We start from the raw sequence: 230,686 nt of genomic DNA on the forward strand, positions 1-230,686 counted from the left end.
ATTATTTGTCTCAAAAAAAGTATAAAGAGGCGTACGATAATTTTGAAAAAGCCACTGAAATTGACCCAAAAAACCGTTGGGCTTGGGTAGGAATGTACGACGTTTGTTATGACACAAGCGATTTTAATCAAGCTATAATAATTGTTGAAAAACTTGTTGAATTTAAAGTAGATTATAAAGAAGATTTAGTTTCACTTTATATGAAAACACAACAGTTTGATAAAGCATTACTTTTAATTAATGAGCTAAATGAAACCGTTGGAAAATCTGAAAAAAGAGAATTATATAAAGCAGATATTTTAAAAGACGCTAAATATCAAGGTTCTGAAAAAGCAGATTTATTGGAAAAAATTAAAAAAAATCCAAAAGAAGAATCTAATTATGTTGAGCTGATTTACATGTATTCAAAAAGTAATCAAGAAGAAAAAGCTCTGGAAGTTGCTAAACAATTAGAAAAAGAAATTCCAACATCAGATTGGGCTCAAGTCAGTTTATTCAAATTTCATTTAAACAATAATGAAGGTGATAAAGCCGTTAAAGCAATGAATATTGTTTTAGGAAGTTTAAAAATTGATAAAAAAATTAAGCACAGAATTTTAAATGAATTTCTAATTTTTTCTAGAAATAATCCAAAATATGAAGCCGATTTAGAAAAAGCAATTTCTTATTTTGAAGATGATAAAGAAGTTCAAGTAGCAAAAGAAATTGGTAAGTTTTATCAAAATAAAAAAGATTGGATAAATGCGACCAAATATTATGAAAAGCATCTTTCAAATGTAAAAGAAGATATGGAAACCATTTTGCTTTTATTGCAAGCTTACACCGAAAGTGCCAATTTTGAAAAGTTAGCTAAAGTTTCAGAAGATCAAATGCAATTGTTTCCAACACAACCTCAATTGTATTATTACAATGGATTAGCTAACAATCAACTTAAAAATTACAAAAAAGCAAAAGACGCATTAGAATCTGGAATTGATTTTGTTTTAGATGATGTGGCTTTAGAAATCAATTTCAACATTCAACTTGGTGAGGCATTTAGCGGATTAGGTGATATGAAAAAGAAAGAGTTGTATTTTACAAAAGCGAATGAACTGCTTAAAAAACAGAAAAAATAAAATGAAAAAGATAGTTAGTTTAGTGGTAATAATTATGATGATTTCTTGCAAATCAAAAGCGGTTTTGGCCGAAAGTATTGCAACAAACATTATCGAATCTGATAAAATTATTCAAAGCCATTACAACAATAAATTTGAGTTTTCTACATTATATATAAAGGCAAATGCTAAATATGAAGATGAAAACAATTCGCAAAATGTAACAGCTGAAATAAAAATCAAGAAAGACGAAAAAATATTAGTAAGCATTCGATTTCTTGGAATAACAATGGCAAAAGCATTGATTACGCCAACAAAAGTTCAGTATTATGAAAAACTTGGCGGAAAATATTTTGAAGGCGATTATGCTTCTTTAAGTCAATGGCTTGGTACCGATTTAGATTTTAATAAAGTTCAAAATTTACTTATTGGACAAGCTTTAGACAATTTGAACGATTCTAAATATTCGGCAACAATAATTGATAAATTGTATAAATTAGATGATATTAAAGATTCAAGTACTAAGAAATCATACTTTTTTGAAGCTGAAAATTTTCTATTAAAAAAGCAAGAATTCAATCAGCCAACACAAGACAGAAAGTTGCAAATAAGTTATCCTGAATATCAAAAACTTTCGGATAAGATAGTACCTTTGAACTTTTCTATTGAAGCACAACAGAAAAAAGGAAAAACAAACATTGATATAGATTACAAAAATATTACTTTCAACGAAGAATTTTCTTTCCCATACAGTGTTCCTGATGGTTATGAAAGAATTTACATTAACTAATATATATGCAAAAAGCAGTATTTACATTATTTCTAGTTTTAGTAACTTCACTTTCGTGGAGCCAGCAAACGCAGGAACAATTAGAGCAAAAGAAGGCAAAACTTCAAGCTGAAATTCGTGAAAAAGAAATGATGCTACAAGATGTTCGAAAAAAAGAAAAGTCAGTTGTAAAACTATTGACGATTCAAAAAGAAAAAATTGGACTTAAAGAAAAACTAATCACAACAACTGAAAAACAAACAAAGTTGTTGAGCAATGATATCTATTTAAATCAACGCGAAATAAATAAATTAAAAAAAGAACTTAAAGTTTTAAAAGAAGATTATGCTGATATGATTGTAAAATCATACAAAAGTCGTTCAACTCAAAGCCGTGCAATGTTTTTATTGTCATCAGAAAATTTTCTTCAAGCATACAAGAGATTGCAATACATGAAGCAATATTCTAGCTACAGAAAAATGCAAGGTGAAGAAATAAAGGATAAAGCAACAAAACTTGATGATCATAATAAAAAATTGTCAGGGCAAAAAACAGAGAAAGAGAAACTTCTTGCGGAACAAGAAAAACAAAAGCAAGACTTAGTAAAAGAAAAACAAGAACAAGAAAAAATTGCTAACAGTTTAAATAAAAGCAAAAAGCAAATTGCCGCTGAAATCAAGAAAAAAGAACAGGAAACTAAAAAAATAGATGCTCAAATTCAAAAAATGATTCGTGAAGCTATTGCTGAAGCGAACAGAAAAGCAGCTGCGGCAAAAGCAAAAGCAAATCCAAAAACGACTACAGCTGCTGAGATAAAAGCGATTGAATCATCTACAAAAATTGTTTTAACACCAGAAGGAAAAATAATTTCAGATAATTTTAAAGCAAACAAAGGAAGTTTACCTTGGCCAGTTGAAAAAGGTGATATTTATATGGGTTTTGGAAAACAACCACATCCAGTTTATAAAAACCTTGAGGAAAATAATAGCGGACTAAAAATTATTACTGAAAGTGGTGCTTCTGCTCGATGCGTTTTTAAAGGAGAAGTTACACAAGTTCAAAAAATTGGAAATAAATTTGCAGTAATGGTAAGACATGGTGAATATTTTTCAGTCTATCAAAATTTAAGTACCGTTTCTGTTAGTGAAGGCGATATGGTTTCTGCTAAACAAACTTTAGGTAAAATTAAAACTGATTCTGATGGTAAGACTATTTTGAAATTTATGATAACTCAAAATACTACACCAAACAATCCATCACTTTGGATAAGTAGAAGATAGAAATTAAAAAGTCAGCAATTAGCTGACTTTTTTGTTTATATGAATAATGCTTTTAATTCGGTTGCTTCATGCGGATTCATTTTCCCTGCTAAAACTAAACTAAGTTGTTTTCTTCGTAGAGCAGCATCAAATCTTGAAATTTCTTCCTCAGTTTGAGGAACTAATTGAGGAACTTCTACAGGATTTCCAGTTTCATTAACAGCAACAAAAGTATAAATAGCTTCATTAGCTTTAGTTCTTGTACCTGATTCTCTATCTTCAATCCATACATCAAGAAAAATTTCCATTGATGTTGAAAAAGCTCTTGAAACTTTAGCTTCGATTGTAACAACACTTCCAAGTGGTATAGAACGATTAAAAGCCACATGATTTACTGAAGCTGTAACTACAATTCTACGAGAATGTCTTCTAGCTGCTATACTTGCTGCTCTATCCATTCTAGCAAGCAATTCACCACCAAAAAGATTATTCAAAGGATTGGTTTCGCTTGGTAATACTAAATCGGTTAAAATTGTCAATGAATCTATTGGATGTTTTGGAGTCATAGTTTTTTTTGCAAAGGTAGTATTTTCTTTAAAACGACTTCAATAAGAAAATCCCGAAAATTCCGGGATTTATTTTATTTCTTTAATCATCATCCAAGCTTCTGGATTGTGTGATTTTTTAATTTCCATCATAGCGTTATAAGCATCAGTATAACTAGAGAAACTTCCATATAAAACAGGAAACATTCCATATTTATTAGGTTCTAAACGAATCGGTTTGTAACCTAAATTTTGAAGTTCAGCAAATAATTTATTCGCATAAAATTCTTTTTGATAAACTCCAGCAACAACATGGTATGCTTTGTTTTCTGTGGCATTTTCCCCTACTGAAAGTGTAACATTTGGAAGCGGAATATCGATTACAAAAGTAGCTTCTTGAATTTTTTGTTCTACTTGCTTTTGAACTTTAGTTTGAACGGCTAAAGTTTCTTGTTGAATTTTATTTTTATAATATTCATTTCCAAAAAAGCCTCCAGAGGTTAAAAGTCCTGCACCAAGAACAAAAAAGGCAGCATATTTCATGAAATTATTTGAACTTCTTTTTTCAGGAGTGAAAACAATAGGAGCTTTTTCTTCTAATGCTTCAACTTCTTGTTTATAAACTTCACGTTTAACAGCAGGTGAGTTATAGTTAGTTAATCCAAAAGAGGAAGTTAAATAATTAACTTGATCATGAGGAGAAAAAACAAAATTTCTTTCATTATTTAATGAAATTTCACCAATATTTTTTATCGTAATCGCACCAAAATCATTCAATTTCGATTTCCATGTAGCCACTTGATTTTCAATAATAGAAACAGCAACTTCATAACTCATTTTCTCTGATTGAGCTATATGATTTGCTAACAATCCATCATTATTTTTTAAATAAGGATTGAATGAAACCAATTTCTTTGGTGGATAAAACGAATGAGAACTTTCATGCAATTGTGCCGATTGAATTTCGGTTAAAAAAGCACCAAATCCTGGAACAGTTACACATTGGTAACGATATAATAATTGTGATATGTATTGATCCATCTTCATAATGACAAATTTAATTATTTAATGTGGAATGCAAAATTTTATCAACAAACTTTGTTAACAATTTTAATTGTTCTTACTTTTGGAATCTTATTTATATACACCATACAGATTTAATATAATGAACGACACAGAATTACTACACTTATTGGCATTACTAAAAGTAGAAGGAATAGGCGATGTTTTAGCAAAAAAACTTCTCAATCATTTTCCCACTGCCGAATCTATTTTCAAAGCAAAAGCTTCGCAACTGTCATCTATTGATGGAATTGGTCAGGTTGTAATCAAAAATCTAAAAAACAAATCGGTTTTTGAATTAGCAAAAGCAGAACTCAATTTTATAGAGGAAAATGATATAAAAGCTTTTTTTTATAAAGATGAAAATTATCCCAAACGATTAAAACATTGCATTGATGGACCAATTTTATTATTTGCATCGGGAAACATCGATTTCAATAACAGAAAAATAATCAGTATTGTTGGAACTCGAGAAATTACAACTTATGGAACTGAATTTTGCAAGAAATTAATAGAAGATTTAGCACCATTAAATCCAATCATTGTAAGCGGATTCGCTTATGGCGTTGACATCGTAGCTCATAAAGCTGCAATGGAAAATAATTTGCAAACCATTGGTGTAATTGCACATGGTTTGAATCAAGTATATCCAAAAGTGCACAAAAAATATGTTGGGAAAATGGAAGAAAAAGGTGGTTTCTTGACAGAGTTTTGGAGTACTTCAAATCCTGAAAAAGAAAATTTTGTAAAAAGAAATCGCATCGTTGCCGGAATGAGTGAGGCAACCATTGTGATAGAAAGTGCCGAAAAAGGCGGATCGCTAATTACAGCAAATTTAGCTAACGATTACAACAGAGATGTTTTTGCAGTTCCAGGAAGAACAACCGATAAATTTAGTCAAGGTTGCAATAATTTGATTAAAACCCAACGCGCTCATTTGCTGACTTCTGCAGCTGATATTATGTATATTCTAAATTGGGAATTACAACCCAAAGAAGAAAAAGTTATTCAAAAACAACTATTCATTACTTTAGAAAACGACGAACAAAAACTCTACGATTATCTTATAAAAAACGGAAAGCAACTACTTGATGTAATTGCTCTCGATTGTGATTTACCCGTTTTTAAAACAGCTTCTATTTTATTGAATATGGAATTAAAAGGTGTTGCTAGACCTTTGCCAGGAAAGTTGTTTGAAGTTGTTTAAAAATTACTTCAACCCTAAATTTCCATCAAAACTATTAAAATCGTCTTTTAGTTTTGGTTTTACTTTTAGCAATTCCCAAAATTGACTGCAAATAGATTTTAACTCGGCCATATTTTGGTTCTCTAATGCTTTTTCACCTAATTCTACTAATTTTAAAAATTTGTCTCTGTTAGTAAATTCGTCTTCTTCTTTAAATCTAAAATGATAAAAATAATCAATAAAACGCGATTCTTGTTTGTAATAAATGGCATCAATTAAATTATCTAATTCTTTAGTTTTTTTACGAATTATATATTTATTATTCGATTGTAAAAACTCCGCTTCATTTTTAATGATTTTTTCATATTCTTCCATTTGACGTGGATTGGCACGATCAGCATAACCATCAAAAATTTCTTTAGAATAATGATATTCGCTCAATTCATTCAAAACATGTTTGTGGCGCACCAAATCGTCATATTCTTGAATCGTTAAACGTTTCATTTCATCAATTTGATACTTTTTATCGGTCGATTTATCATTAACAATTTCTAAAGATTCATTGTATAAAACCGCTAAATGATCTTTTATTCGTTTTAATTTGGCAAGATATTCATAGTTTTCATCTTCCTCATTAAGGTAAATTTCTTCTGAAACTTCATCGATAACTACTTTAATTTCTTCGGTTAATTTAGATAATGAAATTGTTCGCTCGTGCGGATTGAATACTTCTTTTATTTCTAAATCTAACGAACTAATGTAAACTGTAATACTCAAATCGCGCGATTCAGAAATTTTAAAATTCAATTCAACGTCCATTCCTTTCAATAAATCTTGATGAAAATCTTTTCCACAAATTTCTATATAACCAATGGTTAAGTTGCTACCAACCATGCTTCCGGCATTACCTTCTACAATATTGATGATTAATTTATCGTCAGAATTTTTCAGGATATTTTTAGAACACGTTTTGTAAATAGTCTTCTTTAAAGGCAGAATATCGTTTTTCTTAAAAATGCGTTCCATAAAGGTTTTACCACTTTCTTCATCAACTTCTAAACAAATATCATTAGGCAAAGGTTGTCCAGAGATGTTGTAAAGTCCATTAGTGATTTGAATAGATGTATGCTGATAAACCTGATTTTGTTGTTGGTCAAATAAAAATAACGAAAAGATATTGGTCGCTTTTTCCAAAAGAGGTACAAATTCTGCTATTTTTTTATTTGCAGCAAGCAAACCTGTATCAAAACCACCATCGCTACGAGTAATTCTGTAAAAACCATTAAAATCAGTTGGCAACAGCGCAACAATCAATTCTTCTTTATCTTTAGAATGAGGTTCAAAAATAAGTTCAACCGATAAAGATTCTTGTTCAACAACCACTTCTTTTTCAGATGCAACATATTCAGATGGTTTAGAACCGGCATAAAAACTGGCACCTAAAACTACTGCGGTTGTTGGATCAATACTAGAATCCACAAGCGTTTGGCTTCTTTTTTCTAATTCTTGTCGGATGAAAGGAATGTATGTCGTTCCGCCAACAAGTATGATGCGTTCAATATCAGAAAATTTCAGGTTATTCTCTAAAATTAACTTGTGCGTAAGTTGAAAAGATTCCTCAAATTTTGGAGCAACAATAGCCTCAAATTCTGCTTTACTCAATTCTAAATCTATGGATAAATCCAATTCGTCAAATTCAATTTCTATGTTGGTTCTTTCTTTTAATGATAGTTCTTTTTTAGCTTCTTCAGCTTTAAAAAGTAATTCGAAATACAGTTTTTTATAAACGGCATCATCGCCAGAAATCATGTTATTCCAAAGGTTATTTTCTGAAGATTGTGCCTCAATTTTTGGACAAATAATTTTTTCAACAAATAAAGTATCAAGATCAACACCACCAAGAAAATTATTTCCTTTATGATCAATAACTTTCAATTCGCGTTCGTCAATTTTTACTAAAGCCACGTCAAAAGTTCCACCACCAAAATCATAAACCAACCATTTTTTTTCGGATGAAATATCTAAATTTTGAAAATTGGAATAAGCCAAACAAGCCGCAATTGGTTCTTGAAGCAAAACGACTTCTGCAAATCCTGCTTCATATCCTGCTTTCTTAGTGGCATTGGTTTGAATAGTGTCAAATGATGCAGGAATAGTAATTACCGCTGATTTTGGATTTTCATTTTGAGTAAAATTAATCAACTCTTTCAAAACCATTGATGAAAGTTCAATGGGTGCAATTTGTTTGTCTAAATCTTTAACAAAATAGGTTTCATCAGAACCCATTTTTCTTTTGAAAGAGGCAAAAACATTTTCAGAATTAGACAAAAAATGTTCACGAGCTTTATCGCCTATTTGAATACGCCCTTTTCTAAAAGAAACCACAGACGGAATAGTATCTTTAAATCCAACAGGATTTTTATAAATGGTTACTTTACCATTTTCATATTTAGCAATGGCAGAATTGGTTGTACCCAAGTCAATTCCGATATTAATGTTTTTCATAGCATTTTAAATAGTTATTCTACAATTACGATACCTTTTTGTAATAGAATGTAATTGTCATTTTGCATTTTATAAATTACAGGCTTTAAAACTTTAGTGATTTTTTTTGCACTTGGATTTAGAATATTTGCTTCAATCGAAGCGTCTCTTTCATCATATTGGTTTCCTATTGGATTAATAATTTTATAACCCAACTCTTCAAGTTCGTGCTGAATCCTGTTTAAATTGCGTTCAAAAATATCCAGATTTTGTTCTGTAGCTTTCTTTTCTATTTCAAATAATTGGTTGATGATGGCTTCCATGGATTTATCACATAATTTAATAAGTAGGCAATTTACAATTATTTTATTTTTTTCAATAAAATCAAGTAAAATAAAGCGTTAAAATTTTACTTTTGCTTTTCTTCAATTTACAAGCGCATGAATATCATAGAATTATTTGAAAATCTAAATATTGATAAATCCTCACTTCTTCAAATTACTTCTGAAGAAATTATCAAAATCGAAAAACAGGTCAACGTAGAGAAGAAAATAAATCCTGATATTGATGTTAATGTTGCTAATAATTTAATTGAAGCTTTAAAAAAATATCCATCAGAATTTCAATTTATTGTAAACAATAGAGTTTTGTATAATTTATTCAGTAAGAAAAATTATTACAGAGATTACTTTCCTTTACAAAATATTGTAGTTGATAATGAAAGAGTAAAAATGTTCATTGAAAACTATTTGTTAGATGATTTGATTATTTTTTTTGATAAAAAGAGCATCGAAAATAAGTTTGAAGAAATGAATGATCTTCTTGTTTACAAAGAATATTTCCCAGAAGAATTGTTGTACAAGGCTTCAAAAAGAGCAGAAGGTAAATTAGATTTTGTTTTAACAACTTTAAACTCAAATAACTCGAATTATTTCCCAATTTTACATGTACAAGAACCACTTTTCTTTAAGTTTTTATCTCATTTTGATACAAAAGAAATTAATGAAAAAGTTTATTTGTTGTTAAATAAAGTTGTAAGTATTTACAATGCAAACAAGAATTCAGAGTTTAGTGAATCTATAATGATTGCTATGGAAAGTTTTACAACTTTTGATGAAGAGCTTTACAAAACTATTCAATCTAATAAAGAAATAATTATCAATTATCGTTTAAGGAAAAAGAAAAGAATCGAAAGAAACAAAATTGTTACATTACCTTTTAAAATTATTGGTATCACGATTTTTTTTGTCATGCAATTTTTTATAGTTAGAAATTATGTTTCATCCATCAGTAATTCTATTAGTAAAACAAATGATTATTATGAAGATGAACCAATAGAAAGCGAAAACTATAAACCCGTTTTAGATCGCTACTACCTTGAATCACAATCAAAAATTGATGCTTTTAAAGTATTTTTGGTTGACTATAATTCGGATGTTAAAAACAATTTGACCTATGATAATTCTATAAAGACAGGTCAGAATCCGTTTAACAATGTTTATAAAAACAAAAATTTATCTTCTTCTAACAATAATATAAAATTTAAGAACACAACTAAGTATGATGTTATTTTACTTGAAAATTCAGTTGCTTTTGATACCATAAACATTCCTAATCAAGCCTATTTTATTAAATCAAATCAAACTTTTGAATTAGATAAATCATCAGATTTTAAAAGAACTTTTAATTTTTATATAGGAAAAAAATTAGCTACGTTTCACAACAGTAAGGAAAAACTATACATTCATAGAAATTCGATAGTTGAACCTAGATTTACGGAATTTCCAAAAAATTATAAATTTTTGATAAAAAATGACTATCAATTTGATAATCTCTGTGTCATTAAAGAAAATAATGGAATTATTGAAATTCATCAAGAATAAAATATACATTTAAAAAAACAGATTGTTTTTATTGCATTTTACAAATTTTACATTCTTCAATTTACAAGCGCATGAATATCATAGAATTATTTGAAAATCTAAATATTGATAAATCCAAACTTCTTCAAATTACTTCTGAAGAAATTATCAAAATCGAAAAACATGTCAATGTAGAGAAGAAAATAAATCCTGATATTGATGTTAATGTTGCCAATAATTTAATTGAAGCTTTAAAAAAGTATCCTTCAGAATTTCAATTTATTGCAAATAATAGAGTTTTATATAATTTCTTCAGTAAGAAAAATTATTATAGAGATTCCTTTCCTTCACAAAATATTGTAGTTGATAATGAAAGAGTAAAAATGTTCATTGAAAACTATTTGTTAGATGATTTGATTATTTTTTTTGATAAAAAAAGCATCGAAAATAAGTTTGATGAAATGAATGATCTTCTTGTTTACAAAGATTATTTTCCAGAAGAATTGTTTTATAAGGTTTCAAAAAGAGCAGAAGGTAAATTAGACTTTGTTTTGTCTGTATTGAATTCAAAAGAGCAAAATTTTTTTCCAATACTTTATGTGAAGCAAGCATCGTTTTTTATCTTTTTATCACATTTTATTAGTTCGGATTTAGACGATAAAGTTCATTCTTTATTAAATGAAATCGTTGATATTTATAATGTAACAAAGAGTTCAGAATTTGCTGAAGGAATTATGATTTCGATGGCAAATTACCATTCGTTTGATGAAGAATTAATGGATACTATTGCTTCAAATAAAAGAATTGTTCAAAATAATATTGAAGGTAGAGTAGAGAAAAGTAGTTCCTCTGGTTCAGGATTTTCGTGGAGAGTTTTTGGTATTATTTTAGTTATATTGCTAAAAATAGCTGTTTTTTCAAATAAATGTTCTTCAGGTTCAAGCGATTATGACATCAATAATAGCGAAAACATGAATACAATAATGGAATCGCTAAATGAAAGGTATGCAAGTGATAAAAATCACTTCATTAATTATTTAACAGATTGTAAGACCGTATTTATTGATAGTATTAAAAAAATTGATACTTTAAAGACAGGAGATAAAGTTTTTAAATCCATGTTTAGTTCAAAATTTGAAGAGCAAATTCCGGATAGTCTTAAAATTAATATTAAAAACAAATCTGATTTTGATGTTGTACTATTAATTTCAAAAAAGATAAATAGAAATGATGTCTTTAAACAACCTACATATTCTGTTTTTTTGAAGAAAAAAGAATCAATAAATGTATCTAAAAATGATTTTTTTAATTTTTATGTTGGAAATGAATTGGCTTCATTTTTATCCAATGACACAGAAATTATAAAATACGATAAGGAACATGAATATCGTTTTATAAAGCAACCACCAAAAAGCAAAGAAATTCTAAAGGTGGATTATGGTTTCACTTCTGACGTTATCATCAGGAATTATGATGAAAGCGTCAGAATTGAAACTAAAGAAGAATCAGAAAATAGTAGTAAAGGAGATGAAGTTGTTGACGCTGTGAAAGTAAATTAGATTTTTTCAAATCCTAATTTCACTCGAACTCTTCCTAAAACTTCATTAGCTATTACTTGTGCTTTTTGAGCACCTTTTTGCAACAAAGTATCCACTTCTTCAAGGTTGTTGATGTAATAATTATATTTTTCTCTTTCTGTTTTAAATTTCTCGCAGATTAATTCAAACAAAGCTTGTTTGGCGTGACCATAACCATAATTTCCACCAAGATAATTTTGTCTCATAATTGCAATTTGCTCAGTATTAGCAAGTAATTTGTAAAGAGCAAAAATTTTGCAAGTATCTGGATTTTTTGGTTCTTCAAGTGGCGTGCTATCACTTTCAATAGACATTACTTGTTTGCGTAACGCTTTGTCATCAAGGAAAATATCAATAATATTTCCACGAGATTTACTCATTTTATTTCCGTCCGTTCCAGGAATATACATGGTTTCCTCTTGTACTTTTCCTTCAGGTATTACAAAGGTTTCACCCATTTGGTGATTAAATCTTGAAGCTACATCACGAGTAATTTCTATATGTTGCATTTGGTCTTTTCCAACAGGAACAAAATTCGCATCATACAATAAAATATCAGCAGCCATCAACATTGGATATGTAAATAATCCTGCATTTACATCTTCTAATCTATCGGCTTTATCTTTAAATGAATGTGCTAATGTCAATCTTTGAAAGGGAAAGAAACAACTTAAATACCAAGACAATTCTGCTGTTTGAGGCACATCGCTTTGACGGTAAAAAGTTACTTTATTGATATCTAAACCACAAGCAAGCCAAGCTGCAGCAGTACTATAAGTGTTTTTTCTTAAAGTTTCACCATCTTTAATTTGAGTGATGGAATGTAAATCGGCTATAAATAGAAATGATTGATTATCAGGATTATTAGATAATTCAATTGCCGGAATAATTGCTCCAAGTAAATTTCCTAAATGTGGTGTGCCTGTGCTTTGTACGCCTGTAAGTATTTTTGCCATAATTGCTGAATTGATTTCAGTATCAAAATTTATTTGATGCAAAGTTAAACCTTTGTAGTATAATTTGCATACTATTACTTATTTTTGACGCTATGAGATTGCTAAAAATTATTTTTTGGGTACTTTGGCGCGTTTGGTTCTATATTTTGATGGGTGCGCTTATCTTAATAATGTTACCATTTCTATTACTTTCAATTGTGAAAGAAGAATGGTATCCTTATTTTTTTGTAATGGCAAGAGTTTGGGCTAAAGGAATTCTTTTAGGAATGGGTTTTTATACCAAAATTGAAAGAGAGCAAGAACTAGAAAAAGGTAAAAGTTATATGTTAGTTGCTAATCATACTTCAATGACTGATATCATGTTGATGCTTTCCATTGCTCAAAATCCTTTTGTTTTTGTTGGAAAAAAAGAGTTGTCTAAAATTCCACTTTTTGGATTTTTTTACAAACGTACTTGTATTTTAGTAGATAGAAGTAGTCAAAAAAGTAGAATGGAAGTTTTTACAAGAGCACAAAAACGATTAAATCAAGGTTTAAGTATTTGTATTTTTCCGGAAGGTGGCGTTCCTGACGAAGCTGTTATGTTGGACGAATTTAAGGATGGTGCTTTCAAATTAGCTATAGAACATCAAATCCCGATAGTTCCAATGACATTTGCCGATAATAAAACTAGAATGTCCTACACTTTTTTAAGTGGAAGTCCAGGAATTATGAGAGCAAAAGTTCATAAGTTTTTTGAAACTAAAGGTAAAACACTTGATGATAAGAAAGTTATTAAAGATGAGGTTCGTTCCATTATTTTAAAACAATTGGAAGATTATACTAAATAAAAAAGAGTGCCTAACTAAAGCACTCTTTTTCGTTATTACTCGGAAGCAATAACACCACTTAACTAATTTTAACCTAACCTAACATGTATTAAAAAGTATAACTTAAACCAGAATAAATTCCAAAAACATAAGGTTTAAAGTTACCTGAATCATTTGTAAATGTGTTTACTTGATATTTAAAAATTGGTTCTACATGAGCATCAATTTTCTTCCAAATATTATATTTTAAACCTAAACCAAGATTTCCACTAAAATGAATAGGATTTAAATTGTTTGCCTTTCCAATGCTCATTTCGGTTCCAGATGTTATCACAGAAACTTCGTTTTGATTTAAAAACAAAGAACTAACACCGCCAATAACTTCAACACCAAATTTTTTATCTACTATTTTATATGACAATTCAAGGGGAATTTCAATGTATCCAATTTTTTGATTCAAAGAGCTATCGTATTTTTTCATTAAATTACCATTAGGCTCTAATGTTTGTATTGTTTCTTCGGTTTTGTTTTCAACTTGGATAATAGATCCGCGTAAATTTGAATCAACATGTTGAATTTTACTTGCGTTTACATTTTGATATACAACAACATCATTTGTATTGTAGTCTGCTAATAAAGAATTGACTCCAGTTCTAATTTTCACTTTTTTATTTACAGCATATTTAACTCCTATTCCGTATCCAATATTTGTATTAAATTGTTTTGTATTATCTTTAAATTTAGAATCTAATGGCGACCCATTACCTGATGAACTAAAATAAATAGGCGCAACGTTCGATGACAATTGCCACCTATTTAATTTTGGTTCTTTAATGGTTTTCTTTTCTTTTTCATTAAGCAATTCTTCCATCGCATTAGGCACAACACTAGCAATTGATGTTGAGTCTATTTTTTTAATTTCTTCTTGATTTTTTAGAACATCTTTAACAGTTTCATTAGATGTTATTTTATCATCTATTTTATTATTAATGATGTTTTTATTATCATTTATTGTATTAGAATTTTCGGTATTATTTACAATTTTATTATTTTCAATAACTGAATTTTTATCAAATTCATTAAAATAATTTGTTTTCTTTTCTGATTCAGTTTTAGATTTTTCTGAATCATAATTGTTAGCAATTGCTTTGTCTTTATTTATGGTTTTGTTACTTAGTCTATTTTCATTTTTACTAGTTGAAGCAATTTTAGAATCTGTTTTTTTACTAGTTAAAACATTATTTTTTAAAACTTTGTCTTTAATATTTTCTGAAGTTTCAACTTGAGATGCATTACTTTTAGAACTTGTTTTTACAACAATAACATCACCATTATTTTTTATAATTTCATTGTTAGATTTATTCTTTGTCGAGTTAATCGAGTTATCGTTGTTTGATTCTAAAACTGAATTTTCAGAATTTGATTCTTTAACGACAATGGCATCATTATTATTTTTTATGGTTCCATCTTTTAACTCATTTTTACTATTAGGATTAGTAGATATAGTTGAATTATTATTTGAATCAACAACAGAATTATTGTTTGAAGTGTTGTTGTTGAAAATAATAGTATATAATCCTAGCCCTAAAACGAATACAGCAGCAACTCCTGAGAGTTTCCACCAAAACGGAATGACTCTTTTTTTCTTTTTTTCTTTCAATTGCTCTTCAATGTTTTTCCATACAATTTCTTGCGGTGGAAAATCAAGAGACTTAAACTTGTCTTGAAAGAGTTTGTCTAAATTTTTATTTTCTTTCATTTTAAGAAAGCGATTTTATTTTACCGTTTCCGGATTCTATTTTTTCTTTTAAAATTAACCTTGCTCTAGATAAATTTGATTTTGATGTTCCAACACTAATTTTGAGCATATCAGCAATTTCTTGATGAGAATAACCGTCAATTACATATAAATTAAATACCAATCTATATTTATCAGGAAGTTCCTGAATTATTTTTAGCAAATAATCCATAGAAACATCTTCATCATCTATTTCAACTTCAACTTCTTTGTCTTCAAAATTTTCATCGACAATATTTAAAAATGTCTCTTTTCGATATTGTTGAAGAACATAATTTATCAATATTCTTTTCATCCAACCTTCAAAAGAACCTTTGAATGAAAACTGATTTATTTTTTCAAAAATCAATAAAAATCCTTCTTGTAAATTGTCTTGAGCCTCTTCATAATTACGTGAATATTTTAAGCATACAGAAAACAATTTCGTAGAATATAATCTATATAATTGTTCTTGTGCTTTAATATCATTTTTTTTGCAATTATTTATGAGTTGCTCTAAACTCAAATTATTGATATTTAATTATTTATAAAACATCTACTTCATGAATTAAATATTGGTCAACGTTTTGTTCATTAACACCAAGCCAAAATTTAAAAATATAAGTTCCCGCAGATTCTGGCTTAAAGTATAATGGAATTTCAAATATTGATTCATTATCTGGCGCACAATTACTTTGGTTTAATTTAACAGCTTCAATAGCAACAAATCTTGTGTTTTGGTCATAAGAATAATAAATTTTATTAAAAATATGACAATCAGTTGGTCGCTTATAACGTATTTTAATTTCTGATATATTTCCAATACTATATTCAGTAGCCATTTCAACTGATTCAACAGGTAGCAAAACAAAATCTCTATCTTCTGCCTCACCTATATTACACGAGTTGAATAAAAAACTTAGTGTTAGGATAAAAACTATTCTTTTCATCATTATGTTTATTATATAATTAGATGCAAATTTTACTAAAAGGTTGCGTATAAATATAAAAAAAAATCCGCCGAAGCGGATAATTTATTTTTAAGCATTGTTTTCTTTAATCAAAGCTTTTATTTTTAGTTCTAATTCGTCTGCTAATTCTGGATTGTCTTTTATCAATGCTTTTACTGCATCACGACCTTGTCCTAGTTTCGTTTCACCATAACTGAACCATGAACCAGCTTTTTTAATTACTTCAAATTCTACTGCTAAATCAAGTATTTCACCTGTTTTAGAAACACCTTCTCCATACATAATATCGAATTCGGCAGTTTTAAATGGTGGTGCAACTTTGTTTTTAACCACTTTCACTTTAGTTCTATTTCCAATTACGTTTTCACCATCTTTAATTTGCGAAGAACGGCGAATGTCCAAACGAACAGAAGCATAAAATTTTAATGCATTTCCTCCAGTTGTAGTTTCAGGATTTCCAAACATTACACCAATTTTCTCTCTCAACTGATTGATGAAAAATACAGTACAATGTGTTTTGCTAATTGTTCCAGTCAATTTTCTCAATGCTTGTGACATTAAACGAGCGTGTAATCCCATTTTAGAATCACCCATTTCTCCTTCAATTTCACTTTTTGGAGTTAAAGCAGCAACCGAGTCAATAACCACAATATCAATAGCACCTGAACGGATTAAATTTTCTGCAATCTCTAAGGCTTGTTCACCATTATCTGGTTGAGAAATAATTAAATTTTCAATATCAACACCTAATTTTTCCGCATAATTTCTATCAAATGCGTGTTCTGCATCGATAAATGCTGCAATTCCACCAGCTTTTTGAGCTTCTGCAATAGCATGAAGTGTTAAAGTTGTTTTACCTGAAGATTCTGGACCATATATTTCTATAATTCTTCCTTTTGGATATCCGTTTACGCCTAAAGCTAAATCTAAACCTAACGATCCTGAAGAAATAGTTTCTACTTCTTCAACGGCTTTATCGCCCATTTTCATTACGGTTCCTTTTCCGTAGGTTTTGTCTAATTTATCTAGCGTAAGTTGTAACGCTTTTAATTTTGCATCTTTTTCTGAACTCATTTTTTCTATATTTTTGGCTTTTAAGTTGTAAAAATAAATAAAAAAACCTTGTAAAAGAAGTTTATAGAAATGAGTTTTAAACAATTCCATCCAAAATATATTTATTACTTTAGCCAATAATTTTTTTTCAACTATGGAAAAGCTAATTTCTTATCCAATTTCGGTAATTTATTATTTGTGTTTTGGATTGTGTTTGGTAATTTTTCATCCAATTCAATGGATATGTTTCAATGTATTTGGATACCAAGCGCACAAAAAAAGCGTAGATTATCTTAATTTTTGTCTTGTAAAATGCACCAATTTGCTTGGAACTTGGTTTCAATTTAGAAACATTAATAAAATCCCTAAAGGTGTTCCCATAATTTTTGTGGCTAACCATCAAAGTATGTATGATATTATAGGGATGATTTGGTATTTAAGAAAATTTCATGCAAAATTTGTAAGCAAAAAAGAGTTGGGAAAAGGAATTCCAAGTGTTTCCTATAATTTGAGACATGGAGGTTCTGTATTAATTGATAGAAAAGATCCTAAACAAGCTATTCCTACTATTAAAGGTTTGTCAGAATATATTGAAACGCACAAACGATCGGCAGTAATTTTTCCTGAAGGAACTAGAAGTAAAGACGGAAAACCAAAAGAATTCGCACAAAGTGGATTGAAAATATTATGTAAATATGCGCCTTCTGCCTATGTTGTCCCAATTTCTATAAATAATTCATGGAAAATGGTTAAATTTGGTGCTTTCCCAATGGGTTTAGGAAATCGATTAGAATTTATCATTCACGAACCAATGGCGGTAAAAGATTTTTCATTTGAAGAATTAATGGAAAAAACAGAAAAAGCGGTTGTTCAATCGTTAAAATAATAATCAGATTTTATTTTGTCTCAAATCTAAAGTCTACAATATAAATAAAATGTCAATAAAAAACATGCGTCTAGAAGTGATGCAATTTCTAGAAAATAAGGTTGATGATTTCGTTGATCAGTTTTTAATTCCAGTTGAAAAAATATGGCAACCTTCTGATTTTTTACCAGATTCTCAAAGCGACAATTTCTTTGAAGAAGTAAAAGAATTGCAAGAAATTGCTAAAGATTTACCTTATGATTTTTGGGTAGCCATGGTAGGCGATACGATTACTGAGGAAGCGCTTCCAACCTACGAATCATGGTTGATGGAAGTAGAAGGTGTTGATAACGAAGGTAGAAATGGTTGGTCAAAATGGGTTCGTCAATGGACTGGTGAAGAAAATCGTCACGGAGATTTATTAAATAAATATCTTTATTTATCAGGAAGAGTGAACATGCGTGAAGTTGAAATTACTACGCAACATCTAATAAATGATGGTTTTGATATTGGTACTGGAAAAGATCCATATAAGAACTTTGTTTATACTAGTTTTCAAGAATTAGCAACTTATGTTTCTCACAACAGAGTTTCTCAAATTGCAAAAGATTTTGGTGATAAAAAACTTTCAAAAGCTTGCAAAATGATTGCTGGTGATGAAATGCGTCATCATCATGCTTATTCAGAATTTATCAATCAAATTTTTAAAGTTGATCCTTCCGAAATGATGTTAGCGTTTCAATACATGATGAAACAAAAAATCACAATGCCAGCTCATTTCTTGAGAGAATCAGGACAATCTATAAGTACCGCTTTTAATCAATTTTCTGATTCAGCACAAAAATTGGGAGTTTACACAGCTAACGATTATGTAGAGATTATGCAGAAATTATTAGACAAATGGCGCATAGATAAAATTACAGGATTAACAGATGAAGCAGAGAAAGCAAGAGATTATTTAATGAAGTTACCAGCAAGAATGGCTAAAATTTCTGAAAGATTGACTTTACCTGATGAAACTTACATTTTTAAATGGGTACAACCGGCTTTAGTGAAATAGATAGAAAATAGATAAAAAAACATAGAAAACAGATGTTGTCTTGAGACTTTCGAGGCAACATTTTTAATATAAAATAATACAAAAGTGAGTTTAATAGATAACACGATTTTATTTGTAAAGCAAAAACTCGAAAATGCTGAAGCTGGTCACGATTGGTTTCATATAGAAAGAGTTTACAAAAATGCTTTGTTAATTGCTCAAGATGAAGTTTGTGATATTCAAATCGTGAAACTTGGAGCACTTCTTCATGATATTGCTGATAGTAAATTCTATCCCGACGCTTCGGGAGGTGACGAAACCGTTGGTCCTAAAGTGGCTCGTGAATTTTTAGAATCGCAAAAAGTACAAGAAGAAATTATTATTCACGTTATAAATATTATCGAAAATATTTCTTTCAAAGGTGGAAATTTTGAAAAGAAATTTAACTCAATTGAATTAGAAATTGTTCAAGATGCCGATAGATTAGATGCTATTGGTGCTATTGGAATTGCAAGAACATTCAATTATGGTGGATATAAAAACAGACAATTATATAATCCTGAAATTGCTCCTAAACTTAATATGAGCAAGGAAGAGTATAAAAAAAGTGAAGCACCAACAATCAATCATTTTTACGAAAAATTGTTGTTGCTAAAAGATAAAATGAATACCAAAAAAGGTAAAATTTTAGCGCAAGAAAGACATAAATTTATGGAATTATTCTTGGCTCAATTTTATGCTGAATGGGATGGTGAAAAATAAAAAGAGAACCAAATTGGTTCTCTTTTTTGCTTTATAAAGTAACTTTTAAAAGTTGTTTTTTCTTTCCTTTTCTACCAATAAAAATCACAGAATTTCCTGTAATTGCACCATCAGAAACCATAAATGGAACATCGTTGTCTTTATCGTCTAAAATTTCTTGATAATCAAAATCTCCATTAGGATTGATTTTTATAACATTTAAATTTGATTTTTTTGTACTTGTTTGTCCAAATTGAATTCTATCGTTTTTTAATTTTTTTACTTTCTCACCTGTATTAATAAAGAAATAAGTATCATTTCCTTTTAAAGTTGAAGTGTAAGAAATGTAAGAGTCATCACCTGATGTTGATTGTCTTTTGTTAATGTTTCTTGCCCAAGCAATATCACCACTAGTGTTGATTTTTGCACTAACAATATCATCATAGTGATAAATAGTTCTTGTATAACCACCACCGTTCATTCCGTTAGAAACATATTGTGTTGTTATATAAAATTCCTCAGCATTAAAAACAATTTCGTTAGTTGGAGTTATTAATATTTTTTTAAAAGATAAAAATTTCAATTCTTTATCCTTTTCTTTTCCATATTTGTCAATGATAAATTGCTCTGTAAAAGGATTAAATTTTGATTTTTTAATTGCTAAACTTTGAGGATCTAATTCAAAATAACTTATTCCTTTAAATCGACTATCTTTTCTATCTGAATAAAAACCAATGCAAGTAACTCGATCTTCAAATATTATTGTTTTTAAAGAACTTGAAAAGTGCTCTTCTGTATCGAAAACTTGAGTTTTTTCGCTATCTTTTGTAATTCTTGTTAATTCGAATTGATATTTTCCACCTTCTTTTTTATTTTTCTTCTCGTCAGTATAAACTTTACCTAATATATATAATGTAGTACCATCTTTAGAAACATCGATGTTTTCGTATCTGAACTTTTTGTCTTTTATATCTCTTTTAAAAGTGTGATCTATTTTTTTATTAAGTGATTTGTCAAATAAAAATAACTTGTGTGTTTCTGCGGATTTATCTTTTATATCTAATGTAATTGCAAAGGCACTTCTATCTTCATTAACAATCATGTTTGCGCCTGCATCTCCATCATAGTTTCTTGCTCCACTTCCAATTCCCATAAAACTAATTATTGGACTTCTTTGAATTTCTTCTGAGCTTACTCTAAACAATTCTTGAGAAGTAAAATTAAAATCATTTATATTAGATGACAATGCATTGCAAATGAATGCTTTATTTGATTTATCATACACATATTCTATTAATCTAATATTTTTATCATCAAGAATTACGCCTAGAATATCTCCATAAGTTTTAGTTTTATCAGATTTTTTTTGTCTCATTTCATATTCATATTCTTTAATGAGTTTCATATTTGAATCGTAATGCTCAAAATAATATCCTGAACCCGATGAAAAAACACCACCTTGATAAGAACGAACAATTAAAATTCCGCCACTTCCATCGTCTTCAACAAGTATAATACTCGAGAATTTATATTCATCTTTAAAAACTTCACTTTTTACAACCGTAGTTGGAATTTCTTGAGCATTTGTAGAAAATGATAACAATGCAAAACATGCAGATAATAGGATTTTTTTCATTAAAAATTAATTAGAGTTGTGAGATATTGTGTTTTAGTTTCCTTTAAATTCAGCTTTTCTTTTTTCTAAAAAAGCGGTTGTTCCTTCTTTAAAATCTTCTGTTCCGAAGCATTTTCCAAAGTTTTTAATTTCGGTTTTATAACCATCAACTCCGTCTTTGAAATTAGCATTTATTGCTTTTATTGCAAATCCAATAGCTACAGGAGAATTACGCATAATTTTAGAAGCAATTCCTTTTGCAAATTCAATTAATTCTGCTTGAGGAACCACATGATTTACTAATCCATAGGTTTTTGCAGTTTCGGCATCAATCATTCCTGCGGTCATTACTAATTCCATAGCACGACCTTTTCCTACTAGTTGAGGTAATCTTTGTGTTCCACCATAACCTGGAATTACACCTAGTGAAACTTCTGGTAAACCCATTTTTGCATTGTCTGAAGCTACTCTAAAATGACATGCCATTGCTAATTCTAATCCGCCACCAAGTGCAAATCCGTTGACAGCAGCAATAACAGGAGTTTTTAAATTTTCTACAAAATCGAATAACAATTCTTGTCCTTGTTGTGCTAATTGCGCTCCTTCTTCTACAGAAAAATTAGCAAATTCAGAAATATCTGCGCCAGCAACAAATGCTTTTTCACCTTCTCCAGTTACAATAATAACTTTGGTAGCAGCATCAGCATCTAATGTTTCAAAAGCATTGTGCAATTCTTGAATGGTTGCCACATTTAACGCATTTAATTTTGACGGACGATTAATGGTAATTTGACCAATTCCGTTTTCAGTAGTAATAAGTAGGTTTTCGAAGTTCATAGTTTTGGTTTTTTAGAAGCACTTCGACAAGCTCAGTGTGACATTGTCTAAATAATTGGCTTTTCGTTATTAATTAAGATAAAGTTATATTTATGTCATTGTCAGTCTGAGCTTGTCGAAGACCTTTTTTAAAATTTATTTTTCAATTATTGGAAGCGAAACCTTAAACGTTGTTCCTTTTCCATATTCGGTTTCAAATGTAATAGTTCCTTTGTAATTTTCTATAATGTTTTTGATAATTCCTAAACCTAATCCCATTCCACTGGTTTTTGTGGTGAATTTTGGTTCGAAAATATGCTCAATGTATTCTAATTCAATACCAATTCCGTTGTCTTTTACAGTAATATTTACGTTGTTTTCCTCTCGTTTTACGGCAACCAAAATTGATTTTTCGGTTTGCTCTTCTGGAATGGCTTGAATAGCATTTTTAACCAAATTAGTTATAATTCTAATCAATTGCGTTCGATCCATTATCGTGATAATTTCTTCTTCATCACTTTCAAATGTGATGTATTCCTCATTGAAAATATCTAATGAAAATTCAACCACTTCAACCACATTTAGTGTTTCATTTTGTTGCGCTGGCATCGAAGCAAAATTTGAAAAAGCCGAAGCAACCGAAGTCATCGTATCAATTTGCTGAATCAATGTTTTGGTATAATCGTTCAGTTTTTGTTTCAAATCAGGATCTTCTGGATTGAATTTTCTTTCAAAACTTTGAACTGTCAATCGCATTGGAGTTAGTGGATTTTTAATTTCGTGAGCTACTTGTTTTGCCATTTCGCGCCAAGCTTGTTCTCGTTCGCTTTGTGCTAGCATGGTGGCACTTTCTTCTAATTTGTCAACCATGGCATTGTATGCTTTTATCAACGAATTAATCTCACGACTGTTCGCTTCAATTACGATTTTTTCGTTCTTTTGATTTAAACTCGTTTCGTTGATTTTATCGGAAATGGTTTTTAACGATTGCGTAATGTAGGATGCTAAAAAGTAAGCCAAGGCAAAAGCAATAATCAACATGAAAAAATACACTTGACTCAATCGAATTAAGAATTCTTGAATTTCATTTTCATAAAAACTATCGTCGTCAACATAAGGTAAATTCAGAATTCCTAGTGGTTTGAACTTATCATCTTTAATTTGAGTGTAAGAAGAACGATTTTTAATTCCATCCACACTTTTAATATCGACATATCTTTTTTCGATAGAAGATTGCACTAATTTAATAATGTATTTTTGAATTGGAGGCGAAATACTATCTACAGAAAAAGAAGCTTTAGAGGATTTTAAAAGATTTCCGTTCAAACTGTAAATGTTGATTTCAACATTATGAATATCTGAAAGTTCGTGAATTTTATCTTTAAAAATTAAAGGCAGATTTTTTTCCGTTAACGGATAAGTGGTGTTAGATAAAATATAATTAATATGCTCTTTTACAGCATCTTCTTTACGTTCTAGACGTTCTTGATGGTAGTTTCGAGCTTCATTTTTAAACTGAATAACCGAAATCGAAGCCATCAAAATGGAAGCAATCAAAATCAATACAATCATCGATAGGAATATCCTAATTCGAAGTGATAGCATTGAAAATTTGAAGTTTTTAAACATAGTATTCAGTTCTCAGTTTTAGTTTCAGTCTCAGCTATAAACTGAATACTGAACACTGCCAACTATTTCCTTTCTCTTATTCTTTTATAAAATTTGAATCCAAGCATAATTAAAATCGAGAACACAAAAATTCCAATTACACCATAAATCCAATTGAAAGCATTTTTTAAAATTACTAAAAAAACTACAGCAAATAAAATAATTGTGGCACCTTCATTCCAAAGGCGCATAAAATTAGAAGAATAGTTGAATTTGTCGTTTTGCAATTGCTTATAAATTTGATGACATTTTAGATGATACAAAAACAAGGCCAAAACAAATCCGAGTTTTACGTGCATCCAAGGCATTTGTAACCAAGCAGTCATCAAAATTAGTAACCAAATCGCAAAAAATGTTGCTAAAACCGCACTTGGCCAAGTAATAATATACCAAAGACGATACGTCATTATTTTGTATTGGTTCAATAAAATTTCTCTTTCTGGAGAAGGTTTTTCATTGGCTTCAATTTGATAAACAAACAAACGAACAATATAAAATAATCCTGCAAACCAAGTGATTACAAAAATTAAGTGAAGTGATTTTATATAGTTGTAGAGTTCCATTTATTGATCAATTTTGTTAATATCAGGAAAACAATCCAATGTAAATTTTGCAATTTTGTTTTGCAATTTTATTGAGCTGTTTTTTATCATTTCAGCTGCCATTTTTTTTCTAATTAGATTAGGTTTATTAAAATCATCAGTTTCATAGAATCCGCTGTAAGATATAATATCGGTCCAATTTGAATATCTAGTTTTACTCGTGTCAGAATCTAAGAAATTAAATAATTCTTCGGGAAATTTTTCAGCATATTTTCTTGCTGGAACTCCTGGATATTCGGCTAAAGCGCCATCGGATATTTCAATTGTTTTATCTAAAATCCATCGATAATAAGATCTCAGATTTTTATCATTTGTAGAGGATAATGCCAAAAGATTTTTGGTTAAATTGTCATCTGTTGGTCGGTATTTTCCATAATAAAATGCAATTGCCAAGGAGTCACAATTTTTGTTTTCAATGTAAAATTTTACTGGTTTTCCATCAATAGAATCGACTTCAATATTATGTGTTAAATTAAATCCTGCTTGATAACTATTAATAACTGAAGTTTCCTTTTCAGTGTTCTTTAGTGTTATTGAATCGAAAGTTTTACTTTCTAATTTTTTACTATCAGAATCTGTTTTCTTAGAACAAGAAAAAAGAATAAAACTTAAAAGAATTAAAAAGTAAATTTTCATACTGTTTCTATTTTTTCTTGAAATCCTCAATCCAATTCGCTACAACTCCACACCATTCATCATCATCATTCATACATGGAACTGCCATAAACTCTTCACCACCATGATGTAAAAATTGTTCGTTGGCTTCCATGGCAATTTCTTCCAAAGTTTCTAAGCAATCAGCAACGAATGCTGGAGTTACAACAGCTAATTTTTTAATTCCTTGTTCAGGCATTTTGTTGATTTCTACATCGGTATATGGCGTTAGCCATTTGTCACCTGCTAATCGAGATTGGAATGTTTGGCTGTATTTACCTTCCGGAATTCCTAATAATTTTACCACTTGTCTTGTCGTTTCATAACATTGATGACGATAGCAAAATTCATGTGCTGGCGAAGGTGTGCTACAACATGAACCATCAATAGCACAATGTGATTTGGTTACATCGGTTTTACGAATATGACGCTTTGGAATTCCGTGATATGAAAACAATAAATGGTCATAATCGAATCCTTCAAGATGTTTTTTCATCGAGTTGGCTAATGCCTGAATATAATCGGGTTTGTTATAAAATGCCGGAACATTAGTAAAAGTCATTTCTGGAAAAAACTTCTGACGTAATTCTTCTGCCAAAACTACAATTGTAGTTGTCGAAGCCATTGCATGTTGCGGATATAAAGGCATTAACATTACCTCCGTAACACCTTTGTCTTTCAATTCTTGCAAACCTTTTTGAATGGTCATTGTTCCATAACGCATTGCTAATGCCACAGGAACATCAACTAATTTCTGAACTTTTTGGTGCATTTTTTTAGAAAGCACAATTAAAGGAGAACCTTCACTGGTCCAAATTCTAGCATAAGCTTCTGCCGATTTTTTTGGTCGTGTTTGTAAAATGATACCTCTAACTAATAAGGCACGTAATAAAAACGGAACGTCAATTACATATTTATCCATTAAAAATTCATCTAAATACGGCTTAACGTCTTTAGCAGTTGGACTTTCAGGAGAACCTAAGTTTACAAGTAATACACCTTTCATAGTAAAATTTTATTTTTTTGTAAAAGTAAATTATTCTTACTTTTTACATTTATGTTTATGTTTTTTTTATCGATTGTTTGATATACGAAATTTATTTACATTGATATTTATTGAATATTTTTTCTAATTCTAAATTTGCGATTCCGCCACTTTTTTGAATTTTTTTCTTTTCGTTATCTTCACCTATTAAATAATACATTTCACATCCAAAGCAGATTTTTAAAACACCAACGATTTTATTAGATTTTTTCAAAATTAAAATATTTCTATAATCTGGCGAACATGCAGTTGTATATGTTTCAGTGAAAGTTTCGTCGTTGAATAATTCTTTGAATGAATTTGTATCAGATTTAGAAACTTTTTTAACTATGAATTTTGTAGAATTCAATTCAGAATAAAATAGTGAGTCTTCAAGTTTTTGAGGAAAATCACTTTCTATTATTTTAATGTAATTTGTATCAGATTTTTCATTCAGTCTATTATGAAATTTGGAATAATAATTTTTATTAGCCGAATAATATTCAATTGAGTCAAAGTTTGAAAAAAATGGTTCCTTTTTACATGAAGTAAAACATAAAATAACAGCGAATAATACAAGGATTTTTCTCATTAAGTATTCGGATTTATCGACATCAAATATTTCTTAGGCGTAGTTGCAAATTTTTTCTTGAACGCAGCAATGAAATGACTTCCGGTGCTGTAACCAATTTTCAATCCAACTTCATTTACATTATACGAACCAGAATCTAATAATTGTCGGGCATAATCCATTTTGTAATCAAATAGAAATCCGTAAACCGTATCGCCATAAATTTGTTTGAAACCCATTTTTAGTCTTTTCAAACTCAATCCAACTTGTTCAGCTAATTCCTCTAAACCTGGTGGTTCTGCCATATTTTGAATGATAATTTCTTTGGCTTTTTTGATTTTCAATACATTTTCTTCATCTATCAAAAACGGACATTGTTCTGCATTTGGATCTTCCGAACGATTGAAATACAAACTCAACAATTCGTATCCTTTACCTTTATAGTAGAGATTTTTAATCGACGGATTCAAGTTATAATGGAACAACTGACTTAATACAATTGCCATCGACGGACTTATATCAGTTTCTTTATAATATTTTTTATCTTTATTTTCTTCACTCAAAAAAGGAATATGTTCAGCTTCTGTAGAAAACAAGCCGTGAAATTTTTGAATGGATATAATTACTGAAATTACCCATGAATTTGGTGCGATTTCTAAATTCAATGGCAATTCTTTTTGCGGATTGTAAAACAAAAGTGCTTTTTCCTCTCTTAAATCTAAAGCATAATTTCCGTCATTAAAGACAAATTTTGCTTTTCCTTTGATTCCAAAATGAAACTGGATAAGACCTTGATTGACATGTCTTTTCACGTAAAAATTATCATTTCCATCGTTTTGAAAACGAATTAAGGTAAAATCATTTTCAATTTTTATTTCTTCTTGTGAACCCATAGCGACATTTTTTCGTATATGATTTTAGAATCATGCCTTTTTCTTATTTAGAATTAATCTACATAAGTAATTCGAAAAGACTTGATTTCATTGCAAATTTATAATAAATAACGCTATAAAGTCAAATAAGGTTTAAAAATTCGCACAGCGATACAAAAAGTACTTTGAGCGTTACTTTTATAAATAGTATAGTAATAATTTTGTAGAACTTTTAGGTAAAGTACAAATATGGAAAATTTTAACATGTCGAAACACGCCACTTTTTACGCATTAGGACTTAGCTACAAAAAAGCCGATGCAGCAATAAGAGGAAAATTCAGTTTAGATGCTCAAGCCAAAGCAACTTTACTCATACAAGCCGAAGCAGAAGGAATTGATTCTTTAATCGTTACTTCTACCTGCAATCGAACTGAAATTTATGGTTTTGCACAACATCCATATCAATTAATCAAGCTTTTATGTGCTAATAGTCAAGGTTCTGTAGAAGAATTCCAAGAAGTCGCATATATTTATAAAAATCAAGAAGCAATCAATCACATGTTTCGTGTTGGAACAGGTTTAGACAGTCAAATTCTTGGTGATTTTGAAATTATTAGTCAATTAAAAACCGCTTTCAACGAAAGTAAGTCTAACGGAATGGTAAATTCATTTCTAGAAAGATTAGTTAATTCGGTTATTCAAGCGAGCAAAAAAATTAAAACACAAACCGAGATTTCTTCTGGTGCAACTTCAGTTTCTTTTGCATCAGTTCAATATATTTTCAAAAACGTTGATGATATTTCTAATAAAAATATTTTACTATTCGGAACAGGAAAAATAGGAAGAAATACTTGTGAAAATCTAGTAAAACATACTAAACACGAGCAAATTACTTTAATAAATCGTACTAAAGATAAAGCAGAAAAATTAGCTCAAAAATTAAATGTTGTCGTAAAAGATTATGCCGATTTACAATTGGAATTACAAAAAGCAGATGTGGTTGTAGTGGCAACAGGTGCTCAAAATCCTACAGTTGATAAAGCTATTTTAAATCTTAAAAAACCTTTATTGATTTTAGATTTATCAATTCCTAAGAATGTAAACGAAAATGTAAAAGATATTGAAGGCGTTACTTTAATTCATATGGATCATTTGTCGCAAATGACTGATGAAACTTTAGAAAATAGAAAACTACACATTCCTCAAGCAGAAGCAATTATAGAGGAAATCAAAGAAGAATTTATAGCTTGGACCAAAAACAGAAAATTTGCTCCAACTATTCATGCTCTAAAAGAAAAATTAAATTCTATCAAAGACGGCGAGTTGAATTTTCAACGTAAAAAATTAGCTAATTTTGACGAAGAACAAGCTGAATTAATTAGTAATAGAATCATTCAAAAAATAACGAATCATTTTGTAAACCATTTAAAAGATGGTGACTCAATGGAAGAAGGAATTGAATGGATTGAAAAAGTCTTTCAACTAGAACAAGAGAAAATATTTAATTAAAACTTTTCGTCTCTGCGTTTTTGCGAGAAATTAATCAACAATAAAGTGTCTGAAAAAACAATACGTATAGGAACTCGTGATAGTGAATTAGCACTTTGGCAAGCTCACACGGTTCAAAAACAACTCAACGATTTAGGTTATAAAACCGAAATTATTGCTGTAAAATCGCAAGGCGACATTATTCTTGATAAACCGCTTTACGAACTAGGAATCACCGGAATTTTCACAAAAACATTAGATATTGCCATGATAAATGGTCAAGTAGATATTGCGGTGCATTCCATGAAAGACGTTCCAACGGCACTTCCAATTGGTATTGTGCAAGCAGCAGTTTTGGAAAGAGCCAACATTTTAGACATTTTAGTTCATAAAGGAAACACTGATTTTCTTGAAACTGATGCTACAATTGCAACAGGAAGTTTGCGTCGTCAAGCACAATGGTGGAATAAATATCCAAATCACAAAGTGGTCGATTTACGAGGAAATGTGAATACCAGAATGCAAAAACTCAATGAAAATGATTGGAGTGGAGCTGTTTTTGCAGCAGCAGGTTTAGAAAGAATCAATTTAAAACCAGAGAATTACATCAATTTAGATTGGATGATTCCAGCGCCAGCACAAGGAGCGATGGTTGTGGTTGCTATGGCTGAAGATGAATTTTCTTTAGACGCACTTTCGCAACTAAATCATATCGAAACCGAAATTTGTACTTATATAGAAAGACAATTTCTAAAAACACTCGAAGGCGGATGTACTGCACCAATTGGAGCTATTGCAACCTATAATGAAAAAGAAGACACTATAAATTTTAAAGGAGTTTTGCTATCTATCGACGGAAAACAAAAACTAGAAATAGAAAAAAATGTAGATATTTCTGAATGGAAAAAATTGGGTTTCAATGCGGCACAAGAAATTTTAAACAATGGCGGAACACAATTAATGGCAGAAATTAAGAAACAATTGAAGAAATAGGAGAGAAAGGTTTGGGCATTTTAAGCAATCCTTTTTCCTGCTTTCATCCCAAAATCCCGATAAAAATCGGGAGTTTTTCCTTTCAATCAGGGCTAAATTGTAAATGAAGTACACAAGCGAATCGGTTACAAACAATAATGACAAAACAAATCAACATATTATCTACCAAAAAGCTTTTACCAAATCAAAAGCAAGATTTACTTAACGCCAATATTCATCTAATTGAAGAAGATTTCATTGAAACTAAAATTAAGAATTTTGAACTTACAAAAGTTGATGACAATCTAATTTTTACAAGTCAAAATGCCGTTCAAAGCGTTTTACAACATCCAAATTGTGAGGAATTTATACCGAAACTTCGAGAGAAAAATGTTTTTTCTGTTGGAATGAAAACCAAAGATTTATTGACAGAAAACGGATTTAATGTTATTGCTTACACAGGTTATGCAGCTGATTTGGCAGAAATTATTTCGTTAATTTATGGAAAGGAAAGTTATACCTTTTTTAGTGGAAATTTGCGCAGAGATGTTTTGCCAAAAACCTTAAAAGAAAACGGAATCACATTCAATGAAATCGAAGTTTATGAAACCAACATGACTTCAAAAAAAATAACAAGTAAATTAGACGGAATACTGTTTTTCAGTCCATCAGCAGTTGAAAGCTATTTGAAATTGAACACTATAAATGAAGAAGTGTGTTTCTGTATCGGAGAAACCACAGCAGAAGCATTAGTCCCGAAGCTTCGGGATAAAAAAGTAAAAAACATCATAATTGCAGACAAACCATCAATTGAAAATGTGATTGATGAAGTTATAGAATATTTTATTAACTAATAATTCTTTCAAGGTTTCAAACCCTGAAAGGGTTAAACATCATAATAAAAATGATTAAAAACGACCTATTTTTAAGAGCATTAAACAATGAAACCGTAGAACGTCCTCCAGTTTGGATGATGCGTCAAGCCGGAAGATATTTACCAGAATTCAGAGCTTTACGCGACAAATACGATTTTTTCACACGTTGCGAAACTCCAGAATTAGCAGCAGAAATCACTGTGCAACCAATACGAATTGTAAAACCAGATGCGGCTATTTTATTTTCAGATATTTTGGTAGTTCCAAGAGCTATGGGAATTCATGTAGAATTGAAAGACAATTTGGGACCAATTATCCCAAATCCAATTCGCACCATGGAACAAGTAAATCAAGTAATTGTTCCAGATGTAAATGAAACTTTAGGCTATGTTTTTGATGCCATCAAATTAACCAAAGAAATGTTGAACGATGAGGTTCCGCTTATTGGTTTTGCAGGTTCGCCTTGGACGATTTTTTGCTATTGCGTAGAAGGAAAAGGCTCAAAAAGTTTTGATACAGCGAAAGGTTTTTGCTTTTCAAATCCAGTTGCTGCACATACATTATTACAAAAAATCACCGATACAACGATTCTATATCTAAAAGAAAAAGTAAAATCAGGAGTAAACGCAGTTCAAATTTTCGATTCTTGGGGCGGAATGTTATCGCCAGTTGATTATGAAGAATTCTCTTGGAAATACATCAACCAAATCGTAGAAGCTTTAGCAGAGGACACGAAAGTTATTGTTTTCGGAAAAGGTTGTTGGTTTGCATTAAATGAAATGGCTAAAAGTAAAGCATCGGCACTTGGTGTAGATTGGACGTGTTCTGCAAGAAACGCTCGTTATTTAACAGGCGGAAAAATCACATTACAAGGAAATTTTGATCCATCACGATTATTGTCTCCAATTCCAACCATCAAAAAAATGGTTCATGAAATGATTGACGAATTCGGAAAAGATAATTATATAGTAAATTTAGGTCATGGAATTTTACCAAACATTCCAGTAGATCACGCGAAGGCTTTTGTGGAAGCTGTGAAAGAATATAATTCATAAATTTATGGAATTCAACAATTGGAAACTCGATAAAATTGAAAACATTCACTTTGAAGAATTTTTCAATTTAATTGAAAACAACAGAAATCATATTATAAAAACATTTCCTGTAACCGTTTCTAATTGTGTAGATTTAAAAACAACAGAAGAATTTATTACAAAAAACCTTCAAGTAGAAAATGAAAAAACAGGTTTCTATTTTTATGTTAGAGATATAATAACCAATAAATTAATAGGATATATTGGTATTAAAAAAATAGATTATCACATTTCAAAATGCGAATTATTCTATTTTATTGATAAAGATTTTGAAGGCAAAGGAATTATTTCAAAAGCAGTTTCAGAAGTAATTGATTTTTGTTTCCAAGAATTAAATATGAACAAGATCTTTATTTGTACCTCGAAAATTAATTTTGGAAGTCAGCAAATTGCTTTAAAAAACGGATTTGTTCACGAAGGAACTTTGCGACAAGAATTTAAAAACTTTGAAGGAATTTTAGAAGACATTAATTATTACGGATTATTGAAATCAGATTATGAAAGACAAATTCTACCAATACATAATTCAACTCCAAAACCAAATCACTTCTAAACTAGAAGAAGTTGATGGTGTTGCCAAATTCCGTGAAGACATTTGGGAACGACCAGAAGGTGGCGGTGGAAGAACACGAGTTATAGAAAACGGAAACGTAATCGAAAAAGGTGGTGTAAACATTTCGGCTGTGCACGGTAAATTACCAGATTCCATGCAGAAATTGTTCAACGTTGGTGAAGCCGATTTCTTTGCTTGCGGATTGAGTTTGGTCATTCATCCCAAAAATCCAATGGCTCCAACCGTTCATGCAAATTGGCGTTATTTTGAAATGTATGATACTTCGACAGAGCCCAGCACAGGTTCACGGAAAGTAATAAATTCGTGGTTTGGTGGCGGACAGGATTTAACACCGTATTATTTATTTGAAGAAGATGCCATTCACTTTCATCAAACCTGTAAAACAGCTTGTGATAAGCATAATTTGGAATTTTATCCAAAGTTCAAAAAACAATGTGACAACTATTTTTGGAACGCTCACAGAAATGAAGCTCGCGGACTTGGCGGATTATTTTTCGATTATTGCAAAGCAACCGATGACTCGAGCGATAGCGAACAGGCGAAGCACATGAAAATGGAAGATTGGTATAATTTTGTAACTGAAGTCGGCAACAGTTTTTTAGAAGCTTATGTTCCAATTTTAGAAAAAAGAAAAAATTTAGCTTATACACCAGAACAAAGAACTTGGCAAGAAATCCGTCGTGGTCGTTACGTAGAATTCAATTTGGTACACGATAAAGGCACACTTTTCGGACTAAAAACTAACGGAAGAATTGAATCCATTTTAATGTCATTACCACCACATGTACAATGGGTTTACGATCATCATCCCGAAGTTGGAAGTGAAGAAGAAAAATTAATTAAAGTACTAGAAAATCCTATTGATTGGGTTTAAGCGCAAAGTAAAACAACTTTAAACCTTAAACTTTTAAACAATTTAAACAACATATTATGTTCCCATTACAAAGAGCCAGAAGATTACGCGTTAACGAATCCATCCGAAGTTTAGTCAGAGAAACCACACTTTCTCCTAGTGATTTCATGTTCCCAATGTTCATCGCAGAAGGCGAAAATTATAAAGTTGAAATTCCTTCAATGCCGGGAATTTTTCGTCGTTCGATTGATTTAACGGTTGAAGAAGTAAAAGAACTTTTCGCTTTAGGAATTCGTGCCGTAAACATCTACGTAAAAGTTGACGAAAGTCTAAAAGACAACACCGGAAAAGAAGCTTGGAATCCTGACGGATTAATGCAAAGAGCCATCAAAGCAATCAAATCGACTTGTCCAGAAATGATTGTTATGCCAGATGTAGCCTTAGATCCATATTCAATCTACGGACACGACGGAATCATCGAAAATGGTGATATTGCTAACGATGCAACTAACGATGCTTTGGTAAAAATGGCAGTTTCTCATGCTCAAGCTGGAGCCGATTTTGTTGCACCAAGCGACATGATGGACGGACGCGTTTTGCGTTTACGCCAAGGGTTAGATGCTGCAGGTTTTCATAATGTTGGAATTATGAGTTATTCTGCAAAATATGCATCGGCATTTTACGGACCATTTCGCGATGCTTTAGATAGTGCTCCAAAGGAAGCAGATGTCGATGCTGAGCCTGTCGAAGTACCAAAAGACAAAAAAACCTACCAAATGGATTACGCTAACCGAATCGAAGCCATAAAAGAAGCATTAATGGACGTAGAAGAAGGCGCAGATATGGTCATGGTAAAACCAGGAATTGCTTATCTAGATATTGTTCGCGAAGTCAAAAATGCGGTGAATGTTCCAGTTACCGTTTTTCATGTTTCAGGAGAATATGCCATGATAAAAGCAGCTTCTGAAAGAGGTTGGCTCGATCACGACAAGATTATGATGGAACAATTAATGTGTATCAAAAGAGCAGGTGCAAGTTTAATTTCGACTTATTTTGCTAAAGAAGCAGCAATTATTTTAAATAGATAATGTCATGGGCGCTGTTGAAGGAAGGAGCGAATGGCTTGGGATTTATCAGTAATTGTAATTCCTGCTCTCGTCAGTCGCTTTGCCTTTTTTGACAAAAAGACAAGAGCTTCAACAATGACGAGATCAGGGCTAAAAAGTAAATTAATTGAATAAATGTAATTAGTAAAAATGAAAAATAAGATACTACTTCTTCTAATTTTTGTGTTCGTATCTTGTAAAAACGAACCAAATAAACCACAAGAAGAAAACCAAGTTGCACAAGTTCCAACAATAGAAAATGGACTCGTTTTATTTCAAGAAAATAACTGTGCCGCTTGTCATCAAACCGATCAAAAAGTTATCGGACCAAGTTTGCAAGAAATTGCAACAATTTATAAAAAAGAAAAAGGAGATATAGTGGCATTTCTAAAACAAGAAGCTGAACCTATTGTGGATCCAGCTATGTATGAATCCATGAAAATTAACCTTCAAGTAACTAAAATGATGACCGATGAAGAATTACAATCGCTAGAATTGTATTTATTAAGTCATTCAAAATAATACACAATTAAGTAAAAGTTGTATTTTTATCAAATGCAAACTGCCTTCATAAATTCACCACTCGGAATCACCAAAATTGTTGGCGATGAAAACGGAATTTCTATAATTAGCTGCGCCAGTTCGAGCATTGCTCTCGGGTCAGTTTTATCAGAAGGTCAAATTTCTGAAACAATTCCAAACGAACTTAAAGAAGCAGTATCGCAACTTCAAGAATATTTTGAAGGAAAACGAACCGATTTCACGTTTAAGTTAAATCCAAAAGGTACCGATTTTCAACAAAAAGTATGGCAGGAATTACTCAATATTCCTTTTGGAAAAACCATATCTTATCTCGATTTATCAAAAAAACTTGGTGATGTAAAAGCCATTCGAGCTGTAGCATCAGCTAACGGTAAAAATCCACTTTGGATTGTGGTTCCATGCCATAGAGTTATTGGAACAGATGGTTCACTTACAGGTTACGCTGGTGGTTTATGGCGAAAAAAATGGCTTATTGAACACGAAACACCCAGCAATCAACAAAGTTTGTTTTAGTTTTTAGTTATTTTTTAAAAATAATTATAAGTTTATATTATATTCGTTTAATTAAAATTTATTTTATGAATAAAATATGGCTTCACATAGTTTTCTTTTTATCATTTGGGTATTCTCAATGTCAAGAAATTAATTCAACTCAAACCGAACCTGTCTATGCTACTTTAGAGCAAATTGCAAAAAAATGGTTTGTAATTGACTATAAAACTACTGCCGAACAAACACCTGAATTAAAGAAAAAAATAAAAAGGATTTTAAAGTCAAGGTATCTTTTTAGTAAAAATGGTTTATTTAGTGATGGTACAGCTATTGAAGAAGAATATGGTACATGGAAGTTCTCAAATGAAAATAAATCAATTATTACCATTCAAAATGATTTGAAAATCACTTGGGATATTTTAAAAATTACTGAAAGTGAACTTGTTCTGAGAAGAGAAGCATACAATACAACTATATATTTTAGTTCAAACAGAGATTAAAAAAAATGATAGAAAAAATAAAACTAGACAACATCCTATTTCTTGATATAGAAACTGTTCCATTAGAAGAAAATTTCAATTCACTTGATGACGAAATGAAACAACTTTGGGAACAAAAAACACAATACCAACGCAAAGAAGAATTCTCAGCCGAAGAGTTTTATGACAGAGCAGGAATTTGGGCAGAGTTTGGTAAAATAATCTGTATTTCTGTGGGTTATTTTGTAACAAAGGGAGACATTCGAAACTTTAGAGTAACTTCCCTTTTTGGAGAAGAAAAGAAAATTTTATTAGATTTCAATAATTTGCTAAATAATCATTTTGATGGTTCACAAAACATTCTTTGCGGACATAATGCTAAAGAATTCGATTTTCCATTTATAGCTCGACGCATGATTATCAACCAAGTTACCATTCCGAATAAGCTCAATTTGTTCGGAAAAAAGCCATGGGAAATTCAACATTTAGATACTTTAGAATTATGGAAATTTGGTGATTACAAACATTTTACTTCCTTAAAATTACTGACCAAAATTCTCGGAATACCTTCTCCAAAAGGCGACATCGACGGAAGTCAAGTAGGTCATGTTTTTTATGTAGAAAAAGATATTGATAGAATTGTAACCTATTGCGAAAAAGATGTTATTGCTGTTGCGCAAGTTTTCCTTCGCTTCAGAAAAGAAGATTTACTAATTGATGATGAAATAATCCACGTTTAATATTGATATTGCAATTGATTTTCGACATTGCAATTGAATAAGTATATTTACAAAAAAACAAATTATGGTATTAAGTAGATTTTGGTTAGTAATCTTTATTTCGTCAATTATTTTTGTTGTTTTCAGTTTGTTTTCAGGAAATAGCTATACTATTGATTATGTTTTGAACGGCAAGAAAGATGACAAAATATTAATTTCCGAGAAATATTTAAAAGACATTCCAGTTTTTATTAAAGACAGTATTCAAAAATCTGATGACAAAACGTATGTTGTAAATAGAGATACTTTAAATGCTGATAGTACTTATGTTTACAACAATCAAACGGTTAAAGTTTACAGTGGAGTTCAAAAATCAGATGGATTATTGCCAACTTGTAAAAGCACTTTGCTCGATTTGATTTTACCACTTATGGCTTATTTGGCTTTCTTCTGTGGTTTGATGGAACTTTTAATTATATCTGGCGCATCACAAAAATTGGCAAAGATATTAAGCCCAGTTTTTGTAAAAGTTTTTCCGAGTATTCCAAAAAATCATCCTTCAATTTCTTATATGACTTTAAATTTTGCAGCCAATTTTCTAGGATTAGATTCTGCTGCAACACCATTTGGATTAAAAGCCATGGAGAGTTTACAAGAAATAAATCCAGAAAAAGACAAAGCAAGTGATGCACAAATCATGTTCATGTGTTTACACGCTTCTGGACTTACGTTAATTGCAACTTCAATTATTGGATATCGTGCTGCTGCTGGTGCTGCAAATCCTGCAGATGTCATGTTGCCATGTATCATTACCTCATTTATAGGAACCATTGCTGCGTTTTTAATTGTAGGAATTAAACAAAAAATCAACTTCAAAAGTGCGTCTTTGGTTGCAGGATTAATGGGATTGATAGGTGCAATTATTGGTTTATTGATGTATGTAAATCATTTGGATTTAATAGGTAAAAATTATTTTACTTCAAATCTTTCCGCTTTGATTTTGGTTGTAATTATTGTTTTCACATTAATATTATCATTTGTAAAAGAAAAGAAATTTACCGAAGCAAATACCACTGTTTACGAAGCATTTGTGGTTGGAGCAAATAATGGCGTTAAAACTGGAGTCACTATTTTTCCTTATGTTTTAGGAATGTTAGTTGCTATTTCGTTGTTTAGAAATAGTGGTTTATTTGAAATTATTAGCAACTGGATTGCTTTTGTTTTTTCAAATTTGGGTGTGGCGAAAGAAATTACTGACGCTTTACCTGTTGCATTGCTTCGTCCATTTAGTTCTGCTGGTTCACGCGGATTTCTAATTGATTCGATGAACACATTTGGTGCCGATTCAATGACAGCAAGATTGAGTTCTATTTTTCAATGTAGTGCCGAAAGTACGTTCTATGTTATTGCAGTTTATTTTGGATCTGTTAATATAAAAAACACCCGATATGCTTTAGGAACAATGCTTTTAGTAGATGTAATTTGTGTGATTACTGCAATTTTTGTGGCTAGTTGGTTTTTTTAAAATAGCATCATCATGTATGATTTCTTCCATATAATTTGTCATTTTGTGGGTAATGTTTTAATTTGGATAATTAATTTAGGAACAAAATCATTTGATGAAGTTATTCAAAAAGATAATTCTTTGATAGGTTTAGTATTTATAGCAATTGTTTCTTTAGTGCTTTATTCTAAAATATAATTTTATTAATAACATTTTTAATTTTTGTAGCATTGAAGAATTTCATTAATAATAATTTACTTTTATTAGGTGGCTTTTTAATACTATTCATTTCCAGTATGACTATTTGGGGAAACTTAGTTGACTATGACATACATAAAAACGGATTTGAAATTACTTTAAATGTTATTGAAGCTCCAAAAAATTGTAATAATATATCATCACGAAGAGGATTTTGTAAATTAGAATATAACGGAAAAATTTATGTTGAAAGAGCAGGAAATAAATTTTGTCATTTAGTTTCGGGAAAAAGTAAAGGAAAAAATGTTGACAAACAAGAATTATTCGGATTTAATTTTTCCAGGAGAATTTAACAGTTTTGAATTTGCATCAGGATTTATATTATTAATATTCGCTTTATTCTTAATTATTAAAAATTTACTTTCTAATAAGAAATATTAAAAGATCTTATTGGATTTGAAGGCATAATGTTAAAACTTCAATAAACAAACCTACAAGGTTTTGGAAACCTTGCAGGTTATCCTTAACTTTACACTTCAAAAATATTTCACAATGGACTTTATATATCAAGATCCGTATCCGATTTTAAAAGACGATACACAATACAAAAAACTTACTTCAGACTACGTAAAAGTAGAGCAATTTGGCGATAGAGAAATTCTAACCGTCGATCCAAAAGCGTTAGAATTGATGGCGCAAGAAGCCATGAACGATGTTTCATTTATGTTGCGAACAGCGCATTTGCAAAAGTTAAACAATATTTTAAACGATCCAGAAGCTACCGATAACGATCGATTTGTAGCTTATAATTTGTTACAAAATGCATCAGTGGCTGTTGAAGGTCAGTTGCCATCTTGTCAAGATACTGGAACAGCAATTGTAATGGCAAAAAAAGGCGAAAGTGTTTTTACAGGAGTTGATGATGCCGAATGGTTGTCAAAAGGTATTTTCAACACGTTTCAAAACAAGAATCTTCGTTACTCGCAAATTGTTCCGATTTCGATGTTTGAAGAAAAAAATTCAGGTTCAAATTTGCCTGCTCAAATTGATATTTATGCCAAAAAAGGTGCTTCATACGAGTTTTTATTTTTAACAAAAGGTGGTGGTTCTGCAAACAAAACATTTTTATATCAAAAGACAAAATCGTTGTTGAATGAAAAATCAATGGAAGAGTTTGTTCGCGAAAAAATTAAAGATTTAGGAACTTCTGCTTGTCCGCCATACCATTTAGCTTTGGTGATTGGTGGAACTTCTGCTGAAGCAAATTTAGCAGCTGTGAAAAAAGCGTCTGCAGGATATTTTGATAATCTTCCAACAACAGGGAATATGTCAGGTCAAGCTTTTCGTGATTTAGAATGGGAACAAAAAGTATTGCAATATTGCCAAGAAAGTGCTATTGGAGCACAATTTGGAGGTAAATATTTTGCGCATGATGTTCGTGTAATTCGTTTGCCACGTCATGCTGCTTCTTGTCCAGTTGGATTAGGAGTTTCGTGTTCTGCCGACAGAAATATTAAAGGAAAGATTACTAAAGATGGAGTTTTCTTAGAGCAATTAGAGGTAAATCCGCAACAATTTTTACCAGCAGTTCCGCCACATTTGGAAGCTGCAGTTGAGGTAGATTTGAATCGTCCGATGGTAGAAATTTTAGCTGAATTATCTAAATATCCAATTAAAACACGTTTGAAATTAAACGGAACTTTAATCGTTGCTAGAGATATTGCTCATGCAAAAATTAAAGAACTTTTAGATTCAGGTAAACCAATGCCAGATTATTTTAAAAATCATCCAGTATATTATGCTGGACCAGCAAAAACTCCAGACGGAATGCCTTCAGGAAGTTTTGGACCAACAACAGCAGGAAGAATGGATGTTTATGTAGAAGAGTTCCAGAAAGCTGGCGGAAGTATGATTATGCTTGCTAAAGGAAATAGAACCAAAGAAGTTATGGAAGCTTGTAAAACGTATGGTGGTTTCTATTTAGGTTCCATTGGTGGACCAGCTGCGATTTTAGCCCAAGATAATATTTTGAAAGTTGAGGTTGTAGATTTCGAGGAACTCGGAATGGAAGCCGTGAGAAAAATTACAGTTAAAGATTTTCCAGCTTTTATTATTACTGATGATAAAGGAAATGATTTCTTTGCTAACTTATAAAAACAACTAGCAACAGATTCACAGATTACTACAATTAATCAGTGAATCAGTGGCTTTCAAAATCAATTAAATGCCTTTTAAAGAAACATTTTCAGAATTTTACACCAAAGTCAAAACCAGTTTAGATGATGGAACTTTTGCTAAATTAACCTTAGCAAAAACCATCGGAAATACGGAATTGATGAATATTTATGTTCGTCCGATAGTTGATGAAAATGTTTTGAAATTAGAGTTAAAATTCAAATTTCAAAAGAAGGAAATTATTGAAATTCATTTCATTGATAAAGCTTTTGATAGGTTGTTGGAATTTATAAATAATCCGTTTTTATCTGCAATTTTATTTACAACGGAATTTGATTTGACTTATAAATTGAATAAAAAACGAGCTGTGAGTATTGTAGAGCAATTTCCAAGTTTCACTCATGCTTCACCTGTGATTATTGAATATTTGGAAATTAAGAAGAGTCCTTAATTTTTAGAGTACAATAATCCTAAACTTCCCGATTTCATTTTTTTTACAAACAACTCATTTTTTTTATATTTTTTATAAACTTCAAAATCTTTGATATATCCTAATTTTTCATCTTCAAAGGTAATATAGTATCGTTTTCGACCAGTTTTTCCAATTGAGTATTTGGTATCTAAAACTTTAGATTTAATTTCAATGTTCGTAGATTTACCTATGTAACAATTTATTATGGTTGTCAAAGAAATAAATAATAATAAAAAAAATATATTTACAATAGTTAGGGAAGTAATTATTAGTAATATCTTTTTTAGATAATTTGTAATATTTACAAAAAAAGATTTTCTTTTTATCGAAATAAAGTAGAGTACGAATAAAGTAAATGGAATTAAAACATATTTAAAATAAAATCTTGTAATTAAGTCTGTTTCAAAATATGGAATTGAAAAGAAAGGAAAAGCTATTATAAAAATAATTAAGATAGCTATTAGTAGTACTCGCTGAAAATTCATTATTCATCTATTAAGTAGCCTTGAAATTAAAACTAATCAATCATCATCTCAGGAATTTCACCATCAATGATTAATTCTGCTTCGGTTGATGCAATGATATGTTCTACAGAAACTCCTGGAGCACGTTCTAATAATTTGAAACCTTTTGGAGTGATTTCTAAAACGGCTAATTCGGTTACTACTTTTTTAACGCAACCAACACCAGTTAAAGGAAGCGTACATTTTTTAAGAATTTTACTTTCGCCTGCTTTATTGACGTGCATCATGGCAACGATAATATTATCTGCAGAAGCAACTAAATCCATGGCACCACCCATTCCTTTTACCATTTTTCCTGGGATTTTCCAGTTGGCGATGTCACCATTTTCTGAAACTTCCATCGCACCAAGAATTGTTAAATCTACGTGTTGACCACGGATCATTCCGAAGCTAAAAGCCGAATCGAAAAAACTCGCTCCTGGTAAAGTGGTGATAGTTTGTTTCCCCGCGTTGATTAAATCGGCATCTTCTTCGCCTTCAAATGGAAATGGTCCCATTCCTAGAACGCCGTTTTCACTCTGAAATTCAACAGAAATATCAGTGCGAACATAATTAGCAACCAATGTTGGAATACCAATTCCTAAGTTTACATAATAGCCATCTTTTACTTCTTTAGCTATTCTTTTTGCTATATCGTTTTTATCTAATGCCATGATTATGCTCTTTTACGAGTGGTACGTTGCTCAATTCTTTTTTCAAATTTTTCGCCTTGGAAGATTCTTTGAATTAATATTCCTGGAATGTGAATTTCATTAGGATTTAAGCTTCCTGCTGGAAGTAATTCTTCTACTTCGGCAATAGTTATTTTTCCTGCTCCACACATTGATGGATTGAAATTTCTGGCTGTTCCTTTGAATATTAAGTTACCTGCTTCGTCGCCTTTCCATGCTTTTACAATAGAAAAATCGGCCTTGAAAGCGTGTTCCATTACGTGCATTTTTCCGTTAAATTCACGAATTTCTTTTCCAATAGCAACTTCAGTTCCATAACCTGCAGGTGTGAAAAAAGCAGGAATTCCTGCTTGTGCTGCACGACAACGTTCGGCAAGTGTTCCTTGCGGAATTAATTCGACTTCTAATTCTCCGGAGAGCATTTGACGTTCAAACTCGGCATTTTCACCAACATAGGAAGAAATCATTTTTTTGATTTGCTTTTGTTGTAATAACAATCCTAATCCGAAATCATCAACTCCTGCATTATTTGAAATACAAGTCAGATTTTTTGTTCCTTTTTTAACTAATTCTGCAATAGAGTTTTCTGGAATTCCACATAGCCCAAAACCGCCTAACATTATAGTCATGTTATCTTCAATACCTTGAAGTGCTTCTTGAACTGAGTTTACTTTTTTATTAATCATATCGAATCAATGATTTTTATATTTTTCAATAACTTATATATTGTTTCTAAACTTTTCTGTTGCTTTAGGTTGAGCTTATCGAAATGTACTCAATCGAAGACCAAAAAAGTTATAGTTTTGAACGGGAAATGGCTTCTATAACTCGAACTCTTCGGTATTTTGTTCTTCTTCTGGCTGATCGACTGCCGTTGAATCGTTACTTTTTCCACTACTTCCACCATTAGAATATCTTGATTTACCTATACAATCAACATTTATGGTCATGTTTTCTGGACCTTCAAATTCGGACGTTGAAATTTGGAGAGATTTATCGGCATAACATTTTTTCATGAAATAACCCCAAACTGGTAGTGCAGCAGTTGCACCTTGACCGTATGTAATGCTATTGAATCGGGCAGAACGATCTTCACAACCAACCCAAACTCCAGTTACAAGATTTGGAACCATTCCTATAAACCAACCATCAGATTGATTTTGAGTTGTACCAGTTTTTCCTGCGATTGGATTTTTGAATTGATAAGGATAACCTGTCCAGCGATTATCTCCAGAACCTCCACCGTCTGTTCGAAGGCGTTGTCCAGAACCATGTTCTGTAACTCCTTCAAGAAGTTTTACAACAGCAAAAGCAATATCTTTGTTTAAAACATCGTGATTCTCTGGAACTGGTTCATAAATGATGTTTCCGTTTTTGTCTTCTATTCTAGAAATGAATTGAGGTTTTACATAAACTCCTTGATTTGCAAATGTACTGTAAGCGGCAACCATATCGTGAACGGTTATGTCTACTGCGCCAAGAGCAATGGCTGGTTGTACAGGAATTTCTGTTTTTACACCAAGTTTATGAGTTAATTCTACTACTGCTTCTGGACCTGTTTTGTCAATAAGTTTTGCCGAAACAGTATTTATAGAAAGCGCTAATGCTTGATTTAAACGAACCATTCCTCTATACTTATGATCAGAATTTCGTGGTTCCCAATTTTCGGTTACGTGATGACGTCCTTTTCTAATCATGAATGGTCCATCAATAATAGTATCGCAAGGCGACATTCCAAGTTGTTCGATAGCAGTAGCATAAACAAAAGGTTTGAAAGTTGAACCTACTTGACGCGCGCCTTGACCAACGTGATCGTATTGAAAATATTTATAGTTGATTCCTCCAACCCATGCTTTAACATGTCCCGTTTGTGGTTCCATTGACATTAATCCTGATTGAAGGAAATGTTTGTAATATCTAATAGAATCTAAAGGTGTCATGACAGTATCTTTTTCGCCTTTCCAAGTGAAAACTGTCATTTTTGTTTTTTTGCTGAAGGACGCAATAATTTCTTCATCAGATTTATCATCGGCTTTTAAAACTCTCCAACGTTCAGAGTTTTTCATTGCTTGATTGATGATTTTATCGGTTTCAGCTTTTGTGATATTTACAAAAGGAGCATTTTTATTATTTTTTTGTTGTGCCCAAAATTCTTTTTGAAGATTTTCCATGTGAGCCTTCACAGCTTCTTCTGCATATTCCTGAATTTTAGAATCGATTGTGGTGTAAATTTTTAAACCATCGCTGTAAACATCATACTCTTCGCCATCAGGTTTTTTATTTTCTTTTACCCAGTTTTTCATATAATCACGAAGGTATTCTCTAAAATAAGTAGCTGTTCCTTCTTGATGACTTTCTGGATGAAAATCTAAAACAAGTGGTTTTTTTTGTAAAAGAACTTTAGCAGATTCTTCTAATTTATTATTTCGAACCATTTGTTTAAGAACGATATTTCGTCTTTCAATAGCTCTTTCTGGGAATCTTTTTGGATTGAAACGAGAAGGATTTGTAAGCATTCCAACTAATGTAGCGCTTTGTTCAATAGTCAAGTCTCTTGGTTCTTTATTGAAATATACTTTTGAAGCTGAACGAATTCCAACAGCTCCATTAACAAAATCAATTTGATTAAAATAAAGCGCAATGATTTCACTTTTAGTATATTGTCTTTCTAATCGAACAGCGATTATCCATTCTTTGGCCTTTTGAATCATTCTAAAAAGCAAAAATTTAGAACCTTCACCATGAAACAAATTTTTTGCTAATTGTTGTGTAATGGTACTTGCACCTCCATCTTTTCCAAGTTTAATAGCAGCACCAAAAGTTCTTCGAGCATCAATTCCAGAGTGTTGATAAAAGCGTTCGTCTTCTGTTGAAACTAAGGCATCAACTAGTGATTTTGGTAAATCTTGATATTTGATTGCAGTTCTGTTTTCATTATAGAATTTCCCTAAAGTAACTCCATCTGATGAAATGACTTCTGTTGCTAAATTAGATTCTGGATTTTCTAAATCTTCAAAAGAAGGCATTGCTCCAAACAAACCCCATGAAGCAAAAAGAAAGAAGAGAAAAATTCCACCAATGGTATAAAAAAATAATCTCCAAAATTTTCTTGAATAGTATTTTATATCTTTAACTGTTGTATTTTTTTTAGTTTGTGTCATAACTTTTAATCTAAAGATTCAACTCTAAAACCAACTTCCGTAATTCCGTTTAAAGTTTCAACACCAGCAATCTTTCCAGATTGTCTTACTGCATGTTGAATTTTAACTTTATAATCGCCTTTAAGATTGAACTGTTTTTGAGAATAAAATAATTTACTTTCTTTTACATCTGAAAAGCCATCGCCCATAAGTGTTCCATCTGGATTAGCCATTTGATATTCTAATGTATCTACTAGAATCTTTTTATTAGGTTGTTCCATAGAAACAATTAGAAATAAATTATTAAATGGGTAATCATTATTATCTCTAATATTAACATACAAATTGTATTTTTTTGCTTTATCTAATTGTGGTAATTTGAAAGCAACAATACTATCTTTATGCCAAGCATTTCCAACAGATTTATATTCGTCAAAAACACGTTTTTCATCGCAAGAAATGAATAAAATGATGACTAATAAAAAAAGGATACTACTTTTTATCTTCATTTTTTTTGATAATTATTGGTCTTTTATTTTGAGGTTTTTGATTTTGTCCTTGATTTTGATTTCCTTCCTCAGTTCGCTTTTGTCCTTGTGGATTTTGTTTTTGGTTTGGATTTTGGTTTGGGTTTTGTCCTTGAACTTTATTTTTGTTTCTGTTCTTGTTTTTATTCTTACTCTTTTTAGGTTGATCAAAACGAGTTAAACTTTCTTGTCCCATGGCATTATTAAAGTTTGCTTCTTGTTCAACAATAACTTCAATAGCAAAATCTTCAAGAGATGAAACTCTTATTTTTTGCTTGTTTTGGACAATAATTTCTTTTACTTGTTCAATTTTTAAAACATGCCAATTAGAAAAATTATCAGTATATGCAAACCACATTAATCCTTTAAAAATATCTTGTTTTTGACAAATAGCATCACCTTTTTCAGTGTGTAACTTGGTGTCAAAATCTGGAAAATCTTTTAAAGCATCAAGATAAGTGTCTAATTCATAGTTTAAACAACATTTTAATTTTCCGCATTGTCCTGCTAATTTTTGAGGATTTAAAGATAATTGTTGGTAACGTGCAGCAGAAGTATTTACACTTCTAAAATCTGTTAACCATGTAGAGCAACACAACTCTCTTCCACAAGAACCAATTCCACCAAGACGAGATGCTTCTTGACGAAAACCTACTTGTTTCATTTCTATTCTAGTTTTGAAAGTTTGGGCAAACTCTTTTATTAATTGACGAAAATCAACTCTGTCTTCTGCGGTGTAATAAAAAATAGCTTTTGAACCATCTCCTTGAAATTCAATATCAGAAATTTTCATCTGAAGTTTAAGAAAAATTGCAATTTCACGAGCTTTAACCTTCATAGGTTCTTCTTTATCACGAGCTTCACTCCAAATGTCAATATCTCTTTGAGATGCTTTTCTATATACTTTTGCAATTTCAGTACTTGTATGGTTTACTCCTTTTTTCTTCATTTGAACTTTAACTAGTTCACCTGTAAGAGTAACAATCCCAATATCGTGACCAGGAGAAGCTTCAGTAGCAACTATGTCGCCTATGCTTAAAGTTAGTTTTTCGGTGTTTCTATAAAATTCTTTTCTACCATTTTTAAAACGAACTTCAACACAATCAAAAGGTGCTTCACCACTTGGTAAAGTCATATTTCCTAACCAATCAAAAACGGTTAGTTTATTGCAGCTATCGGTGCCGCAAGTCCCATTATTTTTACATCCACGCGGTGTTCCATCTTTGGTTCCGGTTGAACAGTTTGTACAAGCCATAATATATTTAGATTGTTGCTTATGCAACTTAAATTCTTAAAACGATTAATTGGTAAAGATAGTATTTTTATAAAATAAATTCCAATAAATAAATTTCAAAAAACAAATTCCAAATCTCAACAAAATTAGTAGCTGAAATTTGGAATTTATAAATTTGAATGTAAACTATTTACGAAATAATTTTAAATAATTTATCTGATAATCTTACTCTAAAAGGCACTTCGAAAGTAACTTTATCGTCAATTTTTGCTGTGGAATTTTCGCTTCCGTTTACCAACATTTTTTCTAAAACTAACTCTTGATTTCCTGTTGTTGGTCCAGATATTAAAATTTTATCACCAACATTTAATTCGTTATTTTCAATAGTAAAAAGAGCAACTTGTGCTTTTACATAATAATGTTGAACGTTTCCAAGAAGTACTTTTTTTACTTTTATCTTTTGACGAATATCATTAGTTTTATTTGCAACAGCTAAAGGTTTATCTGAAAGTTCGCCAGAATGTTTGAATTTCAAATTCTCCGATTTTCCTTTTCTAAACACTTTATTACCCACTTGTATTCCTCTTCGAAGTTTTACTTGTTCCGCTAATGGTAAATGTGTAATTTCTAAACATTCTGTAGAACAACAATTTTCCATTGCGGCTTTACATTCGTCACACTGAATGAATAATAAGTGGCAACCATCATTTAAACAATTAGTGTGATTATCGCAAGGTTTTCCACATTGATGGCATTGAGAAACGATATCATCGGTTATTCTTTCGCCTAATCTGTGGTCGAAAACAAAGTTCTTTCCAATGAATTTACTTTCAATATTTTCTTCTTTGATTTGTTTGGCATAATTGATAATTCCGCCTTCTAACTGAAATACATTTTTAAAACCCTGGTGTTTAAAATAGGCTGATGCTTTTTCACAACGAATTCCTCCAGTGCAATACATCACAAGGTTTTTATCTTCTTTAAAGTCTTTTAATTGTTCATTGATAATAGGTAAACTTTCTCTAAAAGTTTCTACATCTGGAGTAATGGCACCTTTAAAATGTCCGATTTCGCTTTCGTAGTGATTTCTAAAATCAACTACAATAGTATTTGGGTCTTCTAATATTTGATTGAATTCCTTTGCTTTTAAATGCACACCGATGTTAGTTACATCAAAAGTTTCGTCGTTTAAACCATCAGCCACAATTTTATCACGGACTTTTACGGTTAGTTTTAAAAATGAATGATCGTCGTGTTCTACAGCTACATTCAAACGAATGCCTCGCATAAAATCATAAGCTTCTAAAGTTTCTCTAAAAGCTTCGAAGTTTTCGGCTGGAACACTCATTTGAGCATTAATTCCTTCTTTGGCTACATAAGTTCGACCAAGTGCGTCGAGTTTGTTCCATTCGATAAATAAATCGTCGCGAAATTTTTTGGGATCTTCAATTTTGGCATACGCATAGAAAGATAATGTAAGACGTTGTTGTCCGGCTTCATCAATTAATTGAGCTCTTTCTTCTGCGCTTAAGGTGTTGTACAGTTGCATGCTATAAACGTTTTAAGTGAGAAATATATTTTGAATTCTAATTGGAAGAATTCGGGAACAAATGTAAAATTTTTTTTAAAAAAAGTAGGGTAAAATTTAGGTAGATTGTTCAATTAAAATATATTTGTGGAAACTTAAAGCAGATAATTATGAATAGACGTAATTTTTTGAAAAGCTCAGGTAAAGTTATTTTAGCTACATCTGCAATTTTAATAACTGGAAATTTAGTATCATCATGTTCTTCTGATGATAGTTATAATGATGGCTATTATGACGACGGTTACTACGATGATGGTTACTATGATGACGGATATTATGATGATGGCTATTATGACGATGGTTACTACGATGACGGCTATTATGATGATGGCTATTATGGAGGATAAAATTTGAAAAAGATTTTATTTTTACACGACACTTCTCTTAATCTAAAAAGAGGTGCAGAATTGACTATAACCCAACTTGTCCAATTAGGATGTGAGTTGGGTTATGTTGTCAATGTCGATTTATTACAAAGTTTTAATGATACTAAAACGGCAATTTTAAATGCAGATTTAGTAATTCTGAATAGCACATCAAGATGTCAATATGAATTAGAATTAGTAAATTTTTTAATTGATAACACTATTTCTTATGTGAAGGTTGAGTATGATTACAATTTTTGTGTGAGAAGAAACATTCTTTGTACGGTTGATTGGAACATCAGGAATTGCTGTCATACAGATAAATTTCATTTGTTTAGAAATTTATTCTTGAATTCCAAGTTTAATGTTTTTCAATCGCCAAATCACTACCAATCTCATTTCGATTTTTTTGGCGAAGCCGTTACAAATCATTTAATTATGCCACCAACAGTTGAAGTTGATAAAATTTCAATTTCAGAAGTTAAAGAAGAAACTATTCCTTTTTTTGGTGAATTAAGTAAATTAAAAGGAGGATATGAATTTATAGATTTTGTAAAAGAAAATCCTAAAAAAGAGTTTGTAGTTTATGGTGAAAACAAACTTAATTGCGATATTCCAAACAATGTTATTTTTAAAGAACCAATTCCTAATGATGAGGTAATTAAAATTTTAGGAAAAACTAAAACTTTTTTCATCAAGCCATTTTGGCCAGAACCTTCTGGTAGATTAGCCGCAGAAGCATTTTTATCGGGTTGCGAATTGATTACAAATGATAAAGTTGGAACTTGGTCTTTTGATTTTTATCCAAATGATATTGAAAAAGCAAGAAAGGAAATGAAGGAAACTCCTATGGCTTTTTGGGATAAAGTTTCTACTGTATTTTCTTCTGAAAAACCTATTTCTGATAATAGTTTAGGAAATGTTTTAATCTATAAAAGCTATGGTGGTTTAGGTGATATTTTTTTCACTTTACCATCAATTTATAAATTAAAAGCAGTTTCGGATAATGTAACTTTTGCAGTTAGTTCAAGATTAGTTTCGTTTTTTAGCAAACATTTACAAGGAATAAATGTGGTTGATGAAAAAGAAATTAAACTTCACGAAGATAAATTTGACAAGGTAATTGAACTAGGAAATTACCCGGTTTTTGATAGAACTTTCAAACAAATAAATTATATTACTGGGAAGAAAGTTAAGCAACATTCTATTCAACATTATATAGATGCGATTGCAAGATTTCATAATAAGATTTCAAATAAAAACGAAGGATTTCCTTATTTTGAGAGAAATACAAATTTTGAAAATCCATTTTATACTATTCATCCTGGCGCAGGATTTCTATTGAAAATTTGGCCAACAAAAAATTATGCCGATTTAATAGAAGAGCTTTTTGAATTATTTCCATCATTAAATTGTAAAATTATTTTAGGAAAAGAAGATCCAAATCCTGTAGAATTATTATCAAAAAAATATCCACATATTGAATTAGTTACTGGCGATTTACACGATGTTGGTGACGCCATGGCTGGAGCATTATTTCATATTGGGAATGATGCAGGAATAACTCATGTTGCTGGAAGTTTTAATACGCCAACCGTTGGAATTTATGGTCCAACAGGTCCAGGTTCATGGGGATGTTTTTCTGAGCAAAACGAAATTATTTGGGGAAAACCAGGAAATTGTACTTTAAAATGTAATTATGATGTAATCATGAATTGTGCTCATAAAGTATGTTTAACCTCAATAAATACTAAAAAAGTAATAAGTGGATTATATGCACTATTGCAAAAAACATATCCAAGTGATTCTTCCTATTTAGTTGTGAATCCAATTCTCGAAATTGAAAATAATGATTCTAATTGGAAAATAAAAATTGGAGATAATGAATTGAATATTTCTTTTGTTGATTTAAAAATTAAGGAGTTTGTAAAATCTATTTTAAATAATCAATTTAAAGAAAATTATTCAGAAGAAGAATACGAAATCTTAAACGTATTTGTAGAGCAAAAGGTTATTTTTGAACTACCAAATTTCATAAAAAAACCCTAACAATTTTTTAATTGAAAGGGTTTCAACTCCATAGCAATTCTTAATTTATAACCAAACAATCACCATTTACACATTCAACTGAATTTGGTGGTGATACAACAGTACAATCTGAAATAGCATTCGTTTGTATGTTGTGTTGATGATCCAATTCATTATATTCTGAAACCATTTGCTGTAATTGTATTAGATTTACTGAACTTGAGAAAAGTAAATATTCTTTTGGTCCACCACAAGGTTTGCTCCCAAAGGCAATATAGTTACAACTTCCTGAGCAATCAAAACTGTTTATATAATTTATTATTTCAGTTTTTTTTGCATCTAATATTGGTTGTGTAATTACTTCATCATTTGAATTATTATCAGAGCTAGAACATTGAAAGGATAAAAAAGCAACTACAAGTACAAATGTTTTAAATAGATGTTTCAATGGTTTTTAGATTTCGATTAAACAATTTTAGACATTTTATTTGTAGATAGTAAAACCTTAAAAAGGTTGCGTCAAAACAAAAAAAAATCCTCTCAACGAAAGGATTTTTATTTTTTAGCAAAATTCAGCGTAAGCGTCTTTCAAGTTTTCCGCAATCATTTCAGCAGGACGACCTTCAATGTGATGGCGTTCTAACATGTGAACTAATTCACCATTTTTAAACAAAGCCATACTTGGTGATGATGGAGGAAATGGAAACATCTCTTCTCTTGCAGCATCAACTGCTTCTTTATCTACACCAGCGAAAACCGTTACTAAATGATCTGGTTTTTTTGCTCCGTCCAAACTCATTTTTGCTCCAGGACGAGCATTTCTTGCAGCACAACCACAAACTGAATTTACAACTACAAGCGTCGTTCCTTCTGTTTTAATTGCATTTTTTACTTCTTCTGCGCTGTATAAATCTTGAAAACCTGCCTCAGAAAGTTCTGCTCGCATTGGTTTTACCATTTCTTCTGGATACATATTCTTTAATTTTTAGCTATTAGATATAAAATTTTAGATTTTGAAAATCTTTTGCAAAGATAAATAGAATTCTAATTTTTAGAATCAATCAAATCATAAACATTTGTTATCGTTTGATAGATGTTATTGTTTGTCCCATTTTTTCTGATAAGGATAAGTTTCATAAATGGTATTATCTTCATTTAACTTGTAACCAATTTTATAATCTTCTTCAGACTCTTTTAATAGTATTTTTGCTTCTTCTATTTTGTCTTTTCTCACCAAACAGATTGCTTTATAGAATTTTACATCAGAAAAATTAGGATAAACTTTTAAGGCTTTGTCAAAAACAGCAATGGCTTCATCAAATTTTTTCAATTCAAATTTTGCAATTCCTAGATAGAAATAAGCTGTTGGATGTTCTAGTTTATCGCGATTTTTATAAATTTCATCAACATAATTTTGAAGAATTTTCTCTGCTTTTTCAAATTCATTTAATTGTAAATAGGAAAGGGCAATATAAAAATCATACGTATGATCCATAACATATTGATTTCCAAATTTTTTCTTGCAATCTTCTAAATCTTCAATGGCATCTTTGTATGATTTAGAGAAAATGCATTTCATAAAACCTCGATAAGGTTGCCATCGTTCAGCATTGTAATAAACCGCTTTGTCTAGAAAAGGCATCCCAATTTCATATTTTCTTGCTTTAAAATAAGGCATTGCTTTTTGTTGCCATAAATAAGCAATTGTGCTATCTTTTGCTAATCCATTATCCAAACAATTTTGCCAATCTGACATTCTTGTATTGTAATTGTAGCGTTGAGCACAATTGGTTAAAAACTCCTCAATAATTTTTTCCTGCTCTTTGTTTTTACCTTCTTGAGCATATGAAATTGAAAATGAAAAGAGGACAATTTGTAAAAAGATTTTCTTCATCTTTATTTAAGTTTTGATAAAGATAGAAAAGAAGATTATTTAAAAATCCGCATTAACTTCTGATTAACAAAGTAACTAGAACTAGTATTAAATCTTTATTCCATTGACAAATCCCTCAATAGAATCTTTAGTTGTTCCATTTTCACTCAAATGTTTGATAAAAGCACTTCCAATAATTGCTCCAGAACCAAATTCACAAACCGTTCCAAAAGTCTTTTTATCATGAACACCAAAACCTATTAAATGTGGGTTTTGTAACTTCATATTCTGAATGCGTTGGTAATAATCAGTCTGAAAAGTAATTGCATTCGTGCTTCCTGTAATGCTATTTGACGAAACCAAATAAATAAATCCCGACGAATAACTATCCAATTGCTTTATGCGTTCTTCTGTAGTTTCTGGCGTAATCAATAACACATTTGAAACTTGATGTTGTTCACATAAATCTTTAAAATTCGAAAGATAATAATGTAAAGGCATGTCGGGAATTATGATTCCGTCAACACCAACTTCAGTACATTTTTCTATGAATGCTGCCTCACCAAATTGCAAAACCACATTCAAATAACCCATCAATACAATTGGTTTTTGAGTGATGCTTCGAAGCGATTGCAATTGCTCGAATAGAAGATTTAAAGTCATTCCGTTTTCAATTGCTTGATTGCTACTTTCTTGAATTATTGGTCCATCTGCCAATGGATCAGAATACGGAAATCCAATTTCTATCATGTCTACATCACTTGTTTGAAGATGTTTTAAAATGGTAAGCGTATCGTTCAAATTTGGAAACCCTGCCGTAAAATACAACGATAAAATGTTTTCTTTTTTTGTTTCAAATAAGAATTGGATTCTATTTTTCATCTGTTCTGTAATTTTGTAAGGTTGCCAAATCTTTGTCGCCTCTTCCTGATAAATTCACGACCACAACATCGGTAGTTTTCAATTTCATTTTATGTAAATAAGCCAATGCATGTGCCGATTCAATAGCTGGAATGATTCCTTCTTTTCGAGACAAATCGTAAGCCGCTTGCATCGCCTCATTATCGGTAATCGAAACCACTTCTGCCTTTTTAGTATCATGCAAATACGAGTGAATCGGACCAATTCCCGGATAATCCAATCCTGCTGAAATCGAATGTGGTTCTACAATTTGTCCGTCATCGGTTTGAATTAAGTAGGTTTTACTTCCGTGAATGATTCCTTTTTTACCCAAAGCAATTGTTGCTGCGGTTTTCCCAGAATGAACGCCTAAACCGCCAGCTTCAATAGCAATTAATTTAGTTTTCCCATTGTCGATAAAATGATAAAAAGCACCAATGGCATTGCTTCCGCCACCAAGACAAGCTACCACGTAATCCGGATTTTCATCGCCTGTTTTTTCTTTCAATTGGATTTTGATTTCTTCACTGATAACCGATTGAAATTGCGCTACCAAATCGGGATACGGATGTGGACCAACGACCGAACCAATGATATAATGTGTTCCAACTGGATCGTTTATCCAAGCTCTAATGGCTTCATTTGTAGCATCTTTTAACGTTTTACTTCCGCTAGTTGCAGGCTGAATTTTTGCACCTAAAAGACGCATACGTTCTACATTTGGTTTTTGACGTTCGATGTCAATTTCGCCCATGTAAATCGTGCAATCCAATCCCAACAACGCACAAGCTGTAGCCGTTGCAACGCCATGTTGACCTGCGCCAGTTTCGGCAATAATCCGTTTTTTATTTAATCGTTTTGCTAATAAAACTTGACCAATTGCATTGTTGATTTTGTGTGCACCAGTGTGATTCAAATCTTCTCTTTTCAGATAAATTTGCGCCTGAAATTGCTCCGATAAATTCTTTGAAAAATACAATGGTGTTGGTCGTCCAACATAATCTTTCAATAACAATTTAAACTCTTTCTGAAAGTCTTCAGTTGCTATAATTTGCAAGTAAATTTGTTGCAATTCCAATACGTTTGGATACAACATTTCGGGTACAAATGCACCGCCAAATTCGCCATAAAATCCATTTTCATCAGGTTGTAAAGTCGTTTTCATCGTCTTCTTATTTTTTCTATTAATTCACTAACTTCTTCCGTAATTTTTTTAGTATTTGAATCTTCTAATTTGCTATTGAAATCCAATCCTACTAACATCGGATAATTATTAAATTTAATCTTACCGATGTTATAGATACTTAATCCACCACTTAAAAAAAATGGTTTGGATAATGTATAATTTTCTAATATTTCCCAATCAAATATTTGCCCGCTTCCACCATATTTCGGAGTTTTGGTATCAAATAAAAAGTAATCACAAACCTTTTCATAAGCCATAACTTCATTAAAATTGAAATAAGTGTCTACCGAAAACACTTTGATAACATTGATATTATTTTCTTTTAAAACTTCACATTCAGCAACTGATTCATTTCCGTGTAATTGCACAAAATCAAAAGAAAATTGCTTTTGAATTGTTATAATTCGATTAACATCTTCATTTACAAAAACCGCAACTTTTTTTATGTTTTCAGGTAATTTTTCTAATGATTTAGGAGAAAAATCTTCACCAACATAACGCTTGGATTTTGGGTAAAAAATAAATCCCATATAATCGGGTTGCAAAGCACCGACTTCAAGTATATTTTTTGGAAATTTCATTCCGCAGATTTTTATTTGCATACCAATTGCTGTATTAAATTTCTACATTTTTCTGCTGGATTTTGTTCTTTCATAAAATATTCTCCCATTAAAAATCCGTGAAATCCATTGGATTGTAAAATCTGAATTGTTTCTAAAGAATCGATACCGCTTTCGGCAATTTTAATACTCGATTTCGGTAATAATTGCGCCAATTTTATACTGTTCTCCACCGAAACTTCAAATGAATTTAGATTGCGATTGTTGATTCCGATTAAATCAAAATTCAAATCCATGTTTTCCAAAATCTCGGCTTCGTTTTGAGTTTCAAGAAAAACTTCCATTCCTAATTCGTGAGCTAAATTGGTATAGGATTGCATTTGTTTTTTGGTCAAAATTTTAGCAATCAACAAAATCACGTCCGCGCCCATCGCTTTTGACTGAATGATTTGGTATTCATCGACCATAAAATCCTTTCGCAACATCGGAATGGTGTTGTTTTTTCGAGCCAATTCAAAGTCGTTAGTTCTTGCACCGAAAAAATCTACATCTGTCAAAACAGATAATCCAGAAACCGTTGCATTTGCATAACCTTGCGTCACTTCAACCACATTGGCATCTAGATTTATGTTTCCTTTAGCCGGAGATTTTCTTTTGAATTCGGCAATAATTCCACCAGTAACTGAACTTTCAATGGCTTTTTTCAAAGAATGCGTCGCCGAATTAAACAACGGTTGTTCTTCCAAAAACGAATAAGTAAATTGGGCTTTCAAATGTGCTACTTCTTGTAATTTTTGTGCTTTTATAGTGTCTAAAATATTCATTGAATTTCTTTTAATCGGTTAAACGAATTCTTAGCTTTCAATCCGAAAAGTGATTCCTTAGCTTGATCAAATGCTTCTTCAAAATTCAGATTTGGATGATAGGTTTGAATCGCCAAAGCAGCATTTACTAAAACAACATTATTTTGCGATTCGGTTCCTTTTCCGTCAATAATTGTGGTAAAAATTGCTGCGGCTTCTTCCAAAGTTTCGTCGCCATACAATTCGGAAAAAGTTATGTTTTTCAAACCAAAATCTTTGGCTTCTATAAAACGTTCGCCGTTGTTGGTAATCAACTTGGTTTTGTCGGTCAGCGTTACTTCGTCAAAACCATCCAAACCGAAAATTACGGTGTATTGACTGTTTTCTTCTTGTAACAAATACTGATACATTCGCGCCAATTCTAAACTAAAAACGCCAGTCATTTGTACTTTTGGAAACGCAGGATTTACCAATGGTCCGAGCATGTTAAAGAAAGTTTTAATACCTAATTCTTTTCGAATTGGACCAACGGCTTTCATAGCAGGATGAAATAATGGAGCATGTAAAAAACAAATGTTGGTTTCTTCAATTTGTTGTTTCAAAACAGTTTCATCGGTTTGAAAAACTACTTCTAAAGTTTCCAAAACATTGGACGAACCAGAAATAGATGAAACGCCATAATTTCCATGTTTCGCCACTGGAATTCCTGCTCCAGCAACTACAAAAGAAGTCAGTGTTGAAATGTTAAACGTATTTTTTCCATCGCCGCCTGTGCCGCAAACATCCATTGGATTGTATGCTGATAAATCGATTTTATGGCACAAGTTCAATAATGCTTCTCTAAAACCTAAGAGTTCGTCTAGCGTAATATTTCGCATGATAAAAACGGTCAGGAAAGAAGCAATCTGACTTTGGTTGTATTTTCCTAAAGCGATGTCGTTAAGCACTTGTTTGGCTTCGTCTTTCGTTAGGGTTTTATGTTTGAATAAATGTTCTAAGATTGTTTTCATTTTAATTATTTTAAGCTTTGAGTGTGACTTTTTTTTAACCACATAGAAACATAGATTTTATGAATTTTGAAAAGGCGTTACACTTTATTGGAGCAAATCATAGCTATGTGAAACAAAGAATTTGGCTATGTAACATTTTTTTTCTATGTTTTTATGTGGTTTAATTATTATTTATCCAATTAGTAAGTATCGTTTTTCCGTTTTCTGTGAGAATTGATTCAGGATGAAATTGTAATCCGCGTATATCGTATTTTTTATGTTTTAATGCCATAATATTTCCTAATTCGTCTTTTGCAAGCACTTCTAGTTCCTCTGAAATTGCTTCAGAAACTACCCACGAATGATAATGTCCAATCTTAAAATTTTTCGGAAGATTTTCAAATAAATAATCCTCTTTTACAATTTCAATTTCTGAAGCAACTCCATGAAGTGGTTCTGATAAATTGATTAAATCGGTGCCAAAATTTTCGGCAATGGCTTGATGACCTAAACAAATTCCGAGTATGCTTTTGGTTGATGAAAATTCACATAATAATTGTGGCATCATTCCAGCATTTTTCGGAATTCCTGGTCCAGGTGAAAGCACAATTTTATCGTACTGATTGATATACGAAAAATCCAGTTTATCGTTTTTTACGACATCAATTTCTGCAACACCAATTTCATAAAGCAAATGCACAATATTGTACACAAACGAATCGTAATTATCTACTACTAATACCTTCATAATTTATATATTTTGAGCTAGTTGAATAGCTTTTCGAAGTGCCGAAAGTTTAGTTTCTACCTCATTCAATTCACTGTTTACATCTGATTTTGTTACAATTCCGCAACCTGCTTGATAGGTCAATTGATTATTTCTGCTGACGAACGAACGAATAAAAATCGCGTGATTAAATCCGCCGTTAAGGCCAATTATTCCAACCGTTCCGCCGTAAAATCCGCGTGATTGTGGTTCGTATTGATCTATTAATTGCATCGCTTTGTGTTTTGGCGCACCAGATAAAGTTCCAGCTGGATAAGTATCGCCTAAAATTTGTATCGGATTGTATTCGGGTTGTAATTCGGCACTAACTTTAGAAACCATATGAATCACGTGTGAGTAATATTCGATCTTTTTGAAACTTTCAACCACGACTTTTTTACTCGATTTGCTCAAGTCGTTTCTTGCCAAATCGACTAACATAATGTGTTCAGCATTTTCCTTTGAATCAGCCAAAAGTGCTTCGGCTAAAAGTGCATCTTCTGTATCGTTTCCTGTTCGTTTGAATGTTCCTGCAATTGGATTGATGATCGCTTTTTGGTCGTTTATAGTAAGTTGAGCTTCGGGTGAAGAACCAAATAATTTAAAATTTCCATAATCAAAATAGAACAAATAGGGCGACGGATTGACGGAGCGCAACGCTCTGTAAACATTGAATTCATCGCCTTTAAACTGTTGTTTGTATTTTCTAGAAAGTACGATTTGAAACACATCGCCAACAAAACAATGTTCTTGTCCTTTTTTGATGATATCTAAAAAATTATCATCTGTAAAATTAGATTCTTCTTCGTTTTGAAGCGAAAATTTAAACTGTGTCACCGAACGATTGTTGATGATTTCCTGAATTTTCTCCAAATTAGAAACTTCATTTTCTTGCAAATGTTCTAACAAAAATAATTCGTTGTTAAAGTGATTGAAGACAATCGTATAACGAAATAAGTGGTATTGAATCAAAGGCAAATCGAAATCGGTATTGGTAAAAGTAATGTCTTCAAATAACGGAATTGCATCATAACTTGTGTAGCCAAACAATCCTAATGTTTCAAATCCGAGGTTTAAATCGGATACCGAAAATGATTTTGAGAACTGATTTAATTCGGTTGCAATTTCAATTTCTGAAGTTGATTTTACAACAGTTTTTTTATCAGGAAAAGTGATTGTAGTTTGATTTGCATCAGCAATAAAGGATGCAATTGGATCCAAACAAATGTAGGAATAGCTGTTTTCTTTGCTTTTGTAATCGGAGCTTTCCAACAAAAAACTATTGGAAAACTGATCGCGAATTTTTAGGTATAAACCCACTGGCGTATGCGTGTCGCTTAGAGTTTTGATTACTTTGGTTTGAAAATTATATAACATGATAATTGAATTTTGAGAAAAATTTGGACATAAAAAAAACCCGCTTGGAAAAGCGGGTTTGACGATATTGTAGAAAATTACAGATAACAGTTACCAACCAATTCCAAGAACGGAGTTAGTTATGTGCCACCAATTTGTATTTTGTATTTTGTTCATCATAATGGGTACAAACGTATTGAATTATTTTGTTGCAACAGCATTGTTTTTTAAATTTTAACATTTGTTCTATGAAATTATTTTTTCATTCGACGTGCTAATTCTTGTTCTATATCTTTTAATTTCAAGCTTTTAGCTTGCAATAAAATCAAGTAATGAAATAACAAATCGGCAGCTTCACCAACAAACAAATCTTGATTATCGTCTTTGGCTTCAATTACTAATTCGACAGCCTCTTCACCGACTTTTTGAGCCATTTTGTTGATGCCTTTTTGATAAAGTGAGGCAACATACGATTCTGAACTTGGGTTTGCAATGCGATTTTCAATGACGTTTTCTAATTCGTTTAGAAAAGAAACGTTAGATTCAGTTGCAAAACAAGAAGTCGTTCCGTTGTGGCACGTTGGTCCGTTTGGAATGACTTGAATCAGCAACGCATCTTGATCGCAATCTTCTTTTATGGAAACTACCTTTAGAAAATTTCCAGACGTTTCACCTTTTGTCCAAAGTCTGTTTTTACTTCTACTGAAGAACGTTACCACATTTTCAGTTTGTGTTTTTTGTAACGCTTCTTCGTTCATGTAACCCAACATTAAAACCTGTTGCGTTTCGTTATTTTGAATAATTACTGGAATCAATCCGTTGTTTTTTGAGAAATCTACATTCATCTTATGGGAATATTTTGAGTTTTTAAAACGTTTTTTAATCTGGAAATCGGCACTTCATTAAAGTGGAAAATACTGGCTGCTAATCCGGCGCTGACTTCAGTTTTGGTAAATAAATCTATAAAATGCTGCGAATTTCCTGCGCCACCAGAAGCGATGACTGGAATAGAAACCACTTTACTGATTTCATTTGTAATTTCTAATGCGAATCCATCTTTGGAACCATCGTTATTCATTGAAGTTATTAGTAATTCTCCAGCGCCTAATTCTTCCACTTTTTTAGCCCAATCGATGGCTAAAATTCCAGTGGATTCTGTTCCACCTTTGATGAAAACGTACCAATCATTATCTACTTTTTTGATGTCGATAGCAATCACTAGACTTTGACTTCCAAAAGCATCTGAAATTTGAGTAACTAAGTCTGGATTCAAAACTGCAGCCGAATTGATACTTACTTTATCCGCACCAGATTGCAATAATAATCGCGCGTCTTCAACCGATTGAATTCCGCCACCAACTGTGAATGGAATATTGATTTCTTTGGACAATTGCGTTACCATTTCTGCCAATGTTTTACGTTTTTCCAATGTTGCAGAAATATCTAAAAACACTAATTCGTCTGCTCCATTTTTTGAATAAAACGAAGCTAATTCTACTGGATTTCCAGCATCTTTTAGTTCTAGAAATTGAACGCCTTTTACGACGCGACCATCTTTAATATCCAAACACGGAATGATTCTTTTCTTTAACATAATTCGCGTAGATTTTCGATTTTTATTGTGCCTTCGTATACTGCTTTTCCTATGATAGCACCTTCGCATCCGATGGTTCTTAAAAGTTCTAAATCGGAAATAGTTGTCACACCACCACTTGCAATTAAGTTGACTTTTGTCTTTTGTAAAATGGTTTGATACAATTCATTTGAAGTTCCTTGAAGCATTCCGTCTTTAGAAATATCGGTGCAAATAACCGTTGAAATTCCTTTGGAAACATAATCGGATATATACTCCACAACATCCAATTCTATAGTTTCTAACCAACCATGCGTTGCGATTTTTCGGTTCAAACAATCGGCGCCCAAAATGATTTTTTCACTTCCAAATTCTGTTAACCATTCTAAAAATTCGATTGGATTTTTCGCAGCAATACTTCCACCAGTAATTTGATTGGCTCCGTTTTCAAAAGCGATTTCTAGATCTTTGCGTTGTTTTAGTCCACCACCAAAATCGATTTTTAACTTGGTTTTGGTTGCAATTTGATACAATATTTCGTGGTTGACAATTTGGTTGGATTTTGCTCCATCCAAATCTACTAAATGTAAATATTGTATACCGTTGTCTTCAAAATATTTGGCGACTTCCAATGGATTTTCGTAATAAATTTTTTGCGTGGCATAATCGCCTTTGGTCAATCGGACGCATTTTCCGTTGATGATGTCAATGGCTGGGATGATTCTCATAATTTCAAAAAGTTTAGTAAAAGTTGTTCGCCCACGCTTGATGATTTCTCGGGATGAAATTGTGTTGCATAGAAATTATCCTTTTGCATCGAAGCACTAAACGGAACGATATAATCGCAAATGGCTGTTGTTTCTTTACTGATTTCGGCATAAAAACTGTGTACAAAATAGAAATTTTCATCGGCTGAAATTCCGTTATACAATTCAGAATTCAATGCTGAAATGTTGTTCCAACCCATATGTGGCACTTTTAATTTGGGTTCAAATTTCTTCACAGTTGCTTCAAAAATTCCTAAACATTCGGTGTTGCCTTCTTCCGAAAATTCACACATTAATTGTTGCCCGAGACATATTCCTAAAACCGGTTGTGTGAGGTTTTTGATTACTTCATCCAAACCTTTTTCTTTCAAATACTTCATCGCCGAACTTGCTTCGCCCACACCAGGAAAAATTACTTTTTCCGCTTGTTTTAAAATGGTTTCATCATCAGTTACGACGCAGGAATATCCCAATCGTTCGATTGCATTTTTTACTGATGTAATGTTGCCTGCGTTGTATTTTACAATTGCTATCATAGGATTCCTTTGGTGCTTGGTATGCTGTTTGTGCCGTCTTTTTGTACTGCCATTTTTATTGCTTTTGCGAAAGCTTTGAAAATGGATTCAATTTTGTGGTGTTCGTTTTCGCCTTCACTTTTGATGTTTAAATTGCATTTGGCGCCATCGCAAAACGATTTGAAAAAGTGTGAGAACATTTCGGTAGGCATTTCTCCGATTTTTTCACGTTTAAATTCGGCGTTCCAAACCAACCACGAACGACCACCAAAGTCAATTGCGACTTTTGACAAACAATCGTCCATCGGCAATAAAAAACCGTAACGAGTAATGCCTTTTTTAGAACCCAAAGCTTGTGCAAAAACATCGCCCAAAGCAATTCCGACATCTTCAATCGTGTGATGTTCGTCAACATATAAATCGCCTTTTACGTTGATGTTCAAATCGATATTTCCGTGTTTGGAAATTTGGTCTAACATGTGATCAAAAAATCCTAAACCTGTGCTGATTTTGCTTTTTCCGCTTCCATCCAGATTGATTTCGACTGCAATTTCAGTTTCTTTTGTCTTGCGAATTAATTGAGCTACTCGTGGTTGTTCTTTTAAAAATTGGTAAATATTTTCCCAAGAAGTCGTTGATAAAGCAGCTCGTTCATTGGCTGTAGCCGAAATAAAAATAGCTTGACTTCCTAAGTTTTCTGCAAGTTGAATATCTGTAATTCGATCACCAATAACGAACGATTTTTTCAAATTATAATTGCCTTTGATGTACTGTTGTAACAATGCCGTTCCGGGTTTTCTTGTTGGCAAATTTTGTTCTGGAAACGAAACGTCAATAATCACATCTGAAAATTGAATTCCTTCATTTTCAAACGCTTTTAGCATTTTGTTTTGTGCTGGCCAAAAGGTGTTTTCCGGAAACGAATCAGTTCCCATTCCGTCTTGATTGGTTACCATGACCAACTCATAATCGAGTTCTTTTGCGATTCGTGATAAGTACTGAAAAACCTGTGGATAAAACTCCAATTTTTCCAAACTATCGACTTGAAAATCGATTGGTGGCTCGATGATTAACGTGCCGTCTCTATCTATAAATAAAACCTTTCTCATGACATAACTAAATTTAAAGCATACACTAATTGTTGGTTTTCTCGTGGTGTTCCAATGGTGATTCGAATGGTATTTTCAACTACCAAACTTCGATTGCGTGTAATAATTTGTTGTTCGATTAAACTGTTGTAAATGGCTGTTGCGTTGTCCATTTCTACCAATAAAAAATTAGCTTCTGATGGGTATATTTTAGTAACAAAATCTAGTGCTAAAAGTGATTGTTTTAGCAATTCACGTTCTGATTTTATCAGTTGTACATTTGATTTAAAATCGGCTTCATTAGCAAGCGATTGAACAGCGGCTTCTTGATTCAATTGACTCACATTATAAGGTGGCTTTACTTTATTCATTACCGAAATTATGGTTTCATTTGCAAAGGTAATTCCAACTCGAACTGCTGCCAAACCGCGTGCTTTACTGAATGTTTGAGAAACAATTAAATTGGGATATTTCTTGATTTTGGAAACCAAAGAAGGTTGTTCACTAAAGTCGATATAGGCTTCGTCTAAAAACACAATTCCGTTGAAATTTTCAATAATGTATTCGAGATTTTCCAATGAATTTCCTGTCGGATTGTTAGGCGAACACAAGTATAAAATTTTGGCATTTTGAGCTAAAATCGTTTCAGTATTTAATTGAAAATTCTCGGTTAACGGAATCGAAATTATCTCTAAATTATTGATGTTCGCATACACTTCATACATTCCATAAGTTGGTGGACAAATGATTATTTTATCTTCGTTGTGTTCGCAAAAAACGCGTTGTACCAAATCAATAATTTCATCACTTCCGTTACCAATTAGTATGTTTTCAATTCCGACTTTTTTCTGACTGCTCAAAATTTGCTTTAAGCGCCATTGGTATGGATCGGGATAACGGTTCAAACTCCCAAACGGATTTTCATTGGCGTCCAAAAAGATACCTTGATTGCTTTTGTACTCATCGCGCGCACTCGAATAAGGCGTAAGCGAGAGAATATTTTTTCGAATTAAATTATTGATATTATCCATTTTGTAATTTTTTTAATCGGATGGAAACGGCGTTTTTGTGTGCGTCTAATTGTTCGGCAGCAGCCATAATTTCTATTGTTGGCCCAAGATTTTGAATGCCTTGTGATGTTAATTTTTGAATCGTAATTTTCTTTACAAAACTGTCTAACGAAACACCGCTGTAATTCTTCGCATAACCATTGGTTGGCAAGGTGTGATTCGTGCCGCTAGCGTAATCTCCAGCACTTTCGCAACTGTAATTTCCGATGAAAATTGAACCTGCATTTTCAATAAATTCAATTTTATTTTCAGCATCTTCAATAGCCAAAATCAAATGTTCTGGCGCGTAAAAATTACTGAATTCAATTGCTGTTTGAATGTCTTCAAATAGTATAGCTCGACTGTTTTCTAATGCTTTTTCTACTGTTGCTTGTCTTGGTAAAATGGCTTTTTGATTTTCAATTGCCGCACTAACTTTCGCAACAATTTCTTCTGAATTTGTGACCAAAATTACTTGGCTATCACCACCATGTTCTGCTTGTGAAAGTAAATCGGAAGCCACAAATTCGGGATCACAACTTGCATCAGCAATTACTAATAATTCACTTGGTCCAGCAGGCATATCGATAGCTAAACCGAGTTGTTGCGCATATTGTTTGGCAGCTGTAACATATTGATTTCCAGGTCCGAAAATTTTAGAAACTTTCGGAATTTCATCGGTTCCAAAAGTCATCGCTGCAATGGCTTGAATGCCGCCAATTTTATACATTTGAGTTACGCCAGTCAATTGCGCCGCATACAAAATTGCTGGATTGATATTGCCATTTTTGTCTGGCGGCGAACATAAAATTATGTTTTTGCAACCTGCCAATTTTGCTGGAATTGCCAACATCAAAACCGTTGAAAAAAGTGGTGCCGTTCCACCTGGAATATAAACTCCGATGGTATCGATAGCACGACTTTCTCTCCAACAAAAAACACCCGAAGTAGTTTCAATTTTAGTTGGAATTTCTTTTTGGGAACTGTGAAATTTCGAAATATTATCAGCTGCAATTTGAATCGCATTTTTTAATTCGAAAGAAATTTTTGCAACCGCATTTTCAATTTCTGATGGAGTTACTGCGAAATTTTCAATCGATACGTCATCAAAATAATTCGTGTACTTTTTCACAGCTTTGCTACCGTTTTTTTGAATGTCGTTAAAAATTGATTTTACAGTTTCATTTAAATCGGCAGTGGCAACTGTTTTGCGTTTTGCCAATTCTGACCATTGTTCGGGATTTGGATTTGTGTAAGTTTTCATGTTTAAATTGAATTATCGAATCATTTTTTCTATTGGAATAATCAGAATTCCTTCGGCACCGAGATTTTTGAGTTGTTCTATAATTTCCCAGTAATCGTCATCTTTTATAACCGAATGCAAACTGCTCCAATTTTTATTGACTAGAGGTAAAATAGTTGGTGATTTCATTCCTGGTAACAACGAACAAATTTTTTCGATAGCCGAATTTGGTGCGTTTAGCAAAATATATTTGTTCTGTTTTCCTTCGCGAACGGCTTGCATTCGGAACAATAATTTATCTAAAATGGCTTGATTTTCTGGTGTCAGATTTGGATTTGAAATTAAAACGGCTTCACTTTTAGTAACGGTTGCTGCTTCTTTTAATCCGTTCATCAACAAAGTACTTCCTGTGCTGACAATATCAAAAACAGCATCTGCTAGACCAATACTTGTTGCGATTTCAACGCTTCCGCTGATTTCTTCGATGAAAACGGAAATGTTGTTTTTAGCAAAAAAATCAGTCAAAATTTTAGGATAACTCGTGGCTATTCTCTTTCCGTCAAAGTACTTTAAATCGGTATAGATTTCGTCTTTTGGTATAGCCAATGACATTCTGCAACCTGCAAAACCTAATTGTTGGATAATGTTAACTTCTTTGTTCTTTTCCCAAACTTCATTTTCCCCAAGAATTCCGATATCGGCAACGCCTTGTTCTACGTATTGCGGAATATCATCATCACGTAAGAACAAAATTTCGACTGGAAAGTTTTGGGCAACCGCCTTTAATTTTCGTTCTCCATTTGAAATTTTAATACCACATTCTTCTAGAAGTTGAAGTGATTTTTCACTCAGTCGGCCACTTTTTTGAACCGCAATTTTTAAAGTACTCATTTTTTAATTTGAAATAAAATCTGAGTATATCACGAAGTGTATAAATACAAAAAACCCGTCTTGATATACTCAGACGGGTTTTTAATTATGTTATTTGATTAGCTACAATACATCATTAACTCGCCTGGTTGCAAGAATGATGATGATGTAATTGTGAGATAATCGTGTTCATTGTTTTATTTTGATGGGACAAAACTAGATATAACTTTTGGATTGAAAACTATATTTTATAAAATTTAACATTTGTAAAAGGTTCGTTGTTTAAAATATTCTTCCAAATAATGCTCTAATGAAAAGGCCTTTTGGGCATTTCCAAATCACTTGTAAATCCTCCCAAAACGAAGTTTCTTCGTCTAAAAATTTAAAAATTAATGTTGGATTTCCTTTTTTAAATAAAGCAGAAAATACTTTTGAACCTAAATCATTTCGTCTGAATAAAACATCTAAAAACAACAAATCATAGAACCAAAATTTATCCATTTTATGAAATTTTCTGAAGTCGGATTCTTTGGATAAAAATTGAATTAGAGCTTTCGATTTTTTGGTTGTGTTTTTAAAAGTATAGCCTGTACTTGCTTTTGTCCAACCGCCAACAGAACCAATATGTATGATGTTTTTGGTGTTATGTTTCCAAAATTTATAACTCGTCATGGGAATATTTCCTTGCTCTTTTTCGACGATTTCGTAGTTAGTAATTCCTAATTTTTGAATGTATTTTTGGATTTCGTTTTCGTATTCATCTTTAGAAAGTAAGTCTTTTGAAAACAAAGTATATTCTAATAAAGCTTCGGTCGAAGATGTTGGGAGAACATACATAAATCGAGTATTTCCTCTTTGTTCAACATAAAAATCCATGAAAGTGGCTTTGTTTTTATCAAATACTTCTTCTTTCGATTTTATAAACCATCCAATAAAATGTTGTTGTAACAGTGGATATTTCGATTGACTTTTTACAAGATTTGGGTTGTAAATAGAATTGAAAATTTTATTGCAAGTATAATTTTGTTCCGAACCTTCGGAATCTGTTTTTACGATACAATGATTTCCTAATTCTTCAAAATCAATCACTTTTTGGTTCGCAAAATGAATGTTATTTTGTTTAGAAATTAAATTGAAAACCAGATTGTAAAAATCCAATCCACGAATCATTTTATATTGATACGGATTCAAAACTAAATTTCTTCGAAAATTTGCATCTGCAAAAAGTGCTGCATCCCATTTTTTGGATACGATTTCATCAAATTGAGTAGAATCATCCCAAAAACACCACGTTCGATCATTAGATTTTTTGGGATTTGCTTCGCCTGTTCGACCTTTGGTCTCGGGTTCATCCAATAACAAAATGGTTTTATCATTAAATTTTCCAGATAAAATCATTTCATAAACGGTCATCAAAGCCGATAATCCTGAACCCGTGAAAATGTAGTGATAATGTTGCATTTATATTCGAAATGAAAAACCAAAAGCAAAATAGTTTTTGGGAGCATTTTTTGAAATTCCGATGCCCGATGACAAATCTAACATAAAATTAGGATTTATCAAATAGGTAATTCCACCATCAATACTGTGATTTGACTTTTTATTTTGTGGCATAAAACCAAAAATCTCGATATAACTTCCCAATTTCTCTGTGATTGAATAACCGATTGCATTGGTGTAAATAAATGTTGGTTCAGCAGAAAAACCATCCCATTCAGCTCCAAGATTATAACTTGATGACATTTTTTCTGTTAAAGTATGTTGCATCACAAATCGAAATTCAGGCGCAAAAAATTCCGTTTTAAATTCTTTCGAAGCTGTATTTGTTAACGAAAGATGACCTATGAAAGACGTTTTAGGAATAATTCCTTTTTCATCGGTCAATTTTACTTTGAGACCAACATATATTGGAGAAAATCCGTTTATTTTTTCATTGTTTATCTCTTCTGACAAGAATTCTGTTATCAATCGGAATTCAAAATTTTCATTCACACCATATTTCCAAAGTGATGAAGGCAAGCTTAATGATTTACTGAAGGCATCATTTTTTTGAAAAGTAAATCCGGTTTCCACTTGAAACATTCCTTTTGGAACAATGGCTGGAGTTTCGGTTTGGTCTGGTCTATCTGCTTGAATGGGTTCGCTGTTCTGTGAGTAGATTAATGTTGAAATAAAAAGAAATAGGATAGTTATTTTTGTTTTCATAAATAAATTTTTAGACAAAACTAAAAAATATTTTATTCAATATAAAAAAATTATATATTTGTTGAAAATTATAAGAGTGACTATATCCGAAGAAAACTATATTAAAGTAATTTATCATTTATCATTAGTTTCTCCAAAAGGAGTGAATACCAATGCTATTGCGGGAATGTTAGATACTAAAGCTTCATCTGTAACCGATATGTTGAAGAAATTATCTGAAAAAGAGTTGGTTTCTTATCAAAAGTATCAAGGTGTAACATTGACCGAGAAAGGATTTTATTCGGCTAAAATGATTGTGAGAAAGCATCGTTTATGGGAAGTTTTTTTGGTAGATAAACTCAATTTTTCTTGGGATGAAGTGCATGAAATTGCTGAAGAATTAGAACACATAAAATCGGAGAATTTGATTAATAAATTAGATGCTTTTTTAGATTTTCCATCGTTTGACCCACATGGCGATCCAATTCCGAATGCTGATGGCGAGATTAAAAAAATCAACAAATTATTATTATCAGAAACGGAATTAAATAAAGAATATCAATGTGTTGGTGTGAAAGATTCTTCGTCAGAATTTTTACAGTATTTAGATAAACAAAAAATTGCATTAGGTTCAAAAATCATTGTTAAAGAGAAAGAAAGTTTTGACGATACGTTACTTGTTCAAATTGATTCAAGAGCATTAACTATATCTAATAAAATTGCTAATAATTTATACGTAAAATAATATGTTTCAAACAATTTTAGATTATTTCGAAAGTATTGACCCTATTTTGGCGGCTTTATATGCCACATTATTTACATGGTTTTTAACTGCACTTGGCGCATCATTTGTGTTCTTTTTTAAGAATATGAATCGAGTAGTTCTTGACGGAATGTTAGGATTTACTGGAGGTGTTATGATTGCAGCTAGTTTTTGGAGTTTGCTTGCGCCAGCAATAGAAATGAGTGATGGCGAAGGATTTGTGAAAGTGATTCCTGCAGCAGTTGGATTTGGATTAGGTGCACTTTTTATTTTTGGTTTGGATAAAGTGTTACCACATTTGCATATTAATTTTAAAGAAACTGAAGGTGTAAAATCGCCTTGGCAACGAACAACTTTATTAGTTTTAGCTATAACATTGCACAACATTCCCGAAGGTTTAGCTGTTGGAGTTTTATTTGGTGGAGTTGCCGCAGGAATACCAGAAGCTTCAATTGCTGGTGCGGTAACGTTAGCTATCGGAATTGGAATTCAAAATTTTCCCGAAGGAATTGCTGTTTCAATGCCATTGAGAAGAATGGGAATGAGTCGTTGGAAAAGTTTTATGTATGGTCAATCGTCTGCTTTAGTAGAACCAATTGCCGGAGTTTTAGGCGCAGTTGCAGTAACTTTTTTTACACCACTTTTGCCTTACGCTTTAGCATTTGCTGCTGGAGCAATGATATTTGTAGTTGTTGAAGAAGTAATTCCAGAAACACAACAGGATAAAAATACAGATATTGCTACTCTTGGATTAATAGGCGGATTTATTGTAATGATGACCTTAGATGTTGCTTTAGGTTAATTACAACCGCAATCGTCGTTTCCACAACTTTTCTTAGGCCTTTTTTTACCAAAAAACTTTTGATATAAAAAAACTAGAGCAATTGCTAAGGCAATATAAGTTAGAATTTCTTGTATCATTATTTCAAAAATTGATAGGCAATTAGTGCCGTCACGTAAGCAAAGGCACTCATGAAAACCAATTGAATTATTGGCCATTTCCAAGAATTGGTTTCTTTTTTTACAATAGCTAATGTACTAACGCACTGCATTGCAAAAGCATAAAAAAGAAGTAATGAAATTCCTGTTGCAAAATTGAATATTTTTGTTCCATCAGGTTTAATTTCGGCTGCCATTCTGTTTTTTATAGTATCTTCTTCATCACTATGACTTCCTACACTGTATATAGTTGCTAAAGTTCCAACAAAAACCTCACGAGCAGCAAATGAACTCACAACCGCAATTCCTATTTTCCAATCGTATCCTAAAGGTTTGATAACAGGTTCAATAGATTTTCCTATAATTCCAATGTAGGAATGTTCTAATTTATATTCGGAAACTCTATCTTCAATAACTGAAGGATTGACAGGAATTGGACTCGAATAAACTTGATCTTCAATAATTTTTTGAGCATTCCCAAAATCTTTATTTGGACCATGAGAACCTAAAAACCACAAAATAATTGATAAGGCTAAAATGATTTTTCCCGCACCAAAAACAAAAGCCTTAGTTTTTTCTAAAACATTTATTCCAACATTTTTAAGCATAGGAATTTTATAACTAGGCATTTCCACTACAAAATAAGATTTAGAACTTATTTGTAATATTTTGTTTAAAACATAAGCTGAAAAAATAGCCATGCCAAAACCTAAAAGATACAAAAGCATTAATGTTAAGCCTTGTAAACTCATGAAACCTAATAATTTGTCATCAGGTATAATTAATGAAATTAAAATGGCATAAACCGGTAATCTAGCTGAACAAGTAATGAAAGGAGTTACTAAAATTGTAATTAGTCTTTCTTTCCAATTTTCAATATTTCTTGCACCCATTATAGCAGGAATAGCACAAGCAGTGCCTGAAATTAGCGGAACAACACTCTTTCCGGAAAGTCCAAAACGGCGCATAATTTTATCCATTAAAAAGACTACGCGACTCATATAACCACTTTCCTCAAGAACAGAAATAAAGAGAAAAAGAAAAGCAATTTGTGGAATAAAAATTAATATTCCTCCAATTCCAGGAATGATTCCTTCGCTAATTAAGTTAGTAAATTCTCCTGATGGAAGATTATTTTTTGCATAAGATGCCAAGTTAGCAAACGAACTATCGATGAATTCCATTGGATATTTTGACCATTCAAAAATAGATTGAAAAATTCCAAATAAAATCACGAAGAAAATTAAATAACCAAAGACTTTATGGGTTAAAATTCCGTCAAGTTTTGCGCGAATGTCTGAAGCTTTTGAACGATCAACTTTTTGACCAATTTTTAAAGTGTCATTTATAAATTGATATCTTTTAATGGTTTCTTTTTGTTGCAATCTTTTTAAATCGGCATGACTTTTTGTAAATGAACTTTTCATTTCATTTCGGTCAAGATTTAAGAAATTTACATCTTGAGTAATGACTAACCAAAGTTTGTATAACAATTGATTTGGGAATGCTTTTCTTAATTTATCAAAATAGTCAACATCAATTATTGAAGCATTTAAACAAGGTTCAGTAGAAAGTTTTTTATAATTTAAAATTAAGTTTTTTATGTTATCAATTCCAATATTTTTTCTTGAGCTTACTAAAGCAATTGATGTTTTTAATTCTCTTTCTAATAACGGGATGTCAAGTTCAATTCCTTTTAACTGCATTCTATCACTCATATTAATTACCAAAATAGTGGGTAATTCTAAATCTTTTATTTGAGTGAATAGTAGTAAATTTCTTTTTAAATTTTCAACTTCTGTAACAACTACGACAACATCAGGAAAGTTTTCGTCTTTTTTATTCATTAAAAGTTCAATGACAACATTTTCATCAATTGAACTAGCATTTAAACTGTAAGTTCCAGGTAAATCAAGAATAGTTGCTTTAATATTTTCAGAGAGTTTGCAAGTTCCTATTTTCTTTTCAACAGTTATTCCTGGGTAATTTCCAACTTGTTGATGCAAACCTGTGAGTTGATTAAATACCGATGTTTTTCCTGTGTTAGGATTTCCAATTAATGCAACTTTGATGTTTTCTTGTGCCATTAATTTTGATTTACAATGACAACATTAATTTCTTTTGCAGTTTCCAGTCTGATTGCAACGTGCGAATCATTAACAATAAAGTATAAAGGACAACCAAAAGGAGCGATTTGAATTAATTCAATTGAATTGCCAGGCAAACATCCCATTTCAAGAAGTTTGAGCGGAATTTGATCGATATTAAAGTCGGAAATAATGCCTTTCTGACCTTTTTTAAGATTATCAATTGTATTTTGCACAGCTTTATTTAGATTGAATTAAAATACAAAAATACATATTTGAACTGTATTTTATATGATAAATATCAATTTTAAGTTTTTATTTCAATTTGTTTGAAAAACAGAATTACTTTTCTTCAGATGAAAGAAAAATAATGTCTTGCAGAAGTTGTTTAACATTTTTAATTCCTGGTTCCGTTGGACCATCAAGATTAGTTCCATCATAAAATCCGCGAACCCTTTTTTTAGAATCAACCAAAACAAAATTTTCTGTATGAACCATGTCATATAATTCTTCTGGCTTTCCTGTTTTTACAGCCAAATAAGATTTTCTTGCTATGTAGTAAATATCTTTTTTATCACCAGTTACTAAATTCCATTTTGAATCGATAACACCTTTTTTAACGGCATATTTTTTTAAAACCGGAACACTATCAATATCTGGTGTTACAGAGTGAGATAGCAACATTACTTTAGAATTATTTTTAATTTGATTTTGTAACCAAACCATATTGTCTGTCATTTTTGGACAAATTGTTGGGCAAGTAGTAAAGAAAAAATCAGCAACATAAATTTTTCCTTCATAATCTTTTTGTGTTATAATTTTTCCGTTCTGGTTTGTAAATTTAAAATCAGCAATTATATGGTCATTAGCTACATATTGAATAGTTGAATCTACTAATTCAGGATTAACATCACTTGGATTATAAATAGGTAAAGTTTTTTTTGGTTTTAAAACCGAATAGAACAAAGAAATCGTAATTATAGAAAAAACTATAAAAAAGCCAATCAAATATTTGTATTTTTTTATTGCAGACAGCATTTGCGAAATTTTTTACAAAAGTAAATAATCAATGATTATAAATTACTAAACGACTGTTAAAGAGTTATAATATTGTGAATTATTTACATATATTTGGGCAAAATTATCAAATATGAAAAAGTCCCCATTACTTATTACACTATTGATTTGTTTTAACGCATTTTCGCAATTCAATAGAAATGCGCCTTGGATGCAAGAAAATCCAAATGCTTCTACAAGAGAATTATCAATTGATGAAATCAAACAATCATTTGATGAATATTGGATAAATAGAGATAAAAAGAAAAAAGGTAGCGGTTATAAACCTTTCATGCGTTGGGAAAACCATTGGAGAAACAATACAAATGAAAATGGGTTTTTAATAACACCACAGCAAACTTGGGATGCTTTTAATCAAAAGAAAGCTAGAATAGCTAGTAGAAGTTCAAGTGCTGTTTTGGTTCCAACAAGCAACTGGCAACCCATTGGACCAATTAGTAATTCAAAACCAAATTCTATTGCTGCTCGTGGAAGAGTTAATATCGTTCATGTTGATCCATCAAATCCAAATACACTATACATGGGTACGCCTGCAGGAGGAATTTGGAAATCTATAAATTCAGGAACTTCGTGGACACCACTTTCAGATAATTTACCACAAATTGGAGTTTCTGGAATTGCTGTTGATTATTCAAATTCAAATGTAATTTACATTGCAACTGGAGATAAAGACGCAACAGATACTTATTCAATAGGAGTTTTAAAATCAACAGATGGTGGATCAACTTGGAATACAACTGGTTTATCTTTTACAAATACAAGTACAACAGCTGGAGATATTGTTATTCATCCAACAAATAATCAAATTTTGTGGTGTGCAACAAGTGTAGGTTTGTATAAAACCACCGATGCAGGTGCAACTTGGACTGTTGTGCAAGCAGGAGATTTTGCTCAAGGAACAATTAGATTAAAACCTAATGATCCAACGGTTGTATATGCAACTTCTAATAATAGATTTTATCGTTCAACAAATTCTGGAACTTCATTCTCTGTAATAACAACAGGTCTTCCAACGTCAAACGGAAGAATGATCCTAGATGTTACACCAGCAAATTCTAATTATATATATATTCTTGCTTCTACAACATCAAGTGGTTTTCAAGGTATTTATCGTTCTATAAATGGTGGAACAACTTGGATAAAAACATCAGGAACAGTTAATTATTTAGAGTCAACTCAAGCTTGGTATGATTTAGCTTTAGCAGTTTCGCCTACAAATGCAAATGAGTTATACACAGGTTGTTTAAATATTTGGAAATCCACAGATGGTGGTGCAACAGCTAGTGCGATTAATAGTTGGAGTAATTATACACCTTCTTTTACACATGCAGATATTCATTATTTAGGTTACTTCAACAACAAACTGTATTGCGGAAGTGATGGAGGAATTTATGTTTCTGATAATGGTGGAACAGTATTTACTGACAAAACAGGGGAAGCGCAAATAGGTCAATTTTATAAAATTTCAGTTTCAAAACAAACTGCCTCAAAAATTTCAGGAGGAACACAAGATAATGGTGGATATGCATATAGTAGTGGATTATGGAGAGATTATCACGGTGGAGATGGAATGGATAATGCAATAAGTCCTGTAAATAGTAATATTTATTATGGATTTATATATAATGGAGATGCAATGTATATAAGTAGCAACTCAGGTACATCTTTGTCATCTTCAGTCACTGCTCCAACAGGTGAATCAGGTAATTGGGTGACACCTCTTATTGCTAATAATTCTGGAGAAGTTTATTCAGGATTTACAAAATTATTTAAACTTAATGGTTCAGGTTGGACACAACAAAGTACCGGAAATATTGGTTCAGGAAATATAGACTATTTAGCTGTCGATCCATCAAATGACGATATAATGTATGTTTCAAATGGTGCAGGTTTATATAAAAGTACTGATAGAGGAATTAATTTCAGTTTAGTTTACACAGCATCGTCAAGTATAACATCTGTTGACGTTCATTCTTCAAATAGTTCAATAGTATATTTAACTACTGCAGGAACATCTGGTTTAGCTATGAAATCAGTTACAGGTGGAACATCTTTTACTTCTTTTAGTGAAGGATTACCAAATATTGGAAAAAATATAATCGTTCATCAAGGTAGAAATTTAAACAATCCTCTTTATATCGGAACAACTTTAGGTGTTTATTACAGAGACGATACTATGACACAATGGGAACCTTTTGAAACAAATCTTCCTAATGTTCCTGTAACAGATTTAGAAATAAATCTTGAAGATTCAAAAATAATTGCAGCAACTTATGGAAGAGGTGTTTGGCAAACTGATATTCCTGTTGTTGCTCCAAATGATGATATTAAATTTTCTGAAATTCAAGCACCAACTACAGTTGCTGTAAGTTGTAATGGAAATGTCAATCCACAAGTTTCAGTTAAAAACAATGGATTAAACCCTATTAGTTCGGTAAGTTTTAATTATTCAATTAATGCAACTCCTTATACATATAATTGGACAGGAACAATAAATCCTATTCAAACCATATCTATTAATTTGCCTTCTACCGTTTTAACAAAAGGAGCTTATACTCTAAATATAAATTCAACTATTGTAAATGATGCTTTTAATGATAATAATTCAGGTTCTTCAAATTTCTATTTGAATGATGCAGGAACTGTAAATGTCACAAATCCTTTTGATACTGTAGCTTCAGAATTATTAGAATATAATGAAGGATCAACAACAGGATTGTGGACAAGAGGAGCAAGAACAGGCGGAATGTTAGCAACAGGAACAAATCAAGTTTATGCAACTACTTTAAGTGGAAATTATCCTGATTTGGTTAAATCTTATTTAGTATCTCAATGTTATAATTTAACTACGTTATCAAGTCCTCAAATTAGTTTCAAAATGGCTTATGATTTAGAAGTTAATTGGGATTTAGTATATGTTCAATATACTACAGATGGCGGACAAAATTGGAACGTTTTAGGTAGCGTGGGAGCAAACTGGTACAATAGCGATAGAACACCTGAAACAGCAGGAAATGATTGTTACAATTGTGTAGGCGCTCAATGGACAGGAACAAACGCAGCTTTGACAACTTATACGTATTCATTAGCAGCTTTGAGTTCTGAATCAAATGTTATTTTCAGATTTGTTTTCCAATCTGATGAAGCAGTTAATAATCAAGGTGTTGTAATTGATGATTTCCTAATAAGTGGAACACTTGCAAATGCAGATTTTGAAGTTGAAAACATTTCTATTTATCCAAATCCTTCAAATGGTATTTTCAATATTGCATCAGGAAATTTATCAATAGAAAAAGTTGAAGTTTACGATGTAACAGGTAAAGTAATTAAATCAAATAGTACTGGAAACAATTCATCAATTGATTTGACTGATGCGTCTAGCGGAATTTATTTTGTAAAAATTACCGCAAACGAACAATCAACAGTTAAAAGAATAATTAAAAAATAAGTAAATGAAATTTCAAATAAATAAAATTTCAGCTTTAGTTTTTGTAGCATTTTTAGGGTACTATCAATCATATGCGCAACAAAAAAATACTGGAATTAATCTTGATTTAATGGATAAGTCAGTAAAACCTGGAGATGATTTTTTCAGATATGTAAATGGAACATGGTTTGACAAAACAGAAATTCCTGCTGATAGAACACGTTGGGGAAGCTTTGATGAATTGCGTCAAAATACTGATAAAGATGCTTTGGCAATTTTAAAAGATGCTGCTTCAAAAAAGTTAGATCCAAAATCAGATCAAGCAAAGGCAGTAAATGTTTATAAAACATATATGGATACTATTTCAAGAAATAAACTTGGAATAAAACCGATAAAATCAATTTTAGCTAAAATAGATGCTATAAAATCAATAGCTGATTTGAATAAATTAATTATTGAAATGCAACCTCAAGGAGGATTAGGATTTTATGGAATTGGTGTTGGTCCAGATGCCAAAAATAGTAACAAAAATGTTGTAAATATTGGGCTTGGAAGTTTGGGATTACCAGACAGAGACTATTATGTTTCTGAAGATGCTGATTCTAAAGAAAAAAGAGAAAAATATGTTGCTCATGTTGCAAAAATGCTTCAATTTATTGGTGAAAATCCAGAAGTTGCAACTGCAAATGCTAAAAAGATTTTGGCTATTGAAACTGCAATGGCAACACCAAGATTAGATAGAGTAGAACGTAGAGATAGAAGAAAAACGTACAATCCTATGTCAGTTGCTGATTTGCAAAAATTAACACCATCGGTAAATTGGGATAGCTACATTAAAGGTGTTGGAATTTCAAAATTAGATTCAGTTATTGTTTCGCAACCAAAATACATGACGGCTCTTGAAACTATTTTTAAAGAAAATAAAATTGATGAATGGAAAGCCTATTTACGTTGGTCATTAATAAATAAATCATCAGATGTTTTAACTACCGATTTAGAAAAAGCAAATTGGGATTTTTATAGTAAAACATTGCAAGGAGCAAAAGCACAACGTCCAAGAGAGGAAAGAGCTTTGCAAGTTGTAAATGGAACTGTTGGTGAAGCTTTAGGTAAGTTGTATGTGGAACAAAAATTCCCTGTTGAAGCTAAAAAAAAAAAAAAAAAAATGATTGAAAATGTTTTCTTGGCTTTTGAAAATAGAATTAATAATTTACCATGGATGACTCCTGCAACAAGAAAAGGAGCTATTGAAAAATTAAGAAAATCGGTTGTAAAAATTGGTTATCCAGACAAATGGAAAGATTATTCTAAACTTGAAATTAAGAGTATAGAAGAAGGAGGAAACTATTATGATAACATGAAAAATGTTTCAAAATGGGGATTTGCAGAAAATATTGCAGATTTACAAAAACCAGTTGACAAAACTCGTTGGGGAATGTCACCACAAACGGTAAATGCCTATTATAATGCTTCTTATAACGAAATTGTGTTTCCAGCAGCTATTTTACAACCACCATTTTACGATTATAAAGCAGATGAAGCTGTAAATTATGGAGGAATTGGAGCAGTTATCGGTCACGAAATTTCTCATGGATTTGACGATTCAGGTTCAAGATACAATGCCGATGGAAATCTTGTTAATTGGTGGACTGAAGACGATTTAAAACAATTTACAGGACTTGGTGGTGCATTAGCAGCTCAATACAGCGCATTAGAACCATTACCAGGAACTTTTGTTGATGGTAAATTTACGTTAGGAGAAAATATTGGAGACTTAGGAGGAATAAATGCGGCTTATGATGGATTACAAATTTATTTAAAACAAAATGGAAATCCAGGTTTAATCGATGGTTACACACCAGAACAACGTTTATTTATTTCATGGGCAACCATTTGGAGAAGTAAAGCTCGTGATGAAGCAATCAAAAATCAGGTTAAAACTGATCCGCATTCACCAGGACAATATCGTGCTTACGTTCCTTTGTTGAATGTTGATGAATTTTACAAAGCATTTGATATAAAGGAAACAGACAAACTGTTTGTTAAACCAGAAAACAGAGTGAAGATTTGGTAAAAAGCATAAAAAAACCTCAAGTTAATCTTGAGGTTTTTTTATGCTTTTTATTAAACCAATCACACTAACCAAAGCCCATGTTCCTTCAAGAATTACAAAAGGAATATAATTTATTAGATACGACGCAAAACAAGCAATACTTGCACCAATAATATTGAGTAAATAAAATAATTTACCATTGTTTGGAATCAACGAAAACATGTTTAAAAAATAGGCGAGAAGAATTATTCCAACGCCAATTGTTCCTATTAAATCATTTGAATTCATATGTAAATATTATTTGATTTTTTGGTGCATATGTATCGCTATTTTCATTGGTGTTTGCAAGCAAACGAGCTTGTTTATTGCGATTTCATAAGGTTTTCTTTTTAAATTCGTAATTCAAAACCTTTTCAACTTTATCACTCAAAATGGTTTTCCCAATAGAAATTTTACTTTCATCAAATTCAGGTAAAGGCAAATTTAGTTCGATTGCTTTTTGTGTGTAATATTCTTTTCGCGTAGGATGAAAAGGTGCAACTGCATTGAACACTTTATTCTGATTCAAAATGTCGGACTGAGTTTGTCCAAGTCCAATGATAGTTTCAATAATTCCTATACAATCTACTTGATGAATAAGGTTTATTGGTCCTTCTGGATTTTCAATGTTTTTTCTTCCAGCTAAAAATTTAATTGGATGTCTGTCCTCACCAATTAATCCACCAAAACGTACAATTGTTGTTTTGAAATTACTATTACTTTGTAAAAGATGTTCAACTTCCAATAATTGTTTTCCGCTTTCGGTATCAGGATTGGGTTTTGTTTCTTCTGTCACATTGAGCGCTTCCGAAGCTTCGGAAAAAGTGTCAGAATAAACAGATGTTGAACTCACAAAAATCACTTTTTCAACGGATGATTTTTCTATAAATGGAATTAAATTGTTTATTTTCTGAACAAAGTTTTCATTTGAATTTCCTCTCAATTTCGGTGGAATATCTATTATTAATACTTCAGAATTTGATAAAAATAAATCTAGATTTCCTTCGATTCTATCTTCAAATAAATTAATCTGAAAAGGTAAAATTCCAGCTTTTTCTAAAACAGCAATTTTCTCCACAGAAGTTGTAGAACCATTAATTGAAAACCCTTTTTCCAATAACGATTTTGCCAATGGTAATCCCAACCAACCACAACCTAAAATACTAATTTGTTTCATAATTATTTGCCGCAAAGGCTCAAAGGCGCAAAGTTTTTATCAGTGAAAAATTTATTCTGTTGCCGATTGTTTCAAGCTATCAACCGCATTATTTTGATAAACTCTTTTAGGTAAAGGTTTCGGATTGTCTTCTAAAATTGGACTCGCTTTCACTTTTCCTTTTACTATAACAGCATCCGTTAAAACAAATGGAGTTGGAATCATCCAATCGCGTCTTTTTGCCATACTAAATAATGGATTAGTCATCAAATCGAAAGAACTTTCCACAAAATTCATGTCCAATTTATCACTATTTGAAATTGAAAATTCTAATTCCAAAGGTAAATTATCTACCACATAATAACTTAAAATCTTGTTGCTTATTTTGCCCGAAATTTTACTTTCTAAATCAATCGATTTTACTCCATTAGCTCTCAAATTATTGATTTTTGTATTAGAAAAAACATCATATCGGTTTACTTTTCTATTTGGCGAAAGCCTAATTTTCAAATATCGTTTCGATCCAATTACAGAATCTTTCAGGAATTCAATTGTTGGTTTTGCAATATTTTTCAATGGCGCATTACTCATAAAAGTAAATTCTGAACCATATTTACTATACAATTTGTTGGTGTTTAATGATTTTGCATCTTTCGGATTTTCACCCAAATAGCCTTTTGTCCATTCATCTAAATTGGTGTCGTAAGTTGCCCAATTCGCTTTGTTGGAATCAGCATTTAAAACATAAACTAAACTGTTAGGTTTCGCTTTTCCATATACATAACCGCTCGATTGATGTGCTCTTATAAACAGACCAATCGCTAGTAAAAAGAATAAGGTTGCCCAAAGTTTCTTTTGTGTAAACGAGCCAAAAATCGGTAATAATAAAACAAAACTCAAAACCGTTAAAACCGAACTTCCTACCAGTATTTTTAATCCCAAACCAATAGGAAACATTTGGATAAAAGGCGCTAAGATTACTAAAGTTGGAAGTGCCAAAATTAGATTTAATACCGAATTTGTTTTTTGAGTAATTACATAATAACCCAACATGAATGTGCTTGAAATTACCTGAATTATTAAAAATCCTGCGCCTTGAAGTTTTAAGAAAATTCCAATATTTAATAATAACCAAATAAATAACGGAGCAATCATTTGATTCATTTCCAAATATTTTTTAGCTGTTTTCCCGTAAAATAAAAAGCAAATTGCTAACGTCAAACATACAAATCCATAGATGTAATCGTGACCATTATAAGTAAATCCGTGAAGAATGTCATTGTATTGTGGGTAAATGGCAAGCAAAGTTCGCCAACCTAAAAAAGTAATTCCACCACCAATAATTAACGAACCTAATAGCGGAATAAATCCTTTTATAATATCGTCTAAACGTAAAAGTTGTTTGCCTAAACCAATGAAAATGAAAATTAAAAACAGTCCAAATGCAATAATCAACATCGGCAAAATCCATTCAAAAGGATAGCTTACAAATGAAAATGGAATTGAAAAATAAACTTTATCGTTTTTAGAATTTAAGTTGGTTAAATCAGTATTAGAGAAATGTTTCAACAGCGGAAACAAATACGTTCCTTGATGTGCTAGTGTTTTTGGATCTAAATGTTCGTATGTATCTTGCGAAGTATGGTAATCAAAATGGTCATCAATAAAGGCAAAATTAAATCCTTGAATTTTACCACTTTCTCTAAAAACAGTTAAATCAGTATCATTGGGCAACATTTTATAAATGCTATACATCAACGAATTCGAAACCGGATAGCTCAATTTTCCATCAGAAAAACCATCCACCATTTTAGCATTTCCTTCATTGGTTTCCATCAGCATATAACTTGGTCCGCCACTTCCACGAGCTTCAAAATTTAAAACTAAACCTACTTCTTTTGCCCATTGATGTTGGGTTACAAAAAGTGCTGCACCATTCAATCCTATTTCTTCTGCATCGGAAAACAGAATGATAATGTCGTTCTTGTGTTGTGTTTTAGTATGTAAAAAAGCACGTACACTTTCTAGAATTGTTGCCACACCAGAAGCATCATCGCTTGTGCCATGAGAATAAGAATGTGGTGCCGAATCATAATGCGAAAGTAACAACAACGCTTTCGATTTTTCTGTCACACTGAGCGCAGTCGAAGTGCTTTTAATTCTTGCCAAAACATTTTTAGATTTTACCAAAGTACCTTTTTCGGTCATCGTAAAACCTTCTTGAAGTGATGTTTGTAATCCTAAATTTTGCAATTCTTTGACCAAATATTGTGCAACAACTTCATGATTTTCTGAACCTACATAATGTGGTTTAGTCGTCATTTCCTTCACTTTTACCAAAGCACGTTTGGTCGAAAATTCTGAAAGTGGTGCTTCGGTTGTGTCATAATTTTGAGGCATCATAAAATAAAAAATGCCAACCAATAGTGCCACAAGCACCAACATGGAATAAAGAGAAGTGTAGTTTTTTTTCATTTATACTGAACTTGTTTTTAATATCTTTTTTTTAACTCGAAACTCTAAACCCGAAACTCGCAACTTTCTAATATTCCTTCTTCACCAACATATAAAAATCATTTTCCAAAAAACGATAGCCTTGATCGTACACAAAGTAATACGTGTTTCCTGTATTAGTGTTTAAAATATTGGTAAAATAGTCAAAGTCAAATCCTTTACTTAACAATTTTGTCTTAGTAGTTTTCGATTTTCCTTCGGTATTAGCTTCACTTAAAATGCGGTAATTTTTACGCAATTTGTTGTTCACATTGCGCATATAATTATTGCTGTCTTTGTTAATTTTGTTGTTGTACGCATTTCTACAACCATCGCTACAGAACTTTTTATCCTCGCGACCAACAATTTTTTCGTTACACTCTAAACAGTTTTTGCTCATAGTTTTAAATGTTTTTAGGAGCGAATGGCTCGGGCATTCTTGGTTTCCTTATTCCTGCTTTACGTTATATCTCGTCCCAAAAGACGAGATGCCACTTCAATCAGGGCTAGATTGGTTCTGTATTTTTTTCTAGTTCAAGAATTAAAAGATTTATTTCGGAAATTATTGATTCTGTTTTTCTAATATTACAATTAGTTAGAAGAATATCTTTGTGACCATTTTTTAAATGTATTCTCAAAATATCGGATTCTAATTCTTGCCAAAAACCAATAATAAATTCAATAATTTTATTAAAAAAAGATGAACCTCTTATCAATTCCAAATGTGAAATGGAGTTTAAATTTATCACACAATTATCTTTAATATAATCCTTATTAGTAATTACAAGATGCTTATCTTCAACATAAAACTCAAAAAGTGGATTTTTTCTAATTATTTTATTGTCACTCATTGTGTGAAATTAATTCTTTTAAAATCAGTCAAATATAATAAAAAATTTCCGTTTACAAACGTTTACAAATATTTACAATCGATTTTAAATGGTAAGCAACCGAATAAAGTTGGCAATCCACCACAACTTTGCATCGTCGGAAATGAGAAACGGATTTCTTTTAACTGATAAATATACACACATAATAATAACAATTTAAATTTAAACGCCATGAACACATTAAGAAACAAAGTACAATTAATTGGACACGTAGGAAACGAACCTGAAATCAAAACACTTGAAGGAGGAAAAAAACTTGCTAATTTAACTATTGCAACAAACGAAGTGTATTACAAAGAAAACGGAGATAAAGTAGAACAAACCGAATGGCATAGAATTACCGCTTGGGGAAAAACGGCTGAAATCATCGAGAAATATGTAATAAAAGGAAAAGAAATTGCTATCGAAGGAAAATTGACACACAGAAGTTACGATGATAAAGACGGAAACAAACGTTACATTACTGAAGTTGTTGCAAACGAATTATTACTGATAGGTAAGTAGTCTAAATTAATAAAACTTTAGTTTAAGCGATAGAAGTAAAAATTCTGTCGCTTTTAACATTTATGTAGAAACAATGCTACGAAAAGGATGAAGTTTTTAACACGAAAACGTTTTCGAGAAAGATTAAATTAGCAACAGTTAATTTTTTTAATATCTTTATTAGGTATTCAATAAATAATTAACTCTAAAAAGATGTTTAACATTAAACAAGTACTTTTTTTAATGGTGTTTGGCTGCTTTTATCAAAGCGGATTTTCTCAAGTTGGAGTTAACACTGCAACACCTTTGAGTACATTGGATATTAATGGAAATTTATCAGTTAAAGTTGTAAATCTTACAGGAAATGGTTCAGGAACCAGTGGAAGTGCAGTTTTGATTAATGATGGTGTTTACATCTCAATAAGTCCAACGGCAACAGATGACAAATTTCAATTACCAAATCCAGTATCATTTCCCGGAAGAATTTATTTTATAAGAAACATCAATAATTCTATTACAGCTCAATTAACAACAGCTTCTGGACTATTTTTTCCTAAAAATTCTACTACAGGAAGTTCAAGTATATTCATGTATGAGGGAAATTTACGAACAGTTACAGTGATAAGTGATGGAGTGAATTGGACTTATATCAACTAAGCAACTTCTTTGATTTTTTTAATCAAATCAAACATAGGACATTTTTTGCAACGCTTTTTTTCACTCTTCATGTATTTTTCACAACAAGAAGATTTGCAGTTGCTTGAGACTTTTAATTTTTTAATTAAGTCTTTCTTTTTTTGTTTTTTGTCTTTATGTTTTTCTTCTTTGCTCAAGGCTATAAATATAAAATAACACTACAAAAGTAGTGTTATTTTTATAAGTTCTAAATAAAAATAAGAATTATTTAGTATTTGTTGCAGCAGCACTTGTTACTGAAAGAATTTGAATATCTCTGTCAAATAAATATAATCCGCCTTTGTCATCACCAATTAAACTTATTTTATCTAATATTGTTTTGGCTTGAGCTTCTTCTTCAATTTGTTCAGCAACATACCATTGTAAGAAATTGTGTGTGGCATAATCTTTTTCTTCAAAAGTAATGTGAACTAACTTATTGATAGAATCTGAAACAAAAAGTTCATGTTTATATAATTCTTCAAACATTTCTTTAAAGTTGCCAAAACTCGTTTTTGGAGCTTTTAAGTCGGTTACAATTGCATGTCCACCACGTTCGTTAACGTATTTTATCAACTTCAACATGTGTTGACGTTCTTCATCAGATTGATTGTACATAAATTGAGCAACACCTTCAAGTCCTTGAATTTCTGCCCAACAAGCCATTGATAAATAAGTTTGTGAAGATTCTGCTTCGATTCTTATTTGATTATTAAGTGCGGTTTCAATATTTTTTGATAACATAATCTCTTGTTTTTGGTAAAGTTAAACATTTATACAAATAACAATTCTTGTAAGAACGTTAAAATTATTTTTTAAAATTAATCTAATTAAATGTAAATGACTAAAATTTGGAAATCAGATATGTTATAAAAAAATGTTTTTTGCCACTCTAAATGTATTAGCATGAGCATCAATAATTGTTTTAATATTTGGAGAATAACCTCCTCCCATACTCACTTGAACAGGAATGGAATATTTTTTACAGTTTTCAAAAACGATTTCATCTCTTTTCTTACAACCTTCTATTGAACAAGATAATTTACCTAATTTATCTGATTCTAAAATATCAACACCAGCTAAATAAAATATGAAATCGGGTTTATGTTGTTCTATTAATTGTGGAATTAAAACAGTAATGATTGAAAGAAAAGTTGAATCATTTGCTCCATCATCTAAGGCAATATCTAAATCGGAAATTTCTTTTTTAAATGGATAATTGGTTTTACCATGAACAGAAACTGTAATCACATTTGAGTTGTTTTTAAAAATTTCTGCAGTTCCATTCCCTTGATGTACGTCTAAATCTAATAGTATTATTTTGGATGCTAATTTACTGTCTAATAAGTATTGTGCTGCGATTGCTTGATCATTCAATAAGCAAAATGCTTCACCATGATCTGTAAAAGCGTGATGTGTTCCGCCTGCAATATTAAAAGAGATATTATTTTCAATGGCTTTTATGCAACCTAAAAGTGTTCCATTTGCAATTCTTAATTCACGTTCTACAAGTTCAGCAGACAATGGGAAACCAATTTTACGTGCAGCTTTTGCATCAAGCGTTAATTGAAGTAAATCGTTTAAATAATTTTCAGTATGAATTCTTTTTACAAAAGATAAATCTATGATATCAGGTTCAAAGAAATCAGAATCTTCTAAAGTACCTTCATAAAGTAGTTGTTGCGGTAACAGTTCATATTTTTGCATTGGAAAACGATGACCATCAGGCAAAGGATGCTTATAAATAGGATGGTACGCTACTGGAATCATTATTTATTGATTCATTAAATTTTGAAATAAATCTAAAAATACTCCAACATGATATCCGTCCATTAATCCGTGATGCACGTGAACAGACATTGACATTGTTTTTTTGTTGTTCTCATCAATCATTTTTCCAAAAGATATTTTCGGGCAACTGTCTGGCCAAGTGAAACTTCTTGCATGAGAAAAGGAAGTAAAGTTTATCCAAGGCAAAGCCGAAAAATGAATCAAATTTTCAGAATATTCTCTTGTAAAAAGTCCTGTTGTAGATTGAATTCTGGCTATTTCTTTTTTTGTGTTTTCAGCAAACTGCATTAAGTTTTCGGCATATTCAATTTGAGAAAATCCAAACGTTTTGTCTTCTCTTAAAATGGTTGATGAAACATCAATTTGATTAAAAATGTAAACTTCTTCGTCAATTATTCTGTAACGAAAAGGTTCACATTGATTAACTGCAACTAACGTTTTATGCAAATAATAAGTAAAAAATGAAACTCCAAGTTCTTTAGCTTTTTCATAAGCTTTAGTACAATCAACAGAAATTGTAACACCAAAAAAAGGTTCTTCCATTTGTTTGAAAAACAGAAAATGTTCTTTACGATTCCAGGTTTCTAGGTTGAGTTTTTGTTTCATTTTAGTCGACACGAATTGTACAAATTAACACGAATTCAAAGTAATGAAATTACACGAATTAGAAATTTATTTCAAAAGAATTGGTAAAACATCAGTGATTTTTTCTAATGATTTGAAGTTCTCGTGTTGAATTTCAAAATCAATTTTTTCATATTCCCAAGTAGTATGATATGCAATATGATAGCCATGTCCACCAATATTTAAAACTGGTAAAACATCTGATTTTAAAGAGTTTCCAATCATGATAAAATCTTCAGGTTTTGTTTCTAAACGAGCTAACATTTTTTCATAATCCAATTCTTTCTTGTCGCTCATTACTTCAATATGGTGAAAATAATGACCAATTCCTGAATCGTGTAATTTTCTATGTTGGTCTTTTAAATCGCCTTTAGTCGCAACAACAAGTTTGTATTTTTCCTTTAACTGCTTTAAAACATCTTCTACTTCGGGCAAAAGTTCTACAGGTTTTTGCAATAAATCTTTTCCAATTTTGATGATTTTTTCTATTCCGTTACCTGATATTTGGTGATTGGTCAATTCCAAAGCCGATTCTATCATTGACAAAACAAACGCTTTAATTCCGAAGCCATATAGCGGAAGATTTTTTACTTGATGACTTAATATCAATTGCAAAATCTCTTGATTAGAAGCATAATCGGTAAAAAGTTCACAGAATTTTGCTTGCGCTTCATCAAAGTAAGGTTCGTTATGCCACAAAGTATCGTCGGCATCGAAAGCGATTATTTTTGGGTTCATTCTTAATTTTGGAATTTATAAAATGAATAGTTACTGTTTTTATGATTAAAACCACCAAAATATAAGTTTGAATTAAAACGGAAAACAGTTTGACTAGTTAAATTACTTTTCTCTTCAGCGAAAGATCGTAATTCGTCAAAAGCTAATTTTTTAATTGTACCTTTAATGTGATTGAAATTGTTATCAAATAAACAATTGATGTAAACTACTTTTCTGTTTGTATAAGAGTTTAAATTATTAACAGAATAATTAGAAGAAATTGCAGCGCCAATCAAAGCACCGGTTAAACCACCAATCATTCCACCATACATTGCAGCACTATTATTTTGAAGTGTAGAAACACCACCAATAGTCATGTAAATATTATTATCATTTTCAAAACATGCAATTGATGGATTCAGATTATAGATTTTTCTTAGTAATTGACTTGATTTTTCTAAAATTCTTGTATTACTAATTTTTCCATTCTCTTGAATGATTTCAGAGTTTTTAAAATCAATTTCTTGGTCAGTAATTATTTCAAAGTTTTTTAGTTCATTACCTTCTAAATCTTTTATTGTCATTGCCATTTTACTAGAATTAATTTTCATTTGAATAATTTTATTATTCAATAAAAACGAATTAGAATCAAACGAGCTAAACTCACTTTGCACCATAAATGGTTGATTATATAATTTTTGAAAGCATGAAAAGTTTGATAAATTAATATTTAATAATTGTGTAAAGTTTTGATTGTTATCAAAAGTTAGAATTAGATTATTGTCTTTTGTATATGCTTTTCTTTTATTGGCACTAAATGTCAATGATGGAGGTGTTTCGTTTACAATATTTTGAATTGTCAAAGCTGGTTCAAATGAAGTATATTCGTTTACAATTTCCCACAAATTAGTTTTTTTACTTTCATAATCAAGAAAAGTTTTATCTGATAAATCAATGGATTTCTTTTCCATTTGACCATCATTAAAAACATAAACATTTAAAATACTGGTATTTTTTACTACAGTTATTAAGTAAAAAACATTATTTATAGTGATTTTTTTAATTGGTTTTTCTTTCTCAAATTCTAATCTATATGATTTTATGTTTGTGCTTTTTGAATCAAAATCAAAACATTGCGAAGCAATTTCTTTACTATTAAGATTAGACCAATAAGAATAATATTTATTGCCAGAAATACTATAGCCAATAATATCATAATAAAGTTTTGATGGTCGCTGCGCTTTTAATGAATCTATTAAATTAAAGTTATCATCAAATCGTAGTGTGCGTGCATAATTCTTATCACTAAAAAATAAAGAAATTTGTTTTTTATCTTCTTCAACTACTTGAAAAACGTCTGAGTTTTTTGGTAATTTAAAATTGAATTCTTTTATAAGTTCTTGAGAAAATGAGACAGAAGTAACAAATAAGGCAAGAAGTAGTTTTTTCATAGTTTTATTTAATCGTTTATATGGCTTGTTATGTAAATTTATTTTTTAAGAAATCAATGCACCATTTTCAACTCCGTCAGCATCCGGATTTACAAAAACCAATTTACCTTCTGCATTATTTGTCATCAAAATCATTCCTTGACTTTCAACGCCACGCAATGCTCTTGGTGCTAAGTTTACTAAAACAGTAACACGTTTTCCAATTACTTCTTCTGGAGAAAAATGTTCTGCAATTCCTGAAACTATAGTTCTTACATCAATTCCAGTGTCAACTTTCAATACTAAAAGCTTGTTAGCTTTAGGCATTTTTTCGGCTTCTAAAATAGTTCCAACTCGTAAATCTAATTTTGAAAAATCTTCAAATGTTGATGTTTCTTTTTGAACCGCTATTGCTTGTGCTGAGCTTGTCGAAGCATTAGCCACTTTTGTAGCTTCTAGTTTGTCTATTTGTTTTTGAATTTCGGCATCTTCTATTTGAGCAAATAAAATTTCGGCTTGTCCAATCAGATGTCCAGCAGGAATTAAATCACTTTTTTCAGAAACATCCTTCCAACTCAAATTCAAATCTGTTTTTAAAATTCCAGATAATTTACATGCTGTAAATGGCAGGAAAGGTTCTGATAAAATTCTCAAAGCAGCTGCAATTTGCAAGGCAATATACATTTGAGTTTTTACTCGTTCTGGGTTTTCTTTAACCATTTTCCATGGTTCTTCATCGGCTAAATATTTATTTCCTAAACGCGCTACATTCATCAATTCGCCTTGTGCTTCTCTAAATCTAAATCGTTCAATTGACGATGAAATCACCGCAGGATACGCTTTTAATTCGGCTAAAGTTTGTTCGTCAACTTCTGTAAAATCATTTGGAGAAGGAACAATTCCGTCGTAATATTTGTTCGTTAAAACAACCACACGATTGATGAAATTTCCTAAAATAGAAGCCAATTCATTATTATTTCTCGCCTGAAAATCTTTCCAAGTAAAGTCGTTGTCTTTAGTTTCTGGAGCATTTGAAGTCAATGCATAACGTAACGAATCTTGCTTATCTGGAAAATCTAATAAATATTCGTGCAACCAAACTGCCCAATTTTTTGAAGTCGAAAGTTTGTTGCCTTCCAAATTCAAAAATTCATTTGCTGGAACATTGTCTGGCAAAATAAAACTTCCTTCAGCTTTTAACATCGCAGGAAAAATAATGCAATGGAACACAATATTGTCTTTCCCAATGAAGTGAACTAATTTAGTATCAGCATCTTTCCAATACGGTTCCCAATCTTTTCCTTCTCTTGCTGCCCATTCTTTAGTTGACGAGATGTAACCAATTGGTGCGTCAAACCAAACGTATAATTTTTTCCCTTCTGCGCCTTCAACTGGAACGTCAATTCCCCAATCTAAATCACGTGTAACTGCACGAGGTTTTAATCCGTCATCGAGCCATGATTTTACTTGCCCAAGGACATTGGTTTTCCAATCTTTAGCGTGACCAACTAAAATCCATTCTTTTAAGAAATCGTCGTATCTATCTAAAGGTAAAAACCAGTGTTTAGTCGATTTTAAAATAGGAGTTTCACCAGTTATAGTCGATTTTGGATTGATTAAATCGGTTGCATTTAAAGTAGAACCACATTTTTCACATTGGTCGCCATACGCTTCTTCGTTGCCACACTTTGGACAAGTTCCCATTACAAATCTATCGGCTAGAAACTGATCTGCTTTTGCATCGTACAATTGTTCAGTTACTTCTTCAATGAAATCACCGTTATCATACAATTTTCTAAAAAATTCTGAAGCTGTATCGTGATGAATTTTAGACGAAGTTCTTGAATAATTGTCAAATGAAATTCCGAAATCAAGAAACGATTGACGAATAATTCCATCATATTTATCGATGACTTGTTGCGGTGTAATGCCTTCTTTTTTAGCTTTCATAGAAATAGCAACGCCATGTTCATCGCTCCCGCAAATAAACGCAACATCTTTTCCTTGCAATCTTAAATAGCGAGCATAAATATCTGATGGAACATAAACTCCTGCTAAATGACCGATGTGAATTGGTCCGTTTGTATAAGGCAATGCTGCCGTTATAGTATATCTTTTTGGATTTTCTAACATGATAAAATTCGGTATATATAGTGCAAAAATAAGCAATAGATTTCAATTCAACTTAATTTATATATTTGTAGTTCCGTTTTAAAAACAAAAATGAAGAAATTTACATTCTATATTCTAATTTTTATTTTCTCGATAAACCTTCAAGCTCAAAAAAAGATGATATTTCCACCTAATTTAAAAAAAGGCGATACCGTTGCCATTGTAGCAACTGCAAGAAAAAATATTGAAGACAACTTACAACCTGCAATTTCTTGGTTAAAAAACTGGGGTTTAGAAGTGGTTATTGGTTCAACAATAGGATTAGACCATAACCAATTAGCAGGAACTGATGAGCAACGAGCTGCAGATTTTCAGACACAACTTGACAATCCAAATATTAAAGCTATTTGGTGTGTTCGTGGCGGTTATGGAACGGTGCGAATGATTGATTTATTAGATTTTACTAAGTTCAAACAATCGCCAAAATGGATTGTTGGTTTTAGTGATGTTACCGTTTTACACAGTCATTTGAACACCTTGGGTTATGCGTCTATTCATGGAATTATGCCTGTAAGTTCAAAAGCTAGTGAAGAAGCAAAAGAAAGTTTGCGTAAATCTTTATTTGGCGAGCATTTAGAATATACTGTTCCATGCGAAAACATGAACCGACTTGGAACTGCGAAAGGTGAATTAGTTGGCGGAAATTTATCAATTTTATACAGTTTATTTGGTTCACCATCGGCAATTGATTGCTCAGATAAAATTCTATTTATAGAAGATTTAGATGAATATTTATATCATATTGATAGAATGATGATAAATCTTAAACGTAATGGTTGCTTAGAAAGTCTAAAAGGAATTATTGTTGGCGGAATGACAAAAATGAAAGACAATGAAATTCCTTGGGGAAAAGACGCTTTAGAAATTATTGATGATGTAACTAAAAACTACAATATTCCAGTAATTTATAATTTTCCTGCTGGACACATGGCTGATAATCGTGCGTTAATTTTTGGAAAACAAGTTTCTATAGAAGTAAACGATTTAGAAAGTAAAGTGGTTTTTGAATAGATTTCTTTGATTAATTAGACTTTTTAGAAAGTTATATTAAAATCCAATAGTCTAATAATCTAACAATTTAAAGAATGGCAGAACACAACGAACTCGGAAAAATTGGTGAAAAATTAGCTGTGGAATATCTCCAAAAAAACGGCTACGAAATTTTGGAAACCAATTGGGTTTTTCAAAAAGCAGAAATCGATATTATTGCTCAAAAAGAAAATATTCTTGCTATTGTTGAAGTAAAAACGCGTTCGTCAATTGATTTTGGTTTGCCTCAAGATTTTGTAAAACCAAATAAAATTCAATTTCTTGTAAAAGCCGCTAATGAATATATTATTTCCAATGATTTAGATTTGGAAATTAGGTTTGATATTGTAGCAATTTATAAAGAAAAAGAAGTCTATAATATTGAACACATTGAAGAAGCCTTTTATTATTTTTAGACTAAAAACAACTTCTTAATCTTAGTTGGAATATCTTCTTTAGAACTCCAAAATGATAGAATGTATACTTCATCAGTGTCAAATAAATAATAAATTCCATAAGGAAATTTTGATAACCAAATTACTCGGATTGTTTTATATCTAAATTGAAAACTTTCAGGATTTTTAGAAATTTTCAAGAAACAATTTCTAATATCTTTTTCAAATTTCTTTGCAATGGTTTTATTAATTTCAAAATAATGTGCAATTATTTCTTCAATTTCAATTGCTGCTGTTGATTTAATAATGAGTTTTTTATAACTCATATTTAGACTTTAGATTATCTAAAAATTCAAAAGCATCACTATTAGAATCATTTTTTTGATTGTGATTTTCCAATCTTTTCTTTAACTCATTTTTTTGGTTTTGAGTTAAATTTAATGGTTCAATTTCTGTCAAAACAAATGACTTCACTTTTTTTAAAAGCGCAATGTCATTAATGTTTTGAAGTAAATCAAAAAGTATCGATTTTTCTGTTTGAATGCTCATTTTTCGAAAGTTATAGGCAAATATATAAATTTTTATTTAAATCCTATTCATCAATTCCAAAGCCTTATTAATACTCTTTACATTATCAAAAGTCAACAATAAACGTAAGCCGTTTTTGGTTTCTTTTTCTTTCATTTTGCAAAGGTTGCTGTTCATTTGAACAAATTGAACCATTTTCATAAAACGATTCGATTGGTAGAAATCACTTTGCTGATCGCCCACAAAATAGCCAACCATTTTTCCTTGTTTCATTACTAATTTCTCGATTCCGATAGCAGTTGCTTTCCATTTTATTCGGATGCTGTTCAGTAAGGCATTTGCTTCTTTTGGTAAAGCTCCAAATCGGTCAATTAATTTCTGTTCGAATACTTCTAATGCTTCTTCGTTTTTAATCAAACTCAATTCGTTGTATAGATTTAAACGTTCGGTAATGTTATTGATGTATTCATCCGGGAAAAGCAATTCGAAATCGGTGTCGATTTGTAAATCTTTGACGTATTCTTTAGTTTCGATATCGTTTTCTGTTGGATATAAATCTTTGAATTCGTTTTCTTTCAACTCTTCAATGGCTTCGTTCATGATTTTTTGATAGGTATCAAATCCAATGTCATTAATGAAACCACTTTGTTCTCCGCCCAATAAATCTCCTGCACCACGAATTTCTAAATCTTTCATGGCAATGTTAAACCCACTTCCTAATTCTGAAAATTGTTCTAAAGCATGAATTCGTTTTCTAGCATCATCGGTCATGGCAGAATATGGTGGCGTGATAAAATAACAAAACGCTTTTTTATTACTTCTTCCCACACGACCACGCATTTGATGCAAATCGGATAGACCAAAATTATTCGCATTATTTATAAAAATCGTATTTGCATTGGGTACATCCAAACCACTTTCAATGATGGTTGTAGCTACTAAAACATCAAATTCGCCATTCATGAAAGCCAACATTAATTCTTCTAATTTTTTACCGTCCATTTGACCATGACCAATTCCAACTCGCGCATCGGGAACTAATCGTTGAATCATTCCGGCAACTTCTTTAATGTTTTCAATTCTGTTATTGATAAAGAATACTTGTCCGTTTCTTTGAATTTCATAGGAAATTGCATCGCGAATTAACTCTTCATGAAAACGAACCACATGCGTTTCAATAGGATATCTATTTGGTGGAGGTGTTGTAATAACCGATAAATCACGAGCAGCCATTAATGAAAACTGCAACGTTCTCGGAATTGGAGTTGCTGTCAAAGTAAGCGTATCCACATTAGCCGAAATTGTTTTGAGTTTGTCTTTTACGTTTACACCAAATTTTTGTTCTTCGTCAATAATCAACAAACCTAAATCTTTGAATTTTACATCTTTGTTTACCAATTGATGTGTTCCAATGATGATGTCAACTCTTCCTTCGCCAAGATTTTTAATGGTTTCGGTTCTTTCTTTTGCAGTTCTAAAACGATTTAAGTAATTTACAGAAACCGGCATGTCTTTTAATCGTTCAGAAAAAGTACGATAATGTTGGTAAGCCAAAATTGTAGTTGGAACTAAAACAGCTACTTGTTTTCCATTATCGACCGCTTTAAATGCAGCTCGAATGGCAACTTCTGTTTTACCAAAACCAACATCACCACAGACTAATCGATCCATTGGTCTGTCGGTTTCCATATCGGCTTTTACATCTTGAGTTGCTGTAATTTGGTCGGGTGTATCTTCATAAATGAAGGAACTTTCCAACTCTTTTTGTAAATAACTATCTGGTGCGCAAGCAAATCCTTTTTCCAATCTTCGCTTTGCATAAAGCTGAATTAAGTTGAAAGCAATATGTTTTACACGTGCTTTTGTTTTTTGTTTTAAAGCTTTCCAAGCACCACTTCCAAGTTTGTAAATCTTTGGAGGTGCGCCGTCTTTCCCGTTGTATTTAGAAATTTTATGCAACGAATGAATGCTTACGTAAACAATATCATTATCAGCGTAAACTAATTTTATAGCTTCTTGCGTTTTGCCTTCTACCTGAATTTTTTGCAATCCACCAAACTTTCCAATTCCGTGATCGATGTGAGTTACATAATCGCCTACCGTCAAAGAAGTAAGCTCTTTTAGAGTAATGGTTTGCTTTTTAGAATAACCGTTTTTAATATTGAATTTATGGTAACGTTCAAATATTTGATGATCGGTGTAACAAGCTATTTGGTTTTCTTCATCGATAAATCCTTGAAATAATGGGAAAACGACAGTTTTATATTGTTTACGAACGCTTTCATGGTTTTCTTCATCAATATCTTCAAAAATATCATGAAAACGATTGGCTTGATTTTCATTGGAACAAAACAAATAATTTTTAATTCCGTTGAAGTGATTTTCTGCCAAGTTGTTCATCAATAAATCAAATTGCTTATTGAAAGAGGGTTGAGGTTGAATATGAAATTCAATCGTTTTATCAATTTTATAAGTTGGCACATTGCTCAATTCTACTACAGAAAAGTTTAAGGCTTTCTTTAAAAATTGTTCTTGATTAAGGAATAAATCTTTAGGCTCAAGATGTTTTATGGTTGCGTCTAATTTGCTAAATACTTCGGTTGCTTTTGCAAAAAGTTTGTCTAATTGATTGCAAAGCAAATCGGTGTTTTGAATAAAAAGTACTGTTTTTTGGTCGATGTACTCTAAAAAACTTTCTCTGTTTTCTTCGAAGAATTTGTTTTCAACATTAGGAATGATAGAGATTTTCTTGAGTTTTTCAATAGATAATTGTGTTTCAACATCAAAACTTCTTATAGAATCTACTTCGTTTCCAAAAAACTCTATTCGATACGGATTATCATTTGAAAAAGAAAAAACATCGACAATTCCACCACGAACAGAGAATTCACCTGGTTCTGTAACAAAATCTACTCTTTTGAAATTGTATTCAAACAGTACTTCGTTGATGAAATCAATAGCAATTTTATCGTTTACCGAAATTTTTAACGTGTTTTTGTCAAGGTCTTTTTTGGTAACTACTTTTTCAAAAATGGCTTCAGCATAAGAAACAATTATAGCTGGTTTTTTTCGCGAATTGATTCGGTTTAAAACTTCAGCTCTAAGTAGAATATTGGCGTTGTCGGTTTCGTCTATTTGATAAGGACGACGGTACGAACCTGGATAAAACAACACATCTTGATCGTTGATGAGTTGCTCTAAATCGTTAAGATAATAAGCAGCTTCTTCTTTATCGTTAAACAACAATAAGAATGGCAATTCTGCTTTTTCAAAAGTAGATTGAATTACAAATGACAATGCCGAGCCCAACAAACCTTTTGCGTTTATTTTGGAGTCACGTTGCTCTAATGAAGCAGCTAAAAGTTGGACTTTTGCCGACTTTTGATAGACAGAAATGACGTTATTTTTACTCAAAATTATTCTAAATCAGGATCAATATTTGTGGAAGGAACAGCTCTTGATGAATCTTTCATTTGGATAATATCAGGTTCACCTTCTTCTCTTGGAATTTGACTTCGAACAACAATTTCTTCTAATTGTAATTGTAGATAATCAATTTCCATATTGATTTCACCTATAAGTTTTACTACTTTTTTATCTTGAATTTGATTCAAATTGATGAATAAATTCATAGATTTTATTTTGGTTACAATAACACCAATACGAGCTTTAGTTTGAGGTAAATTAAACTCAGTTGGAATATTATTGTTTAAAGCTACTGCTTTATCAGCTAATGTTTTTGCCTTTTTTTGAAAGGCACCAATGGTACTTTTTGGTTTTTGATTGATTTCACTAATGAAATTTCGCCATTCGTTCCAATTGTTTATTCTTGATTGCGTTGCAGGTTCTAATGGAGTTAATTCAAAAATCCAACCACGATTGATGTTATCGAAAATAGCTTCGTTTTTCTTAGCTTGTTTTTCTTGTTCTATTTTGCGTTGCGCTGAATCATCTTGACAAGAAAATACTAAAAATGAGATAAGTGAAAGGAAAACTATTTTTATTTTCATCATTGAAATTACATTTGATTGCAAAAATACAAAAGTACTATTTTGTTTCAGACAATATGTGAAAGGTTTTATAAATGTTAGAACTTGAAAATTACTTTGTATAAAATCCTAATTTGAAATCGTTATCTTTGTTTTACAAACAAACAAACTATGACTACTAAAATTTTAATTATCGGTGCTTGCGGACAAATAGGCACTGAGTTAACCACTAAATTAAGAAGTATTTACGGAAATGATAATGTTATTGCTTCGGATATTCGAAAATTAAATAATGATATTGTAAACAACGGAATTTTTGAAGTTGTCAATGCTTTAGATTACAATCAAATTGAGCATTTAATCGAACAATATCAAATTACAGATGTTTATTTAATGGCGGCATTACTTTCTGCTACAGCCGAAAAAAATCCTGCTTTTGCATGGGATTTGAACATGAATTCTTTATTTCACGTATTGAATTTGGCGAAAGCCGGAAAAATAAAAAAGATATTTTGGCCTTCAAGTATAGCGGTTTTTGGACCAACAACTCCAAGAGAAAATACACCTCAGTTTACGATAATGGAACCCACAACAGTGTATGGAATTTCTAAACAAACTGGCGAACGCTGGTGTGAATATTACCACCATCAATATGGCGTTGATGTTAGAAGTATTCGTTATCCTGGATTAATTAGTTGGACTACTGAACCTGGTGGCGGAACTACAGATTATGCTGTAGATATTTATCACAAAGCATTAGAAAAAGGTAGTTTTGAATGTTTCCTTTCAGAAGATACTAAATTGCCAATGATGTATATGGACGATGCCATTCGTGCCACAGTTGAAATTATGCAAGCTAAATCGGAAGATGTTAAAATTCGTTCGTCATATAATTTATCGGGAATTAGTTTTACGCCAGAGGAAATTGCTACTGAAATTAAAAAACATATTCCAAATTTCACTATTTCATACAAACCAGATTTTCGTCAGAAGATTGCTGATAGTTGGCCTGCATCGATTGATGATTCTTCTGCTAGAGCAGATTGGGGTTGGAAACATCAATATGAAATGGATTCCATGACGGAAGTGATGTTAGAGAATTTAAGGAAGTAAGGTTTTAGAAAAGGTCTTCGACAGGCTCAGACTGACAGTAGGTTTTTTCGATTGGCTATTTTTAAATGGATGTTTATTTTTATACAGAACTCAATTGATTACGAATTGTCACACTGAGCCTGTCGAAGTGCTATTCTAATAAATTAATTTAATGAAAACATACTTTGTTTATATTCTTAAATTTATTATGCAGGTTTTACTAATGATTTAGAAAGAAGATTAGGCGAACATCATTCAGGAAAGAATAAAGATTGCTACACATTTAATAAACGACCAATTGAACTAATGTGGTTTGAAACTTTTAATGATGTTTTAAATGCTATTGCAATAGAAAAACAAATAAAGGGTTGGAGTAGAAGGAAAAAAGAAGCTTTGATAAGTCAAGATTGGGATAAACTTGTTTTGTATTCTAAAAATTACACCCAATTTGGAAATGGGTCTTCGACAGGCTCAGACTGACAGTAGGTTTTTTTGATTGGCTTTTTTTAAATGGATGTTTATTTTTATACAGAACTCAATTGATTACGAATTGTCACATTGAGCTTGTTGAAGTGGTTTGAGTTTAAAAAGAGGTCTTCGACAAGCTTAGACTGACAATTGGTTTTTGAATTGGATTTAGTAAAAAAGCAACGATTAATATTCAAAATACAATTGATTATGTGTATTGTTATACTAAACTTGTCGAAGTGATTTGAGTTTAAAAAGATATCTTCAAACTCTAGACGTTTCGGGACAGACTGACATTGCATATTGAAATTGGCTCTTTTGCTAAATATAACTTTATCTTTTCAGTAAAATCAATTGATTACGAATTGTCACACTGAGCTTGTCGAAGTGGTACCTACTACTTTTTCAACTTATCAATCAAAGCATCTTCTATAGGTGCTTTTGTTTTTACTACTTCGTTCGTGTTGTCATTTGGAATGGTCATTGAAAGAACGTAATGTTTTATTTTCCATTCTTTTTTAACTTTTATTAAAACGCCTGAACCTCTACAAATTTTCATTTGGGTATTTAGTAGTTCATCAAACCAAGCTGTTTTTCCATCTTTAGAAAAGTAAATATTTCGTTCTAATGCAGTAAAACTCCATGCTTTTCCTTTGTCAAAGTAAGGTTTTGCAAAAGCAATGAATTGTGGTTTGGTCCAATTTTCTGTAGCATCAGTTCCAATGTAGATGGAATCATCGTGAAGTACGCTGAAATAGTTTTCAAAGTTGGCTTCCGCCGCTGCTTTGTGCCAATTGTCTAGTAATGTGTTTATGGTTTGCTTGTCTTGAGCTACAGAAAATTGTGTACTGAGAATTAGAAAAAGGAGTATTTTTTTCATGGAGTTTGTTTTGATAAAAATAGGAATTTTTAAACACAAAAGGCACAAAAGTTTAAATAAAGGTCTTTGACAGGCTCAGACTGACATTGCATATTGAAATTGGCTATTTTGCAAAGTAGAACTTTATTTTTTCAACAAAAATCAATTTATTACGGATTGTCACGCTGAGCTTGTCGAAGTGGTTTGAGTTTTTGTAAAGTTTTTGTTGCAGTCTTTTTAATTTGGAGTTAAAACTTCTCGCCGTGTTGGGATAAGTCTAAACCTAAATCTTCTGATTCTTCCGTTACTCTTATTGGGATGATTTTGTTGGTTACTTTGAATAGTAAATACGCACCACCAAAAGTAAATACCGAAACTAAAACCAATGCCATCATGTGGTGAGCAAAAACACCCCAACCACCATGAAGTAAACTGGCATTTTCTCCTTGGGCGAAGATTGCGGTTAAAATCATTCCCATAATTCCGCCTACGCCGTGACAAGCGAAAACGTCTAGTGTGTCGTCTATTTGCTTTAGCTTTTTCCAATTGACCATTTTATTGGAAACGATTGCTCCAATGAATCCGAAGAAAATACTTTGTGGAATGGTAATAAATCCTGCTGATGGCGTGATGACAACTAAACCAACAACTGCTCCAATACAAGCTCCAAGTGCGGAAACTTTTCTTCCGTTTAGTCTATCAAAAAACACCCACGTCATCATAGCTGATGCTGAGGCGATTGTTGTTGTTGCAAAAGCCATTGCTGCTGTTGCATTTGCTGCAAGCGCTGAACCTGCATTAAAACCAAACCAACCAAACCAAAGCAATCCAGTTCCAAGAAGTACAAAAGGAATGTTGGTTGGAATGTGTTCGCTGTTTTTTCTTTTGCCTAAAACAATGACTCCTGCTAATGCTGCGAAACCTGCGCTCATGTGCACCACTGTACCTCCAGCGAAATCCTTTACGCCGAAATAACTACCTAATAGGCCGTGAGGATGCCAAATCATGTGGCATAACGGAGCGTAAATACAAACTGTAAACAAACAAATAAATAAGAGGAAAGAGATAAAGCGAATACGCTCGGCTAAAGCGCCGGTTATGATTGCAGGCGTAATCACAGCAAATTTCATTTGGAAAAGGGCAAAAAGAATGAATGGAATACTTGAACCTAATGCTTTGTGAGGCAAAAGTTCTACTTGATCAAAAAATGCAAATTCTAGTGGATTTCCGATGATTCCATAATAAGTTCCGTTGAGGTTGATGCCTATTGGACTTCCAAAAGACAAACTAAAACCTACAGTAACCCAAAGCAAACTCACCACGCCAAGGCAAATAAAACTTTTGAGCATGGTTGAAATTACATTTTTCTTGCCTACCATTCCGCCATAGAAAAAAGATAATCCTGGTGTCATTAGTAAAACCAAGCACGACGCTGTAAGCAACCAAGCTACATCAGCGTAGTTAATGGTGTTGGCTTCATTGAATTGAGAAGTTGGTAGTTGGTGTTGCCAAAACAAACCTGTTATTGCTACTACAGCGATAATTACAAAAGCCGATATCCAACGTTTTTCTAAACCCATTTTTATTTATTTAAACAACATACCCTAAAAATAATAGGGTAAAATTATAAAAATAGTGCTATTTTAAAGTTATTTTGAATAAAAAAGTAGGGCTAAAAATTAATTTTTATTAAATATGAGGACAAACTTTAATTTTTTTGAAATTATTAAAATTATATTGGGTTATTTTAATGATGTGGTAATTTTTTGAGTTATGAGTGTTGAATTATTTCTTGTACTAAACGTTAAATAACGACTTTACCAGTTTTTAAAGCGTTACCTTACACTATCTTGTCTAATCAAGTGTTGGGAATGTAGTATGGATGCGAATTTTGAAATCTTGATTGCGAGTTATATGGAACATAAAGTGGGAATTGCCGACCATTTTTTGAGTGATGATTTGTGTTATCATTTAAAAGCCAATATGCTTGCTTTGAACGATGACCAAAAGATGATTACAGCTGGCGTTGGCAACGACGGAATTATGGTTTTTGACGATTTGATAAGAAATGACAAAATTTATTGGTTGGACAAAGCCCACAACAACTGCCACGAAACGGAATTTCTAGAAAAGATAGAAGCGTTTATTGTGTACCTAAACGAAACGTGTTTTACTAACATAAAAAGCTATGAGTTTCATTACTCGTTGTATGAAATTGGTAGTTTTTACCGAGCGCATTTAGACCAATTTGAAGACGACAACAAACGTCAATTTTCGATGGTGAGTTACCTAAACCCACATTGGAATACAAAAGATGGTGGCGAACTTTTTATACACCAAAAACCCAAAAACCAAGCCATTGCACCGATGCAAGGAAAAACGGTTTTCTTTAAAAGCGACGAACTTCAACACGAAGTTTTAGTTACCAATGAAAGAAGGTTCAGTGTTACGGGTTGGTTGAAGAGAGGTTAGGTTATTTTAAAACTTTTACTTTATTTCTCATTAAATTACTTAGTGAAACAGTAAAAGGCATACCGATTTTTGAATAAGGATTCTTTATAATTTCTTGTATCTTTTTGTATTCTTCTAATTCTTTAAAATTCCAACTTACATTATCAAATTCTTGAGCTGTTACTTTCTGAATATCAATAGCGAGATAATAATCCTTTGGTTTCTTTGATGGTGGATATTTTAGTTCATCTAAATGATTGGCAGAAAATACTTTTGGACCTTTGCTCTTTATTTCATACAAATCAGAGGCATTGGGTTCTCCACTTTTTCTTAGTAACAAATATTTTGCGTTAACGACTTCATTGGAGAACTCTAGTGAACCAATTTCTTCATCCATTCGGAAAATGTATTTTTTATTTTCCTCATACCATTTAAATCTGTCAGGAGTTGTTGCGTAACCTACTATTACAAAAGTGTCGTCAGGGATCAATTTTATACCACTTAAATATTCTGGAATTGGCTCATGAAGAATATTATTGTCTTCTTTATCAATTTGGTAAATTTGATGGGCTTTATGACTTACATTTTCTCTTTGTGATGCTCTGTCTAACAAGTGGTCAATAACTAAATCAATAAATTTAGATAATTCGGATATGTCATTGTTTCGTCCAGTTGGATTTATTGAAAAAGCACCTAAACCAGGAATGATTTCGTGAAAACCTCTGATTTCTTTTTTTTCTGTACCTGGATATAAAACATAAGCACCTCCCGATCTTCTAATTGCATCTTTATAAGCGTGCATCTTTAACAAATCTGCGTTTTTGTAAATTCCTTTCCGCTCATTATTTTCCTCTTGTTCTATTAAATCATTATCAATAGAAGTTTGAATTTGGAATTGGGTTACTTTATATTTTGCATCGAAATGAATATGTACAATAAGCTCTTGTTTTTCAGCATCTTTTTCTTTTAACATTGCTGGCCAAACTGATAATGTATAATCTGGTCTTAAAGTAGTTGTATAACTACCGGCTTGCTCGTCAGTATATTTTGTGCCACCTTTAAAGGAACGATTGTATGAGAATTTTATTTTTAATTCTCTGTTTTCTGTAATAAAATCTCCGTACAAAGCAGTGTGCTTTCCTTGTTTTACCATTACATTCAAACCGTCTTTGGTAGGTTCTATTAAATGATTGTAAGATTGTTCATCGTGCTCTATATCTTTAATTTTGAATTTAGACTTGAATAGATCATACAATGTGAAAAACAACCAATATTCGTATAAAGTAGCAATATCTCTTTTACCAGCTTTATAAACATCATCGCCGCCCTTCCAAACTAATTTAGCAGCTAAATCAAATTGTAACCATGTACTTAAAATTTCACGATAACCACTTTTTCTTTGTAAAACTGGGCTGTTTAATTTTAATGACGTTGGTCTGGATATATCTTTAAAGAAAGATTGGCTTAAATAGCTATCTAGTTTTGTAACCAAATTGGTTGCTTCAATAGACGGTCTTGTATATCCTTTATTTTTGAAGTACTGTTGACAATCTTCTGCAAATCTTAAAAAAACTTCTAAGGCATATTTTATAAATCGATTTTCAGGTGTATCTGTGTGTTCAATTTTTCTGAAACTATTTATTTTATTAGGTATTGATTTAATACCTGATTTATATAAGGGATGTGATGCTTGTAAAGGGATTCTATTTGAACCCGATGTTATTTGCTTAGTAGCAGCATTGTTGAATCTTTTTATTCTAAGGATGTCTAACTCTTCTTCCTCCGTATCCCAATTGGTTTTAGGAGAAGCTATAATTTTTAATACTGCTTCTTCAAAATCTTTGTTTTGAATGATAGCATTAATAAAACTAAATCTTTGGTAAATCGTTTCGTTGTCTCTTGAAAAGTCTGTTTCAAAATTTTGTTCTATCGGTGAATTGATTTGCATTAAAAGTTCGGTACACTTATCAGTTATGTCTTTTAACATAAAACGATAGTTTTCGCGGTAACTTTTATCAAGTTCTATATCAAACTTTGTTGCTAGAACTTCAATAGTAATTGTAAATTCTTTGCCTTCTTGTGTAATATCGGTAACAAATAATGTAAGTGTCCCTACATAGATATTTGGCACAATTCTTCCTAGTGATGCCTCACGCTTTGATTGTGAAACTACACCATCAATACTACAATTTAAGCGGTATTTTTTATTGGTAAAGGCATATTCATAGTTGTTACCTTCCAAAATTTGAAAGGTACTTTCTCCATATTCATTTGCTTCGTCTTCTGTAATTTCAAAAATTCTCGCTTTGTTCTCTGGATAGATTTCTAAAAAGTCAGTCTCGTTGAAGAATGTTAATGGTATTTGAATATGTTGTTTGGTTTCTAGCATATTTCTTTACGCTTCAGCATAACTAGTAAAGCCATTAGCCAATACATTTTTATACATTCTGATTAGCTTCTCGAATGAAATAGGGTATTTTTTAGTAATACCATCAAAGTTGTTTTTGTAAAGATCATCAAACTGTTTTTCAAACACTTCTTTAGTTATTCCTTCCACACATAAACCAGACAAAGTAATTAAAATTTTTACTAGCTTACTTCTAGAACCATGCAATTTTGGCAACAACTTTTGCATAATCGCAATATCTAAACAATCACTATCGGTAATTGCAGGTTCTATAATTTGCAATTTTGCAACAAGTTGCATTATCTCAGTAGCAGAACGGTAACCGAACTCGGCACCTACTTTCTTTAACTCGTTAAAGAAATAAACCAATTCATTTGTTAGTGCTTCATTTTTCTCTATGTCTACTTTTTCGGCGATTGATAAAAAACTTTTAGCCATTGCAATTCCTTGTCTTTTCAGTTTATTTAAATCTGGAATACCTGGACTTGCTAAAAAGCCTTTTATTTCTTCTTCTGTAATTCTGAATTCGATTACGTTAGCTCTGTCTAATACTTTTGGACTGAACATGTATGTTGTTTCGTCTATGTTAACTGTACCGATAATAAACACATTTTTAGGCCAACCTATTTCTAAATCAATTTCTAAACCATCTAAACTCTTTCTTTTTTTACCAGTATATAATTTTATTGTGTCATTAGATTCCATGATACTCAAAAAGTCTGCAAAATAACGCTCTACATGACTCAAGTTCATTTCGTCTAGAATTAAAAAGAAAGGTTTGTTTTCATTCTCTTCTTTAATGGCTTCAATTAGTAAATGAATTACACCACTATCTGGAGTGATGTATTCTTCTGCAACTAATCCGTTAGGATAACCTACTAATGGTTCACGATTTGTCCAATCTGCTCCAACAGGAATAATTTTAAATTGTTCTTCATTTTCGCAAATCCATTGTACAAAGCTTTGAGCGATTTTAGTTTTCCCCGAACCTGATAAACCACTTAGGATTACAAAGGGTTTTGACGTTAAAGAAGCGAGTAACCGTAAAATTAGTTCAGGTTTAAAATTTAAATTAGCATCTTTATTAAGTTCAAAGAATGTCATATAATTGAATTCTTTAAAATTTAAAAGATCATCATTAAATTCCAAGGGTAAATTATTACTGTAATTATTTTTTAAAAATTTTAAATAATTATTCTTACCCATTATGGCTTCTGGTGCGCCCTTACTTGTTGCTGAACTGTATTTAAACCATTTTTCATTTCTTCTATCTAAAATAGCATTTTCTATTTTTAAATAATTTTCATGAAAATTGTTTTTATCTATGTTAAATATTTTTCCATTAAAAAAATTCTCATCCCAAAAATTTAATATTTCATAGCTAACCAAACCTTCATACGATTTTTTAAAATTTTCAGGTTTATCGTACCATTCGATAAAATCTATTAGTGTTTTCTTTTGACTATTTGGTTTGTCTTCACTATCTTTTAATAAATTTAGTTTTTCAATAGTATAATTACCATTCAGTAAATTTTCATACTCAGAATTTATTATATTAGTTAAATCAATGATTGCTCTAATGATTGACTTTCCGGTAGCATTTTCAATTTTTCTAAATGCCTGATTAGGTGCTGACTTTGTGTCTGGCCCAATATTGGGTGCATCTTTCAAAGATGGATATACATAAAAATCATCTTTTGTTAATGTATTAGGGAGAAATTCAAAAATCTCAACATCTAATGTAAAATGTTTTTTGTCTTGTTCATCTTTTGGTAAATGGATAACTTTTCCAATTGCTCTTAATCCATTTTCGTAATCATGAATTTTTTTTGAACTATCACCACTTATAACAATGAAAACAATATCACCAATTGATATTTCATTTTTATGCCAAGAAAGAGTATCAAAAACAACTAATTCTTCTTTCTTTAAAATTTTTCCAATTGTCTTTTGGTCGTTTGTTCTTATTGAGAAATAATTCATGTTTTTTGTTTTTTTAGTCTATTTCTAACTGTTCAATAAAATCATAATAGGAATTAATTTTTTTGAAATCAATTTCGTAATTTTCATTGTCTATTTTTCTCACTTCAACTGAGTCAATTCCAGCTTCTATTAGCATTTCGTAAGTAACTAATGTTCCAACAGAAATTCCTAGAATATCTCTTAAAATCCATTCCCCTAACTCTTTATTTGGATTGCTCATTAAACCTTTACCCTTGTTGATTTTTTTATCGTTTAAAGTCATATAAGAATCTTGACACATACTAGAAACTAAAATTTTACCATTTGGTAAGTGAAGATTAAAATAAATGCCTTCTTCATTTGGAGGAAAAAAATCAGGAAAAAATCTATGAATTTGAGCTGGAACAGGGATATATACTTCATTAACATCTCGTTTTCTCCCTTTGCTATTCCATTGATTTAACCCACTTCCTTCAGCGACATCATCATATCGTGTTGAGAATAATGGTAATATTACATATTGATAATCATTATTTTTTTCATTAAAATCAAGTTTGTGATTTTCAAATATGTTTTTTAAGATTTCATACGGATCCTTTAAAATATTTACTTTCAATTCAGTAACATTAGCTGTGTTGAATCTCTTAAATAGTGTACTTTTACTTAAATTGAAATTATATTCATTTAATTTATCATTGAAGGAAATAGAATTTGCCTTTAATTTGACATCACAAATACCCTCCAAATTTATTAAATCCATTTTCTCTTCAAATATCAAAAATCTATCTGTTTCTCTTGTTACACAGTGATAGACTAAGTTATCAAGAGAATGAATAACTTTTGTTGATTCTAGCCTTTTATTTCTTAAATATGAAATATAGTTGATAAACTCCTCAGGTTTTTTAACAAGTTCATAATAATCAATTCTGTCTTTGTTGAATTCTGCAACTTTTTGCAATGATTTTCCATTGTAATTTAAAAATGTTTTGAGTCCAATACCTGTTGAGTTTTTTGAAGCATCAGCGGAACTATCTCCTCTAGATAAATTGTTAGCACTAAAAGCTTTGCAAAAGATATTTTCAGCTGCTCTGTAATATAAATATGGCACATCACTGTCAGAAAAAAGATTTGAAATACCACCAACTATTTTGAGCAAATTAAAATATTCATTTATATTGTCTTTTGGTTGATTTTCTAAGAACATATATTAATAATTTATGACTTTAATTATTTCTTGTGCAATTCTTTCAATTAAAGTTGTTGTTACTGAATTACCTGCTTGCATGTATAATTTACTATTGGCAATATTTGGTAAAATATATTTATCTATTGGATAACCTTGAAAACCGAAACACTCTTTTGGTGTTAATTTTCTAATACCGAAATCGTCTAAAACTAAAGGCACATTATGACCTCCAGTTCCCATATTAGCAGTTAAAGTTGGACACACATTGCTTTTGTTTTCTCTTACATAAACTCTTCTCCATTGATAAATTGTATCCTTTGAAGTCATTGTTTTTTTTAATTCAGGATAATATTGATGATCTTTTTTATAATAAAGATTATCAGATTGTTTTCCTTTTTCTAAAATATCATGTATTGTTTTAGTTAAAGGAATTGGTTCAGGAAATTTAAAATTAGCATGATTTGCTACTTGTTTTGTGTCAAATGCCACAATAAAAATTCTCTCTCTATTTTGAGGAACATTTGCATGAGTAGCTGAATTCAAAATTTTGGTGTAAGCTTTATATCCTAGTTTTTGTTCTAATATTTCAAGAATAATTTTGAATGTATTTCCTTTATCATGAGAAACTAAATTTTTTACATTTTCTAAGAAAACAACTTTTGGTCTTTTGGTTTCTATTACTTTTTCTAAATCAAAAAATAATGTTCCTCTTGTGTCGTGAAATCCTTTTTGATAACCGGCAATTGAAAAGGCTTGGCATGGGAATCCAGCACACAATATGTCAAAATTATCAGGGATATAATTTTTTGTATAGTCTTTAGTTATATCTCCAAATGGGACTTCGCCAAAATTTGCTTTATAAGTTATTTTTGCATTTGTATCCCATTCACTTGTATAAATACATTTACCTCCAACATTTTGCATTGCGATTCTAAAACCACCAATTCCAGCAAACAAATCAATAAATTTAAAAGTATAATTTTCAGGAGTTGGGAATGGAACATTTTCAACCTCAAAAAGTAATTGTTGTAATGCAACATCTGAAACTAAAGATAGATTTTCTTCTTGATTTTTGTATTCAACAATCTGATTTAAATATTCTGTAGCTTCTTTTTCAAAATGAGATTTTACTCCATTTCTATAATTGTGTAAGTAATGAGTTAACACAGCTTTTCTGTTATCATCTTCTTCTACAAAACGGATTTTAAATTCTTTGCCATCGAATTCTTCAATAGATATTTTTTCTTTCATTTTCATTTCTTAAATCCTTTATCGTTAAAAAAAGTTGCAAAATCAGTTTCAAGTGCGGTTATTATTTTTTCAATTATTTCAATTGAAACATTTCGTTTTCCTTTTTCTATATCTGAAATATAGTTTCTGTCAACGTTAGATATATTAGCCAAATGCTCAATAGAAATTCCTTTTTCTTCTCTTTGAGATTTGACTTTTAACCCAAATTTTTCTTTAATATTCATAGTTTATAAAATTAGTTTTGCGCCTACAATTGACCTGCCTACAATTGTAAGCAATGTAATGTTAGTTGTTAACAATGTTATGAGATAGTAAAATCAGTATTTGAAGAATTTTATAAAACAAAAAAAACCTCCAACTTTCGTCAGAGGTCTTTACAAATAAAAAAACTACTACTTACTTTACGATTAGTTTTTTAACGATGCCTTCGCTAGTTTTTACTAGGTAGATTCCGTTAGATAAACTAGTAGTGTTGATGGTTTGTGCGTCTTTTTGAGATAGAATTAGTTTTCCTGAAAGGTCAAATAATTCAATGTCGGCACTGCGGTTAAAGTAAACTATTCCATCATTATTAGAAGGGTTAGGGAATAAAGTAAACGTTTTAGGGTTGTTGTTGAAATCTTCATTTGACAAGGTGTTCGTATCAACTTCAAAAATGGTAATGGTTCCGCTAATTTCGTTAGCTACTAAAACATAAGGTGTTCCTGTTGGGCTGTTTGCAGCAGTTACATAAGTAATTCCTTCTGGACCATGATCACCAGCGTAAGCTGAAGTGCTTCGGCTGTTTTTGTAATCTACAAATACGGCATTGTTTGGATTGGTAATATTATATACCATAACGCCACCAACACGTTCTAAAGAAATAAAAGCAAAAGTTTCTGTTCCTATTTGTGCTATAGTTACGCCTTCTGGTTCTGGACCTTTGGCACGACTTCTTCCCTTAGGAGTATTGCTTTCGTGATCTGCATTGAAAATCGTAGGATAATTAGCTGCTGTATATCTTTCGAAAGCATCGCCACTATCATAAACAACTTGTTTTGTAGTAGTATTGAAAATTGAAAACGAACGTGTTCCAACAGCATTGATGGTTTCAAATTGGGCATCGGCATCGGTATTTCCGTTTAAGTTGGTAACTCTAAAACGTCCCATATTGTACGATTGTTTTAAAACAGTAGCATTTGGGAAATTGGTTGCATCTAAAGTGTATGTTGAAGCTCCAACAGTAGTTCTTTCTGTAAAACCAGTGTATTCTTTTTCGTCACCTTCATTTGCCGTTACGATGTAATTAGTTCCTGCAACGCTATAATTTGCTACAGCATCAGGAATATAAAACGCTTGAATTGGCCAGTTTGCAATCAATACTTGTCCGTTATTGTCTGAAATATCCATTCCGTTTCCTGGTTGGCTCACGTCTTTTGTTCCCAAAGCCCAAATGTCTGAAATGGTAGTGGTTGCTAAATTGATTTCGGCAATAGCATTGTTTTCTTGCAAGGTTACCCAAGCTTTTTGAGAATCGGCACTTATCGTAATGTATTCGGGTTCAAAATCTTGTGACATCGTGCTTGTAAGTTTCAATTTACGAACACCAGAAGCAATTAAAGTAGCTTCTTGCGAATTGTAAGCAGTGAATAACAATGTAGTCACATTCGCTTGAGTTAGCGAAGCAATTCCTCCAGCAATATTAATCACACTTACTGAACCTTCAGGATCGATAGAATAGTCAATATTAGGTTGACCTTCGTTGGCTGTCATTACTTTAGTTCCGTCTGGAGAAAATGTAATCATATCAGGTAACGCACCAACGGTAACTTGATTTAGAAATGTTCCGTTAGTGTCGAAAAATACTACCGAACCATTCAACGTTTCGTCTGTATTTGGAGAAGCGACTGCTACAATTCCGTTTTTAACCGCTACAGAAGTCACACCACCATAAGGATTCATATTCACCGAATTGATAACGGTTGGCGCAGTAGGATTTGAGAAATTAATAATGTCTAAATATCCTGCAATGGCACTTGTAGTAAACAATCGTTGCGAAGCTGGATCGTGAACCACAATTTCGCAAGTACTAGTATTGGTTCCAGAAGGATCAAAACTACCGATGTAATTTAGTTCGATTTGATTGCTCGGAATTGGAGCTACGTTGTCGTTATCGATAATATAAATCGTAGCCGTTGAAGTTCCTGTAATTGATAAACCCACAGCATTTTCAATACTTAGAACGAAATATTCTGCTTGTTGTTCAACAGTTGCGTCATCAATAATAGGAATGGTGATGGTTTGTGTTAAAGCACTTGTAGAAGTGAAGTTCAATGTTTGAGTTGTAAGCGTAAAATCGTTAGCATCTGATGTGCTGAACGGAGCTGTTTTTACTACTAAATCAACCGAACTTGTAGCAGGATTGGTTAAATTGATAGTGAAAGAAAGCGTACCCACAGTTTCATTAACAGTAATAAAATTAGAAGCTAAACTCGCTGAAGGATTTCCAGTTGTAAAACTAACCGATTGTGTTGTTGTGATGGCATTATTGCTTGCATCTTCAACAACATTTGGTAGTAGAGCTACATAATATACTTGACCATAAGCCAAAGTTGCATTTGGAATAATAGTGATTGTAGTTCCAGAAATGGTAGCATCAAATGGTACTAAAGTTCCAGAAGCATTGTTTAAACGTAATTCTACTAAAGCATCAACATTGGTATTTGTAATTGCCGAATCATCAATCAATCGAATGGCTTCATTGAAAGCTATGGTCGGATTTACAGTAACAGCTACATTGGTTGCTGCATTTACAGGAGTTATTGTAGCTATTGGGGCAACAGTATCGCCACCAGCAGCAGTTGATCCTTGAACTGTAAAATTATCGAATCTATTGTTTCCAACAGTTCCGCCACTTCCTTGAGTGAATTCAACTTTTAATTTAAAATTCGGGTTGTTGTTAACACCAGTAGTTGATGTAAAATCTAGAGTTGTTAATGCAGGATCGCCGTTATTAGGAATTACCGTTGTAAATGAAGTGTACGTAGTACCATCTATAGAATAAAACCATGTTTGCGTTCCAGCACCATTATTGGAGCGACGTGTAGCAAATTTTACGATGATGTTTTCATAACCAGACGTTGGCAATGCAAATTCTAAAGCACCACCAATTGGATCATTAAAACGCAAATGGGTTCCAGAAACATCACCATTTTGAGCATTCAAATTAAGAATATTAAAATTTTGACCTGTTCCGTTAGCAAAATCGATAGCGCTAATTCCACCAGGAATTGCATTTAAAGAAGCGCCACCAAGTGTTTGAGAAGGCGTTGTGATTGTGGCTACTGAAGCATTATTGTTGAAGTTCCAATAGTGTAATAGTGTTTGTCCCCAAGAAAAGGAGGAAGCAAAAAACAATATAACAAAAAGTGTTTTAGTACAGTAATTTTTTGACATAGTAGTGTAGTTTTAATTGTGCTACAAAACTCTATCGAATGTGTTAAAGTAGTATTAATCTAAAAACAAAGAATTGTCAAGAGATGCTGTTTGCGTGTATATTTATTGTTATATGATGGTTTAAAACTATGATTTGGTTTACAATTTATCAAGGATTTATTAAAGTTTGTTGCTTGATTTTTATATTTAACATTTTCTGTATCTAAGGTTTATTTAAAAAACCATTATATTTGAAGTTCTAGAATTCTTCTATTTAAAATTAAATTTCAACAGTATGAAAAAGATAGTTACTTCCTTATTTATAGTTTCAGTAGTAGTATTTTCTTGTAAAAAAGAAGAAGAAGCACCAACACCAAAAGTTAGTGATGCCGTTTCTGTTTTTTCTGATTCTTTTTCTGGACCAATTGATACCGTTGCGACAACTGCTTCAACTGCTTCTGTTGCAACGACAACTCCAGCTGGAACTACTCCAGCTATGGCACAACCAGTTGCAACGGCTAAAGGCATGAATCCTGCTCACGGTCAGCCTGGACATCGTTGTGATATTGCTGTGGGTGCACCTTTAAATTCGCCTCCAGGAAAAGTAAATGCTACTAAGCCAGCTCCAATTACTAAAACGACTACCATTTCGTCCAATGCTGCACAACCAGGTGTTGTTACAAGCAATGGCGCAACTATAACAACTTCAAATAATAATGCTGGAGCTGCGACAGTTTCGCCTATTGTTACACCAGAAGGTATGAATCCGCCACATGGACAAGCAGGTCACGATTGTGCAGTGGCTGTTGGTGCGCCATTGCCTAAGAAATAACGTTTAGTTTTTCTTAGGTTATCGATACAATTTATATACAAACAAAAACCCCTATTTGATGTCGGGGTTTTTTGTTTTAGTTGGGAAGTATTATTTTTTTGGTAAACTTTTTATTCCCATGTTATATAGTGTAAAAGCAAGAATATCGACGCTTTCTTGAATTGAAGCAGCTACTGATTTTCCTGCGCCATGACCTGCATTAATGTCAATTCTAATTAGCGTTGGGTTGTTTCCGGCTTGTTTTTCTTGAAGTTCGGCAGCAAATTTGAAACTGTGTGCTGGAACAACTCTGTCGTCATGATCACCAGTTGTTACCATAGTTGCTGGATATTTTACATTTTTTTTCACATTGTGAACTGGTGAATATCCTTTTAAATAATCAAACATTTCTTTGTTGTCTTGTGCTGTTCCATAATCGTAAGCCCAACCTGCACCTGCCGTAAAAGTGTGGTAACGCAACATGTCCATAACACCAACCGCTGGAAGTGCTACTTTCATTAAATCTGGTCGTTGTGTCATGATTGCACCTACAAGCAAACCTCCATTTGAACCACCACGAACGGCTAAATAATCGGGAGAAGTGTATTTATTTGCAATAAGATATTCTGCAGCTGCAATGAAATCGTCAAAGACATTTTGTTTTTGAAGTTTGGTTCCTGCATCATGCCATTTTTTACCATATTCGCCACCGCCACGAATATTGGCCACAGCATAAACGCCACCATTTTCCATCCAAATTGCATTTGAAATACTAAAACTTGGTGTGATACTTACGTTGAAACCTCCATATCCATAAAGAATCGTTGGGTTTTTTCCGTTTAGTTTTAACCCTTTTTTATACGTAATAATCATGGGCACTTTTGTACCATCTTTTGAAGTATAGAAAATTTGTTCCGATTGATAGTCTTCCGAATCAAAGTCGATTTTTGGAGTTTGATATACTTTTGAAACACCTGAATCGGCTTCAAAAGAATAGGTTGAACCAGGCGTTATATAATTAGTAAATGAGTAGTAAAGTGTTTTTTCTTTTTTCTTACCACTAAAACCACCAGCAGTTCCAACTCCTGGAAGTTTGATTTCGCGTACCAGTTTTCCGTTGTAGTCAAATTGTTTTACAACTGAAACTGCATCTTTCATATAGTGAGCAAAGAAGTAACCGCCACCAGTTGAAGGAGAAAGAACGTTTTCTGTTTCAGGAATAAAATCTTTCCAATTTTGTGGCGAAGGATTGTTCGCATCAACAGTTACGATTTTACTGTTTGGAGCATTCCAATCGGTTTCAATAAACAATTTTGAACCTTCATTTTCAATGATATTGTTTGATGTTTCGAAATTGTCAATTATGGTAACAATTGAACCGTTTTCTTTAGTTAAATCTTTAATATATAATTCATTTCCATAGGTAGAATTTGCTGCAGTAATAATTAAATAACGATTGTCTTCTGTTACATAACCGCCAACATATCTTCTTTTTTGGTCATCGCCAAATATGACTTTGTCCTCTTTTTGACTGGTTCCAAGTTTGTGATAGTATAGTTTATGTTGGTCTGTTTTAGCGGAAAGTTCGCTTCCGTCAGGTTTGTCATAACTTGAATAATAAAATCCTTCGTTTCCTTTCCAAGAAACACCACTGAATTTAATATCTACTAAAGTAGGTTCCATAATTTCTTTGGTAACGGCATTCATTACAATTACAGAACGCCAATCGCTCCCACCTTCTGAAATAGAGTAGGCAACAATGTTTCCATCTTCAGAGAAGTTTACATCACCAAGAGAGGAAGTTCCGTCTTTAGAAAATGTATTTGGATCAAGAAAAACGGATTCGTTTCCTGCGGCGTCTTTTCTGTACAATACCGATTGATTTTGAAGTCCGTTATTTTTATAATAGTATGTAAAATTACCTTCTTTGAATGGAGCACTGATTTTTTCGTAGTTCCAAAGTTTTTCCAAACGCGATTTCAAAGCTTCTCTATAGGGAATTTTAGAAAGATAATTGTAAGTTACTTCGTTTTGTTGTTTTACCCATTTGCCAGTTTCCTCTGATCTATCATCTTCTAGCCAACGGTATGGATCGGCAACTTTAATATCAAAATAAGTGTCAGTTACATCACCTTTTTCGGTTTTTGGATAATTTATAGGATTTTGTGACATGGAAATAAATGAAGAAGTTAAAGTCAGTAATAGAATTGTTTTTTTCATTGTCTAGTTGTTAGAATAACAAAAATAAACAAATAAGTGTTAAGAAAATGTTGGATAGAAAAAGAAAGAATTAAAATAAAAAAGACCATCATTTCTGATAGTCTTAAATTAGTTGGGTGTAATTACCAAAAGTTGGTAAAAACAAATTCGATTATTTAAAAATAAAGTCAATTAGAATCAAGTTGTCAGACTGAGCTTGTCGAAGTCTTTTTAATAAAGCATTTCAACAAGCTCAATGTGACAGTTGTTGTAAAAAAAGCTGTATAAAATAATTGTACTCAAAAGGTTAATCTTAAGATTTTATTTTATGATAATTTTTTTTGAGGTGTTGTTTTTAAATTTCAACAAGTAAACTCCTTTAGTATAATTATTAAAATCAATTAGCGTAATGGGTTGATTGATTTGTATGTCTTTAATTTTTTTACCATTTAAGTCAAAAAGTTCGGCATTTGTATTCATTAAATCAGGTTTGGTTATACTGATGGTAATGATATCTGTACTTGGATTAGGATAGACATTAATTGTTCCAATATTCTCATCCCATTCATTAGTAGCAAGAGTTGTTGAGTATAAGTTACTTTCCCAAACACCTCTTCCATAGAATGAAACTCTCAAAACGCTATTGTCAGTTCCATCAAAATAGCCAAATAAATCTGAGATTTGAGCGATTAAAGGTAATCCGTTTGAAAAACTTTGCCAATCGGTCATAGTATTGTTTCTGTAATAAACTCCAAATGCTGTTGTTAAATAGAAACTTTCATTGGTTTTGTATGGGTCATGAATTAGGTTTAAAATATTTGCTAAAGAAAGAGAGCCAGAAATATCAGTCCAATTTACACCTTTGTTTGAAGAGCGATATACTTTACTTCCACAACTTAAATAAACAATGTTTGTATCGTTTTTGTTAACAACAATACTACAATAGTCATAAGTGCTCGATGGAGCAACCGAAACTTGATTAAAAGTTGAACCGTTTGAAGTATAGTAAACTTGGTTATTATCAAGAACTACATAAATTTCGCTATTGTTTATTGGAGAAATGGCTAGGCTTTTTATGTTACTTGAAAAAATTTTCACATTAGACCAAAAAGGATTTGGTGATAATAAATTAGTAGTTCTTTTTAGCGTATTTTGTTGACTTACAAAAGCCAGACTTGTATTTAATTCAGAGAAAATATAATTATTGTTGTTGTTTGGGTTTACTAAGTTGTATGAGTTTTCACCATCATTTAAAACTAAATCTCTTCTTTGTGCATTTTCATGGTAGTATGCTAAATTAGGGTTAGCTAAATCGAAAGAAGTTTTTGAACCCCAATCGCCACCACGATTACAATACCAAGAATTATTATTTAGATAAATTTCACCATTGTCTTGCGTTCCAATTGAGACAATGTTTCTTGACAATTTACTTTGTCCTAAATGATAAACTTCGGTAGCACTAAGACCATCAGAAGTAGGATTCCAATTATTTCCACCGTCAGTGCTTATAAAAATTCCACCATCATTTATATTAAAAAGTTTTGTATTGTCATATGGAGAAGAAATTATTTGGTGCATATCGGTATGGCATTTTTCCCACCAATTTGTTAGTTGTGACCAATTTGATCCTCCATCAGTACTTTTCCAAACGACATGTCCGCAAGCATAAAGTATATTGGCATTGGTTCTATCGGCAAATAATGCCCAGTTATAATTTCCTTGTCCATATTCTTCACCCGAATATCCGTTTAAATTTGGTTGAACATCGCCTTTTTTTAGAGTAAAAGTATTTCCTCCATCAATTGACTGATAAATAATTCCGCCAAGACCGCTATCACTATTGCTTCCAACAAATCCCACGTAAATAATGTTGTTGTTTGCAGCAGAAACTGCAATTCTTCCACCATTTCCTGGACTTGGATTAACACTACTAATTTGTGACCAAGAAGTTCCATTATCAGAACTTTTCCAAAGAACATTATCGGTCACTGCAAAAAGAACACTAGAAGAACCTGATTTATAGACCAAATCTTTAAATGCGCCACCAACCAATGTGTTTGACCAAGTTAATCCAGCATTTACACTTTTCCAAATTCCATCGACAGTTGCGGCAATTAAAATATTATGATTTGTTGGAGACATTAAGATTTCAATAGCCATTCTATCACCAATATTTGTATTTGAAGGCGACCACGTGTTACCTCCATCCGTGCTTTTATAGATTCCATAACCTCCACCATAATAATTTGCATCACCTGTTGACAAATAAAGAATATTATCATTTGTATAATCAATGCAAATAGAGGCACAACTACCTTGAGGAATTTGATTATCAGTTTCTGTTTTATTCCAATTTAATCCTGCATCATTACTAATCCAAAGTCCTCCAGAGGCACTTACTGCATACATTTTTAGTGGATTTGAATGATGAAATTTAACCTGACTCACTCGACCAATTCCATGTATTTGACCTGAAATATTTGTTGGAAAAGCAATTGGTCCTTTTATTGTCCAATTTCCACTAAGGTTTTGAGCCAATGTACTAAAAGTGAAAAGCAGTAATATAAGAGATAATTTGTATGTATAATTTAAGTTCATCCGGAGTTTTTTTAATAAAACTAGTTTCTGTTGTTTTTTTCTTTTTCCCAAAGTTCCAATCGTTCTGCTTTATTTAAGATATGACCATCCTCTTTAACAAAAGGCAGCATTTTTCTTCTCCAATTTTGAAATTTTTTATACTCAAAGGCATATTGGAGTGTTCTTTTGCTTTTGTAATCTTTTACAATAGCTTTTTTTGATTTGAAAATTTCTTTTTCTTCTACTGGTTTTTCTTTATCTGCCCAATACTCGTCAAATTTTTTTATGGCTTCATGATAGTTTACATTTGGATCTTCCATCATTTTTATCCATTGTGGAGTTTCGTTTTGGGCATTTGAGAATTGGACAACCAAAAGAAATAGAAAAACGAGAAGAGTTTTAAAGTTATTTAAAAGTTGCATATTTTGGATTTAAATTCAATTAATGATGATCATCAAAGATACTAATTAATTTATTTCGATTAGTTTACGACGATGTAGTGTTGTATTTTTATTTTATAAAAAGTATAAAAACAAAAAAGACTATCATTTCTGATAGTCTTTTTAAAAAGCTCCCCCTCTTGGGCTCGAACCAAGGACCCTCTGATTAACAGTCAGAAATTGATTGAAGCATAAAACCTTAAACCTTTATTTGTAAGCTACAATTATTAAGTTTTATAAATTTTTATTGACTAATTATTGACGATATTATTTACTTTTTTTTCTAAACATATTTTCTTCTAAACCAAAGAAATAGTTAGGATTTCCTCCAAAAACTTTCGATATATTATGAATATGCTTAGTAGTGAAATGCGAGATTCCGTTTTTAATGTTGTTTACATTTTGTCTTTTTACTCCAATAGCTTCAGCAAAATCTTTTTCAAACTCTATAATTCCAAGTTGCATCAGACTATTCATAAAAAGAAAAACTTTTTCATCAACCTCTTTCATTACCAATCACTTTTTTTATTTCCGGTTACATATAATTTCAATCCTTCGTTTAAATCATTGAATAGATTTTCATAAGATGCTTGAACCGATTCACTCGACTTTGCTAACTCTCCATTTTTTTTGTAATATATTGACAGATCATTCAAATCAGGAGTGAATGAATTACCATTTGCGGTAATAACTAATTCAATCACATCAAATTTATATTTACCATCTTTGAAAGATACTTCAATAGTGTAAATAGCATCAGAACAGATAGAACTACCCATCGCTTTGTAACAATTAAAGTTTGACTTCAAACCTTGAAATCTTACTTTTTCATTTTCGATACTCATTTTGATAACTTCATCAGGATTCTTATAAGTTTCTTTTATCCAATTTACAGTCTTTGAATAAATTTCGCTTTGTTTTCCCGATACCTCAGTAACTACATAATCGGTGAAACCTTCTTTTTTAAAAGTGAATTTTGTTTCTTGAGCATAACTTAAAGTTGTGATCAAAATAAATAGTATTAATTTTTTCATCGTCTTTTTCTTTTTTGTTGAACTTCTACAATATTAAAAATCTGCTGTACATCTTTGATATGAATATCGTAATCTTTATAAAATGAATTTAAAGAACGCAATGTTAAAATTCCTTTATCAACATCGTGGTTAATTATTCTTTTTGCTACTATACCTAGTTCTTTGTGAACTATCACAAAATCCCATTTGTGTATATGCAATTTACTTTTCCAATAATCTTTACGCACATTTCTACACAAAAGTATAGAACCTTCAGAAATGCTTTCTTCACTATCACATTCCATGCTATCTCCTTTTACTTCAAAGCAAAGGTACTCTCCTTTATATTCTTTATCAAGAATGAAAGGTATTCTCGGCAATGTTTCCATGTACTCATTATCTGAAAATCCGTTAAGATATCCAGCGTAGGCGTATTGATTTACTAATGGTACATACATAATTGATGAGGTAAGACCATTAATGTGGTTTACTTCAATATTGTAATGACTTTTAGGGTCGTTTAACTGAGACTTTAATTTGTGCTCTTCTAATTTTTGTTGAAGAAGTATTTCTGTAGACTTAGGCATATTTCTATCTCCACTTTCCCATGATTGTACAGCTCTAAGTGATGCTCCAAGCGTTTCTCCAAACGTTGTTTGAGTCATTTTGAGTGTCTTTCTCGCTACTTTAATTTCTAATGAGTCCATATTTTGTGGGGCATTCAAAAATTTTTACGCACAAAGTGTAAAAAAGTGTGTAAATAATTTGCATATATGCACATTGTGTGTATATTTGCATATATATACGAACAAAACTACACAAACAAAATGAAAGTATCACAAATAATCGTAGAAAAACTGCTGAATGACAAGAATTTCAGATTAAATACAGCTTTGGCTTTAGGAGTTACTGAAAGAAATGTAATCAATCTAGCAAAATCAAATTCTGATAATCTCACTAAAATGGCAGCGGTTAATTTTTACAAATCTACAGGATTGAAAGACGATGAAATTTTTGTTTACGAGAAAGTCACTTATACATCAACTTCACATAATTAAATCATGAGACTGAACGACGAGCAAAAATTCAGAATAGGACAATTAATCTTAACCGTATTGATGTGGTTGGGAATTGGGTTAGCATTTTATTTTTTATATGAATACATAATGCTTTGTAAAAATGAGTAATTCAAAAATATTACAACGAATTGGTCAGCTTGAGACATTCGCTGAACTGATTTTAAAAGAAGCTACAATGCTGAAGCAGGAGTTGTCGGGTGTGGTGTCCGATAACTCCCCTCGAAAGAGGAAAAGCTTTTCCACCACAGAAGTACTGAGTAAAAGAGCAAAATCAAGATTAAAACAATAGAGCAATGGCAAAATTTATTACATACAATAGAATTACACTTACTTATACAATCGGTTCAAAAAAAGTAAAACCAAAGGAGTGGTGGTTTATGGCAAAATTTTTAATTATCAATAAACCTGGCTGTTTAGTTCAAGATGATAGAAACTGCCTTATGTATCAAAACTAAAAAAACCTCCCACGAGCATAGGAGGTTTTACAATCAAATTCAATAACGCACCGAGCATGTGCATAATTCAATAGAACATGGCAAATATAAAACAAAATTATCAAATCTTAGTGTGGTTTCGCTTTGTGATAGCTGGAGAACAAGAAAAAGACTTCGAGGTTCACGATATCGAAGCAGATTCAATTCAAGAAGCAGTTAACAATGCTTCTGATTTATACAAGAACCACAAAGCAATCCCTTTTCAATACTTATACAAAGGTGAAAGATACGCTCCCAATAATTTCACTAAAGAAGATTTATTCAACTTAACATCACCAATCTATGGTAACTAAAAAGTCAATCCAAAGATGTAAAGAGCTTGTAAATAACCCAGTGTTCCACAAGCCAATTGAAACAAAAGATTACTCAAAGCAAGGAGTAATAATTCTAGTAACTAAAATGAGTAGATATGGAAATAGTAGTGATTAAAATGTGTATCGCTTTGATAATAGGACTAGGTGTTTTATGTGGAGCATACAAGATATACGAGAAATTAAATAAATGGCATTAATAATTAATAACAATCAAATTTAGAAACAATGAGCTTAATTAAAAAACCGAGTGAGTTAAACATTCAAGGTAAAATCAAAGGACTAATTTATGGTCAACCAGGTATGGGAAAAACAACGATAGCGTTGTCAGCACCAAAACCTTTATTATTTGACTTCGACAAAGGAGTACACAGAGTGAACTTCGCTCACTTAGACGGAGTTGATACTGTTCAAGTTACATCTTATCAGGACTTCTTAGATGTAATCAACAACGAAAACCTTACGCCTTACGAAACTTTAGTAATCGATACAGGTGGTAAATGTTTGGATTTTATGTCTGAGTACATTATCAAAAACAATCCAAAAATGGGCAAAGGAAATGGAGCTTTGACTTTGCAAGGTTATGGAGAGAGAAAAGGACTTTTCTCATCATTAGTGAAAAGAATTTCATTAATGGACAAACACATCATTTTTGTAGCGCATAGAGATACAAAAACTGAGGGAGACGATACTCGTTATGTTCCACAATTTGGAGGTAGTTCTTATGATAGTCTAGTTACTGAACTTGACTTAGTTGGTTACTTAGAAGCTAACGGACGTGAGAGAACAATCACGTTTGATCCGACAAGCAGAAACGATGGAAAAAACACTTGTAATCTCCCATCGGTTATGAAAATACCTGTTATCGTTGATGAGAATGGAAATCCAACAGCTCCGAACAATTTCTTCAGTGAGCATGTAATCAAAGCTTATGCTAAAAGATTGGGAGCTTCCAAATTAGCAGGAGAGAAATACAACACTTTGATTGAAGAACTAAAACACGAAATCTTATTGATTACTGATGCAGATTCAGCTAACGACTTTGTTGGTAGAATAGAGGCATTTGAACACATTGGAAACTCTAAAGCTGTAGCTGGTCAGTTATTGGCAACTAAAGCTAAAGAACTAGGATTGTCATTCGACAAAGAAACTAAAGTTTATCAAGCACCAGTACAAAAAGATAACGCTAAACCATCACTAGTATAATGGAAACTACAAAATCATTAGTTCTAACAGCTGAAAATTTAGAACTTAAAATAGGAAAGAAATCATTAGGACAATTAACTACGAATGCCTTAGATATTAAGGCATTTGTAGAACAAATTTTACCTAACTATGATGTTGCAAACTACAACGAGAACAATATTGAATCAGCAAAAAAAGACAAAGCTTTGCTTAATGCTTCAGCCAAAGCTTTAAATGATGAGAGAATTAAAATTGAAAAGGAATGGATGATTCCATTTGATGAATTCAAAACTATTGTGAATGATACTTGCAAGCTTATCAAATCAGCTACAGACAAAATCGATGGAGTTGTAAAGGAAAGTGAGGCAAAGGAAAAAGCAACTAAGAGAGGTCAGATAGTTGACTACTTCGATGGATTGAATTTCACTTTAGTTCCTTTGGAAAAATTCTTTGATGAGAAGTGGTTAAACAAAACTTCTAAACTAAAAGATGTTCAACTTGAAATCAAATCGAAGTGTGCTAAGATTAGTGATGATATCATCACGATTGAAGCTATTGGAACTGATATTGATTTATTGAAAGCATTGTACTTGGACACGCTTAATCTGAATAACACTATTCAATATGCGAACACTTTAAAAGCTAATCGTGAGACAGCTCAAAAAGAAGCTGAGACTAGAAAAGAAGTTCCATCTCCAGTAAAAGAAGTTCCTGCAGAAGAAAATCCTTTCGCACCTGCTAGTACAGAACCTATTACAGAATCTACAACAAATACAGAAGCTAAAACCGAGTTACTAGTTAGAACGATGAAAGTAACAGGAACTTACGACCAGTTAGTTGCTCTAGGCAACTTTATGAATGATAACGGAATTTCATTTGAAAAATTAGAAAATGAATAGTTACAGATTTTCTCCAACATTACTTGACAAGTTCGAGGGCTACTTAAATAGCTCTCGGATTTACCAAGAATACTGGGGATTCTCAGAAGACCCAGCTAAAACAGAAGAGCAATTTGAACAGGAACAATTTCAAGGACTTATTGATACAATTAACCGAGTTCCGTTTCAAAGTGAAGCAGCTGACAAAGGAACTGCTTTCAATGAAGTAATCGACTGCATCATTGAGAATAGAAAGTCAGAAACTATGGAAATCAAAAGCTATCCTGAAACTAATACCGTCGCAGCATTTTATAATGGTCAATTCTTCAATTTTGATTTGGCAATTTGTGTTGAGTTTGGAAAGTATTTGAAAGGTTGTCTTACTCAGCAGTGGATTAATGGAATTCTTGAAACTACTAAAGGAAGAGTTCATTTTGTGGGTTGCATTGACCAGTTAGGACCATTCAGGATTTATGATACCAAAACCTTGAGTAAGTACTCAGCTTTCAAATTCAGATACAATTGGCAGCACATTGTTTACCCTTTTTGCTTACATCAAAATGGAATTATGATAAATGACTTTGAATATGTGATTACAGACTTTAAGAATACTTGGACTGAGTTGTATGTGTATGATTGGGAGAAAGATGTTCCAAGACTTCAAGAACATTGCGAGAGGTTTATCGAGTTCATAGAATTGAACAGGCATTTGATAATAGATACTAGGATTTTCAATCAATAATTAACCACCACTCGGACTGCAAAATAAAGCTAACAAGCACACTAAAATTGAAACCGCACATCCGAGTGGTTAAAAAAGAGCAAAAATGAATTCAGAAGAAATTAAAAAAACTAGAGGCGACTTAGATAATGTTTTGTATAAAATCCAAACATTAAAAGATAAGTTAGAAAAGCTTGAAGAAAATAAAGAGACAAAGTTACAAATGACTGTTGATTTAGGCTCTTTAAGGTTTGATGATATGTATTTACAAGAAAAGCCAATACGTGAATTTTTAGTCTATCAAATAAAATTAAGCTTACAAAAAAGCATAAAATTTCACGAATCAAGGCTTAGACAAATCACTTTAAAATTATGATTAACGAAATAGCAACCTCAGAGCAAATAGTCGCAGAACTTAAAATCATTCAATCGGTTATCGATGTTGAAATGAATGAGGATATTCAGGAAGCAATCGACAGAGGAAACTATTGCTCAGCTCAATTAGCTAGAACAGGAAAGCTCCTAGCAGATGCAAAGATTATTCGAGATAGAAAATTGAGTTCTGAAGTAGTTACCAACTTAAAAAAGGTCGTAGCACTTCCAGCTAGTACGGCTAATAAATATGTTGACGCTCTTTGTTTCGAGGAGAACTATTTGGTCAACTGGTGTGAGAGAGTGAACAGAAGTTGCACACATCAACTCGATTGGTGCAGAACATTAATCAGTAAAGCAAAAGCAGAAATGACCGCATTTAGCGGATAACATAATTAAATAATAATTTAAAAATAAAGCAAAATGAAAATCTCAGGAAATTTAACAATCACAAAAGAAAATCAAGAAAACTACAAAGATGTAATTGAAGTATCAGGTTATGTCGATGTTCAAGAAGGTGCAACTTTTACTGCTCCTGTATTAGCAAAATCAGGTTCTGTCTATGTTCGTCAAGGTGCAACTTTTACTGCTCCTGTATTAGCCGAAGTATCAGGTTATGTCTATGTTCGTCAAGGTGCAACTTTTACTGCTCCTGTATTAGCCGAAGTATCAGGTTATGTCGATGTTCAAGAAGGTGCAACTTTTACTGCTCCTGTATTAGCAAAATCAGGTTATGTCTATGTTCGTCAAGGTGCAACTTTTACTGCTCCTGTATTAGCTGAAGTGTTTAAAAAAATAGGTTATCAATTTACAGATGAAACATTTCCAAAAGGCACTTATTTAAATTTAACTATAAAAGAAGTTGATTATTTAAAAAGATTAAAACCTCTTTTAAAGTCTAACAAACTAGTTATGTCAAGATGGCATGAAAATGAAAACTGGAAAAATCAAACATATGATGAAGTTATAGGATGTGGAACAACTCATTGTGTAGCTGGATGGATTCAAATTTTTGAAAAGGACAAGTACAATGAAATTAGTGCTGAAGAATGTGGAATAAAATGCGCTCCAAATTTAGCTCATTTATTTTATAAATCTGAAGAGGATGTTGAACTAGTAATCGACACATTGATTAAATAATTAAACCTTAATAAAAATGAAATTAAGAAAATCTTATCCAAAAACTATTGAAATAGTTCAACAAAATTTCAAGGTTTTATTACCTGAAATTAAATCAACTTATATAGATGTTGATGACCATTTAGGAGCTATATCTATTCATTTAGAATCAGAAGAAAAAGTTCAACAATTAGAAAAATTGATTTTAAAAGCTCCTGAAATGTTACAAGCATTGCTTGATGTTAAAGAATGGTTTGAAGAAATGGATAGAAGTAGCGACAGAACCCATTTAAGGTATATAACAGCATTAATAAATGAAGTAACAGAAATATAAATTAAACCTTAATAAATTATGAACATTACCATTAAAAAAGCCAGCCTAAGAGGAAGCCTATTCCTAAGCTACGACTTCGAGCAACAAGATGCCGATGTCAAAAACCTAATCAAAACAAGTTCGGATGCTCCAATCCACGATGACCTTAGAAACGCTTATCGTAGACTAATACCTCACTTCGCTTTTATCTGTGAAGAAGTAAAGGATGAAGAACTAGTTAGAAAAGCAATCGAAAATCCTGACGCCTATCTATACGATAGAGAAGTAGCTTCTGATGATACTTTCTTCAAGTTCCGAGTTGCTGAGTTCTCAATAGAAGAGAAGAAAGGATTTGAGTATTTACACCTTTTCGGATGTAAATCATTAGCAACTTTTCAAGAAGTATGCTTCTCATCGCCAAAGATTCATATGGAAGACACAAAATATCCTTTCAGAAACGAACTTGCTAAAAATATTGAAGATTTAAAGGCTGAGGTTCTAGCATACATGCAAGGAAAACAAGCTCCAAAAACTCAACTAGAAATGTTCGAAGGAGAAGAAGAGGAAGAAACTCCAGCTCCAACAAAGAAAACTAAAAAAGCAAAAGCAGAATCCGCTTTTCAAGAAGCTGAGTAAAATTTTTTAATCACACCGAGCAAATGCAAATCATAGAACATCCAACAAAGTTTCACGTAAAAGTCGAGTATAATCGCTTTCGTGTGAATAATCAAAACCTCCTCAAATCTATTGGAGCGCAATTTGATTGGACATCTAAGTCGTGGATAGTTCCATTATCACGCAGAACAGAATTAGAAGTTATTCAGCAAAAGACAAGAGCTGAATGGATTGTTATTGGACAGGAAACCCCGATGGTTATCGGGGAAATTCCACCAATGCCTGACCTAAATTTTGAACTCGATATAGTAAATCGTGAAAATGGTTTCGCACCACGTCCTTATCAATTGCAAGGAGTTGCTAGAGGTTTAGAACTAAAGAAATTTATCAATGGAGACGAGCAAGGTCTTGGTAAAACTCTTCAATCAATTGCAACTATTTATTCAGCGAATAAATTCAATAACGAAACCTCTTTTCCTTGTTTAGTTATTTGTCCAGCATCAACCAAAATTAATTGGCAACGTGAATGGGAAATGTGGACAGGTAAAAAAGCAATGATTTTAGAAGATAAAATCAAAAACACCTGGCACCGATTCCATGAAGTAGCAAAGATTGATATCTTCATTGTTAACTATGAAAGTTTGAAAAAGTATTTCGTTAAAGAAATGCCAACTAAAAAAGCTTTTAAGTCTAGCGATATCCTACTTGATGATAGAGCAAAGCTTTTTAATTCAATCATAATAGATGAAATCCACCGATGCAAAGATGCAACTACTCAGCAAACTAAAATCGCTTTACGTATTGCTCAAGGTAAAATGTATCGAATAGGTTTAACGGGAACAATGGTTGTAAACAAACCTATCGATGCACTTCCTCAATTAGCAATTATCGGAGCTCTCAAAGATGCTAAGTATTTTAAGCAACGCTATTGCGAGGGAGGCAAAGGAGCATCCAATCTCAAGGAACTGAATTTCATGCTTTATAAACATTGTTACTTCAGACGTGAAAAAAAAGATGTAGCCAAAGATTTACCTGAAAAACAACGTCAAACAATCTTATGTGATATCACAAATCGAGCTGAGTACAACAAAGCTAAAAATGACTTTGTGAAATGGCTTGAGGATAATGGAGCTGACGATGAAGAAATCAGAAGAAAACTTCGTGGCGAGATCATGGTTCGTATGGGAGCTTTAAAGCAACTTTCTGCTAAAGGCAAAATCAATAAGGTAAAAGAATTCATCAATGAGGTTATGGAAGCTGGAGAGAAGTTAATCATCTTTCATAACCTACACGAGATTGGAGATCAGATAAGAGAATTATTTCCAGGTGCGGTATCTGTTAATGGAAGAATGTCATCTGAAGAAAAGCAAAAAGCAATTGATGGATTCCAAAACAACCCTGATATCAAATTGATTGTATGTAACATTAAAGCTGCAGGAGTAGGTATTACGCTTACTGCATCGAGTAGAGTTGCATTTATTGAATATCCTTGGACTTATGCTGATTGTGCTCAGTGTGAAGATAGAGCGCATCGTATTGGTCAAAAGAACAATGTTATGTGTACATACTTCCTAGGGCAAAATACTATTGACGAGGAAATGTATCAGATGATTCAAGACAAACGCCATATAGGTAACACCATCACTGGTGCAACAGATAATATGGACATGGCATTTATTGATAATGTGATTAGCTTATTTAAGTGATGAGAAGAATATTATCAGAAACCGAAAAGATTTTAGTAGTTGATTTATTCAAACATTTAAAGGATAAAAGAATTTCAACTATAGCAAGAATTATTGGTGTTACTGATATTACTATTTCAAAAACAATAGATATCTATTACGATAGTGTACCAAAACAAACACATATTTATTTAGAAAGTAAAATCAACTATGAATTATATAGAGCTAATTAAAGCGTTCTGGCGTTCGCATGATGTAGAAACATATCCAACAAATGTAATTGCACTTTTCTTCTATCTAGCTGAAGTAAATAATAAAACATCTTGGTCCGTTTTGTTCAAGCGTAACAATTCTAAAATCTGTGCAGATTTAGGAATCAGTTATCCGACTTTAAATAATTCTCGTAATAGATTGAAACAATCAGGAATAATTGATTTTAAAACTCAAAATGGTAACGCAAATGTGACCTATACCTTTAAAAATTTTTTCAAGGTTACTGATGAGGTTACTAACGAGGTTACTGATGAGGTTAGCTCGAGGTTGTTTAAGAGTAAAGATAAACTAAAACCAAAACTAAAACTAAAACATATTTCTTCTGTCGCTGATGCTCCAGTGGAAAAAGAACCAACTAAGTTTTGGAGTTCATTTGTTGATATTTGGTTTAGACGTTATGATGAAGTTACAGGAGCTAAACCAACTTTTAACGGAGCAAATGCTAAAAGTTTAAAATCAATTATTCAACGATTGGAGAAATTGTATTACGATAAAAACCTACACGAGTGGGAAGAGGTAAAAGCTTTAATAACATTTAATAAGTTTTTAGACAATGCCTTGAAAGATGATTGGCTAAAAGCAAATTTCATTCTCACGCATCTTTCAGCAAAATTTGACATAATTGTAAATCAACCTAAAGCAGGAAATAAAAACATAAAACTTAAAGAAGACGGAAATTTAATATCAACAAACTAAAATGACAAAAGAAGTAAATCAACAGGAGTATTTAGTATTGACTAAAGAGCAATTCAAAGAAAAATATCCAACAATGTCAGATTCAGATATTGATTTTTATTTTCCTGAGAAAAAGATTTTAGACTTCAGTATTGATTTTGTTGGAGTTAGAAGATACGACCAACTAAAAGCAAAGATAAAAGAGTATAATAATTACAATGTAATTAATCCTGACAAACCAAAGAAGACTTTATCTGAATTTGAATTAAATCAAATTAAATCATTTGAAAGTAAAAGTCAACAGAATAAAGAACAAAACTTTAAAAACGAAGTAGATCATTGGGAAAAAATACACGGAGATAACAGCAAAAAATCATCTTACAACGATGGTTTACTTCCTGATAAGAAAACTATTTACAAAAACTTTTTAATTGCTTACAAGTTCTTAAATGGATTTGAGTTTGAAAGAACAGAAGAAAGTATAAAAAACATTGAGCCAATTATAAAATACTTTGCTTATGACACTACTTTTTTTGATTCTGAAAATTCTATAAAAGAAGTTGGAAACAAAAAACTTACTCCATCATTTAAAAAAGGTTTGCTTTTGATTGGTAATGTCGGTAATGGAAAAACATCAGTAATGAAAGCTATTCAGTTTATGTTTGATTATTATTTTGAAAAAGCTATATCTGAAAAATGGGACACTTCAGGAGATTGGAACAGGTTAAAATTCAAATTCAAAACATGTGAAAATTTAGTAACAGAGTATGAGTTTTTAAAATCAGGACAGGAAAAAGAAATATTCTATTCAAAATATTCTAAAGGAAACTTATTCCTTGACGATATGAAGAGAGAGAAAAACGCATCTAATTTCGGAATAACAAATGTTGTTCAGTCTATTTTAGAAAAAAGGTACAATAATCAAAAGCAATACTCAGAAGAGAAAATCAATAAAGTTAGAACTTTTGGAACAATGAACTTTCACGAGAACTATCCAAACAATATTGATTTTGCAATTCAAGAATGTGGCGTACGATATGGATCTCACATTTACGATAGGATATTTGAAATGTTTAACGTAGTAGAGTTTAAAGGAAAATCATTTAGAAAATAAAAATCAAATCAATGGAACAACAGAGAGCAAATAGAGGTCCATACATAGGTAGAAATAAACCTCAGGAAAAAAAATCGTGGTACGAGAGAAACCGAGAGCATGCACTTGCAAAGAATCGTGAGTGGCGTTTGAAGAAACAAATTGAGGAGCAAGAGATAAAGGCAAAGGTAATTGAGAATGAAAAGGGATTGATAAAACCTGAGGGACTAACCTTGTTTCAGATACTTGATATCTTGAGAAAGGATGTTCACCATTACTTGTGGGGAAAGTCAGTCATCTATTGGAATCAAACGGATTGGTATAAATTTAATCAACTGAAGTAATTATGAAAGTATTAAATAATAAAATAAAAAAAAACAAAGAAAAAATTGTAAAACTTCTAAATGAAAATATTGATTTAGAGTATAAATTATTGGTTAAAAGTATGAAAAAAACATACGACAAGGATGTTAATTTCGGAACAAAAAAAGAACCAAAAATAGAAAAAGTAACTTTTGGAATGTGGTATGAATATTTCAAAGATGAAGATAGACCTAAGGACAAACCAATTAGAATTGAAAGAAATATGCCTATTACAATTAATGGAATACCATCTAACCATTACAGGTTGTTAGCTTATTACAAACTTGAAGATATTTAATTATGAAAGCACTTTCAATCAAACAGCCATGGGCGAGTTTAATAGCTCACGGAATTAAGGATATAGAAAATAGAACTTGGAAAACTAATTTTCGAGGTAGGATTTATATTAATGCATCGGCAAAAATTGATAAAAATTTTCATAAGATTTTATCTGAAGAACAAAGAAATGTTTTAAGAGATACAAAAGAACCTTATGATATTACACATTTATCAGCAATCATTGGAGAAGTTGACATAGTAGATTGTGTTATCAATCATTCGAGTATTTGGGCGGAGAAAACGCCATTTGCACAATCAGGAAATCAAAGATTTTATCCTGATAAACCAATCTACAATTGGGTACTTGCTAATCCTGTTCTGTATGATAAACCAATTTTAAATGTTAAAGGAAAATTATCTTTTTGGGAAATTGATAAAAATGAGATTATCAAAAATGCTTATGGTAGATTTTACAATCCTCAACTACATCATTATTCAGTTAGTGGATGGACAGACCCAAATCATTATTCAGATGATGAATTTTATGAAATAATGCAAGAAATTGCAATGGAGTTTGGAGAACACAGATGCAGACCAAAATCATTGTCTAATATTTTTAAAGTTGATTTATAACTATGGCTTGGTCATTAAAAGATTTGAACGCCTTGAAGAACAAAGGTCTCAAAGTAGATGAGCAATTTCCCAATCATAAATCAAAGTTTAAGCAAGAAAAAATATCAGTCGAAAAAAACACCATCGAGTTAATTCTTAACCAGCTAATGCAAGATGGTAAGATTACAGAATATAGACGTGAACTTCGATTTGATGATGTTAGACAATTTCGTTTTGATTGGGCAATTCCTGAATTAATGTTGGCAATTGAGTACGAGGGAATATTCTCGGATAAGTCAGGACACACAACCATAAGCGGATATGTAAGCGACTGCACTAAGTACAATTTAGCTCAGTCAAAAGGTTGGAAAGTATTACGTTATACGGCTAAAAATTACTTAGAATTTCCTCAGGACATAGAGCATTTTTTAAGTAAACTGTAATAAAATATATTACCAATGCTAACAAGTAAAAGAGAACAAAATCAAAGAAACAAACACATTGTAAGTTGTTTAAGAAAGTTTGGATTCAATGATATTAAAACTGATAAACTAGGATGGGTACTATATCCAAATGAATTATTAGATGTAGAAGAAATTGAATTTATATCCAAAAATGAAAAGGTTTCTCAAAACTCAATTGAAGTTGGAAGAGGTCTTAATAATGTTTGGACTTATGGTATTAGTTATTGTACTGGTGGAGCTGGCGGTTCAGGAAGTGCTTCAATATTTGGAGAGACTTGTAAAACTAGGAATGAAGCCATTATCAAAGCGTTACAAAAACTAATTGAAGCTCATCAGTACCAAGAGCAAAGATGTAAAGGCGACAGTTTAGGAAACTACATTGATTCCTATTCTCAGCAAATCAGAAAAGAAGTTTTAAATATATTATATGAAATCACAAATTGACAAATTAACCAAAGATGAGTTGATAGCTGAATATAAGCTAATCCTCCAAAAGCAATCCAAACTATCTCGTAAGCTTCGTGACCAAATCGAAAGCCGAATAGCAACAATGCACAAAAACGGCAAAGTAAAAATAGAAGAACTAAAAATTATTAACAATCAAATTTAATTACACATGAGCACACAAAATGCAAAACTAGAAGTAATTTCAATCGATAAGATTGAACTAGGAAACACAAACCCAAGAAAGTCATTTGACCCAAAGGCATTGAAAGAATTAGCCGAGAGCATCAAAGAGCACGGAATACTCCAACCTATTCTCGTAAGACCATACGTTGATGAGAAAAGTAATTGGCAAGATTATCAACTCGTATGTGGAGAACGTCGTTATCGTGCTGCTCTTCAAGCTGGACTTGAAGAAATCCCTTGCAACGTTAGAGTTCTTACAGATGAAGAAGCTTTCGAGTTGCAGATCATCGAGAACCTCGAGCGTAAAGATGTACACCCACTTGATGAAGCGGACGCCTTTAAGCAAATGCTAGATAGTGGAAAGTATACCATTTTGGATATCGCAGTTAAGATGGCAAAGTCTGAGAGCTTCATCGCTCAACGTTTAAAGTTAGTTGATTTGATAGATGAGGTTAGAGCTGATTTCTTAGCTGGACACTTAGGAATTGGACACGCCATCTTAATAGCTCGATGTGATGCTATTAAGCAAATGGATATCTACGAGGAAGCAAAACCTTGGGGAGGTGAAGACCCTGACTATGGAACAATATCAGAATTAAAAGGAACTATTGAGAATGATAGTTATTTGATTTCAGATGCTAAGTTCGATACAGAAGATACTGAATTAGTGAAAGGATGTGGAGCGTGTTCTGTTTGTCTTAAACGTTCAGGAGTTAATCCTGTTTTGTTTGAAGATATGGCAGAGGATAGATGTTTTGACGAGAAATGCTTTGATGCTAAAGAGGAAGCTTTCATCATTAAGGAAGTGGGTAAGATTATTAACAATGGAGATAATGTTGTTTTGGTTAATGGATGGGGTCATCCTGATGAAATGATTTACCAAATGTGTGAGCAATTTAAAGTTAGATTGTATGAACGTTATGAGTGGAGATTATCAAAAGATGATGAACCATATGAAAATGAAGTAGAAACTCCTTTCAATGCATTTTGTGTTAATGGAGAGTTCAAAGGAACTTACGCAAATGTTTATCTGAAGAAAGTATGTTTTCAAGAAGCTCCAAAAGAAAACGCACTTCCATCTCCAACTTCAGGTAAACCACAAAGCAACGAGGAATTAGAGTTGAGAGCTGAGTTTGCTAAGATTGAGCAAAGACAAAAGCGAGCTCTTGAGTTGGACGATGAGAAAGTTTGGGAAGGAATTAGAAATATAGATACTTCAGCTATCAAATCAAATGTATCTGACTTACTAATTTCCGAAAGAAATGCGCTTTGCTTCGCAATGATGGAAAAATTAGGGTACTACTCAAAAAGAGAATTATATGATTTACTAGATAAAGAGTTTGATGTTGAGTTTGCTCAAGAGAAAGTTTTTTCTGAAGAAGATTATAATAGAATTGTAAGAGCTTTCATTTTAGATGTATTACCTAACTCTTTCGGAACAGCAAAAAGTTGTCCTGATCACGTGGCTTATGAAGCAGTAATAAATTATTATTTCCAAGCTCAAGTTGACACAATAAAAAACGAACAGGAAATCATTGCTGACAAACGTATTGCAAATGCTGAGAAGAAAAAATCGGATATCCTTGCAAAGCTTGAAAAGTTGGTGCCAGTGGAAGAAATCGAAACTAAAGCAGAGGAAGTTCTTCCATCTGAAGATAAACCATTCAAACAACCATTCAAAAACGAGGTAAAGACTTTTGAAAAGGTAAGTAAAAAATATGCTTTAAACAATTCTTATTTCAAAAACACACCGCCAACTTATCCAAGAAATCCCCTTGAAGTTGCTATGTATGCAGAACAACACAATGAGCTTCCTTTTAACATGGAATTAGAAAGCAATCCAAACTGGTTGTATTATACCTACATTGAGTATCAAAAACGAAATAACGTTTATCATTCTCAATTCTTCACACCTCCAGCAACTGCTATAAGAATGGCAGAAATATCAGAAAGTAATTTCACTAAAGACCCGTACGTACTTGATGCATGTTGTGGATTTGGAATGCTATCGAAAGAAGTTAGAGAAAAAGGGTATATAGTTAAAGGTTTTGATTTCTCAGCTGACATGGTAGATTTATTTAACTTCACAATTGATGGTATTGCAGAACAATTGAATTATGAAGAGGACAGCATCGAACAATGTTATGATAACATTATCGCTAATCCTCCTTATGAATTGCCAAAATTAACAAAGTTCCTAGAGGTTATTTATGATGTTCTTACTGAAAAAGGTGTCGCAGTACTATTAATACCAAAAGGATTTATTGATAAAGACAAGCCAAAAGCTTTGGTAAGTATTTTAGATAAATACATCGTTTTGGATAGAGAAGATATGTCAGAAGACTTTGGACATACTAAAGTTAAAGCAGAAATAGTGGTTTTAAACAAAAAGTAAAAACCTAGTAAAATCAATACTTGAGTCTCTACTCTTCACACGGTGGAGACCAAGTTTAAAATCAATTATTCCATAAATCGGTAATAATCGAAAATATTACCGAAATACGTAATAATCAAATGAAAACACCTTTTTACAAATACCACTACGGAAAGTGAATAATCGCAGGATACATTAACGAATAACGATAATCTTATGACAATAAAAACAAATGTTCCAAAACCTGATTTTTTTTATAAACTAGAAAAATTTGGAAAACTAAATCTTTTCATTAAAGAAGATAAAGAATTAGAAATATTGATAACTGATGGATTTTCTATTCAAGCAACCAATACATTAGATTGTTTGGAGGTTTGCAGAGAGATAGCAAAAGATTATCCATATATAAAAAAATGGATTACAGAAGAAAATAAATTTCATTTGATATTAACAAAGCAAGAAGAAAAATAAAATCACCAGTAATAAATTTTATTACTATATTTGAATCTCTCTAAGTGAGAAAACCATTTTTTATAATGAAAACAAGAATGTTCATTATTGCGCTAATCGGGATGATTTGCTCAACATCGTTTGCAAGTACTCAAATGATGGAACAGAAACAAAAAGCAACAACCTTTGTAGTAGAACAGAACTACTTTGACGTTGTATCAGTACAACCAATCGATTTAACTTCAATCCAATTTGAAGCAACAATCACAAATAGCTATCAAGCTAAAACGGAACTTGATGTACCTAAAGAGGTAGTTGATTCTTTAACTAAAATTGTTTTAGAATTTGAACGAACAGGAAAAGTTCCAGAGTGTAATGAATGCAGAGCAACTTGTCACATTGTTACAAGGACAATAGATGATAATTGTATTATTTATCATTTTAGATGTGAGTCTGGAAATAATTACTATGCTGTCTATACATTAGGTCAAGTGCATGTCTCGGAAATGTTTGGTTATTCTCACGGTGTTACATTACTCCCGCCACATTACCCCTGTAGAGATTAAAAAAAACCAAAATAGAAAAGCTTCTCAAATAGGGAAGCTTTTTTTATTTCCTCAATTTTAAAAATAATCTTCTAGTAATAAAATTTATTACCTTTGCTATATCAATCACTTACAACATGGAAAAAGAGCAAAGCAAAAAAACACCTAAGAAACCTCAATCAAAAACCACCACACCTAAAAAGCCAAGAGTATATAATACTGCTAATCTTAAAAAAGGAAATCCAGCTCCAAAAGGTAATCAATGGTGGAGACTTAGAACCAAACACGGAAGAGATAAGATATTCACAACTCCTGAAATACTTATGGAATCTGCAATTGAATACTTTGAAGCAACAGACCAAAGAAAATGGAATAAAACCGATTTCAGAGGTAAAGATGCAACAAAGGTTTTAATACCAACAGACACACCTTACACAATGTCAGGACTTACTTTATTCTTAGGTGTAAACGAACATTACTTTAATGACTTTAAAGATTCTTTAAAGGATAAAGAGGATTCAATATCAAAAGGCTTTTCCGATGTCATACGCACGATAGAGCAAATTATTTATACTCAGAAGTATGAGGGAGCTGTTGTTGGAGCATTCAGTTCAAATATCATTGCAAGGGATTTAGGATTGGTAGATAAGAAAGAGATAGAGAATAAGAACATCAAACCGATTGAATTTACAATTATTGGTAAAAAAAACTTAAATCAAGAAAGTCAATAATAGTAGGGTTTGAGTTAACATTGTCCACCGATGAAACAAAAAAATTAATACAAGGATCAAATTTAATAACAGAGCAAAAATGAAAAAATTAACTAAAAGAGATTTGTTTTTGAAATACAACATAAATGAATCACATTCAGTTTGGGACAACAACATCGACAACTGGTTTTCAGTCGAGGTTTACAGATTAATGCACAAAGGACAATTACCAAATGAAAATGATAAATCAATTGTTTATGTGTTAGACTTCTTAGATAGATGTAGTAAGTGCGATTTAGAAATAATGAATAGTAAAAATTTCGGTAGTCTATATCTAACTGCAAAAAGAATGGTATTTTCTTTTTCCGATATAATCGTAAAAGAAGTGAATGATTTATTAACTAATCCAATTGCGATTGTAACAGACAAAACTCAAAACTTTAAAGAGTACATCAAAGAAAACCATTTCAACAAAGATTATTATAGGCACATTTATACAGAAGAGCAATGTTTCGGAATGAAGTTTACAAATGTGATATTGCTGCATTGCTCGGATAGAAGCTTAGGTTATAAGCTAGAGAATTGCGCTAGAACTAGAATGATTTAAACACTAACATTATGCCACAATTAGAGATATACAGAAACAATGCTTTAGTAGAAATAAAAAAATGTGAAAATCTTACTGAAGCTAGAAAGCTCAAAAATGAATTCATTTCTCAACTCAAATCACTAGGAGCTAAACAACTATCAAAGCAATCAGAATTCTTCTTTACACAAAGAAAAAAGATATAATAAATGGAACTGTTAGAACATCAAGCAAGTTTTATTCTTAGCGATGCCGTGCATACTGGTTTAGTTGGTGGTTATCGTAGTGGTAAATCTATGGCAGGTGTTATTAAAACAATTATTAAAAAATTAAAATACCCTAAAATAGATGTAGCCTACTACCTCCCTACTTATGGACTAGTTAGAGATATTGCCTATCCAAAGTTTGCAGAGATAATGGATAAATTCGGATTGTCTTATGTTCTTAATAAATCCGACCATGAGTTTATAACACCATACGGAAAAATAATCATGCGCTCACTTGATAATCCTGATACTATTGTAGGTTATGAAGTAGGTTATAGCTGTATTGATGAAGCGGATATACTTTCAATACCTCACATGAATGATGCTTTTACAAAAGTGGTTGCAAGACTTTCAATTCCTCTTCCTGATGAAAAGGCAAATTCGTTGGACTTTGTGTCAACTCCTGAGGGTTTTAAGTTTCTTTATGATTTTTTCGTAAAAAAACCACACAAAAACAAGGTATTAATTAAAGCATTGACAAAAAACAATCCATTTATTTCAAATTCATATATCGAGACTTTGATGATGAGTTACACGCCTCAGCAATTGGAAGCTTATCTTAATGGAGAATTTGTAAATTTAACCTCAGGAAATGTATATCATAGGTTTGACAGAATTAGAAATCATTCTGCTAGAACTATCCAACAAAACGATGTACTGCATATTGGAATGGACTTCAATGTCGAGAAAATGAATGCAGTCATTCACGTGGTAGATGAAAAGGAAATTACATGGAGAATGTATAATGAATTTGGAGAGGATAATGTTATTATAAAAACCGTTAGAATAAAAACAGCAGTTGATGAAATAGTAAACGCTTATGATACTGCAGATATTATTAAATTGATTAAAGATAAATATCACGGGTATAGAATAATTATTTATCCTGATTCTAGTGGTGATTATAGAAAATCAAGTAGTAGTAAATCGGACATTGACTTATTGAAAGGAGCAGGCTTTGTGGTCCGCAAGTTGTCTAAGAATCCATTTGTAAAAGATAGGGTTAACGCAGTTAATCTCGGGTTTTTAGATACGGCTGGTAATATAATTTATTACGTGAATACAGATTATTGCGCAAATTATACTGAAGCTTTGGAGCGACAAACCTACAAGAATGGAGAACCTGACAAGTCAAGCGGATTTGACCACATCACAGAAGCTGGTGGATATTTTGTCTATTACGATTCAAAACCAACAAACACATGGGGAAGTTCAAGTTCAATATAACAATGTTAGAATATTCCTTACTCAATGAAGAGGATAAGGATTTGGTAGATTACACTGTTAAGAACTTTATCAAATCGAATAAAATTCTAAGAGTTAAGAAGTTCTTTAGACAAATTGATTTACAACCAAAGGTTAATACTCTTTGGGAATTGTCTTGGGAGGATTTACTTCTTCTAAGAAGCGCAATAAGTAAAAGCGATATCGATTCTATTTTCAATATTGTTTATGAATTGAAGCCTGAGCAAATGAAATCTTTAGAGGTATTCAACGTGTTTGCTTCTTTCAATTGGATAAGTGATGAACTAAAAGCGATATCTAATGCTGAGATGGAAAGATTGCATAGTGAGTTAACAAACGAAGAAAAGGAAGCAGGAGCTGAGGAGTTAATAGATTACGGATATTATTCAACATTAAAAGCGATGTGTCCCGATTTATTAAAACATAATGAATATTTAAAACTATCATACTCAATTGTTTTCCGAGATATGGCACACACGAAATTGATTAATAAAATTAATAAAAAGTATAATGAAATCATTGCACATAAAAATAAACCAAAGCGTAAATAGTTACAATGCACCATCTCCAGCAGAACCATTGTTTCATTATACGTACGGGAAAGACCATTGGCAAAACTTGTGCGATCATGAGAAAGATGGTCAACTTCCATTTGAGGAAAGAAATAAGTATTTTAAATTACTTTGGGTAGATGAAGAACCAACGTTCAATCAATACTCAGCTATTGAAACTATCAAATACGATGGAGAGCTTTTGATTCTTGCAAGTTCTAAGATATCAGATGCGACTTATCAATATAAGTTTGAAACTCATATCGAAAACCTCAAAGCATTAGCTTATGATTTTCAGGAAAAATTGTCAAGTGATTGTGATGGATGGCTTATTAAAGCTTGGAGAATAGTTGAAGTGGAGAATATTTATGATAACAATCTTGATGGTGTGAAAGTAAGATTTACAATTCAGAATAAGGCATGACAAATGAGGAGCAATTATATATGAAATATTTGGAAAGGCTTCGTTTGAAACTTATAGCAAAGTATGTGGAGTTAGGACTTCGAGCTTTAGGAAAATATGAAAAGGAACTTGAAGCTTTTGCAGGTCCAAATAAATTGATAATGTACGGAGCTTTTCATTCTGAGTATATGGAACACGGAAGAGAGCCAGGGAAATTTCCACCTCGAGAAGTTATATCAGAGTGGATTGATACAAAGCAAGGTTTACCATCAATATTCAGAGAAAAGAAAAACCAATTCATTTTCTTAATAAGTAGAAAAATTGCTGAGGAAGGTATCAAGGTGCCGAATGAGTTTAACAAAGGTGCGGTTGTGAGTTCAGTTGTTGATGACTTCTTAGCAAATGATATTGAAGAAATGTTAAACGAATTGGGAGTTATCTATTTAAGAAGAATAAAATCAGATGTAGTACAAATTTTAAGAGCAGCGTAATGACAACAAGAAAAAACAAAATCAAAAGAATAGTAATTGCATACTCAATCCTTTGGGTAGCTTTCTCGGTTATCTATAATTTAATATCATTAATCAAATGGCTATAGTATTTACAAAAGATATCGCACAGGATAAATTATTGATGGCATATAATAACAATGTTATCAAGTTTTATTCTAGTAGTACAACAACTCCTTTGAAAGCAACAATTTCAGGTTTTGGTATTAATGCTGTTTTATATCCACACCCTAATGGAAGCTTTATGTTCAATCTTAAAGATTATATAATTGCAGTGATCAATACAAAAAACTTTGTTGATGATTTAGTTACTGATATTGACCCGTTAGACATTGAGACATTTCATTATGATGTTACCAATGGTTGTTATAAACAAGATACTTTACAAATTACAATAGAGTTTATAGATGCAACAACAGAAAGCGCATCAAGAGAATTACATTTCATTACTGGAGTAGAGAATTTAGAAAGTTACAAGCGCAATGAAATACTTTTTGTCTCAAATCCATTAAGTATTTTGTCTCCTGTTGAAGATAGAGCCAACAACACTGCTAAGTTATTTTATTTCGACGGATATCCTTTTGAGTTTAGTTTTTACATAACAACTCCTAATATTCCATTGAAGTTTATAAACACAACTAACGGACTTGATGCGACTATTACACCAACTGCAAAAGTGAATAGCTTGTTTATTTCAGATGGAGATACTTCAATTTCATTAGAGGACTTTCTTCCTCTTGTCGCTGGAACAAATAAAATTCTTTTTGAACTTGATGACGAACCTCAAGACTTGAATTTGTTTATTGATAAAAAAGAAGCATCATGTGGCGTATACATTAAATTCTTAAATCAATACGGGCGTTGGAACTATTGGTTGTTTAGTGACAAGCATTTTAGAAATAGAACCACAAAATCAGGTTCTGAAATAAATAATGATTTTAATAATTTGGAAGATACTATTTCTCCAACATTGATCACTTCAAAAACATCAACAGACTCTTTAAAGATTGCTTATGAGAGAATTCCAAAAGAAGATAAAATAATACTGGATAGTATTTCTGAATCAATAAAGATTTTAATGTTTACAGGAGAAAGGTTTTCAAAATCAAATCCTAATGATTGGATGGAAGTTCAATTGAAAACTCAATCGTTTCAATTGTATGATCACAACAAAGAATTATACAATTTCTATTTCGATTTGCAATTACCTGACAGATACACATTGACATTATGAGTTACATCATTTACATAAACGGGAATGAGATAGAGGAAATCGATTCAAAAGCCATTGCTATCAATATTCAGAATAACGACTTAGCAAGATTAGACAATCGCCAATCTAATTTCATGCACAAAATCACAGCTCCATTGACAGCTAAAAATATTCGTGCTATGAAAAATGTTTATTTAGTAGGTAACCAAAGTAATGTGCCATATCAGATTAATAGATTTGATTTGATAGATGGAGACACAGGTAAGCACATTATTTACAATGGTATTGCTATTGTTTCAATGAGTAACAAAAAAGGATATGAGATACATGCTTATAGTGGTATTTTAGAATTTTTTAAAGCCATTGAAAACAAAACCTTAACAGATTGCGGAATTTCGGAACTGAATCATTTGAAGAATCTTTCAACAATCATAAATAGTTGGGAAGATACACAGCCATACAAGTACATAATTGCTGACTATAATGGAAAAGTACTTACTGATGACGGGATGCTTAATGCAGATTATTTAGTTCCTAGCGCACGTTATAGTTACCTATGGCAAAAAGTTCATGAGTTTGCAGGTTTCACTTATAGTGGTTTAGTTTTTGAAAGCGAAAAGTTTTTGAATTGGTACATGACTTTTCCAAAGCCAGTTCCAACTGAAGAACCGAATTACATAAACCAAACAATTCAGAACTCGGTTAATATTGTAACTCCATACTATAATGAGGGAATGTTGTTTCCTTTTATTATAAACCCATTTCCAACACCATATACAAATACTGAATCAAATAACATAGGTAATCCAACAGGAACAATAAACATAACACAGACAGGAGCTTTTTCTTTTAGATGTTATGGTAATGTTACAGTACCTGGAATCGGTTTAATTACACAATTGCATTATCAATCATTAGATGCTATGGGTAATCTCATTGAAGAGGGAGACTTTAATCCTACTATTGATTTGCGAGTAATTGTGAATTGTGAAGCTGGTGGAAAGTTAATGATAATTAATTACTCACTTGGATTTGGTTCTTATGCAGCATTACCATCAGGAACTTTAGAAACTACTTTAGATTTGATTGAGGGATATACTGCATCTTTTGATGAAGCATTAATTGATTTTCCTATAAAGGATTTTGTAAATGAATTGATGCAGCACTTTGCACTTACTCCATTTAAAGACAAATATTCAAACCACATTGTTTATAAAAGCCTTGACGAGATTCTTCAAGGAACAGATATAATTGATGTGAGCGATTACTTTGTTTCTAAAGAGAATGAGAAGTACATCTTAGGAAATTACGGAAAAAAAAATAATTATAAATATCGTTACAACAACGATAATGAAACTCATAACGATGGTTTTATAACTATCAATAATGAAAATCTAAAAGATGAGGTTACAATTCTTTCATCAAAATTATACTCTCCTGAGAAAAGAAAATCAATGGTTTTGGGATTAGAAATGAATGTTTATAAAATTTGGGAGAAAGAGATTAAAGACGATATGTCTATTGATTACAAAGACTTATCAGGTAGGTATTACGGATTAAGAAGTGAAGATAAAAATTTTATTTCCTTACAAAACATAAAATCAGAAGCTTTGAATGTGAGTGATACATTTACGATTGCTCCAATAGAAAATTTTTACAGATTAAAACTTCAACAGGTAATCTATGATAATTATAATAGTATTGAAAGTTTACTTGATAAAGCAAAAGTCAAGGAGATAATGCTTGATATTCCTTTAGTTAAATTAGAAGAACTTCCTCTTGACAAACTTATTTATGTTAGTCAAGAAGCATCTTATTATTTTGTAAATAGAATAATCAATGCAGTTAAAAATCAACCTGTAAAGTTTGAAGTCTTTGAAGTGGATTACTTTAAAGAAATTCCAGTTCCTGAACCTATTGAATACTATATAGATTTGGGGTCAATATCAGTTACAGGTTGTCAAGTAACATTTAATATTGATACTAATTTACCACAACCAACGGAAGTATTTATACAACCTTACTCTTTATCTCCTGATGGACTTGGAGGTTTTTATTTTGCGCCTGTTGGAGAACCTATATCAGCAACGTTGAATTCAAATCAAGTTATTCACAATTTTACTGAAATTCCTCCTAGTTGGTCATCATATAAATTTATGATTTTCTACAATGGAAGTTCAGTATTTGAGCAAATAAACACGTCTTTATCTGATGTAGTTCCTGTGTCGACTTCTTGTTATGTGTCAACAGCTCCAAACCCTACATTGAGCACTATTCAAATTACAAATATCAGTAGAGTTCTTTTAGGTGGAAATGTTAGAAAAATAACCTTAACATACGAAAGTGATTTGTCAGACACATATATGGCCTTAACATTATCTGCGTCAGGATTTACATATACGCCTCCAGTAACTAATATGTTTTCAACTCAAAATGGAACATTTGAAATTGAATTACCTCATTTGTTCTATGGTTCAATAAATGTGTATCAATTACAATTATCAGCTTTAAGTATAACATCAAACATAGTAACAAGTGATTATTAACAAAAGAAATAAAAAACCCAAAATCAGTTTTGGTTTAGGAAAATCAGAAGCAACAATAAATGTTTGCCAAGAGATTTTCTTTTGGCAAACTGAGATTATAAAAGATAACTCATCGTTAAGAGCTTTGCACGATACAGGAATTACTATAACTAAAATAAATAATAGTAAATTCAAAATTAATGCAACCGCAACAGGTGTTTATAAAATAACTATTTCCAACGGAAAAAGAAACGGTAACTCAATTAAACTAACAGTAGTATAATGGAAAAAGCGAAATTACTAGACCTAGACTTAGGTACCGATGCTGTAATACAAAAGTCTGTTGATTTGAAAAATCAATTGAACTCTTTGCGTGATAGTCTTGATAAATTAAAAAAAGCAGAAGGCGACAACACTGTTGAAATTGTAAAACAAGAAGCTGCTTTAAAGAAAGTAACAACTGAATATAACAACAATCAAAAAGTTGTTCAAACTTTAATTACACAAAGAGGAAAAGCTATTCCGGTGCAAGAAAAAGCAAACCTACTTTTGAATGAAGAAATCACTTCAATGGGTAGAGCTAAGACTTCAATAACTGAAATAACAAAGTTGAGAGATCAACTTGATTTATCCATAAAAGAAGAAGCAAGTTTATATGAAAAATTAAACGAAAAGCTAAATGATAATAATGATTTTATGAAAGCCAATGGTTCTGAGCGTGAGAAAAACATTCTGAACATTGGTAATTATCGTGAATCAATTGTCGGAGCTATTCAAGATACAGGATTGATGACTGGAGAGCTACAAACCTTGAACGCAGTTACAACAGCTTTATCATTACCATTCAAGGAATTGAAAAAGGATTTCTCCTCAGCTTTTAGTTTGATAAAAAATGCTGCATCAGAAACTGAGGGATTGACAAATGCACAAAAAGCTCAAACTATTGCCACTAATATAGGAACAGGAGCAATGAGAATTTTTACACTTGCTTTGGCTGCTACAGGTATTGGTTTAATCATTGCTGCCGTTGCTTTGTTGATTGGATATTTTAAAACCTTTGATCCTTTGATTGATGCAATCGAGCAAGGAATGGCAGGCTTAGGCGCTGCGGTTCGTGTTGTTCAACAAATCATTGTTGACTTTGTTTCTTCAATTGAATCTGTTGGAGATTTAATGAGTAAAATTGGAGCGTTCATTGAGGACCCAATTGGAAGTTTAGAGAAAGTAGCAGACAAAATGGAAAAGGCTGCCGTATCTGCTGCTAACTTAAAAGCTGCACAACAAGATTTAGCAGACCAACAAGCAATCCAGTCCTTAGCTAACAAGAAACAAGAAGCAGAAATTGCTCGTTTAATTCTTCAATCAAAAAACAGAGCGTTATCTGAAGAAGATAGGATAGCATTACTGAAGAAAGCAGAAGCACTCAATCAAGATAATTTCAAGAAGAATGAAGCTTTAGCAAATCAAGAATATGCTAACGCAATTGAGAATGCAAGAATTAAAGGAGCTTTAACTGAACAGGAGATTGCTAACTTACAAAAGGTTGGCATTGCTTATGCTTATAAACTTTTGAACATTGGTAAAATTACTCAAGAGGAAGTTGATATTTTAACTAAAGCTGAGGAGGCAAAATTAGACATCTACAACAGAGCCACCGCTGAAGAAGAAAAAATCATAAATCGTCAAAACGCACTAGCAGAAAAAGCTCAAGCGGAAGCTGAAGCAAGAGCAAAAAAAGCAGAGGAGGCGAGAAAGAAAGCTTTAGATAATGCGGCAAAATTAGCAAAGGCAGAACTAGACTTATTTCTTTCCTCTCAAGGTATTAAAGCAAAATCATTAGAGCAAGAGATAGCCATTGCTGAAAAAGTTCGCGACCAAAAACTTAAGATTGCAAAAGCGGAATTCAACGCATCTGAAAAAACCAAGGCCGATGAATTAAAATTACTAACAGATCAGAATAATATTCGTGATGAGTTTCTAAGAAAACAAGTTGAAGCAGTTGTAAAGAATTATGAATATGAACTAATTGCTTTTATAGATGCTAATAAATCTAAAATTGATTCTCAAAAATTCTTTAATGAGTTATCACTTCAGCAAGAACAGAACCGTTTAGATTTATTACTTGAGAAACAATTACAATATGAAGCTTTACGATTAGAGCAAGGAGTAATAAACGAGCAAGAATATCAATTAGCAATTAAGAAAGTTCAGGATGATATCCAAACTCAAAAGGATGAAGCTGTCCAAATGAGGAAAGATGCTGAAACTGAGAAACAAGCTATTGATTTGGAAAACCAAAGAGCATATGAGGATTTAGTTTTTCAAGATAATTTGGCCATACAACAACAAAGGTTGGAGCAAGAGCGTTTACAGAAAATAGCTGAAGTTGATAAAACAGGAGCTGATATTGAAAAGATTAATAAACGATATAAAGCTGCATCTGAAAAATTAGACAGAGAAGCAAATATTGCAAAGATTTCAAACACTCAAAATACTATTGGAGAAATAGGTCAATTGACTTCTGCTTTTTTTGGAGAAAACAAAGAACTATCTGCTGCATTAGCTTCAGTTGATATGTTCCTTGCTATTCAAAAAGCTTATCTTTCTCAATTAATACCTGGAGACCCAACATCGATTGCAAGAGCAACGGCTGCTGCATTTAAAGCTGGAGCATTTGGATTAGCAAATGTTATAAAAGTTTCAGGTGTTAAGTTAGCAAGTGGAGGAAGAGTTTTTGGACCAGGAACTGGAACTTCTGATTCTATTCCAGCAATGTTGTCAAATGGTGAAACTGTTATTAATGCTGAATCAAGTAATAAATGGGCTGGTCTATTGTCTGCTATAAATGTAGATGGGGGAGGCAAGGCTTTTGCTTCAGGAGGAATGGCGACAACTTTTGGAGTGTCACAATCACTAGGAAATGCAATTGGCATTGATTATGATTTATTGGCTGTTAAGATTGCGGATGCAAATAGAAGTTTGCCTACTCCTGTTTTACCATTAACGGATTTTCATTCAGCTAACAATAGTTATATAGAAGTAATTTCAGGAGCAAATAGTTAAGATATGAGCAAAGCAAAAGATATAATAAACGGATGGACTAACTATCTTATTGGGAATGATAAGGTAGTTTTAGAAGAGGCAAAAAGGAGAGCTGATATATGTTCTAATTGTCCAAAAGCTACTCATGGAATGCATACGGCTGTACTTCCTGATTTTGAAATCAAGCAAATACAAGGTCATTATTGTGGAGAGTGTTTGTGTCCATTATCTCCAGCAGTTAGAAGTAAAAACTATCAATGCCCTTTAGATAAATGGTAATAAAATTTATTACTATATTTGTAACATGTTGTACACTAAACTTAAACATTTGCAAAAAGAAATCAAGGAACTTACGTTACTTGGTGTTGTTGATGCATCGTGGTTAAGAAATATTAGAATAGTTGAAAAGTTTTTTGAACTAAGAAGTCAAGGAGTTTGTATTTATTGCTGTTGGGAATTTATAGCAATTGAAGAAAGTATATCAGCTAGTAGTGTACGAAAGATAATAGCAAAGCTTACAACAGAAAAATAAAGCCACTCATAATGGGTGGCTTTATTCATTTATTTTCTTATCCCATTGATGCCAAGATTTTTCTAAATCTTCTTCAGTGATTAATGTTTCAGAAATTACATTTCCATCAACATCGAAAACTCTCATAGTACATTCGTTAAATTGCATCATATCTTATTTATTATATGCTGATTTTATTTTTTGCTCAGCGATGAATTCCTCTTTAGTCATAATTTTATCAATCGGAACTCCTGAGCTATTGTGGATATTCTTTTGCATCCATTCCAAATATTCCTCATATTGTTTGTTGTTTAGGTCAACTCTCTTTTGAGCTAAAATATAAGGATTCTCATTTTCCTTAATCTGTTTACGATTGATTTTTCTATAAGCATGATTGTATAACGACATACATAACTTCCACCATAGGTAGCAAGCTAGCACTCCAAACAATATTAAAATTCCGTAAACAATTATCATAATACAAAGATAATAAAATGTCAAATCTTGTGGACATTTATTTTTTTGATAACAACATACATTTGTAGTAATAAAATTTATTACTGAGATGAGTTCAAAATATTTCAAATCTTTGCCAAACTTCAGTTCGACAGCTCTTAATGTTGACAGAGAAAATGGCATCCTAAAAAATACTTGCGTTGCTAATTTCGGAGACAACAAAAATGATTCTTACTTCGATGAGGTTTTCATTCAGCAACTTTTAAAAGCTGGTAATGAAACTGAGGGAGGTATCAAATCACGTTTCGGACATCCAAACGCTTGTGCAACTTCTTTTGGAACTTACATCGGACGTTACAGAAACTTTTCAATAAAAAACGGAAATCTTTTTGCAGACCTTTTCCTTGACCCAGTTACCAAAACATTAGAGGTTGAAGGCAAAGGAATGAAAATGTTTGATTACATAATGACAATGGCTGAGAATAACTCAGATATGTTTGGAAATTCAATTCATATCTACTCTGATGTATACGAAAAGCCTATTGATGGAGAAATTAAGTACTTACATAATTTGAAGAAATTCAAAGCCGTTGACTTAGTTGATGACCCAGCAGCAACTGACTCTCTTTTCTCTAACAACTCCCTTGATTTTGGAGTGATAATGACTGACTTTCTTGATGACAACCCTGAGATTTTTGATGTTGTCACCAAACAACCACAAATCCTAGAGGACTTCTTCGAGAGATATGAAAATTATTCTAAACGTAAATCTTTAAACACTTTTAATATGAACATTTTTGAAAAACTTTCAAAAAAGTTTAGCGGAAATAGTGGTAGTAAATTCGATATCGAGCTGACCCTTGCGGATGGTTCAATCGTTACTGTCAAGACTGACGCTGAACAACCACAAGTTGGCGATGAGGTAGTAGATGCTGAGGGAAATCCTGTTGCAGATGCTACACACGTAGACAAAGATGGCGGTAGTATTACCACTGTAGGTGGAAAAATCACTGAGCTTGCTGAGGCAACTCCTCCAGCTGACCCACCAGCAGAACCAACAATGCAAGAAGTAATGCAAGCTGTTACAAATGTTGGTAAACAATTCTCTGATATGAAAAAGCTTTTTGAATCAAACCAAAAAGTAACAGAATCAGCACTTGAATTATTGGGAGACCAATTTCAAGACCTTAAAACTACAACAGAATTGAAGTTGAAAAACGTCGGTTCTAAATACGATGTACCTGCTGGAGAAAATCCACCACCAGCTGGAGGAAAAGAATCTGCTTACGACCCTGAAAAGGCTAAGGAAATCAGAGAAAATAGAAAAAAATAATTTTTTATCAATATGGAAATAGTTAGCTCATTTTTAGAATTAGCGGATGACAAAAGATACATCCAAGAGTTACGAGAAATCGTAATGAATGACACTTTTTACCAACCAACTGAGAACATGTTCACAATTGTACCTGGTATTAAAGGAGGTCAACAAGTAGCAGCAATGCGAGGTTTTGAGTACGTAACCAAAAAATCTGCAGGTTGTGGAGGAAGTGGTGTTTCTCCAACATTCCCAGCATTCTCACAAACGTGGAACCCAACTTTGCAAGAAGTAAAAATCGAATATTGCTATTCAGATTTTGAAGCTGCATTTGTTCAATGGGGATTAAATAACGGATACGCAAGAAAAGACCTTACAGGTACTGAACTTGGAGTGTTTTTACAAGATTTAGTATCTAAAGCTATGGCTTTGGATTTACAACGTATCGTTTTGATGGCGGACAAAGATATTGCAGCACAAAACATCTTGACTGATGAAACTGCAAAAGTTCCTTTCTACAACACGATTGACAAAGGATTAATTCCTACGTTAGCGTATTTGAAAACGCTTCCTGAATTTGCTGATGCTTTCGTGGCATTGTCAAAAAACACAGGAGCGATGATTTCTCAGTTATCATTAGATGATGATTACGCTGTGAACTTATACGAATCTGTGACAGATGATGTATACGACTTTGACCCTGATACTTTCTTGACTTCAAACAGATTGTTCAAGAACTACCAAAAATGGGTTAAACGTGCAAACGGATTTGGTTTACAATCAAATGTTGACTTAACTCAAAAAGGAGTTAAAGATTTGAATATTGATGGCGAGAAACTTATGCCTATTGTTCACTATGACAGATGGAAAAGAGCTGATTTCGTAACAGGAACTACTCCAACTATTCACTTACCTCACTTCGCTTTACTTACTCGTAAAGAGTATTTACAAGTAGGTGTTGATGATGTTAATTCTTTAACAGATATCAAACTTGAGTATATCGGAGGTTCTGAAGAAAATTTTTGGATTAAAGCTAACTACTTGTTAGACTTTAAAATGACGAACCCTTATGCAATGAAAGCTGCATTGTAATATTAACAAGGGAGTGTAAAATCTCCCTTTTAAAACCTTATACATCATGCCAGAGTGTAATAATAAATTAGCTGGAGAGTTCGTACAAAAGTGCGGACACAAACCAAAACAAGGTGTCAATAGAAAATGGTACGGAAACGTAGCAGATATTGACAGAGTTGCTACTCAGTTAGCAAATCGTGGAACCAAAGTAACTGCATTAGTTCTTAAAGCTACTGCAAAAATATACGCTGCAGGAGGTAATGACAACGCTCATAAAATTGCTCACGCTTTATCAGTTGGAGATTTCTCAACAGGTTACGTTCATACAGATAGCTTTTCAATTACGTATCGTGGTGTAAACGAATCTGAAAGAATTCAAGAGCTTGTTGATGGTGCAAAAATTTTCTCAATTGAGGAAATGGTTGACACAGGAGAAGCAGGAGAGACAACCTACAAAATTGCTGGACTTGAATCAGGAATGAAAATCATCAATGATGATTATGATTCATCTGCTAACTCAGGAGTAACACAAATAGTTTGTGCAACGAAAGAGGGAGAAGAAGAAGCAACAGGATTGAAACATTTCTTGCTTACTGCTGGACTTGCTGCAACAACAGAGTGGATTGAAGACAATGTCTACGTTCCAGAACCTTAGTCAAGTAGAACAGGTAAAACTTAAAAAGATTTGGGACACAGATTATCAAACCATCGTGAGAGGAAAAGATGACGGTGTCCCTTTTTTAAAATATGTTTTTGAACTCCATTACAAGCTTTTTGGAGAAACCTGTTCAAATTGCCCGAATAAGATTTCGGGTTACATTCAAAAATTAAAAAAACTTAATACAGAAACTATCGTGGAAACTAAGAAAAAAAACACATTCGTATTACAGACAGGAACTATCATTCCAGTGCCTGGAACGTCTGAATCATATAGCAATGCTAATATTACAGATGAAAAAGCAATTCAATTATTGTCTGAAAACCAAAACAGAAAATCTTTATTCGCATCATTACCTAAAGATTGGGAAGAGCAAGTAAAAGCATTTATAGCAAACAAGCCAAACGCAGATGCTCCATCTTTAAAAGTAGTTGGTGTTAAGATTGGTGAAAACGTATTGACAGTTGAAGAAGCTTTGTCTTTACTTGAGAAATTAAACGTTAGCACTAAAGCAACTACTATTTCAGGAGTTGACGGTGTGATCAAAAAACTAGCTGAAGAAGTAGCAAATGAATTGGTAATGTTAGCAGATGCTTTGTCAGCTTCTAAAACTCCTGTAGTTGATGCTGTCACCGAAACTGGTTCTAAAGAAAGAACAAAAGAGGATGTCGAATTTGAATTAGCATCTGCTGAGCAAGAACTTGATGACTTGATTGCTATTGCTCCTCAAGATGCTGAAGCTATCAAAGTAGCTGAAGAAAAAGCAAAAGCTTTAAAAGAAGAGTTAGAAAAACTTTAATACCTAAACTTCTATGAAGTCGGAAATAATTTCCTCTTACACAGAGGAGCCAAAAAAACTATATAACCCTAGACTTGGGATTGTCATCAATGGCGATGATAATCTCAAGCCTTTGGCTATTGAGAACCTTATCGATAGCTCTCCGACTGCTTTCCAATGTGCATGGTTATATGAGAGATTTTTGGGTGGTGCTGGTTTTGAAGTTGATTTATCAAAGATTAATCTTGGTAATGAAATTCTTCCTTACTCTCCTAACAATCTATTGTATGATGTTTGCGAACCAATGTCAAGACATCAAGGTGTTTTTATCTTAGTAGGCTACAATGCAAACTTTCAGAAGGACCACTTTAAAATCATTCCTTATTCGCTTTGTAGAATTGGGAAAAAAGATAGTAAAGACTACTATGGTAAAATTTTGGTGTCCCCTAATGGTTGGGGGAAATCACTAAAGAAAGAGGAGATTGATGTTTTTGATGTTTATAATCCAAAACCAGTGGTAATTGCTGAGCAAGTATCTCGTGATGGCGGTTGGGAAAATTACAAAGGTCAAATTCTATTTTTCAAGTTCTCATATAAATATGACTATCCAAAATCAATGGTTGAGATAGCTTACTTATTTGCTGATACTGAGAATAAACTTGGATTATATTATAACTCAACTACTAAAGGAGGTTTTGAGAACACTACTTTCTTGAGACATAGAAAGTTTGAAAGCGAAAAAGACAAAAAGCAGTTTCTTGAAAATGTAAAAGATGTAACTGGTATTGATAAAAGTTCGAGAGTTCTTGCAGTTGAAGATGATTGGGATGATGAGAGAGAGAAAACTGGAAACTTTAAGTTTGACACTCTTCCTAACACTACCAAAGCAGACAAATACGCTCACTTTGAGAGTTCGAGTGCAAACTTTATTCGTAAAGCTTTTAAAAATATTCCTCCTCAGTTGGTTGATTATGTAGCTGGAAAGCTAGGTAATACTTCAGGAGAGGATTTAATTAAAGCGCAAGCAGTTTACAATGCGATTATATCTCGTGACCAGGAAAAGATAGAGTTATTATTTGCAGAATTGTTTACAAATTACAAGGACAACATCAATCCTTCAGGTAATTGGACTATCAAACAATATTCGTTGTTAGATGATGGAACTGTGAATTACAATACTGCAAGTCCTAAAATGTCAGTTGAAAATCAGGAACAGAAAACTAAAGCTACATTATTAGTGGCTTCTTCTGTTAAGAATAATGAAATAGATTTTGAATCAGGTGTATATACACTTCAATATTTATTAGGTTATTCTTTTGATGAAGCTGTATTGATTTTAAAACCTTATAAAAATTAGTAAATATGATACTACTAATTAACAAAGCAAAAGTAAGCTCACTATTGCGAGTAGCAATTGGAGTTGATGAAAGCGAATTTAATAAATTTATAGAGGAAGCTCAAAAGTTTGACCTGAAGCCATTGGTTTGCGAAGAGTTCTTTTATGATCTGCTAGAGAATAAAGATACAGAACCTTGGAAGAAGTTAATTGATGGCGGAGATTATGAATTCAATTCAAGAACTTACTATCACGAGGGAATTTCAGGAGTACTTTCTTATTTCGCTTATGCTCGTTTCTTCTTAGAGGGAAACAATACAAGCACGAGTTTTGGAATAGTTCAAAAAACTACACCTCATAGTACGCCAGTGGAATTAGCAGAAAGAAAAAACACTTACTACGATAAGAAAAAGAACGCTAATGATTTGTTTGAGGATGTGAAGAAATTCATTGAGAGAAACGAGTCTGATTATCCTAGTTGGAAATGCGGTTCTAGTTGTGGAGGTAGTGAGAAGTCAAAATTTAATTCATACGTTATCAAATGATATTTATAGTAAACATAGATGCTCAGAAATTTAGCTTGAATGGAATTCCATATTTTAAGAATTTCACTCCTTATGTTATTGGTGAGAGAGTAAAAATTGTTAATACTTATGATAGTAAAATTTCTTTAACAGAATTTGAAGATTTTGACCAATATAGTGTTAATGGAGTTATTCATACTAGTGTATCAGCTTTACAAAATGCTTTACTTCCTATGTTATTTACTCGTAACAATTTAGGAGGAGGCGGTGGTGGTTCACAAAATTTGGCTCAAGTCTTGGCGATTGGTGGAAGAGAAATTAAAACAGTGGCTGTTTCAGAAACTTTAATATCAACAGATGTAAATAAACATATAGTTTTAGACGGCTCTAATATAGATGTTACATTTGAAGATTTATATAATGATGGTGGTGAAATTATAATTGACAATTCAAGGCAAAATGAATCGAATAACAATAATATTCTTTTTGATGACGAAGCATTTGGGATTGGAGCTTTTACTTCTCCTATTTTAATACCTAGTGGTTGTGTGGCGCATATCGTAAAATATGGCAATGCAACATATCTTATCTCTTTTAAAGTTAAGTCACAAAACTTGCAATCTATTACAAATGGTGAGGGAAATAATAGTACAACCAACCAACTTATAGTTGTTAATCCAGCAACTGGAGAATCAATAATAATTGATGGTGGTGGAATAGGTTTTATGAATGCAAGCGCAACCAATGGTGTAAGCTTTTTGGCTGATCCACAAACTGGTAATTTTGGTACGGTAATAATTAAGGATGCAGGAGAAAGTCCTAAATATATGGCTTTTACTTCAGATATTCCATTAATAAATGAGCGTTACAAAGGAACATACACAACATTATCTGCTTTAAATATAGCGCATCCAACTGCTTCATCTGGTGATTATGCAATAGTTGATGGTGGTTCATCTGTTGAAGCAGTTCAATATATATGGGATTCTAATGATAATGAATGGATAGCAACTACAAATGCATCACCAACAACAACTGACGCACTTACTGAAGGAACTATAAATTTATATTTTACTAATGCAAGGGCTTTGGCTGCTGTAGCATCTGCTTTAGCCTTAAAAGCAGATAAAACTCAAGTAGAAAAAAAAGAAAATAGCTTGGTAAAATCAAACTATTCAATGTTAACTTCTAATTTAGCACAAATTGGTTCTAATGCTACTTTAGTTACTCAAGTTGCTTCTACAGCGACAATTGCATCAACAAATAATTTCACATCACAGCAAAGAACTATAATGGTTTCTAACACTGGAGGTGGCGGATTGTCATTTCTTTCATTTTCTACTACAACTGGACACACTGTCAATTTAGGAATTAATTTTTGTTATGAGTTTTTAGTTGGAATTGAATTTTATAGAGTAAATGCTGAACATTTTGCAGGAGTTATGTCATCTATAGCTAATCCTACAAATGTAAGTCCGACCACTTTTATTAATTGTTTTGGAATTACAAAAATAAAAACATCCAATAATTGGCAATTGATGTTTAATGATTCAACAGGAACTCCAACCCTTGTTGACTTAGGTTCGAATTTTCCAAGTAATACGTCTGCTTCAGATATTATGTATTGCAAATTTAAAAATATTGTTGGTACAGGATTAGAAGTTACAATTGAAAGAATAAACTCATCAGGAGTTATTGCTTTTACTTATACAACTACAATAATATCTGACTTACCCGCATCAAATTTAATTTTAAGTCAGAAATATATTAATGCAGATTCCTCACCTATTAATCCAGGAGCATCATTTGCTTTTTTAAAAGCAGCGGTTGGATATAATAATTAAACAGATATATTATGAATTCATACAAAGAAAATTTTAAAGGAGAATTAATCAAAATTTCCACTAATGAAATTGTACCCAAAATAATGGGTAACACTTTGTTTGAAGAATATTTAATTTATTTAAATCAAGGCGGAACTGTTGATTATGATAATACAATATTTGAAGTCTTTGAAGTTCCTGAGCAAGTTACAGCCATTCAATTTATAGCACAATTATCTTTTGAAGGAATTACAGAAGCTTCGATTTTGGAAGTAATTGATACTTTACCCGAACCAAATAAAACAATTGCTAGAGCTTCTTTTTTAAGAGCAGTTTATTTTGAACGCAATAATCCTTTCATTCCATTAGTAGGAATGGCCTTTAATAAAACATCAGAGCAATTAGACCAAATATTTATTAACGCTTCTAAATTGTAACTATGGAAAAACGTCTCATTAAACTACACGTCATTTTGTCAATATTATTGGTTTTTATACCGTTAATATTAATAGTAGCTTCAGGAGAAGTTAGAAATTCAATTTCCAATTATGCTTATTCTGAAGTAAGTTATTTATTTTCAACACTATTAAGCATTGCCGGAACAATGTTTATTTTTAATGGAACTGCTTACAATAGTCGTTGGTACAATATTATTTTAGGATGTTCGCTTGTAGGAGTTGCGTTAACTCCTCACCTTGACTATCCTGTTATTCATTATTCGTTTGCTAGTATTTTTTTTATTGGTTCAGTCGTAGTGATGATAGCATACTCTTCAGCTAAACAAAGGCCATTAAAAGCTTATTTTGGAATAATGATTATTCTATCCTTACTCTTTCATTTTATTTTCAATTGGTACAGCTTATTTTGGGCTGAATGGATAGGCATTTTACCGATAACAATTCACTACTTAGGAGAAACAACAAATAAATTAGATTAATTATGAATCAAGAAATTCAACACTATTTATTAAAATTTAAAACTGAATTAGGCCTTTTATTTTTTTCATTTTTAACTTTCATAACTCCTATTTGGGGAATGGTTGGTTTAGTCGCTTTTTCAGTTTTCTTAGATACATGCGCTGGAGTTTATATTGCTAGAAAATTCAATAATTATCAAAGTGATAAACTTTTCAATTTAGTCGTAAAAACTTTTTTTTACATGACAACCATACTTTTAGCATTTTTAATTGATACATATATTTTTGATAAGAAGTTGGCAAATATTGGTTACTTGAGCTCAAAAACTGTAACAATGTTTTGGATTTATATAGAATGTAAAAGCATTGATGAAAAATCTCAAAAATTAGGAAACAAACCTTTTCACGTTGTATTAACAGCTTTAATTAAAAGGATTAAAGCTTGGAAGTCAGACTTAAATGAAATTAAAAAATCGGAATAATGAAAACAGGTATTTCAGAAAATGCATTCAAGAAAGCTGCTGCTAAAATCGGATGCGAAGTAAGAGCAGTAAAAGCAGTTGATAAAGTAGAATCCAAAGGAAGTGGTTTTCTTTCAACAGGAGAAGTTAAAATTTTATTTGAACCTCATATTTTTTGGAAAGAACTCCGAAAAGTTGGAGTTAATCCAATAGTTTCTGACATCTGTTATCCAAAGCAGGGAACAAAGCCATACGGAAAAGAATCACAACAACACGCACGTTTACAAAAAGCCGTTGTAATTAATCGCAATGCAGCATTGATGTCTGCTAGTTGGGGAAGATTCCAAATTATGGGATTCAATTTCAAATTATGTGGATGCAAAACATTGCAGGAATTCATTAATAAAATGAATGAATCTGAAGAATCTCAATTAGATTTATTTGTTAACTACATCATCAATTCATACTTGGATGATGAATTAATTGAGAAAGATTGGAAGTCTTTTGCTTTTCAGTATAATGGTCCTCTTTATTACAAAAACAATTATGACGGTAAATTGAATACTGCCTACAATTTAATGAAATAGATTATGAAACTAAAACACGTTTTTAAAATTTTAATAATAGCTTTGATTATTGCATTATCAATGCTGTTTTCTTCTTGTGATATAATGAAGAAATCGCAAAAAAGCAAAACAGATACCTCAATAAAAACTGAAGAAGAAACAAAGATTTTCAGAAAAGGTGATTCAGTTTCTTATCGTCCTGTTATAAATAATCCAATTTATAAAGACACAACTATTTATCGAGTTACTAAAAACAATACTCGTCTTGAGACTGTCTATGATTCAAATGGAAACATTCGCGATATTAACTGTTATACAGATAAAATTGAGGAATTGACAAAAAGGAATTTCGAGCTTGAAAATTCTGAAAAGAATAAGCAAAAAGAAAAAACTGAAAACTTTGATAGCAGTTTTATTCTTTACATTGTTGTTGGAGTTGTGGTTTTAGGAATATTTGCAATAATAATGATGTTCATATTCATAAATAAAAACACTAAATCTGTTACAGCAATATTGAATAATTTACCAAAATAGATTTTTGTGGTTAGTTATGTTTGGTTTGGTAAAGTGGTCAATTACGACCACTTTACTTTTTTCTCCAACTATCATTGTGGTATTTGTCAGCAGGTTTTGATTTAAAAAAGTAAATCAAAAACCTAAGTATAAAAATTAACAAAACTATCGTGATAATAATATCTTTAATTGTCATTCAGCAAATATACGTATTGATTTTAAACTCTCGTTTTTCCTTCTTTCTCTTCCTGCAGTATAAATCTTTGTAGTGTTTTCTTTCCTATGTGAAGCCATTCCCATTGCATTCTCATTCATACTATCAAGCAAATCAAGAAACGTGTGTTTCATGGCATAAAAGTCAGCAGTAATACTTTCATACTCTGATATGTTTTTTTGCTTTAAATCTTCAATTAAATAAAGCTTGTCACGATAAAAAGCTACTTTATTCTTAACGTGTTTCCTCCAGCGGATAGTAATTTGCTTTGAATTATTTTTCTCAGTTCCTGGAACCAATCCATAGGAAAACAAATAATCATCCTTACTATTACACTTTTGGACAATTTCTGTCCAAAAAGGTATTGCATCCTGAATTATAACTTTAGTTTCCCAAACATACTGCTTTCCCTTTTTTAATAGCAGATCATATTCTTGCTTCTCAAGTCTAACGTGTTTCATTTGAACTGAAAATAGTTCTGTACTTCTTGCACCGGAATAAAAAAATACTTTCCCATAACGATAGAACTCAGGATAATTCAATCTTAAATACTCAAGAACTAAGCTTAATTTATCTACCTCTAAGAATTCCCTTTGCTTTTTTACTATGGAACGCTTTTGTATATCGCGAGTTAAATTGACCTCACAACATTCATATTCTATCAACTCTTTAAACAAGCTTGAGAAGTATGCTTTAAACTTGTTATAGTAATTATCTGTCAGATTAATATAATCTAAAGTTTCCTTTAGTTGGCTTCGTTTAAAATTATAGATAGTTACTTCAGATAATTGTAATTCAATTAAGGCTTTCTCAAATCTGTTTATAGCATAGCGTACCTGGTCCAAATATTCATCAGTTCCTTTTAATTTCTCGTGTGCTAGTCTGAAAGCTTCAATAACTTTTAAATCAGGATTCATTTTTGGCTTTTCAAGTTGTGGTTTTTCCTGAGTGTATTTCTTCAGGTAAGGATTATAACCATCTTTGAGAGCTTTAAATTCATCATCTATTAATGCTTTTGTTATTTCTCTACGTGCTGCCAAATCTTTAAATGAGTTCATTCCTTTAATAACAATTGGATTTGTTGGTTTTGGAAAGTTTGGGTCGTAGAAATAATACTGAATACGCCAGTCTTTTTGCAAAGCTGATTTGTTACAGGTTTTCCAATCTTTAGGATTGACTGATGGAGTGCTGCAGGAACATCCATTAGGAAGAAGAATTCTTTTTGATTTCATGTAGCTTAAATTATTGACGTTTTTATTGACGATAATGTAACTACAATGCTGAGGTATGTTTTAATAATAAAGCCGAAAGTCTTTTGTGGTGTGACTTTCGGCTTTTGCTCCCCCTCTTGGGCTCGAACCAAGGACCCTCTGATTAACAGTCAGATGCTCTAACCAACTGAGCTAAGGAGGAAACTGTATATTTTTATTTTTTAAGAACTTTTTTGTTGCTTTTCTTTTCAGAAACTCCGATTGTTTATCGGCTAAGCGGTTGCAAATATAAAGCGTTTTTTATTTTTTGCAAACAAAAAAGAATAATTTTTTTATTTTTTTTATTTTCCTACTATTGCTTTGTAAATGTCATTGCCATTTGCAAACACTAATAAGCTGATAAGCAATATGAAACCAACTAATTGTGCTTTTTCCATAAATTTATCGCTTGGTTTTTTTCCAGAAATCATTTCATATAATAAAAACATTACATGGCCACCATCTAAAGCAGGAATTGGTAATAAGTTCATTACTCCTAGCATAATAGATAATAAAGCAGTTATACTCCAAAACGCATACCAACTCCAAGTTGAAGGGAAAATACTAAATATAGCTCCAAATCCACCCACACCTTTATAGGCACCAGTGCTAGGTGTAAAAATAGCTTTTAATTGTTTTCCATAACTAGCTAGTTGTTCTGTCCCTTTTTGAATTCCTACAGGGATTGATTCAAAGAAACCAAATTCTTGTTTGTTGACTTTGTATAATCCTAATTTTTCCAAATTGTCATAAGGTAACATGGCTTGTTGTACTACAAATTTAGCATCATTATTTACTTTTAAATTAACAGCTATATCTTTTCCATCTCTGTTTATTACAGCAGCAACAGTTTTTCCTTTGAATTTTTTGGCAATTTCTATAAGTTCATCAGCATATTTAACTTCTTGATTGTTAAAACTAACAATTAAGTCTTTTGGTTTTAAAATGTCTTTATTTGGAGATTCTTTAGGAACCGAACCTATCACAAAAGGTAAACGAAGATTAATTAATGTTGCTTTTTCTGACTTCATTAATTGATCAATGAAATTTACAGGAAAGGTTATTAACTCTTCTTTACCATTTCTTTCAATTAGGACTTTTTTTGCTAAAAGAAGAGAAGGATTAATCTCATCAAATCGATTAATTTTTGCACCATCAACACTTATTATTTTATCACCAGTTTTTATTCCTGTTTTTTCTAAAACAAGATTATTAACCCATATTCCATCTTTTACATCAGCATTTGATATATATTGTTCTCCATAGAAGAAAGTCATTCCTATGTAAATTATGAATGCAAGAATAAAATTGACAGTAACACCACCAAGCATAATAATTAAACGTTGCCAAGCAGGTTTAGAACGAAATTCCCAAGGTTGAGGTTCTCCTTGCATTTGTTCTGTATCCATACTTTCATCAATCATTCCTGCTATTTTAACATAACCACCAAGAGGAAGCCAACCGATTCCATATTCCGTTTCACCAATTTTCTTTTTGAATAAAGAATATTTTACATCAAAAAATAAGTAGAATTTTTCTACTCGAGTTTTAAATAATTTGGCAGGGATAAAATGACCTAATTCGTGAAGAACAATAAGTATTGATAAACTCAATAAAAATTGAGAAAGTTTAATTGCAAATTCCATTTTTGTGATTCAATATTGTTTTTAAAAAGCAAAAGTAAGGTTTTCACCTTACTTTTTACTAATAATGTTGTTTATGTCTAATTTTTTATAATTTTTTTATGAAAAGTTCCTTCAGATGTTTCTACAGAAACAAAGTGGACACCAGAGGATAAAGAGGTCACAGAAAAATTAGTACTGTTATTTTCTAAAACTTTTTGACCGAGACTATTGTAAAAAGTTATTTTGTTTAATATGACATTTGAAGGTAATTGCACATGAATCTCATTTGAAACAGGATTAGGATATAAAGCAATTGCATTTTCTAATTCAAAATTACCGTTAGCTAAAGTTGCAACATTGTTTTTAGAAATTAATTCTTTTTCAATATCAAATTGAACTCCAGTTACAACGAAAGGCACCGAAATTATAAATTCTTGTCCATTAGCAGTATTTTCTAATACAGTGTCAAAAGTTAAACCTCCTGCTCCTAAAAGTCTAATTGGAACTGGCATTTCAAAAAATGAAACACTTGAATGAGATTGTGTTTGATTGATAGTAATTTTTGATTGACCTGAACCCCAATTTTGAGCAGTAATAGTATATGTTGGATATCCTTGATTGTATACCCAATCGTTAAAGAATTCTGTTAAACTACTTCCATAAACGGCTTCTAGATGTGACTTTAAATCAGAGGTTACAGCATATTTATAGGCTAAATTTGAATCGGCTAAATAGTTTTTTAAAGCTTGAAAAAACATTGTATCTCCCATTTTAAATCGAAGCATATTTAAAACCATTGCTCCTTTATTGTATGAAAGTCTAGAACTAAAAATTCTGTTAACATTTGTTGCTTCAGAATCTGTCAGATAAACCGCTCCACCAACTTGTGATGTAATATTGTTTATCATGTTTGTTTTATCTGTAATGAAAGCTGTATTTCCATCAAAATTTTCTATTACCATTGAAGCTAAATATGTTGCAAAACCTTCATTTAACCAAATATCTTTCCAAGTTCCACAAGTAACTTTATCACCAAACCATTGATGAGCTAATTCATGAGCAATTAAACTTCTACTAAAGTTGTTCATAAAAGAAACTGTTGTGTGTTCCATTCCTCCACCCCAACCAAACTGAGCATGACCATATTTTTCATTTTTAAAAGGATATGGTTCAAATAATGTTTCAAACAAGTTCATAATCAAAGGTGTCTGTAACAATTGATTTTGAACAGTAGTTGTATTATTTTCAGGATAAATATAATTTACAATTGGAAATGTATTTGGAGCTGTTCCGGCGGTTTGATTTATTACCGTATAATTTGTAACTGCAATTGCAATTAAATAAGCAGGAATTGGATAATTGTGATGAAAATGAGTTGTCTTGTTTGTTCCATTTATAGTCTGACCAACTTCTAGTCCATTTGATGCAACAGTATATTGTGATGGAGCAGTAACATAAACATCAATAGAATTTATTTTGTCATTTAAATCTTGTTTACAAGGCCACCAATCTCTTGCTCCAAATGGTTCAGATAGTGTCCAAAGAACAGGAGTTCCGGCGTGAGTTTCTGCAGCAAATGCACTAAATCCTGAAACTGGCGGAGCACCTGAATAAATAATTTCAACACTTGCTGTGGTTCCTGCGGCAACAACACTAGGGAAATTAATCACTAATTCATTGTTTCCACTTTCAGAAAATGTCATAGTAACACCATTTTTCTTTGCTGATGTTACTGTTAACTCATTAGCCATATCAAATGTTATTGAATTCATATTCGCTAAAGCGGTAAAAGTTGTCGTTACTTTACCAGATATGAAATAATCAGCGGGATTTACGGTAAATTCTAATTGATGATAGGTTACGTCGTAGTTTAATGTGTTTGAGTTTACTTCAACAGACATCATACTTGAAGCCGATTTCATTTCGGCATTTACAATTTCTTTGAGCTCGCTTTCAGTTATTTGTGCAAACGATAGTGAAAGTGAAAAAAAGAATAGTATTAAGTAGGTTTTTTTCATAGCAAATGATAATTTTTTGCGAATATAGTAAATATTTGGAATTTCTTGTTTCAAACATTTCTTAAAAATTATTTTTAACTTATTATTAATGAATGTTTTATAAATAAGTAATAACTTTTTAGTTTATTCTGTTATTAGAAATCAATTCCTTAAATTTGCAACCTTATAAAATTTAAGTCATGTTACAGATAGCATTTATTAGAGAAAACCAAGAGAAAGTTGTAAAAGCTTTAGCAAAAAAACACATGGATGCTAAAGCCATTGTGGAAGAAATTGTTCAAACTGATGATTTGAGAAGAAGTACTCAATCAGAATATGAAAGCACTCTTGCAGAATCAAATAAACTATCGAAAGATATTGGCGAAATGATGAAGAATGGTGAAAAATCGAAAGCTGAAATTTTAAAGCAAAAAACAGTTCAACTGAGAGAGCTTGGAAAAGAATTATCAGAAAAAGTAGATGCTTTTGCTAACGAAATTACACAGAAACTTTATTTATTGCCAAATCTTCCTGCTGAAATTGTTCCAGAAGGAAAAACTCCCGAAGAAAACATCAATGTTTTTGAAGAAGGCGAAGTTCCAAAATTACATGAAGGAGCTTTACCACATTGGGAATTGGTAAAAAAATATGATATCATCGATTTTGAATTAGGAAATAAAATTACTGGCGCAGGATTTCCTGTTTATAAAGGAAAAGGTGCAAAATTACAACGTGCTTTAATTACTTATTTTTTAGATAAAAATACAGATGCAGGTTATCTTGAATATCAAGTACCTCATTTAGTAAACGAAGCATCTGCTTATGGAACAGGACAATTGCCAGATAAAGATGGTCAAATGTATCACGATGCTACAGATGATTTGTATTTAATTCCAACAGCAGAAGTTCCAGTAACAAATATTTTTAGAGATGTAATTTTATCTGAAAATGAGTTACCAGTAAAATGTACAGGTTATACACCATGTTTCCGAAGAGAAGCAGGTTCGTATGGCGCACACGTTCGTGGATTGAATCGTTTGCATCAATTTGATAAAGTAGAAATAGTACGTGTGGAACATCCTGAAAAATCTTATGAGGCATTAGATGAAATGGTAGAACATGTGAAAGATATTATGCGTGAACTGAAATTGCCTTACAGAATTTTACGTCTTTGTGGTGGTGATATGAGTTTTGCATCTGCTTTAACTTATGATTTCGAAGTGTTTTCAACAGCTCAAGATAGATGGTTGGAAATTTCATCAGTTTCTAACTTTGAAACTTTTCAAGCGAATCGTTTGAAATTAAGATTTAAAGATAAAGACGGAAAAAACCAATTGGCACATACGTTAAACGGAAGTTCGTTAGCGTTACCAAGAGTTTTAGCTGGAATTTTAGAAAATTATCAAACACCTGAAGGAATTGTTGTTCCTGAAGTATTGCGTAAATACACAGGTTTTGACATTATCAACTAAAAGTTAATCTTATATAAATAATGTACTAAATTGGCACAAAATGTGTTACTTTAGTACATTGTTTTTTAAAGGTATTAGATGAAACAAGTATTATATTTATTCTTTCTGACTTTTGTTACAATTGTGAATTCGCAAAATAACAATCCATTTATTCCTAAGGAAGGAAAGTTAGTTGCTGATTTTGTTCCTAATAAATGGAAAGTAATTGCAAAGTCGGAAGGCGATTTGAATAAAGATAAAATTAATGATGTTGCCTTTGTAATTGAAAACACTGCAACAGAAAACATTGTTTTAAACGGAGGTTTTGGAAAAGACACATTGAATCTTAATCCAAGGTTTTTGTTGGTTTTATTTAAAACAGATTCTAAATATGTTTTGAAAAGCATCAATAAAAAATTCATTCCTTCGCAAGATAATTCCGTAAGTCCTTGTTTAGACGATCCATTTATGGAAAATGGCGGAATTGAAATTAAAAATGGAGTTCTCAATATAGATTTTCATTATTGGTTAAGTTGTGGTAGTTGGTTTGTAACAGATAGGAATTATAAATTTAGATTTCAAGGCGAAAGTTTTGTTTTAATAGGTTATGATTCTTCTAGTTTTCATAGGTCAACAGGTGAAGGTAATTCATTAATTATTAATTTTTTATCAAAAAAGAAAGAACTAATTACAGGAACTAATGAATTTAAAGAAACTAATCCAAAAACAACTTGGAAAAATATAAAAATTGAAAAACTAATAAAATTAGAGGATTTAACCACCGATTCTGAAATTGATTATTAAAATGAAAAAAATCATTGCTATATTTTTTCTATCATTCTCGCTGTTTGTTCATGCTCAAAATGAACAATTGGCAATGAATTATTTTGACAGAGGTGAATTTGAAAAAGCGTTAATCAGTTATGAGGAATTATTAAAGACTCAACCTAATAATGCAAACTTTTTTCAAAAAACAGTCGAATGCTATCAGCAATTACAACAATTTGAAAAGGCCGATAAAGCACTTCAAGAACGCTATACAAAATACAAACAAGGTGCACTTTTAGTCGATATTGGCTTTAATTATCAATTGCAAAAAAACACGAATAAAGCCAATAATTATTTTGATCAAGCGATTGATAAAATTAAAAAAAATCCTTCTGAAGTATATGGTATAGGTTTTTTATTTGATAAAAAAGGATTAATAGATTATGCGATTTTGGCGTATCAAACAGCAATGGATTTAGAACCAAAAAACAATTTTAATTATCAATTGGCTTTGCTTTATGGGCAAAAAGGCGATTTTGATACAATGATTGAGAAGTTTTTGACCGAATCCATTAACAATCCTCAAAATTTGATAATGATTCAAAATCAACTGTCTCGATTTATGTCAGAAGATACCACTTCAACATTTAATGATGTTCTGAAAAAAGCACTTTTATTCCGTGTTCAAAAGAATCAAGATATTTTTTGGAACGAATACTTGAGTTGGTTTTATGTGCAACAAAAAGAATACGGGAAAGCATTTATTCAAGAAAAAGCAATTTACAAAAGAAATCCAGAATCTTTTGGAAATATTGTAAATCTTGGTCAACTAGCAATTGAGGAAAATGATGAAACTGCAGCCAAAGATATTTTGGGATTTGTTCTTGAAAACACAAAAGATTTGGATTTACAAATTCAATCGCATTCCTATTTAATGGAAATGAAAATTGATAAATCACAATCAAAAGACTATCCGTTAATTAATCAAGAATTAGATAATTTAATTAAAGAATTTGGTGTCAGTCCGTTTACATTATCATTATTAAAATTGAAAGCACATTTTTCTGCCTTCAATTTGAAAGATGCTGAAACAGGAAAAGTCATATTAAAAAATGTTCTTGAAATGCCGTTAAATAAACAGCAAGTGGCAGAAACCAAAATGGAATTGGCAGATATTTTGTTGTTTGAGGAAAAATTCAATCAAGCATTGTTATATTATTCACAAATCGAATCAGAATCTAATAATAATCCTATTGGTCAAGAAGCAAGTTTGAAAATTGCTAAAACAAGTTATTACAAATCCGATTTTAAATGGGCAGAACATCAACTCAAAGTTTTAAAATCTGCGTCAACACAATTGATTGCTAATGATGCATTAGATTTATATCTTTTAATTTCCGACAATACCGTTGAAGATTCTACACAAGTAGCATTGAAGAAATTTGCTCGAGCTGATTTTTTACTATTTCAAGATAAAAAGCAAGATGCTTTAGAAGCATTTCAAGCTATTTTAAAAGAAAATAAAGGCGATGCAATTGAACCAGTAACGCTATTAAGAATTGGGAAAATTCATGAAAAACTAAACGATTTTACGCAAGCTTTAAGTAATTATCAAGCCATAATTGACAATCACAAAGAATCGATTTATGTAGATGAAGCCTACTTTTTTGCTGCAGAAATTTATGCTCAAACAGGAAATATTGAAGCAGCAAAACCACTTTACGAATATATAATTATGAATAAAGTCGATAGTATTTATTTTGTTGAAGCTCAAAAGAAATATAGGAAACTTCGAGGTGATTCTATTTAATTACTTTCAATTTCAAAAATCATTGTCACACTGAGCACAATCGAAGGACGAAGTGCTTTTAAAAGATTATTAAATTAATAGCAATCAATTATCAAATGATATTATACAATGTAACCGTAAACATTCATGAAAGCGTCCACAATCAGTGGATGAATTGGATGCAAACAAAACATATTAACGACGTTTTAGCCACAGGAAAATTTTCGTCAGCAAGATTAGTAAAAGTTTTAGTTGAAGAAGAAATGGGCGGAACAACCTATGCCATTCAATACACAACCGATAGTATGGAAACTTTACAACGTTACTACGATGAAGACGCGCCAAGATTAAGAGAAGAAGGAGCACGACTTTTTGGAGATAAGATGTTAGCTTTTAGAACCGAATTAGAAATGATTTCGGAATTTTTTCAGACGAATTAAAACAAATAATTTGCTTTGTGCCTTTGTGCCTTTGCGAGAAAAAAACCTTAGCAAAATAAAGCCTTCGTGGCAAACAACATGGAAAAAGTAAAAGCAAAAAAACACCTCGGACAACATTTCTTAAAGGACGAATCTATCGCTAAAGCCATTGCCGATACTTTACATCTTGAAGGTTATGACGACGTATTAGAAATTGGTCCAGGAATGGGTGTTTTGACTAAATATTTATTGGAAAAACCTATTACGACCTATGTTATTGAAATCGACACCGAATCAGTAGCGTATCTTGATGCTAATTATCCAAAACTGAAAGATAAAATCATTTCTAAAGATTTTTTAAAATACAATATCAACGAAGTTTTTGAAGGAAAACAATTCGCAATCATTGGTAACTTTCCATACAATATTTCAACTCAAATAGTTTTCAGAACTTTAGAATATCGAAATCAAATTCCAGAGTTCTCGGGTATGTTTCAAAAAGAAGTTGCCGAAAGAATTTGCTCTAAAAAAGGAAGTAAGGTTTACGGAATTCTATCGGTTTTAGCCCAAGCATTTTATGATGTAGAATATCTTTTTACCGTTGATGAAACCGTTTTCGATCCGCCACCAAAAGTAAAATCGGGTGTGATGCGCATGCGTAGAAAAGAAAATTTTTCCTTGCCTTGTAGCGAAAAATTGTTGTTTACCGTAGTAAAAACGGCATTTCAACAACGTAGAAAAACCATGCGCAATAGTTTAAAATCATTAAATTTGTCCGATAATTTAAGAGAAGATACTATCTTTGACCTCAGACCAGAGCAATTATCGGTAGAACAGTTTATTGAACTTACACAAAAAATAGAAGCCAATGCAATTTAAAATCAGTAAAGAACTTTTAGTTCAAATTGAGCAATTAATTCATCAAAAGAACGACCAAGAGTTGGAAATTTTGTTGAACGACTTGCACCATGCTGATATTGCCGAAATTTTTGATGAGTTAGAAACCAACGAAGCCATCTATATTTTCAAAATTTTAGATAGTGAAATTACTGCCGAAATTCTTACCGAATTAGAAGATGATGTTCGTGAAAAAATCCTTCGAGGACTTTCAGCTAAAGAAATTGCCGAAGAACTTGATGAACTTGATACTGATGACGCAGCTGATATTATTGCCGAACTTTCTGAAAGTAAAAAAGAAGAAGTAATTTCTGAGCTTGAAGACGTCGAACATGCTAAAGATATTGTCGACTTATTGCGCTACGATGAAGATACAGCTGGAGGTTTAATGGGGAAAGAGTTGGTAAAAGTCAATGAAAATTGGAACGTACTAACTTGCGTAAAAGAAATGCGAATTCAAGCCGAAAATGTAACTCGTGTGCATTCTATTTATGTAGTTGATGATGAAAATCGTTTAAAAGGAAGATTGTCTTTAAAAGATTTATTGACCACTTCTACTAAAACCATGATTAGCGATGTTTACATCAAAAAAGTAGATTCTGTTCGTGTCAATGCTTCTAATGTTGAGGTAGCACGAATCATGCAAAAATACGATTTAGAAGCCATTCCAGTGGTTGATGAAATGGGACGATTAGTTGGTCGAATTACTATTGATGACATCGTTGACGTAATCAAGGAAGAAGCCGACAAAGATTACCAATTAGCAGCAGGTATCTCACAAGACGTTGAAGCTGACGATAGCATTATTGAATTAACCAAAGCACGTTTGCCTTGGTTAGTTTTAGCACTTTTTGGCGGATTTATAAGTGTAACATTACTCGAAAGTTTTCAAGGAGCAATGCAATTTCATAAAGAATTATTCTTTTTCACACCACTTATTGCCGCAATGGCAGGAAATGTAGGTGTGCAATCGTCAGCTATTATTGTACAAGGTTTGGCGAATCATACCATTAGCGGAACCATATTTAATCGATTGCTAAAAGAAATCTCCTTGAGTTTATTCAACGGGTTAATTCTTGCAACATTATTATTTATTGGAAGTCATTTTTTATTAGGTGTAGAAACTAAAATAGGAGTAATTGTAACCATAGCTTTAGTTTCTGTAATCATCATTGCCTCCTTAATAGGAACTTCCATTCCACTTATCTTAGATAAATTTGGCATCGATCCAGCACTTGCTACTGGACCATTTATCACTACAAGTAATGATATTTGCGGAATTCTAATTTACTTTTCAATCGCTAAATTAATTTTAGGATTTTAGAAGTAATTGTCCAAAATTTATCAATGGTCTTTTATTTCTAATGGTATCATTAGTAAAGTCACATTCTTCAGGAATTGTTAAATATTTATCAATTTTAATCGCATTTTTAACTTCTAATTTACCTGTAGTCTTTCCATTAGTATCAATGTAATAAATTAATTTCAATATCCCATTTGGGATATTTTTAGAAATTTTCCACATTTCATATACAGTTGTATGTAGCAAAAATGGAGAGTATGTATGACTTGATTTTTCAACAATATAGTGAATGGTTACAATTTTCTTTTTCTTTTGATATTTTAATTTTTTATTACACTTAACAGCATAATGATAATAACTCGTATCATTTATGATAGTGTCATTGAAATTAATAAAATTATAATTTTTGGCTTTATGCTTGTACGTATTTCCATACCTAGATGTTTCATTACAGCTATTTACAAAAGTTTCAGCTTTAAAAAATTCATTACTTGAAACAATTGAAGACACATAAACTCCATTTTGATCAATCAAACGCAAACTTTTAGTTATTGAATCTTTATCTTCAACAAATAAATTGTAATTATTTAATTTTGAATTTAATAAATATATAAATTCTTTTGGGTTTTTATTAGTTGTGCTAGTTGGTTTAATGAATAAAGCATAATCAAAGTGATATTTTTTCTGAGCAAACATTTGACAAAATACTATAAGGCCAATAATCAAGAAAGCTTTTTTCATAACGAATAAATAATGTTGTATTCCAAAAATAAGTATTTTTATGCTTTAAAATTATGATGAATAAAAAAAACATAAAAATCCTCCATATCGACAGCAATCATCCATTATTATGGAATCAACTGGAACAAGCAGGTTTCACTAATGAAGAAGATTTCACTTCCACCAAAGAAGAAGTCGAATCGAAAATCAAAAACTATAACGGAATTGTAATTCGTTCTCGTTTCAAAATCGATAAAACCTTTCTCGACAAAGCAACTAATTTACAATTTATTGCACGAGTTGGCGCAGGATTAGAGAGTATCGATTGTGATTATGCTATCGAAAAAGGCATTCAATTAATTGCCGCTCCAGAAGGTAATAGCAATGCCGTTGGTGAACACGCACTTGGAATGTTATTGTCGTTGATGAATAAATTAAATCGTGCAGACAAGTTAGTTCGCGAAGGAAAATGGATTCGTGAAGGCAATCGTGGCTATGAACTAGAAGGCAAAATCATCGGAATAATTGGTTACGGAAATATGGGAAAATCTTTTGCTAAGAAACTGCGTGGATTTGATGTAAAAGTCATTTGTCACGATATTTTAGAAAATGTTTCCGATGAAAATGCTACACAAGTTTCATTGCAAGAACTTCAAAAACAAGCCGATGTTTTGAGTTTACACCTTCCGTGGACACCACAAACTGATAAAATGGTAAACACTGAATTTATAAATTCTTTTGCAAAACCATTTTGGTTCATCAATACATCAAGAGGTAAAAATGTTGTTACTGCCGATTTAGTAGCAGCTTTGGAGTCTGAAAAAATTCTCGGTGCAGGTTTAGATGTTTTAGAGTATGAAAAACTATCGTTTGAAAACTTATTTATCGATTCTGAAAAACCTGCTGCATTCCAATATTTATTAGATTCAGAAAAAGTACTTCTTACGCCACACATAGCAGGTTGGACTTTTGAGAGTCACGAAAAATTGGCCCAAACTATCGTTGATAAAATCATCAATTATTATAAAGGATAACTTTTTTAGTAACTTTTGTGATAATAGTTCGTCTTATTATTAAAATTTTATATTTTAGTAAAATTAAAAATCAATAACAATAACCAACAAAACAAAAATTATGGAATCAAGTAAAGTAGATATGTTTATGATGAGTAATTCAAAATTTTTTGAAGCACATCATTTAATGGCAGTAAGAGAAAAATTATTAACTCTTGATGATTCAAAATGGGGAATGGTTCAAACCCTACAATTCAAAGATCCAACAACAAGTATCATTGTATCATTACTTGGAGGTCAATTAGGAATTGACAGATTCATGATTGGTGATACAGGAATGGGTATTGGAAAATTATTAACATGTGGTGGATTAGGAATTTGGGCAATTATCGATTGGTTTTTAATCATGGGAGCAACTCGTGAGAAAAATATGGAAATATTCCAAAACTCGTTATACTAGACTATGACCAAAAACAAGTTATATGCTATTGTTTTTATAGCTTGTTTTTTTGGCTTAGCCTATCTTTTTTATAAAATAAATTATTCCGAAAGTTCTCATTTAACAGTTTGTATTATCAAAAATGTGACAGGTTATGCTTGTCCTTCTTGTGGTACAACTCGTGCGGTTCAACTTTTTCTTCAAGGAAATTTAGTTGCATCACTTCAAATGAATCCTTTCGGAATAATTGTTGCTATGCTTATGGTGATTGCACCAATTTGGATTTTATATGATTTAGTTACCAAAAAAGAAACTTTTTACTTTTGGTATAAAAAAACTGAAGAAATCATCCGAACAAAATGGATAGCAATTACTTTAATTGTTTTAGTACTACTCAATTGGATTTGGAATATATATAAAGGATTATGATACAAAATACTACTTTTCCCTACAAACCGTCAGAACACGAATCTGAAAAAGCATCCAATAGTTATTTGATGTCTTTAGTTGCTTTAGTTGCTGGTTTGCCGTTGCCAATAATTAATTTGTTTGCCACTTTTTTCTTCTATTTAGCCAATAGAAAAGGAACTTACTTTGTACGTTGGCATTGTCTTCAAGCCTTGTTTTCACAAATGGCTTTACTTTGTATGAACAGTTTTGGATTTTGGTGGACAATTTCCATAATTTTTAGAGGTGAAAAACCTACCAATTATTATTTTGCGTATTTGTTTACAATAATCTTTTTTAATTTATTAGAGTTTATTTCTACTATTTATAGTGCTGTTCAAACACGAAAAGGAATTCATGTACAACAATGGTTTTTTGGAAGTTTAACTAATTTAATTTGTAAGCCAAATGATAAATAAAACGTTAGTTCAAGGATTAGTTATTATTGTTTTATTCTTCGGAATGTTCTTCGGATTATCAAGAATTGACTTTGTATCTTTATTCGAAATTGAGAGAAGAACAACTTCAGCTGAAAGTAATATTGGTGATTTAATTTGGGATCAAATTCAAGAAACTGAAGATGTAATTCTAAATGATTCTATTGTAAAAACATTAGATAAATTGATTTTGCCAATTTGTGAAGCTAATAATATTAAACGTGATTCTTTGAAAGTTCATATTATTGATAAGGACGAAGTAAATGCTTTTGCTTTACCTAATAATCACTTAGTAGTTTACACAGGATTGATTGAAGATTGCAAAAAGCAAGAAGCACTGCAAGGTGTTTTAGGTCACGAAATTGCTCATATTCAAAACAATCACGTGATGAAAAAACTTTCTAAAGAAATAGGATTATCAGTGATTCTTTCTGCTGCAACAGGTGGAAAAGGAGGTGAAATTCTAAAAGAAATTTTGAATACATTATCATCAACTGCCTACGACAGAACGTTAGAAAAAGAAGCCGATATGGAAAGTGTAAAATATCTTTTAGAAGCTGATATCAATCCAGAGCCAATGGCCGATTTTATGTATGAATTAGCACAAGATCACGACATGCCAAATGCACTAGAATGGATTTCAACACATCCTGATTCTGAGGCAAGAGCAAAATATATTTTAGATTATCTTAAAGGTAAGAAATACAAAAAAATACAAACCCTAACCCAAAAAGAATGGGAAGATTACAAGGTTTTGATTAGGAATAATTAGCACTTCGACAGGCTCAGTGTGACAATACATGGTCATTTGATTTTTGTTTAAAAGACAAATTTCTATTTAGCAAAAGAGCCAATTACAATATACAATGTCAGTCTGAGCTTGTCGAAGACATTTTTTTTAATCATTCTAAATCGTTAGGATTGCAAAATTGTGTATAATTTTTAGAAAATAAGACCAATCTATCCCAGTCTTGAATTATTAGAGCTTCTTTTTTTATTCTACTCCAGCCTTTTATTTGTTTTTCAATTGCAATAGCATTTAAAACATCATTAAAAGTTTCAAACCACATTAATTCTAATGGTCTTTTATTATACGTATAACAATCTTTGTTTTTGCCAAATTGGTGTTCTCCAAATCTTCTTTCTAAATCATTTGTGAAACCAGTATAATATGAGTTATCGCTACATTTAAGGATATAAACAAAATATGTTTTCATTTGTTTTATTTTATACACTTCGACAGGCTCAGTGTGACATAGCGTAATCAATTGATTTTTGTTGAAATGATAAAGTTCTATTTTGCAAAAAGCCAATTAAAATATGCAATATCAGTCTGTCAAGAAACTTCAGGAGTACGATTTTTTTTAACTCAAAACACTTCGACAAGCTCAGTGTGACATAGCGCAATCAATTGATTTTTGTTGAAATGATAAAGTTCTATTTTGCAAAAGAGCTAATAACAATATGCAATGTCAGTCTGAGCATGTCGAAGACATTTTTCATTCAAAAAAACTAAAAACTACTCCTGTTTCTCGCTCAACTTTCTCTCCAATTCTGCTTGAAATTCTTCCATTACTGGTTTCATGGTGCTTTCTGGAATATCAGCAATTCGAATATACATTAATCCGTCGATGGCGTTGTTGAATAAAGGATCAACATTAAAGGCTACCAAACGTGCATTTTGCTTGATGTATTTTTTAATTAAAACCGGCAATCTTAAATTTCCTGGTTCTAATTCGTCAATGATTTTATCAAATTTATTCAAATCGGCTTCTGCTTCATCGAAGATAAAATCCTTATCAGCATCTTTCAACTTCACTTTAAATTCCTTTTTAGGATGAACATATTGTGCAATGTAAGGATCATAATAATTGGATTTCATAAATTCAATCATTAACGACTTCGAGAAATCGGTAAATTGATTACTGATGCTTACGCCACCAAGTAAAAATTTATGTTCAGGATAACGTAAAGTGGTATGAATAATTCCGCGCCAAAGTAAGAACAAAGGCATCGGTTTTTGTTGGTATTCTTTTACGATAAAAGCTCGTCCCATTTCGATAGAACTTTTCATCATATCGTGTAATTCACTTTCAAATCGGAATAAATCGTTCAAATAAAATCCTTCCATTCCGTATTTTGGAAAAATCTCCGAACCTAAACCCATTCTGTAAGCGCCGGCAACTTGCTTGGTCTCTTCATCCCACAAAAACATGTGATGATAGTATTTGTCATATTTATCTAAATCAATAGATTCGTTTGTTCCTTCACCAACTTCACGAAAGGTAATTTCTCTTAAACGACCAATTTCATGAAGAATGTTTGGAATTTTATTTGCTTCAGTAAAAAACACTTCGTAGTTCTTACTTTGGAAAAATCTTGAATCGGTTTTACGCAATTCTTCCACTTCAGCAATCATTTTTTCTTGACTAGCTGGTGTAACTATTTTTTTTGGACTTTTCGGACTTTTTAAGTTTGGAACATTCAATAATTTATTTTCTTCATTGAAAGAATTGGCTAACATGTAGGTTTTCTTTCTTAAGAATTCTGAATATTCTTCGATAGTTTTATGCTCATTTTGTTCAGCAACAGAAATTGGTTTTCCTACACGAACTTTAATCACACGGTCTTTTTGAGTTAATAATTCCGATGGTAATTTAGCTGTTCGCAACGTATCACCAATTTTTGAAAGCAAATAAAACAAGCGACTGTTTTTTGCATGAAAATAAATAGGAACAACTGGAACTTGTGCTTTTCTAATTACTTTAATGGCACCTTCTTCCCAAGCTTTATCAACTACTAATTTTCCGTCTTTGTAAGTAGAAACTTCTCCAGCAGGAAACATTCCTAAAGGTTTTCCATCACTTAAATGACGCAACGTTTCTTTAATTCCGATAACACTTGATTTGGCATCTTTGTGATTTTCAAACGGATTTACAGGCATGATGTATTTCTTCATTGGCTCAATTCTGTGCAATAAGAAATTAGCAATGATTTTGAAATTTGGTTCTTTTTCTAACATCAATTTTAATAACAAAATTCCATCAATTCCACCAAGCGGATGATTGGAAATTGTGATGTAAGCACCATCTTTAGGTAAGCGTTTAAAATCCTCTTCGGGAATTTCAAACTTTATTTGAAACTCGTCCAATATGGCATTTAAAAACTCCAAATCACTTAAGTGTTTGTTTCTATCGTAGATCTTATTAAGAGTAGAAATTTTAAGAACTTTCATTAGCATCCAACCAGCGAAAGTACCAAAAACTCCATATTTATCAGCGTTTATTGCTTTTGCAACTTCTTTAGCAGTGACTAAACCCATTGATTAGATTGTTTATTGAGCAAGAAACAAAGATAGTAATTCTAATTGAATGGATTTTTGAAAAAATACAGAAATCCAAAAAAGGTTAAACAAAACTTATAATTTTTATTTAAAACATAATGATTTCAGGTTTTTAGTTATTTTTGAAAAACTATAAAATTCAATTATGAGAATCATATCCTACAATGTAAACGGCATCAGAGCAGCGATTACTAAAGGTTTTTTAGATTGGTTACAGCAAGCCAATCCTGATGTAATTTGTTTGCAAGAAATTAAAGCACAGGAAGATCAAATTCCAACAGAAGAAATTACCAAAGCAGGTTATCCCTTTCAATATTATTTTTCTGCTGAGAAAAAAGGGTATTCAGGAGTTGCTGTTTTGTGTAAAACAGAACCTAAAAATATAGTATATGGAACTGGAATTCAGCATATGGATTTTGAAGGAAGAAATTTAAGAGTAGATTTTGACGATGTTTCCATCATGAGTTTATACTTGCCTTCAGGAACTAATATTGATAGATTGGATTTCAAGTTTCAATATATGGATGAGTTTCAAAACTACATTAATCACTTGAAAAAAGAAGTTCCAAATTTGATTATTTGTGGCGATTATAACATTTGTCACGAAGCTATTGACATTCATGATCCAATAAGAAATGCTACAGTTTCCGGATTTTTACCATCAGAAAGAAAATGGTTGGATGGTTTTATGAAATCAGGATTTGTGGATAGTTTTCGTCATTTCAACAAAGAACCACACAATTATTCGTGGTGGAGTTATCGCGCTGGAGCAAGAGGAAATAATAAAGGTTGGAGAATTGATTATAATTTAGTTTCCGAAACTTTAAAGAACAGAATGACAAGAGCAGTAATTTTACCCGAAGCCAAACATTCTGACCATTGTCCTATTGTGGTGGAAATTGATTAAGGTTTCAATATTAATCTCAAAATTCAATTTCAATTTCAATATTTACGACTTATGAAATTAAAATTCATTACTTTATTTCTTCTTTTTTCGAGCATTGTGTATGGTCAAAAAATTTATACAACCGACATTGCTAATTTCTATCAAGCATTTGATATAGCATGTGCCGACACTATAAATGCAGAAAAGCTTTTTGATAAATATTATTTCAAAAAAGGAACTAAAGGATTAGATGATTTTTATAAGTTTAAAATAAAAGACAAAGAAAAATTTTCTAAAAAAGTCATTAACGGAAAAGAATTTTACGCTTCTATTAGACATGACTTAGAAAACGTAAGACTATTTGAAGATTCCATAATTAAAAACTATAATCGTTTCAAAGAAGTGTATCCTAAAGCTGAATTTGGCGACGTTTATTTTGTTGTGGGAAGATTAAGTTCAAATGGAACGATTTCCAAAAACGGATTGATTATTGGAACAGAATATTTAAGCAAAACGGAAAACAATTCTAAAAATTGGAATTCAAGTATGTTAAATAATATTTTAGATTTTAATCATATACCAATAACGGTTTTTCATGAAATGATTCATTTCAACCAAAACGGAATGGTTAGAGAAGATAATTTATTGAGTTATTCATTACGAGAAGGAAGTGCAGAATTTCTAACGGAAATCTTTACTGGTAAAACAGATGGCGATTATAAGGCTTTTCAAAATAGGGAAATTGCAATTTGGGAAGATTTTAAAAAAGAAATGTATCAAGATAAATCTATTTCTTGGAGAGATGAAAATGAACCACTTAGACCTCGAAATGCTTTGTATTGGGCAGGATATTTGATTTGTAAGTCGTATTATGATCATTCAAACAATAAACAACAAGCCATTTATGATATATTAAATGTAAAAAATAATTCAGATTTCTATAAAAAAAGTAAGGTTGAAGATTATATAATAAAACATTTTAAATAGAACTATTTATATACCGAAAACCTACAACAAATTGTCAATAACAATGTCAATAACAAAAAAAAGCTATAGACTAAAAACCAATTTGATACTTTAATTTTGATTCGATTCAAAAATAAATTTAAAATGATTAAAAGAATTTCCTTAGGATTATTGATTGTGGCACTTTCAACATCGTGTGTATCTAAAAAGATATACAATGATTTGGAAAATAAGTTTGCCGAATTGAAAAAAGAGAACAGAACATTAGCGGATAGCAATGAAGAATTGACAAAATCCAAAAATCAATTGGAAGCTGATCAATCTAAATTACAATCGGAATATGATAAGTTGAAGGCAGAACGTGATAAACTTCTTGCCGATTTTACTGCAGCTGATAAAAATCTAAAAACGCTTCAAGCATCGTACAAAGCATTAGAAAAAGACAGTAACGACGCACTTTCATCTAATATTGATAAAAACAGAGAATTGCTTGCTAAGTTAGAAGCCAAAGAAAAATCGTTGGCTGCAGAGCAAGAACGTTTAAACAAATTGAAAGCCGATTTAGAGGCAAGTTCTAAACGATTAAACGAATTAGAAGCATACATTGCAGCAAAAGAAGCGAGTATGAATAAGCTGAAAGAAACACTTTCAAAATCGTTAAAAGCATTCGAAGGAAAAGGATTAACGGTAGAACAACGCAACGGGAAAGTATATGTTTCTATGGAAAATAAATTACTTTTTGGAACCGGAAGTTGGGCTGTTGGAGCAGAGGGAAAAACCGCAGTTGTTGCTGTTGGAAAAGTACTTGCTGATAATCCAGAAATTTCGGTATTAATTGAAGGTCATACGGATAATGATAAAATTCTTGGAGCAATTGGTGGCGGAATTGAAAACAATTGGGATTTATCTACAAAAAGAGCCACTGCTATTGTAAATATTTTATCAGAAAATAAAGGTGTTAAAAAAGATAATTTAACGGCAGCTGGAAGAGGAGAATATGCTCCATTAATGAGTAATGATACGCCTGAAGGTAAAGCAAAAAATAGAAGAATCGAAATTATTTTGACTCCAAAATTAGATGAAATTTCTAAAATGTTGAATGAACTTTAAAATAGTTTAAAAGTTTATTAATGTTTAAAAGTTTAAAAGTAAAAGTTCAGAGAGTTTTCTTTGAACTTTTTTCTTTTTTAAACACTTCCTTCCTTTGTATCTTTGCACTTTCAAATTCATAAAATGAACTATACTACACTTCCAAATACCGATATAAAAATTAGTAAAATATGTTTAGGCACAATGACTTTTGGCAATCAAAATTCTGAAGCCGAAGCTCATTCACAATTGGATTATGCTGTTGAAAGAGGAATAAATTTTCTTGATACTGCTGAAATGTATCCCATTGGCGGTAATGCCGAAATCTTTGGAAGTACGGAACGACATATTGGAAGTTGGTTGCATAAAATTGGAGCTACTGAAAGAGAGAAATTGGTCGTGGCTACTAAAATTGCAGGACCAAATCGTGGTATGGAATACATTCGCCAACCGCTAGATTTTTCTAAAAAAAGCATTCACGAGGCCGTAGAATTGAGTTTGAAAAACCTTCAAACGGATTACATTGATTTATATCAAATGCATTGGCCAGAACGTGTAATGAATATGTTTGGAAAACGTGGCGTTACCGAATTGGATACGAAATGGCAAGATAATTTCTTTGAGGTTTTATCGATTTATGACGGATTGATTAAAGAAGGAAAGATAAAACATATTGGTGTTTCTAATGAAAATCCTTATGGTGTAATGAAGTTTTTAAACGAAAGCGAAAAGCACAATTTACCTAGAATTGCTACAATTCAAAATCCGTATTCCTTATTAAATCGACTATTTGAAGTAGGACTTTCTGAAATTTGTATGCGTGAAAATGTTGGATTATTAGCATATTCTCCATTAGCTTTCGGATTTTTATCTGGCAAATATTTGAACGGATATCCTGAAAATTCTCGAATGAAATTATTTCCAAATTTTGTCAGATATACCAATGAAAATTGTTTCAAAGCCACAAAATTATATAAAGATTTAGCCGAAGCAAATGGGTTAACAATAACTCAAATGGCATTGTCTTTTGTAAACCAACAACGTTTAGTAATGTCAACTATTATTGGCGCAACCTCATTAGAACAATTAAAGGAAAACATTGATGCGTTTGAAGTAGTTTTATCTAATGAAATTTTATCTGAAATTGATAGAATTCAAGAGATTCATCCTAATCCTGCACCTTAATTAAGTAATCAGTGTTCAGTAATCAGTTTGAAAACATAAAGTTTGTTATTCAGAAGGAATGTATAATTCTCTGAAGAAAGCCAATTATAAATCAGTTGTCAGTGTGACAATGTTTATTCAGTTGTCATTCCGCTGGAATATCAAAAATGATTACAACTTAATATGAATTGCTTCAAGTGTTTCATTACCAATTACACTCGCTTTGTGTCCGTGAATTTTGTTGTCGAAAACCATATGTTCTGGTAAATTATCTTGTGCAATGAAGGAATCTCCAGCAGAAAAGGTTTTGAAATATCCATTTTGCAATTCAATTTTCAAAGTTCCTTTTAAGATAATTATAAAAGTTGGATCGCCACTTAAATGAAATTCAGTTTCATAACCCACATCACTTTTCCGAATTCTGAAATTCTTAGATGCAATTTGTTCGGTTAGAAACATACCACCACGTTGATGTACTTCAAAATCAGTTTCAGAAAAAACAGAAATTTCGTTTTCGTTTGTTGTAATTGTTGTTACGATAAATGGTTCGAGCATATTATTCAATAATCAATTTTGTGTTATAACTTGTTCCATTTTTAGTTTCTAAAGTAACCAAATACATTCCTTTAGAAAGTGAAGTTGTAGCAATTGTATTTTCTGGATTATTTTCTAATTTTTTTGTCAAAAGTAATTTTCCCGTTAGGTCAAATAAATCAATTTTTGTAGCTAAATTATCTTCAGAACTTTTAATAGTAAATGATTCTTTTGCCGGATTTGGAAATAAAGAAAACCCCATTTTATCAAATTCAGAAGTGCTTAACGAAGTATCGATTATTCTATAAACTGTTCCAGATGTAATTCCTGCGATGTAAAGTTCACCAAGATAATCTTCACCAAAAGTAACAAAGTTATTTCCTGAAAAGGCAGTTGTTGTCGTAATTACTCCAGCGTTATTTACCATTCTAATTTTGTCATCGCAATAGTCGGTAAAAAAGTATTTATTTTGAAAATTTGGATAAGTTGAACCAGTATAAACATATCCGCCAGTTACAGAACACGCGCCGCCAGAACGTGAATATTGAACAAAAGGAAAAGTCATTGTGCTTGCCGCAGCGCAACCTGTTATGTTGTAAGTTGAATTTCCTTCATAACATCTCCATCCAAAATTAATTCCAGTATTTGGTAATGGACTTGCTACTTTGTCAATTTCTTCAATAGCGTTTTGTCCAACATCAGCAATCCATAAATCACCATTTAATCTGTTGAATGAAAACTTCCATGGATTTCTTAAACCTCTAGCCCAAATTTCGTCATTTCCAGCTACGCCAACAAAAGGATTAGTCGAAGGACTTGTGTAAAAAGGAGCAACGGTTGAGTTTACATCAATACGCAACATTTTGCCTAAATTTTCATTGATGTTTTGCGCTCTATTTCCAGGATCACCGCCACTTCCGCCGTCACCCATTCCGATATATAAATAACCATCATTACCAAATTTTATGCTTCCGCCATTATGGTTTGAAAATGGTTGTGTGATCGTCATTAAAATGGTTCCTGTAGTATTAGCGATGTTTGGATTTGCACTTACGCTGTATCTAGCAATTACCGTATTACCAGAAAGATTAGTATAATTTACAAAGAAATAGCCATTTGTAGCATAATTTGGATGAAAAGCCAAGCCGAGTAATCCTCGTTCACTATCAGTAGTTATAATCGAAGATAAGTTTAAGAATGGTGTAGCATTAATAGAACCATTTGAATTTAATACTCTAATTAATCCCGTTTTTTGCACTACAAATAATCTAGAATCACCTGCATTAGCAATTTCTACAGGTTCAGAAAAACCTGTTGCAAATGATTGTAAAGCAATGGTTTGTGCTTGTCCAAAAAAGGACAACAATGTTAAACTTAAAAGTAAAATCTTTTTCATATGTTTAAATTTTGTTTTTTAGCGGTAACATATGGTATCGCCTTATTAATGTTTGGTGTTTGCTTATGCAAACTTGTTGTTAATGGCGATTTCATAGCTGTGAGTTTAATTTTGGTAAATTTAAAAAATAATTTCTAAAGTATTTCATTTATAGTAATTTACAAAAACAAAAAAGCGCAAAGAGTTTTAAATTCTTTACGCTTTTTCTCTGCTTGAGTTAGTTTTATTTTTAAATTACAAATTATCAATTATTTTATCCTTAGGATATTTCACTTTATAACTGATTCTGATTTTCTTGGTTTCGTTTGGAGCGAGTTTCAATTCCCATGTTAGAATTCCAGTTTCGGTGTTTACTTTTGCTTTTCCGTCTTCTAATAATTCTACAGTAACTTCTTTGTCTGTACTCAACGGATATTGATCTTTCAACAACATGAAAATTTCTTCTTTTTTGTTGTTTCTCACAGTTAAATCATAGGTAAACGTTTGCTCTTTGTATGAAGATAAAAATTTAGTACCACTTTTGTCAACGACTTTTTCACGTTTGATATTGATTTTTTTATCTCTACCCATACTTAAATTCAAAGTATCAGCCGTTTGATTTGGATTGATTGTTGTTTTACCAACATACAAACCTTCAAAGATGATATTGGCTTCACCTGGCAATAAATTGTATTTAGAATAATCATTAATTTCTGCCAATAAAAACGCTTCTTTATCTACTCTTGGTGCAGCATAATATTTGTAAGTTGCTGGCAATTTGATTTCTTTCAACGCTACAGAATGTGCTTTTCCATTTGATAAAATGTCATAAGGAATATCAATATCAAAAGAAACGTTAAGTTGGTTTTCGTTGATGGAAGTGTAATTTGAGATGGAATTATCATCAAATTCCTCAAATCCATAACTCGTAGCTGTATCTCTATATTTGAAAGCCTGAGAAATTTCTTTTCTACTTTGAATCACATTTGAAACACTAATTGCCGCATTTCCATTTCCAACAGAATAAATTTCTTGATACCTCAAAAACCACGAACTCAATATTGGAGCTTGATTATTTTGATTAGGATTTCCACTTGACAATGTTAGTTTTACTTTTTTCCAATCGATTCCTGTGTTTTGAGAAACTTGCGCTTTATACATCATGTTTATTGGGTCTTTTACGTTGTCCACGCGCAAATCATAAAACGGATTCCATGTTGCAGAATTGGTGATGTAATTAATATCAAGATTTACGTTTCCAGCAATTTCGTTCATCACTTGAAGCACTAATTTTCCTTTAGAAGTTTTGTCTTCTTTTTGTGTATTGATGACTAATTTTTCGTTTAAAGCATTTAATTTTTTGTTCCAATTGGCCTCTTTTTCTTGCAATAAAACTATAGCGTTGTCTAATTCTGTTCTTTTTGCTTTGTAGTAATCCACTAATTTTATTAATTCAGTGACACTCAATCCTGAATTTGCTCCAGCAACCGTTTGATTATTATCTAATAATCCAATAGTTTGTTGGTGTGAATAGGTTTCAATTTGGATTTTCTTAATCTCTTTTTGAACCAAAGTAATGCTATCGCGCACTTTTTTTATCGCAGGATTACTTTCGTCAATTTCATATTCGGAAATATAATTTTGAGTGAATTGTACCGACAAAACCGTTACCGAACTTGGTGCGCCAATTTGAATCGTGTTTTCATTCAAATAATCGGCAACATTTTTAATGACTATTTCGCTTGTTCCCACTGGAAGATTTACTGTTGTCGTTTGTTGCAATTCGGCAGCATTAAAATAAACGGTTGCAGCTTTTACTTTTGCCGAAGTAAAAATAGGTTTTTGAGCAAAGGATATTGCCGAAATCAATAACGTAATGAAGAGAACTTTTTTCATATTATGAGTTTTTCAATTTTTTATTATCAATATAATTCACGCCTAAACCACCCATAATTTTATAACTATGCATTTCTTTTTCTGAATCAATTGAAAGGTTTAAAATTAGACTATTATTTCTGATTTTTGATAAATCAATTTTCATACTTTTAGAATAACTTGAATCGTTAGAATTTATTGTAACATATATTTCAGAGGTTTTTTTATCCAATAGCAATGGAATGGAATATGCACCAGTTTTTGGATCCACTTTTACAGATACATTTGAACCTGAAACATATATTTGTAACTCAGGATATTTCTCATTTGATAAAGGTTTTTTAGTTGCCTTTTCTAAAATTTTGCCACTCAAAACAAAGGAAGCCATTTTGCCTTCTTGATAAGCAATTTTTCCAACAATATGTGGATTAGGTTTAGCACAACCAACTTCAGTTTTTACAGGTTCTTTTTCTTGTCCAACAATATTTGAAGTCAATAAAACCGATGCAGCAACTGCAACAGCATATTTGAAATTATTGCTTTTAGAAATTTCGTTTATTTCAAATTCTTCTTCGAGTTGTGATGTTTTTAATCGTGCACAAATACTTTTGTTTTTATTTTCAGCAATAAATCTTGCTACTTCAGCATTGGTTTTCGTACTTAAATCAATTACGTTTTTAGCACAAGAATTACAAAATGAACCATTAGAATTAGGAATCATTTTATCAAATTTTTCTTCGCAAGGACTTTTTATTTCTAAGGAAAATTTCTTTTTCATAACGTTTACTATTTAGTTATAAATATAAAGAGTGTTATTTTTATGAAAAGGTTGGGAAGCGATGAAAAATTATTTTATTTCTTTAACTTTTATACCAATACCAATTACATTAGGCAAGTAAGGTTTGTCAAAAACATGACTAACTTTTATAGTATATTTTCCTTTTTGAAGTTTCATTTTTTCCAAAATATTCATTGACATATCACAAATATCGCCACCACAATCAGCTAATGGTTTGCCATTTTTATCAATAATATTAAAATCAATGTTGTGAAATTCTTCTTCGCCTGAAGGATTTTTAACGTCTATTTTTATTGGAACACTTGCAAATTGATAATCGGAAATATGACTAAATTCAAACACAACATTATAGAATTTTGAATCATCATCAATAGTAAACTCAAAAGTTTTAGCATCTGTTTTAAACCATCTGTGATTTTCAGGAAGACGAATAAATTTTGAATATTCTGTTTTTTCTGAACAAGAAGTTAAAAAGGAAATTGAAAGTAAGAAAAGAACAAATTTTGATTTCATGGTTTGGTTTTTTAGATAACGTGATTGGTAACCAAATTATTATCCAAAAAGATGTTCTACAACTTCTTCAATTTTAGACACTAAAACCACTTTTATTCCAGGAAATTTTGTGGAAATTTTATTGTATTTTGAAACAAAAATAGTTGCAAAACCAAGTTTTTCGGCTTCTTGAATGCGTTGTTCTACTCTGTTTACAGGACGAATTTCGCCCGATAGACCAACTTCACCCGCAAAGCAAACGTCTTTTCCAACGGCGATATCTTCATTTGACGAAAGTATAGAAGCCACAACAGCTAAATCAATTGCCGGATCATCAACCGATATTCCGCCAGTTACATTCAAGAAAACGTCTTTTGTTCCTAGTCTGAAACCAGCGCGTTTTTCTAAAACAGCTAAAAGCATGTTTAGTCTTTTTGCATTGTAACCAGTTGTACTTCGTTGTGGAGTTCCATAAACTGCTGTTGAAACAAGTGCTTGAATTTCAATCATCAGTGGACGCATTCCTTCAAGTGTTGAAGCAATGGCAGTTCCAGAAAGTTCTTCTTCACGATGCGAAAGTAAAATTTCAGATGGATTAGAAACTTCTCTCAAACCTGAACCTTGCATTTCATAAATTCCAAGCTCGGCTGTAGAGCCAAACCGGTTTTTTAAACTGCGTAAAATTCGGTAAACATGATTTCTGTCGCCTTCAAATTGTAAAACAGTGTCAACCATGTGTTCCAATATTTTTGGTCCAGCAATGGTTCCATCTTTTGTGATATGACCAATTAAAATTACAGGAACATTGGTTTCTTTGGCAAATTTTATTAGTTCAGCGGTACATTCTCTAATTTGAGAAATACTTCCTGCGGTCGATTCAATATAATCGGTATGAAGTGTTTGAATGGAATCAATAATTACAATTTCGGGTTCAATTTCTTGAATTTGACGAAAGATATTTTGGGTTTTTGTTTCTGTTAAAATGTAGCAATTATCACCATTGGGAGTAATTCTTTCGGCACGCATTTTTATCTGTTTCTGACTTTCTTCACCCGAAACATATAAAGTTTTATAAGGTAATTTTAACGAAATTTGTAATAATAAAGTACTTTTTCCAATTCCGGGTTCGCCACCAAGAAGGATTAAAGAACCAGGAACGATTCCGCCACCAAGTACACGATTTAATTCGCCATCAAGCGTGTTCATTCGAATTTCTTCCGACGAATCAATTTCGGTTACTTTTAATGGTTTTGGAGCTTTTTTTACTTCTGATGTTGGCTTCCAACTTGTTTTTTCTTCCTTTTGAATAACTTCTTCTACAATTGTATTCCATTCTTTACAAGCATTACATTGTCCTTGCCATCTAGCATATTGAGTGCCACAATTTTGACAGAAGAAAGAAGTTTTAAGTTTTGCCATTTTATGCTGAAGAATTTTCAGTAATTATTTTTTAATTTGAGTTCTAAGTTCGTCTGCTTTTGTAAGCATAGCTTCTTTTGTTAATTCACCAATTGGTTCCAATGTAAAAGCATTTTGATACGCCTTTGTTGCACGTTTATAATCTTCAGAAATTTCATAATATCTTCCCATGTAGTATTCTCCAAGCATTGCTTTTGGGTATGATTTATTAGCAAGTTGTGCTAATCCTTCGAATTCTGCATAGGCTTTATTTTTCATAATTGCAGCTTCAATTGCTCTAAAATCATTTACACGAATAGGCATTTTAATTCCAATAGTTTTTTCTAGTAAATCATATTTATTTTTCAAATAATCAACATATCCAGATTCCATTTTGACAATTTTCTCTTGGAATTCTGATGAAGAAATGGGTTTATAAGTTGCAAAAAATTGATATAAAACATTTGGAACAGAATGTAATACAAGAGAATAATGTGATGCGTCTTTTATTTCATCATATTTGTAATTTAAAGCAGGATTTTTAACTAGTTTTAAATTATCATTTAATAGTGTTACATCTTCTTTCATTTTTTTAATATCACCATCTGCTGAAGATAAATAGTAAAAAATATTGTTTTGTTGAGCGGCTAATCTACTTGGAATTCGTGTTTCCATTTCTAAGGCAAGTTCAGGACTCAAACATGCATAAGCATTGAAAAGAGGTGCATCTTTGTATAAAAACAAATTAATATATCCTGCGGTTAAGTCGTGACCAGCAATCATTTTGAAACTTCCTATTCTATATTTTGATTGAATGTAGGGAAGAAGTTCTCCACCAATAAATTCAAAAAAACTAGCTCCTTTTCCTTCAGGTAAACCCGTAGTTTCATCTATAGTACAGTCATCAAATCGTTCGCCTTCTTTGTTTTGATGAAGTCCTACAATAATAGCTTCAGGTAAATCATCCCAATAATTTCCATAACTTAAAGCACCTTGGAAAGCATCAAAAAGATAATCACCATCAAGAAGAAGAATTAAAGGATATGTTTTTTTAGAATTTTTTTCATAAGATTGAGGAACAGAAACAGATAATTCTCTGTATTTATCCATTTTTCTTGAAAGAACACTGTCTTTTACTTTTTGTGAAAACCCACTAAATGAGATAATTAGCGATGCTAAAAGCAATAATTTTTTCATATTCTATTTTGAGTTTAGGTTTTTAGAAAACGATTTTAAAACTCAAGCAAGATATAAATTATTTTTTATTTAAAATAGGTAATAAGATGTAGGAAAGTAATCCTAGAAGTATTGTGAAAATTGTTTGCGATGCCCAAGCTAACCAACCAAAAGCTGTTCCTATATCGTTAGAAATTCCGTAAATCCCAAAAATTAAAGCTATTGAGAAAGGATAAGCACCTAATCCACCATTAGAAAAACCAATTGCTAAACTGCCAAAAATGAATCCCATTAGCACAATGTCAAAACTTATATTTGAGGTTTCAGGAAGTGCAAAAATGGCTGCATAAAACATCATTAAATAAGTAAACCAAATAAAAAATGAATGAAAAATATAATTCCATTTATGTTTCATTTTGTAAATACTTGACATTCCTTCAATCAATCCTGAAAGTTTTTCTTTTAACTTTAAAATTATTTTCCACTCAGCATAAATCCAAATTAAAACAAAAATTATAAAACATACAAATCCAACAATTAAAGCAATTATTATGGTATTTATAGATACATTTTCGTCTAAAAGAAATTGGTAAATTTTGTCAAATTGCGATATAAAACCGATGACAACAAATAGAAAAAAAATCATTAAATCAACAATTCTCTCGGCAACAATTGTTCCAAAAACTTTGTCAAAAGGGATATTTTCATATTTTTTTAACAAAGCTGCTCGAGAAATTTCACCTGAACGAGGAACGGTCATATTGACTAAATAGGAAACAGAAACAGTTAGAAAATTGTTATGAAATTTTGTTTGATATCCTAAATGATTTAATGCAAATTTCCAACGATAAGCTCTTGACCAGAAACCGATAAATGCAAAGACTAAAGAAAGTAAAATGTAATAATAATTAGCTTTTTGAAAACTAATTTTTATTTTTTCAATTTCTTCTGATGTGAGTGTAGAATATTGATAATAAATGATACCTATTCCTATAAAAAGAGGAATAAGTACAGTCAACCATTTACGGATTTGATTCTTCAAAAGATTATCTCAATGAGTTGTCGTTTTCATTCGGAAAAACGAGCCAAGGTTTGAATGATTTTGCTTCTTCAAAATCTAAAGTAGCATAGGAAATAATAATAATAATATCACCTGGATGAACTTTTCTAGCTGCTGGACCATTTAAGGTAACTTCACCAGAATTTCTTGCGCCTTTGATGGCATAAGTTTCAAAACGTTCTCCGTTATTGATATTAACAATAGCAACTTTTTCACCTTCAATAAGGTTTGAAGCATCCATTAATGCTTCATCGATAGTAATACTACCAATATAGTTCAAATCTGCGCCAGTTACTTTAACGCGATGAATTTTCGATTTTACAACTTGAATTTGCATGGTGCAAAGTTAAATTAATTTAGTGAAATAGTATCAATCAATCGAATTTTGTTAACAAAAACTGCAATAAAAGCTCTGTATTTCTTGTTTTTGTTTTTGCGTTTACAAGTTAACAGCGTTGCTTCGTCTGCAATTTCAAAATATTCCAATTCAAACATGGTATTATTTTTAAAAGCTTTTGTAACAAATTCAGAAACCTCTTTAGCAGATTTCGTGCCAAAAAGTTTTTTTGCTTCATTCATCGTTTTGTAAATAATGGATGCTTTATCTTTTTGTTCTTCGGTTAGTCTTTCATTTCTTGAACTCATTGCTAATCCATTAGCTTCTCTGTAAATTGGACAACCTATAATAGTTACTGCAAGCTTTTCTTTTTCGACTAATTTTTTTACAATTTGCAATTGCTGAAAATCTTTTTCACCAAAATAGGCATTCGTTGGATTTACAATTTCAAATAATTTTTTTACAACCGTTCCAACGCCATCAAAATGTCCAGGTCGAAATTTACCTTCCATTTGATTTTCTAAACCATCAAAATTGTAATGTTGTGATTTTGTTTTTCCTTCATAGATATCCTCAACCGATGGTGCATAAACAAGTATTTCTTTTGAAATTGTTTTGATTTTTTCAACATCATTTTCAAGTGTTCTAGGATATTTTTTTAAATCTTCAGGATTATTAAATTGGGTTGGATTAACAAAAATACTAATTACGGTTATAGTGTTGTTTTCTAAGGATTTTTTTAATAAAGATAAATGCCCTTTATGTAAAGCGCCCATTGTAGGCACAAAACCTATTGTAGAATTATTGCTACAATTTTGTTTTAAATGAGTTTGTAAATCTACTTTTTTATTGAAAACGAGCATCTGATTTTTATTAAAATAGGTTACAAACTTAACACTTTAGTAATTATCTGCATAAATTTTTGTAATTTTGCATGTTTTTTTATTGCAAATAAATACAAAATATATAATGGAAGATAAGAGGATATTATATGTCTCATCTGAAGTGGTGCCTTATTTGGCTGAGAACGAAGTTTCTTTAATGTCTTACGACGTACCTAAAATGATAAACGATCAAGGCGGACAAATTAGAATTTTTATGCCTAGATATGGAAATATCAACGAAAGAAGACATCAATTACATGAGGTAATTCGTCTTTCAGGTATGAATTTAGTAGTTAATGATGTTGATATGCCATTAATTATTAAAGTTGCTTCCATTCCAAAAGAAAGAATACAGGTTTATTTTATCGATAACGACGAATATTTTAAAAGAAAAGCCACTTTCTCTGATGAAGATGGAACGTTGTATCCTGATAACGATGAACGTGCTATTTTCTTTGCAAAAGGCGTTGTTGAAACTGTAAAAAAATTAAATTGGGTTCCAGATATTATTCATGTTCATGGTTGGATGACTGCGTTGTTACCGATATACATGAAACATTACTATAAAGATGAAGCACTTTTTTCTGAAACAAAAATAATAAGCTCAATTTACAGTCAATCATTTGAAGGAAATCTTGATATTGAGTTAATCAATAAAATAGAGTTTGATGGAATTCCAAAAGACGCTATTTCAGAGCTTGCTACACCAAATTATGAAAATATTTTGAAAGCATCAATCAATCACTCAGATGGCGTAATTATTGCTTCTGATAATCTTTCCTCAAGTTTAACAAAATTTATAGAATCTTCAGGAAAACCTTTTTTACCTTTCGCCTCTAAAGAAGAGTTTGCACAGCAGTACACTTCATTCTATAAAAAAACATTATAATATTTTCAAATTAGGTATGAAATTCAATATTTATTTAAAAGCACTATTACTAGGATTTACAATCATTTTTATTGCATCATGCGACAAAGATTACAACGAAATTGGAGCTGATGTCATTGGTGATAACGACAACCATTATGGTTTTGATGTTGATAGTACAAAAACAGTAAAAGCGTATAATTTAGCAATTGGACCTGTTCAAACTAACAATTTACCTATTAATGCTTTAGGTTCATATAATCATCCTAAATTTGGAAGAACAACAGCAAATTTTGTTACACAACTAGAACTTGTAGCTGCTGATCCAAAATTTTATAGTCCAACAATTGACTCTGTTTATTTGTATGTGCCTTATTTTAGTGAATTGACAGAAACAGATAGTGAAACAGGAGACAGAACTTTTGAATTAGATTCTGTATATGGTGGAACTGCTAAATTTAGATTAAGTGTATATGAATCGGGTTATTTTTTAAGAGATTATGATCCAGCAGATGGTTTTCAAGAAGCTCAAAAATATTATTCTAATCAAAACGCAATTTTTGACGCAAATAAAATTGGTACACCATTAAATAATGACGTATTGTCGGTATCTCAAAATGAGGAATTTTATTTTAAAACAAATGAATATAAAATAAAATATCAAAAAGACGGCGAGGAAGTAATTAAAGAAAGAAAAGCACCTGGAATTTGGTTAGACTTAGATGAGGATTTTTTCGCGCAAAAAATTTTTAATGCTCCATCAGGAAAATTAATAAATAATAATGTTTTTAAAGATTATTTTAGAGGATTGTATTTTAAAGCTGAGGAGTTGCCTTCTTCACCTATTGGAGCTATGGCAATGCTTAATTTTAAACAAGGAAAAATTGTTATTGAGTATGAGGATGAAACATCATCTACAGATGACACAAGAAAGAAAAAATCAATGTCAATTAATTTAGGAGGTAATAGTGTAAATCTATTCGAAAATGCAGAAAGTCCAGAATTTTCTGCTGCATTAGCAACTGCAAATCCTTCAATTGGAGATGAAAAATTATATTTAAAAGGACAACAAGGTTCAATTGCAGTAATTGATTTATTTGGTTCAGAAGATTTAAAAGGTGTAGATCCAAATACAGGTTTATTAAACAATACTCCTAATGGAATTTCTGATGAAATAGATGAAATGAAAGTAAATAACTGGTTGATAAATGAAGCTAATTTGACTTTTACAATTGACAATACTTCTATGGCGTCATCTGAAGAACCATACAGAATTTATCTTTACGATTTAAATAATAGAAGACCAATTTATGATTACTATACTGATTTTTCTACAAGAGCCAATACTAAATTTAATAAAGTAGTACATGGAGGAATAATTGATACTCAAAAAATTGTTGGAGGAAGAGGAATTAGATATAAAATAAGATTAACTAATCATGTTAGAAATCTTATCAAAAATGATTCAACTAATGTTAGATTAGGTCTTGCTATCACGGAATCAATTAGTACAGTTTCAAATGTGAAGTTGAAAACACCAATCACTTCAGGTTCTTCTTCAATTGATAGAATTCCTACTGCGGCTGTTATGAATCCTTTAGGTACAATTTTGTATGGAAATCGTTCAAGTGTTCCTGAAGGCAAAAAATTAAAACTTAAAATTTATTATACAAAACCTGACTAAATATAAATAGCTTATGTGTGGAATTGTTGGATATATTGGATATCGTGAAGCTTATCCTATTGTAATTAAAGGATTGAAAAGACTTGAGTATAGAGGATATGATAGTGCTGGAGTCATGCTATATGATGGTGAAGATTTAAAAATTTCTAAAACAAAAGGTAAAGTTTCTGATTTAGAAGAAAAATCATCAAAAGAAATTTCAACCAATGGTTCTATAGGAATGGGTCATACTCGATGGGCAACTCATGGTGTTCCAAATGATGTTAACTCACATCCACACGTTTCTAATTCGGGTGATTTAGCTATAATTCATAACGGAATTATTGAGAATTATGAACCTTTAAAAAAAGAATTAATCAAAAGAGGTTATACGTTCAAGTCTGATACAGACACAGAGGTATTAGTAAATTTAATTGAAGAAGTTCAGAAAAAAGAAAATCTAAAACTTGGTAAAGCAGTACAAGTTGCCTTGAATCAAGTTGTTGGTGCTTATGCGATTTGTGTTTTTGACAAAAAGAAACCCGATGAAATTGTAGTGGCTCGTCTTGGAAGTCCATTAGCTATTGGAGTTGGAGAAAATGAATTTTTTATAGCTTCTGATGCTTCTCCTTTTATTGAATATACTTCTAATGCAATTTATCTTGAGGATGAAGAAATGGCAATTGTACGTTTACAAAAACCACTAAAAATTAGAAAAATAAAAGACGATTCATTAGTTGATCCATACATTCAAGAATTGCAAATGAATTTGGAGCAAATTGAAAAAGGTGGTTATGATCATTTTATGCTTAAAGAGATTTATGAGCAACCAAATGTTATCAAAGATACCTACAGAGGAAGACTTCATGCAAATGCAGGATTAATTCAAATGGCTGGTGTTGAAGATAATATTGAAAAATTTCTTAACGCTGATAGAATTATAATTATAGCTTGTGGAACTTCATGGCATGCTGGTCTTGTGGCTGAATATGTGATTGAAGAGTTTGCTAGAATTCCTGTAGAAGTAGAATATGCTTCTGAGTTTAGATATCGAAATCCAATTATAACGAATAAAGATGTAATAATTGCTATTTCTCAATCAGGAGAAACGGCTGATACACTTGCAGCAATCAAACTTGCTAAAGAAAAAGGAGCATTTGTTTTTGGAGTTTGTAATGTTGTTGGTTCATCAATTTCTAGAGAAACTCATGCTGGAGCTTATACTCACGCTGGTCCAGAAATTGGGGTTGCATCAACTAAAGCGTTTACAACTCAAATTACAGTACTAACAATGATTGCTCTTCGTCTTGCAAAGGCAAAAGGAACAATGTCAAATTCTGATTTTCATAGATATTTACAAGAGTTAGAAGTTATTCCTGAAAAAGTGGCTGAAGCACTAAACACAAATGATATTGCAAAAGAAATTGCATCAATATATAAAGATGCACCAAATTGCCTCTATTTAGGTAGAGGATACAATTTTCCTGTAGCTTTAGAAGGAGCATTAAAATTAAAAGAGATATCATACATTCATGCAGAAGGATATCCAGCTGCAGAAATGAAACATGGTCCGATTGCTTTGATTGACGAAAAAATGCCAGTTGTAGTAATTGCACCAAAACAAGGTCACTATGATAAAGTGGTTAGTAACATTCAAGAAATTAAATCGAGAAGTGGTAAAATTATAGCTGTAGTAACAAAAGGTGATACACAAGTAAAAGAATTAGCAGATCATGTTATAGAAATTCCAGAAACATCAGATGCTTTATCGCCACTTTTAACGACAATTCCTTTACAATTGTTGTCATACCATATTGCGGTTTTAAGAGGTTGTAATGTTGATCAACCTAGAAATTTAGCTAAATCAGTGACGGTAGAATAAAATTATTTAAATTTTTAATAAAACGCTAGTTAGATTTTTTCTTTCTAGCGTTTTTTTATTAAATTCATTTTTATTGTGATATATTTAATAAAAATCAAAATTTATTATGTAAGCATAATATTTTTTAGTTAATATTTTGAAAATGTTAAATAAATCACAACAAAATTAAAATACAATATAAACAACAAAACACCTATTTGATTATTAAAAGTGAAATTTATTATTTGTTTTTTTAGTAATATAAAAAATATTTGTATTTTGGCTACTTAAACCAACAAAATTTAAACCTAATGAAGATTTATTATTTTATTTTGACATTGTTTTTTTGTAGCATTTCTTTTGCACAAACCACAATTTCAGGTTCGGTAAAAGACAGTAAAAACGAACCAATTCCTGGAGCCAACATAAAAGTTGTTGGTGAATCAGACGGAACTGTCACGGATGTTGATGGAAAATTTATTTTTAAAACATCAAAAAAGGCACCTTTCAAAGTTGAAGTTTCGAGTATTGGTTACGAGGCACAAAACTTAGAAATTACTTCGAACAATCAAAAATTAGATGTTAATTTAGTTGAAGCTGATAAAGTTATTGACGAAATTGTAGTTTCTGCTTCAAGAACACCAGAGAAAGTTAAAGAATCTCCGGTTACTATTGAAAGAATGACTATTAAAGATATTAAAAAAACCGCTTCACCAACATTTTATGATGGTTTAGAAAACTTAAAAGAAGTGCATATGAATACAAGTAGTATGTCTTTTAAGTCAATAAACACTAGAGGTTTTGCCACTGTTGCAAATACTCGTTTTATGCAATTAGTTGATGGAATGGATAATTCTTCTCCATTATTAAACTTTGTTTTAGGAAACTTAATTGGAGTTTCAGAAATTGATGTTGCTAATGTTGAGTTATTACCTGGAGCTTCATCTGCATTATATGGTGCAAATGCGTTTAATGGTATTTTATTTATGAACAGTAAAAGTCCTTTTACAAGTCAAGGAGTAACTGCTTATGCAAAATATGGACAAACCAGCCAAAAAGCAGCTGGAAATAATTTATATTATGACTATGGTGTTAGAGTTGCACATGCATTTACAAAACATTTTGCCGCAAAAGCAAATTTCACTTTCATGAATGGAACAGATTGGTATGCAACTGATTATGATGATTATTCAAGTCCAGGAAGAGACAGAAGCCATCATAATTACAATGGGTTAAACGTTTATGGTGATGAAGTTTCTACAAATATTAGAGGTGTTGCAACAGGAATGTTTAATGCAGGTGTAATTAATGCTTCTCAATTAGCTGTTTTTAATTCAATTTTACCTGATTATAATGTTAGTAGAACTGGGTACAAAGAAGTTGAATTGACAGATAATAAGGTTCAAAACTCTAAAATAGATTTCTCTTTACATTTCAAACCATGGGCTAATGATACAGAAATTATTTGGCAAAGTAAATTTGGTTTTGGAAACACTGTTTATCAAGGAGCAAATAGATATTACTTAAATGGATTTTTTATGCAACAACATAAATTAGAAGTTAAAGGTAAAAATTTCTTTGTAAGAGGATATACTACAACAGAAGATGGTGGGAAATCATATGATATGTTGTTTACAGGAATAAACATTAACAGAGCATGGAAACCAGATTCAACTTGGTTTGGACAATATGCAGCAACTTATGTTCAATCAACATTATTAGGACAAACTCCAGAACAAGCGCATATTTCAGCTAGAAACGTAGCAGATACAGGAAGATTAATTCCGGGAACACCTGCTTTTGCATCTGCTTTTAATTCAGTAACTAGTAATCCAGATGTTTTAACAGGTTCTAAACTTCAGGATAATTCTAAAATTTGGCATTCTGATGCAAATTATAATTTCAGAGATTTAATAAAATTTGCAGAAATTCAAGTTGGAGGTTCATATAGATTATACGAGTTAAACTCAGGTGGAAGAATTTATACCGATGCTAATAGCCAAATCAACTATACTGACTATGGTGCATACACACAACTACAAAAGAAATTCATGGATGACAGATTGAAGTTTACTGGATCTGTAAGATATGATAAATCTAAAAACTTTGATGGAAACGTTTCACCAAGAGTTTCATTCGTATACTCTGCTGGTGAACAAAAAAATCACAACTTCAGAGCTTCATTCCAAACTGGATTTAGAAACCCAACTACTCAAGATCAATACATTGGATTCAATGTAGGAACAGCAGTACTTTTAGGTTCAGCTCCAGACAACTTAACTAGATATTCAGAAACACTACCTGTTTCATTAAATGGTCAACCTTTTGCAGGATCGTCAACAGTTACTATTAATGGTTTAAATGCTTATCAAAACTCATACACTGCTAGTTCAGCTGCTGCTTTTGGAGCTGCGGTTATTGCTGGAGGTTCAAATGCTGCTGCAATTGTAGCTGCATCATCTCTTCTTGATAGAACAGATGTTGATTATGTAAAACCTGAAATTGTAAAAGCTTTTGAATTAGGATACAGAGGACAAATAAAAGACTTCTCTTATGATATCAATGGTTATTATAATATTTACAATGATTTCATTGGAAACTTAACTGTTGTTGCGCCATTATATGGAGTTGCTACTGATGGTGGTGGAGACTTTACACCATTAAATCCTGCTTTCCAATCTGCTTTTGCTTTGACTCAAGGTGATAGAAGAGCATTCCAATTATACACAAATACTGATGTTGAAATTAAATCATTAGGTTTTGGTGTTGGTATGTCTAAAAAAATAGCTAAAAACTTTGAAATTGGAGCTAATTATAACTATGCACAATTTGATTTTGACCAAGCTAAAGATCCAAGTTTTGAAGCTGGGTTTAATACTCCAAAACATAGAGTTAAAGGAACAATCAGTAATGATAAATTGTTTAAAAACTTTGGTTTCAATGTAAGCGCAAGATGGAATAGCGAATATTTATACCAAGCATCTTTTGCTGATGGAATGATTGATGCTGCTACAGTAGTAGATGCACAATTAAGCTATGGAATGCCTAAATTGAAATCAACATTCAAAATAGGAGCAACAAATATTGGAGGAAAAGAATATAGACAAATCGTAGGTGCTGGAGCAATCGGATCTCAATATTTTGCTTCTTGGACAATCAACCCATAAACCAATAATAAATAAATTTAAAATATCATGATAAAAAATTTCAAATGGCTATTCTTGGTTTCTTTAACCTTTATAGCTTGTACTAGTGATGATGAAAATACAGTTGTAAATAATACTTCTGATGGTTTGCCATTGACAGCAGGTTCAGCTGATTTTTCAAAATATGTTTCTCTTGGAAATTCTTTAACTGCCGGATTTAGTGATGGTGCTTTGTTTGTTGAAGGACAAAGTAACTCTTACCCTAAACTTCTTGCGGATCAATTTTCTTTAGTAGGTGGTGGCGAGTTCAGGCTACCTTTAATGGATGATAATTTTGGAGGACTACTCTTAGGAGGATTACAAGTTCAACCAAAAAGATTATATTTCAACGGTACAGGTCCAGTACAAGTTCCAGGTGCATCAACAACAGATATTTCAAATATTTTAACTGGACCTTTTAATAATATGGGTGTTCCAGGAGCAAAAAGTTATCATTTATTAGCTCCTAATTATGGTAATATTGCTGGTGTCGCTTCAGGACAAGCAAATCCATATTTTGTTCGTTTTGCTTCATCTCCTTCAACTACAGTTCTTGCTGACGCAACTGCACAAAATGCTACTTTCTTTTCTCTATGGATTGGAAATAATGATGTCTTATCTTATGCGCTTTCAGGTGGAACAGGAACTAATCAAACAGGAAATTTAAATCCTGCAACTTATGGAGCAAATGATATTACTGACCCAAATGTTTTTGCAAACGTTTACTCAACATTAGTAAATGGATTAACTGCAAATGGAGCTAAAGGAGTTGTTGCTAATTTGCCTTATGTTAATACAATTCCTTATTTTACCACAGTTCCATACAATGCAGTGCCTCTAAATTCTGCTCAAGTTGCAGCATTAAATTCAGGATACACGGCTTACAATAATGGTTTGCTGTTTGCTGCAAGTAACGGTTTGATTTCATCTGATGAAGTAGCAAGAAGAACTATTAATTTTGCTGTAGGTCAAAACCCTGTTGTAATTGTTGATAGTTATTTGACTAATTTATCAGGTTATGGAATTCCGTCTTATAGACAAGCTACTGCTCAAGATTATATATTATTACTTTCAGGAGGTGTTAGCGCTCAAGCTCATTTAGCTGCAGGAAACGGAACGCAATTTCCACTAGCAGATAACTGGGTTTTATCAAAAGGTGAAGTGGCTGAATTAAAAACAGCAACTGATGCATACAATGCAGCTATTCAATCAATTGCTTCATCGAGTAATTTAGCTTTTGTTGATGCAAATGCAGTTTTAAATCAAGTTGCAAATGGAGGAGTATCAGGAAATGGATTCAATGTTACTTCTACATATGTTACTGGTGGAGGATTTTCTCTTGATGGAATTCATCCAAGTCCAAGAGGATATGCTTTAATTGCTAACAAATTTTTAGAAGCTATAAATGCTAAATATGGATCAAATTTTAAAGGTGTTGATTTAGGTGATTTTAGAATTCTTTATCCAGCTTCTCTTTAAAATAGATTACAATATACATTCAATAAACCACTGATTTTTGTCAGTGGTTTTTTATTTTTCTAAAAAATTATTGATATTTGAGTTGTATCATTACTATAAAATTAAAAATATCAATAAAAAATAGCTTTTTGCTATTGATTTTCTATTTAGAAAAATTATCTTTGCACTCTGAAAAAAGGATATATTTTTTCATTTCTAAAACGCTATTAAATAAATACATAAGCAATGTCAAAAGCAATAGGAAAAGTTTCACAAATCATCGGACCAGTAGTTGACGTAGTGTTCAATACTAAAGATGCTGAATTACCAAAAATTTACGATTCATTAGAAATCATTAAAAAAGATGGTTCTAAGTTAGTACTTGAAGTTCAATCTCACATTGGAGAAGATACAGTTCGTACAATCTCTATGGATTCTACAGACGGTTTAAGTAGAGGTACAGATGTGCTTTCTACAGGAAGTCCAATTCAAATGCCAATTGGCGCAGATGTTTACGGACGTTTATTCAATGTAATTGGTGATGCTATCGATGGTCTTGGAGATTTGCCTAAAGATGGAGCAAATGGATTATCAATCCACAGAGCTGCACCAAAATTTGAAGATTTATCAACCTCTTCTGAAGTTTTATTTACAGGTATTAAAGTAATTGATTTAATTGAGCCTTATGCAAAAGGAGGTAAAATTGGATTGTTTGGTGGTGCTGGAGTTGGTAAAACAGTATTAATTCAGGAGTTAATTAATAATATTGCAAAAGGTCACGGAGGACTTTCTGTATTCGCAGGAGTAGGAGAAAGAACACGTGAAGGAAATGACTTACTTCGTGAGATGTTAGAGTCTGGAATTATAAAATATGGTGAGGAATTCATGCACTCTATGGAAAATGGAGGTTGGGATTTAACTAAAGTAGACAAAATGGGTTTAAGAGATTCTAAAGCTACTTTCGTTTTTGGACAAATGAATGAGCCACCAGGAGCAAGAGCTCGTGTTGCTTTGTCAGGATTATCAATTGCAGAGTATTTCCGTGATGGTGCAGGTTCTGATCAAGGTAAAGATGTACTTTTCTTCGTTGATAATATCTTCCGTTTTACGCAAGCAGGTTCTGAGGTGTCAGCACTTTTAGGACGTATGCCTTCTGCGGTAGGTTACCAACCAACATTAGCAACAGAAATGGGTGCGATGCAAGAAAGAATTACATCTACTAAAAAAGGATCTATTACATCTGTACAAGCGGTTTACGTTCCTGCGGATGACTTAACAGATCCAGCTCCAGCAACAACATTTGCTCACTTAGATGCTACTACAGTATTATCTCGTAAAATTGCTGAGTTAGGAATTTATCCTGCAGTTGATCCATTAGATTCAACTTCAAGAATTTTAACTCCTCATATTTTAGGTGATGATCACTATAACTGTGCTCAAAGAGTAAAAGAAATTCTTCAAAAATACAAACAACTTCAAGATATCATCGCTATCCTTGGTATGGAAGAGTTGTCAGAAGAAGATAAATTATCTGTATCAAGAGCAAGAAGAGTACAACGTTTCTTGTCTCAACCATTCCACGTAGCGGAGCAATTTACAGGTATTCCTGGAGTTTTGGTTGATATTAAAGATACTATCAAAGGATTTAACATGATTATTGATGGTGAATTAGATCACTTGCCAGAAGCAGCTTTCAACCTTAAAGGTACAATCGAAGATGCCATCGAAGCAGGTCAAAAAATGTTAGCAGAAGCATAATAAAAGCTGGAAGTCAGAAGAATGAAGTCAGAAGTAAAATTCTCATCTTCCATCTTTCATCTTCCATCTTCTAACTCAAAAAATATGATTTTAGAAATAGTATCACCAGAAGCTACATTATTCAAAGGAGAAGTTACTTCGGTTTCTTTGCCAGGTATAGATGGTTCTTTTCAAATATTGAACAATCACGCTCCAATAGTTTCTATTTTAAAACAAGGAACAGTAAAAGTTACTGCAACAAGTTTTAAATTTGATAAAGAAGTAGAAAATAAATTTACAAAAGTAAACGATCAAAACTACACTCTTGATATCACATCAGGAACTATTGAAATGAAAGACAATAAAGTAATTGTTTTAGCCGACTAAGACAATTCAAAATAAAGTAAGAAAGCCAAGCATTATTGTTTGGCTTTTTTTATTTTTGAATTATGAAAAATTTCCCAAAATCATTATCTCAAAAACTACAACATCGTGAGCAAAACAATGCTTTACGAAAATTACCAGTTTCTAATAATTTAATTGATTTTGCCTCGAATGATTATCTTGGGTTTGCAAATTCTGAGGAAATTTTCAATCAAACACATCAGTATCTATTAGAAAACTACATTAAAATAAACGGTGCAACTGGTTCACGATTAATCTCAGGGAATCATAATTTGTACCAAATCACAGAAGATTTTATTGCTGATTTCCATCAATCTGAAACAGCATTAATTTTCAATTCGGGTTACGATGCCAATGTTGGATTTTTTAGTTCGGTGCCACAACGAAATGATATCATTCTTTATGACGAATTATGTCATGCATCTATCCGCGACGGAATTCAAATGAGTAACGCAAAATCATATAAATTCCAGCATAATGATTTTGAAGATTTAGAAAATTTAATCTTAAAACAAAAGTCAATTCAAAAAAACAATTGTCAGACTGTCCCAAAACTTCGGGAGTTCGAAGTCCTTTCAATTGAGATTTATATCGTTACGGAAAGCGTCTTCTCCATGGATGGCGATTCTCCAAATGTGGAAGAATTAATAAACCTTTGCGAAAAATATAATTGTTATTTGGTTATTGACGAAGCACATGCATTAGGTGTTTTTGGAGATTCAGGCGAAGGATTAATTCAATATCAAGGATTGCAGAATAAAGTTTTTGCTAGAATCATAACTTTCGGAAAAGGGTTAGGTTGTCACGGCGCAGCTATTTTGGGAAGTAATGAATTGAAAAACTATTTAATAAATTTTGCACGAAGTTTTATCTACACAACAGGACTTTCGCCTCATTCAGTTGCCACAATTTTGATTGCTTATCAGTATTTAAAATCTGAAAAAGAAGCGATTCAAAAACTTAAAAACAACATTCAATTTTTCAATCGAGAAAAACTTCAAATGGGTTTGAAACCAATGTTTGTTTATAGTAAATCAGCCATTCAATGCGCCATAATTCCAGGAAATGAAAAGGTAAAATCTATAGCAAGTCAATTGCAAGAAAATGGATTTGATGTAAAAGCTATTCTTTCACCAACCGTTCCTGAAGGTCAAGAACGGCTTCGTTTTTGTTTACATTCCTACAATTCTCAAAAAGAAATCTCAGAAGTATTGCAACAACTTTCTTTATCTGTTTTTAAATAATATAAAGTTAAAATCTTTGTGAATTTCGCGCTTTCTTTGCGAACTTTGCGTTTAAATTAAAGTCATGAAACTATTCATCACAGGAATCGGCACCGATGTAGGAAAAACTATTACATCAGCCATTGTAACCCAAGCATTAGAAGCAGATTATTGGAAGCCTATCCAAGCAGGAGATTTAGACAATTCTGATAGTCACAAAATTCAACGTTATATTTGTAGTGATAAAACCGTCATTCACGAAAATAGCTATAAATTAAAGACACCAGCGAGTCCACATTTAGCAGCAGCAATTGACGGAATTACAATCGATTTAAAAAAAATCATTGAACCATCCTTCGACAACGCTCTGGAAGCAAATCATCTTATTATAGAAGGCGCAGGTGGATTATTAGTTCCATTAAATGACAACGATACCATTATTGATTTAATTCAACCCGATTACAAAATAATATTGGTTTCACGCCATTATCTTGGAAGTATAAATCATACATTATTGTCTTTTGAAGCTTTAAAAAGTAGAAATTTAAATGTAGCAGGAATCATTTTTTCAGGCAATGAAAATAAAGCTACTGAAGAAATTATTCTCAATAAAACCAAAGCCAAATTTATAGGAAGAATTGATGACGAACCTTATTTCGACCAAAATGTAATCCAATATTACGCTGACAAGTTTCGTGAAAACCTTCTAAATTTGTAATCAAGAAGAGCAAAGAAACAAGAAGAAAGATTAATTACTTAACGTATCTTTGTTGTTGTAATTTGAAAGAACATTAGTCTTTTTTCTTGTTTCTTTCCTCTATTATCAAAAAAATGAATCTATCCCAAAGAGACAAAAAACACAATTGGCATCCTTATACACAACACAAAACAGTTCCTGATTTTCCAGCAATTGTTAAAGGAAAAGACGCATTGTTATGGGATGAAAACGGTAAAGAGTATATCGACGCCATCGCTTCTTGGTGGGTGAATCCTTTCGGACATTCTAACAAAGTTATGGCAGATGCTATCTATGAGCAATTAACTACTTTAGAGCATGTTTTGTTTGGAGGTTTTACTCACAATAAAGCCGTAGAATTATCTGAAAAATTAATGGAAATTCTGCCATCCAATCAACAAAAAATTTTCTATTCCGACAATGGTTCGACAGCCGTAGAAGTGGCAATAAAAGTGGCGCTCCAATACAATTATAATAAAGGAATTAACACCCAAGCCAACAGCGAACTGAGCGTAGCTAAAACTAAAGTCATCGCTTTTGAAGATGCTTTTCACGGAGATACTTTTGGAGCTATGGCTGCAAGCGGAATTACTTTTTTTACAGAAGCTTTCAAAGGTTCGCTTTTAGAAGTTGTTCGCATTCCAGTTCCAACAAAAGGCAACGAAGAACAAACGATTAAAACCTTAGAAAATCTTGTAAAAACCAACGAATTTGCAGCCTTTATTTTTGAGCCATTAGTTCTTGGAGCTGCAGGAATGGTAATGTATTCACCTGAAGTTTTAGATAAATTAATCACAATTTGTAACCAAAATAATGTATTCACAATTGCTGACGAAGTCATGACAGGTTTTGGCAAAACAGGAAAAACATTCGCCAGTGATTATCTAGAAAATAAGCCCGATATGATGTGCTTGTCTAAAGCATTAACAGGCGGAACAATCCCAATGGCAATAACAACATTCTCTCAAAAAATCTTCGAAGGATTTTATGATGATGACACCAATAAAGCGCTGTTTCACGGACACACTTTTACAGCAAATCCTACTGGTTGCGCCGCAGCTTTAGCTAGTATTTCACTTTTACAAACCGATGAAATACAGCAAAATATTCAATCAGTGCACCAATCGCATTTGGCTTTTCAATCCAAAATAAAAAACCATCCAAAAGTAAAGACCACTCGTGTTCTCGGAGTAATTTTTGCCCTAGAAATAAAAACCGAAACCCAAGAAAGTTACTACGGAACCATGCGCAACAAACTCTATAATTTCTTCATCGAAAACGGCATAATTTTACGACCTGTTGGAAACATAGTTTACATTTTGCCACCATATATTATCACGCAAAATCAATTGCAAAAAGTATATCAAACCATCGAAAATGCTCTGGAAATAGTGTAATTTTTTTGGGAGCGAATGGTTTGGGCTTTATCAGTGATGGTAATTCCTGCTTTACATTTCAATCTTTTTTACACCTGACAGGTTTCAAAAACCTGTCAGGTGTAAAAAAGGATTTCCATTTCAATCAGGGCTAAATTGTAAAACCATTTGAATTTCTGTAAGAGGCAGAAAAAATTCGTGTACTATTTTACGCTTATTTTAATTTGTGAAAATTTGTGACCCGAGATCAAAGGTCGAATAGACGAAGTAAATTCGTGTCAACTTTTTTTAAAATCATTTCCATAAAAACTAAAATCATAGCGAACTTTGCAAAAAACTTTGCGAACTTTGTGGCCAAGAATGAAAACTAAAATTGCCATAACATCCTTAGCATCCATTTCACCTTTAGGGAAAAATCCTGAGGCTATTTGGCGTAATTATCTTTCAAATAAAACTTTAATTTCAACCAAAGACTTTAATGGAAAATCACAATTTGTAGCTACAATTCCTCAAGAAATTAGAAATGAAATTGAAGTTTTAAAACAATCCGAAATTAAATACAAAGCTTTAGACGAAACCGTTTTGCTTTCCATATTAGTTTCGCGTCAAGCAATTAAAAATGCAGGTTGGAAAAGAGGTGACGACTTCGGAATCAATATTGGTTCGTCTCGTGGCGCCACACAATTATTTGAAAAACACCACAAAGAATTTCTCGAAACTGGAAAAACGTCAACCTTAGCATCACCAACCACAACACTCGGAAATATTTCTTCTTGGGTAGCACACGATTTAAAAAATAACGGTCCAGAAATTTCACATTCTATAACGTGTTCAACAGCTTTACATGCTGTTTTAAATGCGGTTGCTTGGTTACAATCGGGAATGGCAAGCAAGTTTATTGTTGGTGGAAGCGAAGCACCTTTAACCGATTTCACTATTGCGCAAATGCACGCTTTAAAAATTTATAGTAAAGAACCAATCCGATATTTCGACAAGTTCAATACTCAGTGTGACCATAGTAAATCAATTGACAATAATGAAAATGAATGTCAGTCTGAGCATGTTGAAGAACTTTTCTATCCTTGCAAAGCTTTCGATTTTACAAAAACTAAAAACACTATGGTTCTGGGCGAAGCGGCTTCGGTAGCTTGTTTGGAAATTGGTGAACATAAAAATGCGTTGGCATATATTGAAGGAATTGGCTATGCAACAGACGATATCGAACACAATATTTCAATTTCAGACGAAGCCAATTGTTTTCAAAAATCAATGAAAATGGCGTTGCAAAACACCAAATTAGAAGAAGTTGATGCTATTGTAATGCACGCGCCAGGAACTTTAAAAGGAGATACTTCAGAGTATAAAGCGATTCAGAAAGTTTTTTCTAAAAACATTCCAATGCTAACCACTAATAAATGGAAAGTAGGTCACACTTTTGGTGCATCAGGAATGTTGAATATGGAACTTGCCATCTTAATGATGCAGCACAATCAATTTATCGAAGTACCATTTGCAGAAAAACAAATCGAAAGAAGAGAAATAAAAAAAGTATTAATTAATGCAGTTGGTTTCGGCGGAAATGCCGTAAGTATTCTTTTGTCAAAAGAGTTTTAAGTTTCAAAAATAAATTTCAACTTCAAAATTTCAACTTGCAACCCGCAACTATTTCTCCAACTCCTTAACTTTTTCATAAACACGTTCGCTTTCCCATCCTTTACGAAGTAAGTAATCACAGAATTTTTTTCGTTTTTTCAAATCGTTTTTTTCGGTAATCGTTTCCCAATGTTTTTCTGCTAAAGTTTCAAAAGTCATTTCATATTCCTCTGCTGGAATTTCTTTTAGTGCTTTAGTAACTAAATAATCAGATATCTTTCTTGCCTTCAATTCATTTTTGATTCGAATTTTGCCCCATTTTTTCTGATGGAATTTACTTATTGAAAAAATAGACGCAAAACGTTCTTCATTTAAGAAATTGCTTTCAATTAAATGTACTATAACTTGGTCTTTTTCATACTGATTCAAAACAAAAGAGCGCAATTTTTCAGATACTTCTATATGACATCGTTCTTGATAAGAACAGTAGTATTCCATCTTTTGTATAACTTCTTCTACAGAACTAATTGATTTTGAGTTCAAAACGGTTAAAAAGATTAAAATTTGTTAATAATTTGATAACGCAAAAGTATTGAAATTGTGTGGATTAGAAGTAATTTTGTAGTCCCAAATCGTTTTGCTAAAGACGAACTTTTTATTCATTCATTATGAAAATTAAAATACTTTTTATTGCGCTGTTGTTTAGTTGTTTTACGTTTGGACAGATTTTGATCCCAAATACAACACCAATTACGCAAAACTTTGATGGCATGGGAAGTAGCGCTACGTCTACATTGCCTGCGGGATTTAGAGTTAATTCTACAAATAATTACTCAACAGGAACAACTGCAACTACATTGGCTTATGGAACCACAGGTACTGGAGCGGTTACTGGAACGTCCAGTGGTGGTAATATAAATTGGGCAAATGGGGTTACTGCATCCTCAACTGATAGATGTTTAGGATTTTTGACAACAGGTACTTTTAGTAGTCCAAGAAGTATTATCCTTGCTATTCAAAATACTAATAGTACAAATTTAACTGATTTAACCATTTCATTTGACTACGAAAAGTATAGAACTGGAACTAGAGCTTTTAATTGGACTTTTTTTCATGGTTCAACGGCTACTGCAGTAAATACTGCCGCTACTTCTGGCGATCAAGCTTATGCAGCAGATGGGGCAAACGCTGTTGTAAATCCACCAACAACAATTAGTAAGTCTTTTACTATTTCAGGTTTGAGTATACCACCATCGGGATTGTATTATTTGTGTTGGACTTATACAGGATTATTAGGAGCAACTAATGCTCAAGGAATTGGTATTGATAATTTAACTTTAACTGCAACATTTGGAACTGGATGTTCGACACCAACCAATCAAGCGTCAACTTTAGCATTAGGTTCTATTTCAAATACTACTGCAGATTTTTCTTGGTCAAATGGCGGAGGAACAACTGGAACTGTTGTAACAGTTAGACCAACAGCTACAGCAGAAGTTTCACCTGTGAATGGAACATCTTATACAGCAAATACAAATTATTCACTTGCTCCAGAAACCACAGTAAGTTCTGGAAATAAAGTAGTTTATGTAAACAATGGAACATCTTCTACGATAACTAATTTAATACCTGGAACTCAATATACTGCAACAATATATAGTTATAACACACCAAATTGTTATAACATTTCTTCTCCTGAATCGGTTACATTTTATACTTTAGCTAATGAACCATCTAGTCACGCTGCTAGTTTTAGTTGTTCAACTATTAGTGTTTCTCAAATTAATTTAACATTCAGTGCCGCAAGTACAATTACTAACGCAAATGGATACGTAATTTTATATGGAGAAAATGTTATGCCAACTGGAGTTCCAACAGATGGAGCAATTCATTCTATTGGAACTGTTTTTGGAAACGCTACAGTTGCAGGTTACACAACTTCTTCTGCCGACACTACATTTAGTGTTACAGGTTTAAATGGTGGTACTACTTATTATTTTTTATTAGTTCCTTATGGAGTAAGTGGTGCTATAGCTCAAACATATAATTATAGAACAACAGCTACAATTCCAATGAGTTCAGGTTGCATCACATCTATAGCACCTGAAATTACTGTTAGAGGTGTGATTGGTTCAAATCCAACAATTTCTGATGGAGATGTTACACCTCAAGGAACTGACAATACTTTATATACAACAATTGTAGTTGGAAACTCTCAAGCCAAAAATTTCAGAATTCAAAACCTTGGAAATGATGTATTGAATGTAACATCAATAAATATGGTTGGTGGAACAGCAGCTGGAGATTTTGCGGTTTCTGGAATAACATTGCCAACAACAATTGCCGTTGGAGCAAGTATAGATTTCGTAGTAACTTTTAGTCCAACAGCATCAGGAACAAGAAATACAACACTTACTATAGTAAATAATGATTCTAATGAAAACCCTTATGATTTTGTGATTCAAGGGACAGGAACAATTGTTTCCTCTATTGATATTAATGTTTTAGGAAATACAATTAGCATTCCAGATAATAGTTTATATCCAATTGGAACAAATCATACTGCTTTTCCAGTAACAAATGTTTTAGCTACATCAACTAGAATTTTTACAATTGAAAATCTTGGTTCAACTAATTTATCACTTACTGGCACACCTTATATTACAATTACTGGTCCACATGCGTCCTCATTTTCTATAACTATTCAACCAAGCTCTAATTCTATCCCAGGAGGTTCTTCATTAACATTTGAAGTTACTTTTGCTCCAACTTCATTAGGTGCAAAAAATGCTACTATTATTATAAGCAACGATGATACAGATGAATCTATTTATAATTTTAATATTAGCGGTACAGCTAAAGGATTAAATAATATATATGTTTATGGAAATGGTAATGATGTAATTAAAGGGTCGACATCAACAAGTTTGACTAATTTAACCGATTTTAATTCTGTTGCAATTACAACAGGTGTTAAGCAAAATACTTTTGTAATTACAAATTTAGCTGGAACATCAAGATATTTTTCAAATGTTACAATTTCGGGACCAGATGCAACAATGTTTACAGTTGTTTCAAATCCTACTGCAAATGCTTTAGCAAATGGAAATAGTAGCGCATTCACAATTAATTTTGCCCCAACTTCAGTTGGATTAAAGAATGCAACGGTTAGTTTTTCTGTTTATACTGATTCTGGGAAAACAATTGGAGATGCAATTGACCCTACATTTACATTTGCAATATCAGGAACAGGAATTGTTTTTACAGTTTGTAATAATGGACCAGTTCAAATAATTGCGCAACAAGATTTTGAAGATGTTCCTGCAACGCCTGTTTGGAGTTATTCTCCTATTGTTCTTACATCAGAATCAGCAAATAATGGTACTCTTTTAATTGGTGGTGGAACTTATAATAATGGCTCAGGTGTTAAAAACGCTTATATCGGTGCAAAATCTTTGCAATTTAGTGGATATCCTGATAGTGGAGAAAGCTCAAGTAATAATATTTATCAAACGGCTTCAATAACCCTTAATCCTATAGATGTAAGTTTATATAATAACATTAATTTTTCAATGAGGATTGGTGCTTTTAGAACTGGTTCTCAAGGTTTAGATGTCAATGACTTGATTCAAGTTGAAACTAGTATCGATGGAGGTACTAACTGGTCAACGGAATCAGTATTAAGAGGTTATTCAAATTCAAGGTGGGATTTTCTTGCCTCAGGAACTTTAAATGCTTATTATACAGGAACTAATAATGGCGCAACTATTGATACTAGAAATGGGAATGCTGAACTTGTAAATGGAATCTCAACATATAACGTAAGAAGCTTGCCATCAGTAGCCAATCTTTTAATTAGGATTACTATTAAAGTTGATAATGTGGCAGAGATTTGGGCAATTGATGATATCAAAATTGAAGGACAAATACCACAAATATCTATCTGGAATGGAAGTACTTGGTCGGCAGGGTTTCCTACTTCTAATACAAAAGCTATTTTTGATGCTGATTATATAACATCATCATTACCAAATCAAGGAAGTATAGAAGCTTGTGAATGTTTGATTAATTCAACTTCTAATGTAACTATTCAACCAAATTATTATTTTGAGGTTCAAAGTGGTATCACAAATAATGGTACTTTAACTGTTGAAAATAGTGCAATGTTAGTTCAAGTAAATGATGCAGCTGTTAATTCTGGAAATATCATAATGCGCAGAAATGCGAATATTAGAGAACTAGATTATGTTTTTTGGTCATCACCAATTGATGAGTTTACAGTTAGTAATATTTCTACCGGAACACCTTCTGATGTAATTTGGAAATGGAATCCAAGAGCTAGTAATCCAAATGGAGCTTTTGGTAACTGGATAAATTGTGCTTCAGATTTGATGGAAAAAGGGAAAGGTTATATTGTTCGTGGTCCAAATGGTTATTCTAATGTAACTCCTGCAAATTTTACTGCAACATTTCAAAACGCAATCGCTAATAAAGCAAAACCAAATAATGGTATTATAAACCAAAGACTGTATCGTGGACCTATGCAAGCTGCTAATTTAGGAACTTATACTAGTGCAAATACAGTTGCTTTTTCAGTAAATGATGATAACTGGAACTTAGTAGGAAATCCATACCCAAGTGCTATCAGTGTAAATTCATTTTTAACATACAATGCCGTTACTGTTCCTGTTATTGAAGGCTCAGTTAGAATTTGGAGTCATACTAATTTGCCAACTAGTTCAGTAAATCCATTTTACAATTCTTACCAATATAATTATGTTTCTTCTGACTATATAACACATAATGGAACTGCAACAATATCCGGACCAACAACATTTGATGGTTTTATTGGAGCAGGACAAGGTTTCTTTGTTTTAATGAATGATGGGCCAGAAACTTTAGATGCTGCTGCGCCAATAAATTTAGTATTCAACAATTCGATGCGAGTTAAAACATCTAATAGTAATAGTCAATTTTTTAAAACATCTAATTCTATAGTTACTGCAACAGAAGATAAGCATAGAATTTGGTTAGATTTAATCAATGATTCAGGAAGTGTTATTAGAACGGTTGTTGGTTATGTTCCAAATGCAACTTTAGAAAAAGATGTTATGTATGATGCGTTTGCTCGAATTGATGGAACACAAAATTTCTACTCGGTTATTGGCGACGCAAAAGTGTGTATTCAAGGAAGACCTGTTCCGTTTGAAAATTCAGATTTAGTGCCACTTGGAGTAGCAATACCTACTTCTGGTAATTACACTATTGCCATAGCTTTTGTAGATGGATTATTCTCTGATGTAAATCAAAACATTTATCTTGAAGATAAGTTACTTAATATAGTTCATAATTTAAGATCAGCACCTTATACATTTAATTCAACAACGGGTGTTTTCAATGATAGATTTGTACTTAGATATACGAATACAGCACTTGGAAATGACGAGTTTGATGCATCACAAAATGTTATTGTTACTACTCAATCACAAAACATTACAATTAAATCAGAGATTGAAAACATAACATCAGTAATTATTTATGATTTACTAGGAAGAGAATTGGTTAACAAGAATAAGGTGAATAATAATGAAATTGTATTGTCGAATATTAATGCAAGAAATCAAGCATTAATTGTAAAAATTATTCTTGAAAATGGTAAAATTGTAACAAGGAAAATTATTTTATAATTGACTTTTCTACATAAAAAATGCCCCAAATAGTATCTAACTTTTTGGGGTATTTTCAATGATATAAATTACGATTAAAATGAGTTTCAAAAAAATGCTCCTAACTTCAGTAAGAGCAAGTTTAATAAACTATAATAAAAGTTGAATCTCTATTTACCTTTTATAGAAGCTTCTAGATTTCTTTCTATTTTATGTTCAGGTCTTGACCATTTTGGTTTTTCACCTAACGATTGAAATTGAGAATCCTCAGCTTCAACTGTTTTAGGTTGCATCAATTTTATAAAAGGTTTTTGAGGTTGTAATCCTAATGTTTCAAACATTTTCATGTCTTCATTAACATCTGGATTTGGAGTTGTTAGTAGTTTGTCACCTGCAAATATTGAATTGGCACCAGCAAAGAAACACATTGCTTGTCCTTCTCGACTCATCTCAGTTCTACCTGCTGATAGTCTTACTTGAGTTTCGGGCATAACAATTCTCGTGGTTGCAACCATTCTAATCATTTCCCATATTTCAACAGGTTTTTCATTTTCCATTGGAGTTCCTTCAACAGCAACAAGAGCATTTATAGGCACTGATTCTGGTTGTGGGTTCAATGTTGAAAGCGCAACAAGCATTCCTGCTCTGTCTTCAATACTTTCGCCCATACCAATAATTCCACCACTACAAACAGTAACATTAGTTTTTCTAACATTGTCAATAGTTTGTAATCTATCCTCAAATCCACGAGTGGAAATAACTTCTTTATAATAATCTTCAGACGTGTCTAAATTGTGATTATAAGCATATAAACCTGCTTCGGCTAAACGTTGTGCTTGGTTTTCTGTAAGCATACCTAAGGTACAACAAACTTCCATATCAAGTTTATTTATGGTACGAACCATTTCAAGAACTTGGTCAAATTCTGGTCCATCCTTTACATTTCGCCAAGCTGCACCCATACAAACTCTTGATGAACCGCTAGATTTTGCTCTTAATGCTTGTGCTTTTACTTGACTAACAGACATTAAATCATTTCCTTCAATATCAGTATGATATCTTGCGGCTTGTGGACAATAGCCACAATCTTCTGGACATCCACCAGTTTTTATTGATAAAAGTGTTGAAACTTGAACCGTATTTGGGTCATGATTTTCTCTATGGATTGTTGCTGCTTCATACATTAAATCCATTAATGGTTTGTTGTATATTGCTATAATTTCTTCTTTAGTCCAATTGTGTTTAGTGATGCTCATTTTTGAAATAATATGTTGCATCAAAAGTAGTTAATTTGTTTTAACAAAAAAAGAAATTATAAATGGTAAATCATTTGAAATTTAACTCTCCACGTTATCAATGAATACATTTTTTGTTTTCCAATATTGTGTGTTTACAAAACTAACAATTAATACAGACGTAATTCCTTCTATAAACAAACCAAAACTATATTGAGCAATTGAAGGATTTCCGCCAAAAAGGAATGCCTCAGAAAGGTTTTTTATGTAGGCAGCATCTTTAAAATTCAAATAAATTACTAATCCTAGTATCGAAAGTGATATCGCTATAATTCCTGTTAAGCCACTTGAAAATAAATTTTTTAAATAACTTTTTTTTCCTTCCGATAAATTTGATTTGATAATTTTATTCAAACCATAGATGATTATAAAAATATTTAAAATTCTTAAATAATATAAATCAGAAAACCCTAAACCTTCCATTAGTAGAAAGTATAAACCAATAGCTATAAACAATAAAAAGCCAAACTTAAGTTCTTTTGATATTTTCATAATTTTCATATTTTATTAAAAAAGTTCAAATCAAATTTACGCATAATATGTGTAAATGTTATTTTTTTAACAAAATATACATGAATGTTTAGCTTTAAAAATTCTGTTTCTTGTAGAATTTTAATGTGGTTTGCTTATCAATTTCAATTTGTTTTTTTAGTGATTCCAAAGAATCAAATTTCTGTTCATCACGAATAAAATCTAAAATTTCAATTGTTATTTTTTGATCATATAGGTTTGAATCAAAATCAATAAAAAAAACTTCGATTGTTTGATTCAATCCATTTACTGTTGGACGTGTTCCAATATTCATCATGCCATAAAAATTGTTTCCCGAAATCAAACTTTTTACAATGTAAACTCCATTTTTTGGAATTAGTTTATATTCTTCATCGATGTTGATATTGGCTGTAGGAAAGCCTATTGTTCTACCAAGTTGTTTTCCTTTAACTACCGTTCCTGAAAAAGAATAATTATATCCTAAGTAATTGTTAGCTAAAGTTATATTACCATCTAAAATTGCAGTTCTTATTTTAGTTGAACTCACTGAAATTTCGTCAATTTGTTGTGCTGAAATTTGCTCAACTTCAAAACCATATTGTTTGCCAAAAATGATTAAATCATCAATAGTAGCCGTTCTGTTTCTTCCAAAACGATGGTCATATCCAATTATTATTTTTTGAATATTAAATTTTTCAACTAATATAGTTTTTACGAAATCCTCAGCAGTAAGTCTTGAAAACTCTTTATCGAATGGGTGAATGATTAAATTATCAATCCCAATGTTTTCTAAAAGTTTAGATTTTTCAGTAATCGTATTTAATAGTTTGACCTCATTATTTTCTTGTAAAATCATTCTTGGATGTGGAAAAAATGTCAAAACAAGACTTTCACTTTCACTGTTTTTTGCATCATAAACTAGTTTTTGCAAAATGTGATTATGTCCTATATGCACACCATCAAAAGTCCCAATGGTTACAATTGATTTCTTCGATGTTTTATAAGAATTGATGGAGTTGAAAGTTTTCAAGCAATTATTTTTGGCAAATTTAAGAGATTTTATAAAACAAATAAGGATTGGAAACTATATTATCCAATCCTTATTAATTTTTTTTTATTCAGAATTACTCTTTAATAAAACGCAAAGTTTTATTAGTGTTTTCTGTTGAAACATTTACAAAATAGGTTCCAATACTTAAATTAGAAGTATTAATTGTTAAGTCACTTTCAGAAGAAATTTGAACTTCTGTAATTTTTTGTCCTAACGCATTGTATATTGAATAAGCTTTTGGGAATTCAGAATTTGTAATGCCAATATTTACAAAATCCTTAGATGGGTTTGGATATAAATAAATGTTTGAAACTGTATCAAAAACTTCATTTGAAAGATAGTTGATGCTAAATGCTTTACTTTCTGTAGCTCCAAATTGTCCGCCTTCTCCAACTGTAATAGTATTGTCAGGCGATTTTATTGTATAATATCCATTTCCGTTTCCACAACAAATTCCGTTTGATCCTGCGTCATTAATAGTAAAAACGTAACAAGCTCCAGCAGGAACAGTCCATGTTTGAGAAATAACAATTGAACCATTTCCATAAGGTCCACCACTGTACAGTGTTGTTCCAGAATTATTTTTTAAATTCCAAGTTGTTTCTGATGCAACGTTATCTCTTTTTAATTTGAATAAAACAGTTGTAAAACTTGTGTAGTTTACAGGACCATTTGTTGCGGTAAAACTCCCTGAAGCAGTATTATTTGTACTTCTTTGATCTAAAACACCATTTGCATTTACAACTGATACAGTAATTGTACCACTTGTAGTACTTGAAACTGGCATGTCAAATGTTGAAAATTTATTAGGCTCTATGGTTCCACTCCAATTGTAAGTATAAACAGTTCCTCCGTTTACACTATAGTTTAATGTTGCCGAAGTTAAATTTGAAGTTCCTCTATTAAAAAGTGAAATTTTTTGATAGGACTGACTCGCACCACAAACAGGAGATACAGGTGCGCTACAAACTGCTTCTACTTTCACTTCAGCATCATTAGCAAATAATGGAATTGGAGTTCCTTTTGTAGAAGTTTTTAATGATAATCTTCTTGGAGCATTATTCATAATAACTACCATTCTGTCTTTTTGATTTTGAGTATAAATATTCATACATCCATCATTGGTGTAGTCCATATAATTTTGAACCATTTCTAAACCTGTATTAGTACAATTTGTAACAGATGGACAACCTCCATTTGAGGTATGATGCACAGGAGTATCTGCGCAAAAGTCATCACCACAAGACGAATCACCCCAAATGTGTCTTAAACCAACCCAATGACCAACTTCATGTGTCATTGTTCTTCCTTCGTTGTAAGGTGCGTTTAATAAAAACGTACCATCATTATAAGCAACTCCACCAAAAGTTGCATAATTTGCAACAACACCATCAGTAGAAGCACTTCCTCCAGAAGCATTTAAACCAGGAAGTCCTGAAGCATCTGGAAATTGTGCATATCCTAGTAATGTTTGGTCAGTAAAGTTTACAGACCACATATTCAAATATTGTGTTGGATCCCAAATGGTATTAGGTTTTACTGTTGAATTAATATCAGCAGTTGACCAAGAAGATTGACACATATTAACTCGGTTAATTCCATTTGTAGGATTTCCATTTGGATCAACTTTTGCTAATACGAATTGAATTTCTGTGTCAGCACCAACAGGATTTGTATTGAAACCTGGTGTTCCCGAAAGTCTTCTAAAATCGTTGTTCATTACAGTAATCTGAGATTGAACTTGGGAATCTGTAATGTTAGGAGCAACACCAACAGATTGACCAGAATGGATAACATGAACTACAACAGGAATAGTTATAATTTCAGTCGTTGAAGCAGTACTTCTTCTAGTTTTATAACTTTCAATTAATGGATTTATCCACGCTTCAAATTGTTCATCTGTTAATCTATTTGAATCATTTTCTTGAAGATATTTTTCATACTCTACAGAAGCACATCTTACGTAGTCGTTTGTAGTGGTAACCTCTTGTTTTTTTCCAAAAAGCACCATTTGTTTAGTACTTTTTTCTTGAGCAAAACCTATTGTAGTAGCTAAAAATAAAATAGCCAAAAAAGACTTTGATGAAAGTAAATAGTTTTTCATAAGTTAATTTTTTTTGTAAAAATATGAAAATTCCAATAAATTGTTAGTCTAAAAGTTAAAAAAAAAATATTATATTCGTCAAATGAAATTTTAAACTTGATAGTTATGAAAAAGTACTTCTTAATTTTAGTTGTTACTGTTTTAAACTCCTTTGGGCAAAACTTACCAAATGGAATAGAAACAAATTTAAGCCCAAACGGTGTTTTAGAAAATGTATTTGACCATTATGGTAACAAATATAAACTTACTGATATTGTTGTTGGTAAAGAGATTAAAGATGAAAATGGTCAAATTTTAAGATCCACTAATCCATTACCAATGACATGTGGATATTTTAATTTGTATTTTGAAGATGGTTGCGGAATGGAAAACACTTCTATTGCATCTCATATGGCCAGAAGAGCTGTTGTTTGTCAAGTTTTTACAGATTTATCTAACTTTATTAATACTCCATTAACTACAAATGGTTTAAATAATAAGGTTAATATATGGGTAAGAAATATTAATAATATTGTTCCGCCCGAATCATCATCAGATGTTTTAGGATTAGCTAGTTCCTTCTATAGTATGCCTTATAATACAACAGCGGGTTTTGGCGGAATTGTAGACAATGAAATATGGAAAACAATTCATACTGGTGTTGATTCGTATACAAATGTTGTTTCTCCATTAGTTAGTTCAGCTATAAGTTCTGGAACATCGGGTATTTTTTATCATGGAATGATGGCTTTTAATTTTAATGCCACAACACCACCAATAAATTGGAATACAAATTTATCTATTACATCTTTTCCTGATCTTTATGATTTATATTCAGTGGTTTTACATGAAGTTACTCATTCTTTAGGATTTGCAAGTTTAATAAGTTCAACTGGAACCTCTAAATTTAATTCTGGATACAATTATTATAATAGATATGATAGGTTTTTAAAGAATAATGCCAATACTCAATTTTTATTAACTAGTTCAGGTTGTGGAACAGGCACAGCAGGAAGTATGTATAATTATGGATTTAATCCTGCTTTAAACACAAGTATTTTACAACCAAATCCCACAAGTTGTTCTAATTCAATAAGATTTGTCGGGTTAACTAATGTTCAAGTATACACACCAACGGCTTTTTCTCCTCCAAGTAGCTTAAGCCATTTTGAAGGAACATGTGTTTTGCCAAATCCAAATTTTACCTTAACATATAGTATGGATACAAACGTAATTAGAAGATTTTTAAAACCGCAAGAAAGAAATGCTTTAGGAAATATAGGCTACAGTTTGAAAACATCATATGGAGTAAGCACAACTTATCAAGGGACAGCAATATACACTGGTGGTGTTTTGACTGGAGTTTCAGTTGCAGGTGTAAATGACGGACTTAATTCAAATGGGACATTCAAATATATTGGTACAGCTGGAACACCTATTGTGATTAATAGTTCTACTGATACTTCAAAAAGAATTTTGAGTAATGACACGAGTACCTCAACTAATTTTGAATGTTTGCAAGATGTTTTTGATACCACTGCTACTTTTACTGCAACATCAGGCGTTGGTTCCACAACAAATGTATCTTTTACAAGTTCAGTTCCTGGTTTGCATCTTTTACGATATGTTCCACGAAATAGTACAGGAACACAGAAAGGAAACATAACTTATATTTACGTTTATGTAGATGCTATTAATAATTGTGTTTCAATGAATGCTTGTGATTATATAGGTAATGGAAATTTTGAGAGTTATTCTAGTTTACCATCAGAATTATCTCAAGTAAATTTGTCATGTGGATGGTTTAATGCTCATTTTGGATCAGCAGATTACATGCATTCAAGCGCTACTTCAAGTATGGTTGATGTACCTTGCAATTATTTTGGATTTGAAAATGATAATATTTTAAGCAATGGTGCATATGTAGGAATGTTATTTAGTGTAAACGGCCCATTTAATAATCATTATTATGAAAGTATAAGAACAAAGTTGAAGACACCTCTTTCATCAAATTCTAGTTATCAACTAAGCTTTGATGTTTCTTTAGCAGAAGGAGTGAGTATGTTATCGAATAAATTTCAAGCTTATTTAAGTAAAACTATCATTGCTACAGCAGGTGCTGGAGAAATTCCGATTTCAAATCCTAATATGTTGAAAACAAATTCAACATTTTCAACATGTTCCAATGGTTGGGAAAAAATAGTTTTGACATTTAATACTGATTCCATTGGAGGTGAAGAATATCTATATTTAGGAGGATTAAATGGTGTTGAGGAAATGGTTAAATCTGCAGCCACATCGATAGATGGCTGTTTGTATTATAATTTTAATGGTACTAATAACTCTTATTATTATGTAGACAATGTTTCACTAATACCATTAAACGGAGGATCTTTTACTCTTCCATCAACATTATGTCAACAACAAATCTTGTCAAATTTAAATACTTATCTGGATGGTTTACCAACAAATGGTGTTTTTTCTGGAACAGGTGTTGTGTACAGTGGAGGTGTTTACTCATTAAATAGCACTAGTATGCCTTTTGGGGTTAATACCATTTCCTATACTTATACAAATAGTTCTGGTTGTTCAGTTACAATTTATAGTAATATTACAATAGAAGATTGTGGATGTAATTGTTTGTCAACAATGTATTTTACTTACACAAATGTTGGAAATACAGTTACTTTTAATGTTTTAAATACTAACCCAAATTGTACACTAAGTAGCATGTCGCCACTAAGGTTGTATTGGGAGTTTGGTGATGGTACGTCAGTTTTTAACGGCGGTACTACTTTTACCCACACTTATCCTACAGCAGGAAGTTATTTAGTTAAGTTGTCGCCAAGAATAATGGGTCCAGCTGATGAAGTTATTTGTTCTAGAACAGGAAGAGATGTTATATCTAATACAGTTGTAACAAGCTCAGGAAGATCTTCAGTCGACTTAATTAATCAAAATACATCAGATAACGTGTCAATTTATCCTAATCCAACAACTTCAAAATTTAATATAAATATTGAAAATAATATTGATAAAAAGGTATTAGTTGTTGTTAGAACAATAGAAGGCAAGGAAATATTTAAAGAGACCTACAATTTGAAAAAAGGTAATCAAACTATTGAAGTTGAATTATCGCCTTCTGTTAGTGATGGTTTGGTTTTGGTAGAAGTGAGCTCTAGTAATATTAAAGTTTCAAAAAACTTATTAATTAAAAATTAAGTAATTTTAGTATTTATCTAATGATTAAGGAAACACTTTTTAAATATTTAAAAAGTGTTTCTTGTTTTAGTGTCTTTAATTACTTTAAGTTTTTAAATGGCAAATAGTTAAATATTTTAAATAATCAATAAATATTATTATATTTGAAATCTTAAATTATTAATAAACTAAAATGAAAAAACTATTACTTACTTTAATTGTTGGCTTTTTCTTTGCCTTGCAAGGGAATGGTCAATCACTTTGGAACAAAACATCGGAAGATAGACTTCTAAGTTTTGAAAAAATGGATAGGGCTTCTAAACCAACGGAGTCACTAATTTATTCTCTTGATTTTAATTTGTTTAAAGAGCAACTTTCAAGTGCTCCATCGAGAGATGTTACAGCTGATTCTTCATTAATTATTTCTTTTCCTTTATCTAATGGACAAATGAATAGATTTAAAATTTATGAAACTTCTTTGTTGCATCCTGAATTAGCAGCAAAATTTCCAGATATTAAGACCTATGTTGGGAAAAGTGTTGATGATAATATTTCTGTAGTGCATTTTAGTACAACTATCTTCGGTTTACATGCTATGATTTTTACTCCTAATGATGGCACTGTTTTGATAGATACATTTACAAAAAATTTAAATAATTATATTGTATACAACAAGAGTAAATTAGTAAAAACTGTTGATCATACAAGACAATGTTTAGTTGACGATTCAGCTTCAGATAGTCATGATTTAAATGGAAGAAGTGCTTCATCTTTGTTAGCTTCAGATGGTTTGTTTAGAACTTATAGACTTGCAATGGCTTGTACTATAGAATATGCTGCATATCATATTACAGCTGCAGCACTTCCAGTAACAGCAACAACGGCTCAAAAGAAAGCCGCTGTTCAAGCAGCAATGGCTGTTACAATGACAAGAGTTGGTGGTGTATATGAAAAAGACATGTCATTAAGATTTCAATTTGTTGCTAATAATGATGCAGTAATTTTCATAACCACGGATAGTTTCTCAAATACTAATGCAAGTGCATTGATTGGGGAAAGTCAAACGGTCATCGATGCAAATATTGGTTCAGCAAATTATGATATTGGACACACAGTTAGTACTGGTGGTGGTGGTTTAGCACAAAGACCATCAGTTTGTGTTACTGGAAAAGCAAGAGGTATTACGGGTTCGCCAGCTCCAGTTGGAGATGCTTATGATATTGATTTTGTTGCTCATGAAGTAGGACACCAATTCGGGGCAAATCACACATTTGCTGGTGATACAGGAAATTGTACAGGAAATAGAAGTAATACAACTGCTGTTGAACCAGGAAGTGGTACAACAATTATGGCATATGCAGGAATTTGTTCTCCACAAGATGTACAGTCAAATAGTAATGATTACTTCCATGCAGTAAGTATTGCAGAAATGGTTGCACACATAACTGGATCAGGTAATTGTGTAACTGGTGTGGCAAATGGAAATTCAGCTCCTGTGGTTGCCGCTTTATCTAATTTTACCATTCCTTTTGGTACAGCTTTTAAATTAACTGCACCTACAGCAACTGATGCAAATGGTGATGCATTGACATATTGTTGGGAACAAAATAATGGAACTTTTAATACAAATTCAACTCCTCTTCCTTCAGCAACGGCAACAAATAGTACCAATTTTAGATCTTTAAGTCCAGTTACATCATTAGTTAGATATTTTCCTAAATTTTCTGATGTATTAAACGGAAATTTAGCACCTACGTGGGAAATTGTTCCAACTGTTGCAAGAACAATGAATTTTGCTTTGACAGTAAGGGATAATAGAACTCCAAATGGAGGACAAACAGCTAGAAGAGATAATGTGGTTACATTTGCTAATGTTGGACCATTCACAATTACAAGTCCAAGTGTAGCAGATGTTTCATGGCCATTAGGTTCAACACAAACAATTACTTGGAATGTTGCTGGAACAACAGCTAACGGTATTAATACAGCTAATGTAAATATTTTGATCTCTACAGATGGAGGAGCAAACTTTACAACATTATTAGCCAATACACCTAATGATGGAACACAAGCAATAGTTGTTCCTTCTCCAGCATCTCCTAATTGTAGAATTTTAATTGAAGCTGTTGGAAATATTTTCTATGCAGTTTCTAAAAATATTGCAATAGGTTATACAGTTTCTACAGCATGTAATACATATTCAAATAATACTGCGTTAGCGGTGCCAGATGGAACAGGTTCAAATATACCTGGAGCTGTTGTTAGTAAAACTATAGTTATACCTGCTCCAGCATCTGTAATTTCTGATGTGAATGTAACATTAGGATTTACACACGCTTACATTGAAGATTTAGTTATTGCAATGAATCATCCTGATGGAACACAAGTTGGTTTATGGAACAGAAATTGTGATAATGCACCAGGAACATTACAATATGTTTTTGATGATGCTGCTGCTGCAACAGTTCCTACAACAGGTTGTACAGCGACTTCTGGAACATGGAAACCAGTTAGTTTATTATCAAACTTGAATGGTAAAAATAATAATGGAACATGGACTTTATTAGCTGCGGACTATTTTAACGGTGATATAGGAACCATAAATAACTGGTCAATTGAAGTATGTGCTCAAACAGCGACATTAGTTATGGAAGATTTTGGATTAGATAATTTTGTTGTTTATCCAAATCCAAATAATGGTGAATTCACCGTACAGTTTAACTCAAATTCTACAAATGAAATTTTTATTAATGTTCATGATATGAGAGGAAGAGAAATTTTCAACAAAAACTATCAAAATTCTGGATTGTTTGCTGAAAACTTAAAACTTGATAACGTTCAAGCTGGTGTTTATTTAGTTACAGTTCAAGACGGAAATAGAAAAGAAGTTAAGAAGATAGTTGTTGAGTAATCATCAATGTTAACATAAAAGTAAAAGCCCAACATTTGTTGGGCTTTTTATATTTAAAATAGTTTTATTTTGAAATAGTATAGTTGAATGAATTTATAACTTGTGGAACTTCTGTTATTTTAAAATTCAAATCAAGTATTATATTTTCTTTTTGGTTTTCAAGGAATAACTTACCTGACTGAACTTTATAATATCCTGTTTGTCCTCGACAAAAACAAATTCTTCCAAATATCATTTTAGTTTTTTGTAAGTCTCTATCAGAAAGAGATAATTGCTTTTCATTGTTATTGATTTCAAAAATAATTTCTTCTTTATAACTTGCATCTTGAAGACCTTCTTCAACATTTCTGTTATATCTATATAACACAACTGACGTATTCATATTATCAGTTAAGTTATAATAGTTTGATCCAAATTCATCCGATTTTACCTCTAAACTTTTATTTTTTATGACTTCAATTGTACATTTTCCATCAGATGGACAGGTCGAATTTGTCACAATTTCATCTTTTTTAATTTCAGAAGTTTTATCTGAAACTTTTTTTTGACAGTTACATGCGGTTATTAAAGTCAAAATCGGAATTATTAATAATTTTCTCATCTTGATAATTTTTATTTAGTTAAAGATAAGCAAAAAGTTTACCATTTATTTTCCGTTGAACAAATTCATCGTATTGTTTAAACCTGCTAAAGCAAATGAATTGATGATTTGTGCGCCAAGTTCAAGTCGTTCTGGTAATTTTGTTTTTTCATCATCGTTCCATTCTCCAAGAACATAATCTACTTGTCTTCCTTTTTTAAATTCATCACTGATGCCAAATCTAAACCTTGGATATTCTGTTGAATTTAGTAGTAATTGTATGTTTTTTAAACCATTATGACCACCATCACTTCCTTTTGATTTTATTCTAATTGCTCCAAAAGAGAGATTTAAATCATCAGTAATGACTAAAATATTTTCTTTTTCAATGTTTTCTTTTTCCATCCAATATTTTACCGCCTTTCCACTTAAATTCATGTAAGTATTTGGTTTTAGTAAAATTAGAGTTCGACCTTTAGTTTTAAACTCAGCCACATCACCAAGTTTTGCTGTTTGAAATGAAATAGCTTCTTTTCTGGCAAAATAATCTAGTATTTTGAATCCAATATTGTGTCGTGTGTTTACATATTCGGCACCAATATTACCTAGACCAACGATTAGGAATTTCTTCATTGGGGTTTCTTCTTGTTTGTTGTTTTGTTTAAAAATTCTTGAAAACCAATTCATGTGGTAAAAATAGTATAATTGTTTTGAAAATGGAATTTTATGTAAATAGAATACTGTTTAACCCTGATGGCAATGGAAATTAAAAATGGTGATTGAGGCTGTCGAAATCACCATTTTTTATTGTAATGTACAGCAGGAAAAGGGTTTATATGAATTCCTACTGATTCGTTTCAAATAAAAAAAGCACCAGTAAATGAATACTGATGCTTTGATATAAAGGTTTTGGAAAAATTATTTTTTCTTTCCTTTTGCAGCTGTTTTTTCTGCTTTTGCAGCTTCTTGAGCAGCTTTCATAGCAGCACGTGAAATCTTCACTTGACAAACTACAGTATTGTCTGGGTGCATTAATTTGAAATTGTTTGTAGGTAATTTAGTTACATACAATTTGTTACCCATTTGTAATTCAGAAATGTTAGCTTCAACGAAATCAGGAAGATTTTTTGGTAAAGCTTTCACTTTTAATCTTCTTTGATTTAAATTTAAAACACCACCTAAAAGTACACCTGGAGAAGTTCCTGTGATTTTTACAGGTACTTCCATGATAATTTCTTTATCTTCTGATAATTGGAAAAAATCGATGTGTAAAATAGCATCACTTACTGGGTGAAACTGGATGTCTTGTAAAATTGCATCAAATTTTTTACCTCCTAAATCAATGGCAACTGTATGCGCATTAGGAGTGTAAACCAAACTTTTGAAAGCTTTCGCTTCTGCTTGAAAATGTACTGGTTGACTTCCTCCGTAAATTACGCAAGGAACCATTCCAGCATCACGTACGGCTTTAGTTGCCTTTTTGCCTACGTTTTCTCTTTCTGATCCTTTAATCGAAATTGATTTCATTGTAAAAATATATAGTTAATAAATAATAAATTACATTAAAAATTTTCCACTGATGGAATTGTTGTGTTGCACCATGTGCATTACTTCTGCAAAAAGAGGTGCACAACTCACCACTTTTATTTTGTTTGATTCTTTCTTTAACGGAATAGAATCAGTAACTATTAATTCTAATAATTTAGAATTCTCAATCTTTTCGTATGCGTCACCTGAAAGAATGGCGTGTGTACAAATTGCTCTTACACTTAATGCGCCCTTTTCAATCATTAAATCAGCTGCTTTAGCTAATGTTCCTCCTGTATCAATCATGTCATCAACAAGAATGATATTTCTTCCTTTTACATCTCCAATTAATTCCATAGAACCAATTACATTAGCTGCTTTTCTTTGCTTATAACAAATAACTACGTCTGATTCTAAAAATTTAGAATAAGCATAAGCTCTTTTTGAACCGCCCATATCTGGTGATGCGATCGTTAAATTTTCTAAATTCAAACTTTCTACATAAGGCAAGAAAATGGTTGAAGCAAATAAATGGTCAACTGGTTTTTCAAAGAAACCTTGAATCTGATCGGCGTGTAAATCCATGGTCATGATTCTAGTTGCACCAGCAGTTTCTAGTAATTTTGCTACTAGTTTTGCTCCAATTGGAACTCTTGGCTTATCTTTTCTATCTTGTCTTGCGTATCCAAAATAAGGAATTACAGGTGTTATATGTCTTGCTGAAGCTCTTTTTGCAGCATCAATCATTAATAATAACTCCATCAAATTGTCTGCTGTTGGAAATGTAGAGCAAACAATAAAGACGCGTAATCCTCTTATAGATTCTTCAAACGAAGGTTGAAATTCTCCATCACTAAATTTTGAGAACGTTACTTTGCCTAGCGGAATTCCATAGTTTTTAGCTATTTCTTCTGCTAAATGAACACTTTGTGAACAGGCAAATATTTTTGCTTCTGGTTCTAAATGTGACATTATATTTTTGTTGTTTTAATTCGAACTATTTTAATTCTAATTTGTTCTCAATTTTATAAGAGCAGAATAAATTTAAATGCCTCGAATGTAGTTAGTTAGTTGTGTGTCGTTTTAACGAGGTGCAAATTTAGAAATAAAATCCGAGTGTGAAAGGATATTTTTAACTATTTTCTTTAAAATATGAATTAAATTTTTTTACATTTGCAACGTGTTAAAACAAATTGATTTTTTATCAATTTTAATGCGATGAAATGACTGTTGTTATTTCTGTCTCCAAGAGCAAAAATGGTAAATATTTATTTCCCTTTTGAAGCTTAGTCTGGATGGCAAAATATTTAATTAATTTTTTCTAAAAATTAGTATTTATTAATCCATCTAAAATCTGCCCGGATGGCGGAATTGGTAGACGCGCTGGTCTCAAACACCTGTGGGAAACCGTGCCGGTTCGACTCCGGCTCCGGGTACGTAAAAAGCTTCTGATTTTTCAGGAGCTTTTTTTATTTACAAAGAATTCCTAATAATCAAACTGTTTTTATTCTCTATTTGAACTTTTTTATTTTCTAAAATCATTTCCGCAAGTTGTCTTCCCATTTCATTAAAATCTGTAGAAATGGTTGTGATTCCGTTTTCTACAACTTTTTTTAATGGTGTCTCGTTGTAGGAAATGATTCCGAAATCTATACCTAATTTTAAATTCTGAATCTTTGATTTTTCGATGACTTTAACTAAATCTCTATCGTCTGGAATTACATAAATATCACCTCTAATAAGCGTTCTTTCTTCAAATTGATTGATGACTTCATGATTCAAATGATTGTCATTACAGAATTTTACAAAGCCAATTTTCATTCCTAATGGTTCTCGAAATCCTGGAAAAATTAATATTAACTTTTCATATTTGTCAATCAGATATTTTCCTTTTTGTAATGCATCGTATATATCTTTTACAAAATTTTGATGAATGGAAGGATAATCTTTCAAATCTGAATTTGTTTGATCTAAAATATAAACATCATGTTTTGGAAGAGTTTTTATCAACGTAGCTGCGCCAATTAAATTCGTTGGCATGATGATGTATTTTGAATAGTTTCCGTTACTTTCATTCAGTAATTTCTTGAACATTTCAAGATTAAAATGATGGAAAAAAATATCAACTTGTGCCGTGTTATTCATCTTTTCTAAAAACGAATTATAAATATCTTCTTTAAAAATATTTAATTCATCAAAAAGTAAAAATATTCTTTGCTCAAAACTGAACTCAACACTTTTTACATAATATCCTTTCCCTAAAATGGCATAAATAATGCCACGTTTTTTAAGTTCATCATAAGCTAGTAAAACCGTATCTCTTGAAATAGAAAACTCTAAACTAACTTTGTTAACAGAAGGTAGTTTGTCATTTTTTTTCAATCGATTTTCTGAAATAGCCGCTTCAATTGAAAACACTATTTGTTTGTACTTAGGTAAATTCGAGTGATTGTCAACAGTAATAATTTTCATGTAAAATAAATTAACTGGTGGCAATTTACACAAAAACTGGTAGGTACTGGTATGGTTTAGAAATGTATTTTTTTACTTTTGATATTGTATTAATAAAATAACGATGTTAAAAATTCGTAATTCGCATTTTAAAGAACTTAAAAAAGATAAATCATTTGGTCGTTTACCAAGTGGTGAGGAAGTATTTAGTTACAATTTATCAAATAAAAATGGTCTTGAAGTTGAGGTTATTAATTATGGAGCAGTAATCACTTCAGTAAAAATTCCTATTTCAAAAAATAAAAAAGTTGATGTAGTTTTAGGGTTTGAAACTTTAGAGAATTATATTCAATCATTTAATTTACCAAATGCTCCTTATTTAGGCACCATAGTTGGACGATATGCAGGACGAATAAATAATGCTGAGTTCATTTTAAATGAAGATAAAATAGTACTTACTAAAAATCATGGTTCTCATCAACTTCATGGTGGAATAAATGGATTTAGTAAAGCGTTATGGAATGTAAAGAATGTTACATCAAATGCAATTACGTTAGAATATATTAGTGCTGCTAATGAAGAAAATTTTCCAGGACAATTAACAACACAAGTTACTTATACCATTACAGAAGATAACGAATTGAAAGTAGATATGATTGCAAAATCTACTGAAGATACCATTATAAATCTTACACAACATAGCTATTTTAACTTAGATGGACAATCTGAAGATATTGTAAATCAAGATTTATTTGTAAATTCATCCAAAACTTTAGAAACCAATATTGAAAATATTCCAACAGGTAGATTTTTTGAAGTCGCAAGAAGCCCATTCGATTTTAATTCATCTAAAGAATGTCCAACTAAAATTGATAATACATTTGTTTTAAATGATAAGGATACTGTTTCGGTTATTCTAAAAAGTAAAAAAAATAATTTAAGAATGTCGGTTTATACAAATCAACCCGCAATTCATATATATGTTGGAGGAAATTGTTTTAATCAAATAAAAGGAAAGGGAAATGCTAGTTATCATCCGTTAAGTGGTATCTGTTTTGAAGCACAAAACTTTCCAGATGCGCCAAATCACAAACATTTTCCTAATGCTATTTTAAAAAAAGACGAAACCTACCATCATAAAACTATATTCAAATTTGAAAAATTATAACCTATGAAAAAGCTTTTTATTTTAATTTTCAGTATTTCATTAGTATCATGTTCGTCAAGTGATGATACGCAACCAACACCAAATCCAACACCAACGGATGATTTTATTCGTGCAGCAGACGTTTCCTTTTTACCCTTAATCGAAAGTGAAGGCACTATTTACAAAAAGAATGGTGTAGCTCAAGATGCATTAACAACATTAAAAAATGCAGGTTGTAATACCATAAGAATTCGTTTATGGAAAAATCCAACTGTAAACCAATCTACTTTTAATGAGGTAAAAACATTAGCAACAAGAGCTAAAAATGCTGGATTTAAAGTTTGGCTTTCCGTTCACTATTCTGATACTTGGGCAGATCCAGCTAATCAAACAACTCCAGCAGAATGGCAAAGTTTAAGTTTTACTGATTTAAAAACTGCAGCAGTAAATTATACGTCAACCATTTTAACAGAAATCAATCCTGATATTATTCAAATTGGTAATGAAATCAACAGCGGATTGCTTTGGCCTCAAGGACATTTAATCAATAATGAAAGTCAGAGTTTACAATTAATTGCTGCTATAAGTGCTAAAATTAGAACTCAAAAACCTAATACAAAAATAATACTTCATTATGCAGGAATTGGAAGTGGAGCTACATGGTTTTTCAATAAAATGAGCAGTATAAATTATGATTATATCGGATTGTCTTATTATCCAATTTGGCACGGAAAAAATCTTGCAGATGTAAATTCTTCAATTACTTCTTTAGGACAAACACACAACAAAAAAGTTATAATCGCAGAAACAGCTTATCCTTTTACATTAAGTTGGAACGATTGGACTAATAATATTGTAGGACAAAATGATCAATTGATTACAACGTATCCAGCAACTAATGAAGGTCAGAAAAATTTTGTATTAGCTATAAAAAATCTTGTAAAACAAAATTCTCATGGACTAGGTTTTTGCTATTGGGGTTCAGAATGGGTTGCTTTTAGAGGAACAGAATCAACAAATGGTTCCTCATGGGAAAATCAAGCGTTATGGGATTTCAATTACAACGCGCTTCCAGTAATGGATGCTTTTAGTCAAAATTAATCATGAAAAATTTATTTTATGTAGTATCAATTGCATTGATTTTGACATCATGTACTGTTTACAAAGCTGCTTTCGCAAAAGGTGCCGATGTTGGTTGGTTACCTCAAATGGAAGCCACAGGTTATAAATTTTATGACCAAGATGGTACCGAAAAAGAATGTTTGCAACTACTTAAAGATAGAGGAATGAATTCAATTCGTTTGCGTGTTTGGGTAAATCCAAACGATGATAAAGCAAGCGGGCATTGTAGTAAAGATGAAACTGTAGCCATGGCATTGCGTGCTCAAAAAATGGGAATGCGCATAATGATTGATTTT

General features: G+C 31.7%; 227 protein-coding genes and 2 tRNA genes (2 of these 229 cut by a window edge). 123 read left to right on the plus strand and 106 right to left on the minus strand.

Features of this window, described 5'->3' with window-relative positions; translation table 11 throughout:
* The 3 genes in view from Q0049_RS06515 to Q0049_RS06525 are tightly spaced (at most 5 nt apart) and all read left to right on the plus strand, a layout consistent with a single transcriptional unit that may run on beyond the window.
* Positions 1 to 1,115, plus strand: partial view of a tetratricopeptide repeat protein gene (locus Q0049_RS06515; protein WP_298117819.1) — the 3' portion only. 235 nt of this gene lie to the left of the window's left edge; only the last 1,115 of its 1,350 coding nucleotides appear in the window; its start codon lies beyond the left edge, outside the window; the stop codon is at positions 1,113 to 1,115.
* A 1-nt stretch (position 1,116) separates the two neighbouring features.
* Entirely contained in the window at positions 1,117 to 1,884 is a 768-nt protein-coding gene (locus Q0049_RS06520) for a DUF4292 domain-containing protein (RefSeq protein WP_298117821.1), read from the plus strand.
* Between the two features lie 5 nt (positions 1,885 to 1,889).
* Complete coding sequence (locus tag Q0049_RS06525; protein WP_298117823.1) at positions 1,890 to 3,143, plus strand: peptidoglycan DD-metalloendopeptidase family protein; 1,254 nt, start codon at positions 1,890 to 1,892, stop codon at positions 3,141 to 3,143.
* A gap of 35 nt (positions 3,144 to 3,178) precedes the next feature.
* On the opposite strand, the gene Q0049_RS06530 is transcribed toward Q0049_RS06525, so the two are convergent.
* Both Q0049_RS06530 and Q0049_RS06535 read right to left on the minus strand, forming a co-directional pair.
* A complete protein-coding gene (locus Q0049_RS06530; RefSeq protein WP_298117824.1) occupies positions 3,179 to 3,688 on the minus strand; it encodes an acyl-CoA thioesterase in 510 nt (169 codons plus the stop codon).
* A 69-nt stretch (positions 3,689 to 3,757) separates the two neighbouring features.
* Positions 3,758 to 4,714 (minus strand): SPOR domain-containing protein, encoded by a 957-nt coding sequence (locus tag Q0049_RS06535; protein ID WP_298117826.1) that lies wholly within the window; start codon positions 4,712 to 4,714, stop codon positions 3,758 to 3,760.
* Between the two features lie 118 nt (positions 4,715 to 4,832).
* Between Q0049_RS06535 and dprA the strand changes: the two genes are divergently transcribed.
* Positions 4,833 to 5,936 (plus strand): DNA-processing protein DprA, encoded by a 1,104-nt coding sequence (gene dprA, locus Q0049_RS06540; protein WP_298117828.1) that lies wholly within the window; start codon positions 4,833 to 4,835, stop codon positions 5,934 to 5,936.
* A 3-nt stretch (positions 5,937 to 5,939) separates the two neighbouring features.
* On the opposite strand, the gene Q0049_RS06545 is transcribed toward dprA, so the two are convergent.
* The gene (locus Q0049_RS06545) at positions 5,940 to 8,420 is read right to left on the minus strand and encodes an Hsp70 family protein (protein WP_298117830.1); all 2,481 of its coding nucleotides are present in this window, start codon (positions 8,418 to 8,420) and stop codon (positions 5,940 to 5,942) included.
* A 14-nt stretch (positions 8,421 to 8,434) separates the two neighbouring features.
* Positions 8,435 to 8,722: a hypothetical protein gene (locus Q0049_RS06550; protein ID WP_298117832.1), complete on the minus strand. Its 288-nt coding sequence runs from the start codon at positions 8,720 to 8,722 to the stop codon at positions 8,435 to 8,437.
* Between the two features lie 117 nt (positions 8,723 to 8,839).
* Here Q0049_RS06550 and Q0049_RS06555 point away from each other — a divergent pair, with 117 nt between their 5' ends.
* Complete coding sequence (locus Q0049_RS06555) at positions 8,840 to 10,282, plus strand: hypothetical protein (protein ID WP_298117834.1); 1,443 nt, start codon at positions 8,840 to 8,842, stop codon at positions 10,280 to 10,282.
* Positions 10,283 to 10,353: 71 nt separating this feature from the next.
* Positions 10,354 to 11,820, plus strand: coding sequence for a hypothetical protein (locus Q0049_RS06560; RefSeq protein ID WP_298117836.1), 1,467 nt, complete (start codon positions 10,354 to 10,356; stop codon positions 11,818 to 11,820).
* On the opposite strand, the gene trpS is transcribed toward Q0049_RS06560, so the two are convergent.
* A complete protein-coding gene (gene trpS, locus Q0049_RS06565; protein ID WP_298117838.1) occupies positions 11,817 to 12,794 on the minus strand; it encodes a tryptophan--tRNA ligase in 978 nt (325 codons plus the stop codon). The two genes, Q0049_RS06560 and trpS, sit on opposite strands and share 4 nt — an antisense overlap.
* A gap of 92 nt (positions 12,795 to 12,886) precedes the next feature.
* Here trpS and Q0049_RS06570 point away from each other — a divergent pair, with 92 nt between their 5' ends.
* On the plus strand, positions 12,887 to 13,624 hold the full coding sequence (locus Q0049_RS06570; RefSeq protein ID WP_298117840.1) for a 1-acyl-sn-glycerol-3-phosphate acyltransferase: 738 nt from the start codon (positions 12,887 to 12,889) through the stop codon (positions 13,622 to 13,624).
* 88 nt (positions 13,625 to 13,712) lie between these two features.
* Here Q0049_RS06570 and Q0049_RS06575 read toward each other — a convergent pair whose 3' ends face one another.
* The 4 genes from Q0049_RS06575 to recA all read right to left on the minus strand — a co-directional run bounded on the left by Q0049_RS06575 (position 13,713) and on the right by recA (position 17,425).
* Entirely contained in the window at positions 13,713 to 15,362 is a 1,650-nt protein-coding gene (locus Q0049_RS06575; RefSeq protein WP_298117842.1) for a hypothetical protein, read from the minus strand.
* Between the two features lies 1 nt (position 15,363).
* Positions 15,364 to 15,906 carry a sigma-70 family RNA polymerase sigma factor gene (locus Q0049_RS06580; RefSeq protein WP_298117843.1) on the minus strand — a complete coding sequence of 181 codons (543 nt, stop codon included), beginning with the start codon at positions 15,904 to 15,906 and terminating at the stop codon, positions 15,364 to 15,366.
* A 19-nt stretch (positions 15,907 to 15,925) separates the two neighbouring features.
* Complete coding sequence (locus tag Q0049_RS06585) at positions 15,926 to 16,333, minus strand: hypothetical protein (protein WP_298117846.1); 408 nt, start codon at positions 16,331 to 16,333, stop codon at positions 15,926 to 15,928.
* An 87-nt stretch (positions 16,334 to 16,420) separates the two neighbouring features.
* A complete protein-coding gene (gene recA, locus Q0049_RS06590; protein ID WP_298117848.1) occupies positions 16,421 to 17,425 on the minus strand; it encodes a recombinase RecA in 1,005 nt (334 codons plus the stop codon).
* 133 nt (positions 17,426 to 17,558) lie between these two features.
* Between recA and Q0049_RS06595 the strand changes: the two genes are divergently transcribed.
* The 3 genes from Q0049_RS06595 to Q0049_RS06605 all read left to right on the plus strand — a co-directional run bounded on the left by Q0049_RS06595 (position 17,559) and on the right by Q0049_RS06605 (position 20,070).
* Entirely contained in the window at positions 17,559 to 18,290 is a 732-nt protein-coding gene (locus tag Q0049_RS06595; RefSeq protein ID WP_298117850.1) for a 1-acyl-sn-glycerol-3-phosphate acyltransferase, read from the plus strand.
* Positions 18,291 to 18,339: 49 nt separating this feature from the next.
* Positions 18,340 to 19,329 (plus strand): acyl-ACP desaturase, encoded by a 990-nt coding sequence (locus Q0049_RS06600; RefSeq protein ID WP_298117852.1) that lies wholly within the window; start codon positions 18,340 to 18,342, stop codon positions 19,327 to 19,329.
* An 84-nt stretch (positions 19,330 to 19,413) separates the two neighbouring features.
* Entirely contained in the window at positions 19,414 to 20,070 is a 657-nt protein-coding gene (locus Q0049_RS06605) for an HD domain-containing protein (RefSeq protein WP_298117854.1), read from the plus strand.
* Between the two features lie 31 nt (positions 20,071 to 20,101).
* Here the strand turns inward: Q0049_RS06605 and Q0049_RS06610 are convergent, their stop codons facing one another.
* The 8 genes from Q0049_RS06610 to Q0049_RS06645 form a co-directional block, all read right to left on the minus strand.
* Positions 20,102 to 21,685 (minus strand): hypothetical protein, encoded by a 1,584-nt coding sequence (locus Q0049_RS06610; protein ID WP_298117856.1) that lies wholly within the window; start codon positions 21,683 to 21,685, stop codon positions 20,102 to 20,104.
* A gap of 33 nt (positions 21,686 to 21,718) precedes the next feature.
* On the minus strand, positions 21,719 to 22,501 hold the full coding sequence (locus Q0049_RS06615) for an enoyl-CoA hydratase-related protein (protein WP_298117858.1): 783 nt from the start codon (positions 22,499 to 22,501) through the stop codon (positions 21,719 to 21,721).
* 135 nt (positions 22,502 to 22,636) lie between these two features.
* The gene (locus Q0049_RS06620; protein ID WP_298118784.1) at positions 22,637 to 24,052 is read right to left on the minus strand and encodes an ATP-binding protein; all 1,416 of its coding nucleotides are present in this window, start codon (positions 24,050 to 24,052) and stop codon (positions 22,637 to 22,639) included.
* A 119-nt stretch (positions 24,053 to 24,171) separates the two neighbouring features.
* Complete coding sequence (locus Q0049_RS06625; protein ID WP_298117859.1) at positions 24,172 to 24,711, minus strand: CopD family protein; 540 nt, start codon at positions 24,709 to 24,711, stop codon at positions 24,172 to 24,174.
* Positions 24,712 to 25,386, minus strand: coding sequence for a hypothetical protein (locus Q0049_RS06630; protein WP_298117861.1), 675 nt, complete (start codon positions 25,384 to 25,386; stop codon positions 24,712 to 24,714).
* A gap of 7 nt (positions 25,387 to 25,393) precedes the next feature.
* Positions 25,394 to 26,410 (minus strand): ferrochelatase, encoded by a 1,017-nt coding sequence (gene hemH / locus Q0049_RS06635; RefSeq protein WP_298117863.1) that lies wholly within the window; start codon positions 26,408 to 26,410, stop codon positions 25,394 to 25,396.
* 91 nt (positions 26,411 to 26,501) lie between these two features.
* Entirely contained in the window at positions 26,502 to 27,020 is a 519-nt protein-coding gene (locus tag Q0049_RS06640) for a hypothetical protein (RefSeq protein WP_298117864.1), read from the minus strand.
* Positions 27,020 to 27,892: a helix-turn-helix transcriptional regulator gene (locus tag Q0049_RS06645; protein ID WP_298117866.1), complete on the minus strand. Its 873-nt coding sequence runs from the start codon at positions 27,890 to 27,892 to the stop codon at positions 27,020 to 27,022. Before Q0049_RS06645 ends, Q0049_RS06640 begins: the two co-directional genes overlap by 1 nt.
* Positions 27,893 to 28,120: 228 nt before the next feature.
* On the opposite strand from Q0049_RS06645, the gene hemA reads away from it, so the two are divergent.
* From hemA to Q0049_RS06725, 16 genes are all read left to right on the plus strand, one after another.
* Entirely contained in the window at positions 28,121 to 29,380 is a 1,260-nt protein-coding gene (gene hemA / locus Q0049_RS06650) for a glutamyl-tRNA reductase (protein WP_298117868.1), read from the plus strand.
* Between the two features lie 45 nt (positions 29,381 to 29,425).
* Positions 29,426 to 30,352: a hydroxymethylbilane synthase gene (hemC, locus tag Q0049_RS06655; protein ID WP_298117870.1), complete on the plus strand. Its 927-nt coding sequence runs from the start codon at positions 29,426 to 29,428 to the stop codon at positions 30,350 to 30,352.
* Between the two features lie 137 nt (positions 30,353 to 30,489).
* Positions 30,490 to 31,185 carry a uroporphyrinogen-III synthase gene (locus tag Q0049_RS06660; protein WP_298117872.1) on the plus strand — a complete coding sequence of 232 codons (696 nt, stop codon included), beginning with the start codon at positions 30,490 to 30,492 and terminating at the stop codon, positions 31,183 to 31,185.
* Positions 31,186 to 31,235: 50 nt separating this feature from the next.
* On the plus strand, positions 31,236 to 32,261 hold the full coding sequence (gene hemE, locus Q0049_RS06665; protein WP_298117874.1) for a uroporphyrinogen decarboxylase: 1,026 nt from the start codon (positions 31,236 to 31,238) through the stop codon (positions 32,259 to 32,261).
* A gap of 4 nt (positions 32,262 to 32,265) precedes the next feature.
* Positions 32,266 to 32,853: a GNAT family protein gene (locus tag Q0049_RS06670; protein WP_298117876.1), complete on the plus strand. Its 588-nt coding sequence runs from the start codon at positions 32,266 to 32,268 to the stop codon at positions 32,851 to 32,853.
* Entirely contained in the window at positions 32,798 to 33,748 is a 951-nt protein-coding gene (gene hemF / locus Q0049_RS06675) for an oxygen-dependent coproporphyrinogen oxidase (protein ID WP_298117878.1), read from the plus strand. Before Q0049_RS06670 ends, hemF begins: the two co-directional genes overlap by 56 nt.
* A gap of 56 nt (positions 33,749 to 33,804) precedes the next feature.
* Positions 33,805 to 34,815, plus strand: coding sequence for a porphobilinogen synthase (gene hemB, locus Q0049_RS06680; protein WP_298117880.1), 1,011 nt, complete (start codon positions 33,805 to 33,807; stop codon positions 34,813 to 34,815).
* A 168-nt stretch (positions 34,816 to 34,983) separates the two neighbouring features.
* Positions 34,984 to 35,355 carry a c-type cytochrome gene (locus tag Q0049_RS06685; protein WP_298117883.1) on the plus strand — a complete coding sequence of 124 codons (372 nt, stop codon included), beginning with the start codon at positions 34,984 to 34,986 and terminating at the stop codon, positions 35,353 to 35,355.
* A gap of 33 nt (positions 35,356 to 35,388) precedes the next feature.
* Positions 35,389 to 35,889 (plus strand): methylated-DNA--[protein]-cysteine S-methyltransferase, encoded by a 501-nt coding sequence (locus Q0049_RS06690; protein ID WP_298117885.1) that lies wholly within the window; start codon positions 35,389 to 35,391, stop codon positions 35,887 to 35,889.
* A 65-nt stretch (positions 35,890 to 35,954) separates the two neighbouring features.
* Positions 35,955 to 36,368, plus strand: coding sequence for a hypothetical protein (locus Q0049_RS06695; RefSeq protein ID WP_298117887.1), 414 nt, complete (start codon positions 35,955 to 35,957; stop codon positions 36,366 to 36,368).
* Positions 36,369 to 36,373: 5 nt separating this feature from the next.
* The gene (locus tag Q0049_RS06700; RefSeq protein ID WP_298117889.1) at positions 36,374 to 37,087 is read left to right on the plus strand and encodes a 3'-5' exonuclease; all 714 of its coding nucleotides are present in this window, start codon (positions 36,374 to 36,376) and stop codon (positions 37,085 to 37,087) included.
* A gap of 64 nt (positions 37,088 to 37,151) precedes the next feature.
* Positions 37,152 to 38,591 carry a nucleoside recognition domain-containing protein gene (locus Q0049_RS06705; protein WP_298117891.1) on the plus strand — a complete coding sequence of 480 codons (1,440 nt, stop codon included), beginning with the start codon at positions 37,152 to 37,154 and terminating at the stop codon, positions 38,589 to 38,591.
* Positions 38,592 to 38,603: 12 nt separating this feature from the next.
* Complete coding sequence (locus tag Q0049_RS06710) at positions 38,604 to 38,768, plus strand: hypothetical protein (RefSeq protein ID WP_298117893.1); 165 nt, start codon at positions 38,604 to 38,606, stop codon at positions 38,766 to 38,768.
* Between the two features lie 32 nt (positions 38,769 to 38,800).
* On the plus strand, positions 38,801 to 39,121 hold the full coding sequence (locus Q0049_RS06715; protein ID WP_298117895.1) for a hypothetical protein: 321 nt from the start codon (positions 38,801 to 38,803) through the stop codon (positions 39,119 to 39,121).
* Positions 39,122 to 39,320: 199 nt separating this feature from the next.
* Positions 39,321 to 40,922, plus strand: coding sequence for a fumarate hydratase (locus tag Q0049_RS06720; protein ID WP_298117897.1), 1,602 nt, complete (start codon positions 39,321 to 39,323; stop codon positions 40,920 to 40,922).
* A gap of 70 nt (positions 40,923 to 40,992) precedes the next feature.
* On the plus strand, positions 40,993 to 41,394 hold the full coding sequence (locus tag Q0049_RS06725; RefSeq protein WP_298117899.1) for a hypothetical protein: 402 nt from the start codon (positions 40,993 to 40,995) through the stop codon (positions 41,392 to 41,394).
* On the opposite strand, the gene Q0049_RS06730 is transcribed toward Q0049_RS06725, so the two are convergent.
* From Q0049_RS06730 to Q0049_RS06760, 7 genes are all read right to left on the minus strand, one after another.
* On the minus strand, positions 41,391 to 41,630 hold the full coding sequence (locus Q0049_RS06730) for a hypothetical protein (protein ID WP_298117900.1): 240 nt from the start codon (positions 41,628 to 41,630) through the stop codon (positions 41,391 to 41,393). The two genes, Q0049_RS06725 and Q0049_RS06730, sit on opposite strands and share 4 nt — an antisense overlap.
* 302 nt (positions 41,631 to 41,932) lie before the next feature.
* Positions 41,933 to 42,592: a CoA transferase subunit B gene (locus Q0049_RS06735; RefSeq protein WP_298117902.1), complete on the minus strand. Its 660-nt coding sequence runs from the start codon at positions 42,590 to 42,592 to the stop codon at positions 41,933 to 41,935.
* A gap of 2 nt (positions 42,593 to 42,594) precedes the next feature.
* A complete protein-coding gene (locus tag Q0049_RS06740; protein ID WP_298117904.1) occupies positions 42,595 to 43,296 on the minus strand; it encodes a CoA transferase subunit A in 702 nt (233 codons plus the stop codon).
* 135 nt (positions 43,297 to 43,431) lie between these two features.
* Positions 43,432 to 45,771: a transglycosylase domain-containing protein gene (locus Q0049_RS06745; protein WP_298117906.1), complete on the minus strand. Its 2,340-nt coding sequence runs from the start codon at positions 45,769 to 45,771 to the stop codon at positions 43,432 to 43,434.
* A gap of 5 nt (positions 45,772 to 45,776) precedes the next feature.
* The gene (locus tag Q0049_RS06750; protein ID WP_298117908.1) at positions 45,777 to 46,259 is read right to left on the minus strand and encodes a gliding motility lipoprotein GldH; all 483 of its coding nucleotides are present in this window, start codon (positions 46,257 to 46,259) and stop codon (positions 45,777 to 45,779) included.
* Complete coding sequence (locus tag Q0049_RS06755) at positions 46,243 to 47,532, minus strand: regulatory iron-sulfur-containing complex subunit RicT (RefSeq protein WP_298117910.1); 1,290 nt, start codon at positions 47,530 to 47,532, stop codon at positions 46,243 to 46,245. The genes Q0049_RS06750 and Q0049_RS06755 overlap by 17 nt, the downstream gene beginning before the upstream one ends.
* A 169-nt stretch (positions 47,533 to 47,701) precedes the next feature.
* Positions 47,702 to 49,060 (minus strand): rhodanese-related sulfurtransferase, encoded by a 1,359-nt coding sequence (locus tag Q0049_RS06760; RefSeq protein ID WP_298117912.1) that lies wholly within the window; start codon positions 49,058 to 49,060, stop codon positions 47,702 to 47,704.
* A gap of 149 nt (positions 49,061 to 49,209) precedes the next feature.
* On the opposite strand from Q0049_RS06760, the gene Q0049_RS06765 reads away from it, so the two are divergent.
* Both Q0049_RS06765 and Q0049_RS06770 read left to right on the plus strand, forming a co-directional pair.
* Positions 49,210 to 49,446 (plus strand): hypothetical protein, encoded by a 237-nt coding sequence (locus Q0049_RS06765; protein WP_298117914.1) that lies wholly within the window; start codon positions 49,210 to 49,212, stop codon positions 49,444 to 49,446.
* A 3-nt stretch (positions 49,447 to 49,449) separates the two neighbouring features.
* Positions 49,450 to 51,513 carry a glycosyltransferase family 9 protein gene (locus tag Q0049_RS06770; RefSeq protein WP_298117916.1) on the plus strand — a complete coding sequence of 688 codons (2,064 nt, stop codon included), beginning with the start codon at positions 49,450 to 49,452 and terminating at the stop codon, positions 51,511 to 51,513.
* 40 nt (positions 51,514 to 51,553) lie between these two features.
* Here Q0049_RS06770 and Q0049_RS06775 read toward each other — a convergent pair whose 3' ends face one another.
* The 20 genes from Q0049_RS06775 to Q0049_RS06870 all read right to left on the minus strand — a co-directional run bounded on the left by Q0049_RS06775 (position 51,554) and on the right by Q0049_RS06870 (position 69,235).
* On the minus strand, positions 51,554 to 51,940 hold the full coding sequence (locus tag Q0049_RS06775; RefSeq protein ID WP_298117918.1) for a hypothetical protein: 387 nt from the start codon (positions 51,938 to 51,940) through the stop codon (positions 51,554 to 51,556).
* A gap of 114 nt (positions 51,941 to 52,054) precedes the next feature.
* Positions 52,055 to 52,465, minus strand: a complete 411-nt coding sequence (locus Q0049_RS06780; RefSeq protein WP_298117920.1) for a BrxA/BrxB family bacilliredoxin — start codon at positions 52,463 to 52,465, stop codon at positions 52,055 to 52,057.
* A 123-nt stretch (positions 52,466 to 52,588) separates the two neighbouring features.
* Positions 52,589 to 53,386 (minus strand): tetratricopeptide repeat protein, encoded by a 798-nt coding sequence (locus Q0049_RS06785; protein WP_298117922.1) that lies wholly within the window; start codon positions 53,384 to 53,386, stop codon positions 52,589 to 52,591.
* Positions 53,387 to 53,473: 87 nt separating this feature from the next.
* On the minus strand, positions 53,474 to 54,247 hold the full coding sequence (trpA, locus tag Q0049_RS06790) for a tryptophan synthase subunit alpha (RefSeq protein ID WP_298117924.1): 774 nt from the start codon (positions 54,245 to 54,247) through the stop codon (positions 53,474 to 53,476).
* A complete protein-coding gene (gene trpB, locus Q0049_RS06795; RefSeq protein ID WP_298117926.1) occupies positions 54,237 to 55,430 on the minus strand; it encodes a tryptophan synthase subunit beta in 1,194 nt (397 codons plus the stop codon). Before trpB ends, trpA begins: the two co-directional genes overlap by 11 nt.
* Positions 55,427 to 56,032 (minus strand): phosphoribosylanthranilate isomerase, encoded by a 606-nt coding sequence (locus Q0049_RS06800; protein WP_298117928.1) that lies wholly within the window; start codon positions 56,030 to 56,032, stop codon positions 55,427 to 55,429. Before Q0049_RS06800 ends, trpB begins: the two co-directional genes overlap by 4 nt.
* Positions 56,033 to 56,043: 11 nt before the next feature.
* Positions 56,044 to 56,835, minus strand: coding sequence for an indole-3-glycerol-phosphate synthase (locus Q0049_RS06805; protein ID WP_298117930.1), 792 nt, complete (start codon positions 56,833 to 56,835; stop codon positions 56,044 to 56,046).
* Positions 56,832 to 57,824, minus strand: a complete 993-nt coding sequence (gene trpD / locus Q0049_RS06810) for an anthranilate phosphoribosyltransferase (RefSeq protein ID WP_298117932.1) — start codon at positions 57,822 to 57,824, stop codon at positions 56,832 to 56,834. Before trpD ends, Q0049_RS06805 begins: the two co-directional genes overlap by 4 nt.
* A gap of 160 nt (positions 57,825 to 57,984) precedes the next feature.
* Entirely contained in the window at positions 57,985 to 58,551 is a 567-nt protein-coding gene (locus tag Q0049_RS06815) for an aminodeoxychorismate/anthranilate synthase component II (protein ID WP_298117934.1), read from the minus strand.
* A 3-nt stretch (positions 58,552 to 58,554) separates the two neighbouring features.
* Entirely contained in the window at positions 58,555 to 59,946 is a 1,392-nt protein-coding gene (locus Q0049_RS06820) for an anthranilate synthase component I family protein (RefSeq protein WP_298117937.1), read from the minus strand.
* A gap of 233 nt (positions 59,947 to 60,179) precedes the next feature.
* On the minus strand, positions 60,180 to 60,770 hold the full coding sequence (gene hisIE, locus Q0049_RS06825) for a bifunctional phosphoribosyl-AMP cyclohydrolase/phosphoribosyl-ATP diphosphatase HisIE (protein WP_298117939.1): 591 nt from the start codon (positions 60,768 to 60,770) through the stop codon (positions 60,180 to 60,182).
* Complete coding sequence (hisF, locus tag Q0049_RS06830) at positions 60,767 to 61,519, minus strand: imidazole glycerol phosphate synthase subunit HisF (protein WP_298117941.1); 753 nt, start codon at positions 61,517 to 61,519, stop codon at positions 60,767 to 60,769. The genes hisIE and hisF overlap by 4 nt, the downstream gene beginning before the upstream one ends.
* Positions 61,513 to 62,226, minus strand: coding sequence for a 1-(5-phosphoribosyl)-5-[(5-phosphoribosylamino)methylideneamino]imidazole-4-carboxamide isomerase (gene hisA / locus Q0049_RS06835; protein WP_298117943.1), 714 nt, complete (start codon positions 62,224 to 62,226; stop codon positions 61,513 to 61,515). Before hisA ends, hisF begins: the two co-directional genes overlap by 7 nt.
* The gene (gene hisH / locus Q0049_RS06840; RefSeq protein WP_298117945.1) at positions 62,223 to 62,801 is read right to left on the minus strand and encodes an imidazole glycerol phosphate synthase subunit HisH; all 579 of its coding nucleotides are present in this window, start codon (positions 62,799 to 62,801) and stop codon (positions 62,223 to 62,225) included. Before hisH ends, hisA begins: the two co-directional genes overlap by 4 nt.
* Complete coding sequence (hisB, locus tag Q0049_RS06845) at positions 62,798 to 63,889, minus strand: bifunctional histidinol-phosphatase/imidazoleglycerol-phosphate dehydratase HisB (protein WP_298117947.1); 1,092 nt, start codon at positions 63,887 to 63,889, stop codon at positions 62,798 to 62,800. Before hisB ends, hisH begins: the two co-directional genes overlap by 4 nt.
* Positions 63,886 to 64,899, minus strand: a complete 1,014-nt coding sequence (hisC, locus tag Q0049_RS06850; protein WP_298117949.1) for a histidinol-phosphate transaminase — start codon at positions 64,897 to 64,899, stop codon at positions 63,886 to 63,888. The genes hisB and hisC overlap by 4 nt, the downstream gene beginning before the upstream one ends.
* The gene (hisD, locus tag Q0049_RS06855) at positions 64,892 to 66,181 is read right to left on the minus strand and encodes a histidinol dehydrogenase (RefSeq protein ID WP_298117950.1); all 1,290 of its coding nucleotides are present in this window, start codon (positions 66,179 to 66,181) and stop codon (positions 64,892 to 64,894) included. The genes hisC and hisD overlap by 8 nt, the downstream gene beginning before the upstream one ends.
* A gap of 12 nt (positions 66,182 to 66,193) precedes the next feature.
* On the minus strand, positions 66,194 to 67,051 hold the full coding sequence (gene hisG / locus Q0049_RS06860; RefSeq protein ID WP_298117952.1) for an ATP phosphoribosyltransferase: 858 nt from the start codon (positions 67,049 to 67,051) through the stop codon (positions 66,194 to 66,196).
* A 261-nt stretch (positions 67,052 to 67,312) separates the two neighbouring features.
* Entirely contained in the window at positions 67,313 to 68,491 is a 1,179-nt protein-coding gene (locus Q0049_RS06865; protein ID WP_298117954.1) for a lycopene cyclase family protein, read from the minus strand.
* Positions 68,492 to 69,235: a transporter gene (locus tag Q0049_RS06870; RefSeq protein ID WP_298117956.1), complete on the minus strand. Its 744-nt coding sequence runs from the start codon at positions 69,233 to 69,235 to the stop codon at positions 68,492 to 68,494.
* Between the two features lie 76 nt (positions 69,236 to 69,311).
* On the opposite strand from Q0049_RS06870, the gene Q0049_RS06875 reads away from it, so the two are divergent.
* The gene (locus tag Q0049_RS06875; protein WP_298118787.1) at positions 69,312 to 69,959 is read left to right on the plus strand and encodes a metal-dependent transcriptional regulator; all 648 of its coding nucleotides are present in this window, start codon (positions 69,312 to 69,314) and stop codon (positions 69,957 to 69,959) included.
* A gap of 1 nt (position 69,960) precedes the next feature.
* Positions 69,961 to 70,779 (plus strand): ZIP family metal transporter, encoded by an 819-nt coding sequence (locus Q0049_RS06880; protein ID WP_298117959.1) that lies wholly within the window; start codon positions 69,961 to 69,963, stop codon positions 70,777 to 70,779.
* 118 nt (positions 70,780 to 70,897) lie between these two features.
* Here the strand turns inward: Q0049_RS06880 and feoB are convergent, their stop codons facing one another.
* The 3 genes from feoB to Q0049_RS06900 all read right to left on the minus strand — a co-directional run bounded on the left by feoB (position 70,898) and on the right by Q0049_RS06900 (position 74,041).
* Complete coding sequence (feoB, locus tag Q0049_RS06890; RefSeq protein ID WP_298117963.1) at positions 70,898 to 73,003, minus strand: ferrous iron transport protein B; 2,106 nt, start codon at positions 73,001 to 73,003, stop codon at positions 70,898 to 70,900.
* The gene (locus Q0049_RS06895; RefSeq protein ID WP_298117965.1) at positions 73,003 to 73,239 is read right to left on the minus strand and encodes a FeoA family protein; all 237 of its coding nucleotides are present in this window, start codon (positions 73,237 to 73,239) and stop codon (positions 73,003 to 73,005) included. The genes feoB and Q0049_RS06895 overlap by 1 nt, the downstream gene beginning before the upstream one ends.
* A 106-nt stretch (positions 73,240 to 73,345) precedes the next feature.
* Positions 73,346 to 74,041 carry an SCO family protein gene (locus Q0049_RS06900; RefSeq protein ID WP_298117967.1) on the minus strand — a complete coding sequence of 232 codons (696 nt, stop codon included), beginning with the start codon at positions 74,039 to 74,041 and terminating at the stop codon, positions 73,346 to 73,348.
* A 112-nt stretch (positions 74,042 to 74,153) separates the two neighbouring features.
* Between Q0049_RS06900 and Q0049_RS06905 the strand changes: the two genes are divergently transcribed.
* Entirely contained in the window at positions 74,154 to 77,528 is a 3,375-nt protein-coding gene (locus Q0049_RS06905) for a T9SS type A sorting domain-containing protein (RefSeq protein WP_298117969.1), read from the plus strand.
* A gap of 4 nt (positions 77,529 to 77,532) precedes the next feature.
* On the plus strand, positions 77,533 to 79,581 hold the full coding sequence (locus tag Q0049_RS06910; protein ID WP_298117971.1) for a M13 family metallopeptidase: 2,049 nt from the start codon (positions 77,533 to 77,535) through the stop codon (positions 79,579 to 79,581).
* A gap of 21 nt (positions 79,582 to 79,602) precedes the next feature.
* On the opposite strand, the gene Q0049_RS06915 is transcribed toward Q0049_RS06910, so the two are convergent.
* The 5 genes from Q0049_RS06915 to Q0049_RS06935 all read right to left on the minus strand — a co-directional run bounded on the left by Q0049_RS06915 (position 79,603) and on the right by Q0049_RS06935 (position 84,099).
* Positions 79,603 to 79,848: a hypothetical protein gene (locus Q0049_RS06915; protein ID WP_298117973.1), complete on the minus strand. Its 246-nt coding sequence runs from the start codon at positions 79,846 to 79,848 to the stop codon at positions 79,603 to 79,605.
* Between the two features lie 85 nt (positions 79,849 to 79,933).
* Positions 79,934 to 80,776 carry an SDR family NAD(P)-dependent oxidoreductase gene (locus tag Q0049_RS06920; protein WP_298117975.1) on the minus strand — a complete coding sequence of 281 codons (843 nt, stop codon included), beginning with the start codon at positions 80,774 to 80,776 and terminating at the stop codon, positions 79,934 to 79,936.
* Between the two features lie 51 nt (positions 80,777 to 80,827).
* Positions 80,828 to 83,230 carry a M20/M25/M40 family metallo-hydrolase gene (locus tag Q0049_RS06925; RefSeq protein ID WP_298117977.1) on the minus strand — a complete coding sequence of 801 codons (2,403 nt, stop codon included), beginning with the start codon at positions 83,228 to 83,230 and terminating at the stop codon, positions 80,828 to 80,830.
* A 67-nt stretch (positions 83,231 to 83,297) separates the two neighbouring features.
* Positions 83,298 to 83,648 (minus strand): hypothetical protein, encoded by a 351-nt coding sequence (locus Q0049_RS06930; protein ID WP_298117979.1) that lies wholly within the window; start codon positions 83,646 to 83,648, stop codon positions 83,298 to 83,300.
* A gap of 106 nt (positions 83,649 to 83,754) precedes the next feature.
* The gene (locus Q0049_RS06935; protein WP_298117981.1) at positions 83,755 to 84,099 is read right to left on the minus strand and encodes a hypothetical protein; all 345 of its coding nucleotides are present in this window, start codon (positions 84,097 to 84,099) and stop codon (positions 83,755 to 83,757) included.
* 210 nt (positions 84,100 to 84,309) lie between these two features.
* Here Q0049_RS06935 and Q0049_RS06940 point away from each other — a divergent pair, with 210 nt between their 5' ends.
* On the plus strand, positions 84,310 to 84,642 hold the full coding sequence (locus Q0049_RS06940; protein WP_298117984.1) for a single-stranded DNA-binding protein: 333 nt from the start codon (positions 84,310 to 84,312) through the stop codon (positions 84,640 to 84,642).
* Positions 84,643 to 84,834: 192 nt separating this feature from the next.
* Complete coding sequence (locus tag Q0049_RS06945) at positions 84,835 to 85,278, plus strand: hypothetical protein (protein ID WP_298117986.1); 444 nt, start codon at positions 84,835 to 84,837, stop codon at positions 85,276 to 85,278.
* Here Q0049_RS06945 and Q0049_RS06950 read toward each other — a convergent pair.
* From Q0049_RS06950 to metG, 7 genes are all read right to left on the minus strand, one after another.
* Positions 85,275 to 85,454: a hypothetical protein gene (locus tag Q0049_RS06950; RefSeq protein ID WP_298117988.1), complete on the minus strand. Its 180-nt coding sequence runs from the start codon at positions 85,452 to 85,454 to the stop codon at positions 85,275 to 85,277. The two genes, Q0049_RS06945 and Q0049_RS06950, sit on opposite strands and share 4 nt — an antisense overlap.
* A 67-nt stretch (positions 85,455 to 85,521) precedes the next feature.
* Positions 85,522 to 86,040 (minus strand): ferritin, encoded by a 519-nt coding sequence (locus tag Q0049_RS06955; protein WP_298117990.1) that lies wholly within the window; start codon positions 86,038 to 86,040, stop codon positions 85,522 to 85,524.
* 123 nt (positions 86,041 to 86,163) lie between these two features.
* The gene (locus Q0049_RS06960) at positions 86,164 to 87,066 is read right to left on the minus strand and encodes a histone deacetylase (RefSeq protein WP_298117992.1); all 903 of its coding nucleotides are present in this window, start codon (positions 87,064 to 87,066) and stop codon (positions 86,164 to 86,166) included.
* Positions 87,067 to 87,069: 3 nt separating this feature from the next.
* Positions 87,070 to 87,693 (minus strand): chloramphenicol acetyltransferase, encoded by a 624-nt coding sequence (locus Q0049_RS06965; protein ID WP_298117995.1) that lies wholly within the window; start codon positions 87,691 to 87,693, stop codon positions 87,070 to 87,072.
* A 66-nt stretch (positions 87,694 to 87,759) separates the two neighbouring features.
* Positions 87,760 to 88,449: an HAD family hydrolase gene (locus tag Q0049_RS06970; protein WP_298117997.1), complete on the minus strand. Its 690-nt coding sequence runs from the start codon at positions 88,447 to 88,449 to the stop codon at positions 87,760 to 87,762.
* Between the two features lie 2 nt (positions 88,450 to 88,451).
* Positions 88,452 to 89,879 (minus strand): hypothetical protein, encoded by a 1,428-nt coding sequence (locus Q0049_RS06975; protein WP_298117998.1) that lies wholly within the window; start codon positions 89,877 to 89,879, stop codon positions 88,452 to 88,454.
* 45 nt (positions 89,880 to 89,924) lie between these two features.
* On the minus strand, positions 89,925 to 91,991 hold the full coding sequence (gene metG / locus Q0049_RS06980; RefSeq protein WP_298118000.1) for a methionine--tRNA ligase: 2,067 nt from the start codon (positions 91,989 to 91,991) through the stop codon (positions 89,925 to 89,927).
* Between the two features lie 90 nt (positions 91,992 to 92,081).
* Between metG and Q0049_RS06985 the strand changes: the two genes are divergently transcribed.
* Together Q0049_RS06985 and Q0049_RS06990 are read left to right on the plus strand one after the other, a co-directional pair.
* Positions 92,082 to 93,041: an LD-carboxypeptidase gene (locus tag Q0049_RS06985; RefSeq protein WP_298118002.1), complete on the plus strand. Its 960-nt coding sequence runs from the start codon at positions 92,082 to 92,084 to the stop codon at positions 93,039 to 93,041.
* 74 nt (positions 93,042 to 93,115) lie between these two features.
* Entirely contained in the window at positions 93,116 to 93,475 is a 360-nt protein-coding gene (locus Q0049_RS06990; RefSeq protein WP_298118004.1) for a YraN family protein, read from the plus strand.
* Here the strand turns inward: Q0049_RS06990 and Q0049_RS06995 are convergent.
* From Q0049_RS06995 to Q0049_RS07010, 4 genes are read right to left on the minus strand one after another with little or no spacing between them, the layout of a single operon-like run.
* Positions 93,472 to 93,780 carry a type II toxin-antitoxin system RelE/ParE family toxin gene (locus tag Q0049_RS06995; protein ID WP_298118006.1) on the minus strand — a complete coding sequence of 103 codons (309 nt, stop codon included), beginning with the start codon at positions 93,778 to 93,780 and terminating at the stop codon, positions 93,472 to 93,474. The two genes, Q0049_RS06990 and Q0049_RS06995, sit on opposite strands and share 4 nt — an antisense overlap.
* On the minus strand, positions 93,770 to 94,003 hold the full coding sequence (locus tag Q0049_RS07000) for a hypothetical protein (protein ID WP_298118008.1): 234 nt from the start codon (positions 94,001 to 94,003) through the stop codon (positions 93,770 to 93,772). Before Q0049_RS07000 ends, Q0049_RS06995 begins: the two co-directional genes overlap by 11 nt.
* Before the next feature lie 36 nt (positions 94,004 to 94,039).
* Complete coding sequence (gene mfd, locus Q0049_RS07005; protein WP_298118010.1) at positions 94,040 to 97,396, minus strand: transcription-repair coupling factor; 3,357 nt, start codon at positions 97,394 to 97,396, stop codon at positions 94,040 to 94,042.
* 2 nt (positions 97,397 to 97,398) lie between these two features.
* The gene (locus tag Q0049_RS07010; protein ID WP_298118012.1) at positions 97,399 to 97,995 is read right to left on the minus strand and encodes a hypothetical protein; all 597 of its coding nucleotides are present in this window, start codon (positions 97,993 to 97,995) and stop codon (positions 97,399 to 97,401) included.
* 147 nt (positions 97,996 to 98,142) lie between these two features.
* On the opposite strand from Q0049_RS07010, the gene Q0049_RS07015 reads away from it, so the two are divergent.
* Entirely contained in the window at positions 98,143 to 99,084 is a 942-nt protein-coding gene (locus tag Q0049_RS07015) for an L-threonine 3-dehydrogenase (protein WP_298118014.1), read from the plus strand.
* Between the two features lie 180 nt (positions 99,085 to 99,264).
* Positions 99,265 to 99,543 carry a GIY-YIG nuclease family protein gene (locus Q0049_RS07020; RefSeq protein ID WP_367178969.1) on the plus strand — a complete coding sequence of 93 codons (279 nt, stop codon included), beginning with the start codon at positions 99,265 to 99,267 and terminating at the stop codon, positions 99,541 to 99,543.
* A 385-nt stretch (positions 99,544 to 99,928) separates the two neighbouring features.
* Here Q0049_RS07020 and Q0049_RS07025 read toward each other — a convergent pair whose 3' ends face one another.
* Complete coding sequence (locus Q0049_RS07025) at positions 99,929 to 100,411, minus strand: nuclear transport factor 2 family protein (RefSeq protein ID WP_298118016.1); 483 nt, start codon at positions 100,409 to 100,411, stop codon at positions 99,929 to 99,931.
* 227 nt (positions 100,412 to 100,638) lie between these two features.
* Complete coding sequence (locus tag Q0049_RS07030) at positions 100,639 to 101,970, minus strand: ammonium transporter (RefSeq protein ID WP_298118018.1); 1,332 nt, start codon at positions 101,968 to 101,970, stop codon at positions 100,639 to 100,641.
* 298 nt (positions 101,971 to 102,268) lie between these two features.
* Here Q0049_RS07030 and Q0049_RS07035 point away from each other — a divergent pair, with 298 nt between their 5' ends.
* Positions 102,269 to 102,862 (plus strand): 2OG-Fe(II) oxygenase, encoded by a 594-nt coding sequence (locus tag Q0049_RS07035; RefSeq protein ID WP_298118020.1) that lies wholly within the window; start codon positions 102,269 to 102,271, stop codon positions 102,860 to 102,862.
* 1 nt (position 102,863) lies between these two features.
* Here the strand turns inward: Q0049_RS07035 and Q0049_RS07040 are convergent, their stop codons facing one another.
* The 6 genes from Q0049_RS07040 to Q0049_RS07065 form a co-directional block, all read right to left on the minus strand.
* A complete protein-coding gene (locus Q0049_RS07040; RefSeq protein WP_298118022.1) occupies positions 102,864 to 105,230 on the minus strand; it encodes a DUF2357 domain-containing protein in 2,367 nt (788 codons plus the stop codon).
* 6 nt (positions 105,231 to 105,236) lie between these two features.
* Positions 105,237 to 107,231: a hypothetical protein gene (locus Q0049_RS07045; protein WP_298118024.1), complete on the minus strand. Its 1,995-nt coding sequence runs from the start codon at positions 107,229 to 107,231 to the stop codon at positions 105,237 to 105,239.
* Between the two features lie 13 nt (positions 107,232 to 107,244).
* Positions 107,245 to 108,414 carry a restriction endonuclease PLD domain-containing protein gene (locus Q0049_RS07050; protein WP_298118026.1) on the minus strand — a complete coding sequence of 390 codons (1,170 nt, stop codon included), beginning with the start codon at positions 108,412 to 108,414 and terminating at the stop codon, positions 107,245 to 107,247.
* A gap of 3 nt (positions 108,415 to 108,417) precedes the next feature.
* A complete protein-coding gene (locus tag Q0049_RS07055) occupies positions 108,418 to 109,647 on the minus strand; it encodes a DNA cytosine methyltransferase (protein WP_298118028.1) in 1,230 nt (409 codons plus the stop codon).
* 2 nt (positions 109,648 to 109,649) lie between these two features.
* Positions 109,650 to 109,871 (minus strand): helix-turn-helix transcriptional regulator, encoded by a 222-nt coding sequence (locus Q0049_RS07060; RefSeq protein WP_298118030.1) that lies wholly within the window; start codon positions 109,869 to 109,871, stop codon positions 109,650 to 109,652.
* Positions 109,872 to 110,043: 172 nt separating this feature from the next.
* A complete protein-coding gene (locus Q0049_RS07065; RefSeq protein WP_298118032.1) occupies positions 110,044 to 113,082 on the minus strand; it encodes a choice-of-anchor I family protein in 3,039 nt (1,012 codons plus the stop codon).
* 274 nt (positions 113,083 to 113,356) lie between these two features.
* On the opposite strand from Q0049_RS07065, the gene Q0049_RS07070 reads away from it, so the two are divergent.
* The gene (locus Q0049_RS07070) at positions 113,357 to 113,893 is read left to right on the plus strand and encodes a hypothetical protein (RefSeq protein WP_298118034.1); all 537 of its coding nucleotides are present in this window, start codon (positions 113,357 to 113,359) and stop codon (positions 113,891 to 113,893) included.
* Between the two features lie 90 nt (positions 113,894 to 113,983).
* On the opposite strand, the gene Q0049_RS07075 is transcribed toward Q0049_RS07070, so the two are convergent.
* The 6 genes from Q0049_RS07075 to Q0049_RS07100 all read right to left on the minus strand — a co-directional run bounded on the left by Q0049_RS07075 (position 113,984) and on the right by Q0049_RS07100 (position 120,766).
* Positions 113,984 to 116,092, minus strand: a complete 2,109-nt coding sequence (locus Q0049_RS07075) for a prolyl oligopeptidase family serine peptidase (protein ID WP_298118036.1) — start codon at positions 116,090 to 116,092, stop codon at positions 113,984 to 113,986.
* A gap of 300 nt (positions 116,093 to 116,392) precedes the next feature.
* Complete coding sequence (locus Q0049_RS07080) at positions 116,393 to 118,669, minus strand: T9SS type A sorting domain-containing protein (protein WP_298118037.1); 2,277 nt, start codon at positions 118,667 to 118,669, stop codon at positions 116,393 to 116,395.
* Positions 118,670 to 118,689: 20 nt separating this feature from the next.
* Complete coding sequence (locus tag Q0049_RS07085; protein WP_298118039.1) at positions 118,690 to 119,070, minus strand: hypothetical protein; 381 nt, start codon at positions 119,068 to 119,070, stop codon at positions 118,690 to 118,692.
* Between the two features lie 285 nt (positions 119,071 to 119,355).
* Positions 119,356 to 119,598, minus strand: a complete 243-nt coding sequence (locus Q0049_RS07090; RefSeq protein ID WP_298118041.1) for a helix-turn-helix transcriptional regulator — start codon at positions 119,596 to 119,598, stop codon at positions 119,356 to 119,358.
* Positions 119,598 to 120,122: a DUF4468 domain-containing protein gene (locus tag Q0049_RS07095; protein WP_298118043.1), complete on the minus strand. Its 525-nt coding sequence runs from the start codon at positions 120,120 to 120,122 to the stop codon at positions 119,598 to 119,600. The genes Q0049_RS07090 and Q0049_RS07095 overlap by 1 nt, the downstream gene beginning before the upstream one ends.
* Positions 120,119 to 120,766, minus strand: a complete 648-nt coding sequence (locus tag Q0049_RS07100) for a LexA family transcriptional regulator (RefSeq protein ID WP_298118045.1) — start codon at positions 120,764 to 120,766, stop codon at positions 120,119 to 120,121. The genes Q0049_RS07095 and Q0049_RS07100 overlap by 4 nt, the downstream gene beginning before the upstream one ends.
* A 162-nt stretch (positions 120,767 to 120,928) precedes the next feature.
* Here Q0049_RS07100 and Q0049_RS07105 point away from each other — a divergent pair, with 162 nt between their 5' ends.
* The 38 genes from Q0049_RS07105 (at position 120,929) to Q0049_RS07290 (ending at position 148,213) form a co-directional block, all read left to right on the plus strand.
* Positions 120,929 to 121,159 (plus strand): hypothetical protein, encoded by a 231-nt coding sequence (locus tag Q0049_RS07105; protein WP_298118047.1) that lies wholly within the window; start codon positions 120,929 to 120,931, stop codon positions 121,157 to 121,159.
* 3 nt (positions 121,160 to 121,162) lie between these two features.
* Complete coding sequence (locus Q0049_RS07110; RefSeq protein ID WP_298118049.1) at positions 121,163 to 121,288, plus strand: hypothetical protein; 126 nt, start codon at positions 121,163 to 121,165, stop codon at positions 121,286 to 121,288.
* 185 nt (positions 121,289 to 121,473) lie between these two features.
* Entirely contained in the window at positions 121,474 to 121,635 is a 162-nt protein-coding gene (locus tag Q0049_RS07115) for a hypothetical protein (RefSeq protein WP_298118051.1), read from the plus strand.
* 110 nt (positions 121,636 to 121,745) lie between these two features.
* Positions 121,746 to 121,967, plus strand: coding sequence for a hypothetical protein (locus tag Q0049_RS07120; RefSeq protein WP_298118053.1), 222 nt, complete (start codon positions 121,746 to 121,748; stop codon positions 121,965 to 121,967).
* Between the two features lie 246 nt (positions 121,968 to 122,213).
* Positions 122,214 to 123,191 (plus strand): ATP-binding protein, encoded by a 978-nt coding sequence (locus Q0049_RS07125; protein ID WP_298118055.1) that lies wholly within the window; start codon positions 122,214 to 122,216, stop codon positions 123,189 to 123,191.
* On the plus strand, positions 123,191 to 124,069 hold the full coding sequence (locus tag Q0049_RS07130) for a DUF1351 domain-containing protein (protein ID WP_298118057.1): 879 nt from the start codon (positions 123,191 to 123,193) through the stop codon (positions 124,067 to 124,069). Before Q0049_RS07125 ends, Q0049_RS07130 begins: the two co-directional genes overlap by 1 nt.
* The gene (locus tag Q0049_RS07135; RefSeq protein WP_298118059.1) at positions 124,062 to 124,790 is read left to right on the plus strand and encodes a hypothetical protein; all 729 of its coding nucleotides are present in this window, start codon (positions 124,062 to 124,064) and stop codon (positions 124,788 to 124,790) included. Before Q0049_RS07130 ends, Q0049_RS07135 begins: the two co-directional genes overlap by 8 nt.
* A gap of 85 nt (positions 124,791 to 124,875) precedes the next feature.
* A complete protein-coding gene (locus Q0049_RS07140; protein ID WP_298118061.1) occupies positions 124,876 to 125,145 on the plus strand; it encodes a hypothetical protein in 270 nt (89 codons plus the stop codon).
* Complete coding sequence (locus Q0049_RS07145; RefSeq protein WP_298118065.1) at positions 125,142 to 125,531, plus strand: hypothetical protein; 390 nt, start codon at positions 125,142 to 125,144, stop codon at positions 125,529 to 125,531. Before Q0049_RS07140 ends, Q0049_RS07145 begins: the two co-directional genes overlap by 4 nt.
* Before the next feature lie 33 nt (positions 125,532 to 125,564).
* Positions 125,565 to 126,281, plus strand: a complete 717-nt coding sequence (locus tag Q0049_RS07150; RefSeq protein WP_298118067.1) for a hypothetical protein — start codon at positions 125,565 to 125,567, stop codon at positions 126,279 to 126,281.
* Positions 126,282 to 126,297: 16 nt separating this feature from the next.
* Complete coding sequence (locus tag Q0049_RS07155) at positions 126,298 to 126,594, plus strand: hypothetical protein (protein WP_298118069.1); 297 nt, start codon at positions 126,298 to 126,300, stop codon at positions 126,592 to 126,594.
* Positions 126,595 to 126,612: 18 nt separating this feature from the next.
* The gene (locus Q0049_RS07160) at positions 126,613 to 127,209 is read left to right on the plus strand and encodes a hypothetical protein (RefSeq protein ID WP_298118071.1); all 597 of its coding nucleotides are present in this window, start codon (positions 126,613 to 126,615) and stop codon (positions 127,207 to 127,209) included.
* A gap of 23 nt (positions 127,210 to 127,232) precedes the next feature.
* Positions 127,233 to 128,894: a DEAD/DEAH box helicase gene (locus Q0049_RS07165; protein WP_298118073.1), complete on the plus strand. Its 1,662-nt coding sequence runs from the start codon at positions 127,233 to 127,235 to the stop codon at positions 128,892 to 128,894.
* Entirely contained in the window at positions 128,894 to 129,106 is a 213-nt protein-coding gene (locus tag Q0049_RS07170; RefSeq protein ID WP_298118074.1) for a hypothetical protein, read from the plus strand. The genes Q0049_RS07165 and Q0049_RS07170 overlap by 1 nt, the downstream gene beginning before the upstream one ends.
* Entirely contained in the window at positions 129,084 to 129,842 is a 759-nt protein-coding gene (locus Q0049_RS07175; protein WP_298118076.1) for a hypothetical protein, read from the plus strand. Before Q0049_RS07170 ends, Q0049_RS07175 begins: the two co-directional genes overlap by 23 nt.
* A 1-nt stretch (position 129,843) precedes the next feature.
* Positions 129,844 to 130,935 carry a hypothetical protein gene (locus Q0049_RS07180; protein WP_298118078.1) on the plus strand — a complete coding sequence of 364 codons (1,092 nt, stop codon included), beginning with the start codon at positions 129,844 to 129,846 and terminating at the stop codon, positions 130,933 to 130,935.
* An 11-nt stretch (positions 130,936 to 130,946) separates the two neighbouring features.
* Positions 130,947 to 131,258 carry a hypothetical protein gene (locus Q0049_RS07185; protein ID WP_298118080.1) on the plus strand — a complete coding sequence of 104 codons (312 nt, stop codon included), beginning with the start codon at positions 130,947 to 130,949 and terminating at the stop codon, positions 131,256 to 131,258.
* Between the two features lie 2 nt (positions 131,259 to 131,260).
* Positions 131,261 to 131,575, plus strand: a complete 315-nt coding sequence (locus tag Q0049_RS07190) for a hypothetical protein (RefSeq protein ID WP_298118082.1) — start codon at positions 131,261 to 131,263, stop codon at positions 131,573 to 131,575.
* Between the two features lie 2 nt (positions 131,576 to 131,577).
* Positions 131,578 to 132,189, plus strand: a complete 612-nt coding sequence (locus Q0049_RS07195) for an ASCH domain-containing protein (RefSeq protein ID WP_298118084.1) — start codon at positions 131,578 to 131,580, stop codon at positions 132,187 to 132,189.
* Between the two features lie 2 nt (positions 132,190 to 132,191).
* A complete protein-coding gene (locus Q0049_RS07200) occupies positions 132,192 to 132,611 on the plus strand; it encodes a hypothetical protein (protein ID WP_298118086.1) in 420 nt (139 codons plus the stop codon).
* A gap of 15 nt (positions 132,612 to 132,626) precedes the next feature.
* Positions 132,627 to 133,076 carry a hypothetical protein gene (locus Q0049_RS07205; RefSeq protein ID WP_298118088.1) on the plus strand — a complete coding sequence of 150 codons (450 nt, stop codon included), beginning with the start codon at positions 132,627 to 132,629 and terminating at the stop codon, positions 133,074 to 133,076.
* Positions 133,060 to 133,242, plus strand: a complete 183-nt coding sequence (locus tag Q0049_RS07210) for a hypothetical protein (protein ID WP_298118090.1) — start codon at positions 133,060 to 133,062, stop codon at positions 133,240 to 133,242. The genes Q0049_RS07205 and Q0049_RS07210 overlap by 17 nt, the downstream gene beginning before the upstream one ends.
* Positions 133,243 to 133,248: 6 nt before the next feature.
* On the plus strand, positions 133,249 to 135,657 hold the full coding sequence (locus Q0049_RS07215) for a ParB/RepB/Spo0J family partition protein (RefSeq protein WP_298118092.1): 2,409 nt from the start codon (positions 133,249 to 133,251) through the stop codon (positions 135,655 to 135,657).
* 195 nt (positions 135,658 to 135,852) lie between these two features.
* Entirely contained in the window at positions 135,853 to 136,107 is a 255-nt protein-coding gene (locus tag Q0049_RS07220) for a hypothetical protein (protein WP_298118094.1), read from the plus strand.
* A 101-nt stretch (positions 136,108 to 136,208) separates the two neighbouring features.
* Positions 136,209 to 136,652 carry a hypothetical protein gene (locus Q0049_RS07225; protein WP_298118096.1) on the plus strand — a complete coding sequence of 148 codons (444 nt, stop codon included), beginning with the start codon at positions 136,209 to 136,211 and terminating at the stop codon, positions 136,650 to 136,652.
* Positions 136,653 to 136,768: 116 nt separating this feature from the next.
* The gene (locus Q0049_RS07230) at positions 136,769 to 137,362 is read left to right on the plus strand and encodes a terminase small subunit (RefSeq protein ID WP_298118098.1); all 594 of its coding nucleotides are present in this window, start codon (positions 136,769 to 136,771) and stop codon (positions 137,360 to 137,362) included.
* A 79-nt stretch (positions 137,363 to 137,441) separates the two neighbouring features.
* Positions 137,442 to 137,948, plus strand: coding sequence for a hypothetical protein (locus Q0049_RS07235; protein WP_298118100.1), 507 nt, complete (start codon positions 137,442 to 137,444; stop codon positions 137,946 to 137,948).
* Between the two features lie 11 nt (positions 137,949 to 137,959).
* Entirely contained in the window at positions 137,960 to 138,133 is a 174-nt protein-coding gene (locus Q0049_RS07240) for a hypothetical protein (RefSeq protein WP_298118102.1), read from the plus strand.
* A gap of 3 nt (positions 138,134 to 138,136) precedes the next feature.
* Positions 138,137 to 139,420 carry a terminase family protein gene (locus Q0049_RS07245; RefSeq protein WP_298118104.1) on the plus strand — a complete coding sequence of 428 codons (1,284 nt, stop codon included), beginning with the start codon at positions 138,137 to 138,139 and terminating at the stop codon, positions 139,418 to 139,420.
* Entirely contained in the window at positions 139,396 to 139,989 is a 594-nt protein-coding gene (locus tag Q0049_RS07250; RefSeq protein WP_298118106.1) for a hypothetical protein, read from the plus strand. The genes Q0049_RS07245 and Q0049_RS07250 overlap by 25 nt, the downstream gene beginning before the upstream one ends.
* A complete protein-coding gene (locus tag Q0049_RS07255) occupies positions 139,949 to 140,413 on the plus strand; it encodes a hypothetical protein (RefSeq protein ID WP_298118108.1) in 465 nt (154 codons plus the stop codon). Before Q0049_RS07250 ends, Q0049_RS07255 begins: the two co-directional genes overlap by 41 nt.
* 44 nt (positions 140,414 to 140,457) lie before the next feature.
* Complete coding sequence (locus tag Q0049_RS07260; RefSeq protein WP_298118109.1) at positions 140,458 to 140,883, plus strand: hypothetical protein; 426 nt, start codon at positions 140,458 to 140,460, stop codon at positions 140,881 to 140,883.
* 97 nt (positions 140,884 to 140,980) lie between these two features.
* Positions 140,981 to 142,135 carry a hypothetical protein gene (locus tag Q0049_RS07265; protein ID WP_298118110.1) on the plus strand — a complete coding sequence of 385 codons (1,155 nt, stop codon included), beginning with the start codon at positions 140,981 to 140,983 and terminating at the stop codon, positions 142,133 to 142,135.
* Entirely contained in the window at positions 142,132 to 144,660 is a 2,529-nt protein-coding gene (locus Q0049_RS07270; RefSeq protein WP_298118112.1) for a hypothetical protein, read from the plus strand. The genes Q0049_RS07265 and Q0049_RS07270 overlap by 4 nt, the downstream gene beginning before the upstream one ends.
* Entirely contained in the window at positions 144,650 to 144,922 is a 273-nt protein-coding gene (locus Q0049_RS07275) for a hypothetical protein (RefSeq protein ID WP_298118114.1), read from the plus strand. Before Q0049_RS07270 ends, Q0049_RS07275 begins: the two co-directional genes overlap by 11 nt.
* On the plus strand, positions 144,922 to 147,702 hold the full coding sequence (locus tag Q0049_RS07280; RefSeq protein WP_298118116.1) for a hypothetical protein: 2,781 nt from the start codon (positions 144,922 to 144,924) through the stop codon (positions 147,700 to 147,702). The genes Q0049_RS07275 and Q0049_RS07280 overlap by 1 nt, the downstream gene beginning before the upstream one ends.
* Before the next feature lie 3 nt (positions 147,703 to 147,705).
* Complete coding sequence (locus Q0049_RS07285) at positions 147,706 to 147,960, plus strand: hypothetical protein (protein ID WP_298118118.1); 255 nt, start codon at positions 147,706 to 147,708, stop codon at positions 147,958 to 147,960.
* A gap of 49 nt (positions 147,961 to 148,009) precedes the next feature.
* Positions 148,010 to 148,213 carry a hypothetical protein gene (locus tag Q0049_RS07290; RefSeq protein ID WP_298118120.1) on the plus strand — a complete coding sequence of 68 codons (204 nt, stop codon included), beginning with the start codon at positions 148,010 to 148,012 and terminating at the stop codon, positions 148,211 to 148,213.
* 21 nt (positions 148,214 to 148,234) lie between these two features.
* Here the strand turns inward: Q0049_RS07290 and Q0049_RS07295 are convergent, their stop codons facing one another.
* Entirely contained in the window at positions 148,235 to 148,363 is a 129-nt protein-coding gene (locus Q0049_RS07295; protein ID WP_298118122.1) for a hypothetical protein, read from the minus strand.
* Between the two features lie 3 nt (positions 148,364 to 148,366).
* Positions 148,367 to 148,600, minus strand: a complete 234-nt coding sequence (locus Q0049_RS07300; protein ID WP_298118124.1) for a hypothetical protein — start codon at positions 148,598 to 148,600, stop codon at positions 148,367 to 148,369.
* Between the two features lie 157 nt (positions 148,601 to 148,757).
* Between Q0049_RS07300 and Q0049_RS07305 the strand changes: the two genes are divergently transcribed.
* The 12 genes from Q0049_RS07305 to Q0049_RS07360 are packed head-to-tail and all read left to right on the plus strand — an operon-like array spanning position 148,758 to position 158,633.
* A complete protein-coding gene (locus Q0049_RS07305) occupies positions 148,758 to 149,981 on the plus strand; it encodes a hypothetical protein (protein WP_298118126.1) in 1,224 nt (407 codons plus the stop codon).
* A 12-nt stretch (positions 149,982 to 149,993) separates the two neighbouring features.
* The gene (locus tag Q0049_RS07310) at positions 149,994 to 151,055 is read left to right on the plus strand and encodes a hypothetical protein (RefSeq protein WP_298118128.1); all 1,062 of its coding nucleotides are present in this window, start codon (positions 149,994 to 149,996) and stop codon (positions 151,053 to 151,055) included.
* 46 nt (positions 151,056 to 151,101) lie between these two features.
* Positions 151,102 to 151,692, plus strand: a complete 591-nt coding sequence (locus tag Q0049_RS07315; RefSeq protein ID WP_298118130.1) for a hypothetical protein — start codon at positions 151,102 to 151,104, stop codon at positions 151,690 to 151,692.
* Positions 151,670 to 152,494: a hypothetical protein gene (locus Q0049_RS07320; protein WP_298118132.1), complete on the plus strand. Its 825-nt coding sequence runs from the start codon at positions 151,670 to 151,672 to the stop codon at positions 152,492 to 152,494. The genes Q0049_RS07315 and Q0049_RS07320 overlap by 23 nt, the downstream gene beginning before the upstream one ends.
* Before the next feature lie 13 nt (positions 152,495 to 152,507).
* Positions 152,508 to 153,830, plus strand: coding sequence for a hypothetical protein (locus tag Q0049_RS07325; RefSeq protein ID WP_298118134.1), 1,323 nt, complete (start codon positions 152,508 to 152,510; stop codon positions 153,828 to 153,830).
* Positions 153,831 to 153,835: 5 nt separating this feature from the next.
* On the plus strand, positions 153,836 to 154,354 hold the full coding sequence (locus Q0049_RS07330; RefSeq protein ID WP_298118136.1) for a hypothetical protein: 519 nt from the start codon (positions 153,836 to 153,838) through the stop codon (positions 154,352 to 154,354).
* A complete protein-coding gene (locus tag Q0049_RS07335) occupies positions 154,351 to 156,177 on the plus strand; it encodes a hypothetical protein (protein ID WP_298118138.1) in 1,827 nt (608 codons plus the stop codon). The genes Q0049_RS07330 and Q0049_RS07335 overlap by 4 nt, the downstream gene beginning before the upstream one ends.
* 11 nt (positions 156,178 to 156,188) lie before the next feature.
* Entirely contained in the window at positions 156,189 to 156,593 is a 405-nt protein-coding gene (locus Q0049_RS07340) for a hypothetical protein (protein ID WP_298118140.1), read from the plus strand.
* A gap of 2 nt (positions 156,594 to 156,595) precedes the next feature.
* Positions 156,596 to 157,093, plus strand: a complete 498-nt coding sequence (locus Q0049_RS07345; protein ID WP_298118142.1) for a hypothetical protein — start codon at positions 156,596 to 156,598, stop codon at positions 157,091 to 157,093.
* A 2-nt stretch (positions 157,094 to 157,095) separates the two neighbouring features.
* The gene (locus Q0049_RS07350; RefSeq protein ID WP_298118144.1) at positions 157,096 to 157,554 is read left to right on the plus strand and encodes a phage holin family protein; all 459 of its coding nucleotides are present in this window, start codon (positions 157,096 to 157,098) and stop codon (positions 157,552 to 157,554) included.
* On the plus strand, positions 157,554 to 158,120 hold the full coding sequence (locus Q0049_RS07355; RefSeq protein ID WP_298118145.1) for an N-acetylmuramidase family protein: 567 nt from the start codon (positions 157,554 to 157,556) through the stop codon (positions 158,118 to 158,120). Before Q0049_RS07350 ends, Q0049_RS07355 begins: the two co-directional genes overlap by 1 nt.
* Before the next feature lie 3 nt (positions 158,121 to 158,123).
* A complete protein-coding gene (locus Q0049_RS07360) occupies positions 158,124 to 158,633 on the plus strand; it encodes a hypothetical protein (protein ID WP_298118147.1) in 510 nt (169 codons plus the stop codon).
* 171 nt (positions 158,634 to 158,804) lie between these two features.
* Here Q0049_RS07360 and Q0049_RS07365 read toward each other — a convergent pair whose 3' ends face one another.
* The 4 genes from Q0049_RS07365 to Q0049_RS07380 form a co-directional block, all read right to left on the minus strand.
* Positions 158,805 to 160,058: a site-specific integrase gene (locus Q0049_RS07365; protein ID WP_298118149.1), complete on the minus strand. Its 1,254-nt coding sequence runs from the start codon at positions 160,056 to 160,058 to the stop codon at positions 158,805 to 158,807.
* A 107-nt stretch (positions 160,059 to 160,165) separates the two neighbouring features.
* Positions 160,166 to 160,239 (minus strand) — tRNA-Asn (locus Q0049_RS07370).
* Between the two features lie 139 nt (positions 160,240 to 160,378).
* On the minus strand, positions 160,379 to 161,722 hold the full coding sequence (rseP, locus tag Q0049_RS07375; protein WP_298118151.1) for an RIP metalloprotease RseP: 1,344 nt from the start codon (positions 161,720 to 161,722) through the stop codon (positions 160,379 to 160,381).
* Positions 161,723 to 161,799: 77 nt separating this feature from the next.
* Positions 161,800 to 163,719, minus strand: coding sequence for a M1 family aminopeptidase (locus Q0049_RS07380; RefSeq protein WP_298118153.1), 1,920 nt, complete (start codon positions 163,717 to 163,719; stop codon positions 161,800 to 161,802).
* Between the two features lie 179 nt (positions 163,720 to 163,898).
* On the opposite strand from Q0049_RS07380, the gene serS reads away from it, so the two are divergent.
* From serS to mgtE, 6 genes are all read left to right on the plus strand, one after another.
* Entirely contained in the window at positions 163,899 to 165,170 is a 1,272-nt protein-coding gene (gene serS / locus Q0049_RS07385; protein WP_298118155.1) for a serine--tRNA ligase, read from the plus strand.
* A gap of 78 nt (positions 165,171 to 165,248) precedes the next feature.
* Positions 165,249 to 165,953, plus strand: a complete 705-nt coding sequence (locus Q0049_RS07390; protein ID WP_298118157.1) for a hypothetical protein — start codon at positions 165,249 to 165,251, stop codon at positions 165,951 to 165,953.
* Between the two features lies 1 nt (position 165,954).
* Positions 165,955 to 167,727, plus strand: coding sequence for a tetratricopeptide repeat protein (locus Q0049_RS07395; protein ID WP_298118159.1), 1,773 nt, complete (start codon positions 165,955 to 165,957; stop codon positions 167,725 to 167,727).
* Positions 167,728 to 167,822: 95 nt separating this feature from the next.
* Positions 167,823 to 168,146, plus strand: a complete 324-nt coding sequence (locus tag Q0049_RS07400; RefSeq protein ID WP_298118161.1) for a DUF4286 family protein — start codon at positions 167,823 to 167,825, stop codon at positions 168,144 to 168,146.
* 78 nt (positions 168,147 to 168,224) lie between these two features.
* A complete protein-coding gene (gene rsmA, locus Q0049_RS07405; protein WP_298118163.1) occupies positions 168,225 to 169,004 on the plus strand; it encodes a 16S rRNA (adenine(1518)-N(6)/adenine(1519)-N(6))-dimethyltransferase RsmA in 780 nt (259 codons plus the stop codon).
* Positions 168,994 to 170,346, plus strand: coding sequence for a magnesium transporter (gene mgtE, locus Q0049_RS07410; RefSeq protein WP_298118165.1), 1,353 nt, complete (start codon positions 168,994 to 168,996; stop codon positions 170,344 to 170,346). Before rsmA ends, mgtE begins: the two co-directional genes overlap by 11 nt.
* Here mgtE and Q0049_RS07415 read toward each other — a convergent pair.
* Complete coding sequence (locus tag Q0049_RS07415; RefSeq protein WP_298118167.1) at positions 170,335 to 171,066, minus strand: hypothetical protein; 732 nt, start codon at positions 171,064 to 171,066, stop codon at positions 170,335 to 170,337. The genes mgtE and Q0049_RS07415 overlap by 12 nt on opposite strands.
* A gap of 56 nt (positions 171,067 to 171,122) precedes the next feature.
* On the opposite strand from Q0049_RS07415, the gene Q0049_RS07420 reads away from it, so the two are divergent.
* The 5 genes from Q0049_RS07420 to Q0049_RS07440 all read left to right on the plus strand — a co-directional run bounded on the left by Q0049_RS07420 (position 171,123) and on the right by Q0049_RS07440 (position 174,153).
* A complete protein-coding gene (locus tag Q0049_RS07420; protein ID WP_298118789.1) occupies positions 171,123 to 172,079 on the plus strand; it encodes a 2-hydroxyacid dehydrogenase in 957 nt (318 codons plus the stop codon).
* 100 nt (positions 172,080 to 172,179) lie between these two features.
* Positions 172,180 to 172,518 (plus strand): TM2 domain-containing protein, encoded by a 339-nt coding sequence (locus Q0049_RS07425; RefSeq protein WP_298118169.1) that lies wholly within the window; start codon positions 172,180 to 172,182, stop codon positions 172,516 to 172,518.
* Positions 172,519 to 172,521: 3 nt separating this feature from the next.
* Positions 172,522 to 172,926, plus strand: a complete 405-nt coding sequence (locus Q0049_RS07430) for a DUF2752 domain-containing protein (RefSeq protein ID WP_298118171.1) — start codon at positions 172,522 to 172,524, stop codon at positions 172,924 to 172,926.
* The gene (locus tag Q0049_RS07435; RefSeq protein WP_298118173.1) at positions 172,923 to 173,363 is read left to right on the plus strand and encodes a hypothetical protein; all 441 of its coding nucleotides are present in this window, start codon (positions 172,923 to 172,925) and stop codon (positions 173,361 to 173,363) included. The genes Q0049_RS07430 and Q0049_RS07435 overlap by 4 nt, the downstream gene beginning before the upstream one ends.
* The gene (locus tag Q0049_RS07440; RefSeq protein WP_298118175.1) at positions 173,353 to 174,153 is read left to right on the plus strand and encodes a M48 family metallopeptidase; all 801 of its coding nucleotides are present in this window, start codon (positions 173,353 to 173,355) and stop codon (positions 174,151 to 174,153) included. Before Q0049_RS07435 ends, Q0049_RS07440 begins: the two co-directional genes overlap by 11 nt.
* Before the next feature lie 130 nt (positions 174,154 to 174,283).
* On the opposite strand, the gene Q0049_RS07445 is transcribed toward Q0049_RS07440, so the two are convergent.
* Together Q0049_RS07445 and Q0049_RS07450 are read right to left on the minus strand one after the other, a co-directional pair.
* Positions 174,284 to 174,598 (minus strand): GIY-YIG nuclease family protein, encoded by a 315-nt coding sequence (locus tag Q0049_RS07445; protein WP_298118177.1) that lies wholly within the window; start codon positions 174,596 to 174,598, stop codon positions 174,284 to 174,286.
* A gap of 302 nt (positions 174,599 to 174,900) precedes the next feature.
* Positions 174,901 to 176,703 (minus strand): lysophospholipid acyltransferase family protein, encoded by a 1,803-nt coding sequence (locus tag Q0049_RS07450; protein WP_298118179.1) that lies wholly within the window; start codon positions 176,701 to 176,703, stop codon positions 174,901 to 174,903.
* A 166-nt stretch (positions 176,704 to 176,869) separates the two neighbouring features.
* On the opposite strand from Q0049_RS07450, the gene Q0049_RS07455 reads away from it, so the two are divergent.
* The 4 genes from Q0049_RS07455 to Q0049_RS07470 all read left to right on the plus strand — a co-directional run bounded on the left by Q0049_RS07455 (position 176,870) and on the right by Q0049_RS07470 (position 180,850).
* The gene (locus Q0049_RS07455; RefSeq protein ID WP_298118180.1) at positions 176,870 to 177,631 is read left to right on the plus strand and encodes an exodeoxyribonuclease III; all 762 of its coding nucleotides are present in this window, start codon (positions 176,870 to 176,872) and stop codon (positions 177,629 to 177,631) included.
* 51 nt (positions 177,632 to 177,682) lie between these two features.
* Positions 177,683 to 178,597 (plus strand): hypothetical protein, encoded by a 915-nt coding sequence (locus Q0049_RS07460; protein WP_298118182.1) that lies wholly within the window; start codon positions 177,683 to 177,685, stop codon positions 178,595 to 178,597.
* Between the two features lie 123 nt (positions 178,598 to 178,720).
* Positions 178,721 to 179,686 (plus strand): OmpA family protein, encoded by a 966-nt coding sequence (locus Q0049_RS07465; protein ID WP_298118184.1) that lies wholly within the window; start codon positions 178,721 to 178,723, stop codon positions 179,684 to 179,686.
* A 123-nt stretch (positions 179,687 to 179,809) separates the two neighbouring features.
* Entirely contained in the window at positions 179,810 to 180,850 is a 1,041-nt protein-coding gene (locus Q0049_RS07470; protein ID WP_298118186.1) for an aldo/keto reductase, read from the plus strand.
* 150 nt (positions 180,851 to 181,000) lie between these two features.
* Here the strand turns inward: Q0049_RS07470 and Q0049_RS07475 are convergent, their stop codons facing one another.
* The 10 genes from Q0049_RS07475 to panC all read right to left on the minus strand — a co-directional run bounded on the left by Q0049_RS07475 (position 181,001) and on the right by panC (position 190,738).
* A complete protein-coding gene (locus Q0049_RS07475) occupies positions 181,001 to 181,384 on the minus strand; it encodes a hypothetical protein (protein ID WP_298118188.1) in 384 nt (127 codons plus the stop codon).
* 1 nt (position 181,385) lies between these two features.
* Positions 181,386 to 182,759 (minus strand): PQQ-dependent sugar dehydrogenase, encoded by a 1,374-nt coding sequence (locus tag Q0049_RS07480; RefSeq protein ID WP_298118191.1) that lies wholly within the window; start codon positions 182,757 to 182,759, stop codon positions 181,386 to 181,388.
* 234 nt (positions 182,760 to 182,993) lie between these two features.
* A complete protein-coding gene (locus Q0049_RS07485) occupies positions 182,994 to 184,634 on the minus strand; it encodes a DUF4139 domain-containing protein (protein ID WP_298118193.1) in 1,641 nt (546 codons plus the stop codon).
* A 1-nt stretch (position 184,635) separates the two neighbouring features.
* Entirely contained in the window at positions 184,636 to 185,391 is a 756-nt protein-coding gene (locus Q0049_RS07490; protein WP_298118195.1) for a hypothetical protein, read from the minus strand.
* A 69-nt stretch (positions 185,392 to 185,460) separates the two neighbouring features.
* A complete protein-coding gene (locus Q0049_RS07495; protein ID WP_298118197.1) occupies positions 185,461 to 185,925 on the minus strand; it encodes a hypothetical protein in 465 nt (154 codons plus the stop codon).
* Between the two features lie 39 nt (positions 185,926 to 185,964).
* Positions 185,965 to 187,323: a DNA repair protein RadA gene (gene radA, locus Q0049_RS07500; protein WP_298118199.1), complete on the minus strand. Its 1,359-nt coding sequence runs from the start codon at positions 187,321 to 187,323 to the stop codon at positions 185,965 to 185,967.
* Positions 187,324 to 187,347: 24 nt separating this feature from the next.
* Positions 187,348 to 188,499 carry an alpha/beta hydrolase-fold protein gene (locus tag Q0049_RS07505; protein WP_298118201.1) on the minus strand — a complete coding sequence of 384 codons (1,152 nt, stop codon included), beginning with the start codon at positions 188,497 to 188,499 and terminating at the stop codon, positions 187,348 to 187,350.
* 58 nt (positions 188,500 to 188,557) lie between these two features.
* A complete protein-coding gene (locus tag Q0049_RS07510) occupies positions 188,558 to 189,520 on the minus strand; it encodes a lysylphosphatidylglycerol synthase transmembrane domain-containing protein (protein WP_298118203.1) in 963 nt (320 codons plus the stop codon).
* Between the two features lie 4 nt (positions 189,521 to 189,524).
* Complete coding sequence (gene panD, locus Q0049_RS07515; protein ID WP_298118205.1) at positions 189,525 to 189,875, minus strand: aspartate 1-decarboxylase; 351 nt, start codon at positions 189,873 to 189,875, stop codon at positions 189,525 to 189,527.
* Positions 189,876 to 189,889: 14 nt separating this feature from the next.
* Positions 189,890 to 190,738, minus strand: coding sequence for a pantoate--beta-alanine ligase (panC, locus tag Q0049_RS07520; protein ID WP_298118207.1), 849 nt, complete (start codon positions 190,736 to 190,738; stop codon positions 189,890 to 189,892).
* 106 nt (positions 190,739 to 190,844) lie between these two features.
* Between panC and Q0049_RS07525 the strand changes: the two genes are divergently transcribed.
* The 11 genes from Q0049_RS07525 (at position 190,845) to Q0049_RS07575 (ending at position 206,885) form a co-directional block, all read left to right on the plus strand.
* Entirely contained in the window at positions 190,845 to 191,648 is an 804-nt protein-coding gene (locus Q0049_RS07525) for a glycogen/starch synthase (protein ID WP_298118209.1), read from the plus strand.
* 16 nt (positions 191,649 to 191,664) lie between these two features.
* The gene (locus Q0049_RS07530) at positions 191,665 to 193,311 is read left to right on the plus strand and encodes a DUF4270 domain-containing protein (protein ID WP_298118211.1); all 1,647 of its coding nucleotides are present in this window, start codon (positions 191,665 to 191,667) and stop codon (positions 193,309 to 193,311) included.
* Between the two features lie 13 nt (positions 193,312 to 193,324).
* Complete coding sequence (glmS, locus tag Q0049_RS07535) at positions 193,325 to 195,172, plus strand: glutamine--fructose-6-phosphate transaminase (isomerizing) (protein ID WP_298118213.1); 1,848 nt, start codon at positions 193,325 to 193,327, stop codon at positions 195,170 to 195,172.
* Positions 195,173 to 195,462: 290 nt separating this feature from the next.
* Positions 195,463 to 198,318, plus strand: coding sequence for a TonB-dependent receptor (locus Q0049_RS07540; protein ID WP_298118215.1), 2,856 nt, complete (start codon positions 195,463 to 195,465; stop codon positions 198,316 to 198,318).
* A 27-nt stretch (positions 198,319 to 198,345) separates the two neighbouring features.
* Entirely contained in the window at positions 198,346 to 199,815 is a 1,470-nt protein-coding gene (locus Q0049_RS07545; protein ID WP_298118218.1) for a G-D-S-L family lipolytic protein, read from the plus strand.
* Positions 199,816 to 200,040: 225 nt separating this feature from the next.
* Positions 200,041 to 201,552: a F0F1 ATP synthase subunit beta gene (atpD, locus tag Q0049_RS07550; RefSeq protein WP_298118221.1), complete on the plus strand. Its 1,512-nt coding sequence runs from the start codon at positions 200,041 to 200,043 to the stop codon at positions 201,550 to 201,552.
* 84 nt (positions 201,553 to 201,636) lie between these two features.
* Entirely contained in the window at positions 201,637 to 201,918 is a 282-nt protein-coding gene (locus Q0049_RS07555) for a F0F1 ATP synthase subunit epsilon (RefSeq protein WP_298118792.1), read from the plus strand.
* Positions 201,919 to 201,980: 62 nt separating this feature from the next.
* Positions 201,981 to 203,180, plus strand: coding sequence for a pyridoxal phosphate-dependent aminotransferase family protein (locus Q0049_RS07560; RefSeq protein WP_298118223.1), 1,200 nt, complete (start codon positions 201,981 to 201,983; stop codon positions 203,178 to 203,180).
* A 64-nt stretch (positions 203,181 to 203,244) separates the two neighbouring features.
* Positions 203,245 to 203,877, plus strand: a complete 633-nt coding sequence (gene bioD, locus Q0049_RS07565) for a dethiobiotin synthase (RefSeq protein ID WP_298118225.1) — start codon at positions 203,245 to 203,247, stop codon at positions 203,875 to 203,877.
* Positions 203,878 to 203,990: 113 nt separating this feature from the next.
* Complete coding sequence (bioA, locus tag Q0049_RS07570; protein ID WP_298118227.1) at positions 203,991 to 205,292, plus strand: adenosylmethionine--8-amino-7-oxononanoate transaminase; 1,302 nt, start codon at positions 203,991 to 203,993, stop codon at positions 205,290 to 205,292.
* 339 nt (positions 205,293 to 205,631) lie between these two features.
* Entirely contained in the window at positions 205,632 to 206,885 is a 1,254-nt protein-coding gene (locus Q0049_RS07575; RefSeq protein ID WP_298118229.1) for a beta-ketoacyl synthase N-terminal-like domain-containing protein, read from the plus strand.
* Between the two features lie 48 nt (positions 206,886 to 206,933).
* Here Q0049_RS07575 and Q0049_RS07580 read toward each other — a convergent pair whose 3' ends face one another.
* Positions 206,934 to 207,362 carry a regulatory protein RecX gene (locus tag Q0049_RS07580; protein WP_298118231.1) on the minus strand — a complete coding sequence of 143 codons (429 nt, stop codon included), beginning with the start codon at positions 207,360 to 207,362 and terminating at the stop codon, positions 206,934 to 206,936.
* A gap of 170 nt (positions 207,363 to 207,532) precedes the next feature.
* Here Q0049_RS07580 and Q0049_RS07585 point away from each other — a divergent pair, with 170 nt between their 5' ends.
* Complete coding sequence (locus Q0049_RS07585) at positions 207,533 to 212,551, plus strand: choice-of-anchor D domain-containing protein (RefSeq protein ID WP_298118233.1); 5,019 nt, start codon at positions 207,533 to 207,535, stop codon at positions 212,549 to 212,551.
* A 149-nt stretch (positions 212,552 to 212,700) separates the two neighbouring features.
* Here Q0049_RS07585 and bioB read toward each other — a convergent pair whose 3' ends face one another.
* From bioB to Q0049_RS07605, 4 genes are all read right to left on the minus strand, one after another.
* Complete coding sequence (gene bioB, locus Q0049_RS07590; protein ID WP_298118235.1) at positions 212,701 to 213,786, minus strand: biotin synthase BioB; 1,086 nt, start codon at positions 213,784 to 213,786, stop codon at positions 212,701 to 212,703.
* Between the two features lie 81 nt (positions 213,787 to 213,867).
* The gene (locus Q0049_RS07595) at positions 213,868 to 214,317 is read right to left on the minus strand and encodes a hypothetical protein (RefSeq protein WP_298118237.1); all 450 of its coding nucleotides are present in this window, start codon (positions 214,315 to 214,317) and stop codon (positions 213,868 to 213,870) included.
* 94 nt (positions 214,318 to 214,411) lie between these two features.
* The gene (locus tag Q0049_RS07600) at positions 214,412 to 215,347 is read right to left on the minus strand and encodes a bifunctional riboflavin kinase/FAD synthetase (protein ID WP_298118239.1); all 936 of its coding nucleotides are present in this window, start codon (positions 215,345 to 215,347) and stop codon (positions 214,412 to 214,414) included.
* Between the two features lie 94 nt (positions 215,348 to 215,441).
* Complete coding sequence (locus Q0049_RS07605; protein WP_298118241.1) at positions 215,442 to 217,472, minus strand: M43 family zinc metalloprotease; 2,031 nt, start codon at positions 217,470 to 217,472, stop codon at positions 215,442 to 215,444.
* A 105-nt stretch (positions 217,473 to 217,577) separates the two neighbouring features.
* On the opposite strand from Q0049_RS07605, the gene Q0049_RS07610 reads away from it, so the two are divergent.
* Both Q0049_RS07610 and Q0049_RS07615 read left to right on the plus strand, forming a co-directional pair.
* Positions 217,578 to 220,673, plus strand: coding sequence for a T9SS type A sorting domain-containing protein (locus Q0049_RS07610; RefSeq protein WP_298118244.1), 3,096 nt, complete (start codon positions 217,578 to 217,580; stop codon positions 220,671 to 220,673).
* Positions 220,674 to 220,845: 172 nt separating this feature from the next.
* On the plus strand, positions 220,846 to 223,563 hold the full coding sequence (locus tag Q0049_RS07615) for a reprolysin-like metallopeptidase (RefSeq protein ID WP_298118247.1): 2,718 nt from the start codon (positions 220,846 to 220,848) through the stop codon (positions 223,561 to 223,563).
* Between the two features lie 64 nt (positions 223,564 to 223,627).
* Here Q0049_RS07615 and Q0049_RS07620 read toward each other — a convergent pair whose 3' ends face one another.
* From Q0049_RS07620 to Q0049_RS07635, 4 genes are all read right to left on the minus strand, one after another.
* Positions 223,628 to 224,164 (minus strand): hypothetical protein, encoded by a 537-nt coding sequence (locus tag Q0049_RS07620; protein WP_298118249.1) that lies wholly within the window; start codon positions 224,162 to 224,164, stop codon positions 223,628 to 223,630.
* 45 nt (positions 224,165 to 224,209) lie between these two features.
* Entirely contained in the window at positions 224,210 to 224,776 is a 567-nt protein-coding gene (gene pth / locus Q0049_RS07625) for an aminoacyl-tRNA hydrolase (RefSeq protein ID WP_298118251.1), read from the minus strand.
* Between the two features lie 285 nt (positions 224,777 to 225,061).
* A complete protein-coding gene (locus Q0049_RS07630) occupies positions 225,062 to 225,670 on the minus strand; it encodes a 50S ribosomal protein L25/general stress protein Ctc (protein WP_298118253.1) in 609 nt (202 codons plus the stop codon).
* Between the two features lie 30 nt (positions 225,671 to 225,700).
* On the minus strand, positions 225,701 to 226,642 hold the full coding sequence (locus Q0049_RS07635; protein WP_298118255.1) for a ribose-phosphate pyrophosphokinase: 942 nt from the start codon (positions 226,640 to 226,642) through the stop codon (positions 225,701 to 225,703).
* Between the two features lie 384 nt (positions 226,643 to 227,026).
* On the opposite strand from Q0049_RS07635, the gene Q0049_RS07640 reads away from it, so the two are divergent.
* A tRNA-Leu gene (locus Q0049_RS07640) sits at positions 227,027 to 227,106 on the plus strand.
* 37 nt (positions 227,107 to 227,143) lie between these two features.
* Here the strand turns inward: Q0049_RS07640 and Q0049_RS07645 are convergent.
* Positions 227,144 to 228,142: a GntR family transcriptional regulator gene (locus Q0049_RS07645; protein ID WP_298118257.1), complete on the minus strand. Its 999-nt coding sequence runs from the start codon at positions 228,140 to 228,142 to the stop codon at positions 227,144 to 227,146.
* A gap of 103 nt (positions 228,143 to 228,245) precedes the next feature.
* Between Q0049_RS07645 and Q0049_RS07650 the strand changes: the two genes are divergently transcribed.
* The 3 genes in view from Q0049_RS07650 to Q0049_RS07660 are tightly spaced (at most 3 nt apart) and all read left to right on the plus strand, a layout consistent with a single transcriptional unit that may run on beyond the window.
* Positions 228,246 to 229,289 (plus strand): aldose epimerase family protein, encoded by a 1,044-nt coding sequence (locus Q0049_RS07650; protein ID WP_298118259.1) that lies wholly within the window; start codon positions 228,246 to 228,248, stop codon positions 229,287 to 229,289.
* 3 nt (positions 229,290 to 229,292) lie between these two features.
* On the plus strand, positions 229,293 to 230,369 hold the full coding sequence (locus Q0049_RS07655) for a glycosyl hydrolase 53 family protein (protein ID WP_298118261.1): 1,077 nt from the start codon (positions 229,293 to 229,295) through the stop codon (positions 230,367 to 230,369).
* Between the two features lie 2 nt (positions 230,370 to 230,371).
* On the plus strand, positions 230,372 to 230,686 hold the start of the coding sequence (locus Q0049_RS07660; protein ID WP_298118263.1) for a glycosyl hydrolase 53 family protein. It continues 693 nt past the right edge of the window; 315 of the gene's 1,008 nt are visible here — the first part of the coding sequence; the start codon lies at positions 230,372 to 230,374; its stop codon lies off the right edge, out of view.

The sequence above is a fragment of the Flavobacterium sp. genome (assembly GCF_027484205.1).
In the GTDB taxonomy this organism is placed as follows: domain Bacteria; phylum Bacteroidota; class Bacteroidia; order Flavobacteriales; family Flavobacteriaceae; genus Flavobacterium.

Coding starts and splice junctions, on each gene's coding strand:
- Q0049_RS06600 (WP_298117852.1), top strand. CDS start 18,340: ATGTCAATAAAAAACATGCGTCTAGAAGTGATGCAATTTCTAGAAAAT.
- Q0049_RS06705 (WP_298117891.1), top strand. CDS start 37,152: ATGGTATTAAGTAGATTTTGGTTAGTAATCTTTATTTCGTCAATTATT.
- Q0049_RS07095 (WP_298118043.1), bottom strand. CDS start 120,122: ATGAAAAAATTAATACTATTTATTTTGATCACAACTTTAAGTTATGCT.
- bioB (WP_298118235.1), bottom strand. CDS start 213,786: ATGAGCATCACTAAACACAATTGGACTAAAGAAGAAATTATAGCAATA.
- Q0049_RS07155 (WP_298118069.1), top strand. CDS start 126,298: ATGAAATTAAGAAAATCTTATCCAAAAACTATTGAAATAGTTCAACAA.
- Q0049_RS07335 (WP_298118138.1), top strand. CDS start 154,351: ATGATATTTATAGTAAACATAGATGCTCAGAAATTTAGCTTGAATGGA.
- Q0049_RS07285 (WP_298118118.1), top strand. CDS start 147,706: ATGAGCAAAGCAAAAGATATAATAAACGGATGGACTAACTATCTTATT.
- Q0049_RS07425 (WP_298118169.1), top strand. CDS start 172,180: ATGGAATCAAGTAAAGTAGATATGTTTATGATGAGTAATTCAAAATTT.
- Q0049_RS06760 (WP_298117912.1), bottom strand. CDS start 49,060: ATGCAACTGTACAACACCTTAAGCGCAGAAGAAAGAGCTCAATTAATT.
- hemH (WP_298117863.1), bottom strand. CDS start 26,410: ATGAAAGGTGTATTACTTGTAAACTTAGGTTCTCCTGAAAGTCCAACT.
- Q0049_RS07340 (WP_298118140.1), top strand. CDS start 156,189: ATGAATTCATACAAAGAAAATTTTAAAGGAGAATTAATCAAAATTTCC.
- hemA (WP_298117868.1), top strand. CDS start 28,121: ATGGAAAATTTTAACATGTCGAAACACGCCACTTTTTACGCATTAGGA.
- glmS (WP_298118213.1), top strand. CDS start 193,325: ATGTGTGGAATTGTTGGATATATTGGATATCGTGAAGCTTATCCTATT.
- Q0049_RS07090 (WP_298118041.1), bottom strand. CDS start 119,598: ATGAAAGAGGTTGATGAAAAAGTTTTTCTTTTTATGAATAGTCTGATG.
- Q0049_RS06670 (WP_298117876.1), top strand. CDS start 32,266: ATGGAATTCAACAATTGGAAACTCGATAAAATTGAAAACATTCACTTT.
- serS (WP_298118155.1), top strand. CDS start 163,899: ATGTTACAGATAGCATTTATTAGAGAAAACCAAGAGAAAGTTGTAAAA.
- dprA (WP_298117828.1), top strand. CDS start 4,833: ATGAACGACACAGAATTACTACACTTATTGGCATTACTAAAAGTAGAA.
- trpD (WP_298117932.1), bottom strand. CDS start 57,824: ATGAAAACAATCTTAGAACATTTATTCAAACATAAAACCCTAACGAAA.
- Q0049_RS07430 (WP_298118171.1), top strand. CDS start 172,522: ATGACCAAAAACAAGTTATATGCTATTGTTTTTATAGCTTGTTTTTTT.
- Q0049_RS06625 (WP_298117859.1), bottom strand. CDS start 24,711: ATGGAACTCTACAACTATATAAAATCACTTCACTTAATTTTTGTAATC.
- hisF (WP_298117941.1), bottom strand. CDS start 61,519: ATGTTAAAGAAAAGAATCATTCCGTGTTTGGATATTAAAGATGGTCGC.
- Q0049_RS06520 (WP_298117821.1), top strand. CDS start 1,117: ATGAAAAAGATAGTTAGTTTAGTGGTAATAATTATGATGATTTCTTGC.
- Q0049_RS07255 (WP_298118108.1), top strand. CDS start 139,949: ATGAAATCATTGCACATAAAAATAAACCAAAGCGTAAATAGTTACAAT.
- Q0049_RS06550 (WP_298117832.1), bottom strand. CDS start 8,722: ATGGAAGCCATCATCAACCAATTATTTGAAATAGAAAAGAAAGCTACA.
- Q0049_RS07105 (WP_298118047.1), top strand. CDS start 120,929: ATGAAAGTATCACAAATAATCGTAGAAAAACTGCTGAATGACAAGAAT.
- Q0049_RS07325 (WP_298118134.1), top strand. CDS start 152,508: ATGAAGTCGGAAATAATTTCCTCTTACACAGAGGAGCCAAAAAAACTA.
- Q0049_RS06555 (WP_298117834.1), top strand. CDS start 8,840: ATGAATATCATAGAATTATTTGAAAATCTAAATATTGATAAATCCTCA.
- Q0049_RS06935 (WP_298117981.1), bottom strand. CDS start 84,099: ATGAGTGACAATAAAATAATTAGAAAAAATCCACTTTTTGAGTTTTAT.
- Q0049_RS07195 (WP_298118084.1), top strand. CDS start 131,578: ATGAAAGCACTTTCAATCAAACAGCCATGGGCGAGTTTAATAGCTCAC.
- Q0049_RS06530 (WP_298117824.1), bottom strand. CDS start 3,688: ATGACTCCAAAACATCCAATAGATTCATTGACAATTTTAACCGATTTA.
- Q0049_RS06725 (WP_298117899.1), top strand. CDS start 40,993: ATGCCTTTTAAAGAAACATTTTCAGAATTTTACACCAAAGTCAAAACC.
- Q0049_RS07495 (WP_298118197.1), bottom strand. CDS start 185,925: ATGAAATCAAAATTTGTTCTTTTCTTACTTTCAATTTCCTTTTTAACT.
- Q0049_RS07235 (WP_298118100.1), top strand. CDS start 137,442: ATGAAAAAATTAACTAAAAGAGATTTGTTTTTGAAATACAACATAAAT.
- Q0049_RS07455 (WP_298118180.1), top strand. CDS start 176,870: ATGAGAATCATATCCTACAATGTAAACGGCATCAGAGCAGCGATTACT.
- Q0049_RS07145 (WP_298118065.1), top strand. CDS start 125,142: ATGATTAACGAAATAGCAACCTCAGAGCAAATAGTCGCAGAACTTAAA.
- panD (WP_298118205.1), bottom strand. CDS start 189,875: ATGCAAATTCAAGTTGTAAAATCGAAAATTCATCGCGTTAAAGTAACT.
- Q0049_RS07080 (WP_298118037.1), bottom strand. CDS start 118,669: ATGAACTTAAATTATACATACAAATTATCTCTTATATTACTGCTTTTC.
- Q0049_RS06820 (WP_298117937.1), bottom strand. CDS start 59,946: ATGTTATATAATTTTCAAACCAAAGTAATCAAAACTCTAAGCGACACG.
- Q0049_RS07555 (WP_298118792.1), top strand. CDS start 201,637: ATGATTTTAGAAATAGTATCACCAGAAGCTACATTATTCAAAGGAGAA.
- pth (WP_298118251.1), bottom strand. CDS start 224,776: ATGAAGAAATTCCTAATCGTTGGTCTAGGTAATATTGGTGCCGAATAT.
- Q0049_RS06640 (WP_298117864.1), bottom strand. CDS start 27,020: ATGAGAAAAATCCTTGTATTATTCGCTGTTATTTTATGTTTTACTTCA.
- Q0049_RS06525 (WP_298117823.1), top strand. CDS start 1,890: ATGCAAAAAGCAGTATTTACATTATTTCTAGTTTTAGTAACTTCACTT.
- Q0049_RS06955 (WP_298117990.1), bottom strand. CDS start 86,040: ATGTTATCAAAAAATATTGAAACCGCACTTAATAATCAAATAAGAATC.
- Q0049_RS07150 (WP_298118067.1), top strand. CDS start 125,565: ATGAAAATCTCAGGAAATTTAACAATCACAAAAGAAAATCAAGAAAAC.
- Q0049_RS07075 (WP_298118036.1), bottom strand. CDS start 116,092: ATGAAAAAAACAATTCTATTACTGACTTTAACTTCTTCATTTATTTCC.
- Q0049_RS07130 (WP_298118057.1), top strand. CDS start 123,191: ATGGAAACTACAAAATCATTAGTTCTAACAGCTGAAAATTTAGAACTT.
- Q0049_RS06815 (WP_298117934.1), bottom strand. CDS start 58,551: ATGAAGGTATTAGTAGTAGATAATTACGATTCGTTTGTGTACAATATT.
- Q0049_RS06645 (WP_298117866.1), bottom strand. CDS start 27,892: ATGGGTTCACAAGAAGAAATAAAAATTGAAAATGATTTTACCTTAATT.
- Q0049_RS06900 (WP_298117967.1), bottom strand. CDS start 74,041: ATGCTGTCTGCAATAAAAAAATACAAATATTTGATTGGCTTTTTTATA.
- panC (WP_298118207.1), bottom strand. CDS start 190,738: ATGCTCGTTTTCAATAAAAAAGTAGATTTACAAACTCATTTAAAACAA.
- Q0049_RS06985 (WP_298118002.1), top strand. CDS start 92,082: ATGAAGAAATTTACATTCTATATTCTAATTTTTATTTTCTCGATAAAC.
- radA (WP_298118199.1), bottom strand. CDS start 187,323: ATGGCAAAACTTAAAACTTCTTTCTTCTGTCAAAATTGTGGCACTCAA.
- Q0049_RS06720 (WP_298117897.1), top strand. CDS start 39,321: ATGGACTTTATATATCAAGATCCGTATCCGATTTTAAAAGACGATACA.
- Q0049_RS07165 (WP_298118073.1), top strand. CDS start 127,233: ATGCAAATCATAGAACATCCAACAAAGTTTCACGTAAAAGTCGAGTAT.
- Q0049_RS07015 (WP_298118014.1), top strand. CDS start 98,143: ATGACTACTAAAATTTTAATTATCGGTGCTTGCGGACAAATAGGCACT.
- Q0049_RS07320 (WP_298118132.1), top strand. CDS start 151,670: ATGTCTACGTTCCAGAACCTTAGTCAAGTAGAACAGGTAAAACTTAAA.
- Q0049_RS07595 (WP_298118237.1), bottom strand. CDS start 214,317: ATGAAAATATCAAAAGAACTTAAGTTTGGCTTTTTATTGTTTATAGCT.
- hemE (WP_298117874.1), top strand. CDS start 31,236: ATGATTAAAAACGACCTATTTTTAAGAGCATTAAACAATGAAACCGTA.
- Q0049_RS06685 (WP_298117883.1), top strand. CDS start 34,984: ATGAAAAATAAGATACTACTTCTTCTAATTTTTGTGTTCGTATCTTGT.
- Q0049_RS07205 (WP_298118088.1), top strand. CDS start 132,627: ATGCTAACAAGTAAAAGAGAACAAAATCAAAGAAACAAACACATTGTA.
- Q0049_RS07210 (WP_298118090.1), top strand. CDS start 133,060: ATGAAATCACAAATTGACAAATTAACCAAAGATGAGTTGATAGCTGAA.
- Q0049_RS07525 (WP_298118209.1), top strand. CDS start 190,845: ATGGAAGATAAGAGGATATTATATGTCTCATCTGAAGTGGTGCCTTAT.
- Q0049_RS07350 (WP_298118144.1), top strand. CDS start 157,096: ATGAATCAAGAAATTCAACACTATTTATTAAAATTTAAAACTGAATTA.
- Q0049_RS07070 (WP_298118034.1), top strand. CDS start 113,357: ATGAAAAAGATAGTTACTTCCTTATTTATAGTTTCAGTAGTAGTATTT.
- Q0049_RS07305 (WP_298118126.1), top strand. CDS start 148,758: ATGAGTTCAAAATATTTCAAATCTTTGCCAAACTTCAGTTCGACAGCT.
- feoB (WP_298117963.1), bottom strand. CDS start 73,003: ATGGCACAAGAAAACATCAAAGTTGCATTAATTGGAAATCCTAACACA.
- Q0049_RS07100 (WP_298118045.1), bottom strand. CDS start 120,766: ATGACTCAAACAACGTTTGGAGAAACGCTTGGAGCATCACTTAGAGCT.
- Q0049_RS07170 (WP_298118074.1), top strand. CDS start 128,894: ATGAGAAGAATATTATCAGAAACCGAAAAGATTTTAGTAGTTGATTTA.
- Q0049_RS07360 (WP_298118147.1), top strand. CDS start 158,124: ATGAAACTAAAACACGTTTTTAAAATTTTAATAATAGCTTTGATTATT.
- Q0049_RS07330 (WP_298118136.1), top strand. CDS start 153,836: ATGATACTACTAATTAACAAAGCAAAAGTAAGCTCACTATTGCGAGTA.
- Q0049_RS06920 (WP_298117975.1), bottom strand. CDS start 80,776: ATGAAACAAATTAGTATTTTAGGTTGTGGTTGGTTGGGATTACCATTG.
- Q0049_RS07060 (WP_298118030.1), bottom strand. CDS start 109,871: ATGAATATTAAAGAAAAATTTGGGTTAAAAGTCAAATCTCAAAGAGAA.
- Q0049_RS06700 (WP_298117889.1), top strand. CDS start 36,374: ATGATAGAAAAAATAAAACTAGACAACATCCTATTTCTTGATATAGAA.
- Q0049_RS07395 (WP_298118159.1), top strand. CDS start 165,955: ATGAAAAAAATCATTGCTATATTTTTTCTATCATTCTCGCTGTTTGTT.
- Q0049_RS06595 (WP_298117850.1), top strand. CDS start 17,559: ATGGAAAAGCTAATTTCTTATCCAATTTCGGTAATTTATTATTTGTGT.
- Q0049_RS07585 (WP_298118233.1), top strand. CDS start 207,533: ATGAAAATTAAAATACTTTTTATTGCGCTGTTGTTTAGTTGTTTTACG.
- Q0049_RS06695 (WP_298117887.1), top strand. CDS start 35,955: ATGAATAAAATATGGCTTCACATAGTTTTCTTTTTATCATTTGGGTAT.
- Q0049_RS06535 (WP_298117826.1), bottom strand. CDS start 4,714: ATGAAGATGGATCAATACATATCACAATTATTATATCGTTACCAATGT.
- Q0049_RS06585 (WP_298117846.1), bottom strand. CDS start 16,333: ATGATGAAAAGAATAGTTTTTATCCTAACACTAAGTTTTTTATTCAAC.
- Q0049_RS06780 (WP_298117920.1), bottom strand. CDS start 52,465: ATGTATCCAGAAGAAATGGTAAAACCAATGCGAGCAGAACTTTCTGAG.
- Q0049_RS07365 (WP_298118149.1), bottom strand. CDS start 160,058: ATGAAATCAAAAAGAATTCTTCTTCCTAATGGATGTTCCTGCAGCACT.
- Q0049_RS07505 (WP_298118201.1), bottom strand. CDS start 188,499: ATGAAAAAATTATTGCTTTTAGCATCGCTAATTATCTCATTTAGTGGG.
- Q0049_RS07420 (WP_298118789.1), top strand. CDS start 171,123: ATGAATAAAAAAAACATAAAAATCCTCCATATCGACAGCAATCATCCA.
- Q0049_RS07160 (WP_298118071.1), top strand. CDS start 126,613: ATGAACATTACCATTAAAAAAGCCAGCCTAAGAGGAAGCCTATTCCTA.
- Q0049_RS07345 (WP_298118142.1), top strand. CDS start 156,596: ATGGAAAAACGTCTCATTAAACTACACGTCATTTTGTCAATATTATTG.
- Q0049_RS07490 (WP_298118195.1), bottom strand. CDS start 185,391: ATGAAAAAGAAATTTTCCTTAGAAATAAAAAGTCCTTGCGAAGAAAAA.
- Q0049_RS07635 (WP_298118255.1), bottom strand. CDS start 226,642: ATGTCACATTTAGAACCAGAAGCAAAAATATTTGCCTGTTCACAAAGT.
- Q0049_RS06570 (WP_298117840.1), top strand. CDS start 12,887: ATGAGATTGCTAAAAATTATTTTTTGGGTACTTTGGCGCGTTTGGTTC.
- bioA (WP_298118227.1), top strand. CDS start 203,991: ATGAATCTATCCCAAAGAGACAAAAAACACAATTGGCATCCTTATACA.
- atpD (WP_298118221.1), top strand. CDS start 200,041: ATGTCAAAAGCAATAGGAAAAGTTTCACAAATCATCGGACCAGTAGTT.
- Q0049_RS07140 (WP_298118061.1), top strand. CDS start 124,876: ATGAATTCAGAAGAAATTAAAAAAACTAGAGGCGACTTAGATAATGTT.
- Q0049_RS07445 (WP_298118177.1), bottom strand. CDS start 174,598: ATGAAAACATATTTTGTTTATATCCTTAAATGTAGCGATAACTCATAT.
- recA (WP_298117848.1), bottom strand. CDS start 17,425: ATGAGTTCAGAAAAAGATGCAAAATTAAAAGCGTTACAACTTACGCTA.
- Q0049_RS07440 (WP_298118175.1), top strand. CDS start 173,353: ATGATAAATAAAACGTTAGTTCAAGGATTAGTTATTATTGTTTTATTC.
- Q0049_RS06990 (WP_298118004.1), top strand. CDS start 93,116: ATGGCAGAACACAACGAACTCGGAAAAATTGGTGAAAAATTAGCTGTG.
- Q0049_RS06805 (WP_298117930.1), bottom strand. CDS start 56,835: ATGAATATTTTAGACACTATAAAAGCACAAAAATTACAAGAAGTAGCA.
- Q0049_RS07240 (WP_298118102.1), top strand. CDS start 137,960: ATGCCACAATTAGAGATATACAGAAACAATGCTTTAGTAGAAATAAAA.
- Q0049_RS07530 (WP_298118211.1), top strand. CDS start 191,665: ATGAAATTCAATATTTATTTAAAAGCACTATTACTAGGATTTACAATC.
- Q0049_RS06735 (WP_298117902.1), bottom strand. CDS start 42,592: ATGGCATTAGATAAAAACGATATAGCAAAAAGAATAGCTAAAGAAGTA.
- Q0049_RS07085 (WP_298118039.1), bottom strand. CDS start 119,070: ATGCAACTTTTAAATAACTTTAAAACTCTTCTCGTTTTTCTATTTCTT.
- Q0049_RS07615 (WP_298118247.1), top strand. CDS start 220,846: ATGAAAAAACTATTACTTACTTTAATTGTTGGCTTTTTCTTTGCCTTG.
- Q0049_RS06880 (WP_298117959.1), top strand. CDS start 69,961: ATGTTTCAAACAATTTTAGATTATTTCGAAAGTATTGACCCTATTTTG.
- Q0049_RS06870 (WP_298117956.1), bottom strand. CDS start 69,235: ATGAAAACAAAAATAACTATCCTATTTCTTTTTATTTCAACATTAATC.
- Q0049_RS07610 (WP_298118244.1), top strand. CDS start 217,578: ATGAAAAAGTACTTCTTAATTTTAGTTGTTACTGTTTTAAACTCCTTT.
- Q0049_RS06995 (WP_298118006.1), bottom strand. CDS start 93,780: ATGAGTTATAAAAAACTCATTATTAAATCAACAGCAGCAATTGAAATT.
- Q0049_RS07475 (WP_298118188.1), bottom strand. CDS start 181,384: ATGCTCGAACCATTTATCGTAACAACAATTACAACAAACGAAAACGAA.
- Q0049_RS06620 (WP_298118784.1), bottom strand. CDS start 24,052: ATGATTGTATTGATTTTGATTGCTTCCATTTTGATGGCTTCGATTTCG.
- Q0049_RS07200 (WP_298118086.1), top strand. CDS start 132,192: ATGGCTTGGTCATTAAAAGATTTGAACGCCTTGAAGAACAAAGGTCTC.
- Q0049_RS07055 (WP_298118028.1), bottom strand. CDS start 109,647: ATGAAAGAAAAAATATCTATTGAAGAATTCGATGGCAAAGAATTTAAA.
- Q0049_RS06925 (WP_298117977.1), bottom strand. CDS start 83,230: ATGAAAAAAAACTACACTTCTCTTTATTCCATGTTGGTGCTTGTGGCA.
- Q0049_RS06710 (WP_298117893.1), top strand. CDS start 38,604: ATGTATGATTTCTTCCATATAATTTGTCATTTTGTGGGTAATGTTTTA.
- Q0049_RS06690 (WP_298117885.1), top strand. CDS start 35,389: ATGCAAACTGCCTTCATAAATTCACCACTCGGAATCACCAAAATTGTT.
- trpB (WP_298117926.1), bottom strand. CDS start 55,430: ATGAAAACGACTTTACAACCTGATGAAAATGGATTTTATGGCGAATTT.
- Q0049_RS07540 (WP_298118215.1), top strand. CDS start 195,463: ATGAAGATTTATTATTTTATTTTGACATTGTTTTTTTGTAGCATTTCT.
- Q0049_RS07220 (WP_298118094.1), top strand. CDS start 135,853: ATGACAATAAAAACAAATGTTCCAAAACCTGATTTTTTTTATAAACTA.
- Q0049_RS07280 (WP_298118116.1), top strand. CDS start 144,922: ATGGAAAAAGCGAAATTACTAGACCTAGACTTAGGTACCGATGCTGTA.
- Q0049_RS07575 (WP_298118229.1), top strand. CDS start 205,632: ATGAAAACTAAAATTGCCATAACATCCTTAGCATCCATTTCACCTTTA.
- hisG (WP_298117952.1), bottom strand. CDS start 67,051: ATGAGTACTTTAAAAATTGCGGTTCAAAAAAGTGGCCGACTGAGTGAA.
- Q0049_RS07310 (WP_298118128.1), top strand. CDS start 149,994: ATGGAAATAGTTAGCTCATTTTTAGAATTAGCGGATGACAAAAGATAC.
- rseP (WP_298118151.1), bottom strand. CDS start 161,722: ATGGAATTTGCAATTAAACTTTCTCAATTTTTATTGAGTTTATCAATA.
- Q0049_RS07415 (WP_298118167.1), bottom strand. CDS start 171,066: ATGAAAAAAGCTTTCTTGATTATTGGCCTTATAGTATTTTGTCAAATG.
- Q0049_RS07185 (WP_298118080.1), top strand. CDS start 130,947: ATGGAACAACAGAGAGCAAATAGAGGTCCATACATAGGTAGAAATAAA.
- Q0049_RS07030 (WP_298118018.1), bottom strand. CDS start 101,970: ATGGGTTTAGAAAAACGTTGGATATCGGCTTTTGTAATTATCGCTGTA.
- trpA (WP_298117924.1), bottom strand. CDS start 54,247: ATGAAAAATAGAATCCAATTCTTATTTGAAACAAAAAAAGAAAACATT.
- Q0049_RS07050 (WP_298118026.1), bottom strand. CDS start 108,414: ATGTTCTTAGAAAATCAACCAAAAGACAATATAAATGAATATTTTAAT.
- bioD (WP_298118225.1), top strand. CDS start 203,245: ATGAAACTATTCATCACAGGAATCGGCACCGATGTAGGAAAAACTATT.
- Q0049_RS07010 (WP_298118012.1), bottom strand. CDS start 97,995: ATGATGAAAATAAAAATAGTTTTCCTTTCACTTATCTCATTTTTAGTA.
- Q0049_RS07245 (WP_298118104.1), top strand. CDS start 138,137: ATGGAACTGTTAGAACATCAAGCAAGTTTTATTCTTAGCGATGCCGTG.
- Q0049_RS07115 (WP_298118051.1), top strand. CDS start 121,474: ATGGCAAAATTTATTACATACAATAGAATTACACTTACTTATACAATC.
- Q0049_RS07480 (WP_298118191.1), bottom strand. CDS start 182,759: ATGAAAAAGATTTTACTTTTAAGTTTAACATTGTTGTCCTTTTTTGGA.
- Q0049_RS07605 (WP_298118241.1), bottom strand. CDS start 217,472: ATGAAAAACTATTTACTTTCATCAAAGTCTTTTTTGGCTATTTTATTT.
- Q0049_RS06545 (WP_298117830.1), bottom strand. CDS start 8,420: ATGAAAAACATTAATATCGGAATTGACTTGGGTACAACCAATTCTGCC.
- hisH (WP_298117945.1), bottom strand. CDS start 62,801: ATGATAGCAATTGTAAAATACAACGCAGGCAACATTACATCAGTAAAA.
- Q0049_RS07400 (WP_298118161.1), top strand. CDS start 167,823: ATGATATTATACAATGTAACCGTAAACATTCATGAAAGCGTCCACAAT.
- Q0049_RS06800 (WP_298117928.1), bottom strand. CDS start 56,032: ATGAAATTTCCAAAAAATATACTTGAAGTCGGTGCTTTGCAACCCGAT.
- Q0049_RS07650 (WP_298118259.1), top strand. CDS start 228,246: ATGTTAAAAATTCGTAATTCGCATTTTAAAGAACTTAAAAAAGATAAA.
- Q0049_RS06765 (WP_298117914.1), top strand. CDS start 49,210: ATGAATAGACGTAATTTTTTGAAAAGCTCAGGTAAAGTTATTTTAGCT.
- Q0049_RS06930 (WP_298117979.1), bottom strand. CDS start 83,648: ATGAGCAAAAACTGTTTAGAGTGTAACGAAAAAATTGTTGGTCGCGAG.
- Q0049_RS07465 (WP_298118184.1), top strand. CDS start 178,721: ATGATTAAAAGAATTTCCTTAGGATTATTGATTGTGGCACTTTCAACA.
- Q0049_RS06755 (WP_298117910.1), bottom strand. CDS start 47,532: ATGGCTTGTACAAACTGTTCAACCGGAACCAAAGATGGAACACCGCGT.
- Q0049_RS07630 (WP_298118253.1), bottom strand. CDS start 225,670: ATGAAATCAATTTCGATTAAAGGATCAGAAAGAGAAAACGTAGGCAAA.
- Q0049_RS06965 (WP_298117995.1), bottom strand. CDS start 87,693: ATGAAACAAAAACTCAACCTAGAAACCTGGAATCGTAAAGAACATTTT.
- Q0049_RS07110 (WP_298118049.1), top strand. CDS start 121,163: ATGAGACTGAACGACGAGCAAAAATTCAGAATAGGACAATTAATCTTA.
- Q0049_RS07215 (WP_298118092.1), top strand. CDS start 133,249: ATGAGCACACAAAATGCAAAACTAGAAGTAATTTCAATCGATAAGATT.
- hisA (WP_298117943.1), bottom strand. CDS start 62,226: ATGAGAATCATCCCAGCCATTGACATCATCAACGGAAAATGCGTCCGA.
- Q0049_RS07295 (WP_298118122.1), bottom strand. CDS start 148,363: ATGATGCAATTTAACGAATGTACTATGAGAGTTTTCGATGTTGATGGA.
- Q0049_RS07045 (WP_298118024.1), bottom strand. CDS start 107,231: ATGAATTATTTCTCAATAAGAACAAACGACCAAAAGACAATTGGAAAA.
- Q0049_RS07300 (WP_298118124.1), bottom strand. CDS start 148,600: ATGTCGTTATACAATCATGCTTATAGAAAAATCAATCGTAAACAGATT.
- trpS (WP_298117838.1), bottom strand. CDS start 12,794: ATGGCAAAAATACTTACAGGCGTACAAAGCACAGGCACACCACATTTA.
- Q0049_RS07545 (WP_298118218.1), top strand. CDS start 198,346: ATGATAAAAAATTTCAAATGGCTATTCTTGGTTTCTTTAACCTTTATA.
- Q0049_RS07450 (WP_298118179.1), bottom strand. CDS start 176,703: ATGGGTTTAGTCACTGCTAAAGAAGTTGCAAAAGCAATAAACGCTGAT.
- mgtE (WP_298118165.1), top strand. CDS start 168,994: ATGCAATTTAAAATCAGTAAAGAACTTTTAGTTCAAATTGAGCAATTA.
- Q0049_RS07190 (WP_298118082.1), top strand. CDS start 131,261: ATGAAAGTATTAAATAATAAAATAAAAAAAAACAAAGAAAAAATTGTA.
- Q0049_RS07125 (WP_298118055.1), top strand. CDS start 122,214: ATGAGCTTAATTAAAAAACCGAGTGAGTTAAACATTCAAGGTAAAATC.
- Q0049_RS07380 (WP_298118153.1), bottom strand. CDS start 163,719: ATGAAAAAAACCTACTTAATACTATTCTTTTTTTCACTTTCACTATCG.
- Q0049_RS07180 (WP_298118078.1), top strand. CDS start 129,844: ATGACAAAAGAAGTAAATCAACAGGAGTATTTAGTATTGACTAAAGAG.
- Q0049_RS07270 (WP_298118112.1), top strand. CDS start 142,132: ATGAGTTACATCATTTACATAAACGGGAATGAGATAGAGGAAATCGAT.
- hisC (WP_298117949.1), bottom strand. CDS start 64,899: ATGGATAATATCAATAATTTAATTCGAAAAAATATTCTCTCGCTTACG.
- Q0049_RS07250 (WP_298118106.1), top strand. CDS start 139,396: ATGGGGAAGTTCAAGTTCAATATAACAATGTTAGAATATTCCTTACTC.
- Q0049_RS07225 (WP_298118096.1), top strand. CDS start 136,209: ATGATTTGCTCAACATCGTTTGCAAGTACTCAAATGATGGAACAGAAA.
- Q0049_RS07315 (WP_298118130.1), top strand. CDS start 151,102: ATGCCAGAGTGTAATAATAAATTAGCTGGAGAGTTCGTACAAAAGTGC.
- Q0049_RS06915 (WP_298117973.1), bottom strand. CDS start 79,848: ATGAATTCAAATGATTTAATAGGAACAATTGGCGTTGGAATAATTCTT.
- Q0049_RS07470 (WP_298118186.1), top strand. CDS start 179,810: ATGAACTATACTACACTTCCAAATACCGATATAAAAATTAGTAAAATA.
- Q0049_RS06750 (WP_298117908.1), bottom strand. CDS start 46,259: ATGAAGATAAAAAGTAGTATCCTTTTTTTATTAGTCATCATTTTATTC.
- Q0049_RS06910 (WP_298117971.1), top strand. CDS start 77,533: ATGAAATTTCAAATAAATAAAATTTCAGCTTTAGTTTTTGTAGCATTT.
- Q0049_RS07460 (WP_298118182.1), top strand. CDS start 177,683: ATGAAATTAAAATTCATTACTTTATTTCTTCTTTTTTCGAGCATTGTG.
- Q0049_RS07390 (WP_298118157.1), top strand. CDS start 165,249: ATGAAACAAGTATTATATTTATTCTTTCTGACTTTTGTTACAATTGTG.
- Q0049_RS06740 (WP_298117904.1), bottom strand. CDS start 43,296: ATGATTAATAAAAAAGTAAACTCAGTTCAAGAAGCACTTCAAGGTATT.
- Q0049_RS06865 (WP_298117954.1), bottom strand. CDS start 68,491: ATGCAACATTATCACTACATTTTCACGGGTTCAGGATTATCGGCTTTG.
- hemB (WP_298117880.1), top strand. CDS start 33,805: ATGTTCCCATTACAAAGAGCCAGAAGATTACGCGTTAACGAATCCATC.
- Q0049_RS07645 (WP_298118257.1), bottom strand. CDS start 228,142: ATGAAAATTATTACTGTTGACAATCACTCGAATTTACCTAAGTACAAA.
- Q0049_RS06970 (WP_298117997.1), bottom strand. CDS start 88,449: ATGAACCCAAAAATAATCGCTTTCGATGCCGACGATACTTTGTGGCAT.
- Q0049_RS06940 (WP_298117984.1), top strand. CDS start 84,310: ATGAACACATTAAGAAACAAAGTACAATTAATTGGACACGTAGGAAAC.
- Q0049_RS07355 (WP_298118145.1), top strand. CDS start 157,554: ATGAAAACAGGTATTTCAGAAAATGCATTCAAGAAAGCTGCTGCTAAA.
- Q0049_RS06945 (WP_298117986.1), top strand. CDS start 84,835: ATGTTTAACATTAAACAAGTACTTTTTTTAATGGTGTTTGGCTGCTTT.
- Q0049_RS06615 (WP_298117858.1), bottom strand. CDS start 22,501: ATGAACTTCGAAAACCTACTTATTACTACTGAAAACGGAATTGGTCAA.
- Q0049_RS06660 (WP_298117872.1), top strand. CDS start 30,490: ATGACAAAACAAATCAACATATTATCTACCAAAAAGCTTTTACCAAAT.
- Q0049_RS07000 (WP_298118008.1), bottom strand. CDS start 94,003: ATGAGCATTCAAACAGAAAAATCGATACTTTTTGATTTACTTCAAAAC.
- Q0049_RS07655 (WP_298118261.1), top strand. CDS start 229,293: ATGAAAAAGCTTTTTATTTTAATTTTCAGTATTTCATTAGTATCATGT.
- Q0049_RS07135 (WP_298118059.1), top strand. CDS start 124,062: ATGAATAGTTACAGATTTTCTCCAACATTACTTGACAAGTTCGAGGGC.
- Q0049_RS06610 (WP_298117856.1), bottom strand. CDS start 21,685: ATGAAAAAAATCCTATTATCTGCATGTTTTGCATTGTTATCATTTTCT.
- Q0049_RS07560 (WP_298118223.1), top strand. CDS start 201,981: ATGAAAAATTTCCCAAAATCATTATCTCAAAAACTACAACATCGTGAG.
- hisIE (WP_298117939.1), bottom strand. CDS start 60,770: ATGAATGTAGATTTCTCAAAAAACAACGGATTGATTCCAGTAATTATT.
- hisD (WP_298117950.1), bottom strand. CDS start 66,181: ATGAAAACTTACACAAATCCAAATCCCGAACAATGGTCAGAATTGGCA.
- rsmA (WP_298118163.1), top strand. CDS start 168,225: ATGGAAAAAGTAAAAGCAAAAAAACACCTCGGACAACATTTCTTAAAG.
- Q0049_RS06785 (WP_298117922.1), bottom strand. CDS start 53,386: ATGAAGAAAATCTTTTTACAAATTGTCCTCTTTTCATTTTCAATTTCA.
- Q0049_RS07065 (WP_298118032.1), bottom strand. CDS start 113,082: ATGTCAAAAAATTACTGTACTAAAACACTTTTTGTTATATTGTTTTTT.
- Q0049_RS06575 (WP_298117842.1), bottom strand. CDS start 15,362: ATGAAAGAAAATAAAAATTTAGACAAACTCTTTCAAGACAAGTTTAAG.
- metG (WP_298118000.1), bottom strand. CDS start 91,991: ATGTTAGAAAATCCAAAAAGATATACTATAACGGCAGCATTGCCTTAT.
- Q0049_RS07620 (WP_298118249.1), bottom strand. CDS start 224,164: ATGAGAAAATTATTAATAATTCCGATTTTGACTTTAATAACCGCATGT.
- Q0049_RS06745 (WP_298117906.1), bottom strand. CDS start 45,771: ATGACACAAACTAAAAAAAATACAACAGTTAAAGATATAAAATACTAT.
- Q0049_RS07485 (WP_298118193.1), bottom strand. CDS start 184,634: ATGAAAAAAGTTCTCTTCATTACGTTATTGATTTCGGCAATATCCTTT.
- Q0049_RS07175 (WP_298118076.1), top strand. CDS start 129,084: ATGAATTATATAGAGCTAATTAAAGCGTTCTGGCGTTCGCATGATGTA.
- Q0049_RS07025 (WP_298118016.1), bottom strand. CDS start 100,411: ATGAAAAAAATACTCCTTTTTCTAATTCTCAGTACACAATTTTCTGTA.
- Q0049_RS06560 (WP_298117836.1), top strand. CDS start 10,354: ATGAATATCATAGAATTATTTGAAAATCTAAATATTGATAAATCCAAA.
- Q0049_RS06960 (WP_298117992.1), bottom strand. CDS start 87,066: ATGATTCCAGTAGCGTACCATCCTATTTATAAGCATCCTTTGCCTGAT.
- Q0049_RS07435 (WP_298118173.1), top strand. CDS start 172,923: ATGATACAAAATACTACTTTTCCCTACAAACCGTCAGAACACGAATCT.
- Q0049_RS07035 (WP_298118020.1), top strand. CDS start 102,269: ATGGATGCGAATTTTGAAATCTTGATTGCGAGTTATATGGAACATAAA.
- Q0049_RS07265 (WP_298118110.1), top strand. CDS start 140,981: ATGGCTATAGTATTTACAAAAGATATCGCACAGGATAAATTATTGATG.
- hisB (WP_298117947.1), bottom strand. CDS start 63,889: ATGAGAAAGGTTTTATTTATAGATAGAGACGGCACGTTAATCATCGAG.
- Q0049_RS07040 (WP_298118022.1), bottom strand. CDS start 105,230: ATGCTAGAAACCAAACAACATATTCAAATACCATTAACATTCTTCAAC.
- hemF (WP_298117878.1), top strand. CDS start 32,798: ATGAAAGACAAATTCTACCAATACATAATTCAACTCCAAAACCAAATC.
- Q0049_RS06975 (WP_298117998.1), bottom strand. CDS start 89,879: ATGAAAAAACTACTTCTTGCCTTATTTGTTACTTCTGTCTCATTTTCT.
- Q0049_RS06905 (WP_298117969.1), top strand. CDS start 74,154: ATGAAAAAGTCCCCATTACTTATTACACTATTGATTTGTTTTAACGCA.
- Q0049_RS06630 (WP_298117861.1), bottom strand. CDS start 25,386: ATGAAAATTTACTTTTTAATTCTTTTAAGTTTTATTCTTTTTTCTTGT.
- Q0049_RS07230 (WP_298118098.1), top strand. CDS start 136,769: ATGGAAAAAGAGCAAAGCAAAAAAACACCTAAGAAACCTCAATCAAAA.
- Q0049_RS07580 (WP_298118231.1), bottom strand. CDS start 207,362: ATGGAATACTACTGTTCTTATCAAGAACGATGTCATATAGAAGTATCT.